The organism is Candidatus Uabimicrobium amorphum, from assembly GCF_009002475.1.
Lineage (GTDB): Bacteria > Planctomycetota > Uabimicrobiia > Uabimicrobiales > Uabimicrobiaceae > Uabimicrobium > Uabimicrobium amorphum.
The window spans coordinates 1,499,462-1,730,147 of sequence record NZ_AP019860.1 but is presented as its reverse complement, the minus strand read 5'-3'; the positions used below and the strand labels follow the sequence as shown (position 1 = coordinate 1,730,147).

181 protein-coding genes and 1 pseudogene (2 of these 182 cut by a window edge) are annotated in these 230,686 nt (G+C 39.6%); 88 read left to right on the top strand and 94 right to left on the bottom strand.

Annotated elements, in window-relative coordinates; all coding sequences use genetic code 11:
• The 9 genes from UABAM_RS06105 to UABAM_RS06065 all read left to right on the top strand — a co-directional run.
• Positions 1-25: the end of a hypothetical protein gene (locus tag UABAM_RS06105; RefSeq protein ID WP_151967117.1), read on the top strand. 800 nt of this gene lie to the left of the window's left edge; only the last 25 of its 825 coding nucleotides appear in the window; the start codon falls outside the window, past its left edge; the stop codon is at positions 23-25.
• Positions 22-1,008 (top strand): histone deacetylase family protein, encoded by a 987-nt coding sequence (locus tag UABAM_RS06100; RefSeq protein WP_151967116.1) that lies wholly within the window; start codon positions 22-24, stop codon positions 1,006-1,008. Before UABAM_RS06105 ends, UABAM_RS06100 begins: the two co-directional genes overlap by 4 nt.
• Before the next feature lie 110 nt (positions 1,009-1,118).
• Complete coding sequence (locus UABAM_RS06095) at positions 1,119-2,972, top strand: M61 family metallopeptidase (protein ID WP_151967115.1); 1,854 nt, start codon at positions 1,119-1,121, stop codon at positions 2,970-2,972.
• Positions 2,973-2,981: 9 nt separating this feature from the next.
• Positions 2,982-3,743: an MBL fold metallo-hydrolase gene (locus tag UABAM_RS06090; protein WP_151967114.1), complete on the top strand. Its 762-nt coding sequence runs from the start codon at positions 2,982-2,984 to the stop codon at positions 3,741-3,743.
• Between the two features lie 5 nt (positions 3,744-3,748).
• On the top strand, positions 3,749-4,363 hold the full coding sequence (locus tag UABAM_RS06085; RefSeq protein WP_151967113.1) for an NYN domain-containing protein: 615 nt from the start codon (positions 3,749-3,751) through the stop codon (positions 4,361-4,363).
• Entirely contained in the window at positions 4,356-4,775 is a 420-nt protein-coding gene (locus UABAM_RS06080) for a PaaI family thioesterase (protein WP_151967112.1), read from the top strand. Before UABAM_RS06085 ends, UABAM_RS06080 begins: the two co-directional genes overlap by 8 nt.
• A gap of 14 nt (positions 4,776-4,789) precedes the next feature.
• Positions 4,790-5,341 carry an FHA domain-containing protein gene (locus UABAM_RS06075; RefSeq protein ID WP_173013161.1) on the top strand — a complete coding sequence of 184 codons (552 nt, stop codon included), beginning with the start codon at positions 4,790-4,792 and terminating at the stop codon, positions 5,339-5,341.
• A 469-nt stretch (positions 5,342-5,810) separates the two neighbouring features.
• Positions 5,811-6,863 carry a HEAT repeat domain-containing protein gene (locus UABAM_RS06070; RefSeq protein WP_151967110.1) on the top strand — a complete coding sequence of 351 codons (1,053 nt, stop codon included), beginning with the start codon at positions 5,811-5,813 and terminating at the stop codon, positions 6,861-6,863.
• A gap of 410 nt (positions 6,864-7,273) precedes the next feature.
• The gene (locus UABAM_RS06065; RefSeq protein ID WP_173013160.1) at positions 7,274-7,990 is read left to right on the top strand and encodes an REP-associated tyrosine transposase; all 717 of its coding nucleotides are present in this window, start codon (positions 7,274-7,276) and stop codon (positions 7,988-7,990) included.
• A 744-nt stretch (positions 7,991-8,734) separates the two neighbouring features.
• On the opposite strand, the gene UABAM_RS06060 is transcribed toward UABAM_RS06065, so the two are convergent.
• The 7 genes from UABAM_RS06060 to UABAM_RS06030 form a co-directional block, all read right to left on the bottom strand.
• Positions 8,735-9,871 (bottom strand): leucine-rich repeat domain-containing protein, encoded by a 1,137-nt coding sequence (locus tag UABAM_RS06060; protein WP_151967108.1) that lies wholly within the window; start codon positions 9,869-9,871, stop codon positions 8,735-8,737.
• A 117-nt stretch (positions 9,872-9,988) separates the two neighbouring features.
• A complete protein-coding gene (locus UABAM_RS06055) occupies positions 9,989-14,527 on the bottom strand; it encodes an ATP-binding protein (protein ID WP_151967107.1) in 4,539 nt (1,512 codons plus the stop codon).
• Between the two features lie 196 nt (positions 14,528-14,723).
• Positions 14,724-15,128, bottom strand: coding sequence for a response regulator (locus UABAM_RS06050; protein ID WP_151967106.1), 405 nt, complete (start codon positions 15,126-15,128; stop codon positions 14,724-14,726).
• A gap of 2 nt (positions 15,129-15,130) precedes the next feature.
• Positions 15,131-15,781 (bottom strand): response regulator transcription factor, encoded by a 651-nt coding sequence (locus UABAM_RS06045; RefSeq protein ID WP_173013159.1) that lies wholly within the window; start codon positions 15,779-15,781, stop codon positions 15,131-15,133.
• 186 nt (positions 15,782-15,967) lie between these two features.
• The gene (locus tag UABAM_RS06040; RefSeq protein WP_151967104.1) at positions 15,968-16,621 is read right to left on the bottom strand and encodes a response regulator transcription factor; all 654 of its coding nucleotides are present in this window, start codon (positions 16,619-16,621) and stop codon (positions 15,968-15,970) included.
• An 18-nt stretch (positions 16,622-16,639) separates the two neighbouring features.
• Positions 16,640-22,018 carry an AAA family ATPase gene (locus tag UABAM_RS06035; RefSeq protein ID WP_151967103.1) on the bottom strand — a complete coding sequence of 1,793 codons (5,379 nt, stop codon included), beginning with the start codon at positions 22,016-22,018 and terminating at the stop codon, positions 16,640-16,642.
• A 370-nt stretch (positions 22,019-22,388) separates the two neighbouring features.
• The gene (locus UABAM_RS06030; RefSeq protein WP_173013158.1) at positions 22,389-24,221 is read right to left on the bottom strand and encodes a methyltransferase domain-containing protein; all 1,833 of its coding nucleotides are present in this window, start codon (positions 24,219-24,221) and stop codon (positions 22,389-22,391) included.
• A 216-nt stretch (positions 24,222-24,437) separates the two neighbouring features.
• On the opposite strand from UABAM_RS06030, the gene UABAM_RS06025 reads away from it, so the two are divergent.
• Both UABAM_RS06025 and UABAM_RS06020 read left to right on the top strand, forming a co-directional pair.
• Entirely contained in the window at positions 24,438-24,662 is a 225-nt protein-coding gene (locus UABAM_RS06025; protein ID WP_151967101.1) for a hypothetical protein, read from the top strand.
• Between the two features lie 254 nt (positions 24,663-24,916).
• Positions 24,917-26,047 (top strand): hypothetical protein, encoded by a 1,131-nt coding sequence (locus UABAM_RS06020; RefSeq protein WP_151967100.1) that lies wholly within the window; start codon positions 24,917-24,919, stop codon positions 26,045-26,047.
• On the opposite strand, the gene UABAM_RS06015 is transcribed toward UABAM_RS06020, so the two are convergent.
• The gene (locus UABAM_RS06015; RefSeq protein WP_151967099.1) at positions 26,039-26,254 is read right to left on the bottom strand and encodes a hypothetical protein; all 216 of its coding nucleotides are present in this window, start codon (positions 26,252-26,254) and stop codon (positions 26,039-26,041) included. The two genes, UABAM_RS06020 and UABAM_RS06015, sit on opposite strands and share 9 nt — an antisense overlap.
• A gap of 27 nt (positions 26,255-26,281) precedes the next feature.
• On the bottom strand, positions 26,282-27,883 hold the full coding sequence (locus UABAM_RS06010) for a DAHL domain-containing protein (RefSeq protein ID WP_173013157.1): 1,602 nt from the start codon (positions 27,881-27,883) through the stop codon (positions 26,282-26,284).
• A gap of 170 nt (positions 27,884-28,053) precedes the next feature.
• Between UABAM_RS06010 and UABAM_RS06005 the strand changes: the two genes are divergently transcribed.
• From UABAM_RS06005 to UABAM_RS05970, 9 genes are all read left to right on the top strand, one after another.
• Positions 28,054-28,788: an alpha/beta fold hydrolase gene (locus tag UABAM_RS06005; protein WP_151967097.1), complete on the top strand. Its 735-nt coding sequence runs from the start codon at positions 28,054-28,056 to the stop codon at positions 28,786-28,788.
• 163 nt (positions 28,789-28,951) lie between these two features.
• Positions 28,952-30,034, top strand: a complete 1,083-nt coding sequence (prfA, locus tag UABAM_RS06000) for a peptide chain release factor 1 (RefSeq protein WP_151967096.1) — start codon at positions 28,952-28,954, stop codon at positions 30,032-30,034.
• A gap of 10 nt (positions 30,035-30,044) precedes the next feature.
• Positions 30,045-30,173 (top strand): hypothetical protein, encoded by a 129-nt coding sequence (locus UABAM_RS33895; RefSeq protein ID WP_261343971.1) that lies wholly within the window; start codon positions 30,045-30,047, stop codon positions 30,171-30,173.
• Between the two features lie 295 nt (positions 30,174-30,468).
• Positions 30,469-32,172 carry a hypothetical protein gene (locus tag UABAM_RS05995; protein WP_151967095.1) on the top strand — a complete coding sequence of 568 codons (1,704 nt, stop codon included), beginning with the start codon at positions 30,469-30,471 and terminating at the stop codon, positions 32,170-32,172.
• A 3-nt stretch (positions 32,173-32,175) separates the two neighbouring features.
• Positions 32,176-33,129, top strand: coding sequence for an ABC transporter ATP-binding protein (locus tag UABAM_RS05990; protein ID WP_151967094.1), 954 nt, complete (start codon positions 32,176-32,178; stop codon positions 33,127-33,129).
• Positions 33,129-34,640 (top strand): hypothetical protein, encoded by a 1,512-nt coding sequence (locus tag UABAM_RS05985; protein WP_151967093.1) that lies wholly within the window; start codon positions 33,129-33,131, stop codon positions 34,638-34,640. Before UABAM_RS05990 ends, UABAM_RS05985 begins: the two co-directional genes overlap by 1 nt.
• 313 nt (positions 34,641-34,953) lie before the next feature.
• Positions 34,954-36,516 carry an ATP-binding protein gene (locus UABAM_RS05980; RefSeq protein ID WP_173013156.1) on the top strand — a complete coding sequence of 521 codons (1,563 nt, stop codon included), beginning with the start codon at positions 34,954-34,956 and terminating at the stop codon, positions 36,514-36,516.
• A gap of 76 nt (positions 36,517-36,592) precedes the next feature.
• On the top strand, positions 36,593-38,071 hold the full coding sequence (locus UABAM_RS05975) for a serine/threonine protein kinase (RefSeq protein ID WP_151967091.1): 1,479 nt from the start codon (positions 36,593-36,595) through the stop codon (positions 38,069-38,071).
• 71 nt (positions 38,072-38,142) lie between these two features.
• A complete protein-coding gene (locus UABAM_RS05970) occupies positions 38,143-39,423 on the top strand; it encodes a leucine-rich repeat domain-containing protein (protein ID WP_173013155.1) in 1,281 nt (426 codons plus the stop codon).
• Positions 39,424-39,949: 526 nt separating this feature from the next.
• On the opposite strand, the gene UABAM_RS05965 is transcribed toward UABAM_RS05970, so the two are convergent.
• Entirely contained in the window at positions 39,950-40,684 is a 735-nt protein-coding gene (locus tag UABAM_RS05965; RefSeq protein ID WP_151967089.1) for a transposase, read from the bottom strand.
• A gap of 327 nt (positions 40,685-41,011) precedes the next feature.
• On the opposite strand from UABAM_RS05965, the gene UABAM_RS05960 reads away from it, so the two are divergent.
• Together UABAM_RS05960 and UABAM_RS05955 are read left to right on the top strand one after the other, a co-directional pair.
• Positions 41,012-42,178 (top strand): hypothetical protein, encoded by a 1,167-nt coding sequence (locus UABAM_RS05960; protein WP_151967088.1) that lies wholly within the window; start codon positions 41,012-41,014, stop codon positions 42,176-42,178.
• A gap of 18 nt (positions 42,179-42,196) precedes the next feature.
• Entirely contained in the window at positions 42,197-42,379 is a 183-nt protein-coding gene (locus UABAM_RS05955; protein WP_151967087.1) for a primase-like DNA-binding domain-containing protein, read from the top strand.
• A 582-nt stretch (positions 42,380-42,961) separates the two neighbouring features.
• On the opposite strand, the gene UABAM_RS05950 is transcribed toward UABAM_RS05955, so the two are convergent.
• The 4 genes from UABAM_RS05950 to UABAM_RS05935 all read right to left on the bottom strand — a co-directional run bounded on the left by UABAM_RS05950 (position 42,962) and on the right by UABAM_RS05935 (position 46,955).
• Positions 42,962-43,387: a DUF6678 family protein gene (locus UABAM_RS05950; RefSeq protein ID WP_151967086.1), complete on the bottom strand. Its 426-nt coding sequence runs from the start codon at positions 43,385-43,387 to the stop codon at positions 42,962-42,964.
• A 309-nt stretch (positions 43,388-43,696) separates the two neighbouring features.
• Positions 43,697-44,488, bottom strand: coding sequence for a hypothetical protein (locus UABAM_RS05945; protein ID WP_151967085.1), 792 nt, complete (start codon positions 44,486-44,488; stop codon positions 43,697-43,699).
• Positions 44,489-44,551: 63 nt separating this feature from the next.
• Positions 44,552-46,585 (bottom strand): PDZ domain-containing protein, encoded by a 2,034-nt coding sequence (locus tag UABAM_RS05940; RefSeq protein ID WP_151967084.1) that lies wholly within the window; start codon positions 46,583-46,585, stop codon positions 44,552-44,554.
• Positions 46,586-46,751: 166 nt separating this feature from the next.
• The gene (locus UABAM_RS05935; protein ID WP_151967083.1) at positions 46,752-46,955 is read right to left on the bottom strand and encodes a YwbE family protein; all 204 of its coding nucleotides are present in this window, start codon (positions 46,953-46,955) and stop codon (positions 46,752-46,754) included.
• Positions 46,956-47,190: 235 nt separating this feature from the next.
• Here UABAM_RS05935 and UABAM_RS05930 point away from each other — a divergent pair, with 235 nt between their 5' ends.
• From UABAM_RS05930 to UABAM_RS05920, 3 genes are read left to right on the top strand one after another with little or no spacing between them, the layout of a single operon-like run.
• Positions 47,191-49,053 carry an ATP-binding cassette domain-containing protein gene (locus tag UABAM_RS05930; RefSeq protein WP_151967082.1) on the top strand — a complete coding sequence of 621 codons (1,863 nt, stop codon included), beginning with the start codon at positions 47,191-47,193 and terminating at the stop codon, positions 49,051-49,053.
• Positions 49,054-49,075: 22 nt separating this feature from the next.
• On the top strand, positions 49,076-50,125 hold the full coding sequence (locus UABAM_RS05925) for an alcohol dehydrogenase family protein (protein ID WP_151967081.1): 1,050 nt from the start codon (positions 49,076-49,078) through the stop codon (positions 50,123-50,125).
• Positions 50,126-50,133: 8 nt separating this feature from the next.
• Complete coding sequence (locus UABAM_RS05920) at positions 50,134-51,114, top strand: YndJ family transporter (RefSeq protein WP_173013153.1); 981 nt, start codon at positions 50,134-50,136, stop codon at positions 51,112-51,114.
• Positions 51,115-51,150: 36 nt separating this feature from the next.
• Here UABAM_RS05920 and UABAM_RS05915 read toward each other — a convergent pair whose 3' ends face one another.
• Positions 51,151-51,822, bottom strand: coding sequence for a CPBP family glutamic-type intramembrane protease (locus tag UABAM_RS05915; protein ID WP_151967079.1), 672 nt, complete (start codon positions 51,820-51,822; stop codon positions 51,151-51,153).
• Positions 51,823-51,830: 8 nt separating this feature from the next.
• Positions 51,831-52,139 (bottom strand): carboxypeptidase-like regulatory domain-containing protein, encoded by a 309-nt coding sequence (locus tag UABAM_RS05910; protein ID WP_151967078.1) that lies wholly within the window; start codon positions 52,137-52,139, stop codon positions 51,831-51,833.
• A gap of 92 nt (positions 52,140-52,231) precedes the next feature.
• Here UABAM_RS05910 and UABAM_RS05905 point away from each other — a divergent pair, with 92 nt between their 5' ends.
• From UABAM_RS05905 to UABAM_RS05890, 4 genes are read left to right on the top strand one after another with little or no spacing between them, the layout of a single operon-like run.
• On the top strand, positions 52,232-52,513 hold the full coding sequence (locus UABAM_RS05905; protein ID WP_151967077.1) for a hypothetical protein: 282 nt from the start codon (positions 52,232-52,234) through the stop codon (positions 52,511-52,513).
• Between the two features lie 3 nt (positions 52,514-52,516).
• Complete coding sequence (gene ctlX, locus UABAM_RS05900; RefSeq protein WP_151967076.1) at positions 52,517-53,455, top strand: citrulline utilization hydrolase CtlX; 939 nt, start codon at positions 52,517-52,519, stop codon at positions 53,453-53,455.
• Positions 53,456-53,482: 27 nt separating this feature from the next.
• Positions 53,483-55,837, top strand: a complete 2,355-nt coding sequence (locus tag UABAM_RS05895) for a serine/threonine-protein kinase (RefSeq protein ID WP_151967075.1) — start codon at positions 53,483-53,485, stop codon at positions 55,835-55,837.
• Positions 55,838-55,852: 15 nt separating this feature from the next.
• The gene (locus UABAM_RS05890; protein ID WP_151967074.1) at positions 55,853-57,076 is read left to right on the top strand and encodes a leucine-rich repeat domain-containing protein; all 1,224 of its coding nucleotides are present in this window, start codon (positions 55,853-55,855) and stop codon (positions 57,074-57,076) included.
• A gap of 5 nt (positions 57,077-57,081) precedes the next feature.
• On the opposite strand, the gene UABAM_RS05885 is transcribed toward UABAM_RS05890, so the two are convergent.
• Entirely contained in the window at positions 57,082-58,131 is a 1,050-nt protein-coding gene (locus tag UABAM_RS05885; RefSeq protein WP_151967073.1) for a DUF3810 family protein, read from the bottom strand.
• Between the two features lie 162 nt (positions 58,132-58,293).
• Here UABAM_RS05885 and UABAM_RS05880 point away from each other — a divergent pair, with 162 nt between their 5' ends.
• Together UABAM_RS05880 and UABAM_RS05875 are read left to right on the top strand one after the other, a co-directional pair.
• Positions 58,294-61,023, top strand: a complete 2,730-nt coding sequence (locus tag UABAM_RS05880) for a tetratricopeptide repeat protein (protein ID WP_151967072.1) — start codon at positions 58,294-58,296, stop codon at positions 61,021-61,023.
• Between the two features lie 72 nt (positions 61,024-61,095).
• Entirely contained in the window at positions 61,096-63,732 is a 2,637-nt protein-coding gene (locus tag UABAM_RS05875; RefSeq protein WP_151967071.1) for a serine/threonine-protein kinase, read from the top strand.
• A gap of 1 nt (position 63,733) precedes the next feature.
• On the opposite strand, the gene hemG is transcribed toward UABAM_RS05875, so the two are convergent.
• From hemG to UABAM_RS05855, 4 genes are all read right to left on the bottom strand, one after another.
• Entirely contained in the window at positions 63,734-65,074 is a 1,341-nt protein-coding gene (gene hemG / locus UABAM_RS05870) for a protoporphyrinogen oxidase (RefSeq protein WP_151967070.1), read from the bottom strand.
• A gap of 9 nt (positions 65,075-65,083) precedes the next feature.
• A complete protein-coding gene (gene hemE / locus UABAM_RS05865) occupies positions 65,084-66,109 on the bottom strand; it encodes a uroporphyrinogen decarboxylase (protein ID WP_151967069.1) in 1,026 nt (341 codons plus the stop codon).
• A gap of 68 nt (positions 66,110-66,177) precedes the next feature.
• Complete coding sequence (locus UABAM_RS05860) at positions 66,178-67,785, bottom strand: GNAT family N-acetyltransferase (protein ID WP_151967068.1); 1,608 nt, start codon at positions 67,783-67,785, stop codon at positions 66,178-66,180.
• Positions 67,786-67,790: 5 nt separating this feature from the next.
• Positions 67,791-68,954, bottom strand: coding sequence for a M20 metallopeptidase family protein (locus UABAM_RS05855; protein ID WP_151967067.1), 1,164 nt, complete (start codon positions 68,952-68,954; stop codon positions 67,791-67,793).
• 214 nt (positions 68,955-69,168) lie between these two features.
• On the opposite strand from UABAM_RS05855, the gene UABAM_RS05850 reads away from it, so the two are divergent.
• Positions 69,169-69,813: a hypothetical protein gene (locus tag UABAM_RS05850; RefSeq protein WP_151967066.1), complete on the top strand. Its 645-nt coding sequence runs from the start codon at positions 69,169-69,171 to the stop codon at positions 69,811-69,813.
• Here the strand turns inward: UABAM_RS05850 and UABAM_RS05845 are convergent.
• Positions 69,793-70,179, bottom strand: coding sequence for a hypothetical protein (locus UABAM_RS05845; protein WP_151967065.1), 387 nt, complete (start codon positions 70,177-70,179; stop codon positions 69,793-69,795). The genes UABAM_RS05850 and UABAM_RS05845 overlap by 21 nt on opposite strands.
• A gap of 7 nt (positions 70,180-70,186) precedes the next feature.
• Positions 70,187-70,480 carry a hypothetical protein gene (locus UABAM_RS05840; protein ID WP_151967064.1) on the bottom strand — a complete coding sequence of 98 codons (294 nt, stop codon included), beginning with the start codon at positions 70,478-70,480 and terminating at the stop codon, positions 70,187-70,189.
• A 231-nt stretch (positions 70,481-70,711) separates the two neighbouring features.
• Here UABAM_RS05840 and UABAM_RS05835 point away from each other — a divergent pair, with 231 nt between their 5' ends.
• The 4 genes from UABAM_RS05835 (at position 70,712) to UABAM_RS05820 (ending at position 77,470) form a co-directional block, all read left to right on the top strand.
• Positions 70,712-73,138, top strand: coding sequence for a hypothetical protein (locus UABAM_RS05835; protein ID WP_151967063.1), 2,427 nt, complete (start codon positions 70,712-70,714; stop codon positions 73,136-73,138).
• Between the two features lie 19 nt (positions 73,139-73,157).
• Positions 73,158-73,730 carry a hypothetical protein gene (locus tag UABAM_RS05830; RefSeq protein ID WP_151967062.1) on the top strand — a complete coding sequence of 191 codons (573 nt, stop codon included), beginning with the start codon at positions 73,158-73,160 and terminating at the stop codon, positions 73,728-73,730.
• A 24-nt stretch (positions 73,731-73,754) separates the two neighbouring features.
• Positions 73,755-75,521 carry a thioredoxin domain-containing protein gene (locus UABAM_RS05825; protein ID WP_151967061.1) on the top strand — a complete coding sequence of 589 codons (1,767 nt, stop codon included), beginning with the start codon at positions 73,755-73,757 and terminating at the stop codon, positions 75,519-75,521.
• Positions 75,522-75,619: 98 nt separating this feature from the next.
• A complete protein-coding gene (locus tag UABAM_RS05820) occupies positions 75,620-77,470 on the top strand; it encodes a protein kinase domain-containing protein (RefSeq protein WP_173013152.1) in 1,851 nt (616 codons plus the stop codon).
• Between the two features lie 10 nt (positions 77,471-77,480).
• Here the strand turns inward: UABAM_RS05820 and UABAM_RS05815 are convergent, their stop codons facing one another.
• Positions 77,481-77,999, bottom strand: a complete 519-nt coding sequence (locus tag UABAM_RS05815) for a GNAT family N-acetyltransferase (protein ID WP_151967059.1) — start codon at positions 77,997-77,999, stop codon at positions 77,481-77,483.
• 441 nt (positions 78,000-78,440) lie between these two features.
• Between UABAM_RS05815 and UABAM_RS05810 the strand changes: the two genes are divergently transcribed.
• Together UABAM_RS05810 and UABAM_RS05805 are read left to right on the top strand one after the other, a co-directional pair.
• Positions 78,441-79,031 carry a DUF6655 family protein gene (locus tag UABAM_RS05810; RefSeq protein WP_151967058.1) on the top strand — a complete coding sequence of 197 codons (591 nt, stop codon included), beginning with the start codon at positions 78,441-78,443 and terminating at the stop codon, positions 79,029-79,031.
• 147 nt (positions 79,032-79,178) lie between these two features.
• On the top strand, positions 79,179-80,240 hold the full coding sequence (locus tag UABAM_RS05805; protein ID WP_151967057.1) for a hypothetical protein: 1,062 nt from the start codon (positions 79,179-79,181) through the stop codon (positions 80,238-80,240).
• Between the two features lie 74 nt (positions 80,241-80,314).
• Here the strand turns inward: UABAM_RS05805 and UABAM_RS05800 are convergent, their stop codons facing one another.
• On the bottom strand, positions 80,315-81,808 hold the full coding sequence (locus tag UABAM_RS05800; protein WP_151967056.1) for a c-type cytochrome: 1,494 nt from the start codon (positions 81,806-81,808) through the stop codon (positions 80,315-80,317).
• A 136-nt stretch (positions 81,809-81,944) separates the two neighbouring features.
• On the opposite strand from UABAM_RS05800, the gene UABAM_RS05795 reads away from it, so the two are divergent.
• The 3 genes from UABAM_RS05795 to UABAM_RS05785 all read left to right on the top strand — a co-directional run bounded on the left by UABAM_RS05795 (position 81,945) and on the right by UABAM_RS05785 (position 86,818).
• Positions 81,945-84,251 (top strand): FdhF/YdeP family oxidoreductase, encoded by a 2,307-nt coding sequence (locus UABAM_RS05795; protein ID WP_151967055.1) that lies wholly within the window; start codon positions 81,945-81,947, stop codon positions 84,249-84,251.
• Positions 84,252-84,392: 141 nt separating this feature from the next.
• On the top strand, positions 84,393-86,345 hold the full coding sequence (locus UABAM_RS05790; protein ID WP_151967054.1) for an alpha/beta fold hydrolase: 1,953 nt from the start codon (positions 84,393-84,395) through the stop codon (positions 86,343-86,345).
• Between the two features lie 185 nt (positions 86,346-86,530).
• A complete protein-coding gene (locus UABAM_RS05785) occupies positions 86,531-86,818 on the top strand; it encodes a 4Fe-4S dicluster domain-containing protein (protein ID WP_151967053.1) in 288 nt (95 codons plus the stop codon).
• A gap of 44 nt (positions 86,819-86,862) precedes the next feature.
• Here UABAM_RS05785 and UABAM_RS05780 read toward each other — a convergent pair whose 3' ends face one another.
• The 14 genes from UABAM_RS05780 to UABAM_RS05715 all read right to left on the bottom strand — a co-directional run bounded on the left by UABAM_RS05780 (position 86,863) and on the right by UABAM_RS05715 (position 102,001).
• Positions 86,863-87,912: a class I fructose-bisphosphate aldolase gene (locus UABAM_RS05780; RefSeq protein WP_151967052.1), complete on the bottom strand. Its 1,050-nt coding sequence runs from the start codon at positions 87,910-87,912 to the stop codon at positions 86,863-86,865.
• Between the two features lie 9 nt (positions 87,913-87,921).
• The gene (locus UABAM_RS05775; RefSeq protein ID WP_151967051.1) at positions 87,922-88,338 is read right to left on the bottom strand and encodes a DUF420 domain-containing protein; all 417 of its coding nucleotides are present in this window, start codon (positions 88,336-88,338) and stop codon (positions 87,922-87,924) included.
• A complete protein-coding gene (gene cyoE / locus UABAM_RS05770; protein ID WP_173013151.1) occupies positions 88,338-89,195 on the bottom strand; it encodes a heme o synthase in 858 nt (285 codons plus the stop codon). The genes UABAM_RS05775 and cyoE overlap by 1 nt, the downstream gene beginning before the upstream one ends.
• Positions 89,196-89,304: 109 nt before the next feature.
• Positions 89,305-90,855 carry a sodium:solute symporter family protein gene (locus UABAM_RS05765; protein WP_151967049.1) on the bottom strand — a complete coding sequence of 517 codons (1,551 nt, stop codon included), beginning with the start codon at positions 90,853-90,855 and terminating at the stop codon, positions 89,305-89,307.
• A gap of 2 nt (positions 90,856-90,857) precedes the next feature.
• Positions 90,858-91,070 (bottom strand): DUF3311 domain-containing protein, encoded by a 213-nt coding sequence (locus UABAM_RS05760; RefSeq protein ID WP_151967048.1) that lies wholly within the window; start codon positions 91,068-91,070, stop codon positions 90,858-90,860.
• 52 nt (positions 91,071-91,122) lie between these two features.
• Positions 91,123-92,370 carry an NAD(P)/FAD-dependent oxidoreductase gene (locus tag UABAM_RS05755; protein WP_151967047.1) on the bottom strand — a complete coding sequence of 416 codons (1,248 nt, stop codon included), beginning with the start codon at positions 92,368-92,370 and terminating at the stop codon, positions 91,123-91,125.
• Positions 92,357-92,875, bottom strand: a complete 519-nt coding sequence (locus tag UABAM_RS05750; protein WP_151967046.1) for a hypothetical protein — start codon at positions 92,873-92,875, stop codon at positions 92,357-92,359. Before UABAM_RS05750 ends, UABAM_RS05755 begins: the two co-directional genes overlap by 14 nt.
• A 6-nt stretch (positions 92,876-92,881) precedes the next feature.
• Positions 92,882-94,189 carry a coproporphyrinogen-III oxidase family protein gene (locus UABAM_RS05745; RefSeq protein ID WP_151967045.1) on the bottom strand — a complete coding sequence of 436 codons (1,308 nt, stop codon included), beginning with the start codon at positions 94,187-94,189 and terminating at the stop codon, positions 92,882-92,884.
• A gap of 8 nt (positions 94,190-94,197) precedes the next feature.
• A complete protein-coding gene (locus UABAM_RS05740; RefSeq protein ID WP_151967044.1) occupies positions 94,198-95,340 on the bottom strand; it encodes an iron-containing alcohol dehydrogenase in 1,143 nt (380 codons plus the stop codon).
• A 14-nt stretch (positions 95,341-95,354) separates the two neighbouring features.
• Positions 95,355-96,776, bottom strand: coding sequence for an aldehyde dehydrogenase family protein (locus UABAM_RS05735; protein ID WP_151967043.1), 1,422 nt, complete (start codon positions 96,774-96,776; stop codon positions 95,355-95,357).
• The gene (locus UABAM_RS05730; protein WP_151967042.1) at positions 96,776-97,834 is read right to left on the bottom strand and encodes a hypothetical protein; all 1,059 of its coding nucleotides are present in this window, start codon (positions 97,832-97,834) and stop codon (positions 96,776-96,778) included. Before UABAM_RS05730 ends, UABAM_RS05735 begins: the two co-directional genes overlap by 1 nt.
• 175 nt (positions 97,835-98,009) lie before the next feature.
• Positions 98,010-98,378, bottom strand: a complete 369-nt coding sequence (locus UABAM_RS05725) for a hypothetical protein (protein WP_151967041.1) — start codon at positions 98,376-98,378, stop codon at positions 98,010-98,012.
• On the bottom strand, positions 98,368-99,819 hold the full coding sequence (locus UABAM_RS05720; protein ID WP_151967040.1) for an outer membrane protein assembly factor BamB family protein: 1,452 nt from the start codon (positions 99,817-99,819) through the stop codon (positions 98,368-98,370). The genes UABAM_RS05725 and UABAM_RS05720 overlap by 11 nt, the downstream gene beginning before the upstream one ends.
• Positions 99,820-99,829: 10 nt before the next feature.
• Complete coding sequence (locus tag UABAM_RS05715) at positions 99,830-102,001, bottom strand: PQQ-binding-like beta-propeller repeat protein (protein WP_151967039.1); 2,172 nt, start codon at positions 101,999-102,001, stop codon at positions 99,830-99,832.
• A 376-nt stretch (positions 102,002-102,377) separates the two neighbouring features.
• On the opposite strand from UABAM_RS05715, the gene UABAM_RS05710 reads away from it, so the two are divergent.
• Together UABAM_RS05710 and UABAM_RS05705 are read left to right on the top strand one after the other, a co-directional pair.
• The gene (locus UABAM_RS05710) at positions 102,378-103,241 is read left to right on the top strand and encodes a metallophosphoesterase family protein (RefSeq protein WP_151967038.1); all 864 of its coding nucleotides are present in this window, start codon (positions 102,378-102,380) and stop codon (positions 103,239-103,241) included.
• A gap of 26 nt (positions 103,242-103,267) precedes the next feature.
• The gene (locus UABAM_RS05705) at positions 103,268-103,795 is read left to right on the top strand and encodes a 3-hydroxyanthranilate 3,4-dioxygenase (protein ID WP_151967037.1); all 528 of its coding nucleotides are present in this window, start codon (positions 103,268-103,270) and stop codon (positions 103,793-103,795) included.
• Positions 103,796-103,917: 122 nt separating this feature from the next.
• Here the strand turns inward: UABAM_RS05705 and UABAM_RS05700 are convergent, their stop codons facing one another.
• The gene (locus UABAM_RS05700) at positions 103,918-104,586 is read right to left on the bottom strand and encodes a hypothetical protein (RefSeq protein WP_151967036.1); all 669 of its coding nucleotides are present in this window, start codon (positions 104,584-104,586) and stop codon (positions 103,918-103,920) included.
• A gap of 74 nt (positions 104,587-104,660) precedes the next feature.
• Between UABAM_RS05700 and UABAM_RS05695 the strand changes: the two genes are divergently transcribed.
• From UABAM_RS05695 to UABAM_RS05685, 3 genes are read left to right on the top strand one after another with little or no spacing between them, the layout of a single operon-like run.
• Positions 104,661-105,203, top strand: a complete 543-nt coding sequence (locus UABAM_RS05695; protein WP_151967035.1) for a DUF6939 family protein — start codon at positions 104,661-104,663, stop codon at positions 105,201-105,203.
• Between the two features lies 1 nt (position 105,204).
• On the top strand, positions 105,205-105,948 hold the full coding sequence (map, locus tag UABAM_RS05690) for a type I methionyl aminopeptidase (protein ID WP_151967034.1): 744 nt from the start codon (positions 105,205-105,207) through the stop codon (positions 105,946-105,948).
• Positions 105,949-105,961: 13 nt separating this feature from the next.
• Positions 105,962-106,705 (top strand): protein kinase domain-containing protein, encoded by a 744-nt coding sequence (locus UABAM_RS05685; protein ID WP_173013150.1) that lies wholly within the window; start codon positions 105,962-105,964, stop codon positions 106,703-106,705.
• Between the two features lie 590 nt (positions 106,706-107,295).
• Here UABAM_RS05685 and UABAM_RS05680 read toward each other — a convergent pair.
• The 4 genes from UABAM_RS05680 to UABAM_RS33890 form a co-directional block, all read right to left on the bottom strand.
• On the bottom strand, positions 107,296-109,215 hold the full coding sequence (locus UABAM_RS05680; protein WP_229759360.1) for an eCIS core domain-containing protein: 1,920 nt from the start codon (positions 109,213-109,215) through the stop codon (positions 107,296-107,298).
• Positions 109,216-109,557: 342 nt separating this feature from the next.
• Positions 109,558-110,382 (bottom strand): FHA domain-containing protein, encoded by an 825-nt coding sequence (locus tag UABAM_RS05675; RefSeq protein ID WP_151967032.1) that lies wholly within the window; start codon positions 110,380-110,382, stop codon positions 109,558-109,560.
• 72 nt (positions 110,383-110,454) lie between these two features.
• Complete coding sequence (locus UABAM_RS05670) at positions 110,455-110,772, bottom strand: TMEM14 family protein (RefSeq protein ID WP_151967031.1); 318 nt, start codon at positions 110,770-110,772, stop codon at positions 110,455-110,457.
• 110 nt (positions 110,773-110,882) lie between these two features.
• A complete protein-coding gene (locus UABAM_RS33890) occupies positions 110,883-113,018 on the bottom strand; it encodes a GntP family permease (RefSeq protein ID WP_261343969.1) in 2,136 nt (711 codons plus the stop codon).
• Positions 113,019-113,367: 349 nt separating this feature from the next.
• Between UABAM_RS33890 and UABAM_RS05660 the strand changes: the two genes are divergently transcribed.
• Genes UABAM_RS05660 through UABAM_RS05650 form a run of 3 tightly spaced genes read left to right on the top strand, consistent with a single transcriptional unit; the run spans position 113,368 to position 115,657 of the window.
• The gene (locus UABAM_RS05660; RefSeq protein WP_173013149.1) at positions 113,368-114,291 is read left to right on the top strand and encodes a TIGR04222 domain-containing membrane protein; all 924 of its coding nucleotides are present in this window, start codon (positions 113,368-113,370) and stop codon (positions 114,289-114,291) included.
• 2 nt (positions 114,292-114,293) lie between these two features.
• Positions 114,294-115,115, top strand: coding sequence for a DUF692 domain-containing protein (locus tag UABAM_RS05655; protein WP_151967029.1), 822 nt, complete (start codon positions 114,294-114,296; stop codon positions 115,113-115,115).
• Entirely contained in the window at positions 115,106-115,657 is a 552-nt protein-coding gene (locus tag UABAM_RS05650; protein WP_151967028.1) for a hypothetical protein, read from the top strand. The genes UABAM_RS05655 and UABAM_RS05650 overlap by 10 nt, the downstream gene beginning before the upstream one ends.
• A gap of 318 nt (positions 115,658-115,975) precedes the next feature.
• Here the strand turns inward: UABAM_RS05650 and def are convergent, their stop codons facing one another.
• The 10 genes from def to UABAM_RS05600 all read right to left on the bottom strand — a co-directional run bounded on the left by def (position 115,976) and on the right by UABAM_RS05600 (position 127,651).
• Positions 115,976-116,500: a peptide deformylase gene (def, locus tag UABAM_RS05645; RefSeq protein ID WP_151967027.1), complete on the bottom strand. Its 525-nt coding sequence runs from the start codon at positions 116,498-116,500 to the stop codon at positions 115,976-115,978.
• A 10-nt stretch (positions 116,501-116,510) separates the two neighbouring features.
• The gene (locus UABAM_RS05640; protein WP_151967026.1) at positions 116,511-118,184 is read right to left on the bottom strand and encodes a protein kinase domain-containing protein; all 1,674 of its coding nucleotides are present in this window, start codon (positions 118,182-118,184) and stop codon (positions 116,511-116,513) included.
• A 13-nt stretch (positions 118,185-118,197) separates the two neighbouring features.
• Positions 118,198-120,054, bottom strand: a complete 1,857-nt coding sequence (locus tag UABAM_RS05635) for a hypothetical protein (RefSeq protein ID WP_151967025.1) — start codon at positions 120,052-120,054, stop codon at positions 118,198-118,200.
• Positions 120,055-120,063: 9 nt separating this feature from the next.
• Positions 120,064-121,287, bottom strand: coding sequence for a serine/threonine protein kinase (locus UABAM_RS05630; protein WP_151967024.1), 1,224 nt, complete (start codon positions 121,285-121,287; stop codon positions 120,064-120,066).
• Positions 121,288-121,325: 38 nt separating this feature from the next.
• A complete protein-coding gene (locus tag UABAM_RS05625; RefSeq protein ID WP_151967023.1) occupies positions 121,326-121,826 on the bottom strand; it encodes a phosphatase domain-containing putative toxin in 501 nt (166 codons plus the stop codon).
• A 118-nt stretch (positions 121,827-121,944) separates the two neighbouring features.
• Positions 121,945-124,731: a PD-(D/E)XK nuclease family protein gene (locus UABAM_RS05620; protein ID WP_151967022.1), complete on the bottom strand. Its 2,787-nt coding sequence runs from the start codon at positions 124,729-124,731 to the stop codon at positions 121,945-121,947.
• Entirely contained in the window at positions 124,728-125,159 is a 432-nt protein-coding gene (locus UABAM_RS05615; protein ID WP_151967021.1) for a molybdenum cofactor biosynthesis protein MoaE, read from the bottom strand. The genes UABAM_RS05620 and UABAM_RS05615 overlap by 4 nt, the downstream gene beginning before the upstream one ends.
• Before the next feature lies 1 nt (position 125,160).
• Positions 125,161-125,403 (bottom strand): MoaD/ThiS family protein, encoded by a 243-nt coding sequence (locus tag UABAM_RS05610; RefSeq protein ID WP_151967020.1) that lies wholly within the window; start codon positions 125,401-125,403, stop codon positions 125,161-125,163.
• Positions 125,400-125,870 (bottom strand): cyclic pyranopterin monophosphate synthase MoaC, encoded by a 471-nt coding sequence (moaC, locus tag UABAM_RS05605; protein WP_151967019.1) that lies wholly within the window; start codon positions 125,868-125,870, stop codon positions 125,400-125,402. Before moaC ends, UABAM_RS05610 begins: the two co-directional genes overlap by 4 nt.
• 8 nt (positions 125,871-125,878) lie before the next feature.
• Complete coding sequence (locus UABAM_RS05600; protein ID WP_151967018.1) at positions 125,879-127,651, bottom strand: AMP-dependent synthetase/ligase; 1,773 nt, start codon at positions 127,649-127,651, stop codon at positions 125,879-125,881.
• Between the two features lie 555 nt (positions 127,652-128,206).
• Between UABAM_RS05600 and thrS the strand changes: the two genes are divergently transcribed.
• Genes thrS through UABAM_RS05580 form a run of 4 tightly spaced genes read left to right on the top strand, consistent with a single transcriptional unit; the run spans position 128,207 to position 132,529 of the window.
• The gene (gene thrS / locus UABAM_RS05595; RefSeq protein WP_151967017.1) at positions 128,207-130,030 is read left to right on the top strand and encodes a threonine--tRNA ligase; all 1,824 of its coding nucleotides are present in this window, start codon (positions 128,207-128,209) and stop codon (positions 130,028-130,030) included.
• A 51-nt stretch (positions 130,031-130,081) separates the two neighbouring features.
• Positions 130,082-131,248, top strand: a complete 1,167-nt coding sequence (locus tag UABAM_RS05590) for a serine/threonine protein kinase (protein WP_151967016.1) — start codon at positions 130,082-130,084, stop codon at positions 131,246-131,248.
• Positions 131,245-131,625, top strand: a complete 381-nt coding sequence (locus UABAM_RS05585; protein WP_151967015.1) for a hypothetical protein — start codon at positions 131,245-131,247, stop codon at positions 131,623-131,625. Before UABAM_RS05590 ends, UABAM_RS05585 begins: the two co-directional genes overlap by 4 nt.
• A 10-nt stretch (positions 131,626-131,635) precedes the next feature.
• The gene (locus UABAM_RS05580; protein ID WP_151967014.1) at positions 131,636-132,529 is read left to right on the top strand and encodes a hypothetical protein; all 894 of its coding nucleotides are present in this window, start codon (positions 131,636-131,638) and stop codon (positions 132,527-132,529) included.
• 59 nt (positions 132,530-132,588) lie between these two features.
• Here UABAM_RS05580 and fusA read toward each other — a convergent pair whose 3' ends face one another.
• Positions 132,589-134,670: an elongation factor G gene (fusA, locus tag UABAM_RS05575; protein WP_151967013.1), complete on the bottom strand. Its 2,082-nt coding sequence runs from the start codon at positions 134,668-134,670 to the stop codon at positions 132,589-132,591.
• A gap of 565 nt (positions 134,671-135,235) precedes the next feature.
• Between fusA and UABAM_RS05570 the strand changes: the two genes are divergently transcribed.
• Positions 135,236-136,504 (top strand): leucine-rich repeat domain-containing protein, encoded by a 1,269-nt coding sequence (locus UABAM_RS05570; RefSeq protein ID WP_151967012.1) that lies wholly within the window; start codon positions 135,236-135,238, stop codon positions 136,502-136,504.
• 126 nt (positions 136,505-136,630) lie between these two features.
• Complete coding sequence (locus UABAM_RS05565) at positions 136,631-137,464, top strand: alpha/beta fold hydrolase (RefSeq protein WP_151967011.1); 834 nt, start codon at positions 136,631-136,633, stop codon at positions 137,462-137,464.
• A 110-nt stretch (positions 137,465-137,574) separates the two neighbouring features.
• Here the strand turns inward: UABAM_RS05565 and UABAM_RS05560 are convergent, their stop codons facing one another.
• The 3 genes from UABAM_RS05560 to tnpA all read right to left on the bottom strand — a co-directional run bounded on the left by UABAM_RS05560 (position 137,575) and on the right by tnpA (position 141,502).
• Complete coding sequence (locus UABAM_RS05560; protein ID WP_151967010.1) at positions 137,575-139,332, bottom strand: ABC transporter ATP-binding protein; 1,758 nt, start codon at positions 139,330-139,332, stop codon at positions 137,575-137,577.
• 509 nt (positions 139,333-139,841) lie between these two features.
• A complete protein-coding gene (locus UABAM_RS05555; protein WP_151967009.1) occupies positions 139,842-141,059 on the bottom strand; it encodes an RNA-guided endonuclease InsQ/TnpB family protein in 1,218 nt (405 codons plus the stop codon).
• Positions 141,056-141,502, bottom strand: coding sequence for an IS200/IS605 family transposase (tnpA, locus tag UABAM_RS05550; RefSeq protein WP_152021965.1), 447 nt, complete (start codon positions 141,500-141,502; stop codon positions 141,056-141,058). Before tnpA ends, UABAM_RS05555 begins: the two co-directional genes overlap by 4 nt.
• A 244-nt stretch (positions 141,503-141,746) precedes the next feature.
• Between tnpA and UABAM_RS05545 the strand changes: the two genes are divergently transcribed.
• The gene (locus UABAM_RS05545) at positions 141,747-142,433 is read left to right on the top strand and encodes an HAD family hydrolase (protein WP_151967008.1); all 687 of its coding nucleotides are present in this window, start codon (positions 141,747-141,749) and stop codon (positions 142,431-142,433) included.
• A gap of 59 nt (positions 142,434-142,492) precedes the next feature.
• On the opposite strand, the gene UABAM_RS05540 is transcribed toward UABAM_RS05545, so the two are convergent.
• Together UABAM_RS05540 and UABAM_RS05535 are read right to left on the bottom strand one after the other, a co-directional pair.
• A complete protein-coding gene (locus tag UABAM_RS05540; RefSeq protein WP_151967007.1) occupies positions 142,493-143,671 on the bottom strand; it encodes a thioredoxin family protein in 1,179 nt (392 codons plus the stop codon).
• 285 nt (positions 143,672-143,956) lie between these two features.
• Positions 143,957-144,739 (bottom strand): hypothetical protein, encoded by a 783-nt coding sequence (locus UABAM_RS05535; RefSeq protein ID WP_151967006.1) that lies wholly within the window; start codon positions 144,737-144,739, stop codon positions 143,957-143,959.
• Positions 144,740-144,945: 206 nt separating this feature from the next.
• Between UABAM_RS05535 and UABAM_RS05530 the strand changes: the two genes are divergently transcribed.
• From UABAM_RS05530 to UABAM_RS05495, 9 genes are all read left to right on the top strand, one after another.
• Positions 144,946-146,139, top strand: a complete 1,194-nt coding sequence (locus UABAM_RS05530; RefSeq protein ID WP_151967005.1) for a molybdopterin-dependent oxidoreductase — start codon at positions 144,946-144,948, stop codon at positions 146,137-146,139.
• Positions 146,140-146,518: 379 nt separating this feature from the next.
• Positions 146,519-147,235, top strand: coding sequence for a transposase (locus UABAM_RS05525; RefSeq protein WP_151967004.1), 717 nt, complete (start codon positions 146,519-146,521; stop codon positions 147,233-147,235).
• Positions 147,236-148,277: 1,042 nt separating this feature from the next.
• Positions 148,278-148,427, top strand: a complete 150-nt coding sequence (locus UABAM_RS33340; protein ID WP_173013148.1) for a hypothetical protein — start codon at positions 148,278-148,280, stop codon at positions 148,425-148,427.
• A complete protein-coding gene (locus tag UABAM_RS05520; protein WP_151967003.1) occupies positions 148,399-149,355 on the top strand; it encodes a restriction endonuclease subunit S domain-containing protein in 957 nt (318 codons plus the stop codon). Before UABAM_RS33340 ends, UABAM_RS05520 begins: the two co-directional genes overlap by 29 nt.
• On the top strand, positions 149,348-150,115 hold the full coding sequence (locus UABAM_RS05515) for an SDR family NAD(P)-dependent oxidoreductase (protein WP_151967002.1): 768 nt from the start codon (positions 149,348-149,350) through the stop codon (positions 150,113-150,115). Before UABAM_RS05520 ends, UABAM_RS05515 begins: the two co-directional genes overlap by 8 nt.
• Before the next feature lie 63 nt (positions 150,116-150,178).
• Entirely contained in the window at positions 150,179-150,649 is a 471-nt protein-coding gene (locus UABAM_RS05510) for an SIR2 family NAD-dependent protein deacylase (RefSeq protein WP_151967001.1), read from the top strand.
• Between the two features lie 135 nt (positions 150,650-150,784).
• On the top strand, positions 150,785-154,180 hold the full coding sequence (locus UABAM_RS05505; RefSeq protein WP_151967000.1) for a serine/threonine protein kinase: 3,396 nt from the start codon (positions 150,785-150,787) through the stop codon (positions 154,178-154,180).
• A 178-nt stretch (positions 154,181-154,358) separates the two neighbouring features.
• On the top strand, positions 154,359-155,810 hold the full coding sequence (locus UABAM_RS05500) for a HEAT repeat domain-containing protein (RefSeq protein WP_151966999.1): 1,452 nt from the start codon (positions 154,359-154,361) through the stop codon (positions 155,808-155,810).
• Between the two features lie 153 nt (positions 155,811-155,963).
• Entirely contained in the window at positions 155,964-156,581 is a 618-nt protein-coding gene (locus tag UABAM_RS05495) for an SAP domain-containing protein (protein WP_151966998.1), read from the top strand.
• 76 nt (positions 156,582-156,657) lie between these two features.
• Here the strand turns inward: UABAM_RS05495 and UABAM_RS05490 are convergent, their stop codons facing one another.
• The 5 genes from UABAM_RS05490 to UABAM_RS05470 all read right to left on the bottom strand — a co-directional run bounded on the left by UABAM_RS05490 (position 156,658) and on the right by UABAM_RS05470 (position 164,142).
• On the bottom strand, positions 156,658-158,058 hold the full coding sequence (locus UABAM_RS05490) for a flavin monoamine oxidase family protein (RefSeq protein ID WP_151966997.1): 1,401 nt from the start codon (positions 158,056-158,058) through the stop codon (positions 156,658-156,660).
• 169 nt (positions 158,059-158,227) lie between these two features.
• Entirely contained in the window at positions 158,228-158,899 is a 672-nt protein-coding gene (locus UABAM_RS05485) for a pseudouridine synthase (RefSeq protein ID WP_151966996.1), read from the bottom strand.
• A 9-nt stretch (positions 158,900-158,908) separates the two neighbouring features.
• Positions 158,909-159,757 carry a dTDP-4-dehydrorhamnose reductase gene (gene rfbD, locus UABAM_RS05480; protein WP_151966995.1) on the bottom strand — a complete coding sequence of 283 codons (849 nt, stop codon included), beginning with the start codon at positions 159,755-159,757 and terminating at the stop codon, positions 158,909-158,911.
• 8 nt (positions 159,758-159,765) lie between these two features.
• Positions 159,766-162,750, bottom strand: a complete 2,985-nt coding sequence (locus tag UABAM_RS05475) for a serine/threonine protein kinase (protein ID WP_390882033.1) — start codon at positions 162,748-162,750, stop codon at positions 159,766-159,768.
• 207 nt (positions 162,751-162,957) lie between these two features.
• Positions 162,958-164,142, bottom strand: a complete 1,185-nt coding sequence (locus UABAM_RS05470) for a MalY/PatB family protein (RefSeq protein ID WP_151966993.1) — start codon at positions 164,140-164,142, stop codon at positions 162,958-162,960.
• 221 nt (positions 164,143-164,363) lie between these two features.
• Between UABAM_RS05470 and UABAM_RS05465 the strand changes: the two genes are divergently transcribed.
• From UABAM_RS05465 to UABAM_RS05450, 4 genes are all read left to right on the top strand, one after another.
• The gene (locus UABAM_RS05465) at positions 164,364-165,875 is read left to right on the top strand and encodes a protein kinase domain-containing protein (protein WP_151966992.1); all 1,512 of its coding nucleotides are present in this window, start codon (positions 164,364-164,366) and stop codon (positions 165,873-165,875) included.
• Position 165,876: 1 nt separating this feature from the next.
• On the top strand, positions 165,877-166,407 hold the full coding sequence (locus tag UABAM_RS05460; protein ID WP_151966991.1) for a hypothetical protein: 531 nt from the start codon (positions 165,877-165,879) through the stop codon (positions 166,405-166,407).
• 90 nt (positions 166,408-166,497) lie between these two features.
• Positions 166,498-168,030, top strand: a complete 1,533-nt coding sequence (locus UABAM_RS05455) for an alpha/beta fold hydrolase (RefSeq protein WP_151966990.1) — start codon at positions 166,498-166,500, stop codon at positions 168,028-168,030.
• Positions 168,027-168,878 carry an alpha/beta hydrolase gene (locus UABAM_RS05450; protein WP_151966989.1) on the top strand — a complete coding sequence of 284 codons (852 nt, stop codon included), beginning with the start codon at positions 168,027-168,029 and terminating at the stop codon, positions 168,876-168,878. The genes UABAM_RS05455 and UABAM_RS05450 overlap by 4 nt, the downstream gene beginning before the upstream one ends.
• Positions 168,879-169,227: 349 nt before the next feature.
• On the opposite strand, the gene UABAM_RS05445 is transcribed toward UABAM_RS05450, so the two are convergent.
• The 4 genes from UABAM_RS05445 to UABAM_RS05430 all read right to left on the bottom strand — a co-directional run bounded on the left by UABAM_RS05445 (position 169,228) and on the right by UABAM_RS05430 (position 175,187).
• The gene (locus UABAM_RS05445) at positions 169,228-169,935 is read right to left on the bottom strand and encodes a nitroreductase family protein (RefSeq protein ID WP_151966988.1); all 708 of its coding nucleotides are present in this window, start codon (positions 169,933-169,935) and stop codon (positions 169,228-169,230) included.
• Positions 169,936-169,950: 15 nt separating this feature from the next.
• A complete protein-coding gene (locus UABAM_RS05440; protein WP_173013147.1) occupies positions 169,951-172,419 on the bottom strand; it encodes a serine/threonine-protein kinase in 2,469 nt (822 codons plus the stop codon).
• An 85-nt stretch (positions 172,420-172,504) separates the two neighbouring features.
• Positions 172,505-174,433: a tetratricopeptide repeat protein gene (locus tag UABAM_RS05435; RefSeq protein WP_151966986.1), complete on the bottom strand. Its 1,929-nt coding sequence runs from the start codon at positions 174,431-174,433 to the stop codon at positions 172,505-172,507.
• A gap of 13 nt (positions 174,434-174,446) precedes the next feature.
• Positions 174,447-175,187, bottom strand: coding sequence for a hypothetical protein (locus UABAM_RS05430; protein ID WP_151966985.1), 741 nt, complete (start codon positions 175,185-175,187; stop codon positions 174,447-174,449).
• Between the two features lie 166 nt (positions 175,188-175,353).
• Here UABAM_RS05430 and UABAM_RS05425 point away from each other — a divergent pair, with 166 nt between their 5' ends.
• Positions 175,354-176,343, top strand: a complete 990-nt coding sequence (locus UABAM_RS05425) for a hypothetical protein (protein ID WP_151966984.1) — start codon at positions 175,354-175,356, stop codon at positions 176,341-176,343.
• Here the strand turns inward: UABAM_RS05425 and UABAM_RS05420 are convergent, their stop codons facing one another.
• Positions 176,344-177,747, bottom strand: a complete 1,404-nt coding sequence (locus UABAM_RS05420) for a sodium/proline symporter (RefSeq protein ID WP_151966983.1) — start codon at positions 177,745-177,747, stop codon at positions 176,344-176,346.
• 242 nt (positions 177,748-177,989) lie between these two features.
• Between UABAM_RS05420 and UABAM_RS05415 the strand changes: the two genes are divergently transcribed.
• Together UABAM_RS05415 and UABAM_RS05410 are read left to right on the top strand one after the other, a co-directional pair.
• The gene (locus UABAM_RS05415; protein ID WP_151966982.1) at positions 177,990-179,273 is read left to right on the top strand and encodes a M28 family metallopeptidase; all 1,284 of its coding nucleotides are present in this window, start codon (positions 177,990-177,992) and stop codon (positions 179,271-179,273) included.
• Between the two features lie 114 nt (positions 179,274-179,387).
• Entirely contained in the window at positions 179,388-179,942 is a 555-nt protein-coding gene (locus UABAM_RS05410) for a hypothetical protein (protein WP_151966981.1), read from the top strand.
• Positions 179,943-179,975: 33 nt separating this feature from the next.
• On the opposite strand, the gene UABAM_RS05405 is transcribed toward UABAM_RS05410, so the two are convergent.
• The 4 genes and pseudogenes from UABAM_RS05405 to UABAM_RS05395 all read right to left on the bottom strand — a co-directional run bounded on the left by UABAM_RS05405 (position 179,976) and on the right by UABAM_RS05395 (position 181,981).
• Entirely contained in the window at positions 179,976-180,578 is a 603-nt protein-coding gene (locus tag UABAM_RS05405; RefSeq protein ID WP_151966980.1) for a hypothetical protein, read from the bottom strand.
• A gap of 91 nt (positions 180,579-180,669) precedes the next feature.
• Positions 180,670-181,548, bottom strand: a complete 879-nt coding sequence (truB, locus tag UABAM_RS05400) for a tRNA pseudouridine(55) synthase TruB (RefSeq protein WP_151966979.1) — start codon at positions 181,546-181,548, stop codon at positions 180,670-180,672.
• 13 nt (positions 181,549-181,561) lie between these two features.
• Positions 181,562-181,765: pseudogene (locus tag UABAM_RS34120) on the bottom strand (hypothetical protein); the annotation flags it as partial.
• Between the two features lie 12 nt (positions 181,766-181,777).
• Positions 181,778-181,981, bottom strand: a complete 204-nt coding sequence (locus UABAM_RS05395; RefSeq protein ID WP_151966978.1) for a hypothetical protein — start codon at positions 181,979-181,981, stop codon at positions 181,778-181,780.
• Positions 181,982-182,231: 250 nt separating this feature from the next.
• Here UABAM_RS05395 and UABAM_RS05390 point away from each other — a divergent pair, with 250 nt between their 5' ends.
• Genes UABAM_RS05390 through UABAM_RS05380 form a run of 3 tightly spaced genes read left to right on the top strand, consistent with a single transcriptional unit; the run spans position 182,232 to position 184,947 of the window.
• Positions 182,232-183,005: a DUF4388 domain-containing protein gene (locus UABAM_RS05390; protein ID WP_151966977.1), complete on the top strand. Its 774-nt coding sequence runs from the start codon at positions 182,232-182,234 to the stop codon at positions 183,003-183,005.
• A 3-nt stretch (positions 183,006-183,008) separates the two neighbouring features.
• Positions 183,009-184,259, top strand: a complete 1,251-nt coding sequence (locus tag UABAM_RS05385; protein WP_151966976.1) for a Type 1 glutamine amidotransferase-like domain-containing protein — start codon at positions 183,009-183,011, stop codon at positions 184,257-184,259.
• Positions 184,231-184,947, top strand: a complete 717-nt coding sequence (locus tag UABAM_RS05380) for a TIGR04283 family arsenosugar biosynthesis glycosyltransferase (protein ID WP_151966975.1) — start codon at positions 184,231-184,233, stop codon at positions 184,945-184,947. Before UABAM_RS05385 ends, UABAM_RS05380 begins: the two co-directional genes overlap by 29 nt.
• A gap of 21 nt (positions 184,948-184,968) precedes the next feature.
• On the opposite strand, the gene UABAM_RS05375 is transcribed toward UABAM_RS05380, so the two are convergent.
• Positions 184,969-187,275, bottom strand: a complete 2,307-nt coding sequence (locus UABAM_RS05375; RefSeq protein WP_151966974.1) for a protein kinase domain-containing protein — start codon at positions 187,273-187,275, stop codon at positions 184,969-184,971.
• Positions 187,276-187,341: 66 nt separating this feature from the next.
• The gene (locus tag UABAM_RS05370) at positions 187,342-188,856 is read right to left on the bottom strand and encodes a hypothetical protein (RefSeq protein WP_151966973.1); all 1,515 of its coding nucleotides are present in this window, start codon (positions 188,854-188,856) and stop codon (positions 187,342-187,344) included.
• A gap of 206 nt (positions 188,857-189,062) precedes the next feature.
• Here UABAM_RS05370 and UABAM_RS05365 point away from each other — a divergent pair, with 206 nt between their 5' ends.
• The 3 genes from UABAM_RS05365 to UABAM_RS05355 all read left to right on the top strand — a co-directional run bounded on the left by UABAM_RS05365 (position 189,063) and on the right by UABAM_RS05355 (position 193,922).
• Entirely contained in the window at positions 189,063-190,235 is a 1,173-nt protein-coding gene (locus UABAM_RS05365; protein WP_151966972.1) for an SIR2 family protein, read from the top strand.
• A gap of 73 nt (positions 190,236-190,308) precedes the next feature.
• Positions 190,309-192,780, top strand: coding sequence for a beta-N-acetylhexosaminidase family protein (locus UABAM_RS05360; RefSeq protein ID WP_151966971.1), 2,472 nt, complete (start codon positions 190,309-190,311; stop codon positions 192,778-192,780).
• Positions 192,781-192,785: 5 nt separating this feature from the next.
• Complete coding sequence (locus tag UABAM_RS05355) at positions 192,786-193,922, top strand: ATPase, T2SS/T4P/T4SS family (protein WP_151966970.1); 1,137 nt, start codon at positions 192,786-192,788, stop codon at positions 193,920-193,922.
• Positions 193,923-194,545: 623 nt separating this feature from the next.
• Here the strand turns inward: UABAM_RS05355 and UABAM_RS05350 are convergent.
• The 5 genes from UABAM_RS05350 to UABAM_RS05330 all read right to left on the bottom strand — a co-directional run bounded on the left by UABAM_RS05350 (position 194,546) and on the right by UABAM_RS05330 (position 199,430).
• Complete coding sequence (locus UABAM_RS05350) at positions 194,546-195,397, bottom strand: ParB/RepB/Spo0J family partition protein (protein ID WP_151966969.1); 852 nt, start codon at positions 195,395-195,397, stop codon at positions 194,546-194,548.
• Positions 195,390-196,148, bottom strand: coding sequence for a ParA family protein (locus UABAM_RS05345; protein WP_151966968.1), 759 nt, complete (start codon positions 196,146-196,148; stop codon positions 195,390-195,392). Before UABAM_RS05345 ends, UABAM_RS05350 begins: the two co-directional genes overlap by 8 nt.
• 161 nt (positions 196,149-196,309) lie before the next feature.
• Positions 196,310-197,266 (bottom strand): RNA ligase family protein, encoded by a 957-nt coding sequence (locus UABAM_RS05340; protein ID WP_173013146.1) that lies wholly within the window; start codon positions 197,264-197,266, stop codon positions 196,310-196,312.
• A 198-nt stretch (positions 197,267-197,464) separates the two neighbouring features.
• Positions 197,465-198,856 (bottom strand): cryptochrome/photolyase family protein, encoded by a 1,392-nt coding sequence (locus tag UABAM_RS05335; protein ID WP_151966966.1) that lies wholly within the window; start codon positions 198,854-198,856, stop codon positions 197,465-197,467.
• Entirely contained in the window at positions 198,840-199,430 is a 591-nt protein-coding gene (locus UABAM_RS05330; protein ID WP_151966965.1) for an HD domain-containing protein, read from the bottom strand. Before UABAM_RS05330 ends, UABAM_RS05335 begins: the two co-directional genes overlap by 17 nt.
• Before the next feature lie 156 nt (positions 199,431-199,586).
• Here UABAM_RS05330 and UABAM_RS05325 point away from each other — a divergent pair, with 156 nt between their 5' ends.
• Genes UABAM_RS05325 through UABAM_RS05315 form a run of 3 tightly spaced genes read left to right on the top strand, consistent with a single transcriptional unit; the run spans position 199,587 to position 204,044 of the window.
• Positions 199,587-202,382, top strand: a complete 2,796-nt coding sequence (locus UABAM_RS05325; RefSeq protein WP_151966964.1) for a response regulator — start codon at positions 199,587-199,589, stop codon at positions 202,380-202,382.
• A 22-nt stretch (positions 202,383-202,404) separates the two neighbouring features.
• A complete protein-coding gene (locus UABAM_RS05320) occupies positions 202,405-202,779 on the top strand; it encodes a response regulator (protein WP_151966963.1) in 375 nt (124 codons plus the stop codon).
• Positions 202,779-204,044 carry a protein kinase domain-containing protein gene (locus tag UABAM_RS05315; RefSeq protein WP_151966962.1) on the top strand — a complete coding sequence of 422 codons (1,266 nt, stop codon included), beginning with the start codon at positions 202,779-202,781 and terminating at the stop codon, positions 204,042-204,044. Before UABAM_RS05320 ends, UABAM_RS05315 begins: the two co-directional genes overlap by 1 nt.
• Before the next feature lie 50 nt (positions 204,045-204,094).
• Here the strand turns inward: UABAM_RS05315 and UABAM_RS05310 are convergent, their stop codons facing one another.
• Genes UABAM_RS05310 through UABAM_RS05300 form a run of 3 tightly spaced genes read right to left on the bottom strand, consistent with a single transcriptional unit; the run spans position 204,095 to position 210,340 of the window.
• Positions 204,095-204,721 carry a trimeric intracellular cation channel family protein gene (locus tag UABAM_RS05310; RefSeq protein ID WP_229759359.1) on the bottom strand — a complete coding sequence of 209 codons (627 nt, stop codon included), beginning with the start codon at positions 204,719-204,721 and terminating at the stop codon, positions 204,095-204,097.
• 13 nt (positions 204,722-204,734) lie between these two features.
• A complete protein-coding gene (locus tag UABAM_RS05305) occupies positions 204,735-209,702 on the bottom strand; it encodes a protein kinase domain-containing protein (protein WP_151966961.1) in 4,968 nt (1,655 codons plus the stop codon).
• Positions 209,703-209,737: 35 nt separating this feature from the next.
• Positions 209,738-210,340 carry a hypothetical protein gene (locus UABAM_RS05300; protein ID WP_151966960.1) on the bottom strand — a complete coding sequence of 201 codons (603 nt, stop codon included), beginning with the start codon at positions 210,338-210,340 and terminating at the stop codon, positions 209,738-209,740.
• 117 nt (positions 210,341-210,457) lie between these two features.
• On the opposite strand from UABAM_RS05300, the gene UABAM_RS05295 reads away from it, so the two are divergent.
• Together UABAM_RS05295 and UABAM_RS05290 are read left to right on the top strand one after the other, a co-directional pair.
• A complete protein-coding gene (locus UABAM_RS05295; protein ID WP_151966959.1) occupies positions 210,458-212,290 on the top strand; it encodes an ABC transporter ATP-binding protein in 1,833 nt (610 codons plus the stop codon).
• An 8-nt stretch (positions 212,291-212,298) separates the two neighbouring features.
• Positions 212,299-213,294: a thioredoxin family protein gene (locus UABAM_RS05290; protein ID WP_151966958.1), complete on the top strand. Its 996-nt coding sequence runs from the start codon at positions 212,299-212,301 to the stop codon at positions 213,292-213,294.
• A 101-nt stretch (positions 213,295-213,395) separates the two neighbouring features.
• Here the strand turns inward: UABAM_RS05290 and UABAM_RS05285 are convergent, their stop codons facing one another.
• The 5 genes from UABAM_RS05285 to UABAM_RS05265 all read right to left on the bottom strand — a co-directional run bounded on the left by UABAM_RS05285 (position 213,396) and on the right by UABAM_RS05265 (position 219,326).
• Positions 213,396-214,190 (bottom strand): SIR2 family NAD-dependent protein deacylase, encoded by a 795-nt coding sequence (locus UABAM_RS05285; protein WP_151966957.1) that lies wholly within the window; start codon positions 214,188-214,190, stop codon positions 213,396-213,398.
• A gap of 1 nt (position 214,191) precedes the next feature.
• Entirely contained in the window at positions 214,192-215,973 is a 1,782-nt protein-coding gene (locus UABAM_RS33335; RefSeq protein WP_173013145.1) for an NCS1 family nucleobase:cation symporter-1, read from the bottom strand.
• Between the two features lie 3 nt (positions 215,974-215,976).
• Positions 215,977-217,284 (bottom strand): D-arabinono-1,4-lactone oxidase, encoded by a 1,308-nt coding sequence (locus UABAM_RS05275; protein ID WP_151966956.1) that lies wholly within the window; start codon positions 217,282-217,284, stop codon positions 215,977-215,979.
• Positions 217,285-217,446: 162 nt separating this feature from the next.
• Positions 217,447-218,631, bottom strand: a complete 1,185-nt coding sequence (locus tag UABAM_RS05270) for an amino acid deaminase/aldolase (RefSeq protein ID WP_229759358.1) — start codon at positions 218,629-218,631, stop codon at positions 217,447-217,449.
• On the bottom strand, positions 218,625-219,326 hold the full coding sequence (locus tag UABAM_RS05265; RefSeq protein ID WP_151966955.1) for a DUF2231 domain-containing protein: 702 nt from the start codon (positions 219,324-219,326) through the stop codon (positions 218,625-218,627). The genes UABAM_RS05270 and UABAM_RS05265 overlap by 7 nt, the downstream gene beginning before the upstream one ends.
• A 99-nt stretch (positions 219,327-219,425) precedes the next feature.
• Here UABAM_RS05265 and UABAM_RS05260 point away from each other — a divergent pair, with 99 nt between their 5' ends.
• Positions 219,426-220,127, top strand: coding sequence for a class I SAM-dependent DNA methyltransferase (locus UABAM_RS05260; RefSeq protein ID WP_173013144.1), 702 nt, complete (start codon positions 219,426-219,428; stop codon positions 220,125-220,127).
• 58 nt (positions 220,128-220,185) lie between these two features.
• Here UABAM_RS05260 and UABAM_RS05255 read toward each other — a convergent pair whose 3' ends face one another.
• The gene (locus tag UABAM_RS05255; RefSeq protein ID WP_151966953.1) at positions 220,186-220,881 is read right to left on the bottom strand and encodes a hypothetical protein; all 696 of its coding nucleotides are present in this window, start codon (positions 220,879-220,881) and stop codon (positions 220,186-220,188) included.
• Between the two features lie 408 nt (positions 220,882-221,289).
• Between UABAM_RS05255 and UABAM_RS05250 the strand changes: the two genes are divergently transcribed.
• Together UABAM_RS05250 and UABAM_RS05245 are read left to right on the top strand one after the other, a co-directional pair.
• A complete protein-coding gene (locus UABAM_RS05250; RefSeq protein ID WP_151966952.1) occupies positions 221,290-223,974 on the top strand; it encodes a serine/threonine protein kinase in 2,685 nt (894 codons plus the stop codon).
• 31 nt (positions 223,975-224,005) lie between these two features.
• Positions 224,006-224,839 (top strand): DMT family transporter, encoded by an 834-nt coding sequence (locus tag UABAM_RS05245; protein ID WP_151966951.1) that lies wholly within the window; start codon positions 224,006-224,008, stop codon positions 224,837-224,839.
• A gap of 8 nt (positions 224,840-224,847) precedes the next feature.
• Here UABAM_RS05245 and UABAM_RS05240 read toward each other — a convergent pair whose 3' ends face one another.
• Together UABAM_RS05240 and UABAM_RS05235 are read right to left on the bottom strand one after the other, a co-directional pair.
• Positions 224,848-225,927: a 6-phosphofructokinase gene (locus UABAM_RS05240; RefSeq protein ID WP_151966950.1), complete on the bottom strand. Its 1,080-nt coding sequence runs from the start codon at positions 225,925-225,927 to the stop codon at positions 224,848-224,850.
• The gene (locus UABAM_RS05235) at positions 225,928-226,629 is read right to left on the bottom strand and encodes an RluA family pseudouridine synthase (protein ID WP_151966949.1); all 702 of its coding nucleotides are present in this window, start codon (positions 226,627-226,629) and stop codon (positions 225,928-225,930) included.
• A 113-nt stretch (positions 226,630-226,742) separates the two neighbouring features.
• Between UABAM_RS05235 and UABAM_RS05230 the strand changes: the two genes are divergently transcribed.
• The gene (locus tag UABAM_RS05230) at positions 226,743-228,014 is read left to right on the top strand and encodes a pyridoxal phosphate-dependent aminotransferase (protein WP_151966948.1); all 1,272 of its coding nucleotides are present in this window, start codon (positions 226,743-226,745) and stop codon (positions 228,012-228,014) included.
• Entirely contained in the window at positions 228,014-228,328 is a 315-nt protein-coding gene (locus tag UABAM_RS05225; RefSeq protein WP_151966947.1) for an HNH endonuclease, read from the top strand. The genes UABAM_RS05230 and UABAM_RS05225 overlap by 1 nt, the downstream gene beginning before the upstream one ends.
• A 284-nt stretch (positions 228,329-228,612) precedes the next feature.
• Here the strand turns inward: UABAM_RS05225 and UABAM_RS05220 are convergent, their stop codons facing one another.
• The gene (locus UABAM_RS05220; protein WP_151966946.1) at positions 228,613-229,026 is read right to left on the bottom strand and encodes a hypothetical protein; all 414 of its coding nucleotides are present in this window, start codon (positions 229,024-229,026) and stop codon (positions 228,613-228,615) included.
• Positions 229,027-229,066: 40 nt separating this feature from the next.
• On the bottom strand, positions 229,067-230,686 hold the final stretch of the coding sequence (locus UABAM_RS05215; protein ID WP_151966945.1) for a DUF4062 domain-containing protein. The gene runs 1,752 nt beyond the window's last position; only the last 1,620 of its 3,372 coding nucleotides appear in the window; its start codon lies beyond the right edge, outside the window — the gene reads right to left on this strand; its stop codon occupies positions 229,067-229,069.

The following is a 230,686-nucleotide window of genomic DNA, read 5'->3' as shown; positions in this document are numbered from 1 at the left end:
TTTCAAGGTGAAGAAACATTTATGAAAACATATTTTATAACACATGATACTTGTGTTAAACACAGTGCAGGGGCTGGTCATCCTGAAAATGGCCAACGTTTACAAGCTATCTTTGATGCTTTGGCAGAGAAAAATATTGCCTTGGAAAAGCGCATAGCCGAGAAAGTGTCCGTAGATTATCTTCCACTGGTACATACAAGTGCTCATATCGAAAAAGTACTTGCGGCGCATGGCAAAAAAACGATGTTTGACGCCGACACGCATACCAATGAGCACAGTGTTGATGCTGCTCTCTATGCCGCAGGGGCCGGAGTCGAGGCGGTAGATTTGGTATTGCAAGAACCAGGTTCAACGGCTTTTTGTGCGGTAAGACCTCCTGGACACCACGCCGAAAGTAATCGTGTTATGGGTTTTTGTCTACTCAATAGTGTGGCAATAGCGGCTGCGTATGCAATAAAATATAAAGGATTGCAACGCGTTTTGATTTTTGATCCTGATGTACACCATGGAAATGGCACGCAGGAGATATTCTACCATCGTGGAGATGTTTTTTATGCCTCTATACATCAATTTCCACACTATCCAGGGACGGGCCGCTATGAGGAAAAGGGTGTAGGCGATGGTGTGGGAAAAAATGCCAACTATCCGCTGCGTTGTGGCGAGGGAGATGAAACATATATATATTTGGCACAACATGCAATAGTTGATATAATAAAAGAATATAAACCGCAACTAATATTATTTTCGGCAGGATTTGATGCACACGAGCTAGATCCTTTAGGGGGAATGCAAGTCACATGTCAGGGATTTTGTGCGATGTATTCTGTTATTATGCGCCACGCACTTGCGGAAAAAATACCTTTTGTGTATACCTTAGAAGGTGGTTACTCCCTGAATGCGCTGAGTTCTAGTATTCATTTACTATTAGAAACAATCACCACAGAAAGTTGGCCTCAAGTTTCTCGCGTAATACCGCCAGAGTATGTAAAGAAACTACTACACCAATAAAAGCTATCGAAAATATATTTTCGATAGCTTTCATGCGTTTAAAATCATCGTAGACATCACAACGACGCGTTTTTTGGGTGGGTCGGAACGATTTATTTAGGATTATAGTTATGAGATTGATACTCGCTCTTTTTTTAGCTACTCTTCTATCTATACAGGCAGAAGATTATATGACTCTTCATGTTGATGCAACAGATTTAACCAGAGGTCTTTTGACTTCAGAAATGGAAATCCATACAAGTGATACCGAAATCGTGATGTGGTATCCCAAATGGATTCCTGGTATACATGGACCACGTAATCCAGTGGAAAATCTTGGTGGAGTATACTTTTATTCTGAGAAAGGCGAAAAATTAAAATGGCATCGCAACTCACATGAACCATTTCGCTTCATTTGTAAGTTGGACCAAGATACCAAAAAAGTGCGCATAAAGCTGCGTTACATCTGCAATCAGCCGAATGGAAATTCGACAGGGGTTGACAGTTATGGGAACTCGCAAATGGGTGTTATCAACTGGAACACAGTATTGTTGTACCCCGCTTGGAAAAACAATCAGATTAAAGTTCGTACGAAACTTACTTTGCCTAAAGGTTGGAAATACGCGAGTGCTCTGCAAACGAAGTCCCAGGAAAAGCAAACGATTACTTTTAAGACAACGACGCTAGAGGAACTTATCGATTGTCCTCTTATTTGCGGTCAATATTTTCGTACCGTTGATTTAAAAGTAAATAATTTTCCACCGCATTATTTACATCTTGTTGCCGAATCAAGTAGCGATTTGAATATACCCGAAAAGCTCATCCAAAAATACCGTCGCTGTGTACAACAAGCACAAAAAATATTTTTTAAGCCGCATTTTCGCGAGTATCATTTTCTGGTCTTTATGAGCAATCGTCTGCCATCTATGGGTTTAGAACACTTGTCTTCGAGTCTTAATGGCATCGGTGAAAAAGATTTTTTTAACGCCTGGAGTCTTAAGGGGTGGGTAGGAAGTCTCTTGCCTCATGAGTATGTACATTCGTGGTGTGGCAAATATCGTCGCCCGATTGGCATGCATACACCTGATTATCATAGTAATAAAGATACGCGCCTTTTATGGATATATGAAGGGTTAACTACATATCTTGGTGAGGTACTGGCTGTACGTAGTGGTTTCTTAACCCCCGAGGAGTACATACCGCGTTTTACACGTAAACTCAATTATTTAATGAAACAAACAGGTCGTAGTTGGCGTCCCCTTGAAGATACATGCGTCTGCACCTATACCTTACGCCAACGAAGTAAAAATTGGGGGGTATGGCGCCGCGGACAAGACTACTACGATGAAGGTTTACTGTTGTGGTTGGAGATCGACACCATGATTCGCCATCGTAGTTTTGGTGAAAAGTCTTTGGATGATTTTTGCATACAGTTTTTCGGCAAAGGAAACTCTGGTCAAGCATTGGCATTCGACTTATTAGAGGTCTACCAAATTTTGGATAACATCGTTCAGTACGATTGGAAAAATTTTATTGAAGGGCGTATCAAGGAACCTAAAGACAAACTACCCCTCAACCTAGTTAACCTGTGCGGATATCGCATGATTTACACCAACAAAGCGTCTCGATATCTCCAAGAGTTACAGAGACGACGCAAGTACATAGATGCATCAGATTCTTTGGGAATACTATTTAGTTATGATGGACAAATACGCAAGATAATACCAGGAATGGTTGGTGATCAATCGGGAATTGCACCAGGGATGCAAGTGACAGGTATCAATGGCCAAAAGTTCACTGTTTCTAATTTGGAAAATGCCATTGCCAATAGTATCGTGACAGGTAAAATAGAACTGCTCGTTTTTGAGCGCTACACATACAAAATTTTAACCCTAAAGTACGATGGTGGAGCGAAGTATTTACATTTAGAGCGTGTACCTAACTCTCCAGATATGCTAACGAAAATTCTCAGACCAGTAAAATAGGGGAAAATTTTGAAAGTTACTTTTTTAGGGACAGGTACTTCTCAGGGAGTACCTGTTCCCATGTGCGATTGTAAGGTTTGCCGTTCTACGGATCACCGAGATCAAAGATTACGTTGTTCTGTTTATATCGAATACCAGGGGAAAGATATTATTATTGATACAGGCCCCGATTTTCGCCAACAGTTATTACGTGAAAAAATTATGCACATAGACGGTATTCTTTTTACGCATAGCCATCACGACCACATTGCAGGTCTTGACGACGTACGCTGTTTTAATTTTAAATATAAAAAACCGATAGGCATTTATACCTCGGCGGCAGTCGAACAAAGGTTACGCGAAGTTTTCTCTTACATCTTTTCGGAAGTTCAATACCCCGGAGCACCACAGGTGTACATAACTAGAATAAAAGACAAAGTTTTTTCCGTCAAAGGTGTGGAGATTACACCTCTCCAAGTATTACATGGAAAATTACCCATATTTGGTTTTCGCATAGGAGATTTCACCTATCTTACCGATACAAGTTTTATTCCCGAAAGCGAAAACGAAAAAATCCAAGGCTCTAAGGTTATTGTTCTCGATGCACTGCGTCAAACTCCTCATCCCACACACCTTCATTTGGATGCGGCGATAGATATCATCAAAAAATTTCAGCCACAAAAGGCGTACTTTATTCATATGAGTCATCAAATGGGATTGCATGACGAAATCGAGAAGTTACTCCCCGAGAATATGCACCTAGCATATGACGGTCTTAAGATAGAGGTGTAAGAATTATGATTGTTATTATTGATGGCTATAATTTGCTGTTTCATGATTCTTGGCCATATCACGAAGGTGCACTCGAAGATCGGCGTAAAAAATTAATAGATTTGGTGGTATCGTTTAAACAAAAAAAGCGTATTGCGCGGGTAATTGTCGTTTTTGATGGTTGTGCAGGTATTGGACCATATAAGAAGCAGACGTCGCAACAAGGGATTGAAATTATTTACGCGATTTGTCAGGGAAAAGCAGATGAAAAAATCATTTCTCTATCGAAGCATCTTAACAATGTGATGGTTGTTACTGCTGATCGACGTATCATTAAGTACACAAAAAGAAATCGCAGCAGCATAACTTCCCCACAAAGTTTTACACAAGAGCTCTTAAAAACGCAGCGTAGAACCACACCAAAGCAAATGAGTCTACCAACGAATGATGTTGACGAGTGGTTGGAAGAATTTGGACTCGACGATGAAGTCGAAATACCTAAAAATTTTGATGAAAAACTACCACAAGTTCCCGAGTATACAGAAGAGCAAACTCAAGAAGAGGACGATGCTTTACTCGATGAAGAATCTGTAGAAGACTGGATGAAATGGTTTCGTTTTAAAGAGGGTGATTATGAGTGATATAAACAAGTTATTAGATATGTTCAACAATAAAGCTCCCATTGCACAGTTATTTGGAATGAAACTGTCCTTTGACGAGAACAATAATGCAAAAGTACACTTGCCGTACAATCCTAATTTGGACCATGCATTGGGATTAGTGCATGGTGGGATATACGCCACAATGTTGGATAACGCCGGATGGTTTACTGTGGCAGCTCATAGCGAAACCAATAACTTTTGGATTGCCACTAGCGAAATGTCCATTCACTTCTTACTCCCCGCGAAACAAACCTCTCTCCTGGCAACAGGCAAAATTATTAAATATGGAAAACGCCAAAGTATTGCCGAAATGTCTTTGTTTGACGGAAATGACAATCTTGTAGGTCATTCTACCGGAACTTTTATACAACTGTCTAATGTATCGATGTAAAGAAAGGTGCGGTAGTGGAAAGAATCAAGCCATGTCTCTACGACGAAAGAAAAAATTTAAAATTCGAGTTGGAGTTTGATCGCGATAACAAAATAGGTCGAGGAACATCGCCTAGGGCGAAAAATATAACAATTAGCTTGATCAATGAAAGTGTCTCCAGTAACCATGCCACCATTCTGTGCCGCAAAGGAAACTGGATTTTTTGCGATGAGAGCACCCATGGTTCACAAGTGAATGGAAAAATAGTACACAACAACACTGTGCCTATTCGTCACAAAGACATCATTCAAGTTGGTGAGTATAGTTTTGTATTTTTTGATGAGGATGCGATATCAAGTATTGGTGGCACTCAAGAATTTTCGGTTAAAGGAGTTAATTTGGGAAACTCAACAATTGAGCAAGCCATGCACCATTTGACAAATTCCGCCGTGGAAAGAGCGACACACCACTACGACCAATGGCAACAAGATCGCCGCCCTGAGGTTGTCGTCATTGCCTTTGCGTGTATGATATTGTTTATGGTACTTTTTATCGGTATATTTTTTAACTTCTTTTTCCAGTTGTAGTACTGTATGTCGATCTAGACTTAAAATTTTATATCAATTCTAATCCCGTTCCGAAAATAAAGAATATGGCCTGTTCTGCTGGATATGTAATTTTCTTCATTGTTAGGTTATCGTGAATACCTTTTATTATAAAGAATTGCATTTGCAGCACTTTTCGAAATCGGAATCGGAAGTCATTTTTAGCTGATTTAACTCGATTATTTTGATTATTTTTCTAAATGTCTGATGCTCGGCGTTTTCCTTGGCTTCGTTTCCGAGTCTGGCACTCATCTTACCGAACGCATTCCTTGGCTTTGTTTCTGAGTCTGGCACTCATTTTACCAAACTAAATATGGTGCCAACATCTTTTCTTATCTGGTTGTTCTCCCAAACATTAAAAATTACTTACGTAAAAATGAATACAAAACGAAGATAACGCTCTATAATAATAAATAAAACGAAAAGCTATAACTGATATGAAAGGAACTATATGCGAATCATCATCTTTTTTTTACTTTTTTCTACACATATTTTAGCAAGTCAACTGTATAGTAAAGGCATGGCCCATTTTTTTTACACATATGGAAGCCATTGTTATTCTCAAAAAAATTATTCTGAAGCTATTCAAAATTATTCTGCTGCTCTTAAATTTGCTCCCAACCATTGCTGGACCTTACATCGCTTAGGAAATTGCTATCTTGTGACTAAAAAATACGAAAAAGCAAAAAACTTTTACCTACAAGCTACAAATACCGATAACCCACCTTTATTTAGCTATTATAATTTAGGATGTATTTACGCACTACAAAATGATAAAAAAAATGCTTTAATCTATTTAGAAAAGACTATCCAGAAAGGATACACTAAACTCGAAAAATTAGAAGTTGACAGTGATTGGAGTTCTATTCGAACAGAAAATAAATATCAGCAAATTATCCAAGACGCAAAAAAAATAAAAACGCAACACTCTTTGATCGAAGAATACCAAAATTCAGGGTATCAAAACAAGATGCGCATATTACAAGAAAGTATATCCAAAAATTTTCCCAAAAAACTGGATCTAGCCATTTTAACTCTTAATGAAACTTACGAAGGATATCGTGTTGCAAGCATTGCTCTCCTCAGTTCCCTATCTCCTAAAGAGTCCTCAGAGTATTTAATCGTTGCTTTATTTGATGCGAACGGATATGTCAAAAAAGCGGCCGCTAATGCTATAGTGAAAAGTGCCATTAATGTACAACAACAATTAATCTCTATTTTACAAAAGCCGAATTCTCCCGCAACACCCTATGTCATACAAATCTTAGGGCATATTAACAGTACAAATTCAATAGACATCCTCATTCCATACCTGAAAGACGAAGACCCATTTATTTGTATTTCCACTGTAGATAGTTTAGTAAGATTAAAAGCTATTTCTGCTATACCTGTTTTAGAACAGATCTCTCAGCAAATGAAAAATGCAAAAACTCCACAGAAAGAGTTTTATCAAATCAAAATACAGCATGCTATCTCTTACTTGCAAAAGCTGAAGCACAAATAGAGATTGTCAATATAGCCAAATTTTTTACTGTTGTGACGAAAGATATTAGTTTTACAGGTGAGTTTTACAGGTGCCAGACTCTGTTTACAGGTGGGGTTTTACAGGTGCCAGACTCTTTTGCAGTTAAGGTTTACAGGTGCCAGACTCTTTTGCGGGTAAGGTTTGCAGGTGTCAGGCTCAGCGAAAGAAAAAAACGAAGACATTATTACAGGTACCAGACTTGACGAAAGAAAACGTTATTACAGGTACCAGACTTGACGAAAGAAAACGATAAGCCTAAATAAAAAAATGACTTACGGCATAGTATTGTTTCAAAAGTGTTCAGTTTCGATGATCACTCGAGGCTCATTTTGTCGGGTGTATTTGTAAAATAACAAGAAAAAATGATATTATTTTACAAAGGAGAACAAATGCGCCCAATTCGACTTTCGATGATAAATGGTTTGTTTCATATTACAACGCGTTGTGATAACAAGAACTTCTATTTCCAAGAAGATGAAGATTTTACAGAGTATCTAAAGGTGTTAGAAAAAGCACGAGAAAAATATGGTTTTAAACTACATGCCTATTGCTTAACCCGTAACCACGTCCACTTACTACTTTCGACTCCTACAGAAGATAATTTATCAACCTTAATGCAGTATATCAATGGGCAATACGCGAAAAACTACAATCGTCGGCACAAAAGAACAGGGCATTTTTGGGGTGAGCGCTTTTATTCAACGATTATTGAGTCAGAAACTCAGCTATTGAATAGCATTTTTTATATTGAGTTGAACATGACTAGAAATGGTGTAACCAAACATCCAAAAGATTGGAAATGGAGTAGTTATAACCAACACTCTGGATGCAAAGGGCCCATCAAAATTGACTACCATGAAGTCTACTTGAGATTGAGCAGCACGGCACAAGATCGGCAGAAGAAGTATACTTCCATGATGGAAGAAAAAATGGTGCAAAAAGGTCTACTCTCCAGACAACCACAGGTAACTTATGGACTCATATTTGGCTCAGAGTCGTTTGTCAAAGAAGTCATCATAAAATGTTCATCTCATAAATATTACAAAAATCGTAAAACTTATAGCATTGATCAAGAAACATATTGTTTGAGGAAATTCAAAACTTGACTTTAGTGCCTGAAGATTTTAGCACCAAAAATCTGTCCACGTTTAAAAAATGAGCTTCTTACAATCTTGTTTGAACGCAGTTTTAAAATTTATTGTTGTTGAATCCAATATTTGAAAAATTTATTACATGAATGTTGATACTCGGAGTTTTTGCCTATTCTTATTTAAACGAGTCAGGCACTTACACAAATTAACAGACCTACGACAACCTCAGCGACAACCTCAGTCTGACACGTAACCGAATTTTATCCGAAACGACAACCCGAGTTTGGCACTTAACACGTAACCGAATTTTATCCGAAACGACAACCCGAGTTTGGCACTTAACACGTAACCGAATTTTATCCGAAACGACAACCCGAGTTTGGCACTTAACACGTAACCGAATTTTATCCGAAACGACAACCCGAGTTTGGCACTTAACTATGTACCCGAGTCTGGCACTTACCTGAGTTAACACACCCTATGTACCTAAAATTTTATTTCGCAGTTTGGTAGCATTTTATGTACCCGAGTCTGGCACTTACCCGAGTCTGGCACTTACCCGAGTTAACATTATGTACCCGAGTCTGGCACTTACCCGAGTTAACACAACCTATGTCTTACCCGAGTTAACATTATGTACCCGAGTCTGGCACTTACCCGAGTTAACACAACCTATGTACCTAAAATTTTATTTCGCAGTTTGGTAGCATTTTATGTACCCGAGTCTGGCACTTACCCGAGTTAACACAACCTATGTACCTAAAATTTTATTTCGCAGTTTGGTAGCATTTTTTCCATTTGGCGTTTTAATTTTTTCATTTGACGTTTTATTTTTTTTAAGTGATTTTGGTTGTGGTGCAAATCGATATAAGTAATATTTTGTAGTTGTCCTATTTCTTTTGGAATTTCTGTTATCTCATTAGAAAATAAGTAGAGATGAGTAAGATTTTGAAGATTCCCTATTTCCTTTGGGATTTTTGTGATCTTGTTGTCCTGTAAATAGATAAGAGTAAGATTTTGAAGTTTTCCTATTTCTTTTGAGATCTCTGTTACCTTATTATTGCCTAAATAGAGGTTCGTAAGATTTTGAAGTTGGAATATCTCCTCTGGAATCTTCTTTATGTGGTTGCTAGCTAAAGAGAGGACAGTAAGGTTTTGAAGTTTGCCTATCTCTTTTGGAATCTTCGTGATCTGGTTGTTACCCAAATCGAGCCCAATAAGATTTTGAAGTTTTCCTATCTCTTTTGGGATTTTTGTCAGCCAGTTAAGGTATAAAGAGAGGCTCGTAAGATTTTTGAGTTTTCCTATCTCTTTTGGGATTTCCGTCAGCCAGTTACGGTACAAAGAGAGGCTCGTAAGATTTTGAAGTTGCAATATCTCCTTTGGAATCTCTGTTAGTTGATTAGAAGATATACAAAGATTCGTAAGATTTTGAAGTTTTCCTATCTCTTGCGGAATTTTTGTTATGTGATTGTTACTCAGATCTAGCTCAATAAGATTTTGTAATTTACCTATCTCTTTTGGAATCTTCGTTATGTGGTTATTACCCAGATCTAGCTCAATAAGGTTTTGCAGTTTGCCTATCTCTTTTGGAATCTTTGTTATGTGGTTGTTCCTCAGGTGTAATCCCGTAAGATTTTGAAGTTGGAATATCTCTTTTGGTATCTCTGTTAATTTTTTCCCGTGTAGTAGAAGCCAAAATTGGTTAGAAAATCCACAATTTTTAAAGGCGCAATTTTCTATTTTGTCAAAACGTATGCTAGATCTGAAACTACAGTCTATAAAATGGCAATTTTTAGCAGAATAATTTACTTCTTCGTCCACATAGAAAGCACAGCAGACATAAGTAGTATTTTCCTCTATATCTTGTAGTGATTTGTTTTGTATTGTTTTCACTTATAATCCTTGCTTTCTCTTGCTCCATAAAAACTTGACCATTAACACCCTACTCAGTACAAACCTTATTTCCTTCAAAACTTTCGTTATCGGTAAAGTCAGGGTATGTATACGAATTCAGTTAACGCTGTCTAACAATTTACTGAGCTGCTGTACCTTCATTGTACATCCCCATTTCTCATAACAGGCGATGGATTGTTGCATGTACATTTTTGCTGTATCGTTTATTCCTAATTGAATATACAACTTTGCCGCTAGCTCGTTTGCTAAAGCTTGTTGATGGATAAAACCGTTTTGTTTTGCTATTGTAATTGCCTGTGGGTAAAGCTTCATCGCTGCGACAAAATTGTGCTGAACTCTAAGTATTTCGCACTTTACGATTAAGTACTTATGTTCAAAATTTTGCGAACAGTTATTTTTCCACGTGGTTAGTTTGGCAAAATTCTTTTTAATTCTTCTATTCAAGCGTTTTCGTGGCTTTTCTTGTGAATAAAGAGCTAATAATGATAAAGTAAAGTAATAATAATACTCTGGTTGCATAATTTGACCAAAAGCGCCATCTATATAGGGAAGAGAATTTGTGGCCACGTTAACCGCTTCTTGGTAGTTATTTTGTAAATAAAGTTTTTTTAATTCTAAAGTTTCTAACCATATGATTCCGGTGGTATTTTTTATTTTTTGTTGCTTGTTTCGGTAGTAGTTCAAAGTTAAGTTTTTACGTATTCTCGAAGGCGAGACATCGCTCATTTCGACAATAAATTTTTGTAAACCAATGGGGAAAAATTCTTGTGAAGTGAAGCTCACTTTTTCTAAAAAGTCCTGGCGAATATTGGTTTCCTCAAAGAGTTCTTGTAAATTTTTCCCAGAGAAAAAATAGACTTGTAAAGGGTGAACAGCGGCATAAGAAGCGAACATCAGATCTCCACCCTGTATACTGTATTTTTTCGCTTTTTGCAAATAGTGTAGATTTAATTTAAATTCTCGTGTCCAATGATTTACAACTGCTCCGAAGGTAAAATACACGCGACCAGTGTGTAATGGATTGTTGTACTTTTGACTTAGTGTAATCGCCCATTCCATAAAGTCACGCCCTAGAGTGTAACTACCTAATGTTTTTAAGTGTCCCAATAACATGGCAAAATATGCATAACCATTCGGCGAATCTACGGTAAAACCGTTTTCTATGGTGATGTTTACCATTTTCAGAGCGGTTAAAAAGGCATATAATTTACCACCGTAATAAGTGGTGTGCATGAATATCGAGAGTAGTTGTAAAGCAATTTCTTGCTCCTTGTCTTGCAGTTTACACACGTTGACAAAATAGTCCGGTGTGGTTTTTAACTTGCGTAAATTTCTTTTAATGCGGAAAAATTCTTTGCATAAAGTGAATAATACACTTCTCGATGACCAATGAATTCCAAGATAGCTCAGTCCTTTTTTTCCTACTTTGAAAGATTGATCCCAGTCGCCTATATGAGTGTACAAAACGACAAGGTAAGCGTGGATCTGCGCAATTTCTACTTTGTCTTTTGTATTGGCGATCATTTGCATGAACAGCTTTTCTGCTTGGCGAAAATTACCACTCAAGTAAGCCAATTCTGCTTCCTGTTGAGAAACTTGAGACATAAATTTAGTTTCAAGTTTTATCTGTTGGGCAATTTTTTGAATGTGCTGAATGTACATAAAAGCTTTTGTGTAGGACGCAGCATTTTTTGCTCTGATCGCCGCTTGAAAGTTGAACTTTGCTAGTTGTTTTTTTTCTTCGTTTTTCAATTGTGGAATACAGTGATTCCAGTGAACGGCTACTTTAGATGGAGATAAGTCATCTTGTCTAAAGTAGTATGAACCGATATCGTAATGAATTTGAGCTTTTGTTTTTTCGTCTATGGAGGCATGGATACTTTGATGCACTAAATCATGGGTAAACTTATAAGTATGTTCTGTCGATAAAGTATTCCACTGGCTTTGTGTTGCGACAATGTAATGTTGTTGCGTCGCTTCGTTGATAAAATCCGTTATACAATCCTGGTATTTACAAATAATGCCACCTAACATTTTTGTTGAAAAGTTTTCACGTAGACACGAACATATTTGTAGTAAATCTTGATATTCTTTGGGTAATGAGGTCGTTTTTTTACGCAAGGAATCTAAAATATCATTACTGAAGTTCAATTTTTCAATGATAGATAAATCCCAAGACCAAGTACGAGTTTCTTTTTCAAAGTACAACAGTTTCTCTCGGTAGAGAACTTCTAAAAGTTGTTTGACAAATAACGGATTTCCCATTGTTTTTTGAAAAATGAAAGAGCTTAAAAGTCGAATATTATTTGGTGTTGGTGAAAACAGATGTGTAAGAATTTTTTCTACAGCGAACAATGAAAGAGGAGAAAGAAATATTTTCTTTATTTTTATACCTTTCGCTGCGATGAGCTCTTGTAGATGCGCGGTCTTTTGGCAACTTGTTTCACTGTTACGTGAAGCAAAAATAAAAAATAGTTTTTGAGGATATTTTCCTAAAAATCTGCTAATAAGTAATAATGATGCATCGTCCGTCCACTGAATATCATCAATAAATACAGTGATTTTATTACTATTGGTAACAATAACGTCGAATAACTGCTCCATAACGAAGTAAAAGCGGTTACGAGATTCTTCGGGAGGAAGCGGAGACGAAGGCTCTTGTTTTCCTACTAAATTATCGAAATCTGGAACTACTTCGGCGACGACACTTACATTAGTGCCAAGAGCATCCATAATCATATTTCTCCACTTGGTTACATTTTGTGGTGAACTGGATAAGACTTGCCTACAGAATTTCTGGAGAATTTCTATCCAGGCATTGTAAGACGGTTGCTTGTTGTTTTGTCGGTATTTTCCGGTAAAGAAAAAGCACCCTTGTTCGAGTACGTCGCGCAGTAAGCTATTTACCAAATCAGTTTTGCCGATTCCAGGCATTCCATAGACCACAACAATTTCGTTATTACCGTCGAGAAAATTTTGCCATGATTTTTGTAACTGTTGATACTCCGATTTTCTTCCATACATTTTTCTCGGAAAAACCAGATTTTCGTATGCATCAGTTACTTGTAGAGTATCATTGTTTTTATAGGCTACCAAAAGTTGTGCAATTTGTGCAACACTCTTGTATCTATCATCAGGATTTTTTGCGAGCATTTTCATGATCATGCGTGAAAGTGCTGGGGGAATTTGCGGGAAAAGATCGTGAGGAGGAATCACTTTTTGCGAAACATGTGCAACGATAAATTCATAGACATTTTCTGCACTAAAAGGAAGTTTTGTGGTGAGCATTTGATAAAAGATAACGCCCAACGAATAAATATCTGTACGCTGATCTATGTTCACATTGTAATAGTCCGTTTGTTCTGGTGCAATATAGGCCATTGTCGATTTCGGGTTAACAAGAGCAATGGACATAGCTTCTGTTGGAGGAATCCAATCTACATGTGAACTGCCAAGAGTAGAAGTTATGCAGCTAAGGGTTAAATGTTTATATATCTTATTTTGCCGGTGAATTTTCGACAACTGCAAAGCTAGCTGTTGTCCTTGTTGTACAAATTGCTCTATGTTTATATGTGACTTAGGTTGTTCTGAAGTTTGATATTTACTGCGAATCAACCAATTGGGGAAAAATTTTGTAATTAAATCATCTAAATTTTCAATGGGAACAATGACAATTTTTTCGTCTTGGGTTTCAATATCAAAATAGTTATCTTTTGGTATTAAAAAGTATTCTATAAACGGTTCATGGCAAACAGAATTCGCCTGCGATATAACTTCAAGCTTTGTTTGGATGTGGGCAATCTTTTTTGTCGCGATATTATTATATTGTTTTGGAGTTAGTGATTCGTCCGGTATTTGGTCTCTTATAAATGCACCGCTTGCTACCATATTTGATGGTAAATTTAGACAATGCGGTTCTATTTTTTGATGACTGTCATGATGATAAACCTCCAATACGCCCTGTTCGCATAATTTGCGCAACGAAGAGATAAAAAAGAAAATAGTAAATGTAAAAGAGAAGCTTTGTCCTGTAACAGGACGATTTTTAAATTGAGATAGTAAAGAACTTCCCCACTCCACAGCCCAAGCTTCCAAATTTTTGTCTACTTCACTTGTTGGTAATTTGTATTTCGCCTGCCAGTAGTACTTTATGATTTTTCGGGCATCGTCTAAACTACGCGCTATGGATGTGTCGTATCCACTTCCTTGAATACGTTGATAAGGAAGGGGATTGTATGATGACATGCGCAATGAACTGAGAAGACCTACATTGTTAAACGCGACAACAAAATATGCGCGAAGTTGTCCTTGGGCAATGTTCTCTTTCCAGTAACGATAAGTATTGGATAATTTAACCAAACACTGGTTTTGCCATTTAGAGATATTGTCAGGGACACCTTGTAAACAAGATTCGTCGCTTTCTAACAAGGCAATTAAATTTTGTGTGTGATTGTCTGCAACAAAGTCAACGTATTTTTTTGTATACGGGGCTTCAATTTCAGAGGAAAGAGCGTACAAAAGACTAAAGCTCTTGTCTAATTCGTGAATAAGACGGTCTTTAACAAGAGGGTCTTCTGTCTCTAAGTATATTGTTGCATCAGCGGCAATGTTAAGAAAAGTTTCAGCTAGTTTCAAGAGGAACCACCCAAAATAAAAATTTGTTTATTGAGGCAAAACTAAAATTTTTTCGCAAATGAAATTGCGTTATTTGGCTGTATGAATTAACAAGCGTAAGGCACTGTAATGTTATTGCTTACATCTGATTTTCTTTGGGTCTAGAGAGCACCAGTCTTTTTTTTCATCTGTGTTTTAGGGATGGGATTTCCCTTATCTAAAGTTTATTAAATTTTGACTTGCTACCCTCAAGTAAATCTGAGCCAAAGTTTTTTGCAACTATTTTTGTAAGAGTAACTAGTGAAAGTGGTTTTTGGTACAAAGATAATTGCAATTCTTTTATCTCTTTCATTTGCTCTTCGCAAACGTTACTAGAGATAAGTATGAAATTATCTGCTAACAGAGGATGAAGTTTTTGAATTTGTAAAAAAAACTCTAGACCATCTGTTTCAGGCATATTTACATCGGAAATGATAAGATCTATTTGGTTTTTGGTTAAAATTTCTAGAGCCATTTGGGCTGAGTTGGCACATTGAACTTCACATCCTAAAACCATTAACATTTCCTTCATGTACAGAATAGTTAAATAATCATCATCTACTATGAGAATATCAATATTCATTCTTATCCTTTTCTGTAACCAATCGCGCTTTGCAATAATTCGACATTATCTTTGAAATATAATTTTTTCTTAATTTGTTCTCGAAAAAGTATGATTTTTTTTGCATTCAGATTGAGCAATTTTGCTATGGTTTCGATAGGACATCCATCGCCAATAAAGTTATATACTTTCTGTTCTTCTTCTGTAAGAATAAGCTTAGGGGAGAAAACGGATAAAGAATCACTCATAAAAAACTTTTTTATTATTTCTAACTTTAGATCTTCATCAATGTATATTTGTCCGTTTAACAGATTTCTAATTGCTTTTAACAATGTGGATGTTTTTTCTTTTTTGGGAATGTATCCTTCAATTCCTGCACCGACACACTGTTCGGCATAGGATATACCTTCGTAAATACTCAAAACTAAGATAGGAAATGTGTAACCAGCTCGCCGAATATTTTCGACAAAATCTAGTCCACCTATTCCTTTGAGGAATATATCTGCTATCATTAAATCTGGCTTTACGGAAGGAAGATGTTTTAGAGTCTCTTCAGAAGAGTTCGCCCTTCCACAAATTTTCAGATCATTCTCAAATTGAAAAATATTTTCTAACCCATCTTGAATAATAGGATGATCAACAATAAAAATTTGTTTTGCTTGGGGAGTATCCATAGTTTTAATCCTCATTTTTGTTTGAGAATACTCATATTTTGAATCCTCATGTTCATTTAGCTTTATTTAGTAAGCATCTCCATTTGTAATGTTTCCATTTTAATAGAATTATTTTTTTACGAAATAGGGAATTACCTACTTTTTGCTGCAAAAAAATACTAAAGTCATGTCGGAAATTTTCGGTGCTTATCCTAAATCTTGGCTTTGTACCCATTGAATAGCACTTTGTAGCAATTCAGTACCACTCTTTAAATTCAATTTTTCTTTAATTCGCGCGCGATATGAATCAACTGTTTTTATACTTATGCACAAATCGTCGGCTATTTTATGAGGGGAAACTCCCTGGCCAATTAGTTGGTAAACCTCTAATTCTCTGTCAGTAAGACGGTCTAAAGGTGAATCAGAGCTGGGATTCTTGTCAAAAAACTTGTACATGATACTATCACTAAGTTCACGGCTAACATAAATCTTACCTTGAAGAACTTGCCTGACCGCCTTTATCACTTCTTCTGTTTTTTCTTGTTTCATGATGTAGCCCTGCGCACCTGCGCGAATAGCTCTTTCTGCATAGAAAGATTCATTGTGAATAGAGAGTACCAAGATGGGAAGTTTGTGTCCTTTTTTTCGAAGAGTCTTGATCAAATCAAGACCTCCCATTCCCTGAAGAGATAAATCCATGACAGCCACATCAGGTTGTAGTTCATCTATAACCTCTAGTGCTTCATAATAATCAGAAGCCTCTCCACAGACAACCAGATCATCTGTTTGCTGAAAACTCATGGCTAAACCTTCGCGAACTACGGGATGGTCATCTATCAATACTACTCTTGTTGAGCTCATTTCTTCTCCTTCTTTCTTTTAAAAAGAGCATATAACATAGGTGTTTTTCTTTTTTCTTACAATTTGTAAATCTCCGCCTAAAACACCTGCACGATACTTCATAATATTTAACCCCATTCCTTTTTTAATATGTTCAGGGAAGCCTTTGCCATTGTCTCTTACCGAAAGAATGTTTTTGTCATTTTCTTTGTTAAGTGAAATAGAAATATTTTTAGCTCCACCATGTTTAATCGCATTGTTGAGCGCCTCTTGTGCGATTCTATACAATTGGTTGGCAACCGCAGGGTCTTTTATTTCTATATTAGAATCGTAGTTAAACTCACAAGAAACACGCGGTATTTTACTTGTATTATGTGCTAGTTCGCTTAAGGCCACTGTCAATCCATTGCTTTGCAAAATCATTGGATAAAGTCCTTTTGCCATTCCGCGAGTAGAGTTAATTGCCTCCGCCACGAGTTGAGAAATTCTTTCCATTTTAGTGGCTTCGTCTAAAGATTTTTCGGATAAGCTTCTTGCCAACGCTTCGCTGAGATACTTGATGCCTGTAAGTTGTTGTCCAAGTCCGTCATGCAAATCTTGTGCTACACGTTGTTGTTCTCTAGAACTAATTTCCAAAACTTCTTTTTCTAAACGCTTGCGTTCTGTAATATCGCGAATAATTGTTTGTATTCGTCCATCAGAAATGAGTTTCATGTTAAATTCTGACGGGAATAGAGTCCCATTACCGCGTTTCATTTGTAGCTCTGCACCTGTTGTTTTTCCCGATTCTAACTCTGCAAGATTTATAAATCTTTGCGGAAAGAAGTGAGATAGTTGCAATTGTAGAAATTGCTTTTTTTCATAGCCAAATATTTCACAGGCTCTTGAATTGACGTCGAGATAATTTCCTTCTTTATCAGATATTAAAATGGCATCTGATGCTTGCTCCATCAACAACCTGTATTTTGTTTCGCTTTGTTGTAATTCTCTTTGTGTTTGTTTCATGCCTTCGTAATACTTGGCATTTTCTATAGAAATAGCCGATTGGGTAGAGATCATCTCCAGCACTTCCAAACGATCAGGAGTGAAGACATCAGGAGTGAGATTGTTTTCTAGATAAAATATTCCCAAAAGCTCGTTTTGCTTCAAAATAGGAATACATAAAACAGATTTTAATTTTTTTGCAATAACGTAAGGGTCTGATTGAAACCCTCCTTCCTTAAAAGCGTCGTGGAGAACAACTTTCTCCATTGTTCTTCTTACAAAATTTACAATTGTAATAGGGATTTCTGCGCAATTATCCATCGGTATAGATTGCAGCATTGCCTTACTCTGATCGGTGCTTTGTCTCACCTCTATGAAAAGTTGATTGTCTCTATTTAAAATTAAAAATCCTCTCTCTGCTCCCGCATTTTCCAGAGCGATTTCCATTAGTCTTACCAGTAATTTATCCAATGATATTTCTCGCGAGATAGCCTGGGAGGCTTTGATCACAGTATTGATATTCAAATGTGATAAGTGACCTACCATTGTCGAAATAGTTGTTTCAATTTCGTGAGAGCGAAGCGTAAAATTGCTATTGTCTTTTTTGGGTAGTAAGGAAGTGTGTTTTCTTGTCAGATCGATGACTTTGCCAATAGCTCCCCATTTATTGTAACTGTAACAGGCCTCTTCTAAGTACACCCTGGCAATTTTTGCTTTTCCTTGTGCTAAAAAGAACTTAGCAGCCAGTTCGCAGGCAATTGCCTTATTTTGTGTGTATTTAGTTTCATCGGCTTTGTGAATAGCTTGTTCGTATAACTCGATAATTTTTTCTTTTTCATCGTTGTTGATACGCGCGATCTCTGCCTGTACCAGAAGGTATTTGTGAGAAAAATTTTGCGGACAATTTTTTGCCCATTTTTTCATTTTCTTCTGATTTTCTTGGAGTATTTTTTTGGATATGCGTTTATTCGCATGCGATTGTTTGTGATAAATGGCCGTTAAAGTCAAACTATGATAAAAGTTCTGTACAGGAACTTGCATGGTGCCAAATGAAATGCTGAGCATCTCTTGAGACTTTTGCGCCATCTCTAACGCCTGTGAATAGCGTCCGAAAATAAAAAATACCTGCAATTGATTGATGTAATGCCAATGCAGAGGCATTTGATTTGTCGCGGTTTGCATTTCCTGAAAAGTACTCTCTGCTTCTATATTTTGCATCAAGGCATTTTCTGGTACGTCCTGTAGGCTTTTAATCATTTGTTCGATTCCCCAGTACACGCGCACAGCGTCTTGAAATTTGAGTTGATCAAAAAAACGAGAATAATCTTTTATTTTTTGGGAAACTTCGTCCAAATTTTTTCCGGTGATGACCATTTTGTTTACCACGTAGGTTAGGGAAAAACAAGCAAACATTAAATCGCCACATTCTAATCCCGTATGGTAAGCCTTTAGAAGATAGTCAATGTCATCGATCGCATGTTGTTGCCAATGCCCAACTAAAGAACCAAATAAATTAAAAGCTTTGGTTTTTAGACGAAGATCTCCATATTTTTCGGCAACCTCTATGGCCAATTTACCGAAGTCATAGCCTTTTTTATAATTTCCTGATCCTGAACCGACAATGATTCCATAGCAGACATAAACAAAAGCAGAGATGGGGGTGTTTCCGTACTTCAAGGTAAGATAAAGCATTTTGAGGATACCCCAAGCCCATAGATTTGGGCTTACAAAAAATGTAGAAGGACTTATACTCATTAATAATTTCATAGCTGCTAGGGCATTGGGATCGACCATTTCTGGTAAATAGAGTAGTTGCTCTGTTTTTTTTCCACGCAGAAGCCATTTGACTTTGAGAACCTCTTGCAGGACAGTTCCTTTACCGGGAAGTTCCGGAACCTGTATGCCAAAAAATATTAATCCTTCTTTTCCAAGACTTAGAGCTTGCTGGTGTTCTCCCAAGTTTGTATGAAAGGTAATCTTAATGTTGTATATATCTGCCCTTTCTACGTTGCTTTTAACATGCAACAGTGACAGAGAAAATAATTTTTTCGCATTTTCGAAATTACCGTTCAAATGTTCACATTCTGCTGCTTTGCTATGGAGAGATAGAGTTAGAGGATAAAGGTTTTCCCAGGCATTCTCGGGTAGTAAAGTTCTTCCGGCGATAAAATATTCACATGCGGAAGAATACGCGGCGGACGACATGGCTTTTTTACCTGCCTGTAGATTGTATTCCACCAGTTGGAGTTTTTCATTTTGAGAAAGTAGATCCATTGCTAAATTCATATGATAAACAAGTTGAAAAATCATTTCAGGTGATTTTTGTGCTATAATTTTACCAATAGAAAGATGGATATCTTTTATGTACTCTTTCTCTATCAAAGAGTACGCTGCCTGTTGAATCTTGTCGTGGGCAAATCGAAATGAAATTTCTTCGAGAAATTCATCGCTTACAAAGGTAATATCAAAAGTTCCCACCGGAAAAATAAAGCCTTTTTTTACAAGCTCTTCTACATCATGTTTTATTTCGGTGATTTTTTGCTCAAGAACAGTCGCGAGGAGCTGCCATTTAAAAGTATTTCCGATTGTGGCTGCAACTTTTATCAACTCTAGACTAGAAGAGGGAAGTTTTGATAATTTCTCGGCCATAAATGCGACGACATTCTCAGCAACATTCATTTGCTGGATTTCCTCTAATGGAGCTTGCCAACAATTCGTTTTATCATCAAAGGTTAGTATACCGTCTTGGTATAAAGTGGTGATAAACTGCTTGACAAAAAAAGGATTCCCTGTGGTTTTGCGAAAAATTAATTGTGAAAAAGATTGCGATTTTTCAGAAGATGTGTTCAGAGAATCTGCGATCCACTTGTTTACATAGGGAAATGTCAATGGGGATAGAGATATTTTTTTTATCAAATGTTTTTGTTCTATACTTTCTAAAGTCATCGCAAGAGGATGGGAACCATCTATTTCATTATCGCGATATGCTCCCAATAAGAAGAGGTGTGGTAAACTATTGTCTATAAGCAATTTTAATAAATTCTGCGTTCCTGAGTCACTCCACTGTAAATCATCTAAAAAAATAACAAGAGGGCTCTCTTGTTGAGCAAGTGCACGTATAAAGTTGATAAAAACAACATTGAAGCGATTTTGCGACTCAGTACCAGGGAGTTTTTCTAAAGTAGGTTGCTTTCCTATGATAAGTTCGATTTCTGGGATAAAATCGATTAGTACCTGTCCATTATCAGCAAACGCTTTTAACAGTTTTCTACGCCAAAGATAAATGACTTCCTCATTCTCTCCTAGAATTTGAACGATTAATTTTTTGAATGCCGACTTAAAACCACTGTAGGGGACATTTCGTTCTTTTTGATCGAATTTTCCGGTAATAAAATAACCTTTTTTGGCTAGCACCGACTTGTAAATTTCATGGATAAGAGTAGATTTACCCGTTCCTGCATGCCCACAAACCAGAAGGGTCTCCATGCGGCCTTTGCTCACCTCGTTAAAACTATTTAGGAGTATTTCAAGTTCCTTGTCTCGCCCATATAGCTTTTCAGATAGTTGAAATCGTTCTGATATTTCCGCATTCTTGGGAACAAAAAGATGTATCTCGTTATCTCTCCATTTCGAAAAACAATCCTCTAGATCTAATAAAAGACCGCGAGCACTTTGATATCTTTCCTTTACTGTTTTTGCCATAAGTTTGTCGACAATCAGAGATAGTGATGGAGGAATGTCTTCTATTTTATGAGGAGAAGGAGCTACCTTAGCAATTTGGGCATGCATCAATTCCAGAGCGTCTTTACCAGAAAAGGGCAAACGACTTGTTAGCATTTGGTAAAAAGTGATGCCCAGGGAATAAAAATCTGTGCGGTAGTCCAGGCCGCGATTTATCCAGCCGGTTTGTTCCGGCGACATGTAGGCCAAAGTACCTTCTAGTAACTTAGGATTGCGGACTTGAGGAACTTCTCGCGAAAGAAAAGTGGAAATGCCGAAGTCGGCTATTTTGACGTCGAGATTGTCATAGTTGATAATGATGTTACTTGGTTTGATATCCTTGTGGATGAGGTTATGTTTGTGGATATTTCCCAAAATTTTTACAATGGCAATTGCAATGGGGAAAAAAATATCAATAGTGATTTTTTTGTCAGCGATTACTTTAGAAAGAGGAACGCCACCAAAATCTTTTAGGACGATAACTAGGCTATTTCGATATTCTACTAGATCAACTACTTCGACAATTCCGTCGATGTCCAAGTTTTTTACGATTTCATATTCTCGTCTAAATCTAGCTAAGGCCCTTCTAGAAGGGTACTCGCCTTTTAGTGATTTAAATATCAACGCCTGTTGGTTTTTGTATCCTTTGAAGACCTCTGTCTCTCTCCCTTCATAAATCCTTTCCGTTATTTTGTAGCCTTGAAGAGTTAACATTGTAATAGATCCCACTTATAGTAATTAGATTTCTTAGGTTGAAAATAAGCATAATGAAAGATTATAAGTAAATATACTGTATTTATTTGCAAAAATAAATACAGTATATGAATATATTCAAGAATATGTTTTGATTTTCAAATTGAAAGCTTCGAGGTGATTGTTCGTCGTTGATAAAAAAATGACTGTCAGGGGAGGTTTTATGAAAATGCAATACTTTATATGAGTTACGATCCTGATTTCAATCCTGCTCCCGAAACTTTGTATAAGTGAATGGCTAATTCTTTTATTGTATCAAACTTCACATAACGAATGTGAAGTTTGACGGGATGAGTAATCAGGAGCAGGGGTGGAATCAGGATCGTAAAATTTATTTCTGTGCACTAATAATCTGATATCTCCACAGCCCAAAATCTAGGCAGATTTTTTGGAATAAACATGCTTCTACATGCTTAATTTGTACAATGCTTTTGTTTTTGTTGATTAAATCATCAGGGTATCCACTTTTACCACGTTGGTAAATTTCATTTGCGGAGCCCATTATGTTTTCGGTGATGTCTCGTACTTTGATTTGTTGAAAACTGCTATTCTCCAGGTTTTCGATAAAACTTTTTGTGGAAGCGAGATTGTCAATGGCAAAGCCATCTAACCATTTTCGTAGAGCGTGTTCTTCTATTTCGCTCAACTCTTCCCGCACCAAAAAAGTGTCACCCACAACAATGCGACCACCTGGTTTTAAGATTCGCCAAGCTTCTTCGATAAAATCTTTTTTGTCAATGGCATGACAAATGCTTTCTAATCCCCACACAACATCAAAATGATTATCGGGAAAATTAGTCTTGGTAAAGTCCTGAACCGAAAAATCCACGCGTGACTCTAGTTGGTGTTCATGCATAAATTTGTTGGCTTTTTCGACTTGCAGGGGAGAAAGTGAAATTCCCGAAGCAGTGGCATCAAAGTTTTTCGCCAGCCAAATCACACTAGCCCCTACTCCACAACCAGCATCTAAAATTCTGTCACCCTTTTGAACCTTTGCTTCTTGCGCGACTTCTTCATTCATACGAATAAGGGAAGTGTGGTGTTTATCTTGTGGGTGGTCTCTATAGCCATAGTGCAGTTCGTAGACAGAGTTACCCCAGTTCTGGTACGATTTATCAGCTTGACTGTAATATTCTGTAATTTTTCTCTTTTCCTCATGCGATAACATAATTTCATTCTCCAATTGATATTTCAGCATTTTGTTAAAGTTCATATGTAAATCATGTACTTCACGCAAATCTTCTATATATTTTTCCAGACTAAAGGTGCTGACTCTAGAACGTAAACCTTGGATAATAGAAAGTTTTTCCTCCATTTTTTCAGCAAAATCAGATATGCAAACACTTTTCTGAATTTTTTGCTTCGCGTGTGGGACATCGTTCAGCTCTTCCTTGCTGAGTATATTATTGTTTAATGCCCACAGTACGACTCCACTGGTGTAGTCGCTTTGTTCAATCTCTACTTCCCAAGTGGAAAGCCAGTTACTCATTGCCATAAATTGTTCCCCTTGGTACAATGCGGAAACAATGGCTTCTCGTTCCTTGTATTCTAATTCTTCTATTAGCATTAGGTTAAAAATGCCATAAATAAACGTGTGAATTGGTGGAGACATCTCGACGACATACTTTTCAAAATTCCAGTTAGATGTTTTGCTGTTGTGAAAAGATTGATTGAAATAAAGACTGCCCATCATCGCTGTTTTTAGCCGTCTGATAAAAAACACTAGATCCGAAATCCATAATGCGTATTGCGGCCATGTTTTGATTGTTTCATTGAGATAATTTCTTATGTCCATCAACAACGACAAATACATTTGCCATTCTGGAAATGAATGTAAGATACCATGGTGGTCTTGACCTGTTTCCAGAATTTCAAGAGTCCCATGTAGAAGCTTTTCATCTAGTATCATGTCGGCAATGTCATCAATCATGACATTGAGAAGCACTGCAATCACATTGGTGTTGTACAAGACTTCATGGCTAATCTCCGGGACACGATCCAAAACTAATTGTCGAGATCCTTCGTATGTCCAAATAAACAAATTTTCACTTCTTGCTTGAAAAGCGTCTATTTGGGGAAGAGATTGATAATATCTGTAAATAAATTCATTTGTTGCCGGATGAAAGTTAATCCCCGTAAATTTTTCTTGTTCCATCAACCTCATAATCATTACTCCCAATAAAAGAAGATAACTTACCAAACGTGCGTTGTTTTTGTAATCGGGAGATTCTTAATTATGATGTGGGAGTTCTCATATTGATCAAGTAGGGAAATTTCGGCGCTGTATGTAGGGAAATTTCGCTCAAGAAATTAGGTTTCCATTTGTTACCAAGGTTGTTACTATGAAAGCACGGTAATAAATTTTTAGAAAGGGAGACAAATGGAAGTAAATACAATGGATTTTATGCAAGCATACACAATTGCCAACAAAGAAGGTTGGATTGTGTATTTCGATCTTCGGCTAAAGCATTGGGGAGTCGGCCGTTCTTTGATTGGAGACGACCGAATTTGCTTTTATCCTGGTAAAAGTATTGCAGAATTAAGAGATTTATTCATCGTTCTCTGCGAGATGAAAGGTCTAAAGAATCCACAAATGTATATGTAAAATATTCTTCACCTGGAGGTTTAGGTTTTTTCCTTTCCCATTTAAATTTTCCTCATGGGGAAAACCCCAACTTGAACTGAATTAGACTATTCGGAAATAATGGCTTACATTTATTCAGTCAAAAGTGCTTTTTCAAACAACTGCGTTCCATTATAATGCTAAGGTTGATTGACATCCGTCTGGATGTAAAAGAAATTTAGCAATATAATAAGCGAAAACAACAAGCACAATTTATTTATACGGAAAGAAAAACTATGTCAGTATCCGTCTCCAAAGAAATATTCTATCATAAAACCCATACTTGTATTCATTGTGGCTCAATATTTAGCTATGTAATGAAAAGAACCCCGCATGGTATGGCAAATAGTGAAGAAGAAGCGGTTAAGGCATTTGAAGCGAATGTCATACAAGCGGCAACAGGAGTTGATAATCATCCTTGTCCCAATTGTGGAGTTGTTCAGCCAGAGATGGTCGCAGCAAAGCGTAAAAAACACTACATATGGCAGATGATTATTTTTACTTGTTTGTTTTTAATCACAGTCCTTATCGCATATTTTCATGTAATCCACTACACGACGGCTGTTTTGATTCATTTCTGTGGAGCCTTTTCTATTGTTATTTGGCACCTAATTACAAACATCCATAACCCCAATAATAATCTCGTTGCGCAACGCAAAATTGCCAAACAACGTGAACAACATCCTGCGCAACTCAAGCTTGAAAAACAAGGCAATTTAGAAGGTGATATCCCTCCAAACGAAATTACTCACATATACTCGGGGTTTTTATCTGCGTTGTGTGCTTTATCACTTTTATTTATCATAACTCCAGAAGTTGTACGCACCACAAAAAAATGGCCTCTAAATCCCCAGTGGTATCCACAAATTATCGGTCCAAACGATACGTCGCGATATTACTTTAAAAAAGCCATTTACAGCATCAAAGGCTATTGGCGAGGAATCGCGGTTGCCAATATTTTTATGGAAGGACAAAGCTTTGATGCCAAAGCAACGACCAATAATAATTCTTGGGAACAAACAATAAGTTTTGAAAGTTCTGAACGCGATACAAAATCACATATATATGCACAAGTTACCATGCCATCGCAATCACAGCTACAGAACAAGGAAGTTTTAACCGTTGTGTACATTGAGTACAAATATCCCAAATTTATGGGGGGAAATACCTATATGATTCGCGATGGACAAGTCGAAGAGAAAACCTCCGTAAAATTAGCACATGCCAACGCTGGTCGACAGTACTTACAATTATTTTATGGCGGTAATGTTGGCGGAGGGTTGCTACTACTTCTATTACTATTTGTTGCTCATCAACGCAACAAAAAATTTCTAACGAGCACTTCCCAAGCAACTATTCTAGGGTAGTAATGTCATAGGGAAATATATATGGCAATGCGCTCGATGATTTTTGGGGATTTTTTTTACGTGTAGTGCAAGTTTTACGTAGGTATTTGTTAAGTGAATAGTATTGGCGCTCACGAGCATCGTCATTGCGATGTCCGATGTACCTAAACGATGGCCGTGAGCATAAACGAGGAATCTAATTGCGCGTTCCAGGTTTTGTAGATCCATAGCTTACCTTGGCAGTGGAGAGTGAGATTACTTCTTCATCGCCATTTCTTTGCTAATGGATAGCATTGTGTTTACACTCTTTTTTAACTTAGAAGATAGACTATGTAAATTTTCCGCTAGCTGCGCGTTTTCCTGAGAAAACTCATCGTTCTTTTTGATCGAAGTAGTCACAAAGTCCACGGCATGGCCAAATGTTTCAAAACTCGATTTTTGCTTTTGGAAATAGGCATTCATCTTATCAATCTTTTCTTCAAGACTCTGAATTTTGAACTGTGTGTCACTTAGGTATAGTAAAATGTTTTCTGTCAAGTTGGTTCCTTGGCGACTTCTTTCCTGAGAGTTTAAGATTTGACTGCTTGTTTCTTCCAATGCTTCGGCACTGCGAATTGCTAAACTACTCACCTCTTGTGCAACTAACTCAAAAACCTCATTGTCTGATTTTGCGGCTTCAATGGTCGCGTTTAGTCCCACAATTTTACTTTGCTTGGCGATTTCTTGGATATTTTGCAAAATGGTCGATGCCTCGTAACTTGCCGCTTCCATTTCTTTGATGGCGAGAATCATTTTATGAGAGTGATTGATGCTGTCGCGAATTGATGAATCGGCTTTATCTGTAATCTCTTGGGCTTTGGCACATTCTTGCCAGTGAATTTGTGCCACTTGTGTCATTTCACGAAGTAAAATGTTGGTATTTTGTATTGCAGAATTTTGTTGTTTGCCGTTGGTGGTAATCCATTCGCTGGTTTTCTTTAGGCGGTCGGAAGTTTGACCGACATTTCCCACTTCATCGTACAATTCCTGACAAATTTTTGTTAGAGGTTTTGTCGATTGCGTTTTGTTTTGCCAACTGTATAGTAGTAGAAATAACGTAATGATAAACAAAACAAATGCGATGATTAATGCCGATTTGTGGTAGGAAAATTGGCGCAACTGTTCATGGTGGTATTCTTTATATTGTTGGAAAAAGTTGTTGAGATTTGTTGTTGTGGGAGATTGTAAAATCGCACTCAGGGTTTTGTCTAGGTCTTGTCGTTGTTGGTCGATACTTTTCAGCATTGTTGCAATGGGCTTACAGTTATTTTTGTTTGCGTATGCCACAATACGCTCAACATCGGCTTTGGCACCTTCGCTATTGGTAAAATTGTGAACAAACGACTTGAGTAACAAAAAATAAAGTTCGTTTTCCGCCGATGGTTGTTCCTGCATGTGTTTTTGTACCATTTTGGGAAATGATTCAAGGGAACGATGTAATGTACCATGGAGATTTTTAAAATTTTGTACCAACGCAAGTTTTTTTCGCAGTGTTGTTTCCAACTGAATAAAGTTTTGCTGAAATGCTATTTTATCTTGTAGAAATCTCTGAATGTTACTTCTTTTTACCCTATTGGGGAATTCTTCTAGTTCTGAAACCATTTTTGTCATGTAATTGTAATTGTCACGACGAAAGTAGCGTATTTCTAAAATCTCTTCGTTGAGGGTTTGATCTACCTGTTTTAATTCGCTCACAAATTCAACGACATCGGCGCTACTTAGTAAATCTATTTTTTGTAGTTGCCAAAAAATATAGATAGAGGCAAATAACAAAGTAAAAATAGCCACATGATATCTCAAGTTCCATATACTATTCATCGATTCTACCTTTTTACCAATAGTTTTATAAACTGCAACCATCAATTTTTTGTTGCTTTGTTCTTGCTTTTCATTTAATCTAGAAAATTGTATCGTCAGGTTTCCTGACAAACTACAAAGACTATCTACCCATACCTTTGTGAATTTTAAGTATTGTTGTGGAATTCAATATGGAAAATACTCGCGCTTCGATTTGGCGTTCGGGCAACAAAAAAAATTTGGTTATTATTCCCGGAATATCGACACTTTTATATCCTACAATTTGGAAGCTACTTTCTCCATCATATTTTTCTTATTATGCAAAGTACTTTACGGTAAATGTGATTACTTTTAACCATTTACCAGAAAAAGGTACATTTTTGTCTGTTGTAGAAGAATATCATAAACGTTTAATGCAACTACAGCCATATGCTGTGCTTGCCATGGAAGAAGGTGCTTTTATTGCACAGCATCTCGCAACGCGGCAAGCGCTAAAAAAATTAGTTTTAGTTTCTACATCTACAAAATCAAACGCCAAATCCCAAGAAGTATATGAGCATTGGGTGCGCTATGTGCAACAAGATCGTTGGCAATCTTTGCACAAAAGTATGTCGCACTATTTTACAAACAAACATTCGTTTATGAAATACTTATTCTTCAAAAAACCGCAAAATCCTCACCAGCTCACCTTGCTTGTGGAAGCACTAAAAAGACGTAATAGTGAAAACTTTTTGCCAAAAATCAATAGTGAAACGCTAATTATTGGCGGAGACAAAGATGCTCTCATTTCTCCAGACCAATACCAGAAGCTGTTACGTTTAATTCCTAAGTCGCAACTGATTTGCGTACGCGGAGGATGCCACCATCTATACCATCAGAAAAAATCTACTCTAGAACCTAATATTCTTCATTTCTTACTTCGTTAGCAAATTACAAGCCCCTGCTGTTTTCGCAAAAGTCATCGCTCTATTTTTCTAACAAAAATAACGTTAAACCCAACATCTACCTTGCAAAAATTAGCAATATTTTTATATAATTACTCAATAGGGTATCCCCTATCGGTAACAATTCAGAAAGAAGGACCCCCAAATGGAACAGACTACACTACAACAAATGGAAGCTCGTTTTAGTGAGTTAGAAGAATTAATTCAGAAACCAGAGATAATGAAAAATGGTTCGTTGTATTCTAAATATCTAAAAGAGCATGGTGCTTTGTCTAAAATTGTCAATAAATATCGGGAATTACAAACGATTAAAAAAGAGCGTGATGAAGCGAAACAAATACTTGCAGAAGAAAAAGATTCTGACATGCGCGCTATGGCAACAGAAGAACTGGAAGAACTAGAACAACGCGAAGCAGTTGTTGGTAAAGAGATCGAAAATTTATTGATAACCGACGAACAACAAGATAACCGCAATGTTATCGTTGAAATTCGCGCTGGTACAGGAGGAGACGAGGCATGTCTTTTTGCACAAGAATTATTCACTTTGTATGCAAAATATGCTGAACGTCAATATTTGCGGTTAGAAGTCTTAGAAAATACTTCGACGGAATTAGGTGGTATAAAAGAAGTTTCTTTTTCGCTGAAAGGCAAAGAGGCCTATAAAAAAATGAAATACGAAGGTGGTGGGCATCGTGTACAGCGCATTCCGAGTACCGAAAGTGGTGGGCGAATTCACACCTCTGCTTGTACCATCGCCGTTTTACCTGAAGTTGATGATGTAGAAGTAGATATAAAAGATACGGATTTGAAGATTGATTATATGCGTGCTTCCGGACCTGGAGGACAAAATGTAAACAAAACGAGTTCTGCTGTTCGCATTACACATCTTCCGACCGGGATTGTCGTTTCATGTCAAGAAACCCCGGAGCAGCATAAAAATAGAATGAAAGCAATGAAAGTTTTGCGTGCGCGTCTTTACAATCGTATGGTAGAGGAGCAACAAAAAGAAATAAATGCTTTACGTAAAGATCAAAGTGGCTCGGGGGATCGTAACGAAAGAATTCGCACTTATAATTTTCCACAAAATCGCGTTACCGATCACAGAATCAATCACAGTATATACAATCTAGAAAGCATCATGCAAGGCAACATTGATGAATTTGTAGAGTTACTACAAGTTCAGGAAAGAGAAGAAAAACTCAAAAAACTAGGCTCCATTATTCAATAAGGTGGTCAATATGGACAAACTAGAAAAATTACTACAGTACTACATTAAAGAAGAACTATACGAAAAAGCAATGGAGATTCAGGAGCTAATTGCTCAACAAAGTTCAACAAAGCCTACGGAAGAATGTGAAGTGAAATAGCGCGCCATTTACAACTGTTCAATCTCTCGCCTTGCATAACTAAGTTGTTCCCCAGTTAAAACAACTTAGTTATGCGATATTAAATGGCAACATCTTTGAGTTTATAAGACGCAAGAGATTCAGCAAAGTTTTATAGGTGGCGTCCTAGTATATTGTCTGTATCAGTCTGTTTATAAAAGTTTTTGTAGACAAATTGTTATAGATAACATAACTCATGGCACGTAGATAGGGGTGCTTATTTTAGCGCCCTTTTTTGCATTTTACCCCTACTGTTGATAAAGCCAGGAGAGTTTTGATGAAAATATTTATTGGTGTGTGCATTGCTTTTCTTAGTTGCCTCACTTTTGGTGAAGATATCAAGATGTCTATCATGAGCGGTTATGGTAATACATTGCCGAACAGCGCTTCTTTTGAACCCGTGATTGTCACAGTGAAAAATGAAGGCCTGAAACTCATCAAAGGAGAACTTCGTTTGTCCCGAGGGGGTCTATTCTCTGCAGCAAGTGGTCGTTCGTATCACCGAGAGGTTGTTCTTCCGGGAAAATCTAATAAAGTTTTTACGTTTTATGTATTGTTATCAAACTCTCGTACGGTGATTAGCGCTTCTTTAGTTGCAGACGGACAAGTTTTTACCCATGAACAAAGTTTTCAAGCAAGATTAAGCAATCATCCTATATGGATTAATTGGAAAAAAGATATAAAAAAAAATAAGTACTATGATGAAACGTATTATGCCGTAGCCAATACACCCCTTATCGCATTCCCTCGAACACCTATTGCCCTAAGTAATGTTGCGGTGATGTTTGTTGCTGAACCACAAAATTTTGAAGTTGATGAAGAACAGACTGCTATCTTACAGAAATGGATCTCTCACGGTGGTAGTCTCATTTTTGTGGGAACGTCTGGATTAGAAGCTCTGATTCAACGTCGACTTCCTTTTCTTCAAGTGGAATTTTCATCGGATTCCCTTTTACCTGCCGTAACAACACTTAACTGTGGACGCGTTGTATGTTTTTCCCAGAGTAAAGATCATCCGTATATACAAAAACTGCATAGTAACACAACCTTTGTTAAGAAAACCTTGCAGTACAGCGAGTCTGTTTATCGTGAGGCATATCACTCTGATTTACAAAGGTATATGAGTAGAGAACTCAGCGGCGAAATTCAATTTGCATGGATGATTTTGCTACTAATCGCTTATCTAATTTGCATTGGTCCTGTGGACTATTTCATCACCAAAAAATTTAAAAACCGCATGCTAACATGGTGGATTTACATTTTTTCTATCGTGTTATTTTCGTTCTTTGCGTATATAAAGGGCTATGTTCTCAAATCAGGTCCGATGAAAATTCATTGTTTAAATTACATTGATGTTTATGATAATGGCGAAGCAATTGGTTCGACAGTTTTTGGCGTGTACTCGACGCGCAATGCCAACTATACATTACGAAATACCTCACAAAATGGTTATTTTTTACCTTTAAATAGCGATTTTACTTATGATGAAGAAACTTTTGACCAAGAAAATAATCGCCTTGTTAGCCGTATTCCCATCTATTCATCAAAAAATTACATTGGCGTTTGGCAAAAAACCTATCCGATGCGCACCCAAAAAATAGCTTTTGATGCAAATAAACGCTTTGACATAAACATACCACAAGGTTTCCACGTTACAGATGGGTATATTATGATGGATGGAGAACTGAAGAGAGTACTAACTGTTGGGGAAACTTGGTATGTCGATGCTGTTAGTCGAAATTCAAACAGCGAGGCAAAAAAGCTACTTCTGGGTTATTCGTCTCCTTTAAAGAGTAGTTTTTACCAGTACAAAGTAAATATAAAAGATGTGGAAAAAATGTTAGACGTAACGCGAAATTTAAAAAATGGTATGGCTGTCGTTTTGTTTTGCGATACTGACAATCACGTTCAGATCGTAGGAGAGGATCCGATTCGTAATGAACAAAGTGTACTACGTTATGTTGTACCTGCATTGAGGTGAGAAATGTCTGAAGAAAAAAAAATGGCCATAGATGTAAAAAATCTACGCAAAGCATTTGGCAATAAGATAGCGGTAAATAATCTTAGCTTTCAGGTACCAGAGGGATCTATTACTGGATTTATTGGACCAAACGGCGCAGGAAAAACCACAACACTGCGTATACTGTGTACTCTGTTAAAACCGGACCTAGGCAGTGTAAAAATCTTTGATCTCGACACCAGCACATCCGCAACAAAAATACGCCATCAATTGGGATTTATGCCAGACTACTTTGGTTTATATGACGATATGGAAGTATACGAATATCTAGATTTTTTTGCCGCAGCGTATCGCATTGCGGCACATCGCAGAGGAAAACTGGTAGACGATATTCTAACACTTCTCGACCTAACTGCGAAAAAACATTCACTGATCAATGAACTGTCAAGGGGAATGCAGCAACGTCTTTCTCTTGGAAGAGCACTCGTCCACGATCCCAAGCTTTTACTCCTCGATGAGCCTGCTTCTGGCTTAGACCCTAGAGCACGTATGGAGTTGATGGAATTGTTGCGCGAGTTACGGCGTATGGGAAAAACGATATTTATTTCATCGCACATTTTGGCCGAGTTAAAAAACTTATGCGACTTTGTCGTTATTATTGAAAACGGCAAAAAAATTTACAATGGTACTGTTAGTGATGCGGCAACAACCGTCGAAGGGGACCTCAGTCGTATCCAAATTACCTCTGCACAGGATTCTCAAACGGTTATTAATATCCTTCATGCGTGGCGCGATGACGTGAAGGCCACTTTGAAAGGCGAGAAAGTCACACTTGTCGAGTATCACAATCTACAAATTAAAAGTAGCGATATTATTGCGCATTTAGTAAAAAATGATATACAAATAGAAGAAGCGGCAAAAATTTCTGCGAATTTGGAAGACGTGTTTATGAGCCTAACCAAAGGAGGTATTTCATAGTGCCTACGGTCATTTTTCTACGTGACTTAAAGAGAATTACCTCGATGAAGTATTTTTATTGGCGCAGGTTTTTGTTCGTGGGTTGTATCTTTTTCTTTTTTTGTGTCGCCATCGCCTCAAGTCATACAAATACAGCGATGGGAGTCCATCTTTTATCCTTTATCGCTTGGGCGACATACGTATTGCTTGTCTTGAGTGCTTCTGCCTCCGCAGCCATGACCATCGGCGAAGAAATTGAAAAGAAGACACTTGGCATCTTAGTAATTACCCACCTATCTTATCGCAACATTGTTGTTGGAAAATATATCCAACAACTATTCATCACGTGTTTAAATGCCATTGCGCCATTGCCTATTTTTTTGTTCTGTATTAGTCTAGGTGGAGTTTCCCTTGAGCAAATTGTATGCATCTTACTCAGTCTACTCAGCACACTGCTCATTGCTATCGCCATCGGAATTTTTTGTTCGACGTTATTTAATAGCAAAAGTTCAGGATCTACAGCGGTAACATTGATGATTGTTTATCAAATCGCCGCAAGTTATTTTTTTTACTTACCTATTTCGTGTTTTCATTCCTTAAGGGCCAGCATCGCCGGGCTCGATTTTTCGTATTGCTACTACAATTTCTTTTGGCAATGTCTATTTTCCGCTATTTTAGTCGCCCTGGCAGTACGTTTTTTACCCTTTATGTATTTGTGGCGCAATAAGGTGGGATTTGAGGTAAAAATAAACAAGGCTTTGGGAAAAATAGCTCTACCATCGACGAAAAAGAAAAGCAAAGGAAAAGTTGTTGGGCAAAAAATTAAGGGAAATCCCATTGCATGGCGCGATTTTCATATGATACATGGTGGAATTTCCGGAAATGTAAAAAAAGTGATTTTGGTGATGATCATCGCCTTTTTTCTGTTTTTGTCATTTACCAATAATTCGCCAAGACGATTTATGCAGATGATGCCCTCTTTTTTAGTGATACTGATGCTCTTATTTCTAATGACGTTCATAAATAGTGCCATTCGCTGTTTTTCTAAGGAAATGGAGAGCAAAAGCTGGCAAATTTTGTTAACGACACAGCTAACAAACGAACAAATCGTCCAAGGAAAAATGTGGGGAGCTTTTCGCAGCGCTAAAATTTTTCTCATGGCTTATTTAATAGTACTCATATCATATGCGTTGATTGTCTTTTTGTCTTTGCCGATAAAGTTGAGTCAGATAATTCTTTCCTTATCTTACATCGTATGGATTGTCGCTTACGTGGCGAACTTATTTTGTTGTGCTCTCTTTTGTTCTTTTTACTATAAAAATCATCGTCGCGCGAGCAATTATTTCGTGTTATATTTTATTATTTGGCATATAATGAGCGGTATGCTTTTCTCAAGTCAAGCTATTTTTTGGTTCGGATTTACGGGAGTTATCATTAACCTCATCGTCGCATTTTTGCACATGTCCGTTGCCATGACATTTTATAATTACCTTGTGCGCAATTTACGCTTACGTATAGACTTTGCAAATTAATCGGCTAACTTTGCGCCTTTGAAAATATTTTCATAAGAGTACAAAAATTTAGATTATGAGTATAATACTTGTTTTATCCATCTTCTTAAGAATTATAGCATTGATATGGTCGTCTTGGTTACTACGAAAGATCAAAGATTGGTGTCTAGTTTTTTTCACACTAATCGTATTTTTGATGCTAACGCGTCAGACTTTGACGTTGATATACACCAACCCATCCCCCACTCTAGTGATCCCGGAGAACTTGGACGAGTTACCGGGTTTATTTGTCAGCATTTTATCGTGTTTGTTTGTGTATTTGCTAGGAAATTTGTTGTGCAGGTACCAAGATTCAAGGGAGCAACTAGAAGAACGATGCAGCGAGGTACAAAACCACAATATCGCTTTGATGAACGTCCTACCTGACCTACTCATTAAAATATCGCGGGATGGAACTTTCTTATACTGTACCGAAGACCATGATGATCTAGCAATGAACTTACATGATTTTATGGGGAAGAAGATCACCGAGATTTTTCCTGGCAATGTGGGAAAACAAACCATGAGCTATATTCAAAGAGCGCTCCACTATAAAAAATTGCAAATATTTGAATATCAAATACCTGTTCCCATGACCAGTAGCAATATGCAAGACTACGAAGCGCGTATCGTTCCTTGTGGTGATGATGAAGTGTTTGCCATTATTCGCAATATTACGCAACGCAAAAAATTGGAAAACGATTTGGTGAGAGCGAAAAATGTTTCTGACAAAACAAGTAAGGCAAAAAGTGAATTTTTAGCCACAATGAGTCATGAAATACGCACACCTATGAATGCGGTCATTGGCGTTGCTGAACTCCTTGGACAAACACCGCTCGACAAAGCTCAACAGAAGTATGTCGAAATGCTTTCTAGCGCTGGGAAACACTTACTTTATTTAGTGAATGACATTCTCGATTTATCGAAAATAGAATCAGGTAAATTCCAACTACAGCGGGAAGTGTTCCACCTAAAAAAATGCGTTACGGAAATCGTCAATATTTTCGAAATTTCTGCCGGTGAAAAAAATCTACGTATCGATTACGAGTTCAATGACAATATTGATATTTGGGTTGTTGGCGATTGCCGACGCGTTCAACAAATTCTGGCGAATTTGATCAACAACGCGATAAAATTCACTGCGAAAGGTTGTGTCACTGTGGGGGTTGATGTAAACTTTGTGAAAGAGCGTCAGGTAGAGTTGCAGTTTTTTGTTAAAGATACAGGTATTGGTATTCCTCAGGATAGATTGACACAGCTTTTCGATAGCTTTGTACAACTAGATAGTTCTTCGACACGAGAGTATGCTGGAACGGGTTTAGGATTAGCAATCTGTAAGAGATTAACACAACTTATGAATGGGGACATCAGCGTTGAAAGCAAACTTGGTGTGGGATCGACTTTTTTCTTTACGCTACAAACATGCATTGCAGACGAAGGCGAAAATGTAGGCGATGAAAAAGAGGAAAACAGCACGGATTTTGCCCAACTCTATCCATGTAAAATTTTGCTCGCGGAAGACAACAAAGTGAACCAACTCATTTTACGCAATTTTTTCTCTCACCTGGGATATGAAATTGATATTGTTGCGGATGGTGAGCAGGTGATCAAGCATAGTGAAGACAACGATTATGATATTATTTTCATGGACATCCACATGCCAAAAATCGACGGACGCGAAGCTACGATTTGCATTCGCGAAAGCAAGAGCAAAAACCCTGTGATTATCGCGATTACAGCCGATGCATTTGATGAGAATAAACGTCACTTGCTAGATAGCGGCATGGATGATTTTTTAAGCAAGCCTATCACTCTAGAGGAATTGAAAAAAGTTTTGAAAACTTACACTCCGCGATAGGGCTAAATGTCATCATATAATACTTCATTTTATGTTAGCGCGTAGTACATGGTAATACAATACAGTTAGTGGACATATGGATAATCGCATACTAGGAAAATATGAAATTCATGAAAGAATTGCAGATGGAAGCATTGGCAGTATTTTTAAAGGGAAAGATACAAAAAAAGGCTCCTTGGTAGCAATTAAAATTGTCCACGAAGAACACTCTAATAACCGAGTATTTTCTGCCAATCTCCGGAAAGCTGTTGTACAAGCTATGCAGCTGGAACATCCAAATTTGATAAAGTTTTATGATGTTGGTGAGTATAAAAATCGACTATGCTATGTAATGGAATATGTCGAAGGAACTAGCATCATAAAACAGACACTGTATCGAGGTCGACTGACAGAGTGTTGGTCTCTGGATATTGTAACACAAATCGCTACAGCTCTTGAATATGCAAATAGCCATGGGATCATACATCAAAATCTTACCCCAAATCACATCATACTTAATGCCCGGGTAAAAATTGGCGATTTGGGACTACCCATCCCAGAGAAAGCAGACACAACTGCGATTGCTCCTTATCTTTCTCCAGAACAACAGAAAAAAGAAGATTTGGATACTCGTAGTGATGTCTACAGTTTAGGGGCTTTGTGGTACTACATGCTTACCAACTCGATACCTTTTGAAAAATTGAACCTGCAAAAACTTATGGACGGATCTCTAGAGCAAAGCCTTGAAACGCTTCAGAGATATCATCCCCAAATTTTTTGGCCTTCCTGCGAAGTCATCTTCAAAATGACTCACAAAGAACGAGAATATCGATATCAAAACTTTACACAGGTACTAGAAGATATTGAAAAAGTTAAGCGTGGACCGTTTAACCTTCCGAATAAGATTCCAATCAAAAAATTTCGACATTGTTTTTGTCCATCGGAAATTGATGTTCGGTTTGGGAAAATTGCCATAGAAAAGGGATGGATCACTCAAGAAGAAATTGAGGAGTGCCTAAATTATCAAGAGAAGTATGCTCTTGCTGGTGCTATCGTAAATCTGGGACAAATTATGCTTGATCAAGAAAAAATTACTCCTCAGCAAAAAATTTCTTTGGACAAAATCGAAATGGAACAACTCTTAGATCAAATTGATGCAGGTTTCCTTGAGGAGGCGAATGCTCATCATTTATACCCAAAGGACAAGATACAAGAATTGAAAAAGTGGCAAAAACAAGGAGTTAGAGGGGTAGCGATTGGACTATCGGATCAACAACCAACAGATGACAAAATGCGAGAAACCATTTTGGCTACGGTAAAGCACAAAATGTCTATCAAAAAAGCTAAATTAATGTTGGAAACCGCTGTAGAAGGTGAACTGCTCACCCAAACGCGTTTTGACAAAACCATTAGAATCTATCAGGCTCACAGGTGCTTTGGAAGATTTGTTAGTGTAGAAGAAATTATTCTCGAAAGAGGTTTCATGGATAAAACAGTAATGGCGGCTTTGAAGCGAGCTATGGCACGTAGTGAGTTGACAGGAAAACCCGCTTTGAATTATCTCCAAGAACGATAAAAGAAATCATTTGTAGTGTTAAAATACACTTCGAAATTAATTTTTGGGATTAAAATTATATGGTGGATTCTATGTCGCAAAAGAAAATACATTGGATAAAAAAACTAACAATACTTATTACTATTCTGATTTCTAGTTTGTCTTTAATATTTTTGGTTATATATTTCATCGCCAGAAATGATATTACAGTAAAGTATGGAAGTAACTACCAATTACACACATTCAGTCTTTCAGATTATACCTTCTATTTCAGAGTTCATACCAAGCGGAAAACTACCTTTATTGCGGCCTGGAGTATCGAAAAATGGAAATTAATGGAATTAGAAGAAGTGCTACCTGAAATTGATAAATTTTCTTCTTTAACCGATTTGGACTTATCTAATACTGGGAATATAAAACTATCAAAAGAAATCAAGCAGCTTACTTCTTTAACCAAGCTAGACTTATCTAACACACGGTGGACAGGATTGCCAAAAGAAATCGAGCAACTTACTTCTTTAACCGAGTTGAATTTATCTAATTGCAGACTGACAAGACTACCAAAAGAAATCGAGCAACTTACTTCTTTAACAAAATTGAATTTATCTCATAACCACCTGCGTTTTCCTCTAGAAGGCATTTCTAAACTGACATCTTTAACAGAATTAGATTTTTCTCATAACTCTGGTTTTAATTACGAAAAACAGATAAAATTCCCACCATCTTTAGTCAAGCTTGATTTATCTTATAACTTGTTGGGTGGAATCCCTAAAGAGATAACGAGCCTCTCATCTTTAAAAAAGTTGAATTTATCTCATAACTCATTAGCGTTTTTTCCTATCGACTCCGATGATGATCTATTTTTTGAACTCAGAACTGCCAAATTAGAAGGCGTACCATATATAGGTATGTTATCCTCTCTCGTGGAACTAGATTTATCTTTTAATAACTTGGGTTACTTACCACAAGAATTCGCTCAATTATCCTCTTTAAAAAAACTAAATTTGTCTTCTAATCGTTTAGAAGCGTTTCCAATTAATATATCAGATCTTTCGGTGTTTACAGACGGTACTTTTGAGCGACATTATCATCTCTCTAAAATAGGATTAGATACACAATTGGAAAAGTTATTTTCTCTCACAGAGTTGGATTTGTCCTCTAACAAATTGAAGTATTTAACCAAAGAAATAGGAAAATTATCGTCTCTAAAAAGGCTGACCTTGTCAAATAACAAATTAAGTCGTTTCCCCAAAGAATTAGGTAAAATACCCTCTTTAACGAGATTAGATTTATCCGGCAATACAATAGACAAAACTCAATTAGAACAAATAAAGTCTTGGTTGCCAAATTGCACTGTATGTTTATCAAAATAGTAAGTTTTAAAAGGCTGCTTTGCTAATGAAGTCTGGCACCAGTTTTGACAAAAACGATTATCGAAAGTTTGCGAAATTACGCTAAGAAAGTATTATTCCCAAAGGGATACAGGACATTAAATGCCAGACTCACACCGAAAATAAATGCAAAATAAATGCCAGACTCACAAAAGACAGCCAAGAAAATAAATGGAAAATAAATGCCAGGAAAATAAAGAAAATAAATGCCAGACTCACACCGAAAATATAATAAATGCCAGGAAAATAAAGAAAATAAATGCCAGACTCACACCGAAAATATAACGAATAAACGAATAAATGCCAGACTCACACAACGGTAGGTAAACAAAAAAGTAGAATACAATAATGTATTCGATAAACACGTCTAGAATTTAGATGAAAATGGGACATTTTGACTCAAGAAAGATAAATTCTTAAGTAAAAAAGTGTGCAAAGTTGTGCACATTTTTTGAAATAGATAGACTTTCTCTAAGGGGGGAATTCATTTACATATTGTGAGTAGAAATCAAGTTTTGAATTTTCGTAAACAAAATGTAGTTTCATCTACAGCAAAGTGTTTACGATTTGTGTAATATCTATGATTTGTGTGATTACCAATAATCTCCTTGATAAAAGACTCAGAACCAAATATTAGGCCATAGGTGACTTGTGGTTGTTTAGCCAATAATCCTTTTTGTATGATTCTATCACTCATCATCGTAATATATTTGTTACGTCTTTCTTTATCTGTATTACCTAACGCCATATAGATTTCATGAAAATCAATTTCTATAGGTCCTTTACCCTTTGTATGTTGGTTATAGCTACTCCATTTCCATTCTTTTGGATGTTTAGTTACACCGTTTCTCGTCATGTTCAACTCAATATAAAAAATGGTGCTTAGGAGCTGATTTTCTGACTCTACGATAGTTGAATAAAAGCGCTCTCCCCAAAAATGTCCTGTCCTTTTGTGTCTTCTATTGTAGATTCTTGCATACATCCCATTTATATACTGCATTAGTTTCGAAAGATTATCTTCTACTGGCGTTGAAAGAAGTAAGTGTACGTGATTACTTGTCAAGCAGTAAGCATGTAATTTAAAACCATATTTTTTCCTTGCTCTCTCTACTATTTTTAGATATTCAGTAAAGTCTTCATCTTCTCGAAAATAAAAGTTTTTATTGTCGCATCTTGTCGTGACATGAAACAAGCCATTGATCATAGATATTCTGGTTGGCCGCATCTTTTCTTTCTCCTTCATATGTAAAATGTCCGATTGTGTATTTTGTTATTTTACATACTCATACGACAAGAAATCTATTTCTCTAACATCATAAAACTGTAAACTACCTTTTTTATTAAACTTGCCTGCTTTGCTAATGAAGTCTGGCACCAGTTTTACATTAACAATTAAATACCATATTTAAGCTGTGAATATAGGTTCGAATAAATTAATAAGTAAAATGTTTTTTATCTATTTTGTCGACTATATTGTGCAAATTTTGCATATTTATGTTGACTTTGTAATTCGCTATTGTTATTTTTTATAGAATATAGTTTGTGTTTTTGAATCTTAAGGAGATAAAATATGTTCAGCCAAGTCGTAAAAAAGGCTCTGATAACTTTGTCAGTTTTATTTATACTTACTTCAGTTTCTTTTGCTAAGTTAGTAGAGAAGGGTGATAAAATAGTATTTAATAAAAACCAATTTTCAAAGAAAAATTTAATCGAAATAAAATGGAGCCAGGGCTTTGGTACGAAGTATAAAGAAAAATACTACAAGGTTTCAGCGACGTGCAAAGGAAAAGGCGACTTGATGCTATTTGTCCACAAAGACTATAAAGACAGACTGATGTCTTTTGCGAAACTCGACAAAAAGAAAAAGAAAGTGACAGCCACCGTAACCAATGCTTTTCGCTATGGACAGAATAGGAAAAAAACAAGAAGATTTCTAGTCTATCACGATAGAAGTTTTCAACCCTATCAACACAGATTCCTTCATGCCTACGTGATCAGTATGGCGAAAAAATGCGCCAAATTGATGAAGAAAGGTTCCGATTCATCCGCTGCTAAAATTGCTTTTGGTATCGTTGAAAAACAGTTAGGAAAAGGAGTTGTTGACTTAATTAAAAAAGGAATTCGTAGCGGAGCCGCAGAAAAAGCTATTGACGTAGCCGCATCTACTTTTGGAGATAATCTTCGAGCATATTCAGGTGGCTTAGTGGAATCTGGAGATAAAATACAATTCAAGGAAAAAGATTTATCTAGTAGAAACCTTATCTCAGTTGAATGGAGCCAAGACTGGGGAAAAAAATACAGAGAACAATATTACAAAATTTCTGCGGCTTGCCGTGGTAAAAGAGATGTAGTGCTGTTTGTGTATCGAGATTATAAAGATAAATTACTATCTTCTGCAAAAATAAGTAAAAAAGGAGAAGTGACCATTAGGGTAAATCGTGATTTTCGCTATGGGCAAGATAGAAAGAGAACCAAGAGATTTCTCGTATATCATGATGCAAAATTCAAACCTTTTCAACACCGATTTGTCAGCGCTTACATGATTATGGCCGCAAATAAATGCGTGCGGCTGGCGAAAACAAATAAGATGTTGCTAAATAAGGCATACGACCTAATTGAAAACGAAGTGGGCGAGAGTCAAGTGGATGCAATGAAAAAAATAGTTGCTGGTGGGGCTATGGAAAAGCTCATTAAAGCAGCGTCAAGTGTTGTCGGTGATGATCTTAGATCTTACTAAAGCCAGGCTTGTAAAGCTATTGGTTTTGTCGATGAAGAATGCAAGGTGAATGAGAACAATTTTTTCGCAGTAAAAGAACTTCGCGAAAGATACGTTACTTGGAGCAAAGAAAATGGCCATTACTCATTAGCTACAAACAAACTTGGTATGGCACTAAAGCGTCTTGGCTTTACACAAAAAAGAAAAAACAAGTGCTGGTAAAGTTTATCGTGGATACCAAGGACTTACGATTTCGTAAAACAAAAATAATTGGTTTTGACTGTTCGCCTTCGTGCACTGAGCCTCAAGTATCTGTACAATCATATGTTACAAAGTGAACAGTTATCGAACAGATGATTTTATAAAAAAACAACTGTTCACCTTGTAAGATTATCCTTTTCAGGGTTTTATGGTTGGTTAGAGAAGGTGAACAGTTGTTTGTGTAAACTTTTATTGCATGGCCAGTCGTTTCACTCCTTCACCGTATACAGGCTAGATACTATTTTTTTTGTATACAAGGTACATTCTATCTATACCTGATACTCAAGTATTCAAGTCTACAGGGTATAAATTCGTAGCCACATTGGAGTTTATCCTCTAGGCTATCACCATTTTTTAGAACTACAACATTTAGATCTACGATAGGTGAACTATGCTTGCTCTCTTGAGAGAATGACCGATATGTGTATTTGGCGTCTTTTACATTCGTTTTTAGGTCTAGTGGACATCTTTCATAGCCATCTAAAAGCTCTAAATCCGGTCCTCCTGTTTGAAGAAGAATTTTGGTAACAGGTTTGGTTGTAATTATTGGCTTGATTCAGAACTAATATAACACCAAATCCTAAAGTATTTTTCTCCAGTGGTATAAGAAATATTAAATTTTTCAAGAATTTTTAATATACTTCTACTTATGTCAATTTCTTTTGGGGGAATTAGTCTTCCGCGAAACTCAGTTAATACTGTTTTAATATCTATCCATTCGATAGTCTCTGAATCACTAAATAACTCATGCCACCAAACTTTGCTAAAACCATAAATTTCATTTCCATCAATTGATTTGTACCGTACCTCTGGAGAAATTTTATCAAATGACAAACAAAGTTTATTCCATTTCTCTTTACTAATAACAGATTTAATCTTTCTTTGATTAACTATTTCTAAAAGATCTCTGTCCATCATATCTCCTGTAAAAGAATAAAAAATATCTAAAACACAAATATAGTAATCCATGTGATAGGTGTTTTCTCTATTTCTACTACAATAACTGCTTGCAACGGAGTTGTGAAAGTTACTTATACGTTTTGACCACAAAATAAGTGTTGCCAAACTGTTTAATGCGATTTTAAAAATTGTTCCTGGTAAATTATCAAGCTCTATGATATAGACGCATTATTTGTTGTTCACAACAGCTAACCTAAGCTGAGTCTATTTTGGGAATTGAATTACGATTTGAAGTGGTGATGTTGCGATGTAAAAACATTCACACCCATCTATTGCGAGCGTGAATGTTTCTATTCTATTTGTCAACGAAAACGTCGTTTACTCTTCCTCTTCTTCCAAATCTGCGATAACATCGAGAATGTCTTCTGCTGGCAAAATCATCGGTAACATTGCCATTGCTGAAGCAATGTTACTGTTGTTGGTCATTGCTGCATTTCCACCACCAATGCGACTTAGAAGCAGACCAAAGCATTTTCCATTTTCATCGAATGCCGGAACACCAGCGGAAATACCAAAAATAACATAGTAGGTACTTGGCTTGGTGATAATCGCCATAACACGTGTATGGAAAATCATTGGTGTTCTTCCGGTAGAGGCGTCTAGTTTGGCAATAACCACTACATCGTCTAACAATTGTGGCTTTGCGGTTTTATCAAGTGAAATGTAAGCAAACTTGCGTTTATTTTCTTTTGGCTTGATAAAAATAATGTCCAAATCTTCGTCTTGCATGGCGATTTGTGCTGGAACTTCGGTATTGTCATTGCAGATAATTTTGATATCTGTAAATTCGGTTTTGGCGTTTTGTGGGCCGCCTTGTTGGAAACGACGACGCATGGCTACCATGGGGTCTGCCTGCGAATTAGAGACAATCACTAACCCTTGTTCATTGACAACTGTACCTGGTATTTCCAGTTTGCGTTCAAAATTACCCATCGATGGTATTTTGACGACTAATTGCACGGAAACAACGGCATCTTTATGAGCATCAACAATATCTAGAATCTTTTGTTTCTGTGTTTTGCTAGAGGATTCTGTCGCTTGCGTTTCACTTTGTTGTTCTTGTGCGAATAACAAACCGCTCATCACGAACAGTAATAATAATTTATACATGTGTAATTCCTTCGAAATAAAATATCTAAATTCTTCTAAACCTCAACTCTGTAGCGGTCTGCTTTACCATTTTGGCCGCGCTTCTGCGTAAAAATGTGTTCCGCGACGATAGACGTAAAATACAACAGAACTAGGTTTTTCTTTATGTAGGTTTTCCATAATTTTTTTGACGTCGTTGACGTTTTGTATTTTTTCGCCGTTGATACTTAGGAGTATGTCGTTGGTTCTTATACGTGCCAGACTCAACCACCCACCGGTGCGTACTTCTTTTAGTAAAGCACCTTTGTAATCCTGTGGCAAATTCAAAGCTATTTTGTCCATTACGGCCATATTGCGCACAGTAAATTCAAAGTGTTCGTTTACGTAAGTTTTCATCTCCGCACTCGGCTTTGGTGATTTGGGCAACTTATAATTGACCTTAAGTTCTTTGCCATCGCGGATCACCGTAAAATCGACTTTCTTGCGTGCGCGAAAACGGCGAATCATGGTGGGGAAAACTTCTGAATGCGATGTATTGGAAGCATCAATAGACACCTCATTGAGATGAGTGATGATATCCCCCAAACGGAAATCTCCGTCTGTCAGTTGTGGGTAAAGACGTGTAATACGCACACCTTTTTTGCCTTCTAAACCCAGAGCTTTCGCCAAAGGTGTGGTAAGTACTTGTACTTTGGCCGGAAACCAAGCTTTTCTAGCGCGCGCCCAACTATCTTTGTCTTCTTCTCCGAGTTGTACAGCTGTTAAATACTGATCTTTTCTGCGCTCGAATTCTACAACAACCGTTGTTGTTTTTTTCTCGGCAGTTAGCTTTTTGGTTAGCTCTAGCATTGCGTTTAAATCATTGACCTCCATACCACTAATTTTGGTAATGATATCCCCTACGCGCAATGAAGGTTTTGCTTGTCCACAAGGCCCACCAGGACGTACACTCGATATAAACACACCTTTTTTGCTATCGCGGCGTAAACGTACGGTGTTGAGTTTGGTTAGATTTCGCGCAGTGATTCCCCAAGAAAGAACTTCGTGATCTAGTTCTTTAGCTTTGCCACGTGCACGTGTGGTAAGCTTTAACTTTAATTCTTTGTCGTTACGCATTACGGTGACAGGTACTTCTGTGTCGATAGGAGTATCAAAAACCAAAGCATTAAATACTGGTATTTGCTCTTCGTAGCGACCAGAAATTCTAGTACCGTTAAACTCAACGACAATATCACCTGATTGAATCCCTGCTTCTTCGGCAGGAGAACCTTTGGTAACGTTGCTGACAAGAACACCGTACAAACGCTGGTCTGATTTAAGAAGAGTTTGTACCCTAGTCCCGATCCATGTGCGTTCAACATAACCTTTTTTGATAAGACTATCTGCAACACGTTTGGCTGTGTTGGCTGGTATCGCGCCACCAAGGCCAGCAATACCAATTTCGTTAATACCAATAATTTTGCCATCTAGATCAACAAGTGGCCCACCACTATTTCCACCGAAGATGGTTGCATCGTGGATGATCCATCTTACAATGCTTCCCACAGCTTCGCCATCGAGCATAAAGCTATTTCTTCCACCGATTGCTTTGGGAATTACCATATTGAGGTTACCAATAATTCCATAAGTGACCGTTTGTGAAATCGCTCCAGGACTTCCCATGGCAAATACTTTTTGCCCAATCTTCAGTTCATTGGAATCTCCCCAAGAAGCATGAGCAAAAGAACGTACGGGAACGCGCATTGTCCATGGTTTGAGTTTGATAATGGCGATGTCACACAACGCATCAGTACCGATTAAATCGGCTTCGACCTCTTCTTTGTTGGACAGTGTACACCAAATTCTCTTTGCCCCTCCCACGACGTGGTGGTTGGTAACAACATAACCATCTGGGGAAATAATCGCTCCACTACCACTGGTGAACGCTTTTTGTTCGCGTCCTTGCGCGACAAATGCTGTCACCACCGAAATTCGCACGAGTGCTGGATAAACTTTTTTCATTACCTTGCGAATTTCCACCTGATTGTTGGCTTGGTCTTGCTGTACTGTTTTTTCTTGTGCTTGCAAGAATAGCATTACTACCAATACCAAACACCAGCAGCGTTGACTAATATTCACTGTGTTTTCCTTCCTTGTATATGTAGAGTATGCCTGTAATTTGAGGTAGACATACTATTTTGAAAATAAGTCTATTGATATTTTGGCAACAAAACCCCAGAATAACAAGGTAATTTTCCCGTAGTGATTTTGTGCTCATATTTTACTCCCCATGTGAATGATAAATTTATTCGTCTTCAAGAATATTTTTGATACGCCCGACCTCGCCCGATTCCAGCATGACTTTGATACCATGTGGGTGAAATTTGGAGTTCGTCAATATCTTTTTTACTATGCCCTCGGTGAGGTTTCCCGTTCGTTGGTCGCGCTTTTTGACCACTTCAACACATTGACCAATACGAACATTTTGTCTATTTCTACCATCGCTCATTTTGTTTTGACTTTCAAATAATGGAAATTGTAACTGCAAAATAATTTGCATACGACATTGGTTTGCGAATCTTTATAAGATATTTGCTTAACTTTTGGGATATTTTACCAATATTTACACAAAACAACGACAGTTTTACAAATTCGCAAAGATTTATCATTTTTTTTGTTATAATGCGAAAAATATTGGTTGTGCCTTTGGCATTTTAGAGTTCGTTTACAATGGAAATAAAACTATGATCTACATCAATATGCAAGATGTGACTCTTGGCTTTGGTGGTCATCCTATTTTGGAAAATGCTCACCTGCAAATACACGACAACGAAAAAGTGGCGGTGATTGGCCGCAATGGACAAGGGAAGTCGACGCTGCTTAAGTTACTCTGCGGAGAAATTACTCCTGAGGCGGGAGAGATTCAAAAGAATCAAGGTCTAAAGATCGCGTACCTGGGGCAAGAGGTTCCTCAAGATATGAGTGGGGTTGTTTTTGACATTCTCGTACAAGGCTTGGGAGATTTAGGTGAAGCGATTGTGGAGTACAACGCGGTAAGCCAGAAGCTTGCCGAGGAGAGTTCAGATGCGCTGTTGCAAAAATTAGAAGATGCGCAGAAAAAACTCGATGACAATGGTGGATGGGAGCAGATTCAGAACGTCGAGGAGATTATTTCGCATTTGCAGCTCGACAGTAGTGAAAAATTTGAAAATTTATCTGCGGGAAAAAAACGCCGTGTTCTTTTGGGAAAGGCGTTAGTGAAAAAACCAGATCTTTTGCTTCTCGATGAACCGACTAACCACCTTGATATTCCTTCGATTAGCTGGCTAGAGGAATTTTTTGGGCGCTACTCTTCTTCGATTTTGTTTGTCACTCACGATCGAAGGTTTTTGCAGAAAATTGCCACGCGTATCGTTGAACTCTCCGCAGGAGCGTTGACGAGTTGGGACTGTGACTACGAAACTTTTCTCACACGTCGCGAGGATTTACTGCGCGCCCAAGAAAAAGAACAGCAACTCTTTGACAAAAGACTTGCCGAAGAAGAAGTGTGGATTCGCAAGGGAATTCTCGCCAGAAGAACGCGCAACCAAGGGCGTGTACGCCGCTTAAAGGAAATGCGCGACTTGTATCGCGAAAGACGCAAGAAAATGGGCAACGTCAAAATGGGCGCACAGCATGCGGAAAAGTCGGGGAATTTGGTTGTTCGCGCACAGAATATAAGTTTTTCTTATGGCAATGTACCAATTATAAACGATTTATCTTTGACAATTATGCGTGGAGATAAGGTGGGAATTATTGGGGAAAATGGAACGGGAAAAACCACTCTTCTCAAAATTCTTCTTGGGGAGTTACAGGCGCAGAAAGGCGATGTTCACTTGGGAACCAATTTGCAAATTGCCTATTTTGACCAATTGCGCAACTTACTCGACAGAGAAAAGTCTGTGTACGAAAATATTGGCGAAGGCAATGATCATGTGGTGATTAATGGGCGCAAAAAACACGTAATGGGTTATCTACAAGACTTTCTTTTTTCCACAAAAGATGCCAACAATCCGGTGTGGACGCTATCGGGAGGAGAACAAAATCGCCTGCTATTGGCAAAATTGTTTTTGCGACCATCCAATGTTTTGGTTCTCGACGAACCGACCAACGATCTCGATATTGAAACTCTGGATTTGCTAGAACAACTGATTATCGATTACCCCGGAACGGTATTTTTGGTAAGTCACGATCGCGTGTTTTTGAATAACGTTGTGACGAATAGCATTGTTTTTGAGAACGACGAAATCAATGAATATGCCGGAGGTTACGACGACTGGTTAATGCAACGCCCTGAGGTAGTAAAGGAAAAAAAACAAGTTACTTACAGTAAACCACAACGCGAGAAAAAGCTATCGCACAAAGAAAAACGCGAGCTAGAGCAACTGCCTCTGAAAATAGAAGAACTAGAAGAAAGACAGCAAAAGCTTTACGCCGAGAGCAGTGATCCGCAGTTTTATCAAAAGGATAAAGAGGAAATTGCGACTGTGCAGAAAGAACTACAAGAAATCGGAGAAGAATTGGAAAAGTGTTATGCGCGCTGGGAAGAACTAGAAGAGTTGGCATAGTTACCTACAGGAGGAAAACAAAGTGAAGGCACTTACTTTTTGTGGAAAAGAAAATATCGAATTCCAAGAGGTCGCAGATCCTAAAGTTACCGCTCCTCAGGACGCGATTGTCAAAGTAAAATTGACCGCTATTTGTGGTTCTGACTTGCATGTGTACCACGAACGCGAAACAGGTCTTGATCACGGTACGGTGATGGGACACGAATTTGTAGGCGAAGTCGTTGAGCTTGGTAAAGAAGTACGCAATTTAAAAGTGGGTGACATGGTTACAAGTCCATTTACCACGAGTTGTGGTGCATGCTTTTTTTGCAAAAAAGGGCTGACCGCAAGATGTGTCGCGGGAAGTTTGTATGGTTGGGTGGAAAATGGTGAGGGACTTCATGGCGGACAAGCTGAATACGTGCGTGTTGCACTTGCCGATAGTACATTGGTCAAAATTCCCGAAGGTGTCACTCTGACGGAGGCTCTTCTTCTGGGAGATATTCTATGTACCGGATATTTTTGTGCGGATATGGCGCAAATTTCACCAGAGGGGGCATACGCGGTTTTGGGGTGTGGACCTGTTGGACTCTTAGCGATATTAGGAGCAAGAGAGCTAGGGGCGCAGACCATCTACGCCGTAGACTGTGTGCCCGAGCGTTTAGCGCACGCCCAACGTTTTGGGGCAATCCCCATTAACTTCCAACAACAAGATGTCAAAGAGGTCATTCTCGAAAAAACACAGGGAATCGGTGTCGATGCTGTTCTTGAAGTCGTGGGAAGCAATGCCGCTGAAAGAACTGCGGTAGACATTGTACGTCCCGGAGGAATTATTTCCGTTGCCGGTGTACACACCGCAAATACATTCTCTTTTTCTCCCGTAGAAGCATACGATAAAAATTTGACATATAAAATCGGTCGCTGCTCAGCGCGATATTATATGGACAAACTTATACCTGTCGTGCAGAGCAAAAAGTACGATTTGTCATCGATTATTTCACATCGTTTGCCTCTTGCTGACGGAAAGAAGGCATATGAGATGTTCGATAAAAAATGCGACAATTGTACGAAGGTCATTCTGGAAAACAGTTAGGACACAACATGACGAACACATTTTCATTTTCCATCAACAAAGTATGGTTATACCAAGCGCTTTTGGGTATGGCAGCTTTTATTACTGTTTGTGTATTACAACCCTTTGTTTTTTTGCCTAGTTTAGGCGGCATAGGCTACACGATTTCATTTGCCCCCTTGGTGATTGTGCCTATTGCATTATCACTCATCACCATAGACCAAAAACATATCTTGCAGCGTATCGCAATGATTTTTCATTTTCCTGCTGCCATTTGCGCCGTGGTGTCCATGTGTGTGAACACCGGAAGTACCTCGGCCATGCTTGCCCTTCCGTGGCTGATGCAAAATTTGATTATTGCCGTGTACGGGATTGTGTTCTTTCTCACAGTCTGCGACCGTGAAAAACCGTTATTCCAACAACTTCCTGGTGTAAGTGTTTTGATGGGATGCCTATACATCCCCATCGCTGGTGTGTGGTTAGTATCATCAAACATGGGAATTACCTTTGGCTTTCGTTCCACGATTGTTCTTCTAACCGCAGCGCACTTTCATTACGCCGGTTTCGCACTTTCTGTCTTAGCCGGTCTAGGTGGTTTTGCGGTAGACAAAAACAAACGTTTTGTACACAAACTTTACTACACCACCGGCTGGGTTGTGGTTTTTTGCCCCGTTTTTGTGGCCATGGGCATTATTTTCTCACCGCTTTTGGAAATGGTTGCCGCCTGTACACTAGCAGTGGCGATTATTATTTTTTCGGCAACGACAGCCTTTGGTTTTTCTTGTCGGACATGGCTAAGCAAAATATTTTTTATCACGGCGTTTCTAGCGATGATCGCGACGATGGCTCTTGCTGCCACATATGCGATGAGCGAATACTACGATTGGCATGTGATCTCGATTTCAACAATGGCCATTACCCACGGTGTTGCCAACGCTTTTGGCTTTACATTTCTGTCTCTCTGTGCATGGCTAATAGAAATAAAAAACAAAAGATCTAACAATCAGTAGCCGTAGCCGTAATCGCCACCATGACCGTAACCAAATCTAAACAAACAATAACGGCAAAAACAAATGCGCTGTGCAATGCGCAGTAACAATGAACGCAGGGCCAATGACAAAAAAAGCCAGACTCATCACGCATCCGGGTAAGGCAAAACGCGTCATGAAATGCGACCAAGAAAATGGATCGTATATTTCATGAGAAAGTGCGAACAGGAAACTAGTGATAACAACAGCAATTATACATGCTAAGTAATTGTGAGTTTTTCCTTTTAACAAAAAGTATACCCCCGGTAGAAGTACCAAACGAAAAACAATTTCTTCAATAACTCCTGCACTGAGTCCCAACAGCAACCCTGGTTTCGCACTTTCTTCCGGAGGGATGAATGCTGGTAATGTTTCGCCATGCACTAGGCGAATAAGAAACAGTATACTCGCTGCAACACCAGCTCCGAAAAGAGCCAACACAAAATTACGGCGAATTTGCACACTATTTATGGGTGCGATTTTAAGCCAAACACTACAAACAGCAAGAGAAAATAAAGGGATAGAAAGTATCCCCAGGTTATGAATAAAGACAATAATCGGATCGGCTTCCTGCATCTGCTTTGCGGTAAACGTATTGGCAAAATATAGAGCAAAGAGCAAAACGATAAAGGGCAAGGTAAAAAAAGCGGCAGCTGAAATATTTTGTGGTGTTACGTTGTTTTTAAACATTTTTTCTCTCACAATTTTTGTAGCACAATATATCCCGAAGGCGGGTAGTACATTTCGACTGTTTTGTAACCGTTTTTTTCAACGCGAATATAGCGCGATTTGGGAGGAGAAAGACCTGGAACGCGTGCACGTCCTTGTTTATCGGTAAAAGTGGCACGGTCATTGTTACCAATATGAGTAATTTTAACACCGCGAACAGGATGGCCATTTTTATCCACAACTGTTATATAGCACTCATAACTACAAGCAACGCTGAAAAGTACGCCTATGATGAAAATAAATATATGTTTTTGTGGTACCATTGTATAGAATAGCATACCCAAATTACTAGTTTTGACTCATCGAAAATAAAAGCGCTTCATTTTGCGACTAGTAATTCGGTCGCACCTTCATTTTTAGGGAAAATTATATGTATTTAGCGATCAATGATCCGGAGATAGTCGCTCTCATCTCTTCTATTTTAGGCATTATTCTGACACTATTAAAGTTTTTTTTACAGAAAAAAAAGGATGTTGACGAAACGAGTCTATGGACAAGATTCAAGCGTGGTTTTGTTATACTCGTCGTTGGCTTTTGCCTTGGCGTCGCAACTTGCTTTTATCTATTTGTTAGCGCGGATTGGAAAGCGAAAAAAGCTTTTCACCGTTTTTTAAAAAAACCACACAAGACTTTGCGCCATATCGGAAAATAATTTATGAGTAATCCACAGACAGCACAATCTATTATTATGATGCGACCAAGCCATTTTTCAGCGAATAGCGAAACTGCGTCGTCAAACGCATTTCAATCATCGGTTGCAATCCCCAAGGATATCAGTTTAAAAGCTATTGAAGAATTCAATAATATGGTGGAAATTTTACGCAACAACAATATCGAAGTTATTGTAATAGATGATGATCCACAACCCCCCAAGCCAGATACGGTGTTTTTGAACAATTGGTTTTCGACACATGACAGTGGCTTGGTGATTGTCTACCCTCTCGAATCGCAGATTCGTCGCCAAGAACGTCGTCTAGACATCTTCGATACCCTTGAAAGAAAATATCGATGTTTGTATAGCGAAATCACCAATCTCAGTATCATGGAACACGAAGGAAAGTATTTAGAAGGAACGGGAAGCTTAGTTTTAGATCGCAGAGAACGCGTCGCCTATATGTGCGTTTCTAGTCGTAGCAATGCGCATGTTTTGAACATGTTTTGCCACAAAGCGGGATATCGTGGAGTCACTTTTCATGCATATGATGAAAATGACGTTCCTGTTTATCACACGAACGTAATGATGTCAGTAGGGGATAAATTTGCGATTGTGTGTAGTGAATCGATTAAAAACGATGCGGAGCGTGTACAAGTCGTTTCTTCTTTGGAAGAAAGTTCGCGAGAGATCATCGAAATTAGTCACGAGCAAATGCGCTCCTTTGCTGGCAACGCTCTCGAAGTGTGCAATGGTGACGAAGAAAATTTTTTGGTGATATCGCGCCGTGCCTTTGACTCTTTAGATGCGCAACAGATAGAGAAAATTAATAAGTATGCGAAACCTCTTCCCATCGCCATACCACTCATTGAGTTACATGGGGGAGGAAGTGTTCGCTGTATGATGGCGGAAAACTTTTTGCCGGGGATAGATGAGGAATAGCACAAAAAAGCAGAACAGAGTAAAAAAATGCAAATAGGAAACTATCAAATACTGTCCGAACTGGGACAAGGAAGTATGGGGCGCGTGTTTTTGGCCGAAGATGTTCACAAAAAACGCAAAGTTGCTCTAAAAATGATGCTGGATAACCAGTCGCCATTACAAGAAAAACGTTTTTTGCGCGAAGCGCAAGCGATGAGTAAACTGTCTCATCCAAATATCATTAAGATCTATGAAATTAGTAAAGACCAAGGGTACCACTTTTTTACCATGCGCTATATTGAAGGTGAGACACTTTCTGAATGGATTCGCAATAAGCGTTTGACATTCAATAAAAGTGTTGAGATTACTACAAAGATAGCTCATGCCATGTACTATGCACATAAAAATAATGTTTTACACCGCGATTTAAAAGCGGGAAATATTATGCTCAATAAAAATGGTGAGCCTATTGTCATGGATTTTGGCCTGGCGCGGCAAATTCGCGACCGCAGTAAACTTTCACAAACAGATGCCATTTTGGGAACACCCGCATACATGGCTCCGGAGCAAGCCAGCGGAACGCATAACCTTGACCAACAAGTCGATGTGTATGGATTGGGCGTGTGTTTTTACGAAATGCTCACTGGTAGGCTTCCATTTACCGGCACAAAGTGGCAAATACTCATGAAGTTAGCAAAGGAACGTCCGCCGTTTCCACGTGATATCAACCCACAAATACCCGAAACCTTAGAACGAATTTGTCTCAAGGCAATGGAGAAACGTAAAAAGTTACGTTTCGCTACGGCTTTGGAGTTCGCGGAAGAGTTGGAGAGATATTCCCAAGGTAAAGCGTCGCTAATTAAAAAACGTGTGGGTACGTCTATGATGTTGTGGGCGCAGAAACACGCAGTGCCTGTCATGGGTTCATTGGTGGTTTTTTTGGGCATCATTTGTGGGTTGCTATTTTACGAACTGTACTTTTCGAAACAGGAACAAGTGTGTGAAATTGAAGTGCCTTCTTCTGTGGCCGACAATGAAGGGTTTGTTACCATAAAGGGAAAAGTAAATCGTGGGTATGCTTTCCAAAAGCTATTCATCAATGGTAAAGAATACAAAGTACAACACCATGATGTTTTTGAGCAGAAAGTAGCTCTTGGCTACAAAAAAAACAGCTTTGAGATTGTTGTTTTAACACACGACAATCGTTGGAGTAAATTTTCTGTGGAAGTTGTTCGCGCACAACCTGGGTCGCGAAGTGCATTTTTTCTTGGTTCTCCACAGCGTAACTCACGGGTTGTTAAAGATTTTACTCAGGATTTAAAAGATAAGTGGAAGTTCACAGCAAAAGATTTTATCGCTTCCTCACCTGTGATTAGCGATGGCATTGTTTTTTTTGGATGCGATGACACGCGTTTATACGCTGTAAAGACACAAAGCGGAGAACTGTGCTGGACATTCAAGACGATTACCGAAGTTCGTGCAACGCCGGCGGTAAAAGATGGCTATGTCTACTTTGGTGGTGAGGACATTTTTTATTGCTTAGATATGTACAATAGCCAAGAAAAGTGGCGTTTTGTTACCGGTGAAAAATCATGGTCTTCACCAGCGATAGATAGTAAACATGTTTATTTTGGATGCGACAATGGCAAATTTTTTGCCTTAGACAAGAGCAGTGGACAAGAAAAATGGAAAGTCGACATCATAAAAGAAGAACGAGAGAGGCGCGATAAAAAACTGCCAGCAATAAATCCACTTGCACAAAATATTGGCATACAACAAGGATTCACGTCACCTGTTTTATTTGAAGACAGTGTCATTGTCACCTGTAATAATGGTTCTATTTACTCTTTCGATCGCGACACTGGAAAGAAAAACTGGATGGAAATCATTGGAGCAAAAATAGAATCTTCTCCGGTACTCCATGAAGGAGTCGTTTATTTCGGATGCCAAAGAAAGTTTGTGCAAAGACCACGTGATTTCAAGCGCTACATTTATGCCATGGATGCGAAAACCGGTAAAATACAATGGAGGCATCGTATGGACTGGGATGTCGATTCTTCCCCCTTGATATACAACGAGGTGTTGTATGCAACCTGCGATGACAACAAAATTCATATAGTGAAAAATCTAAAATCAGGTAAGCCCTCTGCCAAATCAATACCACTCATCAGTGGGCGGAGTAAAGAAAAACACGACTATGGAGTTTTTTCTTCACCCGTTATTGCCGGAAACTATTTATATTGTTGTGACTATAACGGTATTTTATATGTTGTGGATACGAAAAAAAGACGACAAGTAGCAAAATATGACAAAAAGAAAAAAACGTATTCGACTCCGGTGATCTATGACGGAGACTTATTTTTTGCCAGTGGAGACACCTTTTACGCAATGACCTCGAAATAGAATGGAAAAGATCCTGTGTCGGTGATCCAGCGAAAAACTTTGCGTAAAATAGAAAGCAATACGCGGTATCGTGGTTGTACGTTCGACGTAAGCGACCACGTTGATCGCGTGGAAGATAGTCATTTTGAAAATTGTAGTTTTCGCAACCAAAGGTTAGTACTGCAAAAAATGCGTAATTGTAGTTTTCGCTTTTGCAACTTTGTCGATGTGATTGTGGAACGTGCGGAAAATTTTGTTTTTCACAAATGCCATATTTATGCGATGAAAATACCACCCAACGCTAAAGTCGAAAACTTCGATTTTCTCCAAGAAGTGAATATTTCACATTTAGATTTGTCGTGTGGGATTTGTCCCATGGAGAAACTTTCTCCGGCAATAGGAAAGCTCACCTCGCTACTTACTCTGTCCTTGAGTAGCAATGCATTGCACGATTTACCACAAGAAATAGGTAATCTTTCGCAACTACAAGAGTTAGACATTAGCAACAATGTATTTGAGGTTTATCCTCTACAAATCAATTCTTTAACTTCTTTGCATAAGCTAAACTTAAGCAAGAATCATTTGTGCGATTTATCTCCGCAAATCGAAGCGCTTGAATTTCTAGAGGAAATAAATGTACGCGACAATCGTTTGAGTGATTTCCCACCACAGATGGGTAAGTTGTACAATTTAAAAAAGTTGAATGCTTCCGGTAACAGGTTGTTGAAACTTCCCGAGACATTGGGGTGTCTTGGGTCTCTGCAAACTCTTATCCTCAACAATAACTACTTGTCGCAACTTCCTCCACAATTGGGAGATCTTACATTTTTACGCACACTTTTTGTAAACGACAACAATCTACGCGAATTACCGGCACAAGTACGAGGACTACAAAATTTACGCAAGTTGTACTTGATTGATAACAATATCACCAATTTACCACAAGAAATTGGTGACATGACCGCCCTCGAAGAATTGCGTTTGTCGCGCAATAAATTGTTATTGATTCCCCGTGAACTTGGAAACTTACAACAATTGAAATCTCTGTGGCTAAATAATAACCGCTTGTTATCTCTTCCGCTAGAAATCCAAAATTTAAAAAAACTACGTATGTTGGACGTCAGCAATAATCAATTGGAAAGTTTGCCATTGTCTGTCACCCGTCTAAAAAGCCTACAACAACTTGGTATTAGCAATAACACTTTGCGCAATGAGGGAGAGGTCAAAAATAGACTTTCTCATTATGTAACGGTGTATTAGTGTTCCTATTTATTGTACTGATAGTACCAACGTACAAATTGCGGTAACGCTGCCTGATACGCCAAAATGCCCAGTTGCTGGGAGTTCATTTTCAAGTAGGTGTCGTTTACCTTACGGCTCAAGTTGTAAAAGGTTCGGTAGCGTTTACGATTTTTATCCATGCGTTGTTGCCATGCGTTTATATGTTGCTGTGTATTGGAGTTCAACTTTTGAAAGAACTGTATCCACATTTCACCTTCTAAATAAGCAGACAGCCACAGAAAGATGCGCAAGGCCACGGAGTAGCGCAACATTTTATTTTTTGAAGAAAAGCACGCAATATAAGCGATTAAATTCGCATCTGTTTCCGATGCAAATCCGTGAAAATGTGCCTTTTCATGGGCCATGACAAAAGGTCTCTCCCACGGAAGTAAATCGGCATTGATGTGTGGCTCCATGAAAAAAGGTAGGAAAATACCTGAAATCCCCGCAGCGTTCATGAATTCATTGACCAATAAATATTTTGTTGGTGGTGGTGTGACGGCATTTTTATAAATGCCTTCTAACGTAGAATGCATGGCTTCGTCCACGATTTGATCGGGAAGTTGCGTTGCGGGAAATGAACAGTCCTGTAGTTCGTTCAGTGTAGACACCATCATTTCCGCCATTTTGTGGTAGTCATGGTTTTTATTCGCAACACTAATATCTATCGCAGCGTGCTTGTAAAAAGGTTGGCGTAGATAATTGAATCCCCATAGTATGTTAAACGCACAATATACAACACCAAACATGGCTAAGGTATTGGCACCAATACGCCAGAATTTCTCTTTGCGCTTGTACGATTTGTAAATGAAAAATACATAACTCCCCAAACAAACCGCAATGAGCAGTTCATTCACCGAGCAAAAAAACACTATTTTCCCAAGTAGGGCAAAAACCCATTGAAAAAAAATGTACACTCCACAAGAATACCACGTCTCTACAAACTGCGGAGTCACAATAACACGCAATATCATAATGATGATTGCGGCAATGATCGGCCATATCTGCCAATATTTGTAATATTTACTTAGCATAAGTCACTCTCTAGTGTAGTAATTATAAATCCCTGAAAATAAATATTTGATAAATAATAAAATGCGTCTTATAGTAATAAATGTAGTTAAACACCAAATCATTAAGATTGTAACGAACTATTACTCTATATACAAGGTCCGATTTGCGTTTGAGGTACCATTATGGATTCAAGATTCGATGCATCTAAAAAAAGTGGAAATGATGGGCAAGATGCAAGGTTAGCGGAAAGTTTTTTAATCGAAACACGGCGATCGCAAAATGTATCTAATTTTTTTGAAGAGACAAAACAAGAATACCAATCCATGCATATTGGCCAATCTTTTGAACGCTACACGATTCAAGAAGAGCTAGGTCGCGGTGGAATGGGGATTGTTTACAAAGCTTTCGACACAAAGTTGAAACGCACTGTAGCACTGAAAGTGATTTTACACGGCGAAGAAAAAGATATTCAAAGGTTTGAGCGTGAATCATCAGCGATGGCGCAACTGGATCATCATAATATTGTCAAGCTGTACGATTTTGGGATATCCCCTCAGCCTTTTTTTACCATGGAGTATATTGAAGGTTTTACATTGGCAGATCTTATCAAGGAAAAAAAAGTCAATCCCGATTTTCTTCTCGATCTTTTGATTAAAGTGTGTGACGCACTTGCGCATGCACATAAACATAAAATTTTACATCGCGATATCAAGCCATCCAATATCATGATCACCAAAAACGGCGAACCTAAAATTATGGATTTTGGGCTGGCAAAGATATTTAAGAGTGATGAAAAGAGATTATCGAAAACAGGTGATATTTTAGGTTCTGTCAACTACATGCCTCCTGAGCAACTCAATGGAAAAACTACAGAACGAAGCGATATCTACTCTCTTGGCGCGACTATGTACGAAGCGCTTACCTATCGCAATGTATACCAAGGGGATTCCACCCACGATATTCTTTTCCAACTGTTGCAAAGTGATCCCATTCCACCACGGAGATTGAATCCAACACTGTCCCCGTATTTTGAAGCCATTTGTCTCAAGTGTATTGCAAAAAAAGAACATAAGAGGTACCGTGGCTTCAAGCAACTTGTACGAGAACTCAAAAACTTTAAAGCACATAAGCCTATACTCGCTAAAAAATACACCTCGTGGAATACTTTTACGAACTTTGTTCATCGCCACAAGGTGATTGTTAGTGCCATTTCTTTTGCTTTTACTGTTCTAGTGGTTTCCCTTGTTTTCGCCATAAAAACAGAACGTCAAACTAGACAAACATTAGATCAGACGTTTGAAACATTAGAGTACGTTATGCGTAATCATAAATTTTTGCGGGAAGACAAGAAACTCGGCAAAATGTTTGCAAAAATATTTTCTGACAATGCGAAGTATGTAGAAAACGAAAAGTGGAGTTTACTAAAAGGCTATGTTTTGAGCATGGACGCTAAAGAAGAGAAAAATATAGTATTCTTTGACCGCGAAATTGCCAATAATCCTAACAATTCTATCGCATATGTTGACAGAGGTAATATTTATTTCAATTTGGGAAAGCATCAAAAAGCCTTGCATGACTATAACGAAGCCATACGCATAGAAGATAGAAATTTTTTTGCATACAATTCTAGAGGACTTTACTACAGTGAATTTTACCAATATGGTCAGGCGCTTGCCGATTACAACAAAGCAATAAGTATTGAACCTAACTACTACGAAGTATATATTAATAGAGGTAATCTTTACCATCGTCAACGTAAACCTCAAAAGGCTATTGAGGACTTTAATAAAGCGTGTATGATAGAACCAGAAAACCCAGTTGCACATGCGAGACGAGGTGCTGTTTACGCCTCTACGGAAAAATATGAACTAGCGCATAAGAATTTCAAGCGCGCTATTGAACTTGATTCGCAAAATTTTCAACCTTATCTTTTAAGAGGTAACTTGTACACAAAGACAAAAGAGTATACAAAGGCGGAGGCCGATTTTGAAAAAGCGATGCTTTTGGCCCCCAAAAATCTGGATGTATACTTAAACCGTGCTGTATTTTACTATCTATCAAAAAAATACAAAAAGGCGGAAGCTGATTTTGAAAAAGCGATGCTTTTGGCCCCCCAAAAATCTGATGTCTATTTAATGCGTGGTAAGATTTACGGTCGGTTAGAACAATACAAAAAGGCTAAGGCTGATTTTGAACGTCTTGTGTCCCTTTATCCCACAACGGCTTCTTACATGCATAGAGGGTGGGTCCTCCATCAGTTAGGACAATACAAAAAAGCAATTGCGGATTACAACAAGGTCTTGTCTTTAGATGCTAATCATGCGCTGGCGTATTACAGTCGTGGTGGCGTATACAACAAACTAGGTCAATATGAGAAAGCGATAATTGACTTAGACAAAGCAATCATGCTCGTAGATATCAGTGGTGATTTTTACTCCAGACGTGGAGTTTCACACTACAAATTGGAGAACCACGATAAGGCTATTGCCGACTTTACAAAAGCTATTCAATTTGACTCTAGAGAGGGATACTTCCGGAGAGGTGTGCTTTACCTTGAGTTAGAACAGTATAAAAAGTCTGAGGCGGATCTCAATAAAACGATATCTCTGTATAAAAATCATGTTTATGCTTACTTTTATAGAGGAAAGCTATACGCGGCAATGGAAAATTACGAAAAGGCAATAGCTGATTTTCATAAATTTTGCTTGCTTCAACCCAAAAATATTCATGGATATTTGAATTTAGGAATTATTTATCACCATTTGAAAAAATATAAACAATCAATCACGGAATACGAAAAAGTGTTGGGACATTGGAGAGCACATCACGGATTGTATCAATGCTATCGAGATTTAAAAAACGAAAGTAAAGCGCAATACCATTTTCAAAAATACCAGGAATTGCGTAAATAAGTTGTTTTTATAGAAAATTAAATTAGATATTGTGAACAAAGTAGCCAAAAGTCGCGTCAAAGGTGATAAATTATGAATGAAAATTCCAAACAGAAAGATTTAAAGCTGGGAGACAGTTTTCTAATCGACGTCTCAAGACAAAAATCATCTTGCCTTTTTGAAGAAGGAAGGCAAAAATACCAAGCGATGCAAACAGGTCAGTCTTTTGGACGTTATACCATTCAAGAAGAACTTGGTCGCGGTGGAATGGGAATTGTTTATAAAGCTTTTGATACGCATTTGAAGCGTGTCGTGGCACTTAAAGTGATTTTAAAAGGCGAAGAGAGAGATGTTCAAAGATTTCAACGTGAATCGTTGGCAATGGCAAAGCTTGATCACCAAAACATCATAAAGTTGTATGATTTTGGTATAGATCCGCAACCGTTTTTCACCATGGAGTATATAGAAGGTTTTACATTGGCGGATCTTATCAAGGAAAAAAAAGTAAAACCGTTATTTCTTCTCGACCTACTTATCAAAGTATGCAATGCACTCGCACATGCCCACGAAAATAAAATTCTACATCGCGACATCAAACCATCGAACATAATGATCACCAAGAACGGTGAGCCGAAAATTATGGATTTTGGACTGGCAAAGACATTTGAGGACAGCGAAAAAACATTGTCGAAAACAGGGGATATTCTAGGATCTGTCCACTACATGTCTCCCGAACAACTCAATGGAAAAACGACAGAACGAAGTGATATATATTCTCTGGGGGCGACAATGTATGAAGCGCTTACCTACCGCAATGTATACCATGGAGATTCAACACCTGATATTCTTTTCCAACTGTTGCAAAATGATCCGATTCCTCCGCGAAGACTGAATCCAACACTGTCACCGTATTTTGAAGCGATTTGCCTAAAATGTATTGCGAAAAAAGAACACAAGAGATATTGCGATTTCAAGCAGCTTGTGCGAGAGCTAAAAAATTTCAAAGCGCACAAACCCATAATTGCCAAAAAGTACACGTCTTGGAACACCATGGTGAACTTTATTCGCCGTCATAAGATCATGTTCAGTGCGATTTGCTTTGCTTTTGTTGTTTTAGTGATCTCTTTGTGTGTTACTTTATATGCACTAAACACATCGCAAAGATCGGAAGAGCAAGCGAAGGTAACTCTCAACGAAACTATGAAAGCACTGCACTACGTGATGGTTCATTACGACTACTTGCAAAAAGATAAAAAGCTAGGACGATTATTCACGCAGATTTTTGACGACCTCGAAAAGTATGGTAAAAGTCAAGATTGGAGTTTTCTGATAGCTCATGTCATGAGTATAAACGGGAATGAAAGAAAGAGCATTGAGTACCTAAACAAACGAATTGTCAACTATCCTCAAGATTCAAGTGCTTACAGTACAAGAGGTAATCTTTACCAAAGATTAGGTGACCACAAAAAAGCACTCAGTGATTATAATAAAGCGATTCTTTTGTCTTCCGATAACTATTTTGCTTACAACTCACGAGGGAGTTGTTATCTTGCGTCAAAAGAATACGAAAAAGCTCTTGTTGATTTTAATAAAGCGATAGAACTCAATGATAAATTTGCAAATGCCTACACATTACGCGGAGCACTGTACTATGAGTTAACACAATTGCGAAAAGCTCTTGCTGATTTTGATAAATCCATATATTTGGCCCCTGGTAATTCGAGTACATACTCTAAACGAGGAATTGTATATGCTAGTTTGCAGGAGTATGAGAAAGCTTTGAAAGATTTTGACAAGTCGACGAGTTTAAATTCTAAGGATTTTGACTCTTATATACGTAGGGCGGGATTCTACACACAAATAGGAAAGTATAAAAAAGCAATTGATGACTACAACAAGGCAGATCTTATAAATCCCAAAAAACCTGTGACATATCTAAATCGTGGAACTGCTTACCATGAATGGCAGAAATACAAAAAGGCACTTGACGATTTCAATCGGCTTGTATCTCTTCGCCCAATTGCAATTTCTTATAGGAAAAGAGCCAATACTTACAATTATTTAGGTTTACACGAAAAAGCTCTTGCGGACTACAACAAAGCCATATCTCTCGAAGATATGGACGTAGAGGTATACATTGGTCGTAGTGTTGCTTATTTTTGGCTAAAGAAATACCGAAAAGCCCTTGCTGATTTAGATAAAGCGTTGCCTTTACAAAATAAAAACCCGAAATTGTATTTCTATCGTGCAATGACGAACTACAGGTTAAAAAAATATCCTGACGCGCTTGCCGATTTTGAGAAATCTGCGCAATTAAACCCTAACAACATTGAGATTTATTTCAATAGAGGAAATCTTTATTTTAATTTACGACAATATGACAAATCCATTGCCGATTTTGATAAGCTTATATCGATAGATCAAGAGAATATCAACGCTTATTTAGCAAGAGGAAACACTTATCTGCAAATACCAAATTTGGAAAAGGCAAAGTCAGATTTTCGTACAGTGATTTCATTGGACCCAGGTAATAAGCCCGCATATCTAAATTTGGGCAACACTTACTATCATCTAAAAAATTACCAACAAGCGATCTTGGCGTTTGAAAAGATACAAGGGGAATGGTTTGCTCATCGTGGATTACACTACTGTTACAAAGCTCTAAAAAAACATCGTAAGGCACAGTACCATTTTCAAAGATATCAAGAGTTAAAGCCTAAAAATAAATAGGTTATGTTGTTACTTTCGCTATGCCGCGTACAGTTTTTTGCGCAAAGCGAATGGTGTCAGTAATGGAAACCCCTTCGCGATAGTTGCCAATGAGGTGTAGACCAGGATAGTCTTTTTCTATCTCGCCAAAAGTTTTCTTACACTCTCCGTATCCAAGTTCGTATTGCGGAATGGATTTTTCCCACTGCGTCAAATGAACAAATCCCGGATCACCGTTGATGTGTAAATATTTACGTAGATCTGTCATCGCATAGTCGATCATTTGTTGTTGTGGCAAAAGTCCATATTCGGGTTGACGTGCGCCACCGACAAAGACAGTCAACAGTACGTGATCTTTTGGCGCTCTGTCTTTAAATAAACTCGACGAGAAAAGAGCACCTAATATACGGGCTTTTTCGCGCGCGGGAATTAAAAATCCAAATCCATTGAGGCTGTGCTTTACTTGTTGTCGCTTGAATCCCAAACACATGACGCTAACTGGTGGATAGTAGACCTTATCCAATTGTGGTTTGTTGATTTGCGATCCGTTTATTTGCAAATGACAAAGTCCATGTACCGTCCCGGCGTAGATGACTTTTGATACTTTGTATTGTTGCTTTTGTGATTTTATTACTATGCTGTCGTCGCGAAAGTCGATGGACTCAATTTTGGTATTCAAATGAATATTTTGTGGTGAAATTTCCTTGGCCATTGCCTGAGGGAATTCTCCGAGGCCATCGCGGAAAGAAATGATATGTGGTGGTTTTTTTCCGCTTTTTTTCATGTGAATTTGCCCGCGAATAATGCTGTTATGTTCTTTTTCTAATGCATACAATTTAGGAAACGCGTGCTTTATACTCAATTTTTCTGGTACTCCCGCGTATGTCCCTGCCACAAAGGGATTGATCGCGTAGTTGAGTATTTCGGTTCCTAAACGCCTTTTGACAAATTGAGCGATAGACTCTTCACGTGAAGATTTACGTGGAGGTATGAGCGGTTCGCAAAGAAGGCGGAGTTTTGCACGCAGTGGGAACAGTTCACTTTTGAGAAATAGTGGTGGTGACATAGGCAGCGGAATGAGTCTTCCGCGACAGGCAATATAGCGAATTTTGGCGCAGTTATCCGGGGCAACTTTGCGTTCACGAAGTTGCAGAGTTTCGAAAAAATCCGAAACTTCAGGGCTGTTTTCTAAAATGGTATTTGGTCCCTTTTCGATGAGGTAACCATCTTCACGATGAGATTGCATCACACCGCCGATATGATTATTTTGTTCAAATACCACAACCTCAAAACCTTGTCTTTTTAACAAACATGCCGCTGTCAATCCGGCGATCCCTGCTCCAATAATCGCTATTTTTTGCATTGTCAATCCTTATTTAAAGCCACGCACTGTTGCAATCAATCTCTCTACACATTCAATTTTCGCCTGCGGCAAAATTCCATGCCCTAAGTTAAATATGTGTCCTTTGCGCTCCCCAAAGCCTTCTAGAATTTTTTGTGCTTCTTTTTCGACGATATCGGGATGCGAATTCATCAACGCCGGGTCAAGGTTCCCCTGTACGGCAAATTCGCCGTCGAAAGTGTCGTAGAAAATCTCTAGGGGTATTGTCCAATCAAGACCAAGGACATCTGCCCCGAGTCGTTCTAGAGCTTCTGGCCAAATGTGACAACCCTTTGCGTAGGCAATCACCGGAACCTTTCCCTTTAGAGAAGAGATGATTCTGGCGATGTATTTTCCTGAAGCTTCCCAATAGGTGTCGGCGCTTAAAATACCACCCCAACTATCGAAAATTTGCACACAGTCGACACCAGCATCTATTTGCATTTGTAAATAGTCGCTTACCGCGTCACTGAGTTTTTCCATAAGTTGATTAAAAAGTGTGGGGTGCAAGTAAAACAGCGTTTTTATTTGCGAGTAGTTCTTGGAACTTCCACCTTCTACCATATAAGTAGCAAGCGTCCAAGGAGCGCCACTAAATCCAATGAGAGCTCTTTCGTCGTTGAGTTCTTTTTTGATGAGACGAATGGCGTCGGCAACATATGATAATTTTTTTTGTATTTCGGTATTGTCTAAACGCGCGATGTCCTGTGCGTTGCGTATGGCACCTTGCATTTCAATTCCTCCGATATCTCGGAAGGAATACGGTTGCCCCAATGCTTCGGGAATTACCAAAATATCGCTAAACAAGATAGCGGCGTCAAAACCAAAACGTTTGATTGGTTGCATGGTCACTTCTGTCGCTAGCTCTGGAGTTTTTACTAATGTTAAAAAATCGTATTTTTCTTTGAGTGCTCGATACTCAGGTAAATAACGACCCGCTTGTCTCATTAACCAGATCGGTGGATGGTCTACTTTTTCGCGTTTACAAGCGGCTAAAAATCGTTGTCGAAAGTTCATATTTTTTTCCATATTCTAGAGAATTTTGCATAGTTTTACGAATTACATAACACAATTCGTTATTCTTTTCAACTCTTTTCTGCTTGTTTTAAGCGTAGTAAGTCCTGATTTACCTTGTCGAGCTTTTCCGCAAGTCCCGTTGTTAAATTTTGATAAATCACTAGAGCAATATCGGGTCTGACACCTGAAAGTTCTTTAAGGTCTTCGTATTGAAAGGCCACTGTTTTGACGTTATCTACTGCAATAGCGGTTGCGGTGTGTTGATTCTGTTCCAAAGCCAAAGACATTTCCCCGAGTGAATCAAATTTTTGCAATTTTCCCACGAGCTTCTGCTGTTTGTATACCTCTACGTTTCCTTCTAACACGATGTGTAAGCGCTGCGAAAGCTCATCTTCACAAAGTATTTTCTCATCTTTTTTATAGTAGTTTGCGGTAGAGATCAGAGCTAAACGCTGAAGTTGTTCATCGGATAGCCCGCGAAAAAACGGTACGCTACGCATACCTTCGCCGATATGCACGCGTAAATTTTGTTTTTGAAACTCAGCGCTGACAATCTCGGAAATGGGTTTTACGATGGGAATGAGTTTAATTTCGCGGATGTCAAACGGAAGCTCTAAGCGTACCATGCGCACGAGGTCAAGGCGAAATGTATCGTCAAAAGCAAATGCTGGAATGTAAGATGTGGGTAGAAAACCTAACTCAAGTAGTGTTTTCTGCATTTGTGGAGCGTGGGCACTCACATCAATTTCAATGTATTCGGCTCCCATTTTTTTCAATTTCTCATTGAGTTGCGAAAGGAGAAAACGAATAGAATCATCGTGAATAGCAATCACCTCAAAAATCTTCGCGCTCTTTTCTGCCTTATCGTATATATACCCGACAGCACCAACAATTACATCGCTATCCATTGTCAACAAATAGTTAGCGTTTTTTGCATGTAATCTCGAAAAACCATAGTGTAGTCTGACCGGGCCAAAAACTTCGCGGTTTTTCAATCTTCCTCTTTGTATACGAAGTAGAGCTGCGTATTCATCATTGTCTAGCTCTTTAATGCGGTACCCACCGTTGTATGGATAAGGAATCACTTTTTCATGGACAACTACGTCAGAAGGTATTCCAACGTTTGTCAGGGCAACTTCCGCAAGGGTGTGTACTTGTGGAATAATTTGTGGGTTACTTTTACGCAGTTCCAGAGAATTATCAAAATATTGAACTAAATGCGCGACACTTTCGCGTCGACCTTTGATGTAATGTTTTTGTGGTAGAAAGCCTACAGCCTTGAAATCGTAACGATCCGAAATTTTTTGGGCAAATGGGTGGATCGCGCGTGCTTCGACAATACCGACATGTAGTCGTTTGCGGATAAATTCCAGACGCTTTTCCATCAGTAAGTTTCCTGCTCCGCGTCCTCGCGCATCAGGGTGAACAATGAGGCGACCAAATTCTCCTATAAGATCGGTATATGCCCCTACATCCATGACTACAGAACCCGTCGCCATGATTTTTCCGTCATCATCTTCACAAACAAGAACAACATAACTATCACTGAAGCACATTTTCTTTATGTAGTAAAGATCGTAAAACTGTTGGTAAGGATAGTCTGTCCCATATGAGGCAACAAATAAATCGCGGATGCCCTCCGCATCTTTTTCTGTGGCTTGTCGTACCGAAAACATATTTTTTACTCCAAGAATTTTTTACCTGCCATTTTCGCCATGGCGACAAAATAAGCGGCTCCAATTGCCAGAACGCGTTCGTCGAAATCAAATTTGCTAGAGTGTGCAGGAAAGCTTTCGCGTCCTTTTACTTGTGAACCAAAACGCACGTAACTACCAGGAACACTTTCAAGATAGTAACTAAAATCTTCTCCTCCCATATTTGCGGTATGCAATTCCTTAATTTTTTTCTCATGAATCACTGTGCGCGCTGCACATCGGGATAGTTCTGCCATTTCTTTTTCATTGTACAGTGGAGGCGTACCATCAACGAAAGAAACAACAACTTTGGCATTGTGAAGTTGACCTACTGAGTTTGCCACGCGTTCGATCGCGTCGCGTAAATAGTAACGAACATCGTTGTCTAAAGCGCGGATTGTACCTTCGAGTTTTGCTGTACCCGCAATAACGTTGGAAGCTGTACCTGCGGAAAACACACCTACGGAAACAACGGATGGTCTGGCCGGATCCACCTCTCTAGAAACGATTGTTTGCAAAGCCATCACGATAAGACTTCCGACAACAACAGCATCAATACTCTCATGAGGTCGCGCGCCATGCCCTCCTTGGCCGTTTATCGAAATGGTAAATTGATCGGTGGAGGCATTGACCGGGCCGTCTGAAATGATAATTTCTCCAGGTTTGTAATGGCGGTCTACGTGTCCCCCGAAAATAGCTGCGACGTCTTCTAAGGCCCCCTCTGAAATCATTTTGCTTGCCCCATTGCCGTGTTCTTCTCCGGGCTGAAAGATGAAGCGCAAACTGTAGGGGAGATTTTCGTGCACCAATGTTTTGATTGCACCAAGCAACATGCTGGTATGTCCATCGTGTCCACAAGCATGCATAATACCGTTGTTTACCGAAGAAAATTCTAGACCAGTTTCTTCAAAAACAGGTAACGCGTCAATATCGGCGCGAAATGCTAGATACTTTTTTGTCAAACCTGGGTTGAGTTCCGCGATAATTCCCGTTCCTGCAACTACACGATAGGAAACGCCCCAGCTTTTGAGTTTTTCACATATTTTGGCGCATGTTCGCGTTTCTTGCCAGCTAAGTTCAGGATGTTTGTGTAAATCACGGCGAAATTGAATAATTTCATCCAGTAAATCTGTAGATATCAAATTCATCATGTAGTTGTGTCCTTAACAGTAAACAAAATATTCAAAAACGTGCAATTTGTGTACCAAATATATTATATTAATAATTTCATTTATAAATTTTGCGAATTTTTTTAGTGATGTTATCATAACTCTATAAAGTTCGCAAGTTGGCTTTTCACAGAACAAAATTATTAACATCGTAAAGCACACTAAGCAAAACAAATTTTACAATATGGAGAACAATATGAGAAGAGCACTACTATTTTGTTTTTTTGTATCTGTGGTTTTCGGCGATTCGCCAGCAGAGCAATATTCTTACGCAAAAAATAGTGCAAACGATAAATACGTTTTTGTCATGAAAGCGCCTGATATCATACAGCGTAATGAAAATTTAGCAAAGTACTCACTATCAGGGTTATATAAAAATGATGGTTCGGCAACACCGTTGTGGATGGTCAATTGGTATGCTTTTAGAGTGGAAGCCGCAAATGACGGCCAGCATTTAATTCGCATGGGCCCATGGGCAAGTTCCCAAGACGAATTGGCCGTGGCATTTTATAAAAATGGACGCGTTGTAAAACAATATCTGATCGAGGATTTAGTTTATGATGAAAGTAGCCTAAGGTATACGGTAAGTCATTTTATGTGGAAAGACGCATACGATTATGATAAAGAGCAGGAGATACTAACGATAAAGACGGTGGACGGACTTACATATAAATTCGCGGTAAATGGTTCGATTGTGAGCAAAACCGATCCCCGTTTATTCCTAAAACTTTTCGGATCTTCCTCACGACGCTTCACGACGATCATGACCATGGCAATTGTGATGATCATTATTGTTTCTGTCATACTTGCTAGACGTTATTTACAAAAACGCGCGGCCTAGATATGTCGGTGTTTTTTTGAGAAAGGCATTGATCGTTAGAAGCCACACCATGAAAAACATCAACCCAAAAGTAAAGCATATAATGCCTTCCAGTACACTACGCGTCATGATCTCAACGCCAAATATCATACAAAACCCCATGATGTTGCAATAACAAAGTCCTGCGACATCTTCGGGATAATGTTCGTGTTTACCGATGACTTGTGCGGTAATGAGTGAAAAACAACTAAAAGCCACATGCCCTAACTTTTGGAAAGTAGAAGTCGCATTTAAGCAAGCGATAAAAAAGATCACCACAAACGAAATACACACCAAAATTCCCAAAAAAGCGATGATTTTAGCCATTAATTTATTTATATCGTTCATTTTATACTCACCTAAATAACAACAAACAACCCAGGACAACATTTACAATAAACGAAACAGAGAGAACACTCCATAAACCAGCGTTGCTTTTTTTTTCCATTCTGCGCAACACCTCTTCTTTGCTCACATTCATTTCTCTCTCAACAACTAAGCTATCTCGCGTCCAACCTTGGCTAAGTTCTGCGTAACGATTCATCACTTCATGAAGTACTTGTAGATTGTCGAGTGATTTTACTTTTTTACTGTGCTCGCGTATAAACTCTTTATGCTTTAACTCGCGATCTTCCGCGTACGGGTCCATTCTTTGCCTCCATAAACAACACATTGTCAATGCGACTATCATAACAAAATGCCATTTATTTTTGTAAAAAAATGCGTTATTATGCTTATAAAATTGTCATCGGTGCAGAGTTCGCATACCAATGTCGTCTTTTCCTGTGAGCGTCGGATGTACTAGGCTCCCCCACTGGAACCAAATACAGGAAAAGACGACACCGGTATGTGTATTTTGTGTATTTAAAAAGGAGTTGTTATGCGATACATTCTTTGTTTAGTATTTTCCATACTTGCCATAAGCGCGGAGGCTAATAGCTTTAAGGTATATTCGCATCCGCAGGAACATCTCGATACGGCACATGTTGTGATCCACAAAAAAAATGGGTATTGGGAAAATATACCATTAGTTTTGAATATACAAGCTACCAATCATACAGTTCCTGTTTTATATCAGACATCTCGCTATAAAACGGCAGACAGTGGAGTGATTGTCGAGTGTTTTTTTCGTATTCCCAAGGGCATTTTATCTTCAGATACCATGGACAAATGCAAGGTCGAAGTAAATAAACGTCGCCAAGGTAGTTATTACACTCATAATTTTGCCAAACATGAAGGCGGAAAACTTGTCGTCTCTGAGGATAAGTGGCAAATGGCAACACAAGAGTGGCGTGATCTTTGGGCACGTCGTTTGCATAACTATGATGAACGCAACGAATTTGAAGAACTCGTCTATAAACGATGGTTTGGTGGTTTGAATGAAAAAAAAGTCCCCGTGTATGACCAAGACGTTCCTCAAGTGAAGAAAATAGCAACCTACGATGCTAGTGTTGACGTTTTGGCGAAAGATGTAGCACCTTTAGCACAATTTGTACCTAAAGATTGTTATTACATTGAATGGCACAATTGGCAAAGTTTTGTACAGTGTATCAATTTCGCAAAGAAGCAGTGGGATAATTTTTCTTGGGGATATGTTCCGCAGTCCGGTGAAGAGGTTATACAAAAATATAAAGAAAAGCTTGGCCTAAGTGATGAAGACGTTGCATTTTTTGACGACAAGGTGGACAGTGTCGTCATGAGCGGTTGGGATTTTTACTTTGCTTGGGGAACCAATGTTGCACTTTTTATACACACCTCTGAGCCATGTAGACTACCTGAATCTTCTCGGGCGATTGCTTTGAGCGAGCAAGTATTTGTATATATTTCGTCTCCATTTCCCGAAAACACAAATAGCCTGGCATACGCCATACGCCATTTGCAACCACAGGACAGTTTGCGCCATGCTTCACATTTCAAAAAAGGACGTAATGAATGTCAATTGCGCGATGGAGAACAACAACAGATTTTTGCTTTTTTCTCACGACACTGGTATGAGCGTTTCCACCAACCACATTGGGGCATTTTAAATACGCGTCTTATTGATCTCGATAAACGTTTGCGCAAAGTGTTTTTGTTCAAAACTATTGTCGCACGTGAGTTTCATATGCAAAGTTGGCCAACGTTAGAAGATTTAAGCAAGCTCTCTCTTGATAAAGACTATCTTAACTGGCTCACCCATGATTTGGAAGATGTGGAAGGGACAACACGTCATACATCTTTGGGAAAAATGTTTGATAATCCTGCAATTGAAGATATTTCTCTCGACAAGGTTTCTAAAGATGAGGCCAAAAAATATGCGTACTATAAAGAATACACGCCATATCACGTTCGCGGTTATCCACCTCTATCGCTTCAGGTATTTCGTCAAAAAGATAACTGGGGACTGCGTTTTGCCAGCGGGCCAATAGACTCCTCTTACATATGGCTCCGCGATTTTTTCCTTCGCGAAAAAGTGACACACCAGCACAAAGTGTTTTCAGGGGAAGCTCTACGCTACAGTTTTGCTATCAATATGGATCGTTTGCGCATGTACCAATCTCTGCCGGAAGAGTTGGGAAAAATTTTGTTGATCAAGGGTTCACTATTCGATTTTGCTTTCGATTCTCTTGCCGCATCTTATTGGCAAAAACGATACCCTCCCCTTGATTACAGCACTTTTACACGCATACCATTTAATATTACCCTACCAGATTTTTTTATCGGAGTCTTGAAAAAACTCGTGGGGGATGTGAAAGTCACTCCGAGTGATTTCCCCGGAATTAACAAGTTAACCGTACCAGGAGGGCGTGCGTCATGGGAGGAATTTTATCCGTTGCTATTTTCTCACAACAAACAAGAGCGTAACTTTACGTTTAGCCTTGACCCACATACTTTATTGCGTCGCAATGGCTCGTCGGAAACAACAACCGATAAAATTCCCTGCGACATACGTGTGGCAGTTGATTTGAAACAAGCCTACACTTTACGCCGTAGATTATTTCATTTGTATGTACGCTACCAAGGTGAAATTTCGGCAAAAAGAAGAGATTTTGTAAACTCGATAAAGGATTTTATTGGCAACGGAATGTGGGAAAAGACCATGAAAGAGCAACATATTTTTCCGACAAAAAACCTGATAAGTGATCGTTTGTTACAAGAAATTCCGCATGCGCAAAGCAAAAGTCGTTATCATTATTCTTACTATAGTTCGAGTGATGTGTTTGCCAAAATTCCACAGATTATTCGTACATTTCAGTTATGGAACTTTTATGTTTCTTTCCGTGAGAATCACTTTGTGATTGAAGATTACCTTACTTTCGAAAAATAACAATATAAAGGAGCAAAAAATGAGTGATAGTAGTGCTAAATGGAAATGGGAAATTTTTATCAAACTAGTAACCGCTCTTGGCTTTTTAGGGACCATAGGTTACGGGTACTATGAGTATCGACTACATGAGGAAACTCGCGAGAAAGAACGCAAGTTTCAACAAGAACAAAGTTTTCAACATCGCCAGTTTGAGTTGTACAAGACTTTTTGGGAAAAGCGTTTTGAGGTATATGTCGATACCTGTAATTCTGCGGCAACTGTCGCAAATTTTATGGCAAAACTTTCGACAAGTGGTGATATGCAAAGTTTGCTGGCCAATAAACCGAAAAGTGGTTTTTGGAAGTTGTACTATGGATCGCTGAGTATTGTTGAGGATAAGCATGTGGAAGTGGCGTTGTTTGATTTTGGACAAACCCTGCGCAAGTGTGAGAATCGCATAAAAAACAGCCAACCTCCGACAGTAGAACACGCCGATTTACTCAAAAAACAATCTTTAGAGCTAGGACTTGCTTGTCGTGCATCTATTCGCGAATACTGGAAAACTCTAGAAGATGTTGACCGCGTAAAACTAAGTGAATTTGACAAAAAATAATAACTTTTTCACAAGGAAATACCTATGTTTCGCTACGCTTTTGTTCTAGTGATTTTCCTAAGCGGCTGTTATACATCACAGAATATGCACAACAATTCTCAGCCTTCCATTTTATGGGAGACTTGGTCTAATGATGTATTTGCGAAAGCACAACAGGAAAATCGTTTAGTGATTCTGGATCTAAAATCTAACTGGTGTCATTGGTGTCATGTCATGGAGCAGACAACTTATGAAGATAGTGATGTGGTCAAAATGATCGATGCCCACTATATTCCGGTACGTGTTGATCAGGACTCCCATCCGGCACTTGCAAATCGTTACCGCCAATACGGGTGGCCTGCGACAATTATATTTACCGCAGATGGAAGAGAGATTCTAAAAAATCGCGGATATATTCCTCCGCAAAGAATGAGTAAACTTTTGCAAGAACTTTTCTTAAACCCGCAAGCGCAGGAAGGCAAAGAACAAGTACAATACGCCAAAGAACACACCCTATCTGTTACTACGCGTGAGGTACTCAAAAATAAGTATCGCAAAACATACGACGCAAAATTTGGTGGACTTAAATTGGCCAAGAAGTTTTTAGACTGGGACAGCGTAGAGTACGCGTTAGTACGTGCACAACTCAAAGACGATTTTAGCGACAAAGTGGCGCGCAGCACATTAGACGGTGCCGCCGAACTTATTGATCCGGTGTGGGGTGGGATGTACCAATATTCTACCCACGGCGATTGGCAACACGCACACTACGAAAAAATTATGGCCACACAAGTTCGTGCCATTAAAGCGTATGCCAGTGGATACCGTGTATATCGCGAACCAAAGTATCTACGCGCCGCGAAAAAGATTTGCGACTATATGCAAGAATTTTTGATGAGTAGCGATGGCGTTTTTTATACGAGTCAAGATGCGGATGTCGTTCCTGGACAAAAAAGCGATGCGTATTTTGCCTTGGGGGATGAAAAACGGCGCGAACAGGGAATTCCTCGCGTTGACAAAAGCGTATACTCACGCGAAAATGGTTGGGCAATAGAAGCTTTTGCCTTAATGTATGCGGTAACGGATGACGAAAAATATTTACAAATCGCGCAAAATGCCGGAGAATGGTTTCTAAAAAACCGTCGTTCAGGTTTAGGTTTTACCCACGGAGCGAAAGACAACGGCGGACCATACCTTTCGGGAAATATCGCCCTAGCCGCCGCCTTTATACAACTTTACGAAGTCACCGCGACCGAAAAGTGGTTGCAAAGCGCTAAACAAACACTGGATTTCATCGCGCAAAACTTGCGCAATGAGCGTGGTGGATATTATGGTGAGGCGCCCGCCGCGAACAGCGTTATCTCCCCCATAAACGACCTAAGTGAGAATATTGCGGTGACAAGATGTGCGAACAAGGTGTATCACTACACCAATAAAGACAACTACTTGCAAATGGCACGTCACGCAATGCAATACTTAGCAACAGAATCGATACTCAAAAAACGTCTTACGGAACCCGCGATTTTGTTGGCCGATGAAGAATTGGCTGCGCCGCCATTACATGTGACAGTTGTCGGCGTCGATGAAGAGGCAAAAGCACTCTTTATGAGAGCTCAAAAATTTATGCGCTATCACAAGGTGATCGAGTGGTTACAAGAAAAAGAAGATGCGACGAACAATGCCGGAATTACGTTTCCCTCGCTACCTTTTTCTGCCGCGTTCTTATGTGCCGATGGCGCCTGTTCCGCACCGATTCGCGAAGCTGATGAACTAGAAGGTTTGTTATTAGAGCAAGCTTTGATTGGTGAGTAATGATACCGTGGATTCTCCCACATTGCCATTGCAATGTGGGAGACCTCGATCATTTTACAAATACAAGACAAAAGCGTAGTGAGAGGATAGGAGTGAGTATGGATTACCACAATAGGGAAAATGTTACCGCTGCCGACTCAAGGGCTGAAACCACAAAAAAGCACAGCGAATTCTTTGATCACCTTCGTACACAGAGTCCCATTGTAAAAGGACAAACGTTTGGTCGCTACCACATAGAAAGACCTCTCGGACGCGGAGGCATGGGGGTTGTCTACAAGGCATATGACACCAAACTGAAAATACCTGTGGCTCTCAAGGTGATTGCCAACCAAGCATCTCACCAAAATCAAAAACGATTTTTGTTAGAAGCTGCGGCAACTGCACGTTTGGATCATCCCAATATAGTACGATTTTACGAGGTGGGTGAGAAACCACAACCATATATTGCCATGGAGTACATAGAAGGTTGGACCTTGCAGCAGCTTATTCATGAACGCAGGTTGAAAGAGACCCATATCATTGATTTGATGATCAAAATCTGCGAAGCCCTACAGCATGCGCACAAAAAAAATATCTTACACCGCGATATTAAACCGGCAAATATCATGGTAACGGCCCAAGGCCAGCCAAAAATTATGGACTTTGGTCTTGCGAAAGTGCGCGATGAAGATGTGGAAAAACTTTCGCAATCAGGTCAAATGTTGGGGACGTTGTTGTACATGTCCCCGGAGCAAATCGAGGGCAAAGCGACAATCCAAAGTGATATTTATTCCATAGGTGCGACATTATACGAAGCTTTGACTTTGCGCCCGGTTTTTCAGGGAGCGCACTATGTGAATATTGTCTGCCAAATCGTAGATAAATACCCCGTTCCTCCTCACGAATTCAATGAAAAAGTGTCTGCGTATCTCGAAGCGATTTGTTTGAAGTGTCTAGAAAAAAAACCGCAAAAACGCTACAACGATTTTCGACAATTGACCAAAGAATTTCGCAATTTGCAGCAACAAAGACCCATTTTAGCCAAAAGGTACACCAAATTAGATGCCGCACGATACTTCTTCTTGAAAAATAAAATTCTAACCCTGGCGGTGATCAGTGTTTTTAGCATTTTGCTCGTAGCTGTTACGTTCATTACTCATGCCTGGCAACAAGCACAAGATCTCAATGTTCTTCTGATGCAAGAAAAGAAGAAAACCGAAGAGAATCTTGTCAAATTGAAGCAAGAGCAACAACAATCGCAAGTTTTGGTAAACGCGAGCCTCAAATCCCTCAAATACGCAGCAAAGAAATCTCCACGTTTAATACAAGATAAAAAATTTGTACAGCCGTTTATCAAAGTTTTTCAACAAGCCGATCGTTTAAAAACAGCAAAAGAATTGCGATGGCTACGCGGTGCTATCTTTGGACAGAGCAATAAACGTCGGTATTTGGAAGAATCGATTAAAGATTATAATCATGTGATTGCCGATTCCCCTGAGGACGTTTTGGGTTACATCAATCGCGCCAACACATACCGCAAGTTAGGAAAAAATGAAGAAGCCCTCAAAGATATTGCCAAAGCCATGCAAATAGACCCAAAGCGCGCAGAACCATACGTTTTTCGCGCGAACATTTATCATCGCCAAGGAAAGTTAAATGAGGCCCTCCGAGATTACAGCGTTGCCATTGAATTAAATCCTTCTTATGTAGATGCGTATGCGGGACGAGGGCGATTGTATATCGATAAAAAAATGTACCACGAAGCTCTTGTGGATCACGATAAGGCCCTGGCACTAGAGCCTAATTTGGCCAAGGCCTATGTCAATCGCGGTAGATTACATATGATGAAGAGTAATTTTCGGCAGGCCCTAAAAGACTTTGGGGATGCGAAGGCATTGGGTGTGAAAGATGCAAATCTGGATACCACGATTGCCCGACTACGCATGCTAATTCCCAAAAGGAAAAAATGATGCGGCAATATCAAAACAATTTGGCGGTGTATACATGTAGATCTTGCAAGATTCCATCGATTTCAAAATATTTATGAATGGTATTTGTGTGAATTCCGCCCACACTCTTCGCTACGGAGATACTTGCATGATTTTCTTCTAGACAGCAAATTTTCAGGTATTTTATATTCTTTTTATGTTTAAGGCTCTCACAAACGGTCGAAATTATTTGTGTAACTATCCCATTTCCATGAGCGTGTTGTGATAACCAATAACCTATTTCTACTTCTGATTTCTCATGACATAAAGATTTGATGCCGAAAATACCCGAAATTTTTTTGCGAAAGATAATTTTGAACCATTTGGCTCCAGGTTTATCACTCGACACACGCGTGCGAATGTAATCTTCTGCTGTTTTTACATCGACAACACTTTTGACCCAATACAAATACTTTTCAAGCAAATCACGATTTTTTTCTATCAAGGAAAAAAGAGTAGATGCATCTTCTATCGTCAGATTTTCAAGTAAAATATTTGGTGTAATTCTCATACGATAACCTTCTATAAATATGGCAAGATTTTTTCAAAAATCTATATTAAAAGATGACAAAGGAGTTACAAAAACAAGTACCCTGCTATTTTTATTTGCACATCATTTCATTATACTATATTTTCGTATGTGAAAATCTAAACATTGACAAATTATTTGTCACATTTGAATGGATAACAGTAAACGTTTATTTGGAAGGCCGAAAATGAAATTTAACAATCATTACCTAGCACAGTTATTCGCGGCAAAGAAAGCCGTCGTTTTTTGTGGTATTACACGCAAAAGGAACAAAAATTAGCGCAGTTTTGGGAAATGTAGTACTTCATTGTAAAAACCTATTTTCGTTTTGACAAAACTACACGATTCTAGTAGTTTGTTGAAAAGTTTCTAATAAACGAGGAACTTGTGTTTTATATTAAGAGTATCGATAAGGAGTTAAAAATGTTTTCACGCTGTATTATGATTCTGCTTGCATTTCTTCCTATGATAGGGTGTATTGGTGGAATTCGCGATACGACAACAGCGAGAACAGCAACCGAAATACTTCTGGTTTCCACCGCAGCGGAACGTGCTATCCAGAACTACAAAGTTGACAAAAGTTTAAGCGGAAAAAAAGTGACCATTGACGATTCACATTATGATTCTGTGGATAAACCGTATGTCAGTAGTGCATTACGCGAACATTTGTCTGCGGCAGGCGCTATTGTCGTTGCCGATGGTTCTGACTACACTGTTGAAGTACGCAATGGAACTCTCGGAATTTTTGATAGCGATTTCACGATGGGTATACCTGGTTTACCTGTTGCTCTCGGTTTTGGGGCAGAACTTCCACCAGTTATTACACCGCCAATTAGTGTATTCAAACGTGATACATCTCAAGGATGGTGTAAAATGCAGTTGTGGATTTATAAAACTGCCGACAACACTTTTGTTTCCAAGTCTGATGACCTTTGGGGTTCTTCTTACTACAATCAATGGATTTTTCTTTTTATAGGTCCATTTGACGGTTCGAATGACATCTACCCCGAGTAATGGGAACTACGTAACAAAAAAGATTTCAATGTCATACCAAAGAATAGCGATTTTTTGAGGGGGTTAAAAAATTTAGATTTTATTTAACCTTTTTGCGATTTGCGCATCTCTAAAGGTAAACCTATACATTTACAAAGGAGATACGCAATGAAAAAATCGCTATGCATTTTAATGCTTTCCACAACAATAGTTGCTTTTGCAGCCAACGTCCAACAGACCGAAATCAACAGCACCGTAAATTCAGGTGTCGCATATTTACTCAAAAAACAAAAACGCAACGGAAGCTGGGAGGGACCTGGCAAAACAGCGTTGGTTGTTTTTACGTTGTTGAAGTCTGGTGTTAACCCGAAAACAAGAGCAATACGCGCGGGCTTTTCTTCCCTCTGGCAGCGTCCTCCTCGTACTACTTATGGCGTGTCTCTCACCATTATGGCTTTAGATTACTATCGTCGTAAAGTTCCCAAATTTCCCAAAAGAATGCAACTGTTATTAAAAGTAATGGTGAAAAAGCTGCTTGCGGCGCGGTCGAATGATTATTGGTCTTATAGTACGCACTCATCTTCTAAAGATTTGTCGAATACGCAATTTGCCGTTTTTGCCTTGAGATCTGCGGTGAGATTAGGAGTCAAAATATCCGATAAGATATGGTTGCGGCTATTGGAAGCTTTGTTGCGTGCACAAAAAAATGGCCATGAAGTCGTTGGAGTCATAGGTGGTAGTAAAAATGAGTATTACAAAAGTGATACGCAACATTACGCACGTGGTTGGGGATATACCGCGAAGGCATCTTCTACGGGAAGTATGACCGCCGCAGGCGTTTGTTGTTTGCTCATTATTCGCGAACATCTTAGTACAACGAAAAAATATGCGCGGGCACATAAGATGTTGACAAAAGGTATCGAGGATGGTATGGCGTGGTTGGCTCTACATTTTACCGTAGAAACAAATCCGAGTCGTTCGCGCCATCACAAGAACTGGCACTATTACTATTTGTATGGTTTGGAACGTGTAGGGAGTTTGATTGGTTGGGACTTGATTGGTCGCTTTGAGTGGTATGCGCTTGGCGCTAGTTATCTTGTGCGACATCAAAGAGACGGTCACTGGAAGGATATGGTGACGACATGTTTTGCTCTGTTATTTTTGGTGAAGGCGACCTTGCCAGCAACCTTACCAGTGAAAGAGACAATTCGTATTATCACTCCAGGGTAGTTTTGGATTGCATGTGATTATTTGGTTTTGCGGTTTCACAAAACCAAATAATCACATGGCAACCTTCGTATAATTTACTGGTGATAAAAATAATAAGCCACTGCTTCAATGTCTTCGTCGCTAAACTTCTTCATCACATAATTCATCTGCAAATCTTTTCTTTTCCCGTCGCGAAAGTCTTTCATGGACTTCACCAAATACCCTTCGCTTTGCTTGATCAAGCTCGGCCACATGGATGCCGGGCTAATGCCATTTGTGCCGTGGCAAGTAAAGCATGTCTTTGATTTAGTCTTGCCTTTTTGCCACTTCTCGTCGTTTAATGGCTCGCTACGTGGCTCATCCCTATACGCAGTGTAGTAATAAGAAAGATAGGTAATGTCTCTATCGGTAAGATTTTTTGCTGCGGGTGTCATTAGCGGGTGCTTGCGCTTTCCTTTGCGAAAATCGCGTAGTGCTTTGACAAAGTAATTACGATGTTGATTGCGCAAATTAGGCCACAGTGTATTGCCACTATTTCCCTCGCGGCCATGGCAGGCATTGCACGCCGCAGAACGAATGCGTCCTTTATTCCATAGTTGGTTTATTTTTACTTCATGCTTTTTTTGCATACCATCTAACTTTTCCAGTGAATCTATGTGGAGAACCGTGATGAGATCTTCTCCCATGCGTGGGATGGTTAGCCACTTTTTGCCCGAAGCAAACCCAATGTCCGCAGCTCCGAGTATACCATGGACAATTACTTTTTTTTCGCCATTTTTGTTTACCGCAAATATCTTCCCTTGCGGCCAGTCTGACACTAAGTAATGATTGTCGTCGTATTTTTCCAGTCCATCTAAATTGCCCAATGTTCCGGTGATGTCTTTTTTGTCTTTTGTTTTCAAATCTAAGGAATACAATTTGCCGGGGGACTGGGCTTTCCATAATTCCGTTAGGTAACCAAAAGCAGCGACAATGAGTTTGTCCCCATCGACGAGTAAACCGTTTGGCGACTCTAAGTGTTTGCCTTCATCCCATATACTGGCTTTACCATCTGTTATTTTCCAAATACGACTTTTGAGTGTATCCGAAACGTAAATATTGCCGTCGTTATCAACAGCAATGTCGTTTAAGAATCCACTATCGGCCAGCTCTATTTTTTGTGTAATTTTTCCTGCGGCGATGTCAATGGCAACCACAGTGTCAATATCGGCTACCCATAACGTACCTTTAGAAGCACGCATGCCTTTTGGTGCGTTTAAACCACTCACCCACGGGGTCATTTTTTGGGGTAATTTCCCCAAAGGCATTTTGGCGATCCAGCCATTGCCGTCCTTGTCTAAACCTACACCGTTGATGTTTGCGACAAATAAGTATTTATCATTGGCGTAAGTGCTCTCAGGAAAGTCGGCATTGGTATATTCCACAACTAGTGGTGTGCCTGTGGGGTAACCGTCGATCTTGGGTTCGATTTGCCCTTGGTAATAGCTTATGTCGATACCCGGCAACGGCTGTGGGGTGGTGTCCACCACTTCGACTTCACTACTACAACTTATCAAAATAACGAAACTTAATACCGCAATATATTTCATAACTTGTCTCCATTTGAATGTAAAATTTTTGCTATCATAACAAATTACGGAAAAATTTTTGCAACTTTTTTTGTGTTGGTCAATAAGTTATAATGGCGTTCAAAATCAACAAATTTAACGAATAGTTGGGGTTTTTATGAATTACAAAAGAAAAAATACACAAGCGCAGCCGCCACTGGAAAACTTTAGTGATGCCAAAATCACCAAAAATCCCGATGTGGCAGGTGGGAGTAAGGCGGTGATGTCAAGTACGCAACATGCCTTCAAAGAAATGGGAACTTTGCGCACTCTACAAACGCTGCGTAAGGTGAACCAAAAAGATGGATTTGATTGCCCTGGCTGTGCGTGGCCGGACCCAGAAGACAAGCGCAGTGTTGTCGAGTTTTGCGAAAATGGAGTAAAGGCCGTTGCCGAAGAGGCGACGAAAAAGCGCGTTACACCACAATTTTTTGGCGAATGGTCGGTGGACAAGCTTTCCTTGCAAAGCGACTATTGGTTGGGGAAACAAGGGCGTTTGACTCATCCAGTTTATCTCGCTCCTGATGCGTCTTGTTATGAAGAAATTTCCTGGGAAGACGCTCTTGAGAAGATTACCACAAAGCTGAAAGATCTTGAAAGTGCGAATGACGCGGTATTTTATACTTCAGGACGTACTAGCAATGAAGCGGCGTTTTTGCTACAGCTTTTTGCGCGTATGTTGGGAACAAATAACCTACCTGACTGTTCAAATATGTGTCATGAATCCAGTGGAATGGGACTCAAGCAAGTTATCGGCATTGGTAAAGGTACCGTAACTTTAGAAGACTTCGAACATGCAGAGTGCATTGTGGTTCTTGGACAAAATCCCGGAACGAATCATCCTCGTATGCTGACCGCTTTGCAGAAAGCTGCGCGTGGTGGCTGTCAGATCATCACCATTAATCCGTTGTCAGAAGTTGGTAGCAACCGTTTTGCACATCCTCAAGAGGTGAGTGGACTAATGGGAGTTAACAGTACAAAGCTTACTTCACTTTTTCTACAGGTGAAGATAAATGGAGATGTTGCTCTTCTCAAGGGAATTTTAAAAGCGTGGTTGGCATTGGATGAACAAAACGACAAACGCCTCATTGACTACGATTTTATTGAGAAAAATACGGTGGGATTTGACGCATTTTGTACAGACATACGCGAAGAATCATGGGAAATCATTGTCGAAGAGAGTGGTATTTCTCAGGAGAAAATCGAAGAGGCAACACAGATTATTGCCCATGCCAAGAGCATGATCTGCTGTTGGGCGATGGGACTGACACAGCATAAAAATGCCATTGCCAATATCCAGAATGTGGTGAATTTACTTCTTCTCGGGGGACATTTTGGGCGTAAAGGCGCTGGTGCATGTCCTGTGCGTGGACATAGCAATGTGCAAGGCGATCGGACGGTGGGTATTACGAGTAATCCCCCGCAAGCGCTTCTGGAAAATCTGTCAAAGGTGTTTGATTTTACTCCTCCACAACAAAAGGGCTATGACACCGTTGCTGCCATCGAAGCGATGTACGACAGTAAGGTAAAAGTGTTTTTTTCTATGGGCGGCAATTTTCTTTCGGCCACACCAGACACCGAGTACACGGCAACAGCAATGAGCAATTGCGATCTTACGGTTCATGTATCGACAAAGCTCAATCGCGCGCATTTGATCACCGGAAAAGAGTCGATTATCTTGCCATGTCTTGGCCGCACCGAGCAGGATGTGCAAAACGGTAAATTGCAATTTTGTAGCGTGGAAAATTCGATGGGGATTGTGCATAAAACACAAGGGTTGCTGACTCCTGCCTCGACGGAGCTGCGCAGTGAAATATGGATTGTGCGCGAGATGGCAAAAGCAATGTTTCCCGAAAAATTTGCGTGGGATTCCATGGACAACTACGATGTGGTGCGCGAGTGCATTGAAAAAACAATCGCAGGTTTCGACAATTACAACAAACGCGTTCATGATGGTTTTTATTTACCGAATGCGGTACGCGACAAGTGCTATTTTGCCACTTCTTCAGAAAAAGGCGTTTTCACGTCTCACCCCATTCCGCGTAGTACATTGCAAAAAGATGAGTATATGATGATGACGATTCGCAGCCACGACCAGTACAACACAACGATTTATGGTCTTTCTGATCGTTATCGTGGTATCCACAATACGCGCCGTGTTATTTTAATGAATCGTTCTGATATGGAAAACGCACAGCTAAAGCAAGGCGATCACGTCGACATTACCAGTCATTTTAGTGGTGAAAAACGCATTGCTCGTAAATTTATGGTGGTGGAATACGATATCCCTGCATGTTGTGTGGCGACGTATTTTCCGGAAGCAAATGTTCTCGTTCCCATAGGTCACAAAGCCGACGGTAGTAACACTCCGGCCTCTAAATCCATCGTGGTTACATTAGTAAAATTTAATGCAGATAGAGATTGATCTACATTTTGATATGTGTACAATGTGTTCTACGATTTCGCTCCTGCTCGCAAATCTATTCGTGATGTTTGAATACTTTAGTTGTTGGGTTTGGGATCGTTTGGAAATTTTACATTCAGTTACATACAATAGGAATCCAATATGATTTCACAAAAATTCACATGGGGCATAGTGCTGTGCATATTCGTTTGCTCATGCTCTGCTCCCGTAAAGGTTTTTGAGACACAAGTGGTTGAAAGTCAACCAATATTTGAAAGCGAAAAAGACCTTGACTATGTTGTTGAGGGAGATGTTGCCTACGAAGATTTTTTAAGCGATATGCCCGTTTATGAAGTACAGATGCAAAAAAATGATCCCACCGAAGGGGTTACAATTTGGGACCCCATTGAGTCTGTCAACCGCCCTATATACCACTTTAACGACTTTGTCATCCGTTGGGTACTCACCCCTGTGGGAGACGTCTATGGTTATGTCGTACCGCGCGAAGCCCAAAAGCGCATTCAGAATGTCGCGGACAACATCAACATGCCTACAAAGTTCGTGAACAATTTATTACAGTTTAAGTTTGTGCATGCCTCTTCTGTGGTAAGTCGTTTCTTGTTGAATTCAACCATTGGAATCGCCGGAATTTTTGACTTTGCTGATTATACAGGAGTTGGTTTTCTAAAAAAGCCACCTGTACAGGGCTTTGAAAAGACACTAGCACACTGGGGGCTACCCCCAGGACCGTTTATCATGATACCATTTCTTGGCCCATCTGATATTCGCGGCATTGGAGGATTGGCTGGTGATAACGCCACCAGCGTATTTACCTATTACCTGCAAGAAGTCGGTACGGTTTTGAATATTAACAATATACTTTATGTAATCGTACCCATATGGAATACAAACACCAAAGGTGTTGCGGACCCGTATGCCAACATTCGCGATTTGTCGCGTCTACGAGTGGTTGGTTCAGTGGAGTTGGAGGAGCATACGCCACAGCAGGAGGCGAAGAAAGTAATACGTCCACAAGATGCGGGAATATTGGAAACGCTGGGTTACTTGCAGTACACAGGAAGAAATCCTCGTTTTGCCAACCAAGCGATCACGGGAGATATCAAGTTTAAAGGCCAAGAGAAAGCGATCAACTATAACGTGTGGATGCAAGAAAAAGAAGCGCCTTTGGCTTTTGTTATTCCTGGTTTTGGGGGAGACTACAACTCGGGATTGTGCAATAAAACTGCGGAAGATTTCTACAACGAAGGTTTTTCTGTTGTTACCATGAGTAGTATTTTTAGTGTGAATTTCGCCCAAGGTTTCAAAGGCAACGATAAGCCGGGCATTATCGCTCGTGACACAGAGCATATATACACCATGATTGAAGCGATCCTCGGAGAGATACGTAACAAGTATCCGCAAAAGATTACCCAAGTGACTCTCGTTGGTTACTCAATGGGGGGATTTTATACCGCTTTTATTGCGGCGAAGGAAGAAAAACTACGCAATCCTATCTTCGATAACTATATCAGTGTTCATAGCCCTGGTAACTTAACCTACGCGATGAGTTTAATTGACCGCTTTACCTATGATAGTTATAAAAACCTTAACAACGAAGAGCGCGCCTCGCGACAGCTGAAAAGTATTGGGACTATTTTTGAGTTGATCACTAGTGGTGGACCAAATCCATGGAATACACCATACCAACTCACCGGAGAAGACGCACGATTTTTGGTAGGATTTAGCTATATTCGTAGTTTACTCGTATGGACAGAAGGACTTCCCGTCGCTAGTTTCTCTACATATTGCCGTAATATTATTATTCCGACGTATCAGAAAAAACTGGGAATAGATGATGGCAATATCAACGAAGAGTTCGGATACAACAACAGTTATTGGAAAATTAAAAATACTTTACGCGATAATTATAAACTAAAATTCTTTGTAAATGCCAATGACCCACTTGTTGATAAACAATCTTTGCGTTTGCTAAAACATTTGGTACCAGAAAATCGCCTAATGCTATCCCCTCGAGGAGGACATTTGGGAAATTTACTGCAAATCCAAAAAGATGTGATAAAAGCCGCAAAGCGTCCTATTATAAAATTACGATAAAAACTTTAGATAATAGTTGACATTCGCGTGGATTTCATTTTTATTGGTACACAGGGGAATAGTCTTCTGTATATATCGCAAGACCTCCTCAGTACCAATAATACAATTACACACATCAAAGCAGAATAAGGTCACTTTCTTTGGCTGAAGGAAGGCAGCCTTGGATATTCCAAAAGAAAATAGATATGTCATATTATATAACAGAGCCATGTGTGGGCGTATGTGACACAGCTTGCGTCGCTGTTTGCCCAGTTGATTGCATTTATACAGCAGAAGAGTATGATATTGAGAGCGAAGAAGATAAAGAGAAGATGCGTGAAGCGAATGATATGTTGTATATAAATCCTGATGAATGTATCGACTGTGGAGCATGTGAACCAGAGTGTCCTGTGAACGCAATCTACCATGAAGATGAAATTCCCGAAGGTCAAGAATCTTTTATACAAAAAAATAAAGATCGTTTCGGCTTGTAATATATTTAGGCTGTATATTTATACAGCCTAAATATAAATAAGATCTACGCAATCGTTACAGAATCATCAAGATAAACATCCTGAATTGCGTTCAAAATTTCGACACCTTCTGTCATTGGCCTTTGGAATGCTTTACGTCCACAAATAAGACCCATCCCTCCAGCTCTTTTGTTGATCACAGCTGTTTCCACTGCTTGCACAAGATCGTTCTCTCCTGAAGCACCACCAGAGTTAATTAACCCTGCTCTTCCCATATAACAGTTTGCTACTTGGTAACGTGTTAAATCGATAGGGTGGTCGCTGCAAAGTTTTTCATAAACGTTCTTGTGAGTTTTCCCAAAATTCAGTGCGGTGTATCCACCGTTATTTACAGGAAGTTTCTGTTTGATGATGTCCGCTTCGATCGTAACACCTAGATGGTTCGCCTGACCGGTGAGGTCCGCAGAAACGTGATAATCTACACCATCTTTCTTGAAGGCAGAGTTACGTGTATAACACCATAAGATAGTGAGTAATCCTCTTTGGTGAGCGTAAGCAAACGCCTTCGATACTTCTTGAATTTGTCGTGAAGACTCAGGTGCACCAAAATAAATTGTCGCGCCAATTCCCACAGCGCCCATATCGTAAGCCTGATCAATACTTGCAAACATAATTTGATCATGGGTATTTGGGTAACTGATGAGCTCATTGTGATTTATTTTGAGAATAAAAGGGATTTTGTGTGCGTATTTGCGTGAAACGGACGCAAGAACCCCCAGGGTTGAAGCGACACCATTACATCCACCTTCTATTGCTAACTTCACAATATTTTCGGGGTCGAAATACATAGGATTGGGGGCAAAAGATGCTCCAGCAGAGTGTTCTATACCTTGATCAACAGGCAAAATAGATAGGTATCCTGTATCTGCCAAACGACCGGCCGAGAATAACGATTGCAGGTTGCGTAGAACAGGTACAGAGCGGTTACTCGGACCAAATATTCTATCCACAAAGTCGCCACTAGGAAGATGGAGTTGATCTTTGCTAATCCCTTGGCAAGTGTGTGACAATAAGTAATCGCTTTTTTCTCCGAGGAGAGATTGAGTTTTTCCCATTAGATTTTCCTAAAAGACATACAACATAAAATATACGATAATACCAGTAATCGAAACGTATAACCACAATGGCAGTAACCAACGGGTAATACGCATGTGTTTTTCGAAATTTCCTTTAAACGCGTGGTAGAGTGCCATAAAAATAGGTGGTACGGAAAACGTTGCCGCAGGTATGTGTGTGAAGAGAACGGCGAAATACACATATCTGATAAAGCCTTCTTTTTCATATTTTGTGATCAATTTCACGTTGAAATGATAGTACAAGTAACTTGCTAAAAAACACGCGGAAGTTGTAAAGGCCATCAACATGAGTTTTTTGTGCAAGTTCGGCTTTTTTGTTTTAATCGCCCACCACCCACTTAGTAAAAAAACAGAGGCCAGCGCATTTAACCCGACGTTTAGTGTAGGTAAATCTTGAATAGTCATTAGAGTAGTTTATCCATACAAATAAGAACGAGAAGTATTGGTAAATATATGATTGACGCCTTTAACAATTCTTTGGCTTGTGAATTTTGTTTACCAAGGCAAAATACCACGGCTTTGTGTAGAAAAAAAGCTCCTAATAGTATTGCTCCACCCAGGTATACGTATCCCATTTGTCCTTCAATAAATAGCCATACCGAGACAGCTATCATAGCCAAAGTATAAAAAATGACTTGGCGAAATGTTCTCTTGCCATCGGGTTCTACCACGGGAAGCATTTTGAAACCACCGCGTGCATAGTCTTCTCTATACATCCAAGCGATGGCGTAAAAATGTGGATGTTGCCAGGCAAAAAGTATGGCAAATAACAACCAAGCTTCGATGGTAATAGCACCCGTCGCTGACCAACCGGCAACTGGAGGAATTGCTCCTGGAATCGCACCTATAAATGTATTCCACCACGTTATTTTTTTGAGTGGAGTATATACCAGAACGTACGAGAGTGCGGCCAACAGCACCAAGGAGGTTGTCATAATATTTACGAGAAAGAATAATACAAGTGTTCCCGCTATAATGAGTGTGGTTCCAAAAAATAAGGCCTGGCCTGGCGAAATAACTCCTTGAGGAAGAGGCCTATTGGCTGTGCGGCGCATTTTTTTGTCTGTCTCACGTTCGATATAGTGATTAAGTGCTCCGGAACCACCGACAGCTAACGCCATACCGCACAAAGTATATACCAATGTGACAACTGGCGTTTCATTATTGTTCGCCAAAAAATATCCCATCGTAGCGGTAATCAACACCATCATGAGTATTCGTGGTTTTGTCAATTGGATGTAAGTTGAAATTGGTAATTGCATAAGAAAATTCGTTTGTATTGTATTTGCTTTCAACATTTTTACTTTCATGAATTGAGTGTTCTACATCTGGTTGTAACGCAATTTTACTTCGCTACAACCAGTTACGTCTTTACTTAAAGAACTTTGCCACCGTTTTTTCGGAAGGTGGACTTGACATCAGTGAACCTATAATAAGTGCCAGAGTGGAACAAATAATAATTGGTAATACAGGCATAATAGTTATATTCATCGATTCCGATGATGCGCTGATAAAAGGTAGTATTTCCGGTAAAAGAAAACTACTTTTCGCTCCCCAATTTGCTTTACTTAGAAAGAATAGCCACATACCAATGGCGGTAACGACGGAGGCAATGGCCCCCACTTTCGTAGTTCTTTTCCAATAAATAGAGGCAAAAACCAGCGGAAATAAGCTGGAGAATCCGGTAAAGCACCATACAGCGAGGGGAAAAACACGTACCGGTTTAAAGAGTGATATAACATAGGTAACCGCAACTATTGCGATAATAAATCCACGTGCAATCCATACTTTTTGAACGTTGGATATTTTGCTTTCGTCCGCATAATGTAACACAATGTCATTGGTAAATATTGTACCTAGACACAAAAACTGTGAATCGAGAGAGGACATAATGGCGGCTAAAATACCTGCGCCCAGTAAACCAGTTAGAACAGGGCTATCGAGTAGCTTGCGGATTAATATGGTGAGAACCTGATTGGCACGACTGTGGTCGGGAACGACGAGAGTACCGTCGATCATCGCCGATGAAGCCCAAACTCCGATTAAAACACACGGAACCCACACCAGCATAATAAAAACTGGGTGAGCTATTATGGAAAGGCGAAATGATTTTGCTGATTTAGCTGTTAACCAATGTTGAAATAAGTGTGGAAACATCCCCACGGATAGTGGGATTAACATGTATGTCGCAAATTCAAATTTTGATATATGTGCGCTTCTTGCCAGAAGGTCTGGTTTGTGCGCGAGTACCATTTGTGTGGCTTTTGCCGCACCTCCTAACGCGTCAGAAATCATATAAAAGGCTACGATTCCGAGAATGATAAATACGCATGTTTGAAACGCGTTGGCCCATGCGGCACCGCGAATTCCACCGTAAAAAATGTAGGTGACGACAACACAACAAATAACAAGTGTTCCAAGCCACGGCGGAACAGCTCCAGCGGCAAAAACACCAGGTAATGCGCCTTTTGTTAGAGCGAAGATACTCGCTCCACTTGCCAAAAGACCAATGAGCAAGTACGGAAGAACGAGAAGTACTAACACGGGAAATAGTACGAGTCCTATGCTGTCGCTCTCAAAACGATCGCGAAAATATTGAATTTGCGTGGTATAACCGTATTTTTTTCCAAATACCCATAGCTTCATACCAACGAGAAAGAAAACCGCAGAGTGAATAATTCCCGAAGCAGAAGCCATAAGTCCATAAACGCCGATTCCGCGTTCGTAAGCTTCGCCACTACTACCCACAAGTGCAAAAGCGGTCATTGTCGTTCCAAAGAGCGACATAAACAACAAAAAAGGGCCAATGCTGCGACCTGCGAGAAAAAAGTCACTTGTTGTCTGTTTTGCAAAACGCGCGCTAAGTACCCCTAAGGACAATAGCAATAATAAATAACATGCAATTACGATAAGTACAGTCACGTTTATTCTCCCTCAGCTTCGGCTTCTAAATCATCAGGCCAGGCATATACAACGGCTAGCGCCCACAGGATGGAAGCGCATATTGAAATTCCAGCATGATATGCTAATCCAATTGGTAGAAAATCAAATACGATGGTTGTATCATCCCACCACCAAAAATCTTTGTGGAGAATGGCAAGTAAGATGACCGCTCCCCAAATAATTTTCTTTTTCATGTTTTTCCTTTTTTGTTGTGTGGCGTGTCATCGCACGCCCTAGTTCGTTATACTACGCTTGTGCATATTCCATTTGTGGTGATTGAAAATTCTCCATGGCAGTGAAAATTTCATCAATTCCGTCCTTAAAGACGTCACCGATGAGTATGTCCACTAGAATATCTTGGTGCTGTGGATATGCTTTTAAGAATTTAGCAAAGCTAAAACCGTTGTCGTAGAAAGTGTAAACCAACTTTTTAATAGACTCCATACCACTGAGTAGCTGTGGCTCAAAACTACGTAAACGTTCAGCACTTACATCATCTGCCTTGAGCGCTTTATGAATAGCATCTGCGGCAAACTCTGCTGATTTCATCGCTAGAAATACACCTGAAGAATAGACAGGGTCTATAAAACTAAATGCATCCCCTACGAGAACATAGCCATTTCCCGCGACCTGTTTGGACTTGTACGAAAAGTCTTTGCAGACTTTTACGTTTGCAATCGGGGTTGCAAATTGTATCTTTTCTTTTAGAGCTTTACATCTGTTGACTTCTCGCATAAAAATACCGCATTTACTGAGCGTGCGATCGCGAAATAATTTGTCGATGTCTGAGACAACTCCCACACTGACAACGTTGTCTTTTAGTGGGATGTACCAGAACCAACCATCCTTCTTTTCTGTATGTAGTATAATCGTGGTTCCTTCATCAACTCCACACTCACGCATTGCTCCACGAAAATAGGTGTAAAGAACGCCCTTGTTTAAATGCGGGTCGGGTTCGTATATTTTCAGTCTGCGTGCGATGAAGGCACTTGTTCCACTCGCATCAACGACAACTTTGGCATTGATTTTGTGTTCGTGTTCTCCCTGCTTTACCACAACGCCATTTATGGTGTCGTTATCTTGTAGTATGTCGATTACTTTGGTGTTGGACATAATTTGTGCGCCGTGTTCCGCGGCGTTATTCAGCATCATCTGATCAAATTCACTACGCTCTACTTGCCACGTAACGGAACTTTCATGTGAGTTGCGTTCTTTAAAATAAAATGGCTTTGATGCTTTGCCCTTATCGTTGACAAATTGCACACTGTGTTTGCGCACAAATCCAATTTCTTTTAGTTTATCTATTACGTTTAGGCGCTTGAGTTGCCAGTACGCATTCGGCATGAGTGATTCACCGATGTGATGGCGAGGGAACTTTTCGCGTTCTACTAATAAAACGTCGTGGCCTAGTTGCGCTAAAAAAGTGGCCGCAGAACTACCAGCAGGACCAGCACCGATGACAACTACTTCGTAAAAGCTTTTAAGATTCTCCATGTTTTACTCCTTGGGGTCGTATAATTTCAGCTACCTTTATGGGGGCTTTGCACGAAATTGTCGTTGCGCGCCCGTAAAAAAAAACCGTAGATAGAGAAAAGGCCTTTTCTAGGCTTGCACAAGTTTGCAATTTAAAATAGTTGTCTACTTGTACATCTCGCGGTTCTTTATGGTCTATTAATATTTTACCCAATGGTTTTTGCCCGTGCAAAATTTCTTCACATATTCCGTCAGAAAAAAAAGATAAGTCCATTTCAACAATGCCTATTTCGACAACTCCGACTTTGGGAAGCCATAGCAATGAGTACCTTTGGTATAAGGACTTTGTTACTTGTTGCCTTTTTACCTCTACCTGGATCGGTTGCCCATAAAATTTTTCCAAAGTAGTGGTCATATGATTGTTGTGTACCAACAAATCTCGATATGGAACGGGAACCCTTTCGCCAGATAATAACTCGTAGCGTAGATTCTCTTTACTGAAAAATGTGAACAGTGAATTTAGCATATTTTTTTACGTATAACGGGCATTTTGATATTCAGGATCATAAAAATTAGGTAGTAGACTATCTACTTGTAACAAACCTTGAGGTGTTAGTTGCACACCTTCGTTGTTTTCGATTAACATTCCCTGATTTTGCAGTGTTGAAAATTGATCTGCAAACTCATTTAGGATATCTACGGAGAATTTATCTAAAAATTCTTGACGTTTTAAATAACCGAGTTTCATACGCAAGATTAACTCACGGATTAAACGGTGGCGATCTGTGGTAGGAAAGGCGCGGTGAACAGGGAATACTCCTTGTTCGCATTTTTCCATATAACTATCAAATTTGTCGACATTTTGGTAGTGCACACCTTGTAAATGAGAAAAAGACGCCACACCAGTGCCAATCATGTCCGCACCATACCACAATTCGTCGCGGTAGCAAAATGCTTGCTTCTCACTGGGAAGGACCACTGTATAAGCACTACTTTGCTGATAGCCGACCTTTTTAAATTGGTCAAAAGCGTCTTGGACCCAGCGGCGTTTCGTTTCCCATGTCGCCACTTTACATGTGGCCTCTTCGCCTAGTATTTGTTTGGCGTATATCGAATTAAAGGGTAATTCCATTTGATAGATCGTCACACTCGTTGGACGCAAATCTATTGTTTGATCAATGCACGATTGCCAGTTTTCTTCCGTTTCACCAACCATACCTGAGATCAGGTCAATATTGACTTGTGGAAAGTCAAGTTTTTTCACCCATTCGTATGCGCGAAAAATTTCTTCGCTTAAATGTGCACGACCATTTTCTTTTAAAATTTCGTCAGAAAAATTTTCGACACCCAAACTCAAGCGAGTTGTGCCAAAGTTTCTGATGGCCTCTAATTTTTTTTCACTTAAAGTGCCAGGTTCGCATTCAAAGGTCACTTCTTCAACATTTTCATGTGAAAAAATACGACGCAACTCCTGTCCTAGGTATTCTATCTGTTCGGGAGCTAAAGCCGAAGGAGTCCCCCCGCCAACGTAAAAAAACTTTACATTGCGCTCGCTGACAGCAGGAGATTTTGCATACAATTCTAATTCTTTTACCAAGTTGCGCAAATAATCTTCGCGTTGCTTTTTGTTTTTATCTGTGTAAACGCGAAAATAGCAAAATTTGCAGCGTTTGCGGCAAAATGGTATGTGCATGTAAAATCCCAAGTTGCGATTTTGTTGTGCTGGTGTATTAATTGTTTGCAGTGCCGTATTTTGGTGTTCGTCTTTCCAAAAGGAGTATGGCGGATAGTTAGAAACAAAATAACTTCCCACTCCAGTATCTTTTTTTGTTTCGCTCATAGCAACCTCTATAAAGCTCTATTGTAAAGAGTAACAAAATCGTTGTGTTTAACCATACGTGGATTAAATTGGGCTGTCCATTCTTTGGTAGCTTCCGCAGCTAAGTTGTTAATAGCGTCGGAAGGAATATCATATGCTCGTAAATTAGTGGGTAACTCTGTAAACGAAATGAGCTTTTCAACACGTCGGGCTAGTGCTTTTCCTGCACATGAACCGACAGTAATACCAGATATTCGGCAAAGATCTTCATAGATATCTTGCGCATGTGTAGCATTATAACGAATAACATGTGGCAACATCAAAGCAATAGCATGTCCATGAGTAATTCCAAAGTTTTTGGTGAGCGGATTTGCACTGGCATGTGCTGCGCCCAGCATCGAGTTTTCAATCGCCATACCAGAGTAACAAGCTCCGATTTGCATATTGGTATTTGTCTCTTCATCTGTAGGTTCGAAGAGCATACGCTCAAAATGTTCGTTGAGTAGCTTCCAAGCATACAAAGAAAACGAAGCCGACATCGCGTTACGCCTTTTGGTAACTGCACTTTCTAAGGCATGTGAAATCGCGTCAATTCCTGTTGCTTTTATTACGGAAACTGGTTGGGTTTTGGTCAACTCTGGATCGAGTATCGCTACTTTAAAGGCGGCTTTCGGATCTCCACAAGCCATCTTGCGATGCGTTTTTGCATCAGAGATGAGGGCATATGATTGCGCCTCACTTCCCGTTCCTGTGGTTGTGGGAATACCTATCATTGGCAGCATTGGTTGCTGTGCTTTACCATATCCCCAATAGTCGTGCATTTCACCGCCATTGCTCAAAATGAAATTGATACCTTTGGCACAATCCATACTACTACCACCGCCAAGTCCAACGATAAGTTCAATGTCGTTTTCTTTTGCGAACTGAACGCCAACTTTGACGTTTTCCGTAGTGGGATTTTCGGCAAAATCACTAAAAATAAGGGCGGTGATATTTCTTTGTGTAAGATTTTCGACGGCTTTTTGGGCATGGCCAGCATCGATAATGCCTTGATCAGTGACGATTACTACGCGTTGAACGGAAAATGATTCGACCACTTCACCTAGGCGCTCTAAAGAATTTTTCCCAAAAATAATTTTACTTTTGGCTGCGTATTCAAAGGGTTGCCACATCTTATCCTCTTTAGTTATGGGGTTTTCTGGAACGAACGACGCTGGAACAAGAATTCGAATAAATTACCTTCGTGAGGTTGTAACCAATCTACTTTACACGTCGGAATTGGACCAATGTTTAAACGATCGATATGTGGACAACATGATAATTCGCGTTGCCAATCTGGGTCGTTGGTAATCGCGGTAACCACTAAGCTTTTTTCAATAGTTTTTAACATTTCCTCTTGCGGCATTTCCACTACAGATGTAAAGGGAAACATAAATTCGCGGTTGGCGAGCGGATGCTCATAACCATTTACATGTATTAACGTTGGCTGTAAGAAAGTACTCTTTTCGCAAACCTCTACGCGCTCACCTTGACGATACTTTGCGGTTACGTCTTCTGCCCCCTCGGTATCAAGACCCACTTCTATGGCATGGTCCATATATTCCGCCATGCGTTTATCGGAAAATGCCGATAACTCTGCCTGTGGATGGGTAAGAGGCAAAGGTCTTGTTTCCACCATGCGTTTTGCGAGTGCATCTGCTATTTCGCGACCGTATTTGGGTGTCCAAATTGCGGAAGTATTGATACATGAACGTCCGCCGTTGGCCATTACCGAGGTGAATAGAACATCCATATACTCTTGCCAGTTCTCCACGATGTCTTCGCCAAGAAGAACTTTACTAAAACCAGTACCATGGACTTCCACACGTCGATCGTTTTCCCATAGGCGTACTGTGGAATCATCTCCAAAAATCATGGCTCTTTCACAATAAAGCATGATGTTGTTTCCACCTGCATAGTCTGTTGGATAACAAGAAAGGGCCTCGGAAGGATAGCCTGCTTCCATAAAGGCGTGCAAAAGTCGAAAAGGGGTCCATGGTTCACGACTACCTGGTTTTAAAACAACAGGAACGCGAAGCGCTAGAGAAGGTACCCATAAAGAGTGTACCCCCGGAGAGTTACTTGGCAATACGGCTCCTAGTTGTCTTGCCATGGGCAAAAACGAAATAGGTATACCGTCTTGAACTCCATACCCACTCTCTATTATCGAGAAATCGACGCGACCTGATAGACTCTTGATGATATCGCGAAGATTGGTGAGGACCCAGTGCACTTTGTCCATGTTCGCACGGCACATGTTTTCTGGCATACCTGTGGATGCCGATTGATATTTTACAAACTGTTCGGGAGTTTGTGTTGTGTTGGCAAATGGAATTTCCGCGTTTAAAAACAAACCTGCGGCTTTTTTACACATTTCTAAGGTTTCATCGAGAGATAGTTTTTGCAAATCATGCCAAACTTTTTTGTTCTCTCTAATGTCTTTGGTGATAAGCCCTGGATTTGCTAAACTCATCGTTGCGAGAACTTCTCCGGTGCGATGATCAGTAATTTCGCTCTGGTTCAAACTCGTATACTGTTTTCCATTGCGCAATAACGGAATGTGTAGCATTAATATACTCCTTCGACTACAGTTGCCCCCATACGACTGAATGGGGCGACATTACGTACACCGTCCCAAGGATATAGGTCGCAGGCAGGTTCGCGGATGGCCTGATCTCTTTCTAAAAAGTTTGGCATAAAGAGTTCTTTTGTCATCGTTGTTAACATAACACGGCCAAGTTCACCGTATGGCACAACTTCTTTTGGATTATCCGGATTTACCACCTGTAAAAGTGCTCGTGGTAATGGCGGATAATAAATGATATCGTAATTATCCTCGGGAGTATAAGGTTTATGGCAAGCAAGTCCCATTAATGTATTCCCATATGTGGGAACAAATGCAGCCCCTTCTATTAATTCCTCGACAGCAAAACGATGAAATTGTGCGTCCATTTGTGTTCCACCGCAAAATACTCCTTTTATTCCCAATTGTTTTAGGGAAACGCGTGAGCAAAGTTCTTGTAGAAGTTTAGGAGTTGCAAATAGACACTTGATATTCTTGTGTCTCTTCAAAATAGTTAAGGCTTGATCGACAATATGTCTTTTGTACTCTTCTAGTACAGCAAGTTGTTTTTTCTTGATAAGTTTTACTACCCAGCGCGGATCCATGTCCACGCAAAAACAGATTCCATTTCGTACCTGTGCAAGATGTTCAATTGCTAAACGCAAACGTCTAGGACCAGTAGGGCCGAGAAGTAGCCAGTCGCTTCCTTTAGGGAAATCATCATCGTTGAGTGTAGTACTAAAATTGCTATAGTCCGTACGCAAATCGTCAGAACTCAGCCTAGTTTTGGGTTGTCCTGTACTTCCCCCGGTTTCGAAAACGTACATCGGTTTTCCAACATTCCCCTTCGGTAACCAGTCGCGAATATCCCCTGATCTTAGCCAATTATCTTCAAAAAAACCAAATTTATGTAAATCAGCGAAACTTTGTATTTCTTTGCGTGGGTCCCAAGAAAGTTTTTCAGCAAAATCGAGCCAAAATTTGCATCCCGTTTCGGGATTAAAGTGCCACTCTACAATTTCTCGGGTCCATGCATTTAACTTTTCGGTTGTTTCTGTGGACATTTTTTTTCCTTGATAGTTATTGCTAAACAAATTGAATACTTACAAAATAAAAAAATATGATACTTTGTAGTGAAATATTGTCATCATTGTGAAAAAGGATGACCTGAAATTGTCGGATTTTCTTTTTCACAATGATTGTCGTGGAATGCGTTTTCTATGTAGCACTAAATATATTTTATGTATCAGGAAGTCCTTTTTTACGCGCTAGGTTTAGTAAGTATACCAAGTAGCCGTAAATAAAAGACGTTCCGTAAAACCCTGTCGGGACAGCGGGTAGCAAAAACAGTAGAATCGCTACCATTGTCCATGAACGGATAAGAGCGATGTTATTCCCTGCAAATAAGAAAATCAATTCGGGGATAGCTCCTCCTAATAAGCCAAATAAAGTGCACGTGAGAAGAGTGCTGATAAAGATAGGACCGGCAAAAATAGCGAAAGATAGGTAAAAAGCAGAGCCACCTATCGCTCCGATAATGAGTGCCTCTCCCAATGGAGCACTGGGATGTGCATTCTTTTTTAACTTATTTAATACATCATTTTTCATCTTTTTTTCCATCTTCTTTTGCAGGTGGAAGTGCAACAGCATAAAGTCTTGACTGTGTGGCGATGTATAGAGTACCGTTTGCAGGTGAAGGTGTTGTGTAAATAGTACCTTCTAGTATCGATTCACCAAGAACTTTCTTTTCTTTTCCATGGGCAAAAACAACAATATCACCATCTTCGTCACCAAGGTATACTTTTCCGTCAACAATGATCGTCGAGCCCCAAATGGCAGCTTCCATATCATGCTTCCAAAGAATTTTACCTTTTTCAACGTCGATGCAGTACATAAATCCGGCTAAGTCACAATTGTACATCAAGCCGTCTTTAATTGCGGCAGTAGACATCGTACGTCCAAAGTCTTTTCCACCAATGTGCCACAACGCGTGTGTTTTGGTGACATCTCCAGAACCTGAAGCATCAATGGCATATAAATGGCCAATACCTTCGCCGTGTTCTGGGTCTTGCCCAACACCAATGTACACCTTATCATTGAAGATAACTGGTGTGGAAACCAAGTTGTTGCGTGTACCATGACCACCAAGTTCCCAAACGGCATCTTTAGGGTTACAGTCGAATGTCCATAGTACTTCTCCTGTTTTAGGATCAAGAGAATAAACAAGGCCATCGCCACCAGGACAAATCACTTGAGCACGACCTTTTACAACTCCATATGCCGGAGAAGACCACTGACCATGTAATATTTTATCCGCAGGATCGCCATTTTCCCACTCCAATTCACCAGTTTTTTTGTTTATGGCAATAAAACTTGGTGCACGAGGAGATGGTATGTTTAAGTGCCCCTCATCTACGCCGTTTGATGTTAACAAATAAATCATGTCGCCAACGACAATGGGTGAAGAAGTTGCAAGGTTGTGAGGAAAAACGCCTAGTTCTTCTATCATATCGAAGGTCCAAATGATGTCGGCTTTATCTTTGCCCTTGTATTTTTCATCTTGCATACCATCATTTTCGCCATCGTGGAAACCTTCGGTATCAGCACATACCACTTCACAACGGTTACTCACATAGTAAAGTCTGTCACCTTCTATCGCCGGTGTAGAACAAATACCTTGTAGAGGCCAATCGTTTACGCGACCTGCGGTAAGTTTGTCATGTACTGCTTGCCATAAAAATTTACCGTCTTTTTCACGAAAACACAAGATGTTACCCTTGTCGCCTTTAACTTTAGGGTCTTTCAAACCTTCGTTGTTACTACCAACAAATACTTTACCTTTAGAAACAACTGGATTTCCATAGCTTTGAGATCCAAGTTCCACAATCCACTTGATGTTCTCACCGCTCTCTTCGTCCCATTTTACGGGTAGGTTTTTTTCTACATCGTTGACCATATTGCGTCCAACTTTACCACCCCACATTGTCCAATCATCGGCGATGGTAAATGTCAGTGAGATCAACAATCCTAATACGGTATACTTTTTCATCTTACTCCCCTTAGTTATTTGTGATTTCCACGTTGTCAAAATATACAGGTGTACCTGGCTTAGAAGATGTGATACCTACGCTATACGCGTACAAACCAGGGCTTCCCCCAAGGTTGGGACATGGGTCAACTAGTTCAATGGACCATTCTTTTGGCTCTTGTTCTCCGCGAACCCAGACCTTACCGCGCACCAGCGCTTTGTTATCCTGTAAATCAACACGTAATTTTGCTGTGTACCACTTATTTGTTTTCCATTTGAAAGGAACATCTTTTTGAATGCGCGGCATTGGGTCCCAACTAACAAGGCGCAATTGCGGTTTCAAGGTAGTTCCTAAGAGAATAAGTGTATAACGACAGTTGATAAGACCAAGGTCAGGATAAAAACGTTTTTTGCGATCTCCGCGCAAGTCTGCCTGAATCGTGTACCCTGCGGGTAGTGGTGGCTGGATATATGCTTTGAGTCTGGCAAATGGAGGTGCTGGGCGGTTTGCCATTTTCTTTAATACTTTTTCTCCATCTAGTTGCACAACTTGGCACTTAAGTTTTGATGTGATCCAACCAGGAGGAGGTGTACCTTCCTTGATACTATTGAAATTTTCGCTATAAGGAAGTTTGGGAATGATGCGTAGACGCGCAATGGCTTTTAAACCGTCGATTTCAGCAGTGATTTCGCCTGCTTGTTGCTGATTACCATCACCGGCAGTATAGTTGCCGTGTTCATCGATATTACCTGTTAATCCTTTGATGGTCCATTTTGCCGCACCATTTTTGACAAACTTACCTTCGCCATCAAATAGCTGTGCGGTAAATTGAACGCTTTCTTTGGGAGAAATCCATGTCTCTGCAGGTACAATCTGTAGTAGTTGTGCTTTTGTACCGCTCACTTGCTTTTCTTTGGAACCAATGCAGTACATGCTATTACCCGTTGGTAAATAAACATGACCGTTTGCAACTGCTGGGGAACCATTTATTTCGATAGGAGAACCGTCTTTTAATGCAAAATGTTCTTCATCTAGCAATTTGCATCCTGATGCGGAAGGTTGTAAAATGACATACTTACCACCAACAACTCCCACGTAAATTTTGCCATCGGCGAGTACTCCTGAACCTTTGGCGACGGTTCCGTAATTGAACTCCCATTTTGTTTTGCCATCAACAACATTCATACAATGAACATTTGCGGAATTATCCATGACGTATAAGTTACTTCCATGTACAATGGGCGATGTGTATCCTACACGAGTACCATCGTGGCGCCATAGTGTACCGGTTTTTGTTATGTCTCCTTTTCCGCGCCCATCAATGCACACAATACTACCCATGAGATTGTTATCGATATTTTCTTCACTGTGCATGGCAAATACACGATGGTTTTGTACAACTACCGAAGAGTTGATACCACGCTTGCTAAATTGGTATCCCCAACGGCGTTGCCCGGTGTGGATGTTCAGTGCGTATATAAAACCGTCCGCACATCCTGTGATGAGAAGACGTAGACCATCTATTTCAGCTATTACTGGTACAGAATAAGTTGTGTCCAGAGGCTTTTGTCCTGGATCAGACCACCAAACAACTTGGCCGGAATGCTTGTTCATTGCCAAGTAGCGATGTTTACCTTTACCGTGTTTTCCCCAACCACTACTTAGAAAACTAATAATTACCAAGTCACCGTCAACTACTGGAGTGTTTGTACGTCCTCCGTACCCAGAGATACGTCCAAACTCTTCTGTCAAAGAGCGAGACCATAAAACCTTGCCGTCTTTGCTAAAGCAAAAAAAGCGCCCTTGGACACCATGAGCATAAACATTTCCCGTTTCCAAATCTCCTCCGAGATTTGCCCATCCCACGCGGTGTGCGACGATATCTGTGTGGAAAACGTTGAAGCGGTGTTCCCAGATAAGTTTACCTGTCTTAGCGTCTAGAGCGAGAACTCTTTCTTGTAAGTGCTCTTTTTCTCCAGCGCTATTGATCATATACACCATGCCGTTCATCACTAGAGGTGCTGATCGCGCTCCGTAGTCCGCTTTCCAAATCAAGTTTTCCCCGTCTTTCGACCAGGAACTCGGTAAATTTTTGTCTTCAGCAACACCATTTTGCGACGGACCGCGCCAGTGATGCCAACTTTGCGCCCACATGGGACTTACCAATAACGATATAAAAATAAGGTGTATCAGAATCTTCATAAGAATCGTATCCTGTAACAGTATGTTGTATAGTTTGAAGAGTGCTAGGATTTCTTTCCATCCTGCAACGGTATATATACATTATGAACTATAAAAGATTGCATATACAGAATTAAAGACATAAACTGGTGTGTACTATATGAAACATCGCCAATTATTTTGGATATAATATACAATGTAATTGTTTCCTTGTAAAATATATAACTGAATTTTGTCTTGCTGTATCTTTGATGCGGAAACAAGTGAAATATTTTCAGCTAGCGTAAAACGGAGCGAATTGTTAAACTGTAAAACGACATCTAAGAAAGATAAGCGATTCAGAGATGTTGTTTATCAACATATTAAAAAACGCGCAAGTGTATAGAAAGGGTTTTATGTGAAGAAAAAATGTGCTGTGTTGAGTGATATCCATGGTAATTTAGAAGCGTTTGAAGCTGTTTTACGAGATGTTGAAAAGCAAAAAGTCGATCGCATCATAATTATAGGAGATACCGTCGGTTATGGGCCTAATCCAAAAGAGTGTTGGGAAAAAGCGAAAAAGGTAGCAGATATTTTACTAATTGGTAACCACGAATATGAGATTTTAAGCCCCGGAGACGAAATGATGAACCCTGTTGCCAGCGAAGCCATTCGTTGGACAGGAAAACAACTACACAATCTTCCTTCTTGGAAAAAATTGAAACAAGAGTTTAAGAAAAAGGGAGCAAAAAAACTTGCTTCGCGAAAAGATAAAGAAACACTTTTTGTCCACGCATCTCCTCGAAGTCCGATCATGGAGTACGTATGCCCTGAAGATGAACATTTGTTTTTGGCATTTAATCGGCAAATCGATAACTTGTTAATGACTTTTCTAACACAGTTTTCTGAAAACCACTGTTTTTGCGGTCATACGCATGTCCCTGCTATACTTACATCATATCACAATAGCATTATTTTTAAAAATATTCACTCATGGAATACGAAAGCCACTTTTATCGGTCCTAAGACCATCTTTTTCGTTCCAAGTAAAAAAACGCATGTCCGCAATATCAAAAATAAAAAAATGATCATAAATCCTGGTAGTGTTGGTCAACCAAGAGATGGTAGCCGTCGTGCATCTTATGCTATTTACGATGGACAAAGCGTTAGCTTTTTTCGATTGAATTATGACTGGAAGAAAACGCAAAAAAAACTGTATGCCACATCGATGAAAAAAGATGTCAAAAAGTTTTTGGCGGAACGTTTGAGTCGTGGATACTAACACGAGAATATTTTGAAAGGAAAAATATGTCTATTCGACGCCCTTTTAATCTTTACAAGTGGATTGATGAAAACAAAGATTTGTTAAAACCACCTGTATGTAATAAAAATTTATATGTTGAGTCGGGAGATTACATTGTGATGATCGTGGGAGGTCCCAATGCACGCAAGGATTTCCACTACAATGAAACCGAAGAACTTTTTTTCCAAATAAAAGGGGATATTACGGTTGCGATACAAGAAGATGGCAAACGTGTAGAAATTCCTATCCGTGAAGGTGAAATGTTTCTACTTCCGGCAAAAGTTCCTCACTCTCCGATTCGTCCTGCCGATACAGTGGGTTTAGTCATCGAATACAAACGCCAGCCAGAGCACAAAGACGGACTGATCTGGTACGCCGATAAATCCAATGAGAAGTTATATGAAGAATACTTTCATCTGACCAATATCGAAAAAGACTTTTTGCCGGTAATGAAAAAATTCTATTCTTCTGAAAAACTTCGTACCTGCCCTAAAACAGGCGAGGTGATGGAAGTGGATGATCGCTTCGTATAGGTTATCAAAACAGAATAAGTCCGACAATCGTTGGGCTTATTTTTCTCGTTCGCGCTTCACCTGCCTGAACAGTCTATCCATTCTATTTTCATATAAAACAAAGAGTAAAATACGACACTATTCTAGTGGGATATTTTTACAATAGCGGGCTTCCGCGGTTTAATATCCGTATTGTCGTGAATTTCAATTTTCCACTTTTTGCCGGGAACTACTTTTTCGTATACGTCACTTCCCGCAGGATATGTCGTGACAAAAAGACCGGGCTTTTTACGGCATTCTACGCTATTTAATAACGATCCTTTTTGTTCTTTAGGCTCAATTTTTTTTAGCTCTTCGGCAAATTTTTTACGCCCCAAAGGCCATTTTATTGTAAATTTGTGCGGCGTATCGACTACCTGTAACTTAACAGAAATGTTATGAGCCAAGCCACTTTCTTCACGGTTCTTGACCAAGTGCAGCACAATTTCTCGATGTAAGCAATCATATGTTACCGCTATTTTTTGCAAAGCCTGTGTTTTTTTTAAGCGTTTTTCGCTTAGTTTCCTTAGTTGTTGCTTTTGGAGATGACGGTCGTCTTTATGTATACGCTTTAGCATTAACTCCGCTCCGCCCTCCCACGTAACTTCGCAACGAACTGTATTTTTGGATGAATAGAAAAACTCCATCTTTAGTTTTACAGTCGCATCATGATCCATACGTGCAATTTTGATAGATGTATATTCTTGCAGTTTTTGTGCTTGCTGCGAATGTGTGACTGTGATAAAAAATAATAGTAATAAAAATTTTGGCATATTTAGTTCTCCTGTTAATCACTTTCTGGATAAAACCATATACAAAATAAAAAGTTTGTTTTTTTGGAAAAATTATGAAAAAAACTAAATATGCGAAATGTCATTTTGTCGCTTTTGCAAAAATAGATCACGTTGCTAAAGATGCACTTCTCGTTGATGTCAGTAGCTATGCGGAAGAACCATATTGCCAGTTTAGCCCTTTTTATGTGCATGGAGATATACCCATACCAAAAAAAGCCGGAGAGTACAGCGATACTGTGGAAGGAATATGGCAGGGACTAAAGGTCATTCGCAAAAAAATTGCCCCACGTTATTTCCGTGGGCCTGGAAAAAAACGCGGAGGAAAACCAGAAGGGCATCAATATGGAAGTAAATTACTATCTGTCGTCGAAGCGCGTTATAAAATTTACAAAGTGGCCTACGAATGGGTTTTGCAAAACAAAATAGACAGTAAGGTCTATGCGACAATTCTTCAAAATGCGCAACAAGGAGTTTCGCAATATTTTTATGATGTAGAAAACAACGGAGATATCAATAACCCCTCTTCTCCCCTTGCACATGCAAGTTTATTAGTGCAATACCTGAACCGTTTAATCAAGAAAAATGAGGACCGTTAATATGTCAATTACTGGTGAAAAAGAGCTAGAAAAATTAAAAGCCGTAGGTAAAGCGGTATCGACAACACTAAAAACAATGAGTAAACATCTCACACCAGGGATCACTACGAAGGAACTAGACGAAATAGGTCGCGAAACGCTAGAAAGTTTCGGAGCCATTTCCGCACCAAAAAAATGTTACGACTTCCCTGGCTACACATGCATAAGTATCAACGAACAAGTCGCCCATGGAATTCCCGGAGAACGTCGCATCCAAAAAGGGGATATGGTCAATATTGACGTTTCTGCGGAGTTAGATGGTTTTTACGCTGATACAGGAGCGACATTTCCTGTAGAGGTTGAAGATAAGCGACTACAACTACTGTGCAAAACAGCAAAAAATGTCCTCAACGAAGCGATTTCAAAAATCAAAGCCAATCAAAAAATGGAAATGCTAAAAAAAGTGTACACCCGCGGCGCAAAAAAACACAACTTTTCCATTATCCACAACCTATGTGGACACGGCTTGGGGAGAAAATTACACGAAGAACCGACCTACGTTCCCGATTTTTCCCGGGAAAACGACAAACGCAAATTTACCGAAGGTATGGTTTTAGCGATCGAGCCATTTTTATCCACAGGTTGTAGTTGGGTGGAGTTAAGCAGTGACGGTTGGAGCCTGTGCACTCCGAAAGGCTACTTTACTGCACAGTTTGAGCACACCATCGTTGTAACAAAAAATGGTGCGATTATCGTTACTGCCTAAAAAAGGTATAAACATGCGCTACTACGGTGAAGAGAGTAAAAGTGACTACGAAAAAGAAAAAGAATTCATAGAAAAAAAACGTTTAGCAGTAGCCAAAAAGCTCTCTTCCATCGAACATCCAAATCTACTACGTATTGAAAAAATCAAAAACGCTAATATGTGTCATCACGAAATTACAGAACGCGACATCAAAATAGGCAACCGCTATTGTATCTTGGAAAACTTTTGCGGAGAGAACTTCTGTGATGTTATTCGCAAATTTGGTCCACTTGTACCACCAATAGCCGTAAAACTTTTTATTCAAGTTCTAGACGTACTTTCCTTTGTCAGTCAACAAGGCATCAACCATCCCAATCTTAGACCAGAGTGTATCATGGTCAACAGAAAAGGCGTTGTAAAAGTAGACGGATTTCTCGACTATCCAAGTATGACAGCAAAATACACTAACTACATCTGCATCGATAACTATGCCTCGCCCGAAAAGCTGGACAGCAACAACATTGATGTACCAAGCAATATCTTTTCTCTCGGATCTGTCATGTTTTTTGTACTGACAGGTTTCCCTCCTTTTTCAGGTTCGACACCTGGAAGTATTATTGAACGTATCAAGTACAAAGATCCCGTATCACTAAAAAAGATTGTTTGTAATATAGGTGACTTGGACGATATCGTGATGAAAGCTCTATCAAAAAACACAGCAGATCGATTTGACAGTTTTGATCAGTTCCAGCAGGCTTTATTGCAATTGAATTTGTAATCTTGTTATCACAACTTGATATAGACAATAAACATATCCTAATATGAAACAAACCGTTGATCATCGAAATTCGGATAGGGCGCATTTGTTCTCCTTTTTAAAATAATGTCATTTATCCTTGTTATTTTACAGAGACGCCCGACAAAATGACGGGTCGTTATTTTGTGATATCTAACTACCTATGGCACCCTACAAATTTAGACTACTCCGTAGTTCTGGAACCTTTTGCTGTGTGGATAGTTTTGAACGAGAACGAAAATAAAAACAATAAAAGGTAAATCACTACAAAAAAATTGACAATGAACCTGATGCACTGTACCAGTTAGGAATTATGTACGAAGAAGGTTGGGGGAAAAAATGATAGCCAAACTGTAATGTATTCTATAAACGCGCTGGTAAGCATCACCAATCAATGTAAAGTGGGGGAGATGTATGACAAGGCAAGGGATACCAATACTAAATATTGGTATCGTAAAGCAGGAGACTTAGGAAATACAAAAGCCCTGGGAGACTATTAGAGCGAGAAAGTACAATAAATATTCGGGTTTAACACGAATACCACTGAGGTATCCGTGTCTTTGATTTTGTATCTATGTCATACTTTTACTGTACTTTGCTAAATTGTCAATGACGTCTCTACCTAATTCGCGTTCATAACCGCGCACAAGTTCATAGGCCATGACAAAAAATACTTCGTGTAACTTAATTAGCTCTGTTTTACCAAAGAGATTCTTGTAGGTTTTTTGGATATCTTGGCTTTTGTCACCTTTTTTCTTGAACTTACCAATTTCCTTAATAATTTCATCAAAAACTTCGGGATCAAAATCTTTTTGTTCTTCTTTCCAGGCTGGCCCATAAAACTCATCATGAGCTTGTTTTTGCAAGTCTTTGATTAATTCTTGCTTAAGTTTTGTGGCGTCCGCGGCTTTTACTTCATTTTCCAGTTTGGTGGCTTTTTCTGATTGAGGAAGACCACGTGCTTTACGAATAGTATTTATATGCTTGATGGTGGCTTTTTTATCTCTTGTTTGATTCTTAAAAAAGGTGTCGATATCTTTAAACATCTTCTTCAAATATGGAATATCGATATTTTCGAACTCTTCACTGAGTTCTCGTTCATCTTCATATAATTTATGACCCTTTTTCTTGGCAGCAATCATTTTGGATATATGGAGTTGAATTTCCCCCACATGCCCTGAAGCGAGCTTTACATTCATCAATATATCGCGATAGCCCTGGGGAGAAGGTGTCGTGAAACGGTTTTTGATATTCACTAGGGTTACATTATCTTTATTATTGTCTAGGTATGCACGAATACCAGGAAGTGCGTCTTTCAAATCTTCTACATCGTCGAAAACTAAAGAACTCGCTAGAATATCGGCGATCTGTTTTGTTTCACCTTTTTTCTTGATTACAGCTTTGAAGGCTGCGCGATCCATGCTTTTTACCCCAGGAAATTTGCGTACGACAACTTTGGCTTTTTCTCCACCTTTCATAAGTAAAAGATTGGTTAAATTGCCCAGTCTTTTTGCTTCCTCGACAGCAACTGCGTATATCATTGTCAATTCTTTGGCATGTTTAAGCGCGGCAGGATCAACGTCTGCACCTACAATTTCATCGGTATCTAATTTTTGATCCGATGTTTCTAATTGATCTTCTGTTTCGGTGCCTTTAAGTTTTTTTTCCGCTCCAAAGTGTTTTATGTAACTGACAATGTCTTTTATGGTAAATTTACGATCAGGATTTTCATCTACTTTTAACATGGCACTCCAAACTAGAGTGTCGAGGTGTTTGGGGTGAAAATCTTCAAGTTCCGCAATTTTAGAGCGTACCTTGGTATTGAGTTCTTCTAGTAGAACTTTTTGCTCTTCTTTTTCTTCTTTACTTGGAAATAGTTTTACCACTTGGTCGTCATCGTTGACAATATAACGTTGAATAGGTACTAGTCGACTTCTCTGTTCTGAGACAGGCTCTTTTACCTTAAATTGCGAGATAAGTCTACCAATGACGCTGGCGCGCTTACCCATTACATCCGCTTCTCTCTCCAAACTCTTACTATCGTTTACTGGTACTCCGCCAATGCTTTTTGTTGGTCTTACACGACCTTGCTTCTGTTGAACAGTGTGCCAAGCTTCGTGAGCGAGATGTTTCTCTTGTTTGGGAGCGACATGGATATTTGTTCCTTGTGCATAGGCATGAGCGTTTACTTTGGCTGGTTCAGGAGAGTTGTATTTCACTTTTATATCCGACATGTCCATACCAGATAAGCGCTCTATTCCACGCTTTAGGTTATCAGGTAAACCTGTTTTATTTTCACTAGACACAAGTTGTTGTACAGCTTTGTTCCCCGCGGCTTTTTGAAGCTGCATTACTTCTGTGTGCGTCAAGGAGAAAAGATCTTCTGTTCTTTGTATGGTAGGCTGAACTGGTACTGTATTTGGCTTATCTTGCGGTTTTGTTTGCGATACTTTTTGCTTCGCATTTTTTCTTTTCGGAATATGAAACACCATGTTCTCCTAAAGCTTTAACCATTGATTTTCAAATATTTACCAATATGCTAAACATTTTATATACCCTAACAAATTTTTTGCCCAAGAGCGATAAAAATATAGCGAATTGAATGGTGTCAGACTTGAATTTGGTACTGCGAATTGAATGGTGTCAGACTTGAATTTGAAAAAAGTGCCAGACTCAAATGTCCAAAAAGGTGCCAGACTCAAATGTCATTCAGTTAAGCTATGGTTACTCAGTGTGCATGCCTCATATTGTGTTATTCGTAATCGCTACAATGGTATTTAAAGTTTTGAACAGTTTGGGAGGACTTTACTGCAATTGCATGGATAGTTTTGTTATTACAAAATTTTTGTATTTTTCAATGTACTCAGATTGGGTATTCGACTTGTATCATTGCTACTTAAATCTAATTGAATGAGGTTTTGTAAATGACTTATTTCGTTTGCTAGATTTGTCGGATTATAATCTCGATGAAATGACAAATTCAGACTTAACTGTGGGATTTTTGCTAGTTCTTCACATAGACATGTACCGTTGTACATCGCCAATGAAAGCTTTAGTTCGTTTACAAATGGTAAATATGCGTGATAATGGTCCTGTAAATAGGCCTTGTCTTGGATGTTCAGTATAAAATTACCATTAAATCCACAGTTTTCAAATCGACAGTTGTAAATATTTCTCATTTCGACATTACCTCGAAAGCTACAGTCGTAAAATTGGGAGTTAATGATATTGTAAGGTTTGTGTTCGTCTAGATAAAAGGTACAGCCGTAATATTCACGGTTGCCCACAATTGTTTTCAGTTTTTGTTTTTCAAATTTTGTTTTCTCAGCATTACGAGAGGAACAAATCAGAAGACTGAGGACGGATGAAAATTTAATATGACTTTCTATATTAATAGGCACTTTATTTTGTATACGCTTGCCATCCACAAAAGTACCGCCGCGACTTACTGTATCCTCAATGAACAGTTGACCATCGTCGTTTATAATGGCGGCCTGCCGTAAACTAAGATTTTTTTCCTCTATTTGCAAATCCCTATCTGAATCATCGCGTTTTCTGCCAATAGTTATGCGTTCACCGGGTTTTAAGCACCAATTTACGCAGTAGGGAAACGTACCCGCAATAATAACCATAAGCTGTAGATATATTTCTTTATTCATAAAAGCACCATTGAATGTAACGTTATGTTCTGCGTCTCTGGCTTACAAACCGAGACGCAAGGACCGCAAAATTTAATTTTTTTGAGTGAGTAGATCTCGCACGGTGCTAAGTGCCGTGAGAGCGGCGAGAATAACCATGATTAAGTGAGGCATGACTTTCATCGTTTGGAAATAACTGTTACCAAAGCGCGCTCCAAGTAATAAAGAAATTACAAGTGCTCCAACAAAGGCCAATTTTTGCTTTTTTTTCATTCCAAACGCGCATAAAAGAAGAAGTGCACCAGAGGTTCCACCTGCGATGATCGAGGCTAAGCTACCAGCCTTGATGTAACCAATTGTTCCACCAATAATACTAAAGATACCAAAAACTGCGGTGATGATGGTAGACATAACTTTCCTTTCTTGTTTGTTTTCTATTCATGTTGTATTCATGACAATAATACAATGTCAACGTCTGTTTTTCAAATTAACCAGTGAAAAAAAGTTTCCACTTTCCTCCTCTAAATTAGAAATAAACTCAGTGTCCACACCGTCAATGCCGCGACAGATCCAACGACAAGAGTCCCCAGCGTATGTAATTTGTATCCCTGTTCGACATTCATGTTCGAGAATTGCGTTACTACCCAAAAATAACTGTCGTTGACATGAGAAACGACCATTGATCCCGCTCCGATGGCGATCACAACTAGTGCTTTCGCTGTGTCGTCTGTTAACTGCAACTCTCCTAGCAAAGGAGCCACAATACCTGCGGTGGTAATGATTGCAACGGTGGAAGATCCTTGGGCTGTTTTTATGGCGGCGGCAATGATAAACGGTAGCAAAATACCGATGGGAAAGTCCTGAATGTAATTTCCTACAACAGCGGCAATGTCGGAACTTTGGAGCACTTTTCCAAATGCGCCACCAGCTCCGGTGATGATAATAATTGCAGCTGCGGAGACAATGGCTTCTCCAATCCATCCCTTGGTAGACATCATGTCGCTGTGTAGTTTTTTGGGCAGTAACAGTGCTAAGCCTACGCCACATAACAGAGCAACAACTGGTTGTCCGCAAAAGATCAGCCATTGGGTTAAAACTCCTTCACCAAGAGGTTTCGAGGGCAGTTTGGCGATGGATTGTAATACGATGAGAAAAATGGGAATTAAAATAGGCGCAACAGAACGCGATACAGATGGACGTTCTTGTTGCGGCGGTGGAGTAGGTTCTTGTATATTCGCATCCGCTAAATCAAAACGAGAAGCGTATTTCACGGCAAACAACCAACCGGAAAGTAAGGCCACAAAACTAACGGCAAAGCCCCACATAATAACTAAACCGAGATCCGCACCTAGAATACCAGCGGCAGCGACAGGTCCCGGCGTGGGAGGAACCATGGTGTGTGTCACATATAATCCAAGTGCCAAAGCAACAGCACCAGCAGCAATCGATTTTTGGGCGCGTTTGGAGAGTGCCTTGTTTAACGGCGAAAGAATGACGAAGCCGGAGTCGCAAAAGACCGGCATGGAAACTATGTAGCCGACTATTCCCATGGATAGAGAAACGTTCTTTTCTCCGGTGATTTTGAGAGCGTTTTCGGAAAGAGTAAAAGCCGCTCCGGATTTTTCGAGAAAAGTACCGATGATCGTTCCAAATAGAATGACAATACCAATATAGCCTATTGTACCACCAAATCCGGTATTGACAGCTTTGACAACGCTGAGGGGTTCCATGCCTGATAGTAACCCAAAACCAATAGCCGCTAAAATCAATGCCATAAAAGGATGCAACTTCCATTTTGTGGTGCTAAATACGATAAATAAAATCGCGCCTACCAGTAAAAAAATTGGCAAAGAAGACTGTGTTGAGATGGGAACGCTAGAAACAATAACCGTTTTTGTGTCTCGATTGATTGTATACAAATTTTGTGGTGAAGGTGTCCTGTCGAAGGCAATGCCTTGACCACGACTGTTTACTTTAATGGTTTTTTGAAAATGCAAAGTACTCTCTTCTTTTACAATACTAAGAGCATATAACTCGGCGGCATCATGACCACTAACATAAAGAAGACCGTCAGCTCCCCATGCTCCTCCGGAACAACTGTAAGGTGCAAATTTTTTGACAACAGTTTGTGGGAACTTCCACGAACCAAGAGGACGCCACTGGTCATCGTATTTGACCAAAGTCGTCATTTCGACACCTTTTCCTTTTTCACCACCTTTTTTGTCGTAGTGTGCGAAACATACCCACCAGAAGTCTTGGTAACGATCCACCCATGTACAAGAACCAGGAGGATTTGCAAAATGAATACTGTTGCAGTGTGATAAAGTATTTGTGTCCCACACCTCAATCGAACTTTTCATTGGTGTATTGGGCCAATTGGAATGTCCACAGTACAGTCGATCATTTACCACTAGACCACTATTTAAATGGATAATTTTTCCGGGCGTTGTCGCGTTCCATTCTGCGGTAAGTTTGCCTGTATCTTTACGATGTTTTGCAATGCTTCGCGTTTTGATGGTGTAAAAATGCTCGCGATCAACAGCGACTCCTTGATGAGCAAGTGGTGATTGGAACGTACGAATTACAGGAAAATCATAGGAGTTGTCTTGCGCTACAATGGCAATCAACCCAAGAGCGATTAATATGAGTTTTCTCATTGCTATCTTTCTTTTGTACAATTGTTATGTGATGGTGGGGACTTATGTACTCAATGTTACTTAATCTCAATGACAATTGACAATGTTTTTTGTATTTCAAAAGTGAGTGGCGGAGTAAAGCGCTACGTGAAACGAAAAGATAGCTTGACAAAATACATGGCTTTGGATAAGAATATTGACTCTACCACACTATTGTGATGAGCGTTTTTTACCACTTGTGGCAGAATAAAAGCTATCGTAACAACTGTAAAACAAACGCTTGTTGATTCCACGACGTCTAAGAACGAAATAATAGCAATAGTAATCTTTGTGAATGATATGATTTGATTGTATGTATAGGAGATATTTCGTGTTTAACAATATGATTGCGAATATGTATGGGCCTCATTTTCTTATGTTGCAGGTAATTCTTACAGTAGGAATTATTATTGCAATGATGTTACTATCCTTTTTGAAAGACAAGAGTAGTTCATATCCATTGCCGCAGAAGAAAAATTTTGATACGTACCAAATTGCATTTCTACGCGGACGTGTGGACGAGGTCATTCGTCTTGCGATCTTCAATCTTGCAGAAAAAGACTTTATTGAATTGCATACTAAGAACGGAAGAACCTCTATAGGCCCCGGATTAAAAGAACTCCCTGCTGACAGTAATCCTGTAGAAGTGGAAGTATACAAATACGCGCAAGTCAAGTCGGATGACTTTTCAAAGATCTTCACTTCCAAAACGGCAGAAAAAATAGATCGTTTTTTTCTTAACCACGAACTGAATCTGGAAAAACAGCACTTGATTTTTTCTGAAAATCATTATGCGTTTATTAAACAAGCATTTCTTGTGGGAATGATTTTGATATGCTCTATTAGTGGTTATAAGCTACTGGCCGCCCTTTCTAAAGGTCGTCAAAATGTCGCTTTTTTAATTATTTTTGCGGTGGTGGCATGTATATTGATCACGAAAGCGTATCAATATCTAAAGAATCAACGTTTGACAAAATTGGGTGTGCAATACATCAAAAAATTGCAAGTGATGTTTGATACACTCAAAAAGCAAACACTTGAGGATACACCACAAGCCAACTTTCCCGTTGTCCTTGCTGTTTTTGGAATGGGAGTTTTAGGGGACAGTTATCACCGCGATATGTACAAAGATGTATTTCGTAGTAGTTACGATGGCATCAGTTCTCCAGCCAGCGGTTGCGGTGCAGGCTGTGGTGGCGGAGGAGGCTGCGGTGGCGGTGGAGGCTGTGGCGGTTGTGGAGGCTGTGGCGGTTAGACATGGAGTCTCTTCCCAAACTTGGCGTTGGTCTCGGCTATCGTTCCCCGTTTATGGGGGACATTTTTCTCCATCACCAGCAAATTGATTTTTTGGAAATTGTCGCCGATCATTTTATGAGTGATATACCACAAAAAAATCACGAGCTACAAATGCTTCGCGAAGAATTTACTTTGATACCCCATGGATTAAATTTATCACTGGGGAGCGCGGAAGGGGTAAATTTAGAATATGTCGAAAAACTAGCTGTTCTTATAGAGAAAGTATCTCCACCATGGTGGAGTGAGCACATTTGTTTTACTACGGCAGGAGGCATCGATATCGGTCATTTGTCACCGTTACCATTCAACCAAGAATCAGTGGATGTACTGTGCCGAAATGTCGAGACAGTTCGCAAGTACATCAAAACACCACTCCTTTTAGAGAACATTACTTACTTGTTTCGCGTTCCGGGTAGTACAATGACCGAGGCGGAGTTTATCTCTAAAGTTATTCGTACCACGGGCTGTGGTTTATTGCTAGACTTGACGAATGTTTATACCAACGCCACGAATTATAACTATGATATAGAAGAATATCTTGCTCATTTGCCGATGGAAAAGGTGGTACAACTACATTTTGTCGGTGGACATTGGGACGAAGATGTGCTAATTGATAGTCATTCTCACACAACACCTCCTGAAGTTTGGAGTATTATGCACAAAGTTTTTGAAAGAGCTGCGGTGAAAGGTGCTATTCTCGAACGCGATGAAAACCTACCGCATTTCGATGAAATTTTACAAGAACTGAATAAAGCACGGGAAATCTCAAAAAAATGGCCTTAAGCGAACAACAAAAAACTTTGGCGTTGTTGTATACGCAACCGCAGTTACGCGAAGAATTTTTGCAAGATCCGCGTCGCATGCTACAAAAACTCCAGCATAGTGAAGAGGACATTGAGGTATTTATGAAAGCTTCTTTGCCTGAGTTACGACGTTTTGCGCAAAGTCTATTTCGCAAACGTTACCAATGCATTTGCAAAATACTTCCTTTGGCGAAAGAAATCTTGTCAGAAAAATTTTCGCGAGAATTTTGCGATTTTCACACGCAATTCAATCCTAAAGGAATCAATAAACACTATCACGATGCTCTGGCATTTATCGGTGTTTTGATTGATAAAGAAGCGAGCAAGACAAAACGTGAATTACTTACCTATGAAAAGATATGGTTGGAAATGTATCTCTCTCCAAAACCTTTTCGTGTTAGACTATTTACGATTTCTCTAAAAAAAGCCGTAAAAGATCCTCATCGTTTAGTTCGAAAACTATCTTTGGCAGTATGGTATCACAAAGACCATCGTACACATTTGAAAATTTTTGGGCTGTGATTTTGCCCCTAAGTCTTAGGCTGGTTCAATGCTTATTACTTTTCTACAAATTTTTGATGCATAGAGAGAGGTGGGACCAATCCATGCCCCAATATCAAGGTAAACGGAATCTTTATGAAGTAGGAGACATAATTTTAAAAGTATTAGGTTCCCATATATTGCGTGCAGCATCTCTCCAAAACCCTATATGATAAGGATCTACACGCATTTTTACGCCATTTATCTTGACGGTATAATAACCACGTCCTCGAAAGTAAAATTTTAACAACGCCTTAATAAAATTTATACTTGTCCCATTTTCATAAATAGACTGCGATTTTATTGTCCAATTATTTTGTGAAACTCTACATTCGTGTAGAGTCGATTTTCCTTCATGCGTTCAAAAAACATTGTGCCTTGTAGATGATCGTATTCATGTTGGAAAACGCGGGCAATAAATCCTTCAAAGTCGGCAAAAACTTCTTCTCCGTAGCGATCGGTATACTTCACATAGATTGTTTCGCTACGCGGCACTTGTCCGCGCTTATCAGGTATGCTCAAGCAACCTTCCCAATCGCTTATTTGTTGTGAGCCATACTCGATAATTTCAGGATTTATGACTGCTGTTGTCGGCATGACAGGGGCGTAAGGATAACGTGGATTGGGGTGAGACATCAAAATAAAGATGCGCAGCGAGTACCCTACTTGAGGTGCCGCAATCCCCATACCTTTGGCGAGTTCACAAGTATGCGCCAAATCGTCAATGAATGTTTGTATTTGTTTATCAGCGATGTTAGATACTGGTTGTGCTTGCTGTTTTAAAACAGGATGCGGATAATGATAGATGCGTAGTTGTTTGGCCATAGTATTTCCGCTAGTGTAAACGATCGCGTTCTTCCGAAAGTAACAAACATTCACGTATTCTTTTTGTCGATACGGCAAAACCTATGCTGTTCGCTTTTCCCACCACGTAGGTATTCATACCGATCATGATCCCTTCAGCATTCAACAATGGTCCGCCGGAATTTCCAGGGTTTATCGGAGTGTCCGTTTGTATATTGTCTCCGCGAATCGCACTCACCGTTCCACTGGTTAAGGACCACTTATAACCACGTGGATGACCAATGGCATATACGGTTTGTCCTACTTTTACTTTTTCCCCCATTGGCATGATATAGTTTGGATGTATCGCGTGCGGAAATTCAATGAAGGCAATGTCTATTTCTTCGTCTTCGTAGCGGTCTACCACACGTAACCGATACGATTTTTTATTTCTTAAGGTGACAATGACCAACTCTTGGTTTTTAACTACATGTGCGTTGGTTACGATTAAATTCTGTTGTTTGTGGCGAACAATCACACCACTACCCAGAAGTACATCGGCTTTTATCATCACCACGCATTGTGCACGCTTGTTGTATATTTCTTCGCCTAAATTATTTTGTTTAGCGATGGCAAATATTTCGTGCTTAACGTAATTTCTCACTTGGGGAATGAGTAAGTAAATCGCAAGCACTACCGCGATTGCAACAGGGATGAGAGTTTTTATCAAAGAGCTTTTGCGGTTTTGTCTTACGAGACGTTCTACATCGCGAAACAACTCCTGCGGTTCCGAGCATCTATCTTCTGGATTTTTAGCCAGGAGGCGATAGATAAATTTCTCTAAACTACGCGGGGTTTGTGGAGCTATTTTCTTTAATGGATGTGGAATTCGTTGTTTGAAATCTTGGCGATTGGTGTTTTCAAATGGAGAATAACTACTCATGCAGAAATAGAGCACTGCACCGAGAGAAAAGCAATCGCATGTAAAACTGAGTTTACCTTTTTCAGTTAGTTCCGGGGCGCAATAGTCATAGGAGCGTACCTCGATACCATAGGTATGTCCCTTGTTAGATTCTACCGCACGAATTAAGTTAAAATCACAAAGTTTTACTTTGTGATCACCAATCATAATATTTTGCGGAGAAATATCGCGATGTACTAAATTTTTTGACCAAATATGTTTTAATGCCGATGCCAAATCTTCGGCTATTTTCAGAGTACTTTCTTCGGTTAAAGGCCCGTTTCCTCGTACATATTGATCTAACTGTGTGCCATGGAAATATTCCATAACAAGATAGTAAATATCGAGAATTTGTCCAGATTCAATAGCGGTAATGATGTTTGGGTGTTGCAATTGACCCAAGGCTTTCACTTGGCGTTGGAAGAGCTCGATATGTTTTTCTGACCTTGGCTGTAGTAATTTTATGGCGACAAGGCGGTTGCCCATATTTTTTTGTTTTGCTTTGTATACGACTCCAAAGCGACCTACACCTATTTTACCCACGATGACATAGTTTTTAAAAATAGAAGTTTTATCGTCTACTTTTAAAAACTCTTCCTTGGTAAAGTCATAATCATCGCGAAGTATTTGGCGCAGAGTTTTTTCACCATGATAGACCGTCTCATATGAAGACGGCTCTTCTGTAGAGGGCTTTTCTGCAGTACATAGTTGGCTTTGCAATTGTTCTTTGGAGAACATGCGTATTCTTTGATCGGGAGCACTCATTTTTAACTCTTATTTAAAAACGTAGTAAAGTTTCAAAGCGAAGCATAAAAACGCTTTGGTCACCATCAGCACCTAATTCGTCAAACACATCTTTAAAAAATGTAGAATTAAAAAGTACACCTGCTGCCAGGACAAAAGTGAGATCGCTGCTGTATTCCCATACAACGCGTACATCAATTTCTTCGCCAATATGGCGGCTAGTATTTGTCGTATCTATCGCTTCAAAATGCGCGTACAATATTTCTAAACGCATTTCTTCACTTGTGAGAGGTTTTAAACTAATACCTGATTGAAATTTTACCGCCCAGTAGTTGGAGTCAACATCTAAGCCATAATCGTTTTCTTCTACGATTATTGTACTGTCAATGTCTTCAAAAGTAACAAGGTCACTATTTTTGTCGCGATTAGGGTCGTCGTCATCTCCGGAAATGTACCACATCGAAATATCGACGAATGGTTTCCAGTCACTTTTTTCGTAAGAAAATCGCGTTCCGAGATATCCGCCGAAGGCCAAATGTGCTTGGTTCTTGTTGGCAAATGCTGGGGCGAGATTCTTGCGGTCAAGTATTCCAAATTGAAATAGCGTTTCGCCATAAAATTCAATTAAGTATACATCGGGTTGGTTACTCATAAAATAGTCAAAACCAAATCCGACAGACCAAATTGGCTGATTGTTATCACCAAAGATTGCCGCAACGATTACATTGAAAAAGCGCACCAGTAACGCCTCTGATTCATCTTCATTTACAACGGTTTTGGAGAAATCGAGGTCTAAATTTATTCCAGCAATGGACTGATCTTGGCGTAAAAACCCATTTTCTTGGGTGTTAAAGTAAAACGCCTCTAAATCTGCTTGGAAAACCTGGCTCAATTGAAAAGCATCACTCATTTGCCAACGATAAACAAATCCACGTGCATTGATGTCTTCGCCATCTTCATCGACATTGGGGTCGCCATCATTAAAGGGGGACTCTGATTCTCCTAGGTCGAGGAAAAAAGCATCACCATTAGCACGTAGCGCGTAACGCTTGGGAATAATACCGATTTGTAACATCGTATTTGAAAATAAGAAGTCACTAATGTTCAAGTACGCGCGCTCTATTTCAAAAATAAAATTGTTTTCTTCCGCACGGTTGGTAATGAATAAGTTTCCAGATCTGTTGGCTAGTAAACCCGTATTGAGCTGTGTTGCCACACGTACTTCGTTGTGAAGTTCCAAAACAGCTTGAATATTTTGATTAAACATAATATCCAAACGCAAGGTAAGTCGTGGGTCAAAAAAATCTCCATCGAGGTTTGTTGTCTGGTCTGCTAATACGGCATCGGCAAAGAGATCTTCGCGAAAAACATAATTGAATCCTAATGTTCCGGAAATCATTATATTACGGACATCGCGATCTTCATTGATAATGACGGCTCCGCCACCGTAGTCATCCTCTTCCTGATAGTATGTTTCTTGTGGGTCATAACCTTCGTTCGTATCTGTATTTTCACTTTCGTTGTTACTTTGCTTTTCGTTGTCGTTTTGCTCTCCGTTGTCGCTCTGCTCTTTGTTATTGCTTTGCTCTTCGTTTTCGTTTTGCTTTTCGTTTTCTTCGTCAGGAAAAAAGTCGTCGTTATTTTCTTCGGAACGTATTTCTTCTTCTTCGTCGGGGAAAAAATTATCTTCATCCTCGGAACGAATTTCTTTTTCTTCATCAGGGAAAAAATCGTCTTCATCCTCAGAGCGAGTTTCCTCTTCTTCAGGAGGAAAAAAATCGCCTTCTTGTTCCGAACGAATTTCGTCTTCTTCAGGAGGGAAAAAGTCATCTTCCTGTGCAAACAATGTACATGTGATAACTAATACAAAAGTAAGTAAAAATATTCTCATTACGAATCCTTACAGATTATTAAGTGCATACTCCATGTATTTTTTCATTTTTGCAGGAGTCTGGTATCGTTTGTTTATATTGTGGTGCATTGACTTATTGACAATGTCGATCACCTCTTTGGATAAGCCACTGACGAGACTTTCTATCGGCTCTGGCTGCTCGTTTACTTTGGCTTTTAGAATATCTAAAGCACCGCGAATATTGGCATAAGGTGGTTGACCACTTAACATGTGGTAGATCGTGGCACCTAACGCATAGATGTCGGCGCGGTGATCTACTTCTTTTGCACTGCGAATTTGTTCAGGAGCCATGTAGTACGCAGTTCCCATCATTTGTCCTGTTAGTGTCGCACCTTTTTCTTCTAATATCTTTCCCAGGCCGAAATCGGCGAGTTTTACTTTGCGATTTCTGCGATCTATCATGATATTTGCTGGTTTTAAATCGCGATGAATAATTTTCTGCTTTAGTGCGTGCTCCAGAGCGAGGGCTACGGCTATGGCAATCTTCAAAGTGTGCCGAGGTTGTAGCTGCTTACGGCTACGTAAAACCTCTTCTAAACTTTCGCCTTCGATGTATTCCATCACAATATACGGGCGGCCATTGTAGCTGTCTACGTCAAAGATACGTACAATATTTGGATGTTCTAATCGCGAATGGACGCGCGCTTCTTGTTTGAATCGGTCTGCGGCTTGTTGGTCCTTTTCCATTTTTGAGCTCAGCAACTTGATCGCAGCGTAGTTTTTAACCCCAATGTGCTGGGCCAAATAAATCTCTCCCATCGAACCACTGTTTACCGGCTTAATTATGCGGTAATCTCCTATTCGTTCAAGAGTATTTTTGGGGAGAGTAAATTTCTTAACTGGTTTTGTTGCTGACCTTTTTTTGGTTTCCGCATCGTTTGTCGTTATATTCTTTTTTATACTATCTAAATCAAGTGCACTTTCCGCTAAATCTGGAGTATCTTGTTGGGGGTTAGAAGAGTCCTTTTGTACAGACTGAATAGGAATTCTTTTTGCAGTATGCGATCTAGGTTTCCGAGGATTAGACCCTGTTTTGGCAAACCGGCGACTATTACCAGTTTGGCTTTTCAGTTCACTATCTATCCAGTTTACGATGGTACAATCACAACGATTGCAAACAAGACGTAGCTGCCCCGTAAAATTTGATAGAGTAACGGTTAATTGTATCTGGCAAATTGGACAATTAATGATTTTGTGAATGTTGGCGGACACTGTTGATCCTCGGACTTTCTAAAAAAAACCACATACTATTAACGAATAGATAGTGAATAATTCCATACTGCATCTTCTTGAGCGCGTGTGTCAATAGATCCTGGACGTAAATAGCGTATTTCGCGAATAGCCTCGTCAGGTTGCATTCCCTCTTTGGCGAGATAACAGGCGAGCATTGTTCCTGTTCTTCCAATACCAGCGTGACAGTGAGCAACAACGGGCTTCTTATTGTTGAGCATTTGGTCGATGTAATTTACAAAAATTTCTATTTGCGTGAGAGAGGGAGCCGAAAAATCTTTGACAGCTATGTGAAGATAATCCATCTCATATTGTTTTAGTATTTTTTTGTTTAAGGGGTATTCCATTAAGGTAACAATGGCTTTTATGTTGTTTTGAGACAAAAACTCAAAATCGTCTTTTATTGCATTTGTCCTACCCGGTAGTCCCATACCTGCTAATGTCTTAGGAATAACAAAACTAAATCCATTGCGATGATCCATCATTTTACTCACTAAAAAAATACTTTGCAATGATATCATAAAAACAATATACCTTCTATTTAAGCATTTTTCCGCTAATTTTCAAGTTTATAAGTGGTAAAATGTGAATTCTCGCAGTTTCGGTATCAACCGCAAGGAAGTTTTTATTGATAGTTTCCTAATCAATTTCCTTCAGTTCCTGGTAAAATTGTAGTCGCGAGTCGTTGCGTTTCATGTTAAATAGTATGTAACGATATGGACCGCATATATCACTGTAATTACATTTGCGACATTTTTGGTCTTCCGGGGCGGCGGCAAAAAAACCACTTTCAATACCGCGACAAACTAAGTAGCAAATTTTTTGTAGTTTATCATAGGTATCTTGCCATTTATCATAAGTAAAAAAAACCGGTTTGTAATCACCTGTTTCTTGGATAAAACGATGTTCTACGTGTGTAGGGTCGTACCTTTGCTGTAGAGCCATCAACTCTGTAGCAAGTTGTAGTTGCGTTCCACCATAAAAACAATTATTTTTGTACTGGTGGGTGTTTTTGAGGTGATATTGTATACCATGATGTCCGTGGCTTGTCGTGTTGACTTGATCTATTTTTCCTGTAAAGCGAATTGTATGATCTGCATCAATGGTAATAGGGATAGTATCTTGATCGCGGTACGACACAAAAAAATCGTGGTCAATAACATTTTCACTCAAAGAGTGGTACACATATTTCTCTATCGTATTCATCATGCGAATCTTTTCGATTTCAAATATCATCGGATACTTACATTCGTGATCCTTAAAATCTTCTGCAATACACTGTTCTATGACAGAACGAATATTGTTTTTATTTTTGATTTTACGGATAGATTTCAACAGTAGCCTTTTCTTTTGCCAGTCTTTGATAAAAACATCTTTGGGGTAGTTAGGTATTACTTGTAATACGTGCTCTAAAAAAAATTGGTAGGGACATCTTGCATATGCTTCGATGAAATTTGCCGCAACTTCAGACATCTTACTCGGTAAAACTCGCTGGAGAATTTCTTGTAAAGCATCGTCACTTAGTACACCTTCGTATTCAGTAAAAACATCCTTTTGCCACTTGTTGCACAAAGAATCCATCAATAATTTCCATTCTGGGTATGCTGCATAGAGTACCATTAACGCTCCGCGATCGTTTTGCGTTACAGCACGGTCATGCAGTGATAAATCGTATTCTATGATGGTATGCAACTTGCATTTAGGAAAGTTGTATAAGAACTGCGAACGATGTATTTCGTAGAATTCGCCTTGTTCAAATTTAATGATCAAATGCAGAAGGGAGCATGGTTGTTGCTCTTTGCCGAAGATGAAGTCTTGGCGAGGATAAGAAAATATAATTTCTTGTGCCGAATCAAAAAGTAAACACAACAACAGTTTTTCTTTATTTACTTTGTTGGGAACCACACAGTTCAGGGGAGATAGAATGTCGTCATTAAAAATGGTATTCGGTGTTTTTACCGAAGAGAAATAACTGGCAGAGGCTCCTAATACGGCTAAGAATTTACTATCTCTCCCGATGAAATTTTGCCATAGATCAATTTTTCCATTTTCCGGGGCCGATTGTTCCGGACAACAATCGAGAATTTTTTTTGCATTTTTGTGATTCACAGAAAGAAAGTTTATTTTGGCGGCAATTTGCTTTTTATACATCTGTATATCTTGCAATGTTAGTCTATGGACTACTTGCGAAAGTATTGCCATATAGTCTTTGTAGCTATTTTGTTTTCGTAATTGTTTTTCCACTTCGACTAGATACTCAATGACATTGCGAAATAGAAGTTCCTCGGGAGACGTCTTGTCTTGTAAATTGTCCAGAGAGAAATCTTCGGCAAATTTTTCCCAAAGAATAAATAGATTGTCAGAGGTGTGGTGACTAAAGTTTTCGTAGTTAAAATGTGGATGAAAGAATAAATTACACAGCGCATGCGTGGAGAAGTTGTCGATGAAAATTTGTAAAATAATAACGTCCATACTACAATGGTTTGGAGCAAGACTTTGACGTAGCGAACATTGTAAGTCGCACAATGTATTGTGTATACCATTGCGGTATTTTTCATCTTCGGGAATTGCAAAATTCATCATAGATATTTCGCGCGTTTGTGGAATATTATACAATTCATGTAGTTCGTTTTTAAACGTTGTAATGCTTATATTTTGTGTATCTCGCGAAAAAAAATTGTGTGTAAGACTATTCTGTTCTATATTTTGTGCCTGAAACACTTCAAACCCTTGCTCGTAATGCCAATCAATCAATGGTTGAGCATACTCGTAGTAGGGTAGTGAGCGAAATGGGGTATAGCAAAATACTTGAGGATGCTGTTGTAAGGTCATGCGCCATTTATATTCACAAGGATTGTGTTCGTAGAATCCATAAAGGCATATCGCGGAAAATGACAAAAAATAACGCGTGTCACAAAGTAGACCTTGTTCAAAGTCAACGAAATTATGTTTGTGTAAAAATTCGCGATATCTGTTGAAAATCACAATAAAATCTTGCCATTTACTATGATTTTCTCGTTGAGAGAGCACTGTAAATTCCTGCAAGTTGATCTGCATTTGTTGAAAAAACACAATGCTTTCTGCAATGGTTTTGGCGATGGTTTGTGGATTGATTTGAGCAAAATAATTCTGTGGAGGTAAGTCCTGGAGAACCTCTTCGACAACAATAGACTGTAAATGTTGGGGAAGAAAATTTTCGCGACTAGCCAACAATGAGCGTTCAATAAATTCGGATAGTGTAAATAAGTAGATGTTGGTAATGTTACCGAGGTTGGTCACTATGTAGTTTTGTAAATGATTTTTGAGAGATGTACTTTCGGCTATAATGGCAACCGGAGACAAGGCGTTGCTGTATTGTCTTCCTTGTAACAATTTGAACAAGGAGTTTTCAATACAGCGATAAGAGCCTAGTATTAATTTTTTCATACCTTTTTTTCATGGCAATGTTCGCACTTTACCCATCCAGAGTCACCGTCGAGATAATGCTCTTTTTTCCAGATAGGAACGCGTACTTTGAGTTCGTCAATTATGTATTCACAAGCGTCAAATGCCGGGCCGCGATGCACTGAATTTACTCCGACCCATACCGCGACTTCACCTATTTTTAAGGAGCCGACGCGATGAACACAGTGGGCCTCTAAAATAGAGAATTTTTGCTGTGCTTCTTGGAGAATTTTTGCGGCTTCTTTCACGGCAAGTGGTGTGTAAGCTTCATACTCCAACTTTGTTACTTCTTTACCATGGTTGTGGTTGCGTACCCAGCCTTCAAAAGATACATATCCCCCTGCACGCTCGTTGCACAAATTACTCTGTAACGCGCTGGTATTAATATTCGTTTCTTCTAAGTAAAACACTTTATCCTCCTGTCACCGGAGGAATAAATACTATTTTGTCGTTGGTTTGTAAGTGATGATCCCAATCAACAAAATCGTCGTTAATCGCAGGTTTGACATTATCTATGCTTAGTGAAAATCCATGTTTTTTCTGTAGTTCTATGTACAAATCACGCGGTGTTTGTGCTGTGGTTGTTGTCGACTCTCGTTTACAACCGCGTTCTTCGCGCAAAATGGCGTAGTATTCCACTTCGATATCTTTCATTTTTCCCTCATAAAATCGCGTTTTCCACCTTGTTTACTCATGAGTTTTGTCGTTTCAATGACAATGTCGTGTGATAACCCTTTGCACATGTCATATACCGTAAGGGCGGCTACACTTGCTCCTGTTAACGCTTCCATTTCAACGCCGGTTTTTCCCGAGGTACAAGCGTAGCAATCGATCAACAATTTTTTTCCGACAAGTTGTACCTCTACATTGCAATTTTCCAATGCAATAGGATGACAAAGAGGTATCAACTCGCTGGTTTTCTTTGCAGCCATTATACCTGCAATAATGGCAATCTGAATAACGGATCCCTTTGCCGTTTGCAAATCGCCATCGCAAAATAAATCGCAAATGGATTGCGGGAGTAAAACAACGCTTTGTGCGTGTGCTTTACGTTTACTCGTTTTTTTTGCAGTTATGTCAACCATTTGTGGTTGGTCGTTTTTGTCTAAGTGAGAGAACATCAATAGGCCTAATAAAGTTTTTCTATTTCTGCATCGTATTTTTGAATCACCACCTTGCGTTTTACTTTCATCGTCGGTGTCATTTCGCCTGTTTCTACGGAAAACTCTTGCGGATGAATGTAGAATTTTTTGATGGTTTGATATTGCGCTAAACCAGTGTTCACATCGTTTTGTACCTTTTCCTCTACATACGCAAGGAAAGAGTCATCTGTAGCTAAATCCGAAGTGGACTGGTATTCGATGTTGAGTTCTTCTGCAATGGCGGGCATATTTTCGTGGTCAAGAGTAAGTACAGCCACCAAATATTTGCGACGATCGCCAACAACCACAGCATGACCGATTCCTGGTATGGAATGCAATGCTTGTTCGATAGGTTGTGGAGCGATATTTTTTCCCCCCGCGGTAATGATAAGATTTTTTTTACGGTCGGTAATGACTAAGTTTCCTTCATCATCAAATTTTCCGATATCTCCGGTATGTAGCCAACCGCCTTCCCACAACTCCGCAGTATTTTCCTCATCGTGTAAATAACCAGGTGACATATTCGGACCTTTGACGAGAATTTCACCATCTTCGGCGATGCGTAGTTCTAATTCGTCGAAACTTTTTCCCACAGTACCAAAACGAGGCTTGAGAGGCACTGTTGTCGAAATAAGACCACTGGTTTCACTCATACCATATACTTCAAAAATAGTAATCCCGATAGAAGCAAAGAATTTTTGTGTTTCTATGCTAATAGGGGCCGCTCCGGTAACGGCAACTTCGATGCGATCAAATCCAAGACGTTCTTTGATTTTCGATATAACTAGTTTGTTGGCAAGTTTGCGCGAGAAACTCTGGATGTTTTTACCCTGTTTTGCTCCTTTGTCAAAACATGCCAACTCAACTTTTCGTGCCCAATCTAAGAGCTTTCTCTTCATACCTGTTGCCTGAGAAAGTTGTTTGCCAACAGCATCGGCAAATTTTTCCCACACGCGAGGAACGCCTAAAAATACATTGGGGCGTGCTTCGATGAGATAATCTTTAACTTCTTTCATATCTGGACATAGGTAGACTTCCCCACCAGTGTACAACTGGGCCGCGTTGGTGATGATTTGTTCTGCGATATGCGAAAGTGGCAAATAAGAAACTACTCTCGTGCGTTTTAAGTTAAAACGTCTAATGGCAATACTCCCTGTAGCATACAGGTTGTTGTGCGTGATGATAACTGCTTTAGGTCGACCAGTTGTTCCCGACGTGTATATAAGGAGCATCGTTTTGTCTTTGTCAAGTGCTTTGAGCCGACTTTGACGTTCTTCTTCGTGTTCTTTGTTTCCCAGTTGCATGAACTCATCAAAACTCAAACTCCACTCTTTATCGCGGTCTGCGAAATCGCGCAGTACGATCACTTTTTCGACATCGATATTGTCACGTTCCTGAACGAGCTTTTTATACTGCGTTTCATCTTCGATAATCACGAAACGCGACTTGGAATGTTTGAGAATGTAGGCAACTTGGTCGGCTTTTGAAGTGACATAGATAGGTGCTGGAATTCCTCCTGCGCCGACAATACCAAATTGCGAAAATAAAAACTCTTTGCAATTGTGAGCGATAATTCCTACGCACTCATCACTCTTGTGTCCCAGAGCAATAAGAGATCTAGAGACAGCATCTACTTTTTCCTTATACTCTTTCCAAGACGTTGTTTGCCATGTATTGCCTGCTTTATTATAGAGAGCATTGCGATCAGGTATTTTTTCTGCCCAATAATTTATTTGTTCATTTGCGATTACTTTATCCATATAGTAAACTCACTTAAACTACAAATTTTGTTATTAACAGTTGGTGGTGGCGTAATTGTTAGTTAAATGTTTACGCTTCATTCCAAAGAGGAATGGTTGTAACAATATTTTACTTAACTATTGTTTTGTGAAGTACATATTTTCGGAAAATCAAAGAGATTTCACATCGCAATTAACTACTAAATTTTACTGGCGATGTTGCTTTTGCGGCAACGGTTTATCAAAAATCTCAAACCAAGTATCTATTTCTACAAGAGAAATGTACAAATACTTTCGCCCAGCCACGTATTTTTTAGTATAATATTCTAACCTAACTACAGGTGTATTTGCAAATTAGTTTTGAGGAAATGATGTATTTAAAAGACAAAATTGCCAAATACAGCGCACATTATTCCGCTGACATTAAGGGAGATTTGTACACAATGACAGCGGATCATCTACATAGAGGGGTCGAGAATAACACCGAGATAAACATACAATCATATGCGATTTGACATATATTGTTGATTTCGTGAACTCCCCCCACAGTAGTATAATAACTTAAAGGATCGTTTTATGAAAGCTGCAGAAAAAACGCAGGAATATAAAAACAGCCATATTTACCGATTGCGCCACTCTCTAGCGCATATTATGGCCCAGGCTGTTTTACAAATACGTCCAGATGCAAAGCTGGGCTTTGGGCCACCAGTAGACAATGGTTTCTACTATGATTTTGATTTTGGCGATAGTCCTATTAGCGATAGCGACTTCAAAGATATTGAAAAGCGTATGAAGAAAATCGTCAAGCAAAAACAAGTCTTCGAAGCTTCGCAAAAATCTTTGGATGAAACCCTTCAACTTCTTGAAGAAACAAACCAGGAGTACAAGATCGAATACGCAAAGGAGCTTGTCGAAACCGGCAAAGCAGAAGGTGGACAGCTGGGCTTTTATGTCAACGGTCCATTTATCGATATGTGTGAAGGACCGCATTTAGAGGACACCGGTAAAGTTCCCAAGGCATGCTTCAAATTGGATAAAATCGCAGGTAGCTATTGGCGCGGAGATGAAAAGCGCCCGATGTTAACGCGCATATACGCGTTGGCTTTTGAAAACGTCGACGAATTGAAAGACTATATCCAACGTCGCGAACTAGCGAAAAAGCGCGAACACCGCAAATTGGGTGCAGAGTTAGATTTATTTGTTATTGATGATGAAGTGGGTGTCGGGCTTCCTATGTGGTTACCCAACGGAACGATTATTCGCGATGAACTGGAAAAGTGGGCCCATGAAGTAGAATTCAAGGCAGGATACAAACGTGTTTCCACTCCATGCATTACACGTTCTAATCTATATCATCGTTCGGGACATTTACCATACTATACAGAGGGAATGTTTCCACCAATGGTGATTGATGATCACGACGAATATTATTTACGACCAATGAACTGCCCACATCACCACAAACTATATATGTCGCGACCACGTAGTTACAGAGATCTCCCAATACGTCTTGCAGAATATGGAGATGTTTATCGTTACGAAAAACACGGTTCTCTCGCTGGTATTCTACGTGTACGTGCCATGAGTATGAACGACGCACACATTTATTGTGAACAAGATCAAGTCAAAGAAGAATTTACAAAGGTGATGCAGATGTATCGCTTTTATTATGATCATTTGCGCTTGGGTAATTTCCGTGTACGTCTATCTTTGCATGATAAGGACAGCGAAAAGTTTGTCGATAGTGAAGAGGAGTGGGTGGAAAGTGAGAATATCGTTCGCGAAGTTTTACGCGAGAATAATATCGATTTCGATGAAGAAGTGGGTGAAGCAGCGTTTTATGGCCCGAAAGTGGACATACAGTTGAGTAATGTTATGGGACGTGAAGAAACAGTTTCGACATGTCAACTGGACTTTGTGATGCCGGAAAGATTTGATTTGGAATACACGGATCGCAATGGCGAATCACAGCGACCTTTTATTTTGCATCGTGCTCCGCTTAGTACACACGAACGCATGATTGCCTTTTTAATTGAGTTATATGGGGGAGCGTTTCCGACATGGATGTCCCCTGTACAAGTACTCATTATTCCGGTGAACGAGACTGTCCACGAATATGCTAAACAAATAGAGTCGCGTTTGTTTGACAACATGCTCCGTGTGGAAACAGACTTGAGTGGTGACACGTTCAATAAAAAAATCCGTCGCGGCGTAACACGCAAAATACCTAATATCTGGATAATTGGTAACAATGAGATGGAAGAACAAGCGATCACATGGCGAAGATACTGTGTGAAAGATCAAGTAAAACTCAATATTGATAAAGCTTGTGCAAATCTCATTCGTTGGCGTGACGAACGCATAATGGACAATTTTGACGATATTGTCATTGACGAATAATGCTTGTAGCCTTTCTCGTAAAGAGAAAGGCATTTTTCACGGTAAACAATTATGATCATTCAAAGAGATGAATTAACATTTGCAAGACGCGCAGTACGCCATGGTTTAGTAAGTGGAGAGCAAATGCTGGAGTGCATAAAGTTTTTGCGCAATAGTAAAAACTCTTCTCTTAAAGACATACTTTTGCGCACAGGATATGCAAACAAAGAAGCGATTGAGAAAATTGAACGATCTTTTGCCACAAAAGAATTTGACAAGGTAGAAGAAGGAAAAACTGTTTTAGGTAGTTATTTACTTCTTAAAAAACTTGGTGAAGGTGCAATGGGTTGTGTTTACAAAGCAAAGCACACCAAAAGTGAGCGTATCGTTGCTTTGAAAATATTGGATCAGGAGTTAGCGGAAGATCATGGGTTTATTTCACGGTTTTTACGCGAAGCAAAAAATGCTGCCAAATTAAAAAAACATCCCAATATTGTGGAAGCGTATGATATTGGCGAATATAAGGGAAAATTTTACTTTGCCATGGAGTTCGTTGATGGCTGTTCGTTAGCACAAATTATCTACGGCAAAGGAAAAGTTACGGAAAAACAAGCGCTGATTATTTGTCGACAGATCGCGTCTGCCTTAGAGCATGCCGATCGTTTCTCTATTGTACATCGCGATGTCAAACCTGAAAATATTTTATACTCCACAGAGGGGGTCGTGAAGCTTTGTGATCTAGGTTTGGCGAAAGACTTATCGCAGGATATTTACCACTCGGCAGGCATTACTCTTGGCACAGCGTGTTACGCTTCTCCTGAACAATCGAGTGGAAATAAAAATATCGATATCCGTACAGATATTTACTCATTGGGAGTATGCCTTTATCAAATGCTGACGGCAAAGTTACCGGTAAACAATCGCTTTACTTTAAACCCCAAATTGAATATATCCGAACAAACTATTTCTCTACTACACAAAATGACCGCACGAAATCGCGAAGATCGCTATCAATCTCCAAATGAGTTGTTGAGAGATATCACCAGTATTTTACAAGGAAAAACGGTAAAGTTTAAGGAAAGTACTGTTGGAGAAGAGGAAGAACAAGACCCTTACCGCAAATCGCAAATAGTGCTTACGAGAAAGAAACGCGACTTTCAACTCTCTACACAGCAAAAATGGATTACAGGTATTTGTAGTGCTGGTATTTTGTGGCTAATACTAAGGAATTTTTTATGACAAAGTACATTTTGTGTTTATTTGTATTGTTGGCCTCTTGTGCAAACGATCATATTCTTGAACCTCCCGACTATGACACCCCTTCCTCAGACCCCGTCTGGGTAGAATCTTCCGCTAAAGGATCTTCACAAAAGCTAGCTATTAGTAAAGCGTGGCGTAACGCAATGCTTCAGTTTATCAAACAAAACATGTCTGGCGATTTGTATGCGCGAAATGTAGGTCGCATCAATGGCTTTGTTATTGAAAATTGGCGTAGTTATGCCATCGGAGATCCAGAAATGCCGCAAATTATTCAACGCTACCATAACCGCAAGGTACGTATTCGCGCACATATTCGTGGTGAAATTATCTACGATGTACAACGGCAGTTGCATTAAAGGACTAGGTATGGATAACAGAACAATTATCTGGATACACCGATTTTCTTACTTGGGATATATTAGTTTCGCTGTTGTCTCCGCACTCGCTGTACTCGGTATATTTATGCTACCGAGCTTTCGTTTGGTGGGGGCTTTTGAAGTTGCTTTAATTCTATGTGCAGTAGCTGGGGTGTGGTCTTTTTATCACTTGAGAAATGAAAATCCCGTCGCGTTGCTTTTGTGTAAAGTTATCGCAACTTTGTTATTGTTAGCACACGGCTGGGCATTTCTCAAGATACTACGTGTTATACTGACACCATCGGTTTTATCAAATATGTTTCAAAGCTCTGAGGCTTTTTTCCCGATCGCAAACGCCGTTAGCACAAGCATCTTTATATTTTGGGCGATATTTTTAATGTGGCGCTTTTTTTTACACTTAGATTCTGAAAATGAAGAAAAACGAGAATTTGCGATAGATGGTCAAGTATATATAACCGCTATTTTCACAGCATTGAGTTTTGCCATGGCAGCTATCAACCATCTACAAATCGACAGCGCACAAGCCGCATTAAACATAAGAATTTCTTCAGGCGGTATTGTTATGCTTGGCTTTGCAGGATGGCGGGTTCTACACTATATACTTCTTTTCGCTTCCATTGTACTCATCATTACCGCAACTTTACGTATGGAAAAAATGGCATCGATGATATGTTTATCCGTGGCAGTTATATTTGTGGTACAAACCCCGATCGCCATGTACGCAGCCCTAACCTCCAACTTTGTCCCACAACTAGCGGCAAGAATGATGTTGTTAATTCCATTGACATTCATTTTCGCAGGTTTGGTGATAGTTTTTTATTGGCTGGCGGATAGCTTTTTAGTGATACATCAGTTGAAGACGGCCGAAATAGAAAATGCATAAAAAAAAGATGCTCTAAATTTAGAGCATCTTTTTTGTTATTACGAATACTTTGCTATTGCTTATTTCTTTTCTTTTTCTCTTTGCTTTTCGATAATTTCCTCAGCGATATTCTGTGGTACGCTGTCGTATTTATCAAAAACCATGGAGAAAGATGCGCGTCCTTGTGTTGCATTACGCAATTCACTGGTGTAACCAAATAGGTTTGCTAGAGGTACTTTTGCCTTTATGAGCTGTGCGGAGCCTTGTGTTCCCATCTCCACGATCTGTCCTCTTTTGCTACAAACATGGCTAGTGATACTACCAGCATATTGCTCTGGTGTCACAACGCTTACATCCATTATAGGCTCTAGAATTTCAGGCTTCGCTTTACGTAAAGCTTCTTTGAGCGCAATACTCGCACAAGTTCTAAACGCCATCTCAGACGAATCCACATCGTGGTAAGAACCATCGATCAAGGTAAATTTTACGTTAACTACCTGGAATCCAGCATAAGATCCTTTTAGCATCGCGTCTTTTGCACCTTTTTCAACAGAAGGTATGTATTCACGTGGAATGCGACCTTGAACAACTTTATTTTCAAACTCGAATTCCTCTTCGTGCGGCTCGATTTTAAAAATGATGTGAGCGTACTGACCTTTACCACCTGTTTGCTTAACATACTTTTCTTCGTGCTTGACTTCGCGACGAATTGTTTCGCGATATGCTACCTGAGGTGCGCCTGCTTGTACATCTAAACCAAACTCTCTCTTCATACGATCAAGAAGAATTTCAAGGTGTAATTCACCCATTCCTGAAATGATGGTTTCATTGGTTTCATGGTCTAGGCGTACAGTAAATGTCGGATCTTCTTCGGCAAGTTTATGTAAAGCCTTCATGGTTTTTTCTTGCTCAATGCGATTCTTTAGAATGATCGCCATACTCAAAACAGGTTCTGGAAAATCAATCGCTTCCAGTACAATTGGATGTTCTTCACTACATAGAGTGTCACCTGTTACCGTATCACTCAAACCAATTACCGCTCCGATATCTCCACAGTATAGTTGTTCTACAATTTCTTGGCGATTGGCGTGCATTCTCACAATGCGTCCTACGCGTTGTTTTTTGTCTTTGGTTGAATTATAAATGTAAGAGCCTGACTCTAGTGTACCAGAGTAAACGCGAACGTAAGTAAGTTTTCCCATGTGTTTGTCTGCAACAACTTTGAACGCTAAAGCAGACATTTTGTCGCTGTCTTTTGGGGTACGTTCTGCCTCTTCACCGTCAGGTAAGATTCCTTTTACTGGAGGTATGTCGATAGGACTTGGAAGATAGTATACTACGGAGTCAAGTAGGCGCTGTACACCTTTGTTTTTAAATGCACTTCCACAGAGAACTGGAAAAATATGGCGTAGGTGAGTTGCCTCGCGAATTGCTGTACGAAGTTCGTTTGCTTCGATTTTCTCATCAGCGCAAAATTTTTCGAGTAGTTCTTCATTTGTTTCACTCACGCGTTCTAGTAAGTATTGTTTCCATTCTTTGTAAGTGTCTTGCCATTCTTCTGGAATGGCTTCTTCGTGATAGCTCGCACCACTATCTTTTTCATCGTAGTAAACGGCGCAATCTTCTACAAGATCGATAATCCCTTCGAATTGGTCTCCCGCACCAATCGGAATTACAAGAGGAACTGCCTCAGCTTTAAGATCGTCTTTTATCGCATCGAGTACCTTGAAAAAGTCTGCTCCAGCGCGGTCCATCTTGTTGATGAAAACGATAGAAGGAACATTGTATTTTTCCGCCTGACGCCATACATTCTCAGATTGTGGTTCTACACCACCAACAGCACAAAAAAGAGCGATTGTACCATCGAGAATTCGCAAACTTCTCTCGACCTCTACAGTGAAGTCAACGTGTCCCGGCGTATCGATCAAGTTGATCATGTGATTACGCCAAATAGTAGTTGTTGCAGCACTGGTTATGGTAATACCTCGTTCTTGCTCTTGCTCCATCCAGTCCATTGTCGCATTACCATCGTGGACCTCTCCGATTTTATGTGATTTCCCTGTGTAAAATAGTATCCGCTCGGAAGTTGTCGTTTTACCTGCGTCGATGTGTGCCATAATACCGATGTTGCGTATATGCTCTAAAGAAGTATTCTTTGTCATGAGAGATTACCTTAATAGTTTTGTTTTAATAGTTAACATGGGTTTCATATAAAAGTATGTTTTTGAAAAGAAGTTTTATATGCATTTATGAGAATGTCTCAATGGACGAAACCCTACGTCCCTATTCTAAGACCTAAAATTTTAGAATAGTGTAACTTAACTCTAAGTTTTTTATCTACTTATCTATCTTAAATATAACCGCATTTGTAAAATAAAGTTTGCAAAAAAATAACTAGTTTCAAAAAATTAGTAGGGAATACTAATGAATTTGTGTTTGGGGTTTATTAGGTAACTGTTAGTTTTTTGTTAAACGTAGCGGATAGTAGGAAGGCTACTAAAAATAGTATGGGCTGTTATGATAAATTATATTTGCAATAATGCAAACAAATTTTTTTATAATTTTTTTTTGAGCGACAAGAATATCGACGTGTTTTTATAAACTGTAAAAAGCCGTATACTGTCATATTTCTACACTTGGGGAATCTCCACAAGCTAGTTTTCTAAAGCACTAATTGTATGAAACCATATACCGCTGTATAATATAACTAAAAAGCGTAGGAAATAAATGGAAAAACCTTTACGAAAAGACATTTGCAAAAACGAAATACAAAACATAACACCAGAACTTTTAGAATATTTTCAAAACCAAGAGTATCTGGATTTACACAATGTCAATCTAAACAATTCTTTTGGCAAAATTCCATTTTCTAAAGATCTAAGTTTTCTCAGCTTAGACAACAATTCCCTGACAAATTGGCCAGAAGAAATTGTACATTTGCGTAATTTGACGTTTCTCAAAATAAGTAACAATTCTCTAAAGTCTATACCGCCCGAGATAAAAAAATTACAACGCTTAGAAACGCTCTTCCTCGACAATAACCATTTGCTAAACGTAACAAAGGAAATCTCTTGTCTTCGAAATCTCATTCAGCTGTCTTTAAAAAACAATCATCTTCGTTGTATACCTCGGGAAATTTTTTCTTTACCTGAGCTCAAAACTATATACCTAGACAATAATCGCATCACATCCATTCCGCAGGAAATTTCCGATTTATCAAAAATAAAGTATCTGAGTTTCCGTAATAATGAAATTGAAATAGTTCCACAACAAATTGGTGATCTATATGAATGTACCGTTTTGGATATCGCCCAAAACAAAATAAGACAACTCCCCGAAGAAATAAAAAACTTAGAAAAGTTACATTCTCTAATCCTAGAAGACAACCAATTTGCATTTCTTACGGAAGATATTTGTGGGTTGCACTCTCTTTTCTCGTTGTGTATAGGGAACAACAACATCCAACATCTTCCTAATAAAATAGTAGAATTGCAAAATTTGTCTGATCTTGACATAAAGCATAATAAATTGCGCTCTATTCCCGAGGAGTTGGGAATCCTTAAGAAACTATATTCCCTAAACATCGCGCAAAATGAACTTTCGCAAATTCCGCAAGAAATCACCAATTTACAAGAGTTACAATACCTAAATTGCCATGACAACAATTTGACATCCCTTCCGGAAGAAATCGGAAAACTCAAAAAATTACGTTTTCTAGACATTGCAAAAAATAATATAAAGCGCCTACCAAGATCTCTCTCTCAGCTAAAAGGGCTAACTCATCTGAGTATCGACGTGAAAAACATCGAAGATTTTTTGGAGAACCATTTCGGCGAAAGAGATACATTTTCTGGAGAGAGCACACTACGGCCGATTAGTATAGATGTTTATGATAAAAATCAAATTTGTAGAATCCCTGAAAATTTCTCTACTTTTGGCAAAGACTTTGTCTGCAAAATGTACAAGGAAGGCGGATGTGAAATAATAGATTTATAAGAGTATTCGTTGGGTATTTCATACCTATACCAAAATAATCTTACTATGTACAAGTAACTATTTTTTACTATAATTGTCACATTGAAATCTCAGTCTATCAAAGTAAATATAAATATAGGAGAGGCTATGTCAGTTCCTGAAAGTATATCAAGCAATTTTATCGATATTGATGGTGTAAAAGTTCACTACCTTTCTGCAGGAAGTGGTGAGTGTGTTTTACTAATCCATGGTTGGCCGACTTGCGCTTATCTGTGGCGCAATGTCATGCTTCCCATCGCGAAAAATTATGATGTGATTGCGATTGACTTACCAGCATTTGGTTTATCAGATAAGCCTCTCAATCAAACCTACAGCTTGAAGTATTACGAAAGCGTTCTTGAAAAGTTTCTCGATCAATTAAACATTTCACAAGTGAGTCTAGCGGTACATGATCTGGGCGGACCTGTAGGTTTGAAATGGGCGGTACGTAACCCTCAACGTATTAAAAGACTGATCCTACTCAATACCCTTGTATATACATCGTTTTCTTGGGCGGTTGCGCTATTTGTAATGGCAACGCGTGTGCCACTTTTGAATTCATGGATGGCTAGTCCGAAGGGGATTGCTAAAGCGATGCGTTTTGGCGTGGAAAATAAGAAAAATTTAACCCCAGAAGTCCTCAAAAACTATTGCGAACCTTTCCGTGATAAAAAGGCAGGAAAAGCGTTGTTAAAAACGATTCATGATTTACATGGTGTTGGTGAAATACAACGAAAATTGGCCAATTTTGACGTTCCTGTGCGTTTGATTTACGGCGAAAATGATCGTATCTTACCAGGTATTGCCAAAACCATGCAGCGTGTGCAAAAAGACCTACCGCAAGCACAGTTGACTTCTATTCCTGGTTGTGGGCATTTTTTACAAGAAGATCAGCCTCAAAAAATAGGAGAACTCATCTACGAATTTTTGCAAAATTCATAATGATTAAAGTAAGTGACCTCAACAGTTTCATTTTCTAATTGTCAAATTACAATAAATATGAGAGTGCAACAACGTAAACTAAATTTAAAGCTAGTGTCTATCGAAAAATTTTATTTCACAAATTGTCTGGCGACTAGGCGACTGTACAAGCCGTGCTGTTCCATCAACTCTTCATGCTTTCCTTGTTGTACGATTTTTCCCGAATCTATTACGATAACGCGATCAGCGTGTCGTACTGTCGATAAACGATGGGCGATGACTAAAGTTGTACGATTTTGCATGAGCCGTTCTAAAGCTTCTTGGACTAGATGCTCACTTTCTGTGTCCAAAGCGCTGGTGGCTTCGTCAAGAATCAGTAGTGAAGGATCTTTCAAAATAGCGCGCGCAATGGCAATTCTTTGCTTTTGTCCGCCTGATAGTTGAATGCCTTTTTCTCCGACGATTGTGTGAATTCCTTCCGGAAATTTATCTACGAATTCGCGTGCATTTGCCGCTTGTATTGCGTCTAATATTTCTTGTTCACTTGAATCACTTTTTCCATAGCACACATTTTCGGCGATGGTTGTCGATAGTAAAATAGGGTCTTGGGCCACCACTCCAATATTTTTTCGTAAATAGTCGCCATCGAGATGTCGAATGTCGCAGTCACTCACGTAAATCGTTCCTTGGATAGGATCATAAAAGCGTTGAATCAAATGCGCGATGGTACTTTTACCTCCGCCAGAAGGTCCCACCAGGGCAACCATTTCTCCTGGCTCCATTTCAAAGTTTACATCGCACAATACTTGGATGTCTGGGCGCGAAGGATAGACGAAACCTACGTCTTGAAATTTGACCCGAGCACACCAAGATTCAAGTTTTTTGGGATCATGTGTGATCACTTGTGGTTGGCGATCGATAAGTTCAAAAACACGCGCTGCCGCTCCCGAAGCGTTCATGAAATCAGTCCACAAACTCGCCAGAGAAGCCACTGCAAAAGTTACGGTGATCATGTACAGTAAAAAAGAAGTTAAGTCACCGATAGACATATTTCCGGAGACGACTTGGCGCCCGCCATACCAAATAACAACAGTGACCCCAATATATCCTATTAAAGAAGCTAAATTTGAAAATAAGGCTATTTGGTAGATACGGCGTTGTGTGAAGGAAAAGTATCCGTCCAAAGATTTCTGGTAGCGCTGGACTTCGTTCTTCTCTTGGGCAAATGCACGCACGGTGCGAATTCCAGAGATGGTTTCTTCGGCAACCACTGCTGCTTGAGCTAAGGCATCCTGGCTCTGTTTAGAGAGATCTCGGATTTTGCGCCCGAATATCGAAATACTAACGGCAATAGGTGGAATTAGTGCAATTACGGTCAATGAAAGAATCGGAGAAGTATACACAAGAAAAGCAATTCCTCCCAAACTTGCGACAATACCACGTAGCATTTGCGAAATATTCACACTCACGGTATTTTGCAGGATGGTGGTGTCCGAAGATAAACGACTCATAAGTTCACCTGTTCTACTGGAGTCGAAGAACGCAATATCTTGGAGAATGACAGCACGGTATAAATCCTGTCGTAGACGCTTGACAATACGCTCACCTGCTGTGGTAAAAAGATAATAACGGCATGATGAAAACAGCGATGCAATGACAAAAACAATTAAAATGAACAATGCCGCAGCATCAATGTATTGAGCATTCTTCGATTTTAGCGCTTCGTCGACAATGACGCGAATGACTTGAGGATAAATGAGAGTTAGACCGCTACCTATAAACAAAAAGAAGGTTCCCAAAAGTAATGTTTTTGTTTCTGGTTTGGCAAGGTTGAGAATTTTAGGAATGTCTCTCATTGTGCTTTTGGTATTTTTGGATTGTGGATTCATGGATTTTGTATTTTCTATTCAAATCCCAAAGGGTAATATGGTCAAGTGGCATCTGTTTACATAAGAATATAACCTATCATTTTTGCCAAAAAAATTGTATTCTTTTATTTGGTCTCTATTCTTCATTAAGGAAAAGAAATGCAAAATTTTTTCGATTGGTTCATACCGGCCTTGTGCGAACTTACTACACAACAAGCGATACTTTTCTTTTTATTAGAAAATGTCATCATATTTATTTTCGCCGTTTTGCTGGGTTCCATTTTTTCCTTTTGAATTAAATGTTTGGTTTTTTACCGATAGTTGTAATTTTTATCGAGTGAACCCTCCCCGGCTTCCAAAAGCAAGAGATTTCAAGGAGTATACATCAAGTAATCACAGACGGTCATCCACAAGAACAACCTCATCCACGAAGGATGCGCATCATTCCATCAGTACTCCTGACAACTGTAGTACAAATGAATCAGGGATGTTTACCGGACTCTCCTACAGGCTCGGAACAGAGCTTTCTACTACTTTTTGCCGCAAGCGGCAGGCCGTAGATACGTTATTTGTTTGACATCTATCTCCAAATTTTGGATAGAGCCATATTTGTGAAGCGATAGTATATTTTTAGCACCATGAATATCACGATGCTCGCGATAACCACAGTGACAACGATATACTCTACCAGAAGGTTTCTTTTTCCGGTGACAGACAGGACATGTCTGAGAAGTGTATGCTTCGCTTCGGCAAACCAACTCAATAGAGTTAGCAGCTAGTTTGTATGCAAGGTAAGTGAGGAGAATACCAAAAGACCATTGGCTGAGTTTTTGACTGACTTGACGTCGACGTCTTTTTTTATTGGGATTTGTTTTTTTACGAGCAGAAGTGTTGCGTTGTACTCCCTCAACATCACCAACAACAACCGTTTTGACCTCATTTTCTTTGGCCCACTTGAGAAAGTTGTGGCTGGTTTTATGGAGAATATCTTGTTGTTGTCGGTCAGTTTTATTAGTGATTGAGTGCATGGCTCGTCTCAGCTTTCGGTGGCGCCTAGAGCCTTTTTTAGTACGAGAGAGTTTCTTTCTTATTTGACTATGCTTTTTGTTTCTCAAACGTTTGATGGAGCGCAATTGTCGTGCGGTGATAATTAGAGACTCTCCATTTTCAGTAACACTTGCAATTGAGTGAATCTCTCCCATATCAATTGCAGCAATAGTTTTACTATTATTTTCTTTGGGATGATACCCATCTTCATAGGTAATTGCTAAATGTAATTTACCACTGTACACCAGTTCTATTTCTTTGATCTTACCACTTGGAAGTTTATCGACTTTAACAGAAAGCGGTTTTTGCCTTTTACCATCTTTGATTCCCATAGAGAAAGTAATTTTTCCTTTGTCATAGTCAATATAAAATCCATCTTTAGCCCATTTTGTTGGAAAATACTTTTTCTGTTTGTAAGGATAGCGGTTTTTATAGCCTTTTTTGCGTGCTTCGCGTGCAGCATTTCTGGCATCAAGATACTTATGGCACACAGCTTGAATCGACTGAGAGTGAAGAGGATATTTGCGTTTTGTTGCCTGTTGCAAATGTGTTTTATTGATCCACTTGCCATTATCTTTGCTATAGGCTTTTGATATTTTCAAGCAGTCATTGTATACCTGGGCACTTATTCGATTGCAATTGAAAAGACGAGAGAGACTTTCTTTGTTCGTTTGAAAAGGTGTCTTCTTTACTTTTATCACTGACCGTTTGCCTTTCTTTTTTTCTCTCCCTGTGTTTGAATATAACTTTTAATGACTTCAAGCGGTGCTCCTCCGGTACTGATCAAACAATAACTTTGTGACCAGAAGCACTCTTTCCATAATTTTTCTTTTACATGAGGATACTCTTTTTTGATAAGTCTCGAAGATGCACTTTTGAAAGCACCGATATACTTTGATAAAGCGCTCTTTGGATGGGCTTTGAATAGAATGTGCATATGATCTTTCTCGTGATTTACTTCCAAGAAATTTATATGATATCTGTTTCCTATGTACTCACCTATTTCTCTTATACGGCTTACCATTTGTTTGTTCAATACTTTTCTACGGCATTTCACCACCAATACCAAGTGGTAATTCAGATTGAATACTGAATGATTATTTGTATCTAAAGTCGTTACTAATTTGTTATATTTTTCTTTCATAGTGAAAGAAATTTTATCATTCCTTGAATTTGCTTTCAAGCATTTTTCCTAAAAAGATACGGAAAAATTACGGATTTTATTCTCAGTTACGAAAATATGATGTACAGCGATAACAAAATTTTATAAAATTTTCTATCACTGTATTAGGTAGCTAGCGATTCATCCCCCACCTATGGAGGATGGGGGACTTCTCGCTTAAAATGTTAAAATTTTGCTCATTACCGTATGAGGACAAAAAGTAACTATGTACAAATGTATAATCTTCGATTTAGATGACACTCTTTGTGACTATTCTTCCGCAAAAAGAAAAGCTTTAGACAAGGCACTATCAAGTTTTATAGAACTTGGTATTGACCAAAATTGTCTTAGAGATTTGTATTTAGAGTTAGAGCCAAAACTTTTTAAATTATTCACATCAAAAAAAATTGATAGAGAAAAATATAGAGTAAATCGCTTCTTTTTTCCGGTTTTGTCTTTGTGCCCACAAGGTCTAAGTTGTGATAAAGTTTTAAAGTATGCAGAGACCGCAAATATAAACTATCAAGATTATGCCAATACAAAAGTAGAAATGTTTGAAGATGCGGTTATTTACCTTGCATACTTACAAAAGCGCAGTATTGACTATGTTATTTTAACGAATGGCCCGTCCGACGGACAAAAGCGAAAAGTAAAACACCTAAAAGTAATTCCAGAAAAAAAAGTTTTTGTAAGTGAAGATATCGTTTACGCTAAACCAGATGCAAAAGCATTTGAGTACGTTTTGCAAAAGCTACCTTTTTGCAAAAAAGAATGCCTTTTTGTTGGCAATTCCATAGAGGAAGACATCAAAGGTGCAAACAAAACTGGAATAGACTGTGTATTAATAGATCGCGAAGGAAAACAATCCTTCCAAGGAAAAACAATTCGCTTATTGACCGAGCTAATAAAGTGAATCGCTATTTTTTATGCGCTTCGTGAAAAAAAATAACAGATTGCTTTGTGTTTATTCTTTTATTTGGAAAATTTTGTACGCAATAGCTCTTGCAAAGAGTTAACAGCGTTTTGCACATTGGCGCTTTGCGCATGCTGTATTAGCAAGTGATACGTGGGCTCTGTGGCATCAAAAGCGATAATTTTGTCTTGCATTTTTTGCGCATCTTGGGTGCGATTGATACCTAAAAGTACTTCGTAGTACTTTGCTCCGTTTTTCACCGCCATTTTGCGTAGTTTAGTAAGCAGCGACGGATATTTTACCATGCTAGGGCTTTTTTGCATTTTTTGATAGCTCGCTATTTCTTTATCCATTTGTTGTAGAAGATCGGGGTTATCATGAATGATATCTTTGTAGCGCTTTAACGCCAGTAACTGAGCAAACAATTGTCTTCCAAGCAAGGATCTATTTACACTTTGTTTATCGGATAGCTGATCATACATTGCCATCACTTCTGAGTCTTTTTTTAATACTTCACCAAGAGTTACAAAATCACTTATATCCATTTTGCGGGCTGTTTCATTGTTCATCTTTTGTTTGCGTTCTTCATAACGTTTGCTTAGGGCCGTGATCGCTTGAGGGTATTCTTTGCCTAGATGACTTATCTCTGACAGGAGAAAAGAACTTCGCACGCCCACAAAACTGGATTTTTTTTCTAAACCGTGATCAAAACACCACAGGAGTTTTTCCAAGGCCTCTTCATATTTCTCATTTTGTATTAGGACTCTTGCATAACGCATAACATTACTTGGATCATCTTTGCCTTTTTTTTCTAACTTTTCCTTGGCAATCGCAATGGGATCTTTGCCCTTCAGAATTTCCTGTGCGTCTGCAATAAAACCCGATGCATTGCGGTAACCGACAATGCGTCCTTGCTCCTGTCCTTTGCTATTGATAAATATCATCGTAGGGTATGCTTTGATCTTAAGTTTTTTTGATAGTGCACGTTCTTTTTCAGCATCTATTTTTAAAGCGATAGTATTGTCATTTAGCCACTTTTTTACTTGGGCATCTTTCCACGTTGTGCGATCCAATCTCTTGCACGGTCCACACCAAGTAGTATAAAAATCAATCATCACCAATTTTTTATTCTTTTCGGCTTCTGAACAAGCTTGTTCAAAGGTGAAGTTTTGAAAAGCGTCGTGAGCAATAATGACGTTTAATGTGATACCAATAATAAAAAATAATCCTTTTGGCATAAGAGCATCCTTAAATTTACAGTGAGTTTATTTTTAGTGATTTAGTTGGTTACTTTAGACATCCAAGTAATAATAATATTCAAAATAAACGAGAAAAAAGAACAATATCACTTACAGAAATTGCAACAGTCAAAGAAGTAAAATTAAATATCTCGCCCGGAATATTGTTTTGGGTGAAGTATGCAAAGTTAATGTCCTCTGTTTACTTTGATACTTTTTTTACCTGAGGTAAAGACTCGTTGCGCCTTTACTGCTTTTCCAAAAATTTTCTAATATCTCAAGTTGCTATTTTACTTTTTCTACTTTTGAATAAATCTTTAGCGGATTTATTTCTATATAAAAATTTGTGCTCCAAACATCTACCTCTCTAGGATGTATTTTCCACCCTTTGGTTGTCTTTGTGAAAATATGTCGTTTATTAACACTCATACCACTACCAAAAACATGGCCAAATATGCGAAATATCGATTGAACTGTTGTTTCATCATCTAAAGGCAGTCCTTCTTGCCCTGCTATGTGAAAAATTTTGCTCCAACCGTCTACGAGAGGTTTACCAACTGTGTGAATTTTAATGATATGGTTGGTGAATTTTTTTCCTGCGTAGCCGCTTCCGTGCCATTCTTGTCCTGGTTTATAGTATTTTGATGATCTTTCTATGCGATAAAAAGCATAGTTGGGAAACAGTTCGCTAGCGATGTTAACGTCTATTTGTTTCACTTTGGGAGGACCTGTGTCATTGGAGCTTTGTTGCATATTGTCTCGTTCTTGATGCAGTGCTTCGCGTACTTTGTCCCAAGCAATACTATGCATCGTTTGTTCTATGTGTTTACTCGTTTCAAGATCATCAATATTTCTCATATTTTTCAAACGTTGGTAGCCGTTTTCCCCCTGAGATATTAGAGTTTTTTTTATTTTGGCAATATCTGCCTCATTGCCACTGCGAAAAATGCGAAATATTTCAATTTCTGTCAATTCTTGTGTTGGTGTTTCTTCGCCTACGTCTTGCTCAGAGTTATCACAGCCAAATATAAGAACTATGAGCAGTAAAAAATACATATTTTTATACATATAAGCCCCCTAAGATTTTAGTTTCTCTGTAACTGGTAAGAGTATAATCTTATCAAGACAGTACACGTTATCAGTACTACAAAATTGTTTTCTATGTGTTTTACTTTCCTTTTGTCAGAGTATCTTGTGTTTCTCCACGTTCACTGATATCATCTACTAGAGCAATTTCGTTTTCTTTTCTCAATCATTTTATTGGGAGTTCATTCATGACACAGGAAAAATGGAACAAAACAGCATGTATTCTCTGTAGCATCAATTGTGGCTTGGAGGTCCAAGTTCAAGATCGTCACTTGCAAAAAATACGCGGGGACAAAAAAAATCCATTATCCCAAGGATACTTATGCCAAAAAGCGGCACGGCTCGATTATTATCAAAATAATAGTGACTTACTAGAGCAACCTTTACGCCGCAAAGAGGATGGTTGTTTTGAAGCGATTTCTTGGGAAACGGCTTTTCGCGAAATAGCCGCAAAATTAATCGAACTTCGAGATAGCCATGGGGGAGATTCCCTTGCTTTTTACGGCGGCGGTGGACAAGGGAATCACCTTGGCGGTCTTTACTCAAGTGCTTTACGTGCGGCGATGAAAACTCGTTACTTGTACACAGCATTAGCGCAGGAAAAAACGGGTGACTTCTGGGTAAATGGTAAACTATTTGGTCGTCAGCACTCACACATCACTGAAGATGTTGAACATGCCGATGTGGCAGTGTTTATAGGAACAAATCCTTGGCAAGCACACGGAATTCCACGTGCAAGAAGTGTGTTGCGCGAGATAGCGAAAGATCCACAAAAAACGATGATCGTGATTGATCCCAAGGAAACGGAAACGGCAAAACTAGCAGATATGCATGTACGCGTTTTTCCCGGACGCGATGTCTATTTACTAAGTGCCATCATCGCGGTAATCATACAAAAAGGCTGGTATAATCAAAAGTTTATTGAGGAACGCACCACTGGTTTTGAAAAACTACAACAGGTATTTGCAAATATCTCGCCTGAAGACTATGCTGAAAAAAGTCATGTACCACTAGAACAAGTCGTAAGTGTCGCACAAAAACTATGTGAGGCAAAAACAGCTTGTATTCGCGTTGATTTAGGTCTACAACAAAGCCTAAATAGCACTTTGAACTCTTATCTTGAAAAACTCCTATTTCTGATAACCGGTAACCTTGGTCGACGTGGAACGAATAATTTCCACACGCTATTTGCTCCATTAATTGGACACTCCGACGAAAAGAAACTACTGCATAGCAAGATTACCAATACCGCAGAGATTGGTAAATTATTTCCACCAAATATTTTGCCACAAGAAATTGATAACAATGATCCGCAGCGCATCCGAGGACTTGTTGTTGATAGTGCAAACCCTGTTGTGACAGGAGCAGATACTCAGGAGTAATAAGTGCCAGACTCGCGAAGAAGTTTAGTGACATCTAACGGTTACGAAAAATAGAACCCAAAAAGCAGACTAAATAAGATATAATACAGTTCAAAAAGGTGACAGACTCGCCGTTTAGTGAAAACAGTGAATTTGAATTCAAAAAGGTGACAGACTCGCCGTTTAGTGAAAACAGTGAATCAAAAAGGTGACAGACTCGCCGAAGGTGTGAAGGTGGTTACCGAAAGGTGTGAAAGTGACAGAAGATGTGAATGTAACAGACTCAGCGTTCAGTGAAAACAGTGAAAAAAGGTGACTGACTCAGCGTCCCGTGTCATTCTGTCAAACGCATATGTATAATAAGATGAAAAATCTAATCTTATTTTAAAAAGGAGAAAACGTGCGTCCAATCAGAATTTCGATGATTAACGGTCTATTCCATATCACAACAAGATGTGATAACAAAAATTTCTATTTCCAAGAAGAAGAAGACTTTAGACAATATCTCAACATAGTTGACAGAGCACGCGAGAAATACGCCTTCAAACTACATGCTTATTGTTTGACAAGTAATCATGTGCATCTACTTATATCGACACCAACAGAAAACAACTTATCTAAACTAATGCAGTACATCAACGGGTTATACGCCAGAAACTACAATCACAGGCATAAAAGGACTGGACATTTTTGGGGTGAACGCTTTTATTCAACGATTATTCAGTCCGAGACGCACCTTTTGAATACTATTTTCTATATTGAATTAAATATGACGAGAAATGGCGTAACTCGTCATCCAAAAGAATGGAAATGGAGCAGTTATAACCAACACACAAAAGGTGAAGGGCCTATTGTCATTGATTTTCATGAGCTGTATTTGAACTTGGGTGGTACAATGAAGCAAAGGAAAAAAAAATATATTAACATGATGAAAGAAAGAATGGTTGAAAAAGGTTTATTATCTAGGCAATTACACTTTACTCATGGTCTGATATTTGGTTCTGAATCTTTTATCAATGAGATCATCACGAAATATACATGCCACAACTACTACAAAAATCGAAAAAGTTATTCTCTTGACTCTAACTCTTCGTGTTTGAGAAAACCTAGCACTTGAGTTTAAAATAGCTTTTAAGTCTCTTCATGATTATTTTATCACAGACAAAGTCTCTTTATACTTCTACAGTGTGCATTTATCTGCATGCTTTTTAGGTGTTGATTGAAATTTCTTTCATATTTCTGAGTCAGCTATTTCACCTGCACTCGAGTCTGGCACTATTTCATCCTACCATAACTCTTTATTACAGCAGCGTAAGGTGGTTTGCAACCTTCTTCTGCAAGCTGGTTACAAGGGGTCTTCCTTATTTTCTATACAGGTTCATGGCACACCGAGTCTGGCACTATTTACCATTTCCATTTACCTCATGGCACCGAGTCTGGCACTATTTACCCGGAAAGTGCGTAAAAGTAACTCGTTTCTCTTAATAGAGATTATCATGGCACCGAGTCTGGCACTATTTACACTAACAGCAAGTCTGGCACTATTTACCAAGACTAAGACTATTAAGACTAAGACTATTATAGTAATAAGTGCCAGACTCGCTAACAAGTTTCACAGTAACACAGTAACAACACAGTAACAAGTGCCAGACTCGCTAACAAGTTTATTGACATCTAACGGTTACGAAAAATAGAACCCAAAAAGCAGACTAAATAGGATATAATATAGTGCGCAAAAAGAGGAATGAATATAAATGGCGAGAGTGAGAAATAGTTACAGTAAAGAATTCAAAGCCAAAATACAGTAACAACACAGTAACAAGTGCCAGACTCGCTAACAAGTTTATTGACATCTAACGGTTACGAAAAATAGAACCCAAAAAGCAGACTAAATAGGATATAATATAGTGCGCAAAAAGAGGAATGAATATAAATGGCGAGAGTGAGAAATAGTTACAGTAAAGAATTCAAAGCCAAAATAGAAGAGATCTATCGAAAACTTTGAAACTGCAAGTGGAACACAACTTTTGAAAAAGCTTGGAGAAACTGCATAAGTAAGAGTTTACGAATTTAGGATATTTGAAAAAGAATTAAACAAAATGTATTGTAGAGAACTCAAATTAACATTCAGTATAAAAATTATACCTTAGGAAAACAATATGGCGCAAAATAAAGAGTTGCAGGCGGAAATGAAAAAACTCGTTGCTCAGCTGGAGCAACAATTTATAGAGTCTAATAAATTACAACAAACTATTCTTGATACGTTAGGTAATTTAAAAAATGGCAAGATGGAATTTCCCACTTCTTAAAGATATTACTGTCCCTGCCGTGCAAATTCTCGATGATGATATTCTGATTCGCAGAAGGCGCGGAAGTAAATCTTCTCAGTCGTATGTTATTGTTGGGCAGCAAGTTAAAAATCCAACATTAGAAGAATACTTTGTTTGCCGCATCAAAACAGAAGTTGCTCTACCTTTGTACATATGCGATTATTTGAGAGTAATGAACCCTATGGAAAACTACGAAAATCATAAGGGAATGCTTGCTTCGTTAGACTACGATTCGTTTATTGCGCACACCAAGATTCCCGTTCCCAATATGTCTTACCAAAGGGCGATTCTCGATTTGGGAGAAGTGTTACACAATAAGCGCACTATAAACAATAAGATTGTACAAACACTCAAGGATATGTCCAAAAACTTGTATCGACAGTTAACACAAACGACAACCGAAACGCAACCGATATGCGATATCGTAAATACTTCCTCATTGTTTTTTTCCAGTGAAGAAGAGGTTGAGTCCGATGGTCGAGTCTACATAGATCCACAATCGATTTTAACCAGTGATGATTTTGACAGTCACAGCTATGGAGAGAAACTCATTACTTGGGGAAAAATAGAACAGGCGGATTTTTTGCTTGAAAATGAATATCACTTTGGGCGCAACGATTACACGATTTTATCTCCTAAAGTCGGTTTGAGTCCTCTTTTTGTGTATTGCAGTGCCAAATTCGGCCGTGGTACGGTCGTCGAAGACGAATTTGCCGTTGATCGCTTTTCCCAATTTCATATAGCCAAATTGAATCACGAGCAGTTGCAATACTTTCATCAACAAACCAACGCATGGTTTTACAAAATACAAAAAAATTTCAAAGAAAATGTTCTCCTCGAACAATGGGAGAATACAATAAAGAAAATGATATATTCTACTCACGATTCCGGAGAAAAAAATGAATGAATTTCACAATAAGAAAGTTTTGATCACTGGTGGGACAAAAGGTCTTGGATTTGCCATTGCCAGCGCTTTTTCTCAACAGCAAGCCGAAGTATTTTTGACATATCGCTCAGATGAAGAAACAGCGCAAAACGCTCATCGGCAAATTGTCGATGCGGGTGGTAAATGTACGATTTTTAAATGCGATTTGGCTTTTCCCAATGCAAGCGAAAAACTTTTTGCGCAAATCAAAGAACATACACAAACGTTAGATTTTTATATTCATAACGCGGCGGCAACGGCATTTAAAAATTTGCTACAAATGAAAGAGCACCATATTGATAAAACGTTCAATATCACGGTGAAATCTTTTATTTTAAATATGAAGCACGTTGTGGAAATGATGAGCGGTGGAGCAGTGGTGACCATTAGTGGGATGGACACTCTAAAAGCGGTACCTTTTCATGGACTATTAGCCGCTGCAAAATCATCATTGGAAACTCTTACCGCATACTATGCCCACGAAGTTGCTGCAAAAAATATTGCCGTGAATGGCATTAATCCTGGTTTTTTTCGCACCGAATCCACACAGAAATATTTAGGCAAAATGTTTGAAAAAGTGAATAATCAAGTTTGCAATGCTGTCCCTCTTAAGAGAGAAGCAACTCTACAAGAAATTTCTGAGTTAGTATTGTTTTTGTGTTCGCGGAAAGCGAGTTGGATTGTGGGACAGACAATTAAAGTCGATGGTGGTTTAGATTTTGCTCCTAATTTTCAAGTTTAGAGTGTCGTGAATCAAACTCACTCAGGGTTTCTGTCATCAATTCCTAAATTTGAGGAGATAGAGATGGAACATGGTTCTATTTGGCGATTACAATGCGCAGGAAAGCTGCCAAATCCTAAGCCATGTTGTTTTGAAACATGGGAAAATGTATCTGTACTTTTGTGCGTGTTAGATGAGGAAACCATGCCCGCTTCGCAAATACCACCTTGTCCTAAATGTAAAGGTATTGCGCGAACAAATACATATCTTTTTGGTGGTGACTATGGTTTTGTTGACCATTTGCCTCAATACCAAAATTTCCAAAAGTTTATGCAAAATACTCTCCCGCAAGTGGCTATTTTGATTGGTAGCTCCGGCGAAGTTCCGCGAAATGAAAATATTATCGTGCGCTGGAAGATGCAGAAACCACAACAACGAAAAGTAATTAGCATTAATCCCAACGCCCAACCTCAATTTTCAGATTTACACTTATCTAAGAAGGCTAGTGAAGGAATCGAATATCTCACGCGGCAGCTAAAAAATGCCAAGTTTTGATTCTGACACTTTATAAGTGTTACCGATTAATGTGAATTTTACGCAAATTTTCATTCTCACCTATTGAATGAACTTGTATATTAGAGAAAGAAATATTGACTTCTGAAAAGTAAAATTCATCAAGCAAGGCACACAATGGATATAAAAAACAAGTATCGCATTATCTCGGAGTTAGGACGTGGCGGAATGGGAGTTGTGTATCATGCGCGAGATATACAACTTGGTCGTGACTGTGCCCTAAAAGTTTTACACAATGTCACACCGGAATCCTGGCAACGCTTTTTTGTAGAAGCGCAGTCGGTTGCAAAACTCAATCACAAAAACATCATCAAGATGTATGAAATCGATGTTTATAAACAACAGCCTTATTTTATTATGGAATACATTCCCGGGATTTGTTTGAGCGATTGGATTGCAGAAAATCGTAGTGATATACCGCTCTGCCTATCTATATTTGCGCAAATTTGTTCGGGGATTGTCTGTGCACACGATAACAAAATTATACATCGCGATTTGAAACCCCATAACATCCTGGTTATGGAAAATGATACACCTGTTATTTTAGATTTTGGTATTGCCAAAGACACCGAGGGAAATGTCGACTTGACAAAAACCGGTGATTTGTACGGTACACCGAAATATTTGGCTCCAGAAATTGTTCAGGGGATGACAGTTGATGCACGTTGTGATGTTTATGCGTTGGGGGTTATTTTGTATGAATTATTGACAGGGCGCGTCCCGTTCGATGGTAGCAATGTCATGGAAGTCATGTTCCAACTTGCGACGGAAGAACCGATTCTTCCTTCGCTACTAAACAAATCTATCGCGAAAGATAGCGACCTCGAAATTGTTTGTATGAAAGCTTTGGAGAAAAATCCGGAAAAACGTCTAGCGTCCGCACATATCTTATACCAAGAGGTACAAGCCATTATCACTGGAAAACCGATTATGACACAGTCACCAAAGTTTTCTGAGAAATGGCTGAAAAAATTTAAATACGATCGGTTATTTCGCTATTCCATGATATTTTCTTTTCTCGGCTCTATATGTATTTTTGGTATAGTTGTCCTGTTTGGACATCGGGAACTGCAAGCGTTAGAACAAGAAAAGTCACAAGTCAAAAAGTCTGTGGTAAAACTGGAACAAGAGAAGTCGCAGGTAAAAAAGGCGGTTGTGAAACTAGAGCAGGAAAAATTGGCGGCCAATCATGCTGTTGTCGACACTCTATTGCAGGAACTAGAGAATATCATGCACTCTGATCGTAGTTCTGTGGCGGCCATACCGCTTCTTAAGAAATGGAAATCGTCTTACGAAAAAATTGCAGACATCACCCAAAAAACACAGCAAATCCCTACCGAGTCTTACCAGCGCTTTTTGAAAACGCTATCTTTTTTGAAATTTTTTATTGTCCCGACTTTGCCGAAAGAAATTGCAAAAGAACGCTTTTCCTTCGCGGATGACAAAAAAATTAGATTAGCCCACAATAATAGGTACCACGCTATTTACAATTACCAACAAACTGAAATCTTTGACCAAGCGCGTCGCAAAATATATGATGGAAAGCACAGCTTTGAAACTTTTTCGGCAAATAGCAATTATTTTTATTATCTCTCACCGGGAGGCATTGATATTCACGCATTGCCGTCGTGCAAAAAAATCATACGCCTCAAACACTTTTCCAAGACCATCCAACATAAACTTTCTCCGAATAGCCAAATTTTTGCCTACAGTAACGCGGACTATGAAATCGAAATCATTCGTCTCAAAAGTTTAAAACGCGTTCAAGTCCCCATCAAAGAAAAAGTAAGACGCTTTCTTTTTTCTCCCGATAGCAAGTGGTTGTTAGTTATATCCACGCGATCGATGTATTTTGTCAATGTACACAGTGGAAAGGTTCAGGGGTTTGAAAAACGTTTTTCCAACTGGAATGTTGGCGCAAATTTTTTGTCCCACGAGAGGTCTCTATACCTTTATTTTCGAAATTGTTTTTCGGATGTCTCTATGTATAGGCTAAAACAGGGGAAGTGGCGCGAGAAAAATTACCCAAATAGTTATCATTTTCGTACAGAGTCCTATGCAAATTTAGAATTGGTGCAAATATCTCCGGAGAACGATTCCTTGGCGTTTGCCAGAGAAAAAACCGTATTTTACGCCTATATCGAAAGTATGTTAAAATCTTCTTCGACGGTAAAGCCCTCTGAATATTTCATCACAAAACATCCGCAAAAAATTACCAAGGTGCGCTTTTTGAATCAGAAATGGTTAGCGAGTGAAAGCAAACACGAACTTCAAATTGCCGATGTGTCCTCTGAAAAAAAATTATCTCTCGCGGGTTTGGGAAATTTTCACCAATACGATTCGGGAATACTCCAAACAATCTCTACATATGAGGAAAAAAAAGAAAAAACGTGCATTTTGCGAACTTTACAACTATACCCCTCATTGATGAAGACCGTGCGTCCTACAAAATTAGACCCAGGTATTTTTAAAAAATTCAGCAAAGGATATGAAGGCGTAGAAGAAGATTCCATGAAAGCGTTTGCGACCAACGATCTGAGTTGTATATTTGTCCCCACAAGATGGGTGATACTCATGTGGTACAAACAAAAACAAGGTTATGCTGATCGCATTGATATGATTGCTCCATTTTTTTCTGTGCAAAAAAAGCGTCTTAGTGATGATGAGCAGTACTTGGCAATACTGCTTAAAGGTAATATGAGTCGTTCATTCAAGTTACGCGTCTATGACCTTCATCAGCAAAGCGAAAGAAACTTCAAGGAATTCAAATTAAACTTCATGGGGAAGTTTACTTCGATACGCGGATTGGAAATTACCAACGACAATCGAAGAATACGCATTTGCGAAGATGAAAAGGTGTGGGAGATACTATGGAAAGAATACGAAGACAACAGCACGCTTTCTTTGGAAAACTTACCGCGATTTGTCACATTGGAAAATGAAGTGTACAATTTGAAAAGTAGGAAGGATCTTACCGCTGTCACTCATCAATACTCTAGTTTGTCACTTTTCCAAAATAGAGAGCGCGTGTATAAACTACAACACAAACACAATATGCCTATCGAACTGATGGCTTGGGCAAATTTGCAAAACACACTGGCTTTTGTGAGCAACGACCGCATATTTATTTTAAAGAAGACGCGTCAACAATGGCAATGTACTCCTTTAGTTGCCGATAAAATTTGGCAAGAAACCTGGGACGATACCATTACCGAGATTGCTTTTTCCCCTAAAGATGAATACTTAGCTATATTTGGTAAAGAGAAATTCTTCATCTACGACTTTCATAGTAAATGTTTAACTCCATCTCATCTTGGTACCTACAACATGAACGGAGCTTCGTATACAAGAAATTGGCAAACGGCTATTTGCGCAAGTAACAAAGAGGTTGCGATCTTTGATTTGACCAAGCAAACATTTTCACAACACGAGAGTTACTTTAAAGTGGAGGGGGGCTATTGGCCACAGCAAGTAGCGAATACATTAAAAAAATATTTAGTGAAAGATAAGTAGCGCTCTCTACACTAAGGACCAACACATAACGACTCTGCGTTTTTACAAATTTTTTATATTTTGTCAAATGCGTTCCTTTTGTATAATTTTAGTTTTATTATTTTAGGTTGCATTTTAGAGTAAAAAAATAAGCAACCCTAATTATCAAAATTATTAACGCAATCATAAAGGTACTATTATGCCAAAATATATAAAAATGCTTTTACTTTTTACGTTTGTCATAACAGTTATTGTTTTTACTGTTCTTCCCTCGCTTTCACAAATAAGCTATCCTTCTTTTGAAGGTTACATACATGATCTCAGTTCTTCAAGTGCAAGGGCAAAGAGACATGCTTTACACAGGATATTTTACTATGTAGGTTCTTCTAATGCCTCTTCTAGGTACCAAGATATCGAAGAAAAAGTGGTCCCTCTTCTGCAAGATGAAGATGTCTATGTAAGGTTAGACGCTTTTAAAACTCTAAAAATAATGAATTCTACTCATAGCGAAATTTTACCGGCGATCACAAAGAGTTTACAAGGTGATCACGAACGACTATGTATTCATGCCGTAGATTTGATTTCCGGAAAAATACCACCACAGTTGGAGAAGTTACTAGTGGTAAATTTAGAGAATGCAAATTGGCGTATACGTCGAGGTTGCGCAAAAGCTCTAGCGAATTTAGATACGATCTCACCTATTAGTATACCATCTGTTTTGAAAGCTTTAAAAGATGACTATTCTGTAGTGAGAGCCTTTGCCGCTAGATCGTTGGGAAATTTGTCTGTTTTATCCGAAGCAACCAAGATCGAATTGACAAAATGCTTACAAGACGAAAAACAATTGGTCGTTTTGTTTGCCGCAGATTCGCTGTCCAAACATAATGTTGAATTTTCATCTCCGTGGAAAGAAAAAGTACAAAAGCTACAGTCATTTGTGGAGGATTGTTTACCTCTTTTGTTGGTGAGAGAAAAAATACTGTGGAAACGACACGAAATTTTGTTTAAGGCTTCCATAAAAGAAGAGTGGGTGCCATTTTGTATGTCGCAATTGATGAGTAGAGGTGATACAAATCTTAAATTTTTAGAGTCATTGTTGCTTAGATTATTCGACAAGACGTGTTCCGAAAATTACGTTTTGGATCTACTGGAACTATTTCCACGGTTAGGTCGTTCACAATCTTCGACGATGGCGTATGACATTGTGGAAAAAATGGGAGAAAAAACGACTCCTTATCTCTTGAATATACTTAAAACCAACAAAGATTCGTTTATGCGTTTTTATGCCGCACAGTGTTTGCAAATGGAGCGGGGAGAACATCTAGAAAGCCTATTGTCTCTAGCGAAGTCAGAAAACGACAACCAAATAAGAGAAATTTACTATTCCAAAATTGCACAGCTCAAAATAAATTTAGAGAAAAAAGCACATATTCTCATGGAGGCACTCAATGACCCTGACTACAACGTTCGCGTTTCTATCGCGCGTTCTTCACAATTTTTAGATTGGAAAGAACACAAAACTACTATATGTAAAAAGTTACAATCCATCATAAATAACACGACAATTCCTTATGAGAAAAATGTAATGGAATACGTTTTACAAACCATCGAACAAAATACTTTTTCCAAGAACAAAATCATGGACAAGTAGAAAATATCGTTTGCATATCCATTATTTTGTAGTGTTCGTTTCGGTATAGATTTATTCGCTTCAAAACGAATAAATCTATACGAAATATATACATTCACTTTTTAACTAAATTTTAAAATAAGATCAATTTGGGAAACGAAAAGAAAGAAAAATATGAGTCAAAATAGTTTGTCGCCAAAAATGACAGAAACAGAGTTTGATAATGGTTATTGGTATGTGGATGAACTGCGAGTTTTTGCGAAAGAGTTGGGAATACCATCGACGTCTAAACTAAGAAAAGATGAGCTAGAAAAAGCCATAAAAGACTTTTTGCGTACTGGTAAGGTGAAAAATCCCACAAAAAGAAACCTCAAAAAAACCGGCGAAAAAGATATTAGCAAAGGTCTTAGTCTTACTCTTAAAGTCGTTCACTACACCAGTAATAAACAAACCAAAGAATTCATTGTAACAGAGGCCAAGAAAATAGTACCTGACTTACGAGAAAGGTCAGGGGTACGCTATCGTTTAAATCGCTGGCGAGAAGAACAAATAACTTTGGGAAAAGAGATCACTTATGGAGATTTAGTTCACAAATATATTGAGCTAAATCAGAGTGAAGAGCCTTTTGCCCGTGTTCCTCATGGACGTTATATCAATTTTGTTGCGGACTTTTTAGCAAATGAAAAAAACGCCACAAGAGAAGAGGCTATCAAACATTGGGAAAATTTAAAAGAGTTGGATATTCCCAAAACGTACACGTCTTGGAAAAAGTGGAATGCTAAAAAATCATAGGTAGAGTACATCAAATCTACCTATGATAGTTATTTTCGGTTTTGAATAACGCCTATAAAAGAGGTAAACGACTTGACTATTTTATCAGAGATCTTACTTCACGGGCAACTCTTTGTCCTGATCTCACCGCCCCTTCAATATAACCAGTCCAAATTACTGAAGTTTCGGTTCCGGCCCAGTGTATACGACCTACCGGTTTGCGAATTTCACTTCCGTATTGTGTTAAAATATTTGGTTGTAACGGAGAAACACAACCACTGCTCCACGCATCGTTCCCCCAATTGTATTCTTTATAATCAATGAAATTTCGCGCTTCGTTGCCAAACAATTGAACAAGTTGATTGATGATGGCATTTTTGCGACTAGAAAGACTACGCGTCATCCATTCATCGTCAGGAAAGACTAACAAAACGCCTGGTTTTCCTGAATGAGGTGAGTTGTCAAACGTTGCACTGACGGGTCCGGATTCTCCGATAGATTGACCATTTAAACCTTTTTTACGCCAGAAAGGCTCTGAATAAACAACACTGATCTTTGCTCCTGAGGTGGCTGTCCAATTTTCGTTTAACAATCTCCGGCGGCGACTCAACTGTGGTGTGATTTCTATTCGCGTGACATCGCGAGGCATCATGGCCATCACCAATCTTTGCGCACGGAAAGATTTATTTCTCGTATGAACAACCACATGTTTATCTTTATTTTCTATCCGTTGTACAGGGCTATTGAGCAATATATTTTTTCGCATATTTTGCGCCATCTTTAAAGATATGCTGTGCGCCCCTCCTACAATGCGACTTGTCTGTGCGGTACGGTTTATGGCGTCTAAACTTCCCGCAGAACGAATGTAATACAAGTAGTATAGTAATGAAAGATTCTCAGATGTTGTACTCAGTGGCATCATGATATCTATTTCCAGTAGAAAACGCGAAATTTCCGATTGAGCATTATTATCTAACCATTCTCCTGCGGTCATTCGATCCCACTGTTTGGCACGTGGTGCGACCCACGGTGCATTTACAGGAATGGTCTTTGCCATTCTTTCCAGTTGTGCTTTTACGCGATCGTAATCTTGCCAATCACTCGGTGACAATTCATCATCGGCAGATCCTCTGGCAGGCATACCTATGGCGCGTCCTTGCGTATACATGGGAAATGAATTTATCCCCAAGTCGCGAATCAACTTTTGTATTTCTGTTTGTGTCGGTCCTATCCATTGACCTCCCGCTTCGGCATAACCATTGCCAGCTGTTGGTATGTTGTATGTTCTTCCTCCGACTCTATTTCGCGCTTCTATGACTAAAACCGATTTAACCCCTTGATTTATCAATTCGCGGGCCGTTGTCAGTCCCGCTACTCCAGCTCCTACAACAATTACATCGTAGTTTTCATTTGTGTCTTCGGCCCATAGATTCGTAAAACCAAATGCCAAAAAAAGAGCGGATTTTTTTAGAAATTCTTTACGTGTGATGAGATTCATGTTCTTCCTAACAGAACAAAAATAAATATTTTACCCAATCTGACGGTTAGCCTACTCAAAGTTGTTGTTACAATGTTGCGACATTCGCAGAACGTCAATAACTAAATTTTTACCAAAAAAAGATTACGTGTCTGACTCCGGGAGTAACACAAATACATACTTGCCAATTCTATAAAGAGGCAACAATTTCTTTGTCGCACTCTGGTAAACGCAATAAAAAAGAACGAAAGTCGTCTGCAAGTGGTGCGTTTATTTGAACGATTTTGTCGTGACGCGGATGTTTAAACTCTAGCCATTTTGCATGCAAACATAGACGTGGCAATCCATATTCGGCACGAAAAAAGCGATTGATTTTACCTTTTCCGTAGCTAGTATCACCCAAAATTTGATGAGCACTGTGAGCTAAGTGGCGACGAATTTGGTGTTTGCGTCCTGTAAAGATTTGTGCGCGGATAAGAGAACAGCGAAAAAATTCACTTATTTTGTGAAAATGGGTGCGTGCGTGTTGCTTTACTCCTTTTTCACTAGTCAACTCGCGTTCCATGGTCCATTCCTCAGGTGCGGAACCACGTACAAAGGCAATGTATTCTTTGCGTGTCTCTGTGGATTGTAGAGATTCTTGTAATAGTTTTGCGTCTTCTTTGGTGAGAGCGAAAGCGATCGCTCCTGATGCGGCGCGGTCGAGACGATGAATAGGGTATAGGTATTTATCTATTTGTTGCGATAACGTTTGTAGTAGGAATATATTATCCTTTGCCATATCTGTTCTGTGTACCAGAAGTTTTGGTGGCTTTGAGACAACTACGATAGATTCATCCTGGTATAAAATGGGAATGTGCATTGTGTAACCTTAAAATTCAGTAGTAACATACTCGTGAAGTGCCTCTTGCCATGTGCGCATTTTATGAATCGCAGATAGCTTTGTACTTGTGATGCTTTCGTTAAAAGGACGCGGTGCTTTGGTGGGAAAAGATGCAGAACGGACACCCTTGGTTGTGCAATCCATCTTGGCGTCGGCGAATATTTTTTGGGCAAACTGTAAACGATTACAGCGACCAACGTTGGCGATATGATAAATCCCATAATCGGGTACTTTAGTGCACAGAGTTTCCAGAGCAGCGCTTAGATCTTTTGTATAGGTGGGACTTCCCCACGTGTCATCCACAACCGATAAAGAATCGTTTTTTTTCCCCAACTGTAACATTTTCGCCACAAATTTTTTATCGCGTTGTCCCCCACCAAATAACCATGTGGTTCGCACAATATAAAATTTTTGTAGTAGCTGTTGAATGGCTTGTTCACCTTTGTACTTTGATTCTCCGTAGATATTGACAGATCTTGTCACACAATCGCTTTCTTCATAAGCCGAAGTTTTATTACCATCAAAAACCATCCCAGTGCTTACGTATAGCAAAGTACAATTGTGCTGGCGACAACACTTTGCAATATTTTTCGTGCCTTGTTCGTTAACAAAAAACGCTTGTTGTGGCTGCTCTTCACAAAGATCGACATTGGTCATCGCCGCGAGATGCACAACAATCTGTGGCTGAATTTTCTCAAATGCGCTTGTCAGTTTTTGCACGTCCGTCACGTCGAGATCGCTGTGTGGAAACGCATGAACGTCATATTTTTCGTTCAATAGAGGAATGAGGTATGTTCCCACCATACCGCCACTACCTGTCACAATTACTTTTTGCATTTGTTGTCCTAATATTCCGCATATTCGGTTTCAAAATTTTCGTCGAGCTTGCCGTCAAAAACTTGTTCGGTAAATTTTTGCGGATGCTCGTTTACATAGTCGGATAAGCTTTTTTTATTGTTCGTAGATGAAATGAGTTTGTGTAGTTTAAAGTCGTCCATTGTTAGGCGGTGAGCGATGTTGCGTACATGGATTCTCCTGGGGCATGCGAACACAATGGTGTTTTGAATAAAATCGACATCATAGGCACCTTCTACAGGGAAAATCCAGTTCACTTTGCGATCGGCATTTGTTTCGAAAACAATGGCGTGGGCATTTCTCAAAAAAACGATGTAGTCTTCTTTTATATGCCATGTATTGAGGACATCAACTATATTTTCTAAGACCTGTCCGTTGCGATCTATTATTTTTAGATGCGCGTCTTTTGTAAATACATAAATTCGGTCTTTGATACATTTTAGAATTTCATGTGAAACCGAAAATTTTTTGCTGTATATTTTCTTGAGTTGTTTATCTACAATGCAAAGAGTCGTATTATAATTATCTTTTTTCATGCCATTGTCATTGTTGTTGGTGAGAGTATAAAAAATATCACGGTGACTGTTGACGACCAAACTAGTGCATTCCATTTTTTCTGATAAAGTAATTTTTTGCAGCATTTTATTTTTGATATCTTCCACACATATACAGTGATCTTTCTTGCTGTAGTAAACAATTGTCGAACCATTTGCCTCTATGTGCAGAAAACGCTGTTGTGGGCAGCGATAAAAGACTTTTCCGGTCATAGTAAAAATGATATTTTCCAATTTTGTCTTCACAATGATATAGTCTTCATCAATGCGAAAGTCAATGATTCTATTTTGTATTGTGGAAGTCCACAACTTCTGATCTTTTCGCCACACAGATATTTGATTTTGCAAAACAACTAATTTCTGGGAACGATGAAAGCGCAGCTTGCGTACTTTTTTCGTGGGGATATTGAATGATTGCAAAGCAAATGAGCGGTCCCACAAATAAACACCATTTTTATTTGTTGTTGCAACATACTTGGCATGCGGATGAATGGCGATTTGGTGGAAATCATTTCCGAAATAACCGATGAGCGCTGGATTTTCCGGAACAAAAAAATCGGTGATTATGATCTCGGAATACGATACAGTAAAAACAATATTGTCATTGAATGGCGCTGTGTATAATTCAACTTTTCCGAAATTGTCGTATTCGAAATTGCCTTGCTTTTTACGACTAATACGATTGCCCTGGATGTCAAAAAGTCGCAGATATCCATCGTAATAGCTCGCAATATACTGTCCGTCGTGGCATAGCGTCATGGAACGCATTTTTTTGGGTTTTCGCCATTTTTGTATTTTGTGCGTATGTTTGTTGTACACATGTACATGAGAAGAAGATGTGTAAACTACACTATTTGTGGAGATATCTAAGTGTGTAATGTTTTGCGTGCATTCACGAATAAGAGTCGTTTTTTTATCCTCAATATTCAAAACGTGCAAATTTTTGCCACTCACGAAATATACATCAGGAAATTCCCACTTTACAATAGATATCGACTTAGGGACATCACAATACTCGGTGATTTTTTTTCCGTTGTAGTGATAGACAATACCGTTTTTCCCGAAAATAAAGGTTCGTTTGTCTTCGCTCATGAATATGTCAGACACTTCCTGGATGGAATGTTTTATCTTTGCAATTATTTTATGGCTTGGGATGTCCCATATTTGGAGATTTTCCTCATTGATCATTGCCAGTAAATCACCATTTTGGTTAAAGGCAATGTGCTGTACTGTGGGGAATTCCTCATTCAATAAATAACGTTGTACCAAACCGTAGTGACGTAAATTTCTATAGAGCATTTTGCGCGTTCCGTTGCGAATTTTGCCAATATCTTCTCCACTTAAGCCTTCCAAAAATTGCAAACTGCGACCGGTGAGTAGACCACTTTCTCTTGTGAGTCCAACATTAAACTTGATATCGGCATTGTATGAGGCAAATTTAGCCAAAATTTTACTAGAAGATTTGTGCTTTTCGGCAGCCTGGAGACGCGATTTTTTCAAATACTGTATATGCACAACCGTAAATATAATGGTTAAAAGTATGCATAGGGTGGTGAGAGCAAAGGTAAGTTTATGGCGTAAAATAAATTTGTATACTTTTTTGATGGGCGTGTACGGACGTGCTGTTACCGACTGCCCTTGTAGAAAATTTTGTAGGTCATCCGCAAGAGACTTCGCAGAAGAGTAGCGTTTACGAGGATCTTTTTCTAAACATTTTAAGCATATTGCCTCTAGGTCGACGGGAATATCGGGATTCAAAGCTCTCGGCGAAATAGCGTCCTGGTAACATACGCGGAAAATGATATTTATATTGTTGTCTCCTTCAAACGGAGGACGCGATGTCAATAGTTTGTAGAGCGTTGCTCCCAAAGAATAAATATCCGTAGAATTCCCCAATGGATTACCATAGGCCTGTTCTGGTGACATGTAAGCCACAGTACCTAGCAATTCACCGGTTTTGGAAATTTGTTCGTCGTCTTGTTGTAATTTAGCTAGGCCAAAATCCATTAGTTTGGGTTCTTTGCCTACAAGCATAATGTTGGCGGGTTTGATGTCGCGGTGAATAATTCCTCTGTCATGCGCGTCTTGTAATGCCAATGCCACTTTTTGTATCACTTTTGCTATTTGACGAAAGGATAGGTTGTTGATTTCGGCGAGAGATTTTCCTTCTAAATATTCCATTGTCAAATAAATTTGCGGATCCGTTCCATAGGAAAGAAGACGTACGATATTGGGGTGCTGTAACTTTCCCAGAATTTCCATTTCTTTTTGGAAACGCGAGACCATATTCTCATCGCCATGGGAGATAATTTTGAGTGCCACAACGCGTTTGATTTTCGTTTCGTAAGCTTTGTAGACGATCCCCATACCGCCTTGCCCCAGTTTGTGTTCGATTTCGTAATCACCAAACTCTCTTCCCATGATTGGTTGAGAATGTATCGTTGTACGATCTACGAGAGTAACATCTTCCGAGAGCGATTCATCTTGAAAAAACGTTTTGCAAACAAGTATTTTTTTGTCGCAGTTGGGACAGCGTCCTGTTTGTCCAAGATGCGTATTGGAAATGCGAATTTTTTTACCACAAGTACAAACGAATTTTTTATTGCTTATTTTCATTTTTTCCTCAAGTTACGTTGCCAATTCTTTGGCGATACGCTCCATGCACTCTTTGAGGGTGGCTTTGGGGCAAGCGACATTTATTCTCTCGAAACCAGTTCCTTCTGCCCCAAAAAAGTATCCTTCGTCAAGTGCGATTTGGCATTTATGGACAATCAAATCGGTCAGTTGCGATTGCGTTAACCCTAACTGGGTAAAATCGAGCCAGGCCAGATAGGTTCCCTGGGGCTCTACTAATTTTACCTGTGGGATATTTTGGCGACAAAAATCAGCAATAAACTCCATGTTGTCTTCCACATATAGAAGGAGTTCATCAAGCCACTCGTCGCAGTCGTTATATGCTGCTTTGGTTGCTTCAATGCCCATGGGATTTGCGTCGAGATTGAAGTGTTTGTCTATTGCCGTACGCATGTAGTTTCCGCGTAATTTTTTGTCAGGTATAATGATATTTGATGTATGCATACCTGCCAAATTAAACGTTTTGCTTGGGGCGGTACAAATAATTGTATTTTGCATAAAGCGTTCTGCAACATTCGTGATGGGAATATGGCGATGATCTTTCAACGTCAAATCACCATGAACCTCATCCGAAACGAGAATTATGTTATTTCTAAGGCATATATCTCCGACTGTTTCGAGTTCCGCCGCTGTCCAAACTCTTCCCACAGGATTATGCGGATTACATAAGAACATCAATTTGGTGGTGGGGTCTGCCGCTTGTTTTTCTAGATCTTCAAAATCTATCGTGTAATAATTTTTATCATATACCAGTGCGTTGTTTGCCACCACACGACCATTATTTTCGACAACAGCAGTAAATGGGTAATAAACTGGCCGCTGGATAATAACTTTATCTCCGGGATTGGTAAAGGTCTGTACACAAAAACACAAGGTCGGTACTATCCCACGTGCATAAACAATCCACTCTTTTTCGATTGCCCAATCGTGTCTTTTTGCCATCCAGTTTATCACAGAGCTATAGTAATCGTCCCCACAAATCGTATACCCCCAGATGCCATGTTCCACACGTTTGCGGATGGCATCTTGAATAGGAGGGGCACACTCAAAGTCCATATCCGCTACCCATAAAGGTAATAACGTTTTATTCTCAAAAAGTGGAAACATTTTTCCAAGATGATCCCACTTCATTGATTCGGTGTTACGCCTATTTATTTTTTTGTCGAAATTATATTTCACTTGATTTATCTCCCTTTAGATCTTTCGCACAAAAGCTTAACTTTACACCAAGTGTATTTTCTATTATGTCATAAACTCACTCAAAAATAAATAGTGCATTTAACGTAAAAGCATGGCAAAATTCGAATGACAACGACCGCGTTTTTGTGTATCCTAGGAGAAAGTATATTGTAAATGGCATTTCTGTGTAGATTCTTGAAAATAACAATCTGAGGTAACCAATGGAAATATTAAGCGGCAAATACAAAGTAGAGTCTACTCTGGGGCAGGGCGCCATGGGTAAGGTTTATCTTGTAAGAAACTTGCGTAGTGGTTGTTATTTTGCCGCAAAGGAATGCAACTCCCTAAATCCAAAGATTCTGGAGCGTATACGTCGTGAATTTTATTTTTTAACGCGCATCAATCACCCCAATATTGTACGTGGTATTGAATTTTTACAACAGAAAAATAGTTATTTTATTGTAATGGATTACATTCAAGGAGTTACAGTTCGCGACGTATTAAAGAAGAAGTTATTCACCATAGACTTCAATAAAAAATTAGAAATAGCAACACAAATTTGTAGTGCCGTAGCTACCCTAAATAAAGCAGAAATTATTCATCGTGATATTAAACCTTCTAATATCATGCTTGAGGGAAATAATCTTGTTCCTCGTCTTTTAGATTTAGGAATCGCCAAAATGGAAAGCATGCAAAGCCTTACGCAACCTGGAAAAGTTGTGGGAACTCCGAAATATATGAGTCCTGAACAAGTGGAAGGTTCTATTGCGCATAATTCCGATGTTTTTTCTTTGGGTGTGGTGTTGTATCAGTGGTTTGCATGGATGGAGAATTCTCCTTTTCACGACCAAAGTAAGGCACGGGTCTTTCGCAATATTTTGCAAGCGCGTTTGCCATTACTTCATGAATTCTTAGGGGATCGGTCTCCTCATGTTGCATATGTGGCAAGACTTTTGGACCAAGCACTACATAAAGATCCGCAAAAGCGACTTAGCTCCACCGCCGAAATGTACAATATATTGCGAAACTGTCCTCTTGCACAACCAAATCAGGTCGTGGCAACTTCACCTCCGTTAAGTACAACTCCTGCGTCGTTGCCAAATCCAGAACCAATAGATTTGGAATCTCTTGATGACGAAATACAGAATTCGCCAAGTAAAATAGCTCGTAGAAAAAACGACGACAAAATATTTGACAAAAACGTCATCATCATCCCCTTACTTTTAGCAGGTCTAATTTTGTGCGGCTTTTTCTGGATAATGTCATTTGATAAAACGCCTCCGAAGAAAAAAACGCCGAAAATTTTGCGGAAAAAAATACAAAAAAGTAATACAAAAAAAGACAAAACACCACCAAAGAATCATAATAAAAGTAATCATGGCGATGATAAAAGCACAAACAAGCGCCCAGAAACGAAGGAAAAAGAAGAAGTCAAAAAGCAAAGCCCAAAAACAACACACAACAAAATGTTTGCGGCACATTACAAATTAGGTGCGCAATACATGAAGTTAAAACACTATTCAAAAGCATTACGTCACTTTACGAAAGCTATTAAGATGGATCATCGCCATGCTGATTCCTTTAGATCACGAGGAATCTGTTTTTTCTATCTCGCAAAATATCGTCGCGCACTTCGTGATTTTAACAGGGCTTTAAAACTTGAACCAAGTTTAGAGGGAGAGCTCCAATCTTACATTGCAAGATCAAAAAAATTAAAAAGCGAAAGGGATTAGTATGAAGATACTGACATTCGTTTTTTGTTGCATCATCATTTTGAACTACGCGGATGAACAAAAGACTGACAACAAAATATATCCTTTTACTTTAGAAAAAAATGAAATACCGAAAGGACATACGTTAGTTAAATTTTCCGAGAACGACAAGAAACAAGGTTTAAAAAATCCTGGATTTATTCCCCAAAAATTTCTCAAGGATTTTTGCACGAGACTTAAAATAGAGCCAGAAAATATTCATCGCATTTATAATGTTTCTCTCAAAGGAAAAAGCGATCAAGCTGGTTACATGGCTTTTGAATTTAGTGACAAGCAATTGTTGGACAAACATTTAGAAAAAGTCCTCAAAATGGTAGTAGGATGGGTTTTTATCTATTCACACAAAGAACACCTTCTCTTATTTTGGTCACATGACAGTGAAAGTGTGCCTATCCTTCAGCAGTGGGCGGGACATGTAGTAAAGCGTTTAAAAAGCAAAGATGAAGTTAATGTGCTTTTTCGTGGGAAAAGATATATTCCTCCTGCTTTTTAAAAACACCATAAGAGTAAAAGATTTCCTAGTAAATAAAAAAAATCGTTCTTTCACACTGTTTACATACACATAAATATTTGGGAGGGCATTATGAACGACAATAACTTTGATTATCCTGGCCCTGCCTTTGATCAGCAAGAACCACAACGCAAAAAAATCACTCAGCAAATCAAGAACGTGACAAAAGAACGAGTGACAAAAGCGAGTGGTTATGTGCGTACAAAATATCGGCAAACAAAAAATCAGGTAAAAAAAACCGGGAAACAGGTAGGTCACTCCGTCAAGAAAACCGGAAAACAAGTTGGCAATACTGTCAAAAAAACTGGGCAACAAGTTGGGGATACCGTAAAAAAGCCTTTTGATGTAGTGAAACACGCTTTGGAAACACGTGAAGACGAAGTGCGTTTTTATTTTAACAACTACATGAGTACGAGTAGTATTGATTACGATTATGGTTATGATCCAACAGCGTCGTTGGAATATTTAAAAACACAGAGTGATTACTTACAAGCACAAACCCCACAAGCATATGACCATATTAGCCAAGGGTATTATGGACAAACACTCAGTTATATTGGCATACAAATAAAATCGGCTTTCGCTGATAATGGTTGGTACTATTCTTTTATGGAATTTACCCCACAATACACTCAAATTAAAAAGGTGATGGTATTGTGGCATGGAATTGGTTCATGGTGTGGTGACCTGTGCCACATAAAAAAAATTGTGGAACAGGGAATTTATGTGGTGGCAGTTGATCTATTAGGGCATGGTGCCTCTAACTCAGACGCACAGCCCCAAAAAATATCTACCCCCAAAGGGCATATTGGCTCTTTTGAGGAGTGGATCAAGCAAATAGCTCATGCAACCATCACCATACAAGAGGTGATAAAAGAGTACCTACATGTGGAAGTGGTGATGGCGGGTATTAGTCTTAGTGGTATGTTAACAACTAGAGCCATCATAGACTACAGGGATCAACTCCCCAAGCGCACTTTGCTTATTTCTCCTGGCTATGCTGCGGCAGGAGGTCTGTGGTTGGGAAATATTCCTTTAGTCCGTAAGTGGAAAGGTTTGGTGAATTTTTCAAAACGCTACATACCTTCTTTCAATCGCAACAGTCCCTTTTACATAGGTGAAGTGCTGCGCATTATTAAAAATGCCAATTTTAGTAAGCAATTGCATTACAATGACTTATATACAGGGCATATGACCGATGAACATCGTGAGTACGTTGATAATTATTATGAGAAGCTCAACCTTAATCAACGATATGTCACCGCTGGGGTTACGGACAAGTTATACAAAGAAGTATGTAAAGTGTCGTTGTCTTTAGAGAAGTTGATCAAAAAAGGAAAAATTCACGACAGTAATTTTTTTATTATCACTACGGGAAAAAGTGAAATAGACGACAAAATTATCTGCAAGCATATTATCCGGCAGTATATAAAAAAGTTACGCGGTCATGGTAATCGGGTCGCACATATTAACCTCGACGAGGTGGAGGACCACGAACCAATATTCAACTATGGTCGTGTAAGAAATCGTCCGCCGGAGCAGGATATCATGAAAATTATCGGTGACTATGTATTGGAAAATTTATCTTTGGGAGACATTTTATGAGGACTTTAGTATTTGGACTACTGCTGTGTAGCTTTGTATATGCGGACTATACAAAATACAGTGATATTAATTACAATTTAGATAAGCAGTCCGAAAAGATGAATACACTGGATATTTATGTTCCCAAACAAATATCAAAGCCTCTTCCAGTGATGATTTATGTTCACGGCGGAGGGTGGTGCATTGGTGATAAGAAAAGAGTGCATCACAAAGCAACGTTGTTTACCGATGAACAGTATATCTTTGTTTCGATAAACTATCGACTTTCTCCTTTTCCCTTAGAACTAAAAAATAAAAATAGGATTATGTTTCCCGATCATCCAAATGATGTAGGCGAAGCAATCGCGTGGTTACATAAAAATATCGCGGAGTACAAGGGGGACAACGAAAAGTTTTTTCTGATTGGTCACTCGGCAGGAGCACATCTTGTTGCACTGGTCGCAACAGATGAATCTTATCTCAAGCGCTACGACATTTCTACAGAGATTATTCGCGGTACGTGTGCACTTGACACCGCAGCATATGACGTTGCAAAGCGTACATCAACCGCCGGAGGAATGTTCTTTAACGCTTTCGGTACGGAAGAGGAAAATAAAAAGTACGATACGTGGCGAAAAGCCTCTCCTTCGGAATACGCGGATCGCGAAGATGGTCCTATGCTTTTAGTGACGCAAAAAGGACAAGAGATGCGCGAGCAACAAAACTATGGGTTTGCAAAGTTGCTCTCCAATTGTGAGGTTTATTTGATTGATAAAACACATCGCGAAGTCAATGTTGACTTGGGAAATCCGCAAGACACGACCATGTTAACGACCGTAGTGATGACGTTTTTTCAACGTTTGCGATAGGAAACAATCATTGACTAAAAAGTACATTTCAGTCAATAAAAGATTTACAAATCGATGTCATTCCCGCGTAAGCGGGAAACCAGCAATATAAAGATGACTTATAAACGCTGGATCCCTGCTTCTGAGGGATGACCGTGCCCAACAGCAAGCCGTTGTTTTATTAAAATCAAACTACTTCAACTTGCTGTTGAAATTGTACAATTTGGTCGTGCAAAGTGTTGTACAATTGTTACTTACGATCAAAATTGCAAAACCATTTTGTTTTGTAGTTCCAGAGAACAACGTAAGATCTTACGGTCAAAATTGCAAAACCATTTTGTTTTGTAGTTCCAGAGAACCGTGCCCAACATTACACCTCAAATACATGATGCTTCGAATCAAAGCGCATGCGCGGGTAATAAATTCCATCCGCGGCACCTTTTCCGGCACCGATCATCATCACCGTAAAAGCATCGCTTGGGTAACCGAGGATTTTGCGCACACGTTTTTCGTCGAAGCCTTCCATGGGGCAGGAATCGTAACCATGAGCTTTTAGTGCTAGCATTAAATTTTCCGCAGCCAAGGCACATGTTTTCGCTGCCCATGTCTGCATGCCTTGCTTAGAAAAAGGCCCGCGTGGGACCGGGCGGAATAACCCTACAACAGTCATCATTATCTTGCGTGCGAATCCTAAAATGCCTAAAGGACCTTGTGTATAAAGTAATTTTACGGTCTTGGTGTAATAGGATTCCACGGCGGGGGGAATATCACCTGGCCATTCATTGAGTAATTTTTGTGCGTTCTCTTTCCATGATTTGCTGCGACCCACCACCGCGATTAATACTGCGGCAGTTTTGGCCGCACGTTGTTGGAAGCACGCTGCCGCAAGTTGTTTTCGTTCATTCTCTGAGGAAACAACGTAAAATTCCCATGGTTGCAAGTTACTAGAATTTGGAGCTAAAATTGCCAATCGCAGGCATTCTTCGATAACTTCGCGTGGGATTTCTTCATCGGTGAAGCGTCGTACCGAACGGCGCGTTTCGATAATTTCACGTAGTGCTTCTATGTGGTTTGTCATAACACAATCTTTCCATTATTCCGAAATATATTCTAAAGAATTCATCGCCTCTATCAGTTCTGCTTTGTGGTTTTCATTGTTTGCACGATATACAGCGAATATACCATAGGCATTGCCATTTTTGATAGTATAGAAACGTTGTGATTCAAAACGTATGTTGCTTCGTTTATTGCGCAGATTATAACTTACGAGAATACCGTTTAAGCCTCCGATACGATATGGTTTTTTGTCATTTACACGAAAGCGGTAGAACTTCATGATACTCTGCCGTTCCATTTTTCGGCGGCAATAATCGAGGTCTTTGCTTTCTATTTTGAAGGACTGCACCGTGAAATAGAAGCCTCCTAAGTAACCGTAAAATTTCATGCCTCCATTGTTAAATTTTTTTTCTCGTACCGGCCACTTGGTTTTGACTTTATAGCGAATGTGTAAATCTTTGTTTTCGACCGTGGTATATTCCTCACCAATGATAGACAACGAGTACATTGCATGAAGGACACCTGCATTTTTGCGATGTGTGTCCTGAGGACGACGCGCTGTACATACGTACGCAATTCCATCATGAATTGCGGTGAACATTTGCAAATAGAATTTTTTTCCCGCGCTGTGTAGTTGATAATACGTCATTTTCCCCTTTAGTTCGTTAATTTGCGTATCTTGCTGTTTTTTTCGTACAAGTTTAGCGCTTACATTGGAGCTGAGAATCACTTTTTCGGCGGTTTGAATGACGTGAGATATATTTTCGTGACGAACTCGTGAAAAAGCAAAAACTGCATAACTATTGGTTCCGGTGCTGTACAAGATGCGAAAAATATCATCATCGGACAATACCTGATATTTCCATACAGGTTTGATGTAAAATTGAGCTTTATATTTACGCGTAACCCATTTTTTCCATTTGTTGGCGATGTATTTGTAGTTGCGTAACGTTGACACCGGGACATATTCTTGTGTATTCTGCTGCGGAGATTTCTTTTGTGCTGTGTTGTGTGAAGACTCATCAACTTGTCGTGACAATTCTTTTTCTGTTGTTTTTTTCAAAGGAGGATCAATGCGCTGTGGTGGTTTTTGTTGCGAAGTTACCATCAGAGGTTGTTTCGTCTTAGGTTGTTTATTTCCCCGTCCAATAAAAATGCCTATAGATAAACACACAACAAAAGCACATGCCATTGCCATGATCCGCGTGTATTTTTTTTGGTTGCGGTTCATGTGTTGCGAAATTCGACTACTTGATACGGAAAGTGCTTTGCCATGCAGGAAATTTTGTATGTCACTATGCATTTCTCGTGCAGTTTGGTAGCGTTTATCTGCATCGCGTGCCATAGCCTTCAAGCATATGGCTTCTAATTTACTCGACAAGTTTTTGTTATAAGTGCGCATCGGTTTGACTTCGCCATGTAAAATGTTGTAAATTATTTTTGACTGTGAGGAACCATTAATGGGGCAAACACCGGTAAGCATTTCATAAAAAATGACACCTAGTGCATATATATCACTACGTAAGTCGATACTCTTGCTTTTGCCTTCCGCCTGTTCTGGGGACATATATTTTGGCGTCCCTAAGATTTGTCCACTATTTGTAAGATCCTCGTCTTTTTTTACGTCTTTGGCCAAACCAAAGTCCATCAAAAATATGTGATTTTCCTTTAACAGAAGATTACTTGGTTTTAAATCGCGATGAATAATCCCACGTTGGTGCGCATAGTTGACAGCGGTGAGAATTTGCAACATCATGTCACAACATTTTCGCGAAGACATTTTTTTTTCTTTTAGAATGTCTTTTAGGGGCATTCCGTCGATATAGTCCATCGCAATAAAAGAAATACCGTTGTGCACACCTACATCATGGATTTGTACTATATTGGGATGTTTTAGTTGCGCCATTGTCTGCGCTTCACTAAAAAAGCGTTGCTTGATGGTTTGTGGAGCGTTTTGTAAATTTAGGAGAACCTTAATGGCAACATCTTTTTGTAGAATAGGGTGTCGTGCGCGATATACGCGTCCCATCCCTCCACTTCCTACAAGTTCCTCTATTTGGTAGCTTGCTATTTGTGGAAAAGCTTTTTTGTTAAGTGTGCCCTCTAGTCCACTAATCCAACTCTGGATGAGTTTATATTCCTCATTGACCAGTACTTTGTTTTTGTACAAATCTGTGGCAATTTTTTGCGCCGCATCGCGATGAATAAACTGTTTATCGGCATAAGTCAACGATGTTGTCGAGCCATCACTATTTTTCAGCTTGTTGTGCATTAAATTTTTCACCTGCATTTCGTTTAAGTAACCATAACGACTAGACCCCTGCAGTAAGGCGTAGTATGCAACAAGGAAATGCAAGTAATTTTTTTGTTGTGTATTGATAAGCTGAGATTGCGCCAAGTTGTTCAATAAATCTCCACGGCAATTTTTTACCGTTTCCAGTTGCTGCACATTAAGATATCCTGATGCTTGGATACAATTTAGCACTAGAGAGTTTCTATGATGCATCGCTTCTCCCATAAAATTCAAAAGCGTTTACCGTTTCTACCATAATAGCAGATATTTTTACTCTGCGCAATAACGCGCGTAAGGTCTATGTAAGTTTCCGTAGAAAGCGTCGAATTTCATTGATTTCGCGTTGCCACCCCAACGTTTGATAGCTTTCTAGGCTCTTCGTGTAGCAGTCACGTGCCGCAGAATTACGCTGTAAATCAAAATGGAAAATATTGCCTAACGCTCGGTTCAGTTGCGCGGTGTTTTTGGTATCCTTCAGGTCTTCGGCAATTTCTACCGCCAGTTTGTAATGCTCAACGGCTTTGTTATATTGTTTTAATCGCAAATAAACACTGGCGGCATTCTGACTGTGAAGAAGGCTACCTCGCCGATCTCCCAGGTCTTGCGCAATTTCCATCGCTTGTAAATAACAATCCAAAGCTTTGTGACGTGTTTGTGAATTGCGTTTATAAATCCCTCCCAGGCTACTTAGACGTACAGCAATTCCTTGTTTATCTCCCAAAAGACGTGTGATGCGTTCGGCCTCTAAAAAATATTCCAGTGCTGTGTCGTAATCTTTTTCGTCACGGTAAATCTTTCCGATATTGTCTAAGTTAATGGCCAAACCTTGTTCGTCACCTATGGTGACACATAGTTCTTTTGCTTGTTTCAAATAATCCAGTGCTTGTGATCTTCTTCCCATGCTTTTGTATAAGCCACCTAGTTTATTTAAATAAAAAGCGAGTCCCTTTTGGTCAGAGATCGATTGAGCGATGTCCACCGCTTTTTGGTAATAACCCAATGCTTGTGTGTAATTGCGCCGTACGCGATAGATTCCGCCTATGCTGTTTAGATACTCTGCTTCTAAACGCAAATCTTTATTTTTTGCGGCAATTTGTTGCGCTTTGCAAAAAAAATCAAGTGCCTCGTCATAATAGCTTCGTACTTTTTGTAGGTAGCCCATTTCATTGTAAGCATTGGCAACAAACGCATAATTGTCTTTTTCATCGATAATTTCTGTCATTTTGAGATAACAAGCAAAGGCTTTTTCAATTTGCCCACTGTGGCGTAACAAACGACCGATGATGCTAAAGGCACTCGGAATATCAACATGTTTTTGGGCCCACTGATCTAAAGCGACATGCAGTTGTTCATTTTTATGTTCGATCAGTCTATGTTGCTGTTCCTCACTGTAAGTGTGATGCGGCAACTGCTCGCCTAGAATCTCCGTAAATACTTGGGGAAATTTTCCGTGAGTGATTTGACCTTTTTTGTCATAGAGCTTTACGAGTTTCTGTACATGAGGGTTTATCGTTTCTTTGTGGTCGTCTTTTTGCAAAAAATTCCACACAAAGCCTTGGGCATCTTTGACAGAACTTTCCATTGCCAAATAATCGAGATTGATTTTTAAATCGGCGCCGCTATATCCCCAAAAAGCAAAATAGTATTCACGAAGAAGTTGTTGTAGAACACGCTTTTTTACACTGGACAGCCCCTGACTTTCTTGTTCTACCGTGGCGGTAATTGTCTGTGGTGTTCGAATGCAGCCATGAAGTTTTAGCAGGTGTACATTTGTTGTATCTTTAGAATCAAAGTTGGCAAAATGTTCGTCACTGGAATACACTTTGTGCGGTATGCTGCTTTTTTGCAACGCTGTTTCGATAAAAACGTCAAAATTGGTGGTGACGATGTATTTTAAATAGCCTTTTTCTGCGAGTTTGGCTAAATAAAGGTGATTTATGTTTGGCTCCCCTTGCTCTAAAGCCTGAAAGCTTTCAAAATATCCCTCACAATATTTTAGAATAATGGAGGCAACATATTCTGGTGTCAGACCTTTCTTGTCGTTTTCACCAATCATGTCGATCTGTGTTAGATCGTGTGTGTAATTTTGTAAAAAACTATCGGTATTGGCGATAGAAGATAGAGTGTAGTCGCGAAGCATATGCCAATCGGGAAGACCGGCGGGGGGTTCTAAACTAATGCCTGCCCCGCAAAATAACACAGCTTTCTTTTGTTTAAAAATATCCATTTACTCTCCTCATTTATTTCCGAAGTTCTTCAAGAGCAACGTCTAGTTCTGTTCTACCAATTAACAGAGACTGCTGCTCTTTAATACAATCTTCAATGATCTTTTCGAATACCAACTCTTCCGCGGTACACTTTGCCAAAATACCTTTTTGGTAAGAAATTTGACTGATTACCTTGGTGCGTTCTCCTAAGTTACTCCAGCTTTTTTTGTATTCTAATACTTTTAATTTCGCCTGAAGCTCTTTTAAGGTAGCGCTTGCCTTTGTTCGTTTTGCCGGAATTAATGTTTTTTTTTGCTGTGCATCTTCTTGGCGCGTCTGTATTTTTTTTTGTTTGGCCATCATTTGTGATAAACGTTTTTCTAAGTGGGAAATTCTAGTTTGTGCGAATGAAATTTTTGGCGACGAAACTGACTTCGCAAAAGCGGATAAAACGCCATAATATGTTGCTAAGTCATTCTGTTTTTCAGCGATTTTTTGTTTTGTGGACGCGAGCTGTTTTTCGTAGTAAAGCAACTTGGTTTTTAGTACCCCTTGTTGGATGATGGAACTTTCGGCATTTAACTTTTTGGTTATTGCGCGTTTATTAAGTAAAAGTTCCTGATATTTTTCTTTGCTTGCGCCTAGTTCTTTTTCTAAAATAGGAATGGCATTTTCTATAATACCTAAGTGCGGTTGTAGTATTTGTCTTTGTTGTGTTGATACATCGGCATTTAAAGATATGACAACACCCAATATTAAGAATAACTGCTTCATAGTAGTTTCCTTTATAAATTTTTTTTCTGTGATAAATTTCTGGAAAAAAATTATTTCGCAACTCAAAATAGTGATAGACTGTTCGGTAAACAAAACACAGAGATATAAGAATCTACTGTATTATCTTTTTCTCTACAATTATTACGCTAAAGTGTTGGGAGTGAATATGAGATTATTTATTTTAATTCTACTAACTTTGAATATTACAATTTACAGCCAAGAACAACCACAACAAAATCCAAAAGAAGACGTTGCAAAAAAAATCGATGCAAACAGTGTCGAGAAAGGCGACGATGTTGACGAAGAAAAAAATAACAAAAATTTAGAAGCGCATGAAAACAATAAGGGTGAAGATCGCGAGAAAAAAGACGAACAAGTAGACAACAACAAGTCAGACGAAAAAAACAAGGGAGCGAATCGCGAGGAAAATGACGAACAACAAGTGGAAGTAAAAGAAAAACCCAAACCACAGCGCCATCGCATTATCGTTATTGGCAAATTAGTCAAAACCAAACCTCTTACCATGAAAAAACCAAGTGAATACGTTCTCGAAGACGACATGCTGTATAAGGGAGCCGATTACTACGTGGGAGATTTATATATTCACTCCACAAAAAAACGCGATCTTTCTGACCTCGAAAACAGAGTGGTGATGGTCCACGGGTATTTAGAAAAAGATTTAAATAAAGTTTTGGAAGTGATAGGGGAGTGCCCCGAAAACTACGGGGAGCAAGAGAGCATGCAGCAAATAAGGTCTGACTGGGTTGATGACGAAACCGGTTATTCCATAGGGCATAGCAGCACCGAAGCATTGAAGCAAGTTTCTTATGTTCGCTACTACAAAATACAAAAATGCAAAGGTTTTCGTGCAAAGAAGTATCTTGATAGCAAAAAAGTGGAAATCATTTTCCACAATCATTTGCGTAAATCAATATCGGATCTAAAGTTGGTCGCGCATTATGAGTCGGTGTTTGGTAAGCCTGTCCCAATGTATCAGGACAAGAAAATCGCTAGTCTCTCTCCCGGAGAGAAGGCATCATTTGTTATTCCTATGACAATTGCATCCATCAAAAAGTATCGTTTACATGCGGTAAAAGCATGTGCTGATGCCAACGATTTACACATTGACATCAACGAAATTATCGAAAACGAATAACTATTTTTTTGTACCACGGTATGCAATAACTGTTGCCAAGACAAAAGGTAAAATTCTATCGATGTATGTTCCTTTTGTTGCGGGAATACTGTATCCTACAACACTTAATGTAAAACCCAGTAACATGGCAATAAGCGTCGCACGAGGAGTAATTGGTCCGCACAATAACCGCACAATTAAAATAGGGCCAAACGCTGCTCCCATAGCTGTCCATGCAAATAAGACGCGATCAAAAATTTCTTTTGTGCCAAAGATCGCAAGAAAAATAGCGGCAATGCTAAGCAAAAATACAACCACACGTGCTTGGGTTAGGGATTGTTTCACGCTTGTTTTTTCGCGATGCAAGCGTAAGTCATGTGTAAGAGATGAGGCAGCAACGAGGAGTTGACTGTCTGCTGTCGACATAATTGCCGATAAAATGCAGGCAGTCATAACTCCAGCAATTACCGGGGAAAATAAATTATTGGTGGCCACAAAAAATATTTTTTCCTTATCGGGTATTGTATCAAATAACACCCTTCCACACAATCCTAACAATATCATTCCACTATACACGCAAACGGCCCATAGAATTGCAATTCTCCGCGCATGGATGAGGGCTTTTTGATCCTTGAGTGCCATAAAACGATTTACGACATGAGGTTGTCCCGGATAACCAAGCCCTATCCCCAGAAGGCCCAATACGAATCCAACAGCCGCGGAAGGTAGCATATTGCGTGTCAAACTCATATAGCCATCGATGTCCACTTGGGGAAGCTGTTGCACTAAAGTGGAAAATCCACCAACCTCTACAAGTGCCGCAATAGGTAAAATAATAGCGGCGGCGGCCATAAGTAGACCTTGAAGAGTGTCAGTAATACTCACAGCCCAAAATCCCCCCATGAGCGTGTAAAATATAATAATCGCTCCACCAATCACAACGCTTTTGTCGTAAGAGATGTCAAATGTGGCAGAAAATGTTTTTCCTGCTGCCTGAAACTGCGACGATATGTAAAACAACAAGGAAAAAGCAATAATAATGGATGCCACTACCGCGATCGAATACTTCGGCGGAGTATCTCGTGCAATCACCTCCGTAAGAGTTAAGGAATTTGTTTCATGACTTAGAGTTTGCAATCGCGGAGCCACAACATACCAATTGAGAATAAAACCTCCCACACAAGCGGGGAATAACCATATCGCCGAGATTCCCCAGGCATAAGCAGCTCCACTCACACCAAGTAAAGTCCAGGCAGATGAAGAACTTGCCGAGGCGCTAATCGCAGAAACGACAGGACCTAAGGTCCGTCCACCCAAATAAAAGTCATCGGTGTCATTTGTTTTGCGACTTGTCAATATACCGATGGCAACTAAAATTATTTTATACACTACTAGAGTAATTACAATCGTCGTTTCCCTAGACATAAACTCTCCTCAATTTTTGGGATCGGGAACGGGATCGGGTTCGGGATCGTATTACAATTTTAGCTAGCACAAGTCGTTCTTTTTTGTGACATTATGCAAAAACCTATCCCTGATCCCCTCTAATAATCTTGTAAAAAGATGTATTTTCTGGTAACTTAATAGTATTGCTGATGACAAATGGATAACCACTTGTCATTCACAATAAATGAATAATACTTTATCTTATATGGAGGTTAGAGTATATGCAAAAATATACTATTTTGTTAATAACTTTGTTATGCGCTACTTTTGTTGTGGCAGAGTCGACAAAAGTGCACATTTCAGTTATCCAAAAAGGGAGTGTTGATAACTACTTGGCGATGATGTCAAATGAAAACTATCAAGTTATCGCCACAAAAAACGCAGTGGAAGATGCAATGAGAGCAACCACTGTGGATATAAAAGAAAACGAAACATTGTTCTTCGTTGAATCTTTTTCGCACATGCAGCCTAAGCTAGAAGGTGAAGTGGCGCGTTTAGACAACATTATCGTTGTACAACTTCCTATCCCCCCAACAGGACATAGTCACTATCCTGAAAAGCCAGAACTGTACATGAAGCACATTCCAATGTCGGAAAATGAAGGTGCTGTTGTCTTGAAAAACATTACACGAGCCACAGGACCAAATCCTGGAGACTTGTTTCATTTGTCCACACACAATGTCAATATTGATCGCAATTTCCTCAAACAAAAATTGGAAGAGCTTTCTGGAGCCGTCCCCGTAACAATCGGTGGTAGTACATTTCGCATAGAAGAAAGACGCTCTTCAACAGGAAGAATGCGTGCTCGTGCTTACCTAACAAGAGAATTCCAAAAGATCGGCTTTGAAGTACGTGAACATTCATATACACAAAGCTGGTACCAAGGAACAAACCTTGTGGCAGAGAAAAAAGGTAAAAATGCCGATAAATTTCTTATTATCTCCGCGCACTATGATACAGTAAGTACTGCAGGTGCTGACGACGATGGTACAGGAATCATTGGTATACTCGCAATTGCCAATGCATTAAAAGATATTCCTTTGGATTATACATTGCGCGTTGTATGTTTTGATCAGGAAGAAATCGGACTAGTGGGCTCTCAAGCGTATGCTAGAGACTTAAACAGTTCTGGTGAGCTTAACAACATGATTGGGCTTATTCAATTAGAAATGATGGGATACGATCGCGACAACGATGGAGGTTTCCACGTAATCGATTGTAACGAAAATACTTCGGCGAATTTATCCGATACAGTTATCAAAACAGTTATTGCTTCAAAGGTTAAGTTGGCAATGGTTCCTGCATGCACCAACCGTAGTGACCACGCCTCTTTTTGGAGATACAATAAACCTGCTATTGTTATCTCGCAAAACTTTTTCGGCGGAGACTCCAACCCTTGTTACCACCGCGGATGTGATGAAGTGGCAAATATCGACTATACATACATGCAGAAAATCACTGACTCCGTAGCACAGACCGTCAGAAATATCATAGCTAGCAAATAGTTATAACTTTTAGCAGACATGTTCTGTGGAAAACTTTCTTCAAATATTCCACAGAACATGTTCCAAAGTTCCCCTTACCCAACACCGCAATTCTTTCAAAGTAAGAGACACTCCATGGATGACAATAAATACGAATTATTTTTTTTATCCGATCTGCGAAAAAAGTCACGTTACTCAAAACGTTATGAGCGCGATTTTCAACTCGTCCTCGATTACATATTTACCCGAATAGACTCGATCGCCGAAAATTCAACATCACAGTTTAATAAGTTTATTCAAATCTTACGCCGTTTTATTCCCAAATTTTTGCTGGTAACGATTCTCAATCGCTTGCGTTATGATTCGATTGTCGGTATAAAAAAAGACGATGACGGAAAGCATGTGTACTGTATGATTTCGTTTCAAAAACATCCGGCACGTAGTATGATCGGGATGTTTGATATCTATGTGAATCCGAAAGACCGTGGGCGGCATCTCAAAAAATTTAATGCGATGGCTGAAATGATTGATACATTATGTAAACGCTATCGCAAAAATGGTTATGTGTATTTACAATGTGGAAACAATGACACAACACGCAGTATTTTGCGAATTTTTAAGAAGATGTGCAAAAGGCAGTACCCTGATATAGGGGTAGATGTGGAATTGTCGCGCATTTTATTGGTATAAAAGATCTGCCATGGCAGATCTTTTATGTAGTAATTACTTCTGTTGCTGAAGTTTTTTTTGTTGTGCTTCTGCGACTTTATTTTTCGCATTTTTCTTGGCAAGACGCGTATTTTTTGCTCTGCGTAGATTTCTAACTTCAGCGGTTAAGCGTTTAAATCTTGACTTGCGACTGGCAGTCATTTTGTTTTCGAGACTTTTTCTCAAAAACGATTTGAACGATCTCTTTATCACACGACGTTCGATAAAGTCCATTTTTGATAACTTTCTCAAACGCGCATCGCGAAACTCTTGCTCATTTTGTTTGGTTGCACCACCAAAGAAAGAGTTGCCATCAACCCCAGGATTTTTAATTACTTGATTTTCTGGAGGTGAAAAATTATCGAAAACATCGCGAGTCGGTCTAAAAATTTCGCGATCGATTATTTTATCGAAAATGGCTTCTTCTTTTAGGAATCTTTCTTCCGCTTCAAAAATTCTTTCTTGGCCTTCAAATTCTTGGACGCGCTTAAGTTCTTGACGTTCAAAACCTTCTATGGCTTGCAATTCTCGAATTCTTTCAGCTGGTGCTTCTGTTTGAGCCTGAGTTGCAATTAAAGTAGCAGAGATCAGTACAACGATCATGATAAAACGGATCATATGTTACCTCCTTCTATTTGCAAATTGAAGTTACTTCCCTCAAGTATAACGACATGCAGGTAAAATAACAAGATTTACTTGTAGAAAGTATTTACGATGCCTCATCGATCAACAACTTCCGCGACGCGACGAAGCCGTCGCCAATTTTGGCAATAGCAATCACACGATCATTTATCCATAAAAATGCCGGGGATGAAAACTGTTGTTCGGTTATATTGGGTACCGCTATTTTTTGTCCATGGCATATCCGACGTAAATATTTGTCTTCTAGATCAATACGTGGATAGTCGACAACAATTTTTTCTAACGGTAATATTGTTTCCGGTGAGACGTCCTCTATTTTACTCGATTGGTTGATGTCGAATTGCCCTACTTGAGTGCGATGCAATTCGGTGACATAACCGCCCACATTTAAATCTTCACCTATATCACGGGCTAAAGAGCGAATATAAGTTCCCGATCCACATTTTACTCTGAGTTTTAGATGCGGATAATCGTATGCGAGAATTTCAATCGCATGAATTTTGATTTTCCGCGACGGCATAGACACATTTTCGCCATCCCGAGCGCGTTTGTATGCTCGCTTCCCTTTTATTTTGATCGCACTATAACGAGGTGGTATTTGTTCTATTTCACCTACGAATTTAGCAACGCTTTTTTCTACGTCGTCTCTATGACAAGGTTGTGCTTGTTCATTTTCATGAATAGGGCCTTCGCTGTCGTCTGTTTCTGACGTTGCTCCCAAAAATACACAAACTTCGTATTCCTTATTGTCCAAAGTTAGGATATCTTGTAATTTGCGCGCTTGCCCACATAACAATACCAATAAACCTGTCGCAAGAGGGTCAAGGGTTCCCGTATGACCCATTTTGCGGCAATCAATGGCTTTTTGCACGTTAAATAACGCCTGACGCGATGTGATGCCGAGAGGTTTATCAATAAGTAGAAAACCATTTTTTGCAAAGGACATAAAAAACTCCAGGCTATTTTAGAGTTTTTATATACTGAAAAACTTCTGGGCCCCCTTGTTTAACTAACTCGCCAGAAGCAGAGTATACTTTAATATGCGGTAGAGATCGTAAACCGTATTGACGACTCACAGGAGAATTCCAACTCTTTACATCCACTTTACAAAGTGCCAAAGATCCGTTTGCATTTACAACTGCCTCAACCTGAGGAGTTAAATTAACGCAAGCACCTCACCACTGTGCTCCAAATTTAAAAATGGTGTATTTACCGGGGACAAGATGATCTTGCACATTAAATTCTTCTGAACCTAGCGATGTAATGGTTCCATTACCACCTGTAGAAGAATTATTATTTGCCGATTGTTGATTTAGAATGACACCAACGCAAATACATATTATGCAAATCATTGCAAAAAAGTACGCTTTGTTATCCATTAATTTCTCCAAAAAAAAATCCAAAAATTTTCCTATGTTTTACACATAAATCATATATACTTTGATATTGCAAACACAAAATAATATTCATGAGGAAGTCTGACTAGGGTGTGTCATCAATTAACCTTTATTCACTATTTAGCTCTTGTAATTTTAGAAAAGTATATTTGTCACAAAGCAATACAATACTCTACAATATTTTCTAAAATTATGCGATAGTTTGTTAGGGGAAAAGCACGGAGAGAGACATATGAGGCGTGAACTCACAACAAAAAAAATTGCAATACCACTAAGAGATCCATTTATCGAGCATTTGCTAAAAACAAACGTTTTAACTAAAATTCAAGTGTTTGAAGCGTTTAAAATCCAATCGGAAATTAACAAAAAAATAGGCGAGGTGGCTGTTGAAGAAGGATTAATGCACGACGCGGATGTCGAAAAAATTCTCAAAGTACAGTCAAAAATAAAAAAACATTTCGGCAAGCTGGCCATGCAAATGCGTTTAATTTCGGAAAAACAACTTGAGTTTTTATTAGAACAACAGCAACGACATTATGTTACGCTACTTGAGGTACTTATACACGAAAAAATGATTTCTTACGATGAATGCTCCAAACATTTGTTGTATTACAAGACGCAAAATCCACATTACCACATTTCTTTGAAAGAAGACGAGGAGCAAAAGCAATTTAAACATTCGCAACTCGAAGATAGTATTGTGGGGGACATTGGAGCCTTCAACCTAGTACCTATTTTGCAAATTGTGGCGATGTATGGAAATAGTGGCGTTTTAAAAATATACGATACGCAAAAAAATATCGTGGGGAAAGTTCATTTACACAACGGCAATGTCGCAACATGTACTCATGATGGTTTAGAAGGCAAAAAAGCTTTTTTCTCTATTTTGAAATTGAGTAAAGGCCGCTTCGAGTTTGTACAACAAAAGGTGGAAGCGAGTTCATCGGAAGGTCAGATAGAATATTTACTGATGGAATTTGCCAAAGAAGTTGACGAAGAAAGGTAAAAAATGATCGGTAGTATTCTCTTTAACGGTAATGTCATTCGCGAACAAGATTTTATCTATCAATTTGCCGAACGCATCCTGCAAAGTAACCATATAGATCCCGCAGTAAGAGATAGCAAAAAAGTACTACTTATTACCGCAGCATGGCGCGACAATGAATTTAATGAACAGCATGTAAAAGATGCCATACAAGAAGTAGGCATACAATCAAATTACCAAAATGGTTTTGACAACAATATCCAAAACTTATGTGTGTATCACGAGTGGCTGCAATATTACAAGCACAATCCATTTGCCTGCGACGTTTACAATCAAGCCATCAATACATTACTGAAAATTAAACGTTTTTATCAAGAACGAAATAGCGAATTGGTACATTTACTTCAGCGCCACACAATCATGCTAAAGAAAGAATTCCCCCATCTTTCTTTGGGGCGTATTTTGAATAGTGGAAGTGATGTCATTTCATCGTTAGAGAATACCCAAGAGCTATTTGCGAACTACGCTTGCCGTGAAATCCAAAAAACGCTGGATTATTTAATCGGAGGCGACGAACTACAAGCGCAAATGTCACAAAACATTCAGGAATTTGCCAAGGGAAAATCCGGAGTGTTTGCTGATCATGTTTATCAACAAACCAGACAACAGCTCGTCAATAAAATACTGTCGTCTAATTCCATTTTTATCTTTGGCGGCGATATCGCAACATTGTATCACTCTCTGAGGTTTTGGGAACTTCAGGATGCTCTCAAAGAAGCTTTACTACGTGGGACAAACTTTTACACCGTTTCTGCTGGTTCGATGGTTTTGGGACAAAAGATTATCATTTATGACGACTTTCAAGAACTTCGTGGACAAAAACCGCGTCATTTTGAATTTTTTGACAATGGTTTTGCTCTAGTAAAAAAAATGACATTGTTCCCACACTGCAAAGACCGCATTCAAACGGATGACCCAGACAACTTGGCCTATTTAGCACAACGTTTCCAAGGAAAAGTATGTGTTGGCCTCAACGAAGATAGCTTTTTACTATTGGATTCTCATACTCACAACAATCAATTATATCCGCGTTATACTTCTGTGGGTAAAAAAGATGGGGTGTATGTATTTGATCCTTCTGGACAGAAAATTCGCCTTGACTACGGACAAGAACTACCCGTACCAGGTACCTACTGTTGGCAGCAGCAACAACAAGCTTCTCCGCCACTAGCACAACAGTCCTACAATGGACAAACTCTATGGCGTGAAGATTAAGACACAGATGGATTTTCCCATATCGGTGATTGTTCCCACTTACAATGAAGAGCAATGTATTGCTGGATTCTTGAATGAATTAAAAAAACATCTTTTTGACGAAATAATTGTTGTCGATGGCGGTAGCAAAGACCACACATGTGAAATCGCCAAAAAGTATACACCGAATGTATATGTTTCTCCCTTAAAAGGCCGTGCTGCGCAAATGAACTTGGGCGCAGCACATGCCAAACATGATATACTGTTGTTCTTGCACGCCGACACCTATCTTCCTCACCTTGCAAAATCAGAAATTTTGCAAGGAATTCGCTTAAAAAAATGCGGGCGATTTCGCGACAGTTTTACCCCGGCAAATGGCATCCTTAACTTCTATGCTTTCTTTACGCGTTTCCAATATTTTTCGTATGGTGACCAAGCGTTTTTTGTCAACAAGGAATACTTTAAGCAATTACAAGGCTTTGATGAAGAACGACCATTTGAAGACATCGATTTTTACAAACGTTTGCGTAAAATAACCAAACCATACATTTCACCGTTATCTGTCACGACATCTGCACGACGATTTACCAAAGTAGGTGTTATTAAGCAAGCATTGATCGATTTATTGTTTATCATTATGGTGGAATGTCGCCTGCCAACGACAGTCATCCATAAAACAAAATCATATCTTTATCGAGACATCCGTTAGCAAAAACAACTCAGATGAGGATCATTTTCCATTAACATAATACAACTGATTACCCGCCGTAAAAAACATATCATCTTTTCGAAAAAACGGTAGCGAAATTTCTCCGCGCGTGTTGTGCCTTAATTTCTTCTTTTTTGAAAGTGAAAAAGTAAAAAAGAAACTTTCGAAAGTATTTGGTTGATGCAAGGCGGTGTATATTGTGTCTCCGACAACAACAGGTGTATTCACTATGAAATTTCGATTCTCGCCGACCACTTCAAAAAACTGCAGGCGCACGTCTTTTTTTGTCGTTTTGTGAATAATATGTAAATGTCCTTGTGTACATCCAGCATAAATACTGTCATCTGTAACGGCAACATCAGAGCAAATGGCGCAGCTAGTAGTATAACTTTGTACTACTCTACCCGTGGCACAATGGATCACAATTATGCTTCTTGTCGCATTTATATAAAGTAAACCATTGTGGATCACGTCACTTGTAGGTTTGGGGGCTCGATAGTAGGGGGACTGTTCCATTCTTGGGGGAGTAATAAAATTTGCAATGGCTGTTTTCCAACGCAATCGTCCGTTCGTGTCCACAGCGTAAACGTTATTGGAACTGCGGACAATGATATTTTGTCCATCAAAACACGGGGAAGAAGTGATCAAGTTATTCACCTGAAAAATCTTACTACAAACACCGCCTTCACAATCCATTTTAAGTAGGGTATTTTGCGAAACGATGAAAATGTGATTCTCGATTACAATGGGAGAGAATAATGTGATCGCCGGAGTTTTGAGTCTCCATAGTAAATTTCCGTTGTACATATCAATGGCATATAAATGCTGATCAGCACTACTACATAGTACCATTCCTTTGGCGATTGCGATGAATACCACATCAAGGCTTGTTAAGAACTTCCATTTTATTTCTCGTTTTTTCATATCCCACGCATACGCGTGATTGTCACTACTGCCAAAGTAAACGACATCGTTCACAACAATAGGATGGAAGATGACTTCGAGATTAAGGCTGTTATGAACGTACAGTTGTTGGGGGTTCGCAAAAAATGCCTTAGCCTGACGCGGACGCCCTGAGCGCTGTGCATCGCACATATATGTAAAACTTGACTGCGGCCTTTCACGCACAATATCCTTAGTTACTCTATTCCACTTTCCATCTGTGTAGAGGATGTGAAATTGTAGTTCATTTTTACCATATCTTGCTGGGACACTTAATGTAAATTTTTCGCTTTGCCATGGTATGTTTTGGTCATTTACAAAGATTTTTTTTACCTGCTGTCGTGTAGAAATGAGATCACACTGAATGACTCCGTCTTGGTCCAGCATTTTTACTTGCGGAGTTACATTGCGATGGTACGATGAAAAAGTATTGGCAAACCACATAACAACGGCCACGATGACACCCGCGATCAACGCTTGTTTGTATTTTGCTAATTGGTGGATAATGATTCGTCCTAGGTTAGAACGCCTTGCGGAGATTGCACCACCACTTAAAAAAGAATTCAGATCCTCTGCGAAAGCTTGGGCACTTTTGTAACGATTTACTTTTGTCTTTTCCAAAGCTTTTAAACAAATTCGCTCTAAGTTTTTAGGTATCATCGCTTTAAACTTTGTCGGTGGAGTAGGCGGCTGATTGGCAACTTGGTATAAAATATCCAATGAAGATTTTCCTAAAAACGGCGGATGGCCTACCAGCATGTGGTACAATATCGCCCCTAAAGAATAGACATCGCTGCGTTCATCAACTGCGCGTGACTTGGCTTTTGCTTGTTCGGGAGGCATATACTCCGGGCTACCAAAAACAACTCCGGTTTTGGAAAGTTTTTTTTCGGCATTTGCCACCTTGGCAATACCGAAATCGGTAATGATAGGTTCGGAATCTTTCATCAGTATGTTGTCGGGTTTCAAGTCGCGATGAATAATACCTAGGTTATGGGCATGATCAATACCTTTTGCGATTTTGATCATGATTTGCGCCATTTGGCGATGTGTTAGCGAATGCTTTTTTATGAGTGTTTGCAGAGAACCTGTTTCGATATATTCCATCGCAAAAAAAGGATAACCATTACAGCTGCCGAAATCGTAGACGGCGATAATATTGGGATGTTGTAGTTTGGCAATGGTCTGTGCTTCGCGGAAGAAGCGTGCGATATTTTCCTGATCCATCTCGGCTTTTTTTATAATCTTAATCGCTACGTATCTTCGAAGTTCAGAATCATAAGCTTTGAAAACTTGCCCCATACCACCGCGACCTATTTCATCGATGATATCGTATTTTCCAAAGCGTCTTGTTGTTTTTTCTGGAAATTTTTTCGTCTCGTCCACCACAAACACCTTCAGAAAGTTATGTAGACAAAACTATATTATGCTTTGTCTACGAACAGCTTTAGTTTATAAAACGCCTAATGTTTCGGCCACTTCTGCAAATTTAGTAACAGCGGTTTTTGCTTTGCTGTAGTAATCGTATGCTTTTGCTAGAGCTTCTTTTGCTTGTAAAATAGCGGCAGCACCTTTTTGTGCATAAACGCTTATGGCCAACTCGGCCACTTGGTCATTTTTTTCAAAACGCTTCAACAAATCTTTATGCTTTTCTACGAGACCAGATAACTTTATATCAATAGCCTCTAGTTTCGAACCGCGCAATAACGATTCATGATCATCAATACTTTCGCGAAGCTGTTTCAACTCCGTCATTTTTTTCTCCAAATTTAGCGCTCTTGTCACTAAACCGGCATTTTTATCTTTGAGTTTTTTTAGGTTCTCGCGAATTGCAGACTCGGCTTTTGCCAGTTGCGTTTGTAAACTGATACTCGATTGGTCTTTTTCCAATTCCTGGTAGACCTGCTGAAATTTAACAAGGTCTTTACTAAGCGTTTCTGCTATTTTTTCGGGAGTGGTCAGTAAATTCTTTATTTCCATTGCAATATCGTAAATCGCCTTTGCGGTACTTAGATAAGCTGTGACGTCTGTGCCCCCACTACCGATCAAACGTCCCACTCCAGAAGTGAGAGAAAAGGTTTTTTTGGCAACAGACTTTGTGGTTTCTACTTGGTACTTGCGGTAGCGAACACGCGATCTACGTATCTTCATCCATGTGAAAAGAATAGCTTCTTCCACTTCTACATATGCTTCTTCGATAACAGTTTCCCATTGTTTTTGAGCTTCTTTGCGCGCTTTTTCGGTTTCCTGCTCTAAATTTTCAGCAAATATAAATTCCCAAATTTTATCACCAACACCCTTGTCGATTTCAATGAGTTTTTTCTCTAATTTGTTACGAAGTTTTCTCAATCGTTGTTTGGCGCCAACTCGAATGGTCTTTTTATATTTCTTTAGGGCACTTGATGATAATTCAACAGTAATGTGTAGAGTACCATCTGGCTCTTCCAAATAAGGTGTTTTGTCATCACATTCAATCAAATCAAATTTGAATGTCATTTTTGATTTTTTTTCTTTGGTTACTTCCTCGCGAAAATCGACGATACTTTTCTCCAAGTCATCTAAATTTTCAACGAGTGTTGCCGCCGCTTTTTTTTGCGGGGAGGTTTTCGATTCTTTTAGCAAGTCATCTTCAATAAAGTTTACGTATGTATCTTTGGCTTTATTGAATTTCTTGTAAGCCTTTTTGAACGACTTAAACGTTTTGATAAAATTTGTTCCAGCAAGACTCTCATCTTCAAGAGAGTTGTAACATCTGTCGAGTTTCTTTAGAGATGGTGTCAGGCTCGCTTTTTTAAACCCTAAAAACTTTTCACGTGGACGGCTTTTTTTACCTACTTCATCTAAGTATTTATTTTTGATAATTTCCCAGTTGTCAAGCCATATACCTAATTCTTTGTAGTCTTGCGCTGATAAAGAATTCATAAACATACTTAACAGTATGACTACAACTAAGTAACGCAGTTTCATCTTTTTCTCCTAAATATCTATAAATGAATGAAGCATATGTGTGAGCAATATTATAGAAAATTTTTGCGATGAGTACGCTTAGAAAATTTATTTTGTACTTTTCATTGAAACCACTCTTTCGCTAATATAAATGGAAAGAAAAAATCGATGAACGTAGTCGCGGCGTGCGGCACTTAAAAAATTGGGACTATTTAGAAAGGTCACGAATGGATTATTTAGAACATCTACAACAGGCATATCGACACAAAAACATTACCTTGTATTTGGGAGCGGGCACTTCAATAGCCAACGGCCTACCAAGTTGGGAAAAGTTAGTTTTGGCCATGTATTTTTCTGTCATTGGCGAGCAAAAAATGAAGGGGTGGCGACCACTACCTAACTATCTATTTGCGATTTCAGAGTGGTATCTTTCGCAAAATAACGAGCCCTTAGAAATTACGGTACGCAAATTACAAAAATACTTTTCGAACGATGAAGAAGGGCAGCGAAAATTTCTCGATAGAATGTATAGCACTTTGTACAGTGGTCTACTCGACGAAAACGGTTCGCCAGCAGAGGATTTAAACAAAGATTCACTGCGTAACGGAAATCCTACTCTAGATGCCATTGCCTATTTATGTGAGAAATCCACGTCCTCTCGCGGAATACAATCTGTAGTTACTTACAACTATGACGACTTTTTAGAAATTGCTCTAGGAGATTCTCCTGCGGAAAGCATTTTTACGCGTAGTGTACCCAATTTACAAAGTCTTCCAGTTTATCATGTACATGGCTTTATTCCCATTCGTCCCGATTTGCCGCGGTCAACGATAGATCAGTTGGTATTTACCGAAACACAGTATAATCGAATGGCAAGTAATCCCGATCATTGGTCCAATAAAGTGCAACTCAATTCCATGTCCAATTCTGTTGGGGTGATGATCGGTCTATCTTTGTCAGATCGCAATATGAGAAGATTGTTGTATGCATCAAAAAGTCAGGGCTCGCAGCCGCGAAACTACGCTTTGCTGCAAAGACAAAAACTCAATATCACCACGCAAGCTCTTGAAGATATCAACAACCAAGCGATTGAATACATGCACAATTTTTACAACAGTGGTGCCAAACGCGACTTCTCTTCGAGTTTGTTAGGTCCAAATCGCATTGGGGTAAAAAGTGCGGTGAAGAGAAAATCTGCACGTCCCGTGGCCGTAAAAGCAGCGACACCGGATTCAGAAGGTGAACCACGTTATCGTTACGAAATACGTGGCATCATTCAACAAGTGGAAAAACTAGATTTTGAACAACAAGAATTCGTCATGGATGAGTTAGGTGTTCATCCTATTTGGTATGACCACCACGATGAGATTCCTGAAATCCTAAAGCAAATAGCTACGTAAATTATTTTCGTAGACTATTTATATGCGATATCTTAAGATATAACGTATATAACTTATAATGGGAGGTTTACTTATGAATAAAAAGTTTTTACTGTTAGTACTGTGTTGTTGTATGAGTTTTTGCTTTGCAAAAGAAACACTACTACTTAACTTTGAAAACAACTTCAGCTCTATACCCAAACAACGCATAGAGCATTTAATCTCTTCCGTAGCAAAAGATCAGTTTCACATCGTTAATGGTGACCCGCAACTTGCGCAAAGTGAAATTGTCATTACCATGGGAGATACTTTTTACGCAAAGAAAATTATTGCGCAATTCGAGCTAGATCAGCTTGGATCAGAAGGATTTATCATTCGCACGCAGCAAATAGACGGTAAACACGTTATCGCAGTTCGCGGTAACATGAACACCGAAAAAAACGTGTGTGCTTCCTCAAAAGTTAACATTGGCCTTTTGTATGGGGTTTACAGTTTATTAGAGGAAATGGGTTTTGGTTTTTTGCATCCTTTAGAACCTACTCTACCACAAAAACTAAATATCCCACGACAAATCGATACCCAACAAAAGCCATATTGGCCTATTCGCGCTTGGCACTTACACACGCAACATCCACTGGAACTTACCGACATGCTAAACGGCTGGGGACCTCAAGGACCCGAAGATCGCGTGGGTTGGGAAAGTACATTGCCAGAGTGGGATGTCTTTCTTGAATGGATGATCGCCAACAAACAAAATCGCGTAGAATGGGTGCTCCTTATGGCGAGTTCTTGGCAACAATTTGCTGATAGTCGCGAACGCCAAGAAAGATTAAAAATACTTGTTGAGATGGGTCACAATTGGGGAATAGCTGTAGGGGTAGACGCGCCCATTATTCTACGTCAACAGCACTCGTGGCTTATGGTTAGACAAGTGGACGGAACCGAAATACAGCAAATCCACAATGCGATTGATTGGCTACACCAAGCTGGTTTTGACTATTTTGAAGTCGAAATGGGTTTTAGCGAATTCACCCATCCCACTTCGGAAAAGATGTTGAGTTGGATGAACGCTGCGAGTATGTACGCGCAAAATACCTATGGCAAAAGAACGTATGTCAAAATTCACTGTTCGCAACACCAAAAAGCCGAAGGGTATAAAGATCCTGAAACAGGAGAAGATATAAATTTTAACTTCCTACCTTATTATTGCGACCAAAGCATGGGAGTTTTACCACATACCGTACAGTTTTATTCCCTAACAGACCCTGCTCCTACTTATAATGGAAAAGATTTTAGCGAAATACGTCGTTATATGCAAATGGAAGCGGGTAGACGTGAAGTTCTTTGGTATCCCGAAACGGCTTACTGGGTGAGCTTTGATATCAACGTTCCCATTTTTTTGCCTATTTATGCCGAGAGACGCTTTTTTGATTTGCGCCTCATCGCCCAAGATGAACTTGATGGTAAAATGGGGCGTGGTGCACATGCCGGTTCACGTATCCAAGGTCAAGTTAACTTTTCCAGTGGTTGGGAATGGGGATATTGGTTAAACGACGTCGTTACCGCACGAACTTCGTGGGACCCAATGATCGAAGAGAAGAACCACGATGTGGCCCTTGCGAAGATGTTGCAAAAGATCCTAGCACCGTTAGGAGACGGTTCTCATTCCGCGACACATACCATTATACGTTTAATCAAGGCACAAGCAGATTTGCTGATCTTTGGTAAGGTAAACGGTAAAAGTCCGAAAAGTATTGAAAAGCGCAATGGAACGGCTTACATTCAAGGATACGACACGTGGATGGATATGTCGAACCTTACCGATGCTGTTGTGGTATGTCCAAAGAAAAAAGGGCTTATCGATATGCGCAATCCTATTGATGACCCTCCTTACGACGCCGAAGTGAAGCCAGTACTTCGCGCCATGGACGAAAGATTTAATGCCTTAGCCGATGAATTTGCCATGGTGAGAGGAAGTGTTTCTCCGAGTGGCCAGAAAATCTATGACGAGCTCAACGATGCCATCCGCATTACAGCGCTACGTGCGCGACAAGTGCATAATCTGTATGAAACAGTAGACGAAATTATGGACAACGCCTGGAGCGGTGAGCTTGGCAAAGCGCCACAACGTCTAGCGGAAGCACGAAGGTGTTTAGATAAGGCCAAAGTCGTCGTCCGCCGTCAGGAACAACGTTATCGCGTAGACCTACATCGCATTGCCGGATGGCGATATAACCCTACGGCATACCACTATGGTTACCTATGGACCGCACACTCTTTGGTGTATTGGTGGCGTGATGAAGGGAAAGCCGTTGACCAACCCGCCAGCCCAGGCTATTTGAATTTCATTGATCCAGTAGACGTGGCAAATGGCGAAGGTGAATGGGTCATTGATGATGACATCCCCATCATTGGTGGATTGAATATCACACAATTGCGCAAGGAACTGATCAAAGCTTTTGGGAACGATAGTTTCTTAAAAGAGCTATTGACACGACCAAAAGAAGAACCACAATATCCACAAAATAATCTACGTTCTAGACCGGAATGGTGCCAAGAGTGGTAGAATAAATGGATATAGAAAAAATTTTTTCTAAGATAGCAAATACAACAAGTGACTCGTCTGTGTTTTCATGCATAGGCGAGTTGTTTTTGCTCAATTTTCGTCGTTTATACTTTCATTCCCATCGCGGCGAAACTTCCATCTCAATATACGACACCGACAATCACTGTATAACCCGCCCTTGTTCTATAAACTTTATTCATAACATCAAAAAAGCTTTCGATATACAAGAGTCCTCGATACAGCATCGCTTTTTGCGCCAAGGTTACAGGGGTATTCTCCACTACCTACAAGATGACAACGAAGTATCTTTAAAGTTACAGACGATCGCAACGCAAACGTTAAAGCCATTGTCACAATTGGGAATGAACAAAGCCTCGCAGGATATCATTGTCCAAAAAAATACGAAAGCAATTCTCATCAGTTCTCCGCAAGAAGGGGGAGCCACGACCACGCAGTCCGCAATTTTAAACGAGCTTACGACAAAACGTTGCTGTGCGATCGACAATGGCAACACCCAGTGGCCAAAAAATACAGATTTGTTGGCGATTCGTCACGATATCGGTATGAACATAGGCGCTATTTTTGAAAAAACCTCGATGGTCGACTATTGGGGAATTGCCCATCCTATTCGTGATCACGATTCGCTGAGCGCGGCACTAGAACTCAGTGAACAGAATAAAATGCTAGTTGTCAGTATGTGGGGCGGGATTCATAGTCCATTGCAAACGATACAGCGTGTATGTGAAATGGGAGGCTCGCAGGTCATAGACTGCGTAGATCTCATTATTTCGCAATATTTGCTACCGCAACAATGTGGTCATTGCGGTGTGGGTTATGACGTTTCATCTGCTGTTGAACGAGAGCTTTTGGAGTATGGTGTTGATATTGCGAAAGTGAGGCTTGGGTATAATACAGGTTGTGAAAAGTGTAGATATATTGGCTACAACGGGCAAGTGCTTATATACGAACTTTGGCAAATCGATGCTGCATTGCGGAAAGCCGTGCATACAAATATGTCAGAAGAGAAAATAACAAAAATGGCGCAAAAGACGGCAACACTGCGCGAAACGCTATTGCACAATTTATATGCAGGTAAAATAGATGCGGGCACTTTTTTGCAGGTGATGGAATGGTTGACTTAGGGGATTTTTAGATTGGGTGCCTTCACCATCGAATTAGGGGGAATTTTGTTGTAGGGATTCGTTTCCGTATTGGTGCCCTCACCATCGAATTTAAGGTTTTAGCTTCGCTAAAAACCATAATTCTCATGCCTCTCCCACAGGGAGAGGCATAACACGTCTGAATTTGTTTCCATTTGTGTTACTTTGTGCCGCCGCATGCACAACCATAATTTTATGAATATGGTAACGCGATACTTTTGTCTCGCAAATCAAGTGAATTTAGTTTTTTACAAAAGAGACGCATTACATCTCTCCCTGTGGGAGAGGTATGAGAATAGCAGTTTACAGCGCAGCTGTAACTGCTAATTCGATGGTGAGGGCACCAATACGGAAAACGAATCCCTACAACAAAATCCACCCTAATTCGATGATGAGGCACCAATACAGAGGACGAATCCCTACAACAAAATCCACCCTAATTCGATGGTGAAGGCACCAATACGGAAAACGAATCCCTACAACAAAATCCCTCCTAATTCGATGGTGAGGGCACCAATACGGAAAACGAATCCCTACAACAAAATCCACCCTAATTCGATGATGAGGCACCAATACAGAGGACGAATCCCTACAACAAAACCCACCTAACTTTCGCCGTATTCCTCTAACAGTTTTTGCACTTTTGTTGAGGGGATAAATTGGAAAATAGCGTCGTTGTCTTTTTTGACGGCTTTCTTTAGGGCCTGGAACACCAACTGCGCGTCGGGGCGTTTACTTTTCCTTTTTGTTGGTTTCTTTTTCGTTAGCCCGGCCTTACTTTTTTCTACGGCAGCAATCGTCGGGTTTTTCTTTATTTTTTCCCACACTTCTGTCTGATTTTCTTTTTGTAACGACGAAAGCTCAAATAGTACCTCGCGAGGGACAGCTTGTTCTTTCGCTTGTTCCTTTACTTGTGGCTCGATTTTGGCCAGTTTCATCATTTTTGATATATACGCTTTACTTTTTCCCACTCTTTCTACAATTTGTTTCTGTTGTAGTCCAAATTCTATTTGTAAGCGTTGATAAAAATCGGCTTCGTCAAAGGTATTTAAATTTTCGCGTTGCAAATTCTCTTCTAATTGAATCAGTGCATAATCCAAAGGAGCTTTGCTTTCGTCAATAATCATCACCGGAATCTTCTTTAGCCCAGCTATTTTTGCTGCGGTATACCTTCGCTCACCTGCGACGATAATATAAACATCTTCTTCACTACGTACGGTGATGAAATTTATAAAGCCGTGCACCTTGATACTTTGAGCCAATTCTTTAATGTCGGCACTATGTGGATTAATTTCTTTGCGCGGTTGGTTGGGGTCAGGCTTTATTTTGCTAATTTCAACCACCTTGATCTCTTTGCCATCGACTATTTGCGAATCCGAATCGGAATCAGAGATACCTTGTTTTGTCGGTTGAATCCAACTTAAGGGGTTACTACCAAGACCTGATTTTTTAGCCATCTTTGATCACCTCCTTCGCAAGACTTGCGTAGTCTTTTTTTCCATTGGAGTTTGGAGCATACGTCGTTATGGGTTTTCCATAGCTCGGCGCTTCTGCAAGTTTTACATTCTCTCTAATCTTTGTTTTAAACACTTTTTTCGCAAAATGTTGTCCAATTTTGTCCGCCACGTCTTTGCATATATTCTTACGCGAATCGTAGCGTGTGATGAGAACTTTGTATACTTCCAATTTAGGATTTAATCTTTCTTTGATGACATCGACGGTTTGTAATAGTTTTCCCGAACCTTCCAGGGCAAAAAATTCCGCTTGAATGGGAATAATAATTCTGTCCACGGCGTTAAGTGCATTTATCGTAAGTAATCCTAGAGAAGGAGGACAATCAATTAATAAGTAGTCGTACTTTTTACCGAGACCTTTGAGTTGATCGCGCAATACACTTTCCCGACCAATATGAGTGACAAGCTCTATTTCTGCTGCGGAAAGATCAATGTGTGAGGGAATGACATGAAGATTCTTTGTCGCGGTTTGCACAATCACATCCTTGGCTTTTTTATTATGTAGTAGAAGGTCGTAAAGCGTATGTTCCATTTGGTATGGATTTACTCCGAGATGTATTGTGGCGTGCGCTTGTGGATCTGCATCAATTAGTAGAACTTTTTTGTTTTTTGCCGCTAGACATGCTGCAAGATTAACAGAGGTTGTCGACTTTGCACAACCCCCTTTTTGGTTTGCTAAAGCAATTTTTATCACGTAACTTCTCCGTTGAATGGAACCTGGGAGATTATCAATAGAACAGTGTGTTACTAATACACACCTTAACGATGAATGATTCGCAAGTATCGGAGTATACATAAATTCACGACCATTCACCACGTTTTTTTAGGAATTTTATTTGGATATATTTTACTTGACTACGTTTTCATCATCGAAAATTGTTTTTCGGCTTCGGAGCTCAAAGCTTTACGCACATTTTTTTTCCCATGTAAATTTAATTGTTGTTGGTATTCATCTACTTCACGAGAAATATCTTGAATAACACGGCGTATGACGTTTTCTTTGTTAGCGAAAAACTCTTCTTGCCAACGCCCTTGTTCTTTTAAATATTCCATCGCATGACGAATTCGTTCACGCAATACAACGCGTTTCGCAAAATCTTGGGGAGTTTGCTGCTCTTCTGTAGGTGCTATGTACTCTTGGCGGTTGGGATGCTTATATTTGGCGACAAGCGCTTCTCCGTAGTTATTGAAAAGTAATGGATCGCTCCAAATGACAATTCCCTCGTGAGTGTTATCGGTATCTTGGCGACGAAAACCACGGTTTTCGCTGTGCTGAGAACGACGATCGAGTAGAGAAGTAAACTCCTGTACATTGGGTGTACCTTGGTACAGTACAGGGGCAAGGGTAAAATCCAAACGTTTTGAAATCTGCATCAGCGTCGGATATTCTTTATCACCGCCCATCGTGCGACTATAGCTACACCAGATTCCATCCATCACGGCGGCAAAAAGTACAAAATTTATCTTACCGTAAATAAATCCACAGGCCTGAATAGAACCACCGCATGTCTCACCATAAAAGGTGACATTGGCGTCGATCTCTTTGGCAAAGAAAAGCATTGCCTTACACAACGTTTTGTCTTTGCGGATCATATCGCAGATAAAATTTTGTGAAAACTTCTCTTCGTGCTCAAGGAGCGTACGCCCACCAATGACAATATCATCAGCACTTTGTGCATCTTTACTTATGCCAATACGTGTATTTGTGCCATCAATTTTTTCCATACACACCACGTTGTTCACACAATGCAGCCAATCCGCTTGTTGTTTGTACTGTGGAATTTTAGGAAATTCACTAGGAGAAAATTTCATGTGTAACTCCTTTATAACAAATCTTTGTGAGTATAAGGTATGCAGAGCACTTATGATAAGTGCTCTGCATAAAGTATTTAAACTCAGGTACGTTGTTAGACGCATGAAGTGAATTTGTGTTGGAAGAAAATAGAAATGATCGATGTGTAACGCAATTTACAACATAATATTTTTTTGTTCGTTGGATTATTTTATGAGTTACTGTTTCAAATCGGCAAACATCGCTTTGGCTTTTTTCGACTCTGTCGCGTGATCTACCATGGGGCGCGGGTAATCCACTTCAAGATCTGCGTATTTTTCATTGAACCAATTGTGAATGACCTTGGCGTCGAGTAACTCCAACTCTGGAACCCATTTTTTGATATACTCCACTTTCACATCGAATTTTTTTTGCTGGAGCCATGGATTAAAAACGCGAAAATACGGTTGAGCGTCGCAACCGGTGGAAGCGGCCCACTGCCAATTTCCATTGTTGACACAAGGATCATAGTCGATAAGCTGTTGTGCAAAATACTTTTCTCCCCAGCGCCAGTCAACACGCAAGTGTTTTGTCAAAAATGACGCGACAATCATACGTACACGGTTATGCATGTAGCCGGTGGTGTTTAGTTCGCGCATTCCGGCGTCTACGATTGGAAATCCCGTTCGTCCTTCGCACCATAGGTCAAATTGTTTTTTGTTATTTTCCCACTTTAACCCTTGGTATTTTTCATGAAAGCACTTACCAAAAACATGCGGAAAGTGATACGCTACGTGAGTGAAAAAGTCACGCCAATACAACTCGGAAATAATGGTGTGCGTTTCTCCTAAATCTTTTGCGACGGTATGAAAGAATTCACGTGCGGAAATTGTACCGAATTTGTTGTGAGCGGAAAGCCCAGTTGTACCTTTAATCGATGGGTAGTCACGCTGCTCTTTGTAGTTAGTGAATTGTTTCACTTTTTTTAGCTGCTTAAGAGCGTAGGTGCGTCCACCGGGAACGTATAGGTTTTTATTGGACTTGGGACAAATTTCTTTACGCATCGCATCCAAAGAAACCGTATTTGACAAGTCATCGTTGGAAAAGCAAGGGTTTTTGTAGTATTGGGGACGTTCTACGGTAATCAAGCGCGCCTTTTTCATAAACGGAGTGTACACCTTATACGGCTCATTACTCAAATTGAGAACTTGTCCTGGCTCGGTTAATAGCGCATCGGCAAAGGAATGAAATGCTACTTTGTTTTTTTTGCAACGCTTTTCTATTGCAGCATCGCGTTTTTGACTAAACGGTGTATAATCGCGATTACAAAAGACGGCCTCACAATCATTTTTGGCTAAGTGATCTACGATATTTTCAACTGTGTCGTGAAAAAAATACAGGCGTCCGTTTTGCTTTTCTATTTGTTTTTGTAAGTCTTCAAGGGATTCGAGCATAAACTGTAGAATATTTTGCCCGCGAAATGGATTATTACCCCCCACTTGTCGTGGATTAAAAATAAAACACAACATTACTTGTTGAGATTCTTTGACAGCTTCATTTAGGCCTGTGTTGTCTCCCAAACGCAAATCGCGGCGAAAGATAAAAGCACTCGATTTATATTTTTTCGTCATTTTGTAACCAACCTTTCTCACAGGCAGATTCCACTTGTTTTGCTAAGTATTGCCATAACTCGGGAAACTCTCTTACGGGTGCCATAACATCATAAACTTGGTGCGCACTAATTTTATTTTCTTTCCACGCCTTGCCATCCGATTCAATGTGTAATAAGAAGGGATGAAGGCGATCTAGTACATTGGCAAATTTCGCTTCATTGCTCTCCCCTTCTTCAAATTCATCCCAAAGTTCATGTAATTCTTGTGCTTGGTGTTGCGGAAGAATACCAAATAAACGTTTAGCGGCTTTTATTTCCCTCTGTTTTTTATCCTTTAAACCATCCTTGTCGTGTATATACGTGTCTCCGGCATCTACTTCGACAATATCATGGATAATCACCATTTTTATGACTTTTAATAAATCTATTTTTTTACTGTGTGGCTCAAGTATTACCGCCATCATTGCCAAATGCCAAGAATGTTCAGCAGAATTTTCGTTGCGTAGTCCATCCGCAATATAATTTCGTCGAAAAATATTCTTTAATTTGTCGATTTCAATAATAAACTGTAGTTGTTTGTCAATGTCCGTCATAGTTTTCGTCTTTCTAGCGTAGAAATCATTGGATTATCCACAATTTTTTGGTTACAATTCATCTGTCTGATTTACAGAACACTCCTTAGTATAAACAGATTGGTGTTCCAGGCAACTTAAAAATTCATTGCGGCAAAATGCAGGAAAGGTCATTCCGTGTCAAACACAAGTGTATCAACAACGAATTTCGATTCGACCCAAAAGTTCCTCGAAGAACATCAACAACAAATCATCGGGCAAAGCAACTATTTTCTGAGTGCTTGGATCGTTGTACAGTGGTTTGTTGGGATTTTGATTTCTTTCAAACTTTTTTCAATAGAGGCGCCACAACAGCAATACTTTTATACCTGTGTAAGCTGTGCAGGTGTTACATCTCTATTCGCTATTTTTATGACAATAAAGTATCCATCTTTTGCTTGCTACGTTTTAACGATAGCGCAAGCCTTTTTATGCGTTATTCTGGCGTATTTTGCCAAAGTAGATTTTACACTAGCGTTATATTCGCAAATGATTATCTCACTAGCGATTTTCGCTTTATATCGCCGTGCAAGCATACTGATATTATTTTACATTTTCATGGTGGTTCACCATGTAACATGGAATTATGTGTCCACGGGAAATAGTTTAGGGGTATTTGGAGATACACAAACGCTTTTAAGCAGTGGCGGGTGGATTTTGTTGATCGCGATTTTTTTCGTTATATATTCCATTCGCGGAAAAAAAGAGATCGATAAAATCGTTCTCAAGAGAGTTGAACTCGAAAAAGCCAATGAAGATATACAGCTCCAAGCAGAAAAACGCGCCCAGGAACTTCAGAGTAATAAAGAGGCTCTGCAGCAAACCAACTGGATGAAGACAGGTGTGACAGAACTGAACGATAAAATGCGTGGTGAACAAGAAATACACGTGATGGCGAAAAATATTTTGAGCTATCTTGTACCATACCTTGACTCACAAGTTGCGGCACTTTATTTGAAAGATCGTGACAATATATTTAAGCTGGTGGGGTCCTTTGCTGGCAAGGGACAAAGTTATTTGACCGAAAAATTTAAATGGGGAGAAGGCTTACCTGGACAAGCTGCCAAAGAAAAAAAACGCATTGTTCTCGACAACGCTGGGGATATGCTGACGATCAATGTAGGTCTTGGCAAAGTACAGATCGAGAACATTCTCTTTTTGCCACTCTTGCATGAAGACGATGTGAAAGGTCTTCTTGTTATTGGTAGTACGCATAAGTTCACTTCGCGACAAATTGAATTCTTAGAAGAGGCTTCTGAAAATATTGCGATATACTTCAATACAGCTCTATCGCGTTTAGAAATGCGTAAGCTATTAGAAAAAACAGAGCAACAGCGTCGTGAGTTGCAGAAACAGAATAGTGAAATTATTACCCAACAAAATATTCTCGACCTCAAGAACAAACAATTAGAAGAGAGTAACAAACATAAGAGTGTGTTCTTGGCGAATATGAGTCACGAATTAAGAACACCGTTAAATGCAATTATTGGTTACAGTGAACTTCTACTGGAAGATGCAGAGGATATGGGCGAAGAGGATTTCGTCGAAGATTTGAATAAAATTAAATTTGCCGGTAAACACTTACTATCTCTCATCAACGGTATTCTCGACCTCTCAAAAATTGAGGCGGGTAAAATGGATCTGCATATTGAGAAATTTAATATCAATGAGATGCTGGGAGAAATACTCGTTACCGCAGAACCATTGGCTCTAAAAAATTCAAATACATTGTCAACAGATTATGCCGAAGATTTAGGCGAAATGCGCGCGGATTTAGTGAAAGTAAGACAAGTTTTATTAAATCTACTGAGTAATGCCGCCAAATTTACTGAGCAAGGAACGATTACTTTACGCACTTTTCAAAAGAACGAGCGCGTTACCTTCACGATTAGCGATACGGGAATTGGGCTAAACCCAGAACAAACCGATCGCTTGTTTGAGCCTTTCTCACAAGCAGATTCTTCAACAACGCGTAAATACGGAGGAACTGGTTTAGGTTTAACCATTTCCAAGAAGTTCTGCGAAATGATGGGCGGAAGTATTAGTGTAGAAAGTGAAGAAGGAAAAGGTTCGACTTTCCATGTTGAATTGCCACTAACCGTAAAAGCTTCTGAAGAGGAAGTTGTAGAAAATACTTCTCGCGGTCGTTTAAGTCACACCACAAAAGCGATAAAAAAAGTACCAAGTAAACCGAGTAACAATCCAGATACAATACTGGTCATTGATGATGATATTACGATCCACGATGTCATGCAACGCTTTGCAGATAAAGAAGGCTACAATCTTGAAATCGCGATGAATGGTAAGGAGGGCTTGGAAAAAGCGGAAGCCGTAAAACCGCAAACTATTTTCCTTGATGTTATGATGCCCAATATTGACGGCTGGGAAGTGCTCAAACAATTGAAACAAAATCCACAACTGGCAGACATTCCGGTGATCATGATCTCGATGGTGGACAAAAAATCAATGGGATTTGAATTAGGGGCGGCAGAGTACCTAACCAAACCTCTGGATCTTGACCATTTGACAAAAGTGTTGCAAAAATATAAAGAAAATGAGACGCCATCGGTTCTCATTGTCGAAGACGACGAGGACATGCAAGAAATGTTACTGCGTTCTTTGGAAAAACAAGGTTATAAAGCTGTCGTGGCTGAAAATGGAGAAAGTGCGTTACAAAAAATACAAGAACATATCCCCGATTTAATACTTCTCGATTTGTTAATGCCGCAAATGGACGGTTTTCAGTTTTTGGTAAATCTGCGTACTTCTTCTGAATGGAAGGACATACCTGTTGTTGTGGTATCTGCAAAAAACATCACCAAAGAAGATCGTGAAAAACTGAGTGGAAGTGTACAAAAAATAATAGAAAAAAGTGAGCTGAGTAGCGACGATTTGATGCAAAAAATCAGTACATTAATAAAAACGTCTTCATAGGTTGAGGTGCAGGAAAACCGTTATGTTTAAAATTCTTTTGGTAGAAGATAACGAACTAAATTACGATATGTTGATGCGCAGGCTAAAAAGAAAAGGATTTAATACCATTCTTGCTGTGGACGGAGAACAGGCTATTGAAAAAGCTCAGTCACAAAATCCCGACTTGATTTTAATGGATATGAGTCTTCCCAAAATAGATGGATGGGAAGCGACGAGACGTATTAAACAACATCCACAAACGCAAAATATTCCCATTATAGCCCTCACGGCACATGCGATGGTCGGGGATCGCGAGAAAGCACTAGAGGCAGGTTGCGACGAATACGATACCAAACCAGTAGATTTGAAAAGACTGATCTCAAAAATAAATATTTTTCTTACGAAAGAGGACGAGTAGTGAATAAAACTGAAGGGGCGAATATTCTCGTTGTCGACGACAATGAAATGAACCGCGATATGCTATCGCGTAGATTAAAGCGCAAAAAGTTTTCGGTACTAACCGCTGCAAGTGGCCTCGAAGCTCTTGATCTTGTAAGCAAGCACGAGTTTAATCTTATTCTACTAGACATCAATATGCCTGGAATGAACGGCATTGAAGCACTGCAAGAAATTCGCAAGAAATATTCAATGTCGGAGTTGCCGGTCATTATGGTAAGCGCACGCTACCAAAGTGAGGATATTGCTTGGGCTTTGGAAAACGGTGCCAACGATTATATTACAAAACCAGTTGATTTTGTGATTGCTTTGGCACGAATAAAAACGCAATTGTCGTACGCAAAAGTAAAAGATAATGTTGAAGAATGTGTCACAATGGATGGGTTACAAACCTCTGATGGTATCAAAATAGGTGAAGACTTTTTTCACTATCGCATTGAAGATAAACTAGGTCAAGGTGGTATGGGGATTGTTTACAAAGCTTATGACACACGTCTAGAGCGCTATGTGGCCTTAAAGAGCATCCGCGATACAAATGAGCGACTTATCAAACGCTTAACACAAGAAGCGCGAGCAATTGCTCAAATCAAACATCCAAACATCATCACGGTTTACGATATAGGTAATACCCCTCTGCATTACTTTGTGATGGAATATATCGAAGGCAAGACTCTAGACCACTTCATCAAAAGTGGTGAAGTGACACCTGGTATTGCCGTGGGGATTGCACAAAAAATAGCAAATGCGCTTTTTACCGCGCATAAAAGTGGAGTGGTTCATCGCGATTTAAAACCTGCAAATATCATTATCGATAACGATGGTGAACCGCACATTATGGATTTTGGTTTAGCAAAAGTTGCCGAAAATGAAAAGCTTACCAAAGACAACGAAATTGTCGGTACACCGTGTTATATGGCCCCCGAACAAATCGACGTTAAACGCGGAAAAATTGACGTGCAGACCGATATTTATGCGGCGGGTGCCATACTCTACGAAATGATCACTGGAAAACCGCCATTTGAAATCAAAGGAACCAAAATTCACGAAGTGTTGTGGAAAGTTTTGCAAGACGAACCGGTAAAACCAAGTGATTTGCAAAAAGATATTCCGCAAGAACTCGACGACATATGCTTAAAGGCTCTAGAAAAAGAGCAAGAAAAACGTTTTAGCAATGCCCATGAAATGGAACAAGCCATTGCCAAGGTGTATTACCAGCATTTCTGCTAAAATGGTGTAGTTTCGAAAACGGTTCCCGCAGACTACAAAACCATCTTTTACTAGCCTTCCTCATTCGCAACATGAAATGCGGGAAGGCGAAGTCCACAAATGATGGCAAAAAAACGGATGCACGCCACGATGAAAATTCCAATAAAAGCCGCAATCGTTTTAGCACAACCTAAGTACTGCAACGCCAAATAACAAACGATCCCAATCGCAGAGGCTGTGGAATACAGAGTTTCTGTGGAACGAAATAAAAGAGGCACCTCTCCAGAAAGAACATCGCGAAGAACACCTCCTGCTGTTCCGGTCATAATCCCCATCAGCACCACTATGATTCCTGTCATCCCCTGATTTTCCGCTATTTGTGCACCGGTAATGGTAAAAAGTGCCAGACCTAAGGCGTCGGCATATAGCAGTGTCGTAAAAGGTGGTTTCCAAAAACGTACGTACATCATCGTGAACAGAGAAGCTCCGAGAATAAGCCATAAATAGGTGGGGTCTTTCATCCAAAAAACCACATCTTTATTGAGAAGAATATCGCGAAGTGTACCACCACCAAGTGCGGTAACGGCCGCTAAAGCGGCGACACCCACCCAATCAAGTCCTTTTTTCCCCGCAACAAGTGCCCCGCTAAAAGCAAAGACGGCAACTCCGATCAAGTCCAAACAGTAAAGAATGCTCAATATACTTTCCTTGTTAGCGATAGATAAGATAACGTAGCGAGTATTTCCATAAATCTTGTGGACCTAAGTGCTCTAAATGCTGCTTCCATACTTGCACAGCTGATTTTTTATCACGTTTTGCTAAAAGTGTCAAAAATAAATAAATACTTTTCGTTTGCTGTTTCCCGATAAAACTCTGCTTGTTTTTTTGTAAGAAATCAAGAGCTTGGGCATAGTTTTTTTGTAAAATTTTACATATGGTAAATGCTATGTGAGCGGTCAAATTTTTGGGATTTTTCCGTAATAGTTTGTGGATGGCAATCATCGCCTCTTCGTAATTACGTCTATCGATACATAAATATATTTTTTCTAAATGAAGATCTTTATCGTTATGTAGTACGGTGAAAGCCTTTTCGATAATACGGAAACCTTTGTGCCTACGATACAAAGTAAAGTTTCGCGCTATTTCATTGCGCACATACTGCAAATACAATTGTCTACGATTTTCATATCCAGGATCGCTACTACTACCATATTTTAAAGACATGGCCAACAAGCGTTGTTGTTCTTGTGGATTGTTCATGAAAATGGCATTTTCATAAGCACGTACTAGTTTTTTGTGGTAACCGCGTTTACGGATGGTACTTGGTAAAATTTTACGTAGGTGCTCGTTCCCTTGATCGTCTAGCAGCGCTGCATATTTTTGCCAAGTGATTTCAAAATTCCATATGGATGTACTAATGAGAGCAGCAAGTAATTTCTGAGCATTTGGAGATTGTCGATTGAGAGATATGACCAAATGTAAAAATTTTCCCACGAAGGCCTTAGGGTATACTTGCTCGTATTTTTTTATATAATTCAATGCCAATGTATATTGTTGCTGCTCAATACAATGCACCGCTTTGTCGATTTCAGACGTATGGCTGCGTATTGTGCCATTTTTTAGAGGAAAAATGGCATTACTCTTTAGAGATGCGTGTAAATATTTAATAAAAGATTTTATATGAATGACTTGAGAGTTGGTGGTAACGGTAAAAAAGTTATAGTCATTGGCGCTACGGATGAAATGTGGCGTGCCTTTGATCGTTTTTCCATATACGGTAGAGACATGACGTCCACTCTTTAAATTAAATACGCGAAATTTTGCGGGATTTATTGTTGTGACAACATCAAGAGTTCCGTCTTTGTCAATGTCCGCGACTAGTGTGTTAAAATCGCGATTACTAAAACCGTCTTCACTAAATTGTATCCAATTTCTTTTACCCGTACTCACATCCAAGGACACAATTTCGGCATCATCGCCAAATACGATAATTTCATCTCCCGCAACTCCATCAAAGTTACCCACTTGAGCATGATTTATGATGGCACCGGTGGTGAGTTGTTTTTGCCAAATTGTTTTGCCGTTGCGAAAGTTGATATGTGATACAGTACCTGCGTGCTGTGTGACAAAGAGAAGAGGTCCTGTACTACCTTGAAGTACCATAGGTCCAAGAAGTTTTCCTCCGGCATACATTGTTTCTTCTTTCCACAGCAAACTTCCCGATTGCCCTTCAAAACATACAACAAACGAGTAACCTAAATCGTCGCGAATCTCTGAAAGTACAATAACATCTTTAAAGCCATTGTTATTCACATCCACAAAATCCACTAAGCCGTGACGGAGAGGAAATGGTTTTTTCCATAGCAAATTACCATCGCTAAAGCAGTATATGTGACCTTCTAACGAGTATATTATTTCGGGAACTTCGTCATTGTTGAGGTTGACGATTTGCATATTTACACCTTGATTGTATGGTGACAATACAAGGTCTTTTTCTAAGTTTCCCTGCAGATCGTACAATGATATTTTTTCGCGATGATTTACGATAAGCTGTTTACGGGAAGTGACGTTTTGTAGGTATATAGGAGTTTCCTCTGGCTGCTTTATCTGCCAAATTTTTTGAAAATTTTTACCATCTAAACAATAAATTTCTCCCAAGGTATTGGCCACAATTGCATCGCATACTTCGTCATTGTTTACGTCAACGGGAATTAAACTTCGCGCGTTTAAAAACAAATCATTTTTGTACGTCTTTTTGAGTCCCTTTGTGGGATTCATTGCGAGAATGCTCTTTTCAAGTAAACATAAAATTTCTAAAAAGCCATCACCACTTACATCTGCGATTTTCAACTTCTTTAACTTGCTGGCAAATTTCAATTCACTAATTTGCGCACCACGGTTATTAAAAATCAGTACACGATTATCTCCACTGACAATAATTTCGCGATTATTGTCTTTATTTAAGTCGGTAACGATGGGTGTAAAAGTTGTGGTAAAACCGCATGGTTGTTGTGACTTCCACTTCAAAGAACCATCTTCGCTATCCAGGCAATACAAGTGGTCGGCAACCACGATGACTTCTTCGCGATGATCGTTGTCAATGTCACAAACTTGAATTTTTATCATATGCTGGCTGCTGGCTTTCCACGCCCATTTTTGAGAAAGTTTACGCTTCTCGATACATGACAATGTTTGACGATTGCTAAAAAACAGGTGCTTTTCATCAAAGGCAACCAAACTGGCATCTTGCATTTTCAGAATGGGACGCTGAATTTTTCGTTTAACATCAAACAATACAAAATCGTAATCTGTTGTCGGATATAAAATTTGTGTTGGAGTAATAAAATCCAAAATTTGTGCCGAAGCCGCTTTGAAATTGCGCATTGGTCTGCGCCATAGATCTTTACCGCTTTTCATGTCAATACAGCGAATACCGCGGTGATGATTTGCCAAAATTACGTCGTCGTATCCGTCTCCATTTTCGTCGTAAAAACCGTAACGTCCTCCCCACCACGAAGGTTCGGTAAATATTTTGTTGTGTGTATTACCATCTAGAATAAAAAATTCATTTTGGTGAGTATAAACAATATCGAGAACGCCGTCGTGATTTATATCGTGAAAATCGATACCACCAAAACTGCGCAAGTTGGAAACAAACGACCATAATTCCTGACGTGAGAGTATATCAAAACTAGTAATGCTACCTTCGTCACGTGTTACGTACAATTCATCGCGTCCATCCTTGTCGATATCTGCGGTGGCAATATCATGGATTTTTTGGGCAAAATCTTGCTTCCACACTAGCATACTTTCGAGGTCGATATCTACATTTACGATGCGATTCGGACCAATATGTAGCTTGCGTTGTTGCGCAAAATAATTATCTTTTTCAAAGATACATTCATAATCGCCTTTGGGGAGTTCATATTCATATACCGGGGCAAAAAAATGGAATTTTTCCTGCGTTTCTTGGTGAATGCATGTTACACGGATGCCACTTATGGGGGATTTCAATGTAATTTTGCCTTGAATACGCTTTAACTGTTTCTCAATGTTGCGCTCTTCCCCGGGGGCGAGTTTGACCGAAAAGCGCAGTGTTTGGTATTGCGGATGCTTTATGGTCACTTCATGATAACCACTTGCCAAAGAGTAACTTTTCTGTACAGGTAAAAATTCATCATCGATAAAGATGTTGGCAGTTAAAATCTGTTTGTCACCTTTTAATTTTAAATATAAAGTTCCCGGGGCGAACAGGAATTGATATGCGAGTGTTGTCACGGAAACAACCAAGATACACGCCAAGCTAAACACCATTTTATTACGTCGTACAAAACGCATCGTTTTTGCGGTGATTCCGACAGGCTTGGCCTTAATGTTTCCTCCATGGATAAAATTTTGTAGATCGTTGTGTAAAGCACGTGCGGTGGGATAGCGCTTTGCAGGAGATTTTTCCAGGCATTTCATGCAAATAGTCTCTAAATCCCGTGGCAAGTCGGGAACTAACTTACGTGGCATGACAGGATCTTTTACAGATATGGCGGCAAAAATGGCTTGAATGCTTGCCGCGGTAAATGGCGGCTTACCGACAAGAACTTCGTACAATACGATTCCAAAGGAAAAAACGTCGGTGGTTTTTTTTATTTTTCCCTTTTGTCCCTCAACTTGCTCCGGCGACATATATTGGGGGGTACCAATCGCAGCTCCGGTCATAGTTAGAACCTCGCTACCCTTGCGTTTTGCCAATCCAAAATCCATAAGATATGGTTTGCCGTTGGAGTCGATCATGACGTTGTCAGGTTTTATATCGCGGTGAATGACACCTTGTTGATGTGCAAATGCCAAAGCATCTGCAACTTGTGCCATGAGTTTGATTTTCTCATGGACATCGAGCTGCATGACTTTGATATATTCGATCAGGGACAGACCTTCAATATAATCCATGGCAAAAAAAACGACCTCGTCTTCCACTCCGATCTCGTAGATTTGCGTTATTCCGGGGTGTTTTAAAGATGCGATTAATTTTGCCTCGCGAAGGAAACGCTCCTTTTGCTCTTCTCCTGCAAGGTTGGAAATCATCGTTTTGATTGCGACAGTGCGATCGAGTTCACGATCGTATCCTTCGTAGACAACGCCCATACCACCACGTCCTAATTCGCGTATGATTCTATAACGTCCTAGCGTTTTTGCTGTCGACTTGCGCTCGAAAAAATAGGAATCGCCTTTCATGCGAATTTCTAGTTCAGAAGGTGTGTCGCGCCACTGCTCCACATTGATTTCTTTTTGTACCAATAGAAAATTTTTGGTATTAATAGCACGCTTTGCTAAGAGAATTTGCAAAAAATCGCGCTCGTCTCCTTCTTGGTATTTTTCTTGGAGGATGCGGTTTAAAACCTTTAGGTCAACAATGCCACGTCCAAATACTTCCTGCGCCCATTTGTAATCATTTAGTAAGTACATCGGCATGGTATTGCTTTGTGCATTGTCATTTTGTTGTATATAAGCGTTGCGCATTTTTTCGATATGAGCCATGGAGCACGACAAAGATTTGGCCACAACTTCGCCAAAAGATGCTTTGGGATACTTTCCCATATTTTCTTGGATTTGTTGTGCATCTTTTTTGGTAAAAAAATCGTTTTCCATGCAAAACAAGATAAACTTTTTTTGTTCGACAGTTAACATATCAGTCCTATCTAGATTTCTACTGTAAAACACTCTTAAAAGCGTACTGACACCCTAAAATAAGAAACAAACCACAACGGAAGAATCGCAATGTCAAGACAAACGGCAAAAGGAAGTCCCACAATACGCGCTGGATATGCCCAACTAGGTCGATAGTGCGGCATCGGGGGAGCCGGAATTGATTTTCCCATAGAATCATAAGTGTTACCGATAGGTTCGATGATTAACTGAATGTCGTATTGCGGATCGCGATAACGTCGGGAGTCGCCCCATAGAAAAATTTTCCCCAGTTGATTCACTTGTTGTGCGCTGCGCTGAAAACGACTGCGGTGATACGCAAAGTCATCTTGACGTTCGCGTACGATAATAGGTATTCTTCTCTTTGCTTGTTGTTCTTCTACAGGAAGGGAACCCTTCAAAGTATCTGTGTGTTGTCCCTGCACTAAATCGATCACTGCCCAACGTTCACCGCGATCTGTTTCATAGGTAATAATTAGCTCTTCTGCACCGACCCACGCCGATGTATATTCGCGAAAAGTTTCGGGTTGCGGGTCGGTGACGCTAAGTAAAGACGTTGTTACACAGCCACTAGACAACAAAGAAAGTAACAACATTATACGAACAAAATACTTTCTCATAACCTCTCCTATCAAGGTCAATATTACTGCTTGCTTTTTGCCGGGTTTTATAGTATTTTACACGCCAACTACGATATTTTCTAGCAAATTAAGTACAGCTTGCACAGAAGGTTTTTTATGAAGTCATCGGAATCCATGAATTTTAACGTATATATTCGCCTCATAAAATATGTACGCCCCTATTTGAAAATAGCAATATTCTGCTTTGTATTATCCATTCTTATTTCCGTGGTTCAACTAGGCTCTTTAGCTCTTTTGAATCCTTTGGGAGATATTCTATTCGAAAAAGACGGAACACAAACCATATTCAACAAATTAGTCACTTTGGGTGACTGGGGAGTGTCCGTGGCCAATTATTTAAAGGCCCATGTATTTAGCAATAAATTTACGACTCTGTACCTTGTCATGGGGTGTGTTGCCATTCTTACCGTTCTCAAGGGAATTTTACGTTTTACCCACGATTATCTCAGCGCTTATATCAGCGATAAAGTGGTTCTCGATATTCGAAGAGATATGTACAATAAAATCATCAATCATTCGGTGCGTTTTTTTGACAAAATAGGTCTTGAACAAGTGTCTTCGCGTTTTACGAATGACGCCTCCGGCGTAAAAAAAGGTATCAAAAGTATCTTTGGTAAAGCGATGCGCGAGCCATTGAAAGCCGTTAGCTCCCTGGCGATTTGTTTATGGTTGCAATGGAAAGTGACCATATTTATTTTTGTGGTATTTCCCATTGCATATATTTTCATCCGCAATTTGGGCAAACGCGTAAAGAAAAGAACCAAAAAAGACTTACAAAAAAATGCGGACATACTCGAAACGATCATGGAAAGTTTTCGCGGACTAAAGCTTATAAAAGCCTATCAAATGGAACAGCAGTTTATCGACAAATTCGAAAAAGAAAATGAAAAAGCATTCCGTGCCAGGTTAAAACTTGCCACCGTCGAGGCAATCACCAGTCCCGTGATGGAAACATTTGTTACCTTAGCGGCTGTGGTGCTTCTGATTTTTTCTGCGGAATTAGTACTCAGTGGGGAAATGAGTTCCGGGGACTTTCTCTTGTTCTATGGTGCTCTCGGAGCCATTTTTGACCCCGTGCGTAAACTGGCAGATGTTTACAACCGAATCAGTGGGTGTATTGGGGCAGGAGAGCGTATATTCGAATTCATCGATCAACCGTATGAAGTAAAAGAAAAACCGGATGCCGTGGTCCTTCCCAAATTGCAAAAAGAAATTGAGTTTCGCAATGTCGATTTTTGTTACGAATCGCACAACAAAGTATTAGAAAATATCTCTTTTTCTGTCAATAAAGGTGAAATTATCGCCATTGTGGGTAAAAACGGTTCCGGAAAGAGCACACTGATTTCGCTACTTTTACGCTTTTTTGATCCGACAAGTGGAGAAATCCTAATAGACGGGCAGAAAATCACCGACGTCACCGTGGACAGTCTGCGCAGTCATTTTTCATTGGTCACGCAAAAGGCAATGCTATTCAACAGTAGTATTCTAAATAATATAAAATGTAGTAGCGATGCCAGCGAAGAGCAGATTGCAGAAGCGGGGAAACTAACACACAGCCATGATTTTGTTGATAAACTCGAAAATGGGTATCATACTTTATATGGGAAGGGTGGTATTGGTCTCTCCGGGGGACAAGAACAACGCATTGCCTTGGCAAGAGCCATTGTAAGACACGCCGATATTCTCATTTTAGATGAAGCCACTGCAAACCTAGATGTGGATAGTGAGCACTATATCAAAGAAGCCTTGGACAGTTATTTGCAAAGTTGTACGGCATTTATTATTGCGCATCGTTTTACCACAATACAAAAAGCCGACCGTATATTGGTACTCGATCGCGGTAAAATAGAAGCTTTTGGCTCTCACGAAGAAATTATCGACAAAAGCCCTACCTATAAAACCCTGTATGAGAAACAAGATTTCAGTTAGGAGTTTGTATGAAGTACGCATTACTGTGGTTGTGCTTGTGTAGTGTGTTTGCCGACTGGGGCAACAATTTGCAAATAGCTCTAAAAGAAGCCGCACAACAAAAGAAATACGTGTTGCTATACTTTTCCGATGAAAGCAATTGCAAGCTGTGCTCTGACTTTCATCGCAATGTGGCCACAAAAAAGAGTTTCATGCGCTTTGAGGAAACATGCGTACTGTGCCGTATTGATCCGCGTTTGGCAAAAACCGCAAAAGAAAGAGAACAATATAGTAAGCTATTTAACATGTTCAAGGTCGACGAAGTCCCCACAGTAATGTGCATGACCGCGAAAGGCAAAGTTTTTTTTCGCGACGTATACAACGGAGAATCACTCAAAGATTACAGGAATCTACTCGACAAGATACTACAATTGCAAGTTGAGTACCAAGAATTGTCGCAAAGCGCATTCTCTGGCGAAAAAATTTCCACAGCAGAAAAAAAGTTCATGTGTGAAGAGCTTGCACGTCTTTTAGGCGAGTGTCCACAAAAAGCATGGACACTACGTGCAAAATTTGCCTACTTACTTTTTTATGTAGACACGGAAAATATCACAGAAAAGAGACCTCTCGCGGCGTACACGGTGAGCCTATATACGACGATTGACAAACAACCATTTATTTCATACCTACAAAAAAGCGATGCGCATTATTTCGCCAAGTTAATGGATCAATTTCTGGCAGATCATGCGCAGAAGTTAAAAAAATACTTCGAGCTAGTACATCATCAACAGCAGAAAAAATACCAAAAACAATTGCAAAGTTATGCCGCACAAGTGATGAAAATGTGGAAAGAGTACGCTTTCACCACACAAGACGCCGAAATTAACTTTCGCATTTTGAGCTTGCAAGCACTGTGTTACAAATCACTCAACGACAAACAAAATTTCTCCACTGTTTGGAAAAAGCTACAAGCGCATTCAAACCACGAAAATTTTCAGTTTCTTCGCAAACTTTTGCAGAAATAGCCATTATGGAATGTTTTGTACGTGCTCGTCCTTCTCGCGAATTAAGTAGATGCCATTCATTTCCACCACGTCATCAATATTGACATTTACTTCAAGAATTGTTACTGAAAAAGCTCCGGTAACACTTCACCTGCTTTACCGTGAAAGACAAAATCAGCATGATGATCGGCAACGGTTTCCTCAAGGTTAATCACCGCCGTCTTGGCTCCTTCGGATTTGGCGAGTTGCATAAAACTCGCCGCAGGCTGTACCAAGCATGAGGTACCTATAACCAAAAATAGATCACAGTTTTGCGAAGACAACACCGCCTGATTGATGTCTTGTTTACGTAGCGCTTCGCCAAACCACACTACATGCGGGCGCAAAATGCCGGTGCAATTTTGTTGTTGGCATTGTGGCAAATCGTCCACCGTGTAACGATTGGCCTCACCGGTGCACTCCTGATCAAATGCTGGGGTAATCGGTACATCGCGATTCTTTTGCAGGTGACCGCATTTTGCACAGCGGATCATCCAAATCGAGCCGTGAAGGCGCGTTACGTTTTTTGAACCCGCATCAAAATGTAAGTCGTCGATGTTTTGGGTGATGAGAGAAAAGGTCTTTTGTTGTTCCTTCAGTTTTTTTTCCAAATCGGCAAGGGCCTTATGTGCCATATTGAACTTTTTATCTTGCATCATTTGCCGTCGATAATTGTAAAATTCCCAAACAAGTCCTGGATCGCAATTCCAGGCATTGGGCGAGGCAACTTGCGTTACCTCGTGATTTTTCCATAGACTGCTACTTCCCGAACCGCGAAATGTGGGAATATTGGATTCAGCAGAAACTCCCGCACCTGTGAGAACCGTAACATAGCGACTCTTACGGAGTTGTTCGCGAAATCGTTGCACGTTGTCCATGTTATCCGTCCCCTTTTGCCTTCGGCATTAACACGATGTAGACAAACAATGAAATAAAGAAACCCACAAACCACGCGTATGTGTAAATGGTCATGAAAATTTGTGGTACGGAGTTGACAAAGCCACAAGCTGCCAGAAAACCGGGAATGTTTGGAATAACTCCCAAAATTAAGGCGATAATTGCTACGTTGTTAAAACCGTTTGTGTAGCTATACTCAGCATTTTCATCGTACAATGCCGCGAGATTTAAGCGCGTTTTGCGTACGAGAAAGTAGTCGGCGATCACAATACCTGCGATAGGACCAAGTAACGCACTATAGCCAATAAGCCACGTAAAAATATATCCTTGGGTACTTTCAATTAATTTCCATGGGCAAATGGCAATACCAATAATCCCAGTAATAAGACCTCCGGTGGTAAAACTTATCTTTTGTGGATATAGGTTGGAAAAACCATTTGCCGGGGCAACGACATTCGCCGCTAGGTTTGTCGACAACGTGGCAATGGCAATAAATATCATTGCAACGACAACGATCCATGGCTGTTCCACTCTAGAAAGCAGAGTTACCGGGTCCCATGGTGCGTCTTGGGCGATCAGGATATCCGAAAAGAGAATGATTCCGGTACTGGTGGCAATAAGACCTACAAAAGAGTACAAAGCCATCGTCAGCGGTAAACCGATAAATTGTCCAGCGATGTGTTCTTTTTGTGAGCTTGCGTAACGTGTAAAATCGGGAATGTTTAAAGACAGCGTCGCCCAAAAGCCAATAATGGCAGTCAACAGGGGAAAGAATATCTTCCAAAAATCGCGTTTTTGTGGGGGGCTTGGTGAAGATTCCGGGGTATAACGTAGCGTTTTAACAATCGACTTACTTTGGTGCTGGTCATTGCGAAAGACAATTCCCAAGGTTACCTGTTCATTTGCTTGCGGCAATTTTTGAATCTTGTAGGTAATTTGTTTTGCATACGCGACGGTGGTCGTGCGATCATTTTCGGTGATCACAACTTGGGTTACACGACTTTTTCCCTCAGATTCGAGAGCATATAAACTTAAGGTAATCGTTTCACTTGAAAAATTTTCACTGACAACAACCGCTGGTTGCGTAAAGGTTTGCGTGTTGTCTAAAGCCTTTTGCATGCCTACGGTGGCCAAGGACCATCCCAGTAGCCCTAAACCCATGAGTATTAAGATCGGAGCGACATAATTCTCTAACCAACGAATGGATTCAATGCCCGCGACAATAATCGCCATATTGCATGCCCAGAAAATTAAGAAACACGACAACTGCCAAACATTGATGCCAATAAATAGTTTTTCTGCGGACTGTATCGAAGGGTAAAATTTAATCAAACAAACATAAATGGCAAATCCGCCAATCCATGTTTGTATTCCAAACCACCCACAAGCAACAAGTGCCCTTAAAATCGAAGGAATATGTGCACCTTTTGTTCCAAAAGAGGCTCTAGTTAATACCGGAAATGGAATTCCGTATTTGGTTCCGGGGTGTGCATTGAGAATCATAGGTAGCAAGACAACGACATTTCCAATCAGTACCGTTAAAATCGCCTGCCACCAGTTCATACCTTCGTTCAGTAAACTCGCGGCAAGCATGTATGTGGGTATACAAACCGCCATACCGATCCATAGTGCGGCAATATCCCACCGGCTCCAGCTGCGTTCAGCAATCTTAGTAGGAGCGATATCTTCATTTGTTAGGGAGTTATTGGGTAGTGACCCGGTTAATTCGACCATGTTGTGTTGCTCGCGAATTTCGTTGTCCATCTGTTATTCCTCAAAAATAGATTGCAAATACGGATTCATAAACAAACCATCGGGATCTAGCTCGCGACGCACACGATGAAAATTTTCCCATTTGGGGTAAATATTCTTGAAGTCACTGGCCTTAAGATTATGCATTTTTCCCCAGTGCGGTCTACCGTTGTATTTACGGAAAATGGCTTCACAACCCGCAAAGTATTTTTCGTAAGGTACACCCTTAAAGCTATGGATTGCGATGTACACGCTTGGCCTTCCATAAGAAGGACTCAAATAAATGTCGTCCTCTTTGGCAACGCGAAACTCTATGGGGAAAGTCACTTTGATATTTTCTTTGCGGATGAAGGCTTCGATTTCCCGGAGTACTTCTGTGCCTTTTTCCAGCGGTACAGAGTATTCCATTTCGTGAAATCTTACCCACCGATAGCTGCTAAAAATATTCGCACTCAAGTTTGTTTCTTCGCCTTGTGGGATTAACGACGTACCTGCGGCACTAATTTTTTGTGACCATCGTGGAAAAAGACGGCATAAACTCCCAAACATAAATAGCGCTCCGTTTTCGAAAACAATTTCGCTAAAGTATTTACGCCACGTACCGCGATCTTTTTTGTCATTGGTGATGTTCATTGCCTTGGTATATGTGTAATTGGTGTGCGGCAACCAGAAAAACTCAAAGTGGCGATTGTTTTCGATGTTTTGTGTAAAATTTTCTAAACTCTCATCAAGAGTGCAGCGTTTTTTGACGACCTTCAGATAATATGCGGGCATAAGTTTGAGCGTGAGTTTACTAATAATACCCAAGGCCCCCAGAGAGATCTGTCCGGCCTTGAACACTTCGCTATTCTCTGTTTCTGAGCAGTGTATCACCTCTCCATCTGCGGTGACTAAACTAAAACTTGCCACTTGGGTTGCGATACCTCCTAGTGACAGTCCTGTACCATGAGTTCCCGTCGATACTGCACCGGCAATGGTTTGACAATCGATGTCTCCCAAATTTTGCATTGCCAAGCCTCTATCTGCAAGCATCTGCCCCAAAGCCCGAAGCTGTGTACCCGATTTTACGGTAGCTTCGCATTTTTCTTCGTCGATGCTGTAAATGCCATGATATTGCTTGAGAGACAGTATGTTATCTTCAGTTTCAATGAGAGGTGTAAAAGAGTGTCGCGATCCCTCAACGCGAATAGCTTGTTTTTTATATTTTACCTGTTGTATTGCATCGATAATATCTTGTTCGCTCGTCGGAAAGAATATTTTATTGGGCATACAAGAGACTGATCCTGACCAATTTTGCCAGTTTTTTCCCGTAAAAGTTTTCATCTATTTTCTCTTCTGATGTATATGTAATTGAACAAGGAGGAAATCTCATCCTGCTCGATTTTGAGCCCGAGCCCATTCCCGAAAATAGGCTCTGAAGTCATTACTGTAAATTTGAATGGTTATATGAATAATCTGGATAGTTAGATTTATTAAAAACATTGGCTACAAAAAACATTTGCCTTCGCCGCGATATGTGCTTACTTCATCTACTACCTTACCGTTTTTTACCAGATGTATACTGTTAAAATGTTCGCATAATTCACCTGCTTTGCTGTGGCGCATAAAAATAGGGTCTCCGAGTTGTATTTTCTTTTTACCACGATAAACTACTGGCGTTTGAACTTCTCCTGCGCCTTCGGTATCAAGCAACTTGCTCTTTTTTGGTAAATAGGGTTGTGGAATTTTGTCTTTTCCCGTGCCAGAAGCCACGTAGCCACCGCCATGACATGTAAAAATATTCGCGGTTGGCGTGCGTGTAACCTCGATGGCATAAAACAGAGCTGGGTTGTGTTGGAAATTGCAATAGTAATCAAATAGCCCCGGTGAAAAAAATGCAGATCCTGCTGTAACCTCTGTAATGCAAGGTTCTAAAGAAGTTGTTTCTAAACTTCCCGTGCCGCCTCCATTTACGATTTTACATGAAAAACCATTTTGTTGTAGTGTTTCGACAACATTTTGCCGACGTTTTTGTATTTGTTGAATGGATATCTTTTTGAGCTGGCGAATGACAGCATTCATTATAAAATTATTAAATGGGCTCTTGTCTCCCAAACCAGCTATTTGCGCCTCATATCCCATTACCCCGGCAAACGACACACCTGGTAGGGTATCCATTTCTTGTACGAGTTGCAAAACCTGCTGTGCAGTATTGAGTGGCGAACGTCTAACGCCAAAGTGGATTCCCGGAAAAGAACTCGACATATCGACATCCACACATATTGGTAATGTGGTGTTGTTTTCACAGCAAATTTGCGAGATTTGTCGCGCATGATCTATACAATCCACCATTAAGGTAATGTTCGTTTGTGTTAATTGGCATATGGATCGTATTCTGCGTGGATCAAATATGGGATATGCCACTAAAATATCCTCAATCCCGCTGTTATGAAGATAAATGGCTTCATCAGCACTATAGGACATAACGCCCTGAAAAATAGAATGGCTATTTAGAATGCGCTTTATTAATTCTACACTACGAATCGACTTCGATGCAATGCGAATCGGTTTTTCACAAGCGCGTTTCGCCACCTTCTCGATATTTTCTTCAAACAATTCCATATCGAGAGCGGCGAATGGCATGGCAATAGCGCATGTTGCGTTCTTGTAGTAATCGTACTTATCTACCAATTATAATGTCCTAATCCAAAAATCAGTGATGACCCTAAAAATCCGGTGATTCCGATAATAATGGATGTTATCAGTATACACGGCCAGTATAGCTTTTCTAACTGCGTTTGCGACGCAGTTTGCTTTTTGCTATTGAGTACGCTAACGGTGATAATGAGTATCGCTGTCAAAATCCCCATCACTTTATGATAGTTGGCGACAGTGTGTAATTCGTTTTTGTAGGTGGAGGATATATGAGCGCACCATCCAAGAACTACGGCAATTACAGAGCTGATTGCGGCAATATTGAAGCAATAGTTGATCGCCTGCTGAAGCTGTTTGTTGTATAACAGCGAGAGTATTTCGCCAAGCACTGCGGCAAAAAAAAGTGCTATGGGAAAGTGTACGGAAATGGGATGTAATTTTCCCACAAAAGAGGTTAACTTTTCCCGAAAACCTTGCTGTACTTGCAGTGGCGTATCCACGCGAAAGTTTTTCATGTATTTTTGTGGTGCGGCGCTAAACTTTTTTATACATCTTTTACAACAAAGGTAAACTCTTTGTCCATTGTAATCATAGTAGATATTGGGATCTATCTTTTCCGCAGTCATGACCGGGCATATTTGATTTGTAATATTTCTTTTCTCGTTTGGCCCAAAAAATATTACAATAGAAATTATACTCATAAAAACAACAGCTAATATGGTTTTTCTCATAAAAATCTCCGTTGGCAAAATAAGCTATAATTCTATTGCATTTTTCAATAGACTTCCAATAAAAAATGCTGGTATATGAATGTTCCCAAGGAGAAAAAAATGGAATTTTCTGAATTTGACAATCGCCATTACCCGACATTGTCGGTACGCCAAGGCTATCGCAAGTGGGTAGGGACTTACGACGACACTGTTTACGATGAAATGGATTTTGACTTACTGGGAAAAATAAAAAATATATACTGGACAAAAATAGAGACCGCGATAGACCTCGCTTGTGGAACAGGTCGCACTGGAATTTGGTTAAAACGACAAGGGGTAAGAGAGTTAGATGGAATTGATATAACTCCAGAAATGATGAACGTTGCCAAGGAAAAAAATATCTATCGTAATCTCACCCACGGTGACATACGCAATACCAAATTCGTAGACGACACATATCATCTAGCTATGTGCTCTTTAGCAAACGAACATATACCAAGTCTAGAACCTCTATACAAGGAAGCACAGCGCATTGTCACCGCAAATGGCTACTTCATTATACTAGGTTACCACCCATTTTTCTTACTAAGTGGAATCCCCACCCACTTTGATGACGAAGAGGGAAACTCTATCGCGATTCACAACTATGTTCATCTCATGAGTGACCATGTGCAAGCAGCTTTAAGAAGCTCGTGGCAACTGACAGAAATGTATGAGCGCATTGTTGACGACGCATGGATTAAGAAAAAACCGAATTGGAAGGCCTACCACAATAAACCAATTAGTTTTATGTTCGTGTGGAAAAAAACGAATACAAACTAGCGTTCTATTGCGTTTTGTTATCACAAATAATCGTTCATAATACTAGTTAAGTATCTGTTCACTCTTCCACTTTCGTGCGATGAACACCACTTGCTTGTAAAACAAAAAAATATTTGTCTCCTTGGAACGTTGCGCTATCCGAAAAAAATGAAATTTGCCCATTGGTTTTTAAAATCTCATCATCTGTTTTATGCGGTATGATGCTATTGCCTTGTCTACGGACTTGCATGATTAATCCACGAAACGCAACCGCTTCACCATCAAATACCCCTGTAGATACTACGTCAAAGTCATGTGCATTTGGATCAGAATTTTGGCGCGACTGTACCGCCGTTAATCGTACGCGAAATTCATTGTTCTTTCTCTGACGTATTGGTGTTTTTACCGAAACTTGATCGTATACTTTGCGTGCCGCAGCATTAAAATTTGCGGGAGACTCTTCGCCTGTGGCAAGCTCTACCCATTTTTGGGTCCCATGATCATCAATGCGTACGACAACAGAGTTCCAGTTGCCGCAATTCCCGTGAACTTCCACAGGCACCTCATTTTCATTCAGGTGTTCTCGGATAACAATCGCCGTTGCTTGTAAACCGGATTGCGCTGCTTGGTGACATGCTTTTAGTGCTTTTTGCTGACGAATATGGTGTGAATTTGCTGATTTTGTCAGTAGAGTCACAATTCCCCCCATAACGATGATTGCCGCTATCACGGCAAACATCAAAGCCAATCCTTTTTCATGTAAAAAACCACGCATATACATTCCCTTATAAGTCTTGTGCATTTATCTAGTACAATATAAAAATCAAAGATATGTCCAAAAAATAGACAGTGACCTTTATAGTAGTCACTATAGACTATTGTAATATTTTGGTAGCATATAAAGCAAATAAAATTTTCTTATGAAAAGCAGTTTTATTCTGCAGGGTTTTACTAGTGGTACACAAAAACTTCAAAACGCCAACTAGTGTCTATTTTTTAGACATCGGGTTTTATTTTGCAATATGAATTGTTTTTCAAGCACATTGCGACAACGATTGCAAAATTTGTCCTATACAACAACTAGCACAGTTATTTTTTCTGTAGCTATTTACTATGCAATAACATTCGTTTATAATAACGCCAATGTTACTGTGAATATTCGCTTTAATGAAAGGCGTTTCATGTGAATATAAAAAACTTAGCTAAAGATGCAATGGTGCTGCACTACAAAATAGAAAAAAAACTTGGGCAAGGAGGGATGGGTGTTGTTTACAAGGCGATTGATACGAAACTACAGCGAAATGTGGCCATCAAATTTCTACTAGGTAACTATGATGAGAAAAGTGCCAAAACACAACGTTTTTGGGAAGAAGCGCGTTCAGTGGCACAATTAATGCACGGCAATATCATGGGAATTCATCATCTAGAAACGCATAACACCCCTTTCTTGGTCATGAGTTATATAGAGGGGATGTCGCTACAAAAAAAATTAAAAAACCACCGTTTCGCAATACCCGAAACAGTGAAGTGCATTATCAAAATCGCTCAGGCAATGCACTATGCCCACCAGCAAGGAGTGATCCACCGCGATCTAAAACCAGAAAACATTATGATTGACAACAACAACGAACCAATCATTATGGATTTTGGTTTGGCGAAGCGTCGAGAGTCAGACACGAAGATATCGCGTGCGGGAGATATTTTTGGCACACCGCGGTACATGTCTCCCGAACAGGCCAAAGGCGAAAATGATACGATAGATCATCGCACCGACATTTTTTCTTTGGGAATTATTCTCTACGAAATGTTGACTGAATCTATCCCTTTTAAAGGAGATAGCGTTTTTATGATGATGAGGGCAACTGTAGAAAAAGATCCTGTGCCGCCGCGAGAAATTAATCCCCAAATTCCCGTAGCACTCGAAAAAGTATGTCTAAAAGCACTAGCGAAGTCACGCGAAGATCGTTATTCCACCGCCCAAGAATTTGCTCATCATTTGCAACATCTTCTATCTCCGCAAACGCAAGTACTACCACAAACACACGCTGCACCGCGAAAAAAACGCATTGCACCGCGAAAAATGCGCACATCGAAAGCGACATTGGCTTCACAGAAAACCGTTTTGCAGACACAACGCCACAACAAAAAGTTTATATATTCGATGGTCGGAGGTATTGCAGGGATTGTTGTTATTTTCATGGTGCTTTCTTTTTCGGGAAATGACAACGCAAAGACGGAAAAGGCTGGTCTTTTTGAAGAATATATGCAAAAAGCGGAGAAGGCGTTTATTGAAAACAACTATGTGTCTGCACGCGAATATTTGCGACTCGCTCTAGAACAACAACCAAGTGAAAAAGCGCAAGCCCTCCTCAATGCCATTGATCTCGCGGAAAAAAAGACACCGAAAACACCATTACAACTTGTTGTGGGTAGCCCGACAGAAGAGGTGAAAACCAATCAAAATGTCTGGGTAATTCGCGGTCGCGTTACAGGGGAATCTCCACGTGTTTTTTGTGGTAAAATTGATGCTCAGGTGAATGATAATCAATTTGAGTTGCGCCTACCATTGGAGGGCGAGGGAAAAAAACAATATCAAATTGTTGCCACAGATCAAAATGGGAAACGTCAACAAACTGTGGTGTACTTTTTGTTGGATAAAACTCCACCAGTTGTTTCGGTCGACGCTCCGCAGTTCATAATTGAAAAGCAAATTAACATCCGCGTTGATGTATCGGAAAGTAACCCTTGGAAAGCAAGTATCGATGGTAAGATTTTACCCACAAAAGGGAAAGAATCTTTTGTTTTTGTACACTCTCTTGTCCCAGGAGAAAACAATGTAACCCTCAAGGTGGAAGACTGTGCTGGTAACATAACAACTAAGAAATTTTCGACCAATTACAGTGACAAATGCCCACCTCCTACCATTGTCTTTCCTAAAAAGAATAATTTTTCTACACCGAGAAAAAGAATTAAAATTAAATGTCTTGCCGATCCACTTTATGATAGAGTTTACGTAAACAAAAAAGTCGCCACGCGTTTTGGAAAATATTTTACACGTATGATTTCTTTATCTAAGGGCGAGAACTCCATACAGGTAGTGGCTAATGATCGTTTTGACAGAAAAAGTCATAAAGAATTTAAAATATACAGAACAAAAAATATCCTAGAAAAGATAAAGGATGGTGTAGAGCGTAAAAAGCAACTGGCAGATAAAAACAACAAAGTCGAAGATAAAAATGCGAGAAAAAGACATATATCAACAATAATGAAGAAAAACTTTCACGCAACTGATTATAAATTTAAAGACGATGGCTTTGTTGAAATGACCTATGTTTTCAACGACTACAGTTGTCTTCAAGACTTCGACATTATACCAAACGCTACTACCCAAATGCATAAAGACCATTTTGAAATAACAGCTGGTTTAATTCCTGTGGGGATGTCAAATAAAGTAGAATTTAATGGTGATGTTGCTGTTGAAATATCTTTTTTATCCAATTCAACCAATCGTTCATACGCACTGGGAGTTTGTTTCGCGGCACTGAATGGTTACACATTGGAAATTGATGAGAGAAAAGGACATTTCGTATTGCGAAAAGGCATAGGACTATTCGCACCGGCTCTGGTTCCCCCAATGAAAAACAAGTCCATTTCAGTGAACCGTAATCGCATGTTGGTCATGAAACTTACGAAAAAAGGCAATCTGATCACTGGTCAATACAAAAAAAGAACTTTATGTTACACCAAGAACGCGAAACTTCAAAAGGGTAGAGTAGGGATTGTCTCTTTTTTAAACACGAGTTTAAAGCTATATAAGCTGAAAATGGCAGGATACGTTGACCAACAATGGCTACAAAAATTGAGGTAGCCACATACATTATATCTAGAATCGACACCACATGTCCGCAACTAAAAATATGATTATCTCCACGGTGTTTTTCGCTATCATGCAAGTGTGTGTAAAAGCCATCAAACATATACCAGTGTTCGAAATTATTGTTTTTCGTTCACTGGTTATTATCGCGATCTGTTGTGTATTTTTTCGCCGGCACAGAATATCTCCTTGGGGGAACAATAAGCGGTTACTCATTGCAAGGGGAGTCGCAGGTTCTATTGCGTTGCTGTTGTTTTTTTACACACTACAGCACATACCTCTAGCATACGCGACAACAATCCAATACCTGTCCCCCATCTTTACCGTAATCATCGCCGGTGTGTTTTTAAAAGAGTACGCCACGCTATCACAATGGTTGTTTTTAGCAATCGCTTTCCTTGGTATTGTTTGCATTCAGGGGTTTGATGTTCGCGTTTCTCTTTTTATGGCCTCCATTGGTGTTTTTTCGGCACTCATGTCGGCAACAGCGTACAACATTATCCGTGTTCTAAAAGACGAGAACCCACTGGTGATTGTTTTTTACTTTCCCTTCGTCGCCTCCATTATTTACATGCCACTGGCAATCATCTACTGGGAAACACCGCAAAGTAAAGATTGGTTCTTTTTGATTGCCGCAGGTGTTGCCACATATTTGGCACATACATATATGACCAAAGCATACCAAGAAGAAAAAGCGTCAAATATTGTCAATCTAAAGTATTTGGGAACGGTTTTTTCTTTAGTGTTTGGCTACGTACTATTCAATGAAAGTATTGTTTTTATGTCGTTTATTGGTATGCTTCTCATTGTTTTCTCGGCGTTAGGGACACAGCTACTGCGTAAGCCCAAAAGTGCATAAATCGAAAGTTAGTCACCAAAACTAATGCCTATTTGACGCGCGGAAAGCACTACGTCGCTGTCATGTGGTACCTGTTTGCTATTTTTGATGGCTTCTTCCAAAGGAACCGCGACAACATTGGGTGGAGCCAAGGCCACCATGATGCCAAACTGTCCATCTTTTACCATACGCACCGCTGCAGCCCCAAATCTGGTGGAGAGTAATCGGTCAAAAGTTGTTGGTGTTCCTCCGCGCTGTAAGTGCCCTAAGGTCAAAGTGCGCGTATCGCGCTTGGTGCGCTGGCGAATTTCATTGGCCACCCATTCTCCAATACCTCCGAGAACAACTTCCTGTCGTCCCTCTTCGCCTTTTCCCTTAGAGAATAGCTCCGAAGCACCTTTGGGTTTTGCGCCTTCGGCAACGGCAACAATCGCGAATTTACGCCCCTTGTTATAGCGACTCTCTATTTTTTGACAAACATACTCCATGTTAAAGGGAATTTCCGGAATCAAAATAACGTCTGCACCGCCAGAGACACCTGCATTTAGAGTAATCCAACCGGCATAACGTCCCATAAGTTCGACAACAATAACGCGCTCGTGACTTTCTGCGGTGGAGTGTAGTTTATCGAGCGCATCCGTGGCGTTGTTTACCGCAGTGTCAAAGCCGAAGGTAATCACCGTAGACGCCAAATCATTGTCGATGGTCTTGGGAATACCAATCACCGGCAACCCCATTTGTGAAAACTGATTGGCAATACTTAACGTTCCATCTCCCCCGATACATATAAGGGCGTCGAGACCTAATTTGGCAAAATTATCTTTGACGCGCGAAGAGACATCTTTTTTTTCACCATCTTCCACGTATTCAAAAGGATTTGCACGATTGGTCGTTCCCAATATCGTACCACCTATGTGCAAAATACCACGCACGTGTTCTTCGTTCATTTCAATGACTTTGTTTTCAGGATCTAGAAGCCCAGAAAAACCTTGGAGAACTCCATAAACTTGCCAGCCATTGCGCAAGGAACTTTTTACCACCGCGCGAATCACAGCGTTTAGTCCTGGGCAATCGCCTCCACCAGTTAGAATCGCTATTTTTTTCGACATTTAAAATCCTTTCATCATGCTGTGTAGATGCCGTGGGAGAGGGGCGGTCATTTTTAGTTGTTGACCTAAAACGGGATGCTCAAACTCAATAGAGTGTGCGTGAAGCGCATGTCCCGCAATCGTTTCATGCCACGGAGACGGTCTTTGTAAATAATATTCCCACAAAAAGGGAACACCCGAATGTGTATAGAGGTAATCACCTACAATGGGATGCCCAATAGCGGCGAGATGCAAACGAATTTGGTGTTTACGTCCGGTAATAGGTTGTAGGTGTAACAAACTGTGTGTTGCTGTAGTTTCGAGTAACTTATAATTTGTTTGTGCGATGAGTCCGCTAGGGTTTTGCGTTGTCATTTTTAATTTAATCAGCGAAGATTCGTCAGCACGCGCGATGGGAAGCTTTATGATCCCTTGCTGGAATTTGACGACACCATGAACAACAGCAAGATACGTTTTACAAATAATACGTCGCGCAAATTGTTTGTACATTTTACCAATAATTCTCTTGCCGCGTGTCACAAGAAGCACTCCCGAAGTATTTTTATCTAAACGGTGTAACAAATGAATATTTTCAGGGTACATCGACGACAGTTGTGAAATCACTGTGTCTCCTTGGTAACCTCCCACAGGATGGCAAACAAGCCCAGGAGGTTTGTTTACGGCAATTAAATTTTCATCTTCATAAAGGATAGAAATTTTCATTTTTTGTTGTTATTCAAGCATAGTTTACAGTAGCATAAAAGTGCAAAAAGATTACCCATTGTACCTTGTGTTTTCCAAACTAAAAAGATTTTCTTTTTTCCGGATAAATAAACATGCACCCTATTAGTTTAAATCTCTCAACAAGAGGCCGAAAAACTTCGGCAACTATTCGTATCAACGAAAGAAGTAAAGAGTTGCAAAAAAACGGCCGAGAGATCTATTTTTTTGGCTTAGGTCAATCTCCTTTTCCCGTACCTAATTGCGTGATAAAAGCCTTGCAAGACAATGCCCATCAAAAAGATTACTTACATCCGCAGGGACTATGGGAATTACGCGAAGCTGTGGCCGCCTTCCATCGTGACTATGATCAAGTTGCTGCGGATGCGCAACATGTACTCATTGGACCTGGATCTAAAGAGTTGATGTTTATCTTACAGTTGGCTTTTTATGGAGATATCATTACGCCTTCTCCGTGCTGGGTCTCTTATCGTCCCCAGGCTGAAATTATTGGGCGCAACAATGTCAGCGTTCTCACGACCTATAAGAACAGATGGCGTATACAAGCCGAGGATCTTGAAAAACTATGTGAAGATGATAGTGGTCGTCCGCGTTTGATCATCCTAAATTATCCCGGAAATCCAGAAGGGCAAACATATACAGAGGAGGAACTTCAGGCAATCGCCGAAACCGCTCGTAAACACAAAATTATTGTCCTGTCTGATGAGATATATGGACTGCTCAATTTTTCGGGAAAACATACATCGATCGCGCGATACTATCCAGAGGGCACAATTATTAGTTCTGGAATATCCAAATGGTGTGGCGCGGGAGGATGGCGTTTGGGAACGTTTGTTTTTCCACCGCAATTTACTCCCTTACTGAAATCCATGGTTTCTATCGCAAGCGAAACGTTTACATCTGTCTCGGCTCCTATCCAATACGCGGCAATTCGCGCATATGAGATGGGGGAAGAAATAGAGGTCTATTTGCAAAATTCGCGCAAAGTGCTGCAAATCATCGCCACACACTGCTACGAAAAATTATCGGATGCGGGGGTTGATTTATGGGAAGCACAAGGAGGATTTTATTTATTCCTAAACTTTTCTAAGTTTCGCGATGTACTACAGAAAAATGGAATCCATGACAGCGGTCAACTTTGCGAAAGGCTTCTGGAAGAAACAGGTGTGGCCATTTTACCCGGTAGTGATTTTCTACGTTGTGAAAGCGAATATACGGTGCGTATGGCCTATGTTGATTTCGATGGGAAGAAGGCTCTCGAAGCATGTGAAAAATCAGAACCGGACGAAAAATTCTTGAGCGTCTATTGTCCGAAGATTCAACGAGGAATCGAAAAAATGACTGAATGGATTAAGAGGTTGTCATAATGGAAAACAGTGTATGTGAAATGTGTAAACGCGAAGCAGCGCGCTTAACCAAGCACCATCTCATTCCAAAAACTAGGCATAAAAATAAAAAGAACAAAAAAAACTTTTCACGGCAAGAAGTTAGGGAAAGATTGGCAATGATCTGTCGTAACTGTCACAGTGCGATTCATCAATTTCTAACAAATAAAGAACTAGAATATGAATACAACACCTTGGAAAAGCTGTTGGCGCATCCTGAAATTAGCAAGTTTGTTGCGTGGCTGCAAAAGCAGCCACCGGGAGCACGAGTACGTACTTTTAAACCAAAGAAATAGTTACCTCCTCTAGAACTAAAAAACTAATCCGAATGTCACCCTTGACTTGATCTTAAGCCGCGTTCTCTGGAACTACAAAACTACCATCGGAGTGTCATCCCTGACTTGATCAGGGATCCAGGCGCTTTGAAGTTTACTTCACATTGTGGATTCCTGGCTTGACCAGGAATCCACAATGTGGTAGCTCCGTCTCAATAAAACTGAAGTTTATTCAGAGAACGGTCATCCCTACTTCCGTAAGAATAACACGTAGAACATTCTGTCTCAATAAAGCTAGAGTAAAATTATTTCTTCGATAGCTGCCAAAAATGCAGGCCCAGACACATTGTCCACATGATGGTTCTTGGCCAATTGGTAAGTACTAGTTTGCGAATCACCTCTTGATCATAGCCGTTGTTGTGTAAACTATTATGACAAGGTACAGACAACAAAAATGTTGTCAACCACACGCCGACAATTAACCCCAAAATCACATAATTCCATGTGTTGTGTAACATGCATAATGCCAAAAAAACTTGCGCGAACATCAGTGGAACGACAAACAATGAGATTAATCCCGTGTAGCGATTGTGCCACATCACAAATTGCTCATGGTCGCAATAGGCAAACGACGGATAAATAATCAATTGCACTAACCAAATCAATATAAACAGCATGGCATTGATAACGACAAAATAAAAATCTAAGTTGTAAATCATCGAGCGTACCTCTCTAAATTGTAAATCATCATACATAACTCTACTTCGCGATCAGTTCTAAAATATAAACGTAGTCACCAAAGTATCCGGCAATGATACTTTCATGTGGTGCGATTTTGAATTGCTTTACTTTTGCCGGAAAGTGTAAGGCGCTTTTGATATGGCGCGCTTTCACAACGAGTTCTTCCCCTTCTTGTTCAACAAGTAAGCGAGAATTTCCTTTGGGGCTTTGCAATGTTCTGTATAGACCGTGTTGTACACGCAAACAGTTACCTGTTTTTGCTGACCAAATGCAAATGCGTTTGTCTGCTGCCCCCGTGGAAATTTCTTCACCGCTTTCCGTAAAGTCTAAATTCGAAATGAGTCCTTCATGGCCGCGCATCATGTATACTGCTCCCGGTTGTGTAGACCATATACGTACAGTACCTTCAACACCAGTGGTGGCTAAATTTGTACCGCGGCTATTTATGGCTATACTGCGAATCTCCGTTTCGTGAGCTTTTATTTTCGAAATACAATTGGCAAAGGGAAGCTCCCATGTACATAACATTCGATCCCAAGAAACGGAATACAAATATTTACCATTAGGATGTATGGCTAAGCCAGAAATAAGCTCTTTGTGTGCCTCAATTTTCCGTAGGCACTGCCGTGAAGTGATGGACCAAATGCGTATCGTGTGGTCTGTGCCTGCCGAAATAATTTGCTGGCCATTGGGAGTAAAAACCAGTGCATGAACGTCTCCTTTGTGTCCTTTTAGAGTAAACTCTAAGTTTTGTGTCTCCACATCCCAAATACAAATGTTTCCTGTTTTATGTGCCGTCGCCAGATACTTACCATCAGGGCTAAAAAGTACTTTCCACGCGTATCCTTCCTTGGATACAAACGACTCCAGTAATTCTCCTTTGGGACTCCATAAATGAATTTCGCCGTCGTAAGCAGCACTCACGAGCTGGCTGTGCTGTGGATGGAAAGCAATGGAAGTGATGGGAAGAGTATGTCCAGAACAAGTAGCGATAGTTTTTCGTAGGGAGGTAGACCACAAATAAATATTGTTATCACTTCCTCCGGAAGCAAATATATCTTCGTTTGCCGCAGCAGCAACACAATTAACTTTTTTACCGTGTTTTGTCGAACGGAATAGAACCTCTCCTGTCGATACAGACCATAAATATACTTCACGATCTTCTCCCGCAGAAATTACCTGGGACCCTTGGGCATTGAATGTCACGTCACTCACTTTACGTGTGTGACCGTAAAGGATTTTTTGTAGTGGAGAATTTAATCCCGGAGGTAAAGGTCGCTTGCTACGTATCCATGAAAAGTGCCTTTGCGATTCCTTCGCTTTACGCCAATATTCCGCTAAATGATAGATACATTTTTCATCATCACGATGCCAGGGAAGTGATCCGGCTTTGAAGGCGTCCTTCACATGGTGTTTTGCGGTAATAGGACAGTCATGCCAGTAACATCGATTCCACAAACATTGAAAAAGTTGTTGCGGATAGCGACGGATGAATTGTAAGTCAAGATTAATAGCGCGAGCAATAAGTCGTATTATTTCTTTATTTATTTTGCCATTTCCCCAACAAGAAATATCTAAATTTTCATCAAGAGGAACCGTTTGGTTGTAAAGCGCACGTTCAAAGTCTTCTAGCAAACT

Bases quoted from the DNA above. Each gene is read 5' to 3' on its own strand.
- UABAM_RS05515 (WP_151967002.1), top strand. From the start codon at position 149,348: ATGAATGAATTTCACAATAAGAAAGTTTTGATCACTGGTGGGACAAAA.
- UABAM_RS05445 (WP_151966988.1), bottom strand. From the start codon at position 169,935: ATGACAAACCACATAGAAGCACTACGTGAAATTATCGAAACGCGCCGT.
- UABAM_RS05390 (WP_151966977.1), top strand. From the start codon at position 182,232: ATGAGGCGTGAACTCACAACAAAAAAAATTGCAATACCACTAAGAGAT.
- UABAM_RS05725 (WP_151967041.1), bottom strand. From the start codon at position 98,378: ATGAAAAATGATGTATTAAATAAGTTAAAAAAGAATGCACATCCCAGT.
- UABAM_RS05405 (WP_151966980.1), bottom strand. From the start codon at position 180,578: ATGATCCGTTTTATCATGATCGTTGTACTGATCTCTGCTACTTTAATT.
- UABAM_RS05800 (WP_151967056.1), bottom strand. From the start codon at position 81,808: ATGAAATATATTGCGGTATTAAGTTTCGTTATTTTGATAAGTTGTAGT.
- UABAM_RS06100 (WP_151967116.1), top strand. From the start codon at position 22: ATGAAAACATATTTTATAACACATGATACTTGTGTTAAACACAGTGCA.
- UABAM_RS05520 (WP_151967003.1), top strand. From the start codon at position 148,399: ATGGCAAGATGGAATTTCCCACTTCTTAAAGATATTACTGTCCCTGCC.
- UABAM_RS05240 (WP_151966950.1), bottom strand. From the start codon at position 225,927: ATGTCGAAAAAAATAGCGATTCTAACTGGTGGAGGCGATTGCCCAGGA.
- UABAM_RS33895 (WP_261343971.1), top strand. From the start codon at position 30,045: ATGGACAAACTAGAAAAATTACTACAGTACTACATTAAAGAAGAACTA.
- UABAM_RS05360 (WP_151966971.1), top strand. From the start codon at position 190,309: ATGAATAAAAAGTTTTTACTGTTAGTACTGTGTTGTTGTATGAGTTTT.
- UABAM_RS05370 (WP_151966973.1), bottom strand. From the start codon at position 188,856: ATGAAACTGCGTTACTTAGTTGTAGTCATACTGTTAAGTATGTTTATG.
- hemG (WP_151967070.1), bottom strand. From the start codon at position 65,074: ATGCAAAAAATAGCGATTATTGGAGCAGGGATCGCCGGATTGACAGCG.
- UABAM_RS05385 (WP_151966976.1), top strand. From the start codon at position 183,009: ATGATCGGTAGTATTCTCTTTAACGGTAATGTCATTCGCGAACAAGAT.
- UABAM_RS05635 (WP_151967025.1), bottom strand. From the start codon at position 120,054: ATGAGAATATTTTTACTTACTTTTGTATTAGTTATCACATGTACATTG.
- UABAM_RS05640 (WP_151967026.1), bottom strand. From the start codon at position 118,184: ATGAGTGCTCCCGATCAAAGAATACGCATGTTCTCCAAAGAACAATTG.
- UABAM_RS05620 (WP_151967022.1), bottom strand. From the start codon at position 124,731: ATGAAAAAATTAATACTAGGCTCTTATCGCTGTATTGAAAACTCCTTG.
- UABAM_RS05410 (WP_151966981.1), top strand. From the start codon at position 179,388: ATGGATGACAATAAATACGAATTATTTTTTTTATCCGATCTGCGAAAA.
- UABAM_RS05505 (WP_151967000.1), top strand. From the start codon at position 150,785: ATGGATATAAAAAACAAGTATCGCATTATCTCGGAGTTAGGACGTGGC.
- UABAM_RS05560 (WP_151967010.1), bottom strand. From the start codon at position 139,332: ATGAATCCACAATCCAAAAATACCAAAAGCACAATGAGAGACATTCCT.
- moaC (WP_151967019.1), bottom strand. From the start codon at position 125,870: ATGTTCTCTCACTTAGACAAAAACGACCAACCACAAATGGTTGACATA.
- UABAM_RS05850 (WP_151967066.1), top strand. From the start codon at position 69,169: ATGAGAAGAGCACTACTATTTTGTTTTTTTGTATCTGTGGTTTTCGGC.
- fusA (WP_151967013.1), bottom strand. From the start codon at position 134,670: ATGACAAAGAATACTTCTTTAGAGCATATACGCAACATCGGTATTATG.
- UABAM_RS05265 (WP_151966955.1), bottom strand. From the start codon at position 219,326: ATGAGAAAAACCATATTAGCTGTTGTTTTTATGAGTATAATTTCTATT.
- thrS (WP_151967017.1), top strand. From the start codon at position 128,207: ATGAAAGCTGCAGAAAAAACGCAGGAATATAAAAACAGCCATATTTAC.
- UABAM_RS05450 (WP_151966989.1), top strand. From the start codon at position 168,027: ATGAGGACTTTAGTATTTGGACTACTGCTGTGTAGCTTTGTATATGCG.
- UABAM_RS05720 (WP_151967040.1), bottom strand. From the start codon at position 99,819: ATGAAAAAGTATACCGTATTAGGATTGTTGATCTCACTGACATTTACC.
- UABAM_RS06065 (WP_173013160.1), top strand. From the start codon at position 7,274: ATGCGCCCAATTCGACTTTCGATGATAAATGGTTTGTTTCATATTACA.
- UABAM_RS05395 (WP_151966978.1), bottom strand. From the start codon at position 181,981: ATGGATAACAAAGCGTACTTTTTTGCAATGATTTGCATAATATGTATT.
- UABAM_RS05625 (WP_151967023.1), bottom strand. From the start codon at position 121,826: ATGATATCATTGCAAAGTATTTTTTTAGTGAGTAAAATGATGGATCAT.
- UABAM_RS05570 (WP_151967012.1), top strand. From the start codon at position 135,236: ATGGAAAAACCTTTACGAAAAGACATTTGCAAAAACGAAATACAAAAC.
- UABAM_RS05805 (WP_151967057.1), top strand. From the start codon at position 79,179: ATGAAAAAATCGCTATGCATTTTAATGCTTTCCACAACAATAGTTGCT.
- UABAM_RS05420 (WP_151966983.1), bottom strand. From the start codon at position 177,747: ATGTCTAGGGAAACGACGATTGTAATTACTCTAGTAGTGTATAAAATA.
- UABAM_RS06035 (WP_151967103.1), bottom strand. From the start codon at position 22,018: ATGTTAACTCTTCAAGGCTACAAAATAACGGAAAGGATTTATGAAGGG.
- map (WP_151967034.1), top strand. From the start codon at position 105,205: ATGTCAATTACTGGTGAAAAAGAGCTAGAAAAATTAAAAGCCGTAGGT.
- UABAM_RS05830 (WP_151967062.1), top strand. From the start codon at position 73,158: ATGAGTGATAGTAGTGCTAAATGGAAATGGGAAATTTTTATCAAACTA.
- UABAM_RS05695 (WP_151967035.1), top strand. From the start codon at position 104,661: ATGAAAAAAACTAAATATGCGAAATGTCATTTTGTCGCTTTTGCAAAA.
- prfA (WP_151967096.1), top strand. From the start codon at position 28,952: ATGGAACAGACTACACTACAACAAATGGAAGCTCGTTTTAGTGAGTTA.
- UABAM_RS05460 (WP_151966991.1), top strand. From the start codon at position 165,877: ATGAAGATACTGACATTCGTTTTTTGTTGCATCATCATTTTGAACTAC.
- UABAM_RS05755 (WP_151967047.1), bottom strand. From the start codon at position 92,370: ATGGAGAATCTTAAAAGCTTTTACGAAGTAGTTGTCATCGGTGCTGGT.
- UABAM_RS06030 (WP_173013158.1), bottom strand. From the start codon at position 24,221: ATGAGGTTGATGGAACAAGAAAAATTTACGGGGATTAACTTTCATCCG.
- UABAM_RS06015 (WP_151967099.1), bottom strand. From the start codon at position 26,254: ATGGATCTACAAAACCTGGAACGCGCAATTAGATTCCTCGTTTATGCT.
- hemE (WP_151967069.1), bottom strand. From the start codon at position 66,109: ATGAACTTTCGACAACGATTTTTAGCCGCTTGTAAACGCGAAAAAGTA.
- UABAM_RS05810 (WP_151967058.1), top strand. From the start codon at position 78,441: ATGTTTTCACGCTGTATTATGATTCTGCTTGCATTTCTTCCTATGATA.
- UABAM_RS05895 (WP_151967075.1), top strand. From the start codon at position 53,483: ATGCAAATAGGAAACTATCAAATACTGTCCGAACTGGGACAAGGAAGT.
- UABAM_RS05675 (WP_151967032.1), bottom strand. From the start codon at position 110,382: ATGAATAAAGAAATATATCTACAGCTTATGGTTATTATTGCGGGTACG.
- UABAM_RS05885 (WP_151967073.1), bottom strand. From the start codon at position 58,131: ATGCTAAGTAAATATTACAAATATTGGCAGATATGGCCGATCATTGCC.
- UABAM_RS05740 (WP_151967044.1), bottom strand. From the start codon at position 95,340: ATGTGGCAACCCTTTGAATACGCAGCCAAAAGTAAAATTATTTTTGGG.
- UABAM_RS05775 (WP_151967051.1), bottom strand. From the start codon at position 88,338: ATGACTATTCAAGATTTACCTACACTAAACGTCGGGTTAAATGCGCTG.
- UABAM_RS05750 (WP_151967046.1), bottom strand. From the start codon at position 92,875: ATGCTAAATTCACTGTTCACATTTTTCAGTAAAGAGAATCTACGCTAC.
- UABAM_RS05600 (WP_151967018.1), bottom strand. From the start codon at position 127,651: ATGGATAAAGTAATCGCAAATGAACAAATAAATTATTGGGCAGAAAAA.
- UABAM_RS05730 (WP_151967042.1), bottom strand. From the start codon at position 97,834: ATGTCCACAGAAACAACCGAAAAGTTAAATGCATGGACCCGAGAAATT.
- UABAM_RS05500 (WP_151966999.1), top strand. From the start codon at position 154,359: ATGCCAAAATATATAAAAATGCTTTTACTTTTTACGTTTGTCATAACA.
- UABAM_RS05275 (WP_151966956.1), bottom strand. From the start codon at position 217,284: ATGAAAACTTTTACGGGAAAAAACTGGCAAAATTGGTCAGGATCAGTC.
- UABAM_RS05355 (WP_151966970.1), top strand. From the start codon at position 192,786: ATGGATATAGAAAAAATTTTTTCTAAGATAGCAAATACAACAAGTGAC.
- UABAM_RS05285 (WP_151966957.1), bottom strand. From the start codon at position 214,190: ATGGACAACGTGCAACGATTTCGCGAACAACTCCGTAAGAGTCGCTAT.
- UABAM_RS05235 (WP_151966949.1), bottom strand. From the start codon at position 226,629: ATGAAAATTTCTATCCTTTATGAAGATGAAAATTTAATTGCCGTAAAC.
- def (WP_151967027.1), bottom strand. From the start codon at position 116,500: ATGGCCAAACAACTACGCATCTATCATTATCCGCATCCTGTTTTAAAA.
- UABAM_RS05920 (WP_173013153.1), top strand. From the start codon at position 50,134: ATGACGAACACATTTTCATTTTCCATCAACAAAGTATGGTTATACCAA.
- UABAM_RS05650 (WP_151967028.1), top strand. From the start codon at position 115,106: ATGGCCTTAAGCGAACAACAAAAAACTTTGGCGTTGTTGTATACGCAA.
- UABAM_RS05305 (WP_151966961.1), bottom strand. From the start codon at position 209,702: ATGTTAACTGTCGAACAAAAAAAGTTTATCTTGTTTTGCATGGAAAAC.
- UABAM_RS05610 (WP_151967020.1), bottom strand. From the start codon at position 125,403: ATGAAAGATATCGAAGTGGAATACTACGCCATTTTGCGCGAAGAACGC.
- UABAM_RS05535 (WP_151967006.1), bottom strand. From the start codon at position 144,739: ATGTATAAAAATATGTATTTTTTACTGCTCATAGTTCTTATATTTGGC.
- UABAM_RS05340 (WP_173013146.1), bottom strand. From the start codon at position 197,266: ATGAAATTTTCTCCTAGTGAATTTCCTAAAATTCCACAGTACAAACAA.
- UABAM_RS05685 (WP_173013150.1), top strand. From the start codon at position 105,962: ATGCGCTACTACGGTGAAGAGAGTAAAAGTGACTACGAAAAAGAAAAA.
- UABAM_RS05705 (WP_151967037.1), top strand. From the start codon at position 103,268: ATGTCTATTCGACGCCCTTTTAATCTTTACAAGTGGATTGATGAAAAC.
- UABAM_RS05845 (WP_151967065.1), bottom strand. From the start codon at position 70,179: ATGAACGATATAAATAAATTAATGGCTAAAATCATCGCTTTTTTGGGA.
- UABAM_RS05910 (WP_151967078.1), bottom strand. From the start codon at position 52,139: ATGCTATTCTATACAATGGTACCACAAAAACATATATTTATTTTCATC.
- UABAM_RS05565 (WP_151967011.1), top strand. From the start codon at position 136,631: ATGTCAGTTCCTGAAAGTATATCAAGCAATTTTATCGATATTGATGGT.
- UABAM_RS05745 (WP_151967045.1), bottom strand. From the start codon at position 94,189: ATGAGCGAAACAAAAAAAGATACTGGAGTGGGAAGTTATTTTGTTTCT.
- UABAM_RS06080 (WP_151967112.1), top strand. From the start codon at position 4,356: ATGAGTGATATAAACAAGTTATTAGATATGTTCAACAATAAAGCTCCC.
- UABAM_RS05820 (WP_173013152.1), top strand. From the start codon at position 75,620: ATGGATTACCACAATAGGGAAAATGTTACCGCTGCCGACTCAAGGGCT.
- UABAM_RS05540 (WP_151967007.1), bottom strand. From the start codon at position 143,671: ATGCCAAAAGGATTATTTTTTATTATTGGTATCACATTAAACGTCATT.
- UABAM_RS05795 (WP_151967055.1), top strand. From the start codon at position 81,945: ATGAATTACAAAAGAAAAAATACACAAGCGCAGCCGCCACTGGAAAAC.
- UABAM_RS05545 (WP_151967008.1), top strand. From the start codon at position 141,747: ATGTACAAATGTATAATCTTCGATTTAGATGACACTCTTTGTGACTAT.
- UABAM_RS05700 (WP_151967036.1), bottom strand. From the start codon at position 104,586: ATGCCAAAATTTTTATTACTATTATTTTTTATCACAGTCACACATTCG.
- UABAM_RS05475 (WP_390882033.1), bottom strand. From the start codon at position 162,750: ATGGGAAGAGAGTTTGGTGATTACGAAATCGAACACAAACTGGGGCAA.
- UABAM_RS05320 (WP_151966963.1), top strand. From the start codon at position 202,405: ATGTTTAAAATTCTTTTGGTAGAAGATAACGAACTAAATTACGATATG.
- UABAM_RS05880 (WP_151967072.1), top strand. From the start codon at position 58,294: ATGGATTCAAGATTCGATGCATCTAAAAAAAGTGGAAATGATGGGCAA.
- UABAM_RS06040 (WP_151967104.1), bottom strand. From the start codon at position 16,621: ATGAGCTCAACAAGAGTAGTATTGATAGATGACCATCCCGTAGTTCGC.
- UABAM_RS05715 (WP_151967039.1), bottom strand. From the start codon at position 102,001: ATGAAGATTCTGATACACCTTATTTTTATATCGTTATTGGTAAGTCCC.
- UABAM_RS05225 (WP_151966947.1), top strand. From the start codon at position 228,014: ATGGAAAACAGTGTATGTGAAATGTGTAAACGCGAAGCAGCGCGCTTA.
- UABAM_RS05295 (WP_151966959.1), top strand. From the start codon at position 210,458: ATGAAGTCATCGGAATCCATGAATTTTAACGTATATATTCGCCTCATA.
- UABAM_RS05840 (WP_151967064.1), bottom strand. From the start codon at position 70,480: ATGGACCCGTACGCGGAAGATCGCGAGTTAAAGCATAAAGAGTTTATA.
- UABAM_RS33340 (WP_173013148.1), top strand. From the start codon at position 148,278: ATGGCGCAAAATAAAGAGTTGCAGGCGGAAATGAAAAAACTCGTTGCT.
- UABAM_RS05440 (WP_173013147.1), bottom strand. From the start codon at position 172,419: ATGCATCATAGAAACTCTCTAGTGCTAAATTGTATCCAAGCATCAGGA.
- UABAM_RS05510 (WP_151967001.1), top strand. From the start codon at position 150,179: ATGGAACATGGTTCTATTTGGCGATTACAATGCGCAGGAAAGCTGCCA.
- UABAM_RS05300 (WP_151966960.1), bottom strand. From the start codon at position 210,340: ATGAGAAAGTATTTTGTTCGTATAATGTTGTTACTTTCTTTGTTGTCT.
- UABAM_RS05455 (WP_151966990.1), top strand. From the start codon at position 166,498: ATGAACGACAATAACTTTGATTATCCTGGCCCTGCCTTTGATCAGCAA.
- UABAM_RS05965 (WP_151967089.1), bottom strand. From the start codon at position 40,684: ATGAAGGAGAAAGAAAAGATGCGGCCAACCAGAATATCTATGATCAAT.
- UABAM_RS05945 (WP_151967085.1), bottom strand. From the start codon at position 44,488: ATGTATAAATTATTATTACTGTTCGTGATGAGCGGTTTGTTATTCGCA.
- UABAM_RS05855 (WP_151967067.1), bottom strand. From the start codon at position 68,954: ATGATGAATTTGATATCTACAGATTTACTGGATGAAATTATTCAATTT.
- UABAM_RS05875 (WP_151967071.1), top strand. From the start codon at position 61,096: ATGAATGAAAATTCCAAACAGAAAGATTTAAAGCTGGGAGACAGTTTT.
- UABAM_RS06095 (WP_151967115.1), top strand. From the start codon at position 1,119: ATGAGATTGATACTCGCTCTTTTTTTAGCTACTCTTCTATCTATACAG.
- UABAM_RS06025 (WP_151967101.1), top strand. From the start codon at position 24,438: ATGGAAGTAAATACAATGGATTTTATGCAAGCATACACAATTGCCAAC.
- UABAM_RS05330 (WP_151966965.1), bottom strand. From the start codon at position 199,430: ATGACGGACATTGACAAACAACTACAGTTTATTATTGAAATCGACAAA.
- UABAM_RS05825 (WP_151967061.1), top strand. From the start codon at position 73,755: ATGTTTCGCTACGCTTTTGTTCTAGTGATTTTCCTAAGCGGCTGTTAT.
- ctlX (WP_151967076.1), top strand. From the start codon at position 52,517: ATGAGTAATCCACAGACAGCACAATCTATTATTATGATGCGACCAAGC.
- UABAM_RS05585 (WP_151967015.1), top strand. From the start codon at position 131,245: ATGACAAAGTACATTTTGTGTTTATTTGTATTGTTGGCCTCTTGTGCA.
- UABAM_RS05960 (WP_151967088.1), top strand. From the start codon at position 41,012: ATGTTCAGCCAAGTCGTAAAAAAGGCTCTGATAACTTTGTCAGTTTTA.
- UABAM_RS33335 (WP_173013145.1), bottom strand. From the start codon at position 215,973: ATGGACAACGAAATTCGCGAGCAACACAACATGGTCGAATTAACCGGG.
- UABAM_RS33890 (WP_261343969.1), bottom strand. From the start codon at position 113,018: ATGAGAAAACTCATATTAATCGCTCTTGGGTTGATTGCCATTGTAGCG.
- UABAM_RS05245 (WP_151966951.1), top strand. From the start codon at position 224,006: ATGTCCGCAACTAAAAATATGATTATCTCCACGGTGTTTTTCGCTATC.
- UABAM_RS05990 (WP_151967094.1), top strand. From the start codon at position 32,176: ATGTCTGAAGAAAAAAAAATGGCCATAGATGTAAAAAATCTACGCAAA.
- UABAM_RS05655 (WP_151967029.1), top strand. From the start codon at position 114,294: ATGGAGTCTCTTCCCAAACTTGGCGTTGGTCTCGGCTATCGTTCCCCG.
- UABAM_RS06070 (WP_151967110.1), top strand. From the start codon at position 5,811: ATGCGAATCATCATCTTTTTTTTACTTTTTTCTACACATATTTTAGCA.
- UABAM_RS05835 (WP_151967063.1), top strand. From the start codon at position 70,712: ATGCGATACATTCTTTGTTTAGTATTTTCCATACTTGCCATAAGCGCG.
- UABAM_RS05485 (WP_151966996.1), bottom strand. From the start codon at position 158,899: ATGCACATTCCCATTTTATACCAGGATGAATCTATCGTAGTTGTCTCA.
- UABAM_RS05530 (WP_151967005.1), top strand. From the start codon at position 144,946: ATGACACAGGAAAAATGGAACAAAACAGCATGTATTCTCTGTAGCATC.
- UABAM_RS05380 (WP_151966975.1), top strand. From the start codon at position 184,231: ATGGACAAACTCTATGGCGTGAAGATTAAGACACAGATGGATTTTCCC.
- UABAM_RS05680 (WP_229759360.1), bottom strand. From the start codon at position 109,215: ATGGTGTTTCATATTCCGAAAAGAAAAAATGCGAAGCAAAAAGTATCG.
- tnpA (WP_152021965.1), bottom strand. From the start codon at position 141,502: ATGAAAGAAAAATATAACAAATTAGTAACGACTTTAGATACAAATAAT.
- UABAM_RS05975 (WP_151967091.1), top strand. From the start codon at position 36,593: ATGGATAATCGCATACTAGGAAAATATGAAATTCATGAAAGAATTGCA.
- UABAM_RS05490 (WP_151966997.1), bottom strand. From the start codon at position 158,058: ATGAATCTCATCACACGTAAAGAATTTCTAAAAAAATCCGCTCTTTTT.
- UABAM_RS05590 (WP_151967016.1), top strand. From the start codon at position 130,082: ATGATCATTCAAAGAGATGAATTAACATTTGCAAGACGCGCAGTACGC.
- UABAM_RS06020 (WP_151967100.1), top strand. From the start codon at position 24,917: ATGTCAGTATCCGTCTCCAAAGAAATATTCTATCATAAAACCCATACT.
- UABAM_RS05365 (WP_151966972.1), top strand. From the start codon at position 189,063: ATGGATTATTTAGAACATCTACAACAGGCATATCGACACAAAAACATT.
- UABAM_RS06005 (WP_151967097.1), top strand. From the start codon at position 28,054: ATGGAAAATACTCGCGCTTCGATTTGGCGTTCGGGCAACAAAAAAAAT.
- UABAM_RS05425 (WP_151966984.1), top strand. From the start codon at position 175,354: ATGAGATTATTTATTTTAATTCTACTAACTTTGAATATTACAATTTAC.
- truB (WP_151966979.1), bottom strand. From the start codon at position 181,548: ATGTCCTTTGCAAAAAATGGTTTTCTACTTATTGATAAACCTCTCGGC.
- rfbD (WP_151966995.1), bottom strand. From the start codon at position 159,757: ATGCAAAAAGTAATTGTGACAGGTAGTGGCGGTATGGTGGGAACATAC.
- UABAM_RS05255 (WP_151966953.1), bottom strand. From the start codon at position 220,881: ATGCGTGGTTTTTTACATGAAAAAGGATTGGCTTTGATGTTTGCCGTG.
- UABAM_RS05915 (WP_151967079.1), bottom strand. From the start codon at position 51,822: ATGTTTAAAAACAACGTAACACCACAAAATATTTCAGCTGCCGCTTTT.
- UABAM_RS05465 (WP_151966992.1), top strand. From the start codon at position 164,364: ATGGAAATATTAAGCGGCAAATACAAAGTAGAGTCTACTCTGGGGCAG.
- UABAM_RS05430 (WP_151966985.1), bottom strand. From the start codon at position 175,187: ATGAAGCAGTTATTCTTAATATTGGGTGTTGTCATATCTTTAAATGCC.
- UABAM_RS05435 (WP_151966986.1), bottom strand. From the start codon at position 174,433: ATGGATATTTTTAAACAAAAGAAAGCTGTGTTATTTTGCGGGGCAGGC.
- UABAM_RS05995 (WP_151967095.1), top strand. From the start codon at position 30,469: ATGAAAATATTTATTGGTGTGTGCATTGCTTTTCTTAGTTGCCTCACT.
- UABAM_RS05905 (WP_151967077.1), top strand. From the start codon at position 52,232: ATGTATTTAGCGATCAATGATCCGGAGATAGTCGCTCTCATCTCTTCT.
- UABAM_RS05735 (WP_151967043.1), bottom strand. From the start codon at position 96,776: ATGCTACACATTCCGTTATTGCGCAATGGAAAACAGTATACGAGTTTG.
- UABAM_RS06010 (WP_173013157.1), bottom strand. From the start codon at position 27,883: ATGAATAGTATATGGAACTTGAGATATCATGTGGCTATTTTTACTTTG.
- UABAM_RS05580 (WP_151967014.1), top strand. From the start codon at position 131,636: ATGGATAACAGAACAATTATCTGGATACACCGATTTTCTTACTTGGGA.
- UABAM_RS05950 (WP_151967086.1), bottom strand. From the start codon at position 43,387: ATGGATTACTATATTTGTGTTTTAGATATTTTTTATTCTTTTACAGGA.
- UABAM_RS05350 (WP_151966969.1), bottom strand. From the start codon at position 195,397: ATGGCTAAAAAATCAGGTCTTGGTAGTAACCCCTTAAGTTGGATTCAA.
- UABAM_RS05290 (WP_151966958.1), top strand. From the start codon at position 212,299: ATGAAGTACGCATTACTGTGGTTGTGCTTGTGTAGTGTGTTTGCCGAC.
- UABAM_RS06085 (WP_151967113.1), top strand. From the start codon at position 3,749: ATGATTGTTATTATTGATGGCTATAATTTGCTGTTTCATGATTCTTGG.
- UABAM_RS05930 (WP_151967082.1), top strand. From the start codon at position 47,191: ATGATCTACATCAATATGCAAGATGTGACTCTTGGCTTTGGTGGTCAT.
- UABAM_RS05780 (WP_151967052.1), bottom strand. From the start codon at position 87,912: ATGGGAAAAACTCAATCTCTCCTCGGAGAAAAAAGCGATTACTTATTG.
- UABAM_RS05415 (WP_151966982.1), top strand. From the start codon at position 177,990: ATGCAAAAATATACTATTTTGTTAATAACTTTGTTATGCGCTACTTTT.
- UABAM_RS05860 (WP_151967068.1), bottom strand. From the start codon at position 67,785: ATGTTTTCGGTACGACAAGCCACAGAAAAAGATGCGGAGGGCATCCGC.
- UABAM_RS05970 (WP_173013155.1), top strand. From the start codon at position 38,143: ATGTCGCAAAAGAAAATACATTGGATAAAAAAACTAACAATACTTATT.
- UABAM_RS05230 (WP_151966948.1), top strand. From the start codon at position 226,743: ATGCACCCTATTAGTTTAAATCTCTCAACAAGAGGCCGAAAAACTTCG.
- UABAM_RS05670 (WP_151967031.1), bottom strand. From the start codon at position 110,772: ATGTCTACCATCATCACCGCAGTTTTTGGTATCTTTAGTATTATTGGT.
- UABAM_RS06050 (WP_151967106.1), bottom strand. From the start codon at position 15,128: ATGAATATTGATATTCTCATAGTAGATGATGATTATTTAACTATTCTG.
- UABAM_RS05495 (WP_151966998.1), top strand. From the start codon at position 155,964: ATGAGTCAAAATAGTTTGTCGCCAAAAATGACAGAAACAGAGTTTGAT.
- UABAM_RS05935 (WP_151967083.1), bottom strand. From the start codon at position 46,955: ATGAGCGATGGTAGAAATAGACAAAATGTTCGTATTGGTCAATGTGTT.
- UABAM_RS05335 (WP_151966966.1), bottom strand. From the start codon at position 198,856: ATGACGAAAAAATATAAATCGAGTGCTTTTATCTTTCGCCGCGATTTG.
- UABAM_RS05760 (WP_151967048.1), bottom strand. From the start codon at position 91,070: ATGAAAAAGAAAATTATTTGGGGAGCGGTCATCTTACTTGCCATTCTC.
- cyoE (WP_173013151.1), bottom strand. From the start codon at position 89,195: ATGCAATTACCAATTTCAACTTACATCCAATTGACAAAACCACGAATA.
- UABAM_RS05785 (WP_151967053.1), top strand. From the start codon at position 86,531: ATGTCATATTATATAACAGAGCCATGTGTGGGCGTATGTGACACAGCT.
- UABAM_RS05220 (WP_151966946.1), bottom strand. From the start codon at position 229,026: ATGATTTACAACTTAGATTTTTATTTTGTCGTTATCAATGCCATGCTG.
- UABAM_RS05790 (WP_151967054.1), top strand. From the start codon at position 84,393: ATGATTTCACAAAAATTCACATGGGGCATAGTGCTGTGCATATTCGTT.
- UABAM_RS06045 (WP_173013159.1), bottom strand. From the start codon at position 15,781: ATGGATACTCCCCAAGCAAAACAAATTTTTATTGTTGATCATCCTATT.
- UABAM_RS05260 (WP_173013144.1), top strand. From the start codon at position 219,426: ATGGAATTTTCTGAATTTGACAATCGCCATTACCCGACATTGTCGGTA.
- UABAM_RS05815 (WP_151967059.1), bottom strand. From the start codon at position 77,999: ATGAGAATTACACCAAATATTTTACTTGAAAATCTGACGATAGAAGAT.